The organism is Corynebacterium cystitidis (genome assembly GCF_900187295.1).
GTDB classification, from domain to species: domain Bacteria; phylum Actinomycetota; class Actinomycetes; order Mycobacteriales; family Mycobacteriaceae; genus Corynebacterium; species Corynebacterium cystitidis.
The window spans coordinates 2,528,885-2,759,570 of sequence record NZ_LT906473.1 but is presented as its reverse complement, the minus strand read 5'-3'; the positions used below and the strand labels follow the sequence as shown (position 1 = coordinate 2,759,570).

At 55.9% G+C, this 230,686-nt stretch carries 205 protein-coding genes, 4 tRNA genes, 7 pseudogenes and 1 CRISPR repeat array (2 of these 217 cut by a window edge); of the genes and pseudogenes, 107 read left to right on the top strand and 109 right to left on the bottom strand.

Translation table 11 applies throughout. The annotated features are described in order from the left end of the window. Together CKV99_RS13005 and CKV99_RS13000 are read left to right on the top strand one after the other, a co-directional pair. Positions 1–3,741 carry the 3' portion of a DUF6531 domain-containing protein gene (locus CKV99_RS13005; protein WP_231910084.1) on the top strand. Its footprint begins 1,377 nt before the window's first position, so only the last 3,741 of its 5,118 coding nucleotides appear in the window; the start codon falls outside the window, past its left edge; the stop codon is at positions 3,739–3,741. 32 nt (positions 3,742–3,773) lie between these two features. After that, the gene (locus CKV99_RS13000) at positions 3,774–4,418 is read left to right on the top strand and encodes a hypothetical protein (protein WP_095114772.1); all 645 of its coding nucleotides are present in this window, start codon (positions 3,774–3,776) and stop codon (positions 4,416–4,418) included. 226 nt (positions 4,419–4,644) lie between these two features. On the opposite strand, the gene CKV99_RS12995 is transcribed toward CKV99_RS13000, so the two are convergent. Further along, on the bottom strand, positions 4,645–4,917 hold the full coding sequence (locus CKV99_RS12995) for a hypothetical protein (protein ID WP_095114770.1): 273 nt from the start codon (positions 4,915–4,917) through the stop codon (positions 4,645–4,647). Positions 4,918–4,948: 31 nt separating this feature from the next. Between CKV99_RS12995 and CKV99_RS12990 the strand changes: the two genes are divergently transcribed. The 4 genes from CKV99_RS12990 to CKV99_RS12975 all read left to right on the top strand — a co-directional run bounded on the left by CKV99_RS12990 (position 4,949) and on the right by CKV99_RS12975 (position 7,631). Further along, positions 4,949–5,569, top strand: a complete 621-nt coding sequence (locus CKV99_RS12990) for a hypothetical protein (RefSeq protein WP_095114768.1) — start codon at positions 4,949–4,951, stop codon at positions 5,567–5,569. A gap of 32 nt (positions 5,570–5,601) precedes the next feature. Then, complete coding sequence (locus CKV99_RS12985) at positions 5,602–6,246, top strand: hypothetical protein (RefSeq protein ID WP_092259642.1); 645 nt, start codon at positions 5,602–5,604, stop codon at positions 6,244–6,246. Between the two features lie 251 nt (positions 6,247–6,497). Continuing rightward, entirely contained in the window at positions 6,498–7,142 is a 645-nt protein-coding gene (locus CKV99_RS12980) for a hypothetical protein (RefSeq protein ID WP_143063449.1), read from the top strand. A gap of 72 nt (positions 7,143–7,214) precedes the next feature. Then, on the top strand, positions 7,215–7,631 hold the full coding sequence (locus tag CKV99_RS12975) for a hypothetical protein (RefSeq protein ID WP_092259638.1): 417 nt from the start codon (positions 7,215–7,217) through the stop codon (positions 7,629–7,631). Positions 7,632–7,872: 241 nt separating this feature from the next. Here CKV99_RS12975 and CKV99_RS12970 read toward each other — a convergent pair whose 3' ends face one another. The 3 genes from CKV99_RS12970 to CKV99_RS12960 all read right to left on the bottom strand — a co-directional run bounded on the left by CKV99_RS12970 (position 7,873) and on the right by CKV99_RS12960 (position 9,660). Then, positions 7,873–9,054 carry a hypothetical protein gene (locus CKV99_RS12970; RefSeq protein ID WP_092259636.1) on the bottom strand — a complete coding sequence of 394 codons (1,182 nt, stop codon included), beginning with the start codon at positions 9,052–9,054 and terminating at the stop codon, positions 7,873–7,875. Between the two features lie 79 nt (positions 9,055–9,133). Beyond that, complete coding sequence (locus CKV99_RS12965) at positions 9,134–9,430, bottom strand: type II toxin-antitoxin system RelE/ParE family toxin (protein WP_092259634.1); 297 nt, start codon at positions 9,428–9,430, stop codon at positions 9,134–9,136. Then, complete coding sequence (locus CKV99_RS12960; RefSeq protein ID WP_092259789.1) at positions 9,427–9,660, bottom strand: type II toxin-antitoxin system ParD family antitoxin; 234 nt, start codon at positions 9,658–9,660, stop codon at positions 9,427–9,429. The genes CKV99_RS12965 and CKV99_RS12960 overlap by 4 nt, the downstream gene beginning before the upstream one ends. 468 nt (positions 9,661–10,128) lie before the next feature. On the opposite strand from CKV99_RS12960, the gene CKV99_RS12955 reads away from it, so the two are divergent. From CKV99_RS12955 to CKV99_RS12940, 4 genes are all read left to right on the top strand, one after another. Next, positions 10,129–10,755: an NADPH-dependent FMN reductase gene (locus CKV99_RS12955; protein WP_092259632.1), complete on the top strand. Its 627-nt coding sequence runs from the start codon at positions 10,129–10,131 to the stop codon at positions 10,753–10,755. Positions 10,756–10,757: 2 nt separating this feature from the next. After that, positions 10,758–13,202: a flavocytochrome c gene (locus CKV99_RS12950; protein ID WP_092259630.1), complete on the top strand. Its 2,445-nt coding sequence runs from the start codon at positions 10,758–10,760 to the stop codon at positions 13,200–13,202. A 24-nt stretch (positions 13,203–13,226) separates the two neighbouring features. After that, positions 13,227–14,183, top strand: a complete 957-nt coding sequence (locus tag CKV99_RS12945; RefSeq protein ID WP_231910083.1) for an FAD:protein FMN transferase — start codon at positions 13,227–13,229, stop codon at positions 14,181–14,183. Between the two features lie 239 nt (positions 14,184–14,422). Further along, on the top strand, positions 14,423–15,799 hold the full coding sequence (locus CKV99_RS12940) for an endo-1,4-beta-xylanase (RefSeq protein ID WP_157728484.1): 1,377 nt from the start codon (positions 14,423–14,425) through the stop codon (positions 15,797–15,799). 42 nt (positions 15,800–15,841) lie between these two features. On the opposite strand, the gene CKV99_RS12935 is transcribed toward CKV99_RS12940, so the two are convergent. The 4 genes from CKV99_RS12935 to CKV99_RS12920 are packed head-to-tail and all read right to left on the bottom strand — an operon-like array spanning position 15,842 to position 22,158. After that, entirely contained in the window at positions 15,842–17,563 is a 1,722-nt protein-coding gene (locus CKV99_RS12935; RefSeq protein WP_092259787.1) for an ABC transporter ATP-binding protein, read from the bottom strand. Positions 17,564–17,568: 5 nt separating this feature from the next. Beyond that, a complete protein-coding gene (locus CKV99_RS12930; protein WP_092259624.1) occupies positions 17,569–19,350 on the bottom strand; it encodes an ABC transporter ATP-binding protein in 1,782 nt (593 codons plus the stop codon). Beyond that, positions 19,347–21,545, bottom strand: a complete 2,199-nt coding sequence (locus tag CKV99_RS12925; protein ID WP_092259622.1) for an ATP-binding cassette domain-containing protein — start codon at positions 21,543–21,545, stop codon at positions 19,347–19,349. The genes CKV99_RS12930 and CKV99_RS12925 overlap by 4 nt, the downstream gene beginning before the upstream one ends. Further along, on the bottom strand, positions 21,535–22,158 hold the full coding sequence (locus CKV99_RS12920; RefSeq protein WP_092259620.1) for an ECF transporter S component: 624 nt from the start codon (positions 22,156–22,158) through the stop codon (positions 21,535–21,537). Before CKV99_RS12920 ends, CKV99_RS12925 begins: the two co-directional genes overlap by 11 nt. 438 nt (positions 22,159–22,596) lie before the next feature. Here CKV99_RS12920 and CKV99_RS12915 point away from each other — a divergent pair, with 438 nt between their 5' ends. Next, the gene (locus tag CKV99_RS12915; RefSeq protein WP_092259785.1) at positions 22,597–22,827 is read left to right on the top strand and encodes an FAD:protein FMN transferase; all 231 of its coding nucleotides are present in this window, start codon (positions 22,597–22,599) and stop codon (positions 22,825–22,827) included. Between the two features lie 185 nt (positions 22,828–23,012). Here CKV99_RS12915 and CKV99_RS12910 read toward each other — a convergent pair whose 3' ends face one another. Next, positions 23,013–24,077 carry an SGNH/GDSL hydrolase family protein gene (locus CKV99_RS12910; RefSeq protein ID WP_143063448.1) on the bottom strand — a complete coding sequence of 355 codons (1,065 nt, stop codon included), beginning with the start codon at positions 24,075–24,077 and terminating at the stop codon, positions 23,013–23,015. A 480-nt stretch (positions 24,078–24,557) separates the two neighbouring features. Between CKV99_RS12910 and CKV99_RS12900 the strand changes: the two genes are divergently transcribed. Then, positions 24,558–25,313, top strand: coding sequence for an ATP-binding protein (locus tag CKV99_RS12900; protein WP_092259614.1), 756 nt, complete (start codon positions 24,558–24,560; stop codon positions 25,311–25,313). Between the two features lie 627 nt (positions 25,314–25,940). Here the strand turns inward: CKV99_RS12900 and CKV99_RS12890 are convergent. Then, positions 25,941–26,477: a DUF2326 domain-containing protein gene (locus CKV99_RS12890; RefSeq protein WP_092259609.1), complete on the bottom strand. Its 537-nt coding sequence runs from the start codon at positions 26,475–26,477 to the stop codon at positions 25,941–25,943. A gap of 80 nt (positions 26,478–26,557) precedes the next feature. Further along, positions 26,558–27,112 (bottom strand): annotated as a pseudogene (locus CKV99_RS12885) (IS630 family transposase); the annotation flags it as partial. Between the two features lie 67 nt (positions 27,113–27,179). Between CKV99_RS12885 and CKV99_RS12880 the strand changes: the two are divergent. Further along, positions 27,180–28,514: an IS256 family transposase gene (locus tag CKV99_RS12880; protein WP_197697175.1), complete on the top strand. Its 1,335-nt coding sequence runs from the start codon at positions 27,180–27,182 to the stop codon at positions 28,512–28,514. On the opposite strand, the gene CKV99_RS12875 is transcribed toward CKV99_RS12880, so the two are convergent. The 3 genes from CKV99_RS12875 to nrdI all read right to left on the bottom strand — a co-directional run bounded on the left by CKV99_RS12875 (position 28,509) and on the right by nrdI (position 30,866). Beyond that, the gene (locus CKV99_RS12875) at positions 28,509–29,102 is read right to left on the bottom strand and encodes an IS630 family transposase (RefSeq protein ID WP_095114766.1); all 594 of its coding nucleotides are present in this window, start codon (positions 29,100–29,102) and stop codon (positions 28,509–28,511) included. The two genes, CKV99_RS12880 and CKV99_RS12875, sit on opposite strands and share 6 nt — an antisense overlap. A gap of 321 nt (positions 29,103–29,423) precedes the next feature. Then, entirely contained in the window at positions 29,424–30,434 is a 1,011-nt protein-coding gene (gene nrdF, locus CKV99_RS12870) for a class 1b ribonucleoside-diphosphate reductase subunit beta (RefSeq protein ID WP_092259295.1), read from the bottom strand. Positions 30,435–30,446: 12 nt separating this feature from the next. Further along, complete coding sequence (gene nrdI, locus CKV99_RS12865; protein WP_092259298.1) at positions 30,447–30,866, bottom strand: class Ib ribonucleoside-diphosphate reductase assembly flavoprotein NrdI; 420 nt, start codon at positions 30,864–30,866, stop codon at positions 30,447–30,449. Between the two features lie 307 nt (positions 30,867–31,173). Between nrdI and CKV99_RS12860 the strand changes: the two genes are divergently transcribed. Further along, positions 31,174–31,443: a DUF1540 domain-containing protein gene (locus CKV99_RS12860; protein ID WP_092259300.1), complete on the top strand. Its 270-nt coding sequence runs from the start codon at positions 31,174–31,176 to the stop codon at positions 31,441–31,443. A 118-nt stretch (positions 31,444–31,561) separates the two neighbouring features. Here CKV99_RS12860 and CKV99_RS12855 read toward each other — a convergent pair whose 3' ends face one another. Continuing rightward, entirely contained in the window at positions 31,562–32,344 is a 783-nt protein-coding gene (locus CKV99_RS12855; protein WP_092259303.1) for a hypothetical protein, read from the bottom strand. Between the two features lie 88 nt (positions 32,345–32,432). Beyond that, positions 32,433–32,783, bottom strand: coding sequence for a hypothetical protein (locus CKV99_RS12850; RefSeq protein ID WP_092259306.1), 351 nt, complete (start codon positions 32,781–32,783; stop codon positions 32,433–32,435). A 155-nt stretch (positions 32,784–32,938) separates the two neighbouring features. Here CKV99_RS12850 and CKV99_RS12845 point away from each other — a divergent pair, with 155 nt between their 5' ends. From CKV99_RS12845 to CKV99_RS12835, 3 genes are all read left to right on the top strand, one after another. Further along, positions 32,939–34,201 (top strand): alpha-hydroxy acid oxidase, encoded by a 1,263-nt coding sequence (locus tag CKV99_RS12845; RefSeq protein ID WP_092259309.1) that lies wholly within the window; start codon positions 32,939–32,941, stop codon positions 34,199–34,201. A gap of 109 nt (positions 34,202–34,310) precedes the next feature. Then, positions 34,311–35,591 carry an MFS transporter gene (locus CKV99_RS12840; RefSeq protein WP_092259576.1) on the top strand — a complete coding sequence of 427 codons (1,281 nt, stop codon included), beginning with the start codon at positions 34,311–34,313 and terminating at the stop codon, positions 35,589–35,591. Then, positions 35,563–36,393, top strand: a complete 831-nt coding sequence (locus CKV99_RS12835; protein ID WP_408607541.1) for a metallophosphoesterase family protein — start codon at positions 35,563–35,565, stop codon at positions 36,391–36,393. The genes CKV99_RS12840 and CKV99_RS12835 overlap by 29 nt, the downstream gene beginning before the upstream one ends. 79 nt (positions 36,394–36,472) lie before the next feature. Here CKV99_RS12835 and CKV99_RS14875 read toward each other — a convergent pair whose 3' ends face one another. The 3 genes from CKV99_RS14875 to CKV99_RS12825 form a co-directional block, all read right to left on the bottom strand. Further along, entirely contained in the window at positions 36,473–37,576 is a 1,104-nt protein-coding gene (locus tag CKV99_RS14875; RefSeq protein ID WP_256232241.1) for a metallophosphoesterase family protein, read from the bottom strand. A gap of 3 nt (positions 37,577–37,579) precedes the next feature. Then, the gene (locus tag CKV99_RS14870; protein WP_231910080.1) at positions 37,580–38,299 is read right to left on the bottom strand and encodes a fibronectin type III domain-containing protein; all 720 of its coding nucleotides are present in this window, start codon (positions 38,297–38,299) and stop codon (positions 37,580–37,582) included. Between the two features lie 128 nt (positions 38,300–38,427). Continuing rightward, positions 38,428–39,705 (bottom strand): dicarboxylate/amino acid:cation symporter, encoded by a 1,278-nt coding sequence (locus CKV99_RS12825; RefSeq protein WP_092259312.1) that lies wholly within the window; start codon positions 39,703–39,705, stop codon positions 38,428–38,430. A gap of 193 nt (positions 39,706–39,898) precedes the next feature. Between CKV99_RS12825 and CKV99_RS12820 the strand changes: the two genes are divergently transcribed. From CKV99_RS12820 to CKV99_RS12810, 3 genes are all read left to right on the top strand, one after another. Next, positions 39,899–40,345, top strand: a complete 447-nt coding sequence (locus CKV99_RS12820) for an SdpI family protein (protein WP_092259315.1) — start codon at positions 39,899–39,901, stop codon at positions 40,343–40,345. A 648-nt stretch (positions 40,346–40,993) separates the two neighbouring features. After that, the gene (locus CKV99_RS12815) at positions 40,994–41,503 is read left to right on the top strand and encodes a hypothetical protein (protein WP_092259318.1); all 510 of its coding nucleotides are present in this window, start codon (positions 40,994–40,996) and stop codon (positions 41,501–41,503) included. 85 nt (positions 41,504–41,588) lie between these two features. Then, positions 41,589–42,404 (top strand): hypothetical protein, encoded by an 816-nt coding sequence (locus CKV99_RS12810; protein ID WP_092259321.1) that lies wholly within the window; start codon positions 41,589–41,591, stop codon positions 42,402–42,404. Between the two features lie 144 nt (positions 42,405–42,548). Here CKV99_RS12810 and CKV99_RS12805 read toward each other — a convergent pair whose 3' ends face one another. Next, a complete protein-coding gene (locus CKV99_RS12805; protein WP_157728480.1) occupies positions 42,549–43,763 on the bottom strand; it encodes an MFS transporter in 1,215 nt (404 codons plus the stop codon). Then, a complete protein-coding gene (locus CKV99_RS12800; RefSeq protein ID WP_095114764.1) occupies positions 43,760–44,491 on the bottom strand; it encodes a hypothetical protein in 732 nt (243 codons plus the stop codon). The genes CKV99_RS12805 and CKV99_RS12800 overlap by 4 nt, the downstream gene beginning before the upstream one ends. Positions 44,492–45,189: 698 nt before the next feature. Between CKV99_RS12800 and CKV99_RS12795 the strand changes: the two genes are divergently transcribed. From CKV99_RS12795 to CKV99_RS14865, 10 genes are all read left to right on the top strand, one after another. Continuing rightward, positions 45,190–45,612 carry a hypothetical protein gene (locus CKV99_RS12795; RefSeq protein ID WP_092259330.1) on the top strand — a complete coding sequence of 141 codons (423 nt, stop codon included), beginning with the start codon at positions 45,190–45,192 and terminating at the stop codon, positions 45,610–45,612. 310 nt (positions 45,613–45,922) lie between these two features. Next, complete coding sequence (locus tag CKV99_RS12790; protein WP_092259333.1) at positions 45,923–47,506, top strand: anthranilate synthase component 1; 1,584 nt, start codon at positions 45,923–45,925, stop codon at positions 47,504–47,506. Continuing rightward, positions 47,503–48,195 carry a glutamine amidotransferase-related protein gene (locus CKV99_RS12785; RefSeq protein WP_092259336.1) on the top strand — a complete coding sequence of 231 codons (693 nt, stop codon included), beginning with the start codon at positions 47,503–47,505 and terminating at the stop codon, positions 48,193–48,195. The genes CKV99_RS12790 and CKV99_RS12785 overlap by 4 nt, the downstream gene beginning before the upstream one ends. Before the next feature lie 30 nt (positions 48,196–48,225). Then, entirely contained in the window at positions 48,226–49,254 is a 1,029-nt protein-coding gene (gene trpD / locus CKV99_RS12780; RefSeq protein ID WP_092259339.1) for an anthranilate phosphoribosyltransferase, read from the top strand. Continuing rightward, on the top strand, positions 49,241–50,719 hold the full coding sequence (gene trpCF / locus CKV99_RS12775) for a bifunctional indole-3-glycerol-phosphate synthase TrpC/phosphoribosylanthranilate isomerase TrpF (protein WP_169872717.1): 1,479 nt from the start codon (positions 49,241–49,243) through the stop codon (positions 50,717–50,719). The genes trpD and trpCF overlap by 14 nt, the downstream gene beginning before the upstream one ends. Positions 50,720–50,764: 45 nt before the next feature. After that, positions 50,765–52,039 carry a tryptophan synthase subunit beta gene (gene trpB / locus CKV99_RS12770; RefSeq protein WP_092259342.1) on the top strand — a complete coding sequence of 425 codons (1,275 nt, stop codon included), beginning with the start codon at positions 50,765–50,767 and terminating at the stop codon, positions 52,037–52,039. 2 nt (positions 52,040–52,041) lie between these two features. Continuing rightward, positions 52,042–52,884 (top strand): tryptophan synthase subunit alpha, encoded by an 843-nt coding sequence (gene trpA / locus CKV99_RS12765; RefSeq protein ID WP_092259344.1) that lies wholly within the window; start codon positions 52,042–52,044, stop codon positions 52,882–52,884. 153 nt (positions 52,885–53,037) lie between these two features. Beyond that, on the top strand, positions 53,038–53,934 hold the full coding sequence (locus tag CKV99_RS12760; RefSeq protein WP_092259582.1) for an ABC transporter ATP-binding protein: 897 nt from the start codon (positions 53,038–53,040) through the stop codon (positions 53,932–53,934). Between the two features lie 2 nt (positions 53,935–53,936). Continuing rightward, entirely contained in the window at positions 53,937–55,535 is a 1,599-nt protein-coding gene (locus CKV99_RS12755) for a hypothetical protein (RefSeq protein WP_231910079.1), read from the top strand. Between the two features lie 24 nt (positions 55,536–55,559). Beyond that, positions 55,560–55,697, top strand: a complete 138-nt coding sequence (locus CKV99_RS14865; protein ID WP_331712838.1) for a hypothetical protein — start codon at positions 55,560–55,562, stop codon at positions 55,695–55,697. Between the two features lie 40 nt (positions 55,698–55,737). Here the strand turns inward: CKV99_RS14865 and CKV99_RS12745 are convergent. Then, positions 55,738–56,812 (bottom strand): annotated as a pseudogene (locus CKV99_RS12745) (NADH:flavin oxidoreductase/NADH oxidase). A 201-nt stretch (positions 56,813–57,013) separates the two neighbouring features. Here CKV99_RS12745 and CKV99_RS15015 point away from each other — a divergent pair. Beyond that, positions 57,014–57,193 (top strand): hypothetical protein, encoded by a 180-nt coding sequence (locus CKV99_RS15015; protein WP_331712837.1) that lies wholly within the window; start codon positions 57,014–57,016, stop codon positions 57,191–57,193. 163 nt (positions 57,194–57,356) lie between these two features. Here the strand turns inward: CKV99_RS15015 and CKV99_RS12735 are convergent, their stop codons facing one another. The 4 genes from CKV99_RS12735 to CKV99_RS12720 are packed head-to-tail and all read right to left on the bottom strand — an operon-like array spanning position 57,357 to position 60,611. Next, the gene (locus CKV99_RS12735) at positions 57,357–57,665 is read right to left on the bottom strand and encodes a branched-chain amino acid transporter permease (protein ID WP_092259586.1); all 309 of its coding nucleotides are present in this window, start codon (positions 57,663–57,665) and stop codon (positions 57,357–57,359) included. Between the two features lie 38 nt (positions 57,666–57,703). Next, positions 57,704–58,549 carry an AzlC family ABC transporter permease gene (locus tag CKV99_RS12730; RefSeq protein WP_231910078.1) on the bottom strand — a complete coding sequence of 282 codons (846 nt, stop codon included), beginning with the start codon at positions 58,547–58,549 and terminating at the stop codon, positions 57,704–57,706. A gap of 12 nt (positions 58,550–58,561) precedes the next feature. Further along, a complete protein-coding gene (locus tag CKV99_RS12725) occupies positions 58,562–59,170 on the bottom strand; it encodes a YqgE/AlgH family protein (protein WP_092259347.1) in 609 nt (202 codons plus the stop codon). After that, the gene (locus tag CKV99_RS12720; RefSeq protein ID WP_092259350.1) at positions 59,163–60,611 is read right to left on the bottom strand and encodes a CCA tRNA nucleotidyltransferase; all 1,449 of its coding nucleotides are present in this window, start codon (positions 60,609–60,611) and stop codon (positions 59,163–59,165) included. Before CKV99_RS12720 ends, CKV99_RS12725 begins: the two co-directional genes overlap by 8 nt. Positions 60,612–60,689: 78 nt before the next feature. Between CKV99_RS12720 and CKV99_RS14860 the strand changes: the two genes are divergently transcribed. From CKV99_RS14860 to CKV99_RS12685, 7 genes are all read left to right on the top strand, one after another. Then, entirely contained in the window at positions 60,690–61,640 is a 951-nt protein-coding gene (locus tag CKV99_RS14860; RefSeq protein WP_231910077.1) for an NUDIX hydrolase, read from the top strand. Continuing rightward, positions 61,637–64,252, top strand: coding sequence for a hypothetical protein (locus tag CKV99_RS12710; RefSeq protein ID WP_177178121.1), 2,616 nt, complete (start codon positions 61,637–61,639; stop codon positions 64,250–64,252). The genes CKV99_RS14860 and CKV99_RS12710 overlap by 4 nt, the downstream gene beginning before the upstream one ends. A 101-nt stretch (positions 64,253–64,353) precedes the next feature. Beyond that, on the top strand, positions 64,354–67,920 hold the full coding sequence (locus CKV99_RS12705) for a murein biosynthesis integral membrane protein MurJ (protein WP_092259356.1): 3,567 nt from the start codon (positions 64,354–64,356) through the stop codon (positions 67,918–67,920). Positions 67,921–68,085: 165 nt separating this feature from the next. Then, entirely contained in the window at positions 68,086–68,712 is a 627-nt protein-coding gene (locus CKV99_RS12700; protein ID WP_092259358.1) for a sigma-70 family RNA polymerase sigma factor, read from the top strand. 83 nt (positions 68,713–68,795) lie between these two features. After that, positions 68,796–69,749 (top strand): thioredoxin-disulfide reductase, encoded by a 954-nt coding sequence (gene trxB / locus CKV99_RS12695; protein ID WP_092259361.1) that lies wholly within the window; start codon positions 68,796–68,798, stop codon positions 69,747–69,749. A gap of 73 nt (positions 69,750–69,822) precedes the next feature. Next, positions 69,823–70,146 (top strand): thioredoxin, encoded by a 324-nt coding sequence (gene trxA, locus CKV99_RS12690; protein ID WP_092259364.1) that lies wholly within the window; start codon positions 69,823–69,825, stop codon positions 70,144–70,146. Between the two features lie 110 nt (positions 70,147–70,256). Then, entirely contained in the window at positions 70,257–71,438 is a 1,182-nt protein-coding gene (locus CKV99_RS12685) for an N-acetylmuramoyl-L-alanine amidase (protein WP_169872642.1), read from the top strand. Between the two features lie 10 nt (positions 71,439–71,448). On the opposite strand, the gene CKV99_RS14855 is transcribed toward CKV99_RS12685, so the two are convergent. From CKV99_RS14855 to rpmH, 10 genes are all read right to left on the bottom strand, one after another. Then, entirely contained in the window at positions 71,449–71,922 is a 474-nt protein-coding gene (locus CKV99_RS14855; RefSeq protein ID WP_231910076.1) for a helix-turn-helix domain-containing protein, read from the bottom strand. Then, the gene (locus CKV99_RS12680) at positions 71,919–72,974 is read right to left on the bottom strand and encodes an AlbA family DNA-binding domain-containing protein (protein ID WP_231910075.1); all 1,056 of its coding nucleotides are present in this window, start codon (positions 72,972–72,974) and stop codon (positions 71,919–71,921) included. Before CKV99_RS12680 ends, CKV99_RS14855 begins: the two co-directional genes overlap by 4 nt. 102 nt (positions 72,975–73,076) lie before the next feature. Further along, the gene (locus CKV99_RS12675; RefSeq protein WP_092259590.1) at positions 73,077–73,760 is read right to left on the bottom strand and encodes a hypothetical protein; all 684 of its coding nucleotides are present in this window, start codon (positions 73,758–73,760) and stop codon (positions 73,077–73,079) included. 46 nt (positions 73,761–73,806) lie between these two features. Beyond that, a complete protein-coding gene (locus CKV99_RS12670) occupies positions 73,807–74,898 on the bottom strand; it encodes a ParB/RepB/Spo0J family partition protein (protein ID WP_092259367.1) in 1,092 nt (363 codons plus the stop codon). Next, positions 74,899–75,906: a ParA family protein gene (locus tag CKV99_RS12665; protein WP_092259592.1), complete on the bottom strand. Its 1,008-nt coding sequence runs from the start codon at positions 75,904–75,906 to the stop codon at positions 74,899–74,901. Positions 75,907–76,025: 119 nt separating this feature from the next. Next, positions 76,026–76,658, bottom strand: a complete 633-nt coding sequence (gene rsmG, locus CKV99_RS12660) for a 16S rRNA (guanine(527)-N(7))-methyltransferase RsmG (protein WP_092259370.1) — start codon at positions 76,656–76,658, stop codon at positions 76,026–76,028. Positions 76,659–76,752: 94 nt separating this feature from the next. Further along, a complete protein-coding gene (yidC, locus tag CKV99_RS12655) occupies positions 76,753–77,727 on the bottom strand; it encodes a membrane protein insertase YidC (RefSeq protein ID WP_092259373.1) in 975 nt (324 codons plus the stop codon). Between the two features lie 35 nt (positions 77,728–77,762). Then, complete coding sequence (gene yidD / locus CKV99_RS12650) at positions 77,763–78,035, bottom strand: membrane protein insertion efficiency factor YidD (RefSeq protein WP_092259594.1); 273 nt, start codon at positions 78,033–78,035, stop codon at positions 77,763–77,765. After that, entirely contained in the window at positions 78,035–78,427 is a 393-nt protein-coding gene (rnpA, locus tag CKV99_RS12645) for a ribonuclease P protein component (RefSeq protein ID WP_092259376.1), read from the bottom strand. The genes yidD and rnpA overlap by 1 nt, the downstream gene beginning before the upstream one ends. Positions 78,428–78,437: 10 nt before the next feature. After that, positions 78,438–78,575 carry a 50S ribosomal protein L34 gene (rpmH, locus tag CKV99_RS12640; RefSeq protein WP_018582678.1) on the bottom strand — a complete coding sequence of 46 codons (138 nt, stop codon included), beginning with the start codon at positions 78,573–78,575 and terminating at the stop codon, positions 78,438–78,440. Positions 78,576–79,446: 871 nt separating this feature from the next. Between rpmH and dnaA the strand changes: the two genes are divergently transcribed. The 6 genes from dnaA (at position 79,447) to CKV99_RS12610 (ending at position 87,631) form a co-directional block, all read left to right on the top strand. Continuing rightward, entirely contained in the window at positions 79,447–81,099 is a 1,653-nt protein-coding gene (gene dnaA, locus CKV99_RS12635; RefSeq protein WP_092259379.1) for a chromosomal replication initiator protein DnaA, read from the top strand. Positions 81,100–81,614: 515 nt separating this feature from the next. Further along, a complete protein-coding gene (gene dnaN / locus CKV99_RS12630; protein ID WP_169872713.1) occupies positions 81,615–82,799 on the top strand; it encodes a DNA polymerase III subunit beta in 1,185 nt (394 codons plus the stop codon). 38 nt (positions 82,800–82,837) lie between these two features. Beyond that, complete coding sequence (gene recF, locus CKV99_RS12625; protein ID WP_092259381.1) at positions 82,838–84,019, top strand: DNA replication/repair protein RecF; 1,182 nt, start codon at positions 82,838–82,840, stop codon at positions 84,017–84,019. Beyond that, a complete protein-coding gene (locus tag CKV99_RS12620) occupies positions 84,016–84,678 on the top strand; it encodes a DciA family protein (RefSeq protein WP_092259384.1) in 663 nt (220 codons plus the stop codon). The genes recF and CKV99_RS12620 overlap by 4 nt, the downstream gene beginning before the upstream one ends. Positions 84,679–84,872: 194 nt before the next feature. Next, positions 84,873–86,978 carry a DNA topoisomerase (ATP-hydrolyzing) subunit B gene (gene gyrB, locus CKV99_RS12615; protein ID WP_092259387.1) on the top strand — a complete coding sequence of 702 codons (2,106 nt, stop codon included), beginning with the start codon at positions 84,873–84,875 and terminating at the stop codon, positions 86,976–86,978. A gap of 29 nt (positions 86,979–87,007) precedes the next feature. Continuing rightward, complete coding sequence (locus CKV99_RS12610) at positions 87,008–87,631, top strand: metallophosphoesterase family protein (RefSeq protein WP_092259390.1); 624 nt, start codon at positions 87,008–87,010, stop codon at positions 87,629–87,631. 102 nt (positions 87,632–87,733) lie between these two features. On the opposite strand, the gene CKV99_RS12605 is transcribed toward CKV99_RS12610, so the two are convergent. From CKV99_RS12605 to CKV99_RS15135, 5 genes are all read right to left on the bottom strand, one after another. Continuing rightward, a complete protein-coding gene (locus tag CKV99_RS12605; RefSeq protein WP_092259392.1) occupies positions 87,734–88,171 on the bottom strand; it encodes a DUF6918 family protein in 438 nt (145 codons plus the stop codon). A 447-nt stretch (positions 88,172–88,618) separates the two neighbouring features. After that, positions 88,619–88,963 carry a hypothetical protein gene (locus CKV99_RS12600; protein ID WP_092259394.1) on the bottom strand — a complete coding sequence of 115 codons (345 nt, stop codon included), beginning with the start codon at positions 88,961–88,963 and terminating at the stop codon, positions 88,619–88,621. Positions 88,964–89,170: 207 nt separating this feature from the next. Beyond that, positions 89,171–90,487 (bottom strand): lactate racemase domain-containing protein, encoded by a 1,317-nt coding sequence (locus tag CKV99_RS12595; protein WP_092259397.1) that lies wholly within the window; start codon positions 90,485–90,487, stop codon positions 89,171–89,173. A gap of 125 nt (positions 90,488–90,612) precedes the next feature. Beyond that, on the bottom strand, positions 90,613–90,891 hold the full coding sequence (locus CKV99_RS12590) for a hypothetical protein (RefSeq protein ID WP_092259400.1): 279 nt from the start codon (positions 90,889–90,891) through the stop codon (positions 90,613–90,615). Continuing rightward, positions 90,884–91,183, bottom strand: a complete 300-nt coding sequence (locus CKV99_RS15135; protein WP_092259403.1) for a CopG family transcriptional regulator — start codon at positions 91,181–91,183, stop codon at positions 90,884–90,886. Before CKV99_RS15135 ends, CKV99_RS12590 begins: the two co-directional genes overlap by 8 nt. Positions 91,184–91,304: 121 nt before the next feature. On the opposite strand from CKV99_RS15135, the gene gyrA reads away from it, so the two are divergent. From gyrA to CKV99_RS12560, 5 genes are all read left to right on the top strand, one after another. Beyond that, positions 91,305–93,866 carry a DNA gyrase subunit A gene (gene gyrA / locus CKV99_RS12580; protein ID WP_092259406.1) on the top strand — a complete coding sequence of 854 codons (2,562 nt, stop codon included), beginning with the start codon at positions 91,305–91,307 and terminating at the stop codon, positions 93,864–93,866. Positions 93,867–93,868: 2 nt separating this feature from the next. Next, a complete protein-coding gene (locus CKV99_RS12575) occupies positions 93,869–94,222 on the top strand; it encodes a DUF3566 domain-containing protein (RefSeq protein ID WP_092259409.1) in 354 nt (117 codons plus the stop codon). 199 nt (positions 94,223–94,421) lie between these two features. Further along, positions 94,422–94,498, top strand: a tRNA-Ile gene (locus CKV99_RS12570). 1 nt (position 94,499) lies between these two features. After that, positions 94,500–94,572: transfer RNA gene (locus tag CKV99_RS12565), tRNA-Ala, on the top strand. Positions 94,573–94,716: 144 nt separating this feature from the next. Beyond that, a tRNA-Ala gene (locus CKV99_RS12560) sits at positions 94,717–94,789 on the top strand. Between the two features lie 84 nt (positions 94,790–94,873). Here CKV99_RS12560 and CKV99_RS15170 read toward each other — a convergent pair. Next, positions 94,874–95,254 (bottom strand): annotated as a pseudogene (locus CKV99_RS15170) (IS1634 family transposase); the annotation flags it as partial. 195 nt (positions 95,255–95,449) lie between these two features. Here CKV99_RS15170 and CKV99_RS12555 point away from each other — a divergent pair. The 9 genes from CKV99_RS12555 to CKV99_RS12515 all read left to right on the top strand — a co-directional run bounded on the left by CKV99_RS12555 (position 95,450) and on the right by CKV99_RS12515 (position 102,990). Beyond that, a complete protein-coding gene (locus CKV99_RS12555; RefSeq protein ID WP_092259412.1) occupies positions 95,450–95,917 on the top strand; it encodes an Hsp20/alpha crystallin family protein in 468 nt (155 codons plus the stop codon). Between the two features lie 401 nt (positions 95,918–96,318). Then, a complete protein-coding gene (locus tag CKV99_RS12550; RefSeq protein ID WP_092259414.1) occupies positions 96,319–97,440 on the top strand; it encodes a DMT family transporter in 1,122 nt (373 codons plus the stop codon). A 232-nt stretch (positions 97,441–97,672) separates the two neighbouring features. Beyond that, positions 97,673–97,975 carry an urease subunit gamma gene (locus CKV99_RS12545; RefSeq protein WP_092259417.1) on the top strand — a complete coding sequence of 101 codons (303 nt, stop codon included), beginning with the start codon at positions 97,673–97,675 and terminating at the stop codon, positions 97,973–97,975. 26 nt (positions 97,976–98,001) lie between these two features. Further along, complete coding sequence (locus CKV99_RS12540; RefSeq protein WP_092259420.1) at positions 98,002–98,313, top strand: urease subunit beta; 312 nt, start codon at positions 98,002–98,004, stop codon at positions 98,311–98,313. A 52-nt stretch (positions 98,314–98,365) separates the two neighbouring features. Next, a complete protein-coding gene (gene ureC, locus CKV99_RS12535) occupies positions 98,366–100,078 on the top strand; it encodes an urease subunit alpha (protein WP_092259423.1) in 1,713 nt (570 codons plus the stop codon). 180 nt (positions 100,079–100,258) lie between these two features. Then, positions 100,259–100,735 carry an urease accessory protein UreE gene (ureE, locus tag CKV99_RS12530; protein WP_092259425.1) on the top strand — a complete coding sequence of 159 codons (477 nt, stop codon included), beginning with the start codon at positions 100,259–100,261 and terminating at the stop codon, positions 100,733–100,735. Further along, entirely contained in the window at positions 100,716–101,435 is a 720-nt protein-coding gene (locus tag CKV99_RS12525) for an urease accessory protein UreF (protein WP_092259428.1), read from the top strand. Before ureE ends, CKV99_RS12525 begins: the two co-directional genes overlap by 20 nt. A 48-nt stretch (positions 101,436–101,483) precedes the next feature. Continuing rightward, positions 101,484–102,098 carry an urease accessory protein UreG gene (gene ureG / locus CKV99_RS12520; protein WP_092259431.1) on the top strand — a complete coding sequence of 205 codons (615 nt, stop codon included), beginning with the start codon at positions 101,484–101,486 and terminating at the stop codon, positions 102,096–102,098. Between the two features lie 13 nt (positions 102,099–102,111). Next, a complete protein-coding gene (locus CKV99_RS12515; RefSeq protein ID WP_092259434.1) occupies positions 102,112–102,990 on the top strand; it encodes an urease accessory protein UreD in 879 nt (292 codons plus the stop codon). 17 nt (positions 102,991–103,007) lie between these two features. Here the strand turns inward: CKV99_RS12515 and CKV99_RS12510 are convergent, their stop codons facing one another. Both CKV99_RS12510 and CKV99_RS12505 read right to left on the bottom strand, forming a co-directional pair. Continuing rightward, the gene (locus CKV99_RS12510; RefSeq protein WP_231910072.1) at positions 103,008–103,337 is read right to left on the bottom strand and encodes an ArsR/SmtB family transcription factor; all 330 of its coding nucleotides are present in this window, start codon (positions 103,335–103,337) and stop codon (positions 103,008–103,010) included. A 490-nt stretch (positions 103,338–103,827) separates the two neighbouring features. Beyond that, complete coding sequence (locus CKV99_RS12505; RefSeq protein ID WP_092259437.1) at positions 103,828–104,562, bottom strand: hypothetical protein; 735 nt, start codon at positions 104,560–104,562, stop codon at positions 103,828–103,830. Positions 104,563–104,882: 320 nt separating this feature from the next. Between CKV99_RS12505 and CKV99_RS12500 the strand changes: the two genes are divergently transcribed. The 3 genes from CKV99_RS12500 to CKV99_RS12490 all read left to right on the top strand — a co-directional run bounded on the left by CKV99_RS12500 (position 104,883) and on the right by CKV99_RS12490 (position 109,155). Next, positions 104,883–105,893 carry a methylenetetrahydrofolate reductase gene (locus tag CKV99_RS12500; RefSeq protein WP_231910071.1) on the top strand — a complete coding sequence of 337 codons (1,011 nt, stop codon included), beginning with the start codon at positions 104,883–104,885 and terminating at the stop codon, positions 105,891–105,893. Positions 105,894–105,979: 86 nt separating this feature from the next. Next, positions 105,980–108,265, top strand: a complete 2,286-nt coding sequence (metE, locus tag CKV99_RS12495; protein WP_092259440.1) for a 5-methyltetrahydropteroyltriglutamate--homocysteine S-methyltransferase — start codon at positions 105,980–105,982, stop codon at positions 108,263–108,265. 137 nt (positions 108,266–108,402) lie between these two features. Beyond that, a complete protein-coding gene (locus CKV99_RS12490; protein ID WP_092259443.1) occupies positions 108,403–109,155 on the top strand; it encodes a hypothetical protein in 753 nt (250 codons plus the stop codon). Between the two features lie 65 nt (positions 109,156–109,220). On the opposite strand, the gene CKV99_RS12485 is transcribed toward CKV99_RS12490, so the two are convergent. After that, positions 109,221–109,748, bottom strand: a complete 528-nt coding sequence (locus CKV99_RS12485; RefSeq protein ID WP_092259446.1) for a GNAT family N-acetyltransferase — start codon at positions 109,746–109,748, stop codon at positions 109,221–109,223. A 52-nt stretch (positions 109,749–109,800) separates the two neighbouring features. Beyond that, on the bottom strand, positions 109,801–110,712 hold the full coding sequence (locus CKV99_RS12480; RefSeq protein ID WP_092259449.1) for a LysR family transcriptional regulator: 912 nt from the start codon (positions 110,710–110,712) through the stop codon (positions 109,801–109,803). 116 nt (positions 110,713–110,828) lie between these two features. Between CKV99_RS12480 and CKV99_RS12475 the strand changes: the two genes are divergently transcribed. The 3 genes from CKV99_RS12475 to uriT are packed head-to-tail and all read left to right on the top strand — an operon-like array spanning position 110,829 to position 114,110. After that, positions 110,829–111,752 carry a pseudouridine-5'-phosphate glycosidase gene (locus tag CKV99_RS12475; protein WP_092259452.1) on the top strand — a complete coding sequence of 308 codons (924 nt, stop codon included), beginning with the start codon at positions 110,829–110,831 and terminating at the stop codon, positions 111,750–111,752. Beyond that, positions 111,752–112,669 (top strand): carbohydrate kinase family protein, encoded by a 918-nt coding sequence (locus tag CKV99_RS12470; RefSeq protein ID WP_092259455.1) that lies wholly within the window; start codon positions 111,752–111,754, stop codon positions 112,667–112,669. Before CKV99_RS12475 ends, CKV99_RS12470 begins: the two co-directional genes overlap by 1 nt. A gap of 4 nt (positions 112,670–112,673) precedes the next feature. Continuing rightward, the gene (gene uriT / locus CKV99_RS12465; protein ID WP_092259458.1) at positions 112,674–114,110 is read left to right on the top strand and encodes a uridine transporter UriT; all 1,437 of its coding nucleotides are present in this window, start codon (positions 112,674–112,676) and stop codon (positions 114,108–114,110) included. A 106-nt stretch (positions 114,111–114,216) separates the two neighbouring features. Beyond that, positions 114,217–117,333: direct repeats of the CRISPR family, unit length 36 nt; unit sequence GCCTCAATGAAAGGCCACTGCCGAAACAGTGGCGAC. A 197-nt stretch (positions 117,334–117,530) separates the two neighbouring features. On the opposite strand, the gene cas2 is transcribed toward uriT, so the two are convergent. The 12 genes and pseudogenes from cas2 to CKV99_RS12405 form a co-directional block, all read right to left on the bottom strand. Then, a complete protein-coding gene (gene cas2 / locus CKV99_RS12460; RefSeq protein ID WP_231910070.1) occupies positions 117,531–117,830 on the bottom strand; it encodes a CRISPR-associated endonuclease Cas2 in 300 nt (99 codons plus the stop codon). After that, positions 117,830–119,434: a CRISPR-associated endonuclease Cas4/Cas1 gene (locus CKV99_RS12455; protein ID WP_092259464.1), complete on the bottom strand. Its 1,605-nt coding sequence runs from the start codon at positions 119,432–119,434 to the stop codon at positions 117,830–117,832. Before CKV99_RS12455 ends, cas2 begins: the two co-directional genes overlap by 1 nt. Then, positions 119,431–120,471 (bottom strand): hypothetical protein, encoded by a 1,041-nt coding sequence (locus tag CKV99_RS12450; RefSeq protein ID WP_092259467.1) that lies wholly within the window; start codon positions 120,469–120,471, stop codon positions 119,431–119,433. The genes CKV99_RS12455 and CKV99_RS12450 overlap by 4 nt, the downstream gene beginning before the upstream one ends. Further along, complete coding sequence (gene cas3g, locus CKV99_RS12445) at positions 120,471–123,143, bottom strand: type I-G CRISPR-associated helicase/endonuclease Cas3g (RefSeq protein ID WP_092259470.1); 2,673 nt, start codon at positions 123,141–123,143, stop codon at positions 120,471–120,473. The genes CKV99_RS12450 and cas3g overlap by 1 nt, the downstream gene beginning before the upstream one ends. Positions 123,144–123,145: 2 nt before the next feature. After that, a complete protein-coding gene (csb2, locus tag CKV99_RS12440; RefSeq protein ID WP_092259473.1) occupies positions 123,146–124,696 on the bottom strand; it encodes a type I-G CRISPR-associated protein Csb2 in 1,551 nt (516 codons plus the stop codon). After that, positions 124,693–125,898 carry a type I-G CRISPR-associated RAMP protein Csb1/Cas7g gene (cas7g, locus tag CKV99_RS12435; RefSeq protein ID WP_092259476.1) on the bottom strand — a complete coding sequence of 402 codons (1,206 nt, stop codon included), beginning with the start codon at positions 125,896–125,898 and terminating at the stop codon, positions 124,693–124,695. The genes csb2 and cas7g overlap by 4 nt, the downstream gene beginning before the upstream one ends. A 259-nt stretch (positions 125,899–126,157) precedes the next feature. Next, a pseudogene (locus CKV99_RS12430) lies at positions 126,158–126,424 on the bottom strand (transposase); the annotation flags it as partial. Positions 126,425–127,342: 918 nt separating this feature from the next. Beyond that, positions 127,343–127,531 carry a hypothetical protein gene (locus CKV99_RS12425; protein ID WP_092259479.1) on the bottom strand — a complete coding sequence of 63 codons (189 nt, stop codon included), beginning with the start codon at positions 127,529–127,531 and terminating at the stop codon, positions 127,343–127,345. A 90-nt stretch (positions 127,532–127,621) separates the two neighbouring features. Continuing rightward, positions 127,622–127,924 (bottom strand): hypothetical protein, encoded by a 303-nt coding sequence (locus CKV99_RS12420; RefSeq protein WP_092259482.1) that lies wholly within the window; start codon positions 127,922–127,924, stop codon positions 127,622–127,624. A 310-nt stretch (positions 127,925–128,234) separates the two neighbouring features. Beyond that, on the bottom strand, positions 128,235–128,972 hold the full coding sequence (locus CKV99_RS12415) for an ABC transporter ATP-binding protein (RefSeq protein WP_092259485.1): 738 nt from the start codon (positions 128,970–128,972) through the stop codon (positions 128,235–128,237). A gap of 2 nt (positions 128,973–128,974) precedes the next feature. Next, positions 128,975–129,952 (bottom strand): FecCD family ABC transporter permease, encoded by a 978-nt coding sequence (locus CKV99_RS12410; RefSeq protein WP_157728474.1) that lies wholly within the window; start codon positions 129,950–129,952, stop codon positions 128,975–128,977. 46 nt (positions 129,953–129,998) lie between these two features. After that, positions 129,999–131,201 carry an ABC transporter substrate-binding protein gene (locus CKV99_RS12405; RefSeq protein WP_157728471.1) on the bottom strand — a complete coding sequence of 401 codons (1,203 nt, stop codon included), beginning with the start codon at positions 131,199–131,201 and terminating at the stop codon, positions 129,999–130,001. A 280-nt stretch (positions 131,202–131,481) separates the two neighbouring features. Between CKV99_RS12405 and CKV99_RS14850 the strand changes: the two are divergent. The 3 genes and pseudogenes from CKV99_RS14850 to CKV99_RS12390 all read left to right on the top strand — a co-directional run. Next, positions 131,482–131,802: pseudogene (locus tag CKV99_RS14850) on the top strand (transposase); the annotation flags it as partial. A gap of 23 nt (positions 131,803–131,825) precedes the next feature. After that, complete coding sequence (locus CKV99_RS12395) at positions 131,826–132,353, top strand: peptidylprolyl isomerase (RefSeq protein ID WP_092259494.1); 528 nt, start codon at positions 131,826–131,828, stop codon at positions 132,351–132,353. Positions 132,354–132,436: 83 nt separating this feature from the next. Beyond that, positions 132,437–133,099: a rhomboid family intramembrane serine protease gene (locus CKV99_RS12390; RefSeq protein WP_092259496.1), complete on the top strand. Its 663-nt coding sequence runs from the start codon at positions 132,437–132,439 to the stop codon at positions 133,097–133,099. A 638-nt stretch (positions 133,100–133,737) separates the two neighbouring features. Here the strand turns inward: CKV99_RS12390 and crgA are convergent. The 8 genes from crgA to CKV99_RS12350 form a co-directional block, all read right to left on the bottom strand. Beyond that, entirely contained in the window at positions 133,738–134,007 is a 270-nt protein-coding gene (gene crgA, locus CKV99_RS12385; protein ID WP_092259499.1) for a cell division protein CrgA, read from the bottom strand. 59 nt (positions 134,008–134,066) lie between these two features. After that, a complete protein-coding gene (pknB, locus tag CKV99_RS12380) occupies positions 134,067–136,157 on the bottom strand; it encodes a Stk1 family PASTA domain-containing Ser/Thr kinase (protein WP_092259502.1) in 2,091 nt (696 codons plus the stop codon). Continuing rightward, the gene (locus CKV99_RS12375; RefSeq protein WP_092259505.1) at positions 136,157–137,782 is read right to left on the bottom strand and encodes a serine/threonine-protein kinase; all 1,626 of its coding nucleotides are present in this window, start codon (positions 137,780–137,782) and stop codon (positions 136,157–136,159) included. The genes pknB and CKV99_RS12375 overlap by 1 nt, the downstream gene beginning before the upstream one ends. Beyond that, entirely contained in the window at positions 137,782–139,218 is a 1,437-nt protein-coding gene (locus tag CKV99_RS12370) for a penicillin-binding transpeptidase domain-containing protein (RefSeq protein ID WP_092259508.1), read from the bottom strand. Before CKV99_RS12370 ends, CKV99_RS12375 begins: the two co-directional genes overlap by 1 nt. Then, on the bottom strand, positions 139,215–140,603 hold the full coding sequence (locus tag CKV99_RS12365) for an FtsW/RodA/SpoVE family cell cycle protein (protein ID WP_177178123.1): 1,389 nt from the start codon (positions 140,601–140,603) through the stop codon (positions 139,215–139,217). Before CKV99_RS12365 ends, CKV99_RS12370 begins: the two co-directional genes overlap by 4 nt. A gap of 1 nt (position 140,604) precedes the next feature. After that, positions 140,605–142,041, bottom strand: coding sequence for a PP2C family protein-serine/threonine phosphatase (locus tag CKV99_RS12360; RefSeq protein ID WP_092259511.1), 1,437 nt, complete (start codon positions 142,039–142,041; stop codon positions 140,605–140,607). Further along, entirely contained in the window at positions 142,038–142,484 is a 447-nt protein-coding gene (locus CKV99_RS12355) for an FHA domain-containing protein FhaB/FipA (protein ID WP_092259514.1), read from the bottom strand. The genes CKV99_RS12360 and CKV99_RS12355 overlap by 4 nt, the downstream gene beginning before the upstream one ends. A gap of 91 nt (positions 142,485–142,575) precedes the next feature. Beyond that, positions 142,576–143,409 (bottom strand): DUF3662 and FHA domain-containing protein, encoded by an 834-nt coding sequence (locus CKV99_RS12350; protein WP_092259517.1) that lies wholly within the window; start codon positions 143,407–143,409, stop codon positions 142,576–142,578. 221 nt (positions 143,410–143,630) lie between these two features. On the opposite strand from CKV99_RS12350, the gene CKV99_RS12345 reads away from it, so the two are divergent. Then, a tRNA-Leu gene (locus tag CKV99_RS12345) sits at positions 143,631–143,716 on the top strand. Between the two features lie 442 nt (positions 143,717–144,158). Here CKV99_RS12345 and CKV99_RS12340 read toward each other — a convergent pair. Then, entirely contained in the window at positions 144,159–144,449 is a 291-nt protein-coding gene (locus tag CKV99_RS12340) for a hypothetical protein (RefSeq protein ID WP_143063447.1), read from the bottom strand. Positions 144,450–144,472: 23 nt separating this feature from the next. On the opposite strand from CKV99_RS12340, the gene larC reads away from it, so the two are divergent. Further along, on the top strand, positions 144,473–145,801 hold the full coding sequence (gene larC, locus CKV99_RS12335; RefSeq protein ID WP_092259523.1) for a nickel pincer cofactor biosynthesis protein LarC: 1,329 nt from the start codon (positions 144,473–144,475) through the stop codon (positions 145,799–145,801). Then, positions 145,798–146,643, top strand: a complete 846-nt coding sequence (locus CKV99_RS12330) for a DUF1206 domain-containing protein (RefSeq protein ID WP_092259526.1) — start codon at positions 145,798–145,800, stop codon at positions 146,641–146,643. The genes larC and CKV99_RS12330 overlap by 4 nt, the downstream gene beginning before the upstream one ends. On the opposite strand, the gene CKV99_RS12325 is transcribed toward CKV99_RS12330, so the two are convergent. The 6 genes from CKV99_RS12325 to CKV99_RS12300 all read right to left on the bottom strand — a co-directional run bounded on the left by CKV99_RS12325 (position 146,640) and on the right by CKV99_RS12300 (position 152,144). After that, on the bottom strand, positions 146,640–147,029 hold the full coding sequence (locus CKV99_RS12325) for a hypothetical protein (RefSeq protein WP_092259529.1): 390 nt from the start codon (positions 147,027–147,029) through the stop codon (positions 146,640–146,642). The genes CKV99_RS12330 and CKV99_RS12325 overlap by 4 nt on opposite strands. A 260-nt stretch (positions 147,030–147,289) precedes the next feature. After that, a complete protein-coding gene (locus CKV99_RS12320) occupies positions 147,290–147,697 on the bottom strand; it encodes a helix-turn-helix domain-containing protein (protein WP_092259531.1) in 408 nt (135 codons plus the stop codon). Positions 147,698–147,826: 129 nt separating this feature from the next. Further along, positions 147,827–148,492 carry a nickel pincer cofactor biosynthesis protein LarB gene (gene larB, locus CKV99_RS12315; protein ID WP_092259534.1) on the bottom strand — a complete coding sequence of 222 codons (666 nt, stop codon included), beginning with the start codon at positions 148,490–148,492 and terminating at the stop codon, positions 147,827–147,829. A gap of 43 nt (positions 148,493–148,535) precedes the next feature. Beyond that, entirely contained in the window at positions 148,536–149,477 is a 942-nt protein-coding gene (locus CKV99_RS12310; protein WP_092259537.1) for a MaoC family dehydratase, read from the bottom strand. Positions 149,478–149,487: 10 nt separating this feature from the next. Next, positions 149,488–150,897 carry a 3-oxoacyl-ACP reductase gene (locus CKV99_RS12305; RefSeq protein ID WP_092259539.1) on the bottom strand — a complete coding sequence of 470 codons (1,410 nt, stop codon included), beginning with the start codon at positions 150,895–150,897 and terminating at the stop codon, positions 149,488–149,490. Beyond that, entirely contained in the window at positions 150,894–152,144 is a 1,251-nt protein-coding gene (locus tag CKV99_RS12300; protein ID WP_092259541.1) for an acetyl-CoA C-acetyltransferase, read from the bottom strand. Before CKV99_RS12300 ends, CKV99_RS12305 begins: the two co-directional genes overlap by 4 nt. A gap of 104 nt (positions 152,145–152,248) precedes the next feature. Here CKV99_RS12300 and CKV99_RS12295 point away from each other — a divergent pair, with 104 nt between their 5' ends. Continuing rightward, on the top strand, positions 152,249–152,866 hold the full coding sequence (locus CKV99_RS12295; RefSeq protein WP_169872640.1) for a TetR/AcrR family transcriptional regulator: 618 nt from the start codon (positions 152,249–152,251) through the stop codon (positions 152,864–152,866). A 51-nt stretch (positions 152,867–152,917) separates the two neighbouring features. Then, the gene (locus CKV99_RS12290; RefSeq protein ID WP_092259545.1) at positions 152,918–154,813 is read left to right on the top strand and encodes an acyl-CoA dehydrogenase family protein; all 1,896 of its coding nucleotides are present in this window, start codon (positions 152,918–152,920) and stop codon (positions 154,811–154,813) included. 200 nt (positions 154,814–155,013) lie between these two features. On the opposite strand, the gene larE is transcribed toward CKV99_RS12290, so the two are convergent. Next, entirely contained in the window at positions 155,014–155,916 is a 903-nt protein-coding gene (gene larE / locus CKV99_RS12285; protein WP_092259548.1) for an ATP-dependent sacrificial sulfur transferase LarE, read from the bottom strand. A 124-nt stretch (positions 155,917–156,040) separates the two neighbouring features. Here larE and CKV99_RS14395 point away from each other — a divergent pair, with 124 nt between their 5' ends. From CKV99_RS14395 to CKV99_RS12230, 12 genes are all read left to right on the top strand, one after another. Further along, positions 156,041–156,205 carry a hypothetical protein gene (locus CKV99_RS14395; RefSeq protein WP_157728468.1) on the top strand — a complete coding sequence of 55 codons (165 nt, stop codon included), beginning with the start codon at positions 156,041–156,043 and terminating at the stop codon, positions 156,203–156,205. 93 nt (positions 156,206–156,298) lie between these two features. Continuing rightward, the gene (locus tag CKV99_RS12280) at positions 156,299–158,422 is read left to right on the top strand and encodes a beta-glucosidase family protein (protein ID WP_092259550.1); all 2,124 of its coding nucleotides are present in this window, start codon (positions 156,299–156,301) and stop codon (positions 158,420–158,422) included. A 206-nt stretch (positions 158,423–158,628) separates the two neighbouring features. Then, positions 158,629–159,054 (top strand): alternative ribosome rescue aminoacyl-tRNA hydrolase ArfB, encoded by a 426-nt coding sequence (arfB, locus tag CKV99_RS12275; protein ID WP_092259605.1) that lies wholly within the window; start codon positions 158,629–158,631, stop codon positions 159,052–159,054. Between the two features lie 314 nt (positions 159,055–159,368). Further along, on the top strand, positions 159,369–160,013 hold the full coding sequence (locus CKV99_RS12270) for a CAP domain-containing protein (protein ID WP_092259552.1): 645 nt from the start codon (positions 159,369–159,371) through the stop codon (positions 160,011–160,013). 521 nt (positions 160,014–160,534) lie between these two features. Then, positions 160,535–163,003, top strand: coding sequence for a YncE family protein (locus CKV99_RS12265; RefSeq protein WP_092259554.1), 2,469 nt, complete (start codon positions 160,535–160,537; stop codon positions 163,001–163,003). 190 nt (positions 163,004–163,193) lie between these two features. After that, on the top strand, positions 163,194–164,534 hold the full coding sequence (locus CKV99_RS12260) for a hypothetical protein (protein WP_092259556.1): 1,341 nt from the start codon (positions 163,194–163,196) through the stop codon (positions 164,532–164,534). A 60-nt stretch (positions 164,535–164,594) separates the two neighbouring features. Beyond that, positions 164,595–165,599 (top strand): ABC transporter substrate-binding protein, encoded by a 1,005-nt coding sequence (locus CKV99_RS12255; protein WP_092259558.1) that lies wholly within the window; start codon positions 164,595–164,597, stop codon positions 165,597–165,599. A gap of 32 nt (positions 165,600–165,631) precedes the next feature. Further along, positions 165,632–168,103: a hypothetical protein gene (locus tag CKV99_RS12250; protein ID WP_092259561.1), complete on the top strand. Its 2,472-nt coding sequence runs from the start codon at positions 165,632–165,634 to the stop codon at positions 168,101–168,103. Positions 168,104–168,131: 28 nt separating this feature from the next. After that, positions 168,132–169,268, top strand: a complete 1,137-nt coding sequence (locus CKV99_RS12245; protein WP_092259563.1) for a hypothetical protein — start codon at positions 168,132–168,134, stop codon at positions 169,266–169,268. A gap of 1 nt (position 169,269) precedes the next feature. Continuing rightward, positions 169,270–170,322 (top strand): FecCD family ABC transporter permease, encoded by a 1,053-nt coding sequence (locus CKV99_RS12240; RefSeq protein ID WP_231910068.1) that lies wholly within the window; start codon positions 169,270–169,272, stop codon positions 170,320–170,322. Continuing rightward, complete coding sequence (locus tag CKV99_RS12235; protein WP_092259566.1) at positions 170,319–171,356, top strand: FecCD family ABC transporter permease; 1,038 nt, start codon at positions 170,319–170,321, stop codon at positions 171,354–171,356. Before CKV99_RS12240 ends, CKV99_RS12235 begins: the two co-directional genes overlap by 4 nt. After that, entirely contained in the window at positions 171,356–172,168 is an 813-nt protein-coding gene (locus tag CKV99_RS12230; RefSeq protein ID WP_092259568.1) for an ABC transporter ATP-binding protein, read from the top strand. Before CKV99_RS12235 ends, CKV99_RS12230 begins: the two co-directional genes overlap by 1 nt. 86 nt (positions 172,169–172,254) lie before the next feature. Here the strand turns inward: CKV99_RS12230 and CKV99_RS12225 are convergent, their stop codons facing one another. After that, entirely contained in the window at positions 172,255–173,211 is a 957-nt protein-coding gene (locus CKV99_RS12225) for a Fic family protein (protein ID WP_177178124.1), read from the bottom strand. A 171-nt stretch (positions 173,212–173,382) separates the two neighbouring features. Between CKV99_RS12225 and CKV99_RS12220 the strand changes: the two genes are divergently transcribed. After that, positions 173,383–173,712: a peptide chain release factor-like protein gene (locus CKV99_RS12220; RefSeq protein ID WP_092259570.1), complete on the top strand. Its 330-nt coding sequence runs from the start codon at positions 173,383–173,385 to the stop codon at positions 173,710–173,712. Between the two features lie 215 nt (positions 173,713–173,927). Next, positions 173,928–175,190, top strand: coding sequence for a Glu/Leu/Phe/Val family dehydrogenase (locus tag CKV99_RS12215; RefSeq protein WP_092259572.1), 1,263 nt, complete (start codon positions 173,928–173,930; stop codon positions 175,188–175,190). Positions 175,191–175,235: 45 nt separating this feature from the next. Here CKV99_RS12215 and CKV99_RS14390 read toward each other — a convergent pair whose 3' ends face one another. From CKV99_RS14390 to CKV99_RS12150, 14 genes are all read right to left on the bottom strand, one after another. After that, positions 175,236–176,084, bottom strand: a complete 849-nt coding sequence (locus tag CKV99_RS14390; protein ID WP_157728466.1) for a hypothetical protein — start codon at positions 176,082–176,084, stop codon at positions 175,236–175,238. Continuing rightward, positions 176,081–176,929 (bottom strand): hypothetical protein, encoded by an 849-nt coding sequence (locus tag CKV99_RS14385; RefSeq protein WP_143063515.1) that lies wholly within the window; start codon positions 176,927–176,929, stop codon positions 176,081–176,083. Before CKV99_RS14385 ends, CKV99_RS14390 begins: the two co-directional genes overlap by 4 nt. Continuing rightward, entirely contained in the window at positions 176,926–177,774 is an 849-nt protein-coding gene (locus tag CKV99_RS14380; RefSeq protein ID WP_157728464.1) for a hypothetical protein, read from the bottom strand. The genes CKV99_RS14385 and CKV99_RS14380 overlap by 4 nt, the downstream gene beginning before the upstream one ends. Before the next feature lie 9 nt (positions 177,775–177,783). Then, on the bottom strand, positions 177,784–179,172 hold the full coding sequence (locus CKV99_RS12195; protein ID WP_092260406.1) for a hypothetical protein: 1,389 nt from the start codon (positions 179,170–179,172) through the stop codon (positions 177,784–177,786). Positions 179,173–179,375: 203 nt separating this feature from the next. Next, positions 179,376–180,143 carry a heme ABC transporter ATP-binding protein gene (locus tag CKV99_RS12190; RefSeq protein WP_197697193.1) on the bottom strand — a complete coding sequence of 256 codons (768 nt, stop codon included), beginning with the start codon at positions 180,141–180,143 and terminating at the stop codon, positions 179,376–179,378. A gap of 12 nt (positions 180,144–180,155) precedes the next feature. Then, positions 180,156–181,241, bottom strand: a complete 1,086-nt coding sequence (locus CKV99_RS12185) for a FecCD family ABC transporter permease (protein WP_197697192.1) — start codon at positions 181,239–181,241, stop codon at positions 180,156–180,158. A 24-nt stretch (positions 181,242–181,265) separates the two neighbouring features. Then, positions 181,266–182,282: a heme/hemin ABC transporter substrate-binding protein gene (locus tag CKV99_RS12180; protein WP_092260410.1), complete on the bottom strand. Its 1,017-nt coding sequence runs from the start codon at positions 182,280–182,282 to the stop codon at positions 181,266–181,268. Positions 182,283–182,376: 94 nt separating this feature from the next. Then, the gene (locus CKV99_RS12175) at positions 182,377–183,045 is read right to left on the bottom strand and encodes a YczE/YyaS/YitT family protein (protein WP_092260412.1); all 669 of its coding nucleotides are present in this window, start codon (positions 183,043–183,045) and stop codon (positions 182,377–182,379) included. A gap of 4 nt (positions 183,046–183,049) precedes the next feature. Beyond that, on the bottom strand, positions 183,050–183,757 hold the full coding sequence (locus CKV99_RS12170; RefSeq protein ID WP_092260414.1) for a DUF6198 family protein: 708 nt from the start codon (positions 183,755–183,757) through the stop codon (positions 183,050–183,052). Between the two features lie 10 nt (positions 183,758–183,767). Beyond that, entirely contained in the window at positions 183,768–183,935 is a 168-nt protein-coding gene (locus CKV99_RS14375) for a hypothetical protein (protein WP_157728462.1), read from the bottom strand. 72 nt (positions 183,936–184,007) lie between these two features. After that, entirely contained in the window at positions 184,008–184,628 is a 621-nt protein-coding gene (locus CKV99_RS12165) for a PepSY domain-containing protein (RefSeq protein ID WP_143063471.1), read from the bottom strand. Positions 184,629–184,851: 223 nt separating this feature from the next. Further along, a complete protein-coding gene (locus CKV99_RS12160; protein ID WP_092260416.1) occupies positions 184,852–185,520 on the bottom strand; it encodes an Abi family protein in 669 nt (222 codons plus the stop codon). A gap of 406 nt (positions 185,521–185,926) precedes the next feature. After that, positions 185,927–187,252: a lactate racemase domain-containing protein gene (locus CKV99_RS12155; protein ID WP_092260419.1), complete on the bottom strand. Its 1,326-nt coding sequence runs from the start codon at positions 187,250–187,252 to the stop codon at positions 185,927–185,929. Between the two features lie 31 nt (positions 187,253–187,283). Beyond that, the gene (locus CKV99_RS12150) at positions 187,284–188,015 is read right to left on the bottom strand and encodes an SPFH domain-containing protein (RefSeq protein WP_092260421.1); all 732 of its coding nucleotides are present in this window, start codon (positions 188,013–188,015) and stop codon (positions 187,284–187,286) included. A 995-nt stretch (positions 188,016–189,010) separates the two neighbouring features. Between CKV99_RS12150 and CKV99_RS14370 the strand changes: the two genes are divergently transcribed. From CKV99_RS14370 to fepB, 3 genes are all read left to right on the top strand, one after another. Continuing rightward, a complete protein-coding gene (locus CKV99_RS14370; protein ID WP_143063472.1) occupies positions 189,011–189,625 on the top strand; it encodes a hypothetical protein in 615 nt (204 codons plus the stop codon). Positions 189,626–190,271: 646 nt separating this feature from the next. Then, on the top strand, positions 190,272–191,534 hold the full coding sequence (locus tag CKV99_RS12140) for an alpha/beta hydrolase-fold protein (RefSeq protein WP_092260425.1): 1,263 nt from the start codon (positions 190,272–190,274) through the stop codon (positions 191,532–191,534). Positions 191,535–191,724: 190 nt separating this feature from the next. Continuing rightward, positions 191,725–192,819 (top strand): Fe2+-enterobactin ABC transporter substrate-binding protein, encoded by a 1,095-nt coding sequence (fepB, locus tag CKV99_RS12135; protein WP_157728460.1) that lies wholly within the window; start codon positions 191,725–191,727, stop codon positions 192,817–192,819. Between the two features lie 45 nt (positions 192,820–192,864). Here the strand turns inward: fepB and CKV99_RS12130 are convergent, their stop codons facing one another. From CKV99_RS12130 to CKV99_RS12120, 3 genes are read right to left on the bottom strand one after another with little or no spacing between them, the layout of a single operon-like run. Then, positions 192,865–193,641 carry an ABC transporter ATP-binding protein gene (locus CKV99_RS12130; RefSeq protein ID WP_231910058.1) on the bottom strand — a complete coding sequence of 259 codons (777 nt, stop codon included), beginning with the start codon at positions 193,639–193,641 and terminating at the stop codon, positions 192,865–192,867. Beyond that, the gene (locus CKV99_RS12125) at positions 193,641–194,720 is read right to left on the bottom strand and encodes a FecCD family ABC transporter permease (RefSeq protein WP_092260431.1); all 1,080 of its coding nucleotides are present in this window, start codon (positions 194,718–194,720) and stop codon (positions 193,641–193,643) included. The genes CKV99_RS12130 and CKV99_RS12125 overlap by 1 nt, the downstream gene beginning before the upstream one ends. After that, on the bottom strand, positions 194,717–195,793 hold the full coding sequence (locus tag CKV99_RS12120) for a FecCD family ABC transporter permease (protein ID WP_231910056.1): 1,077 nt from the start codon (positions 195,791–195,793) through the stop codon (positions 194,717–194,719). Before CKV99_RS12120 ends, CKV99_RS12125 begins: the two co-directional genes overlap by 4 nt. 315 nt (positions 195,794–196,108) lie before the next feature. On the opposite strand from CKV99_RS12120, the gene CKV99_RS12115 reads away from it, so the two are divergent. The 3 genes from CKV99_RS12115 (at position 196,109) to CKV99_RS14840 (ending at position 198,726) form a co-directional block, all read left to right on the top strand. Next, positions 196,109–197,860 carry an ATP-binding protein gene (locus CKV99_RS12115; protein WP_092260435.1) on the top strand — a complete coding sequence of 584 codons (1,752 nt, stop codon included), beginning with the start codon at positions 196,109–196,111 and terminating at the stop codon, positions 197,858–197,860. A gap of 479 nt (positions 197,861–198,339) precedes the next feature. After that, positions 198,340–198,522, top strand: coding sequence for a hypothetical protein (locus CKV99_RS14845; protein WP_231910055.1), 183 nt, complete (start codon positions 198,340–198,342; stop codon positions 198,520–198,522). A 51-nt stretch (positions 198,523–198,573) separates the two neighbouring features. Next, positions 198,574–198,726 carry a Glu/Leu/Phe/Val dehydrogenase dimerization domain-containing protein gene (locus CKV99_RS14840; protein WP_231910053.1) on the top strand — a complete coding sequence of 51 codons (153 nt, stop codon included), beginning with the start codon at positions 198,574–198,576 and terminating at the stop codon, positions 198,724–198,726. A 94-nt stretch (positions 198,727–198,820) separates the two neighbouring features. Here CKV99_RS14840 and CKV99_RS12105 read toward each other — a convergent pair whose 3' ends face one another. Together CKV99_RS12105 and CKV99_RS12100 are read right to left on the bottom strand one after the other, a co-directional pair. Continuing rightward, positions 198,821–199,651 (bottom strand): ABC transporter ATP-binding protein, encoded by an 831-nt coding sequence (locus CKV99_RS12105; protein ID WP_092260436.1) that lies wholly within the window; start codon positions 199,649–199,651, stop codon positions 198,821–198,823. A gap of 150 nt (positions 199,652–199,801) precedes the next feature. Further along, positions 199,802–200,590: a siderophore-interacting protein gene (locus CKV99_RS12100; RefSeq protein WP_092260438.1), complete on the bottom strand. Its 789-nt coding sequence runs from the start codon at positions 200,588–200,590 to the stop codon at positions 199,802–199,804. 99 nt (positions 200,591–200,689) lie between these two features. On the opposite strand from CKV99_RS12100, the gene CKV99_RS12095 reads away from it, so the two are divergent. The 4 genes from CKV99_RS12095 (at position 200,690) to CKV99_RS12080 (ending at position 205,421) form a co-directional block, all read left to right on the top strand. Beyond that, positions 200,690–201,640, top strand: coding sequence for an ABC transporter substrate-binding protein (locus CKV99_RS12095; RefSeq protein WP_092260440.1), 951 nt, complete (start codon positions 200,690–200,692; stop codon positions 201,638–201,640). Between the two features lie 15 nt (positions 201,641–201,655). Continuing rightward, positions 201,656–202,666 (top strand): FecCD family ABC transporter permease, encoded by a 1,011-nt coding sequence (locus CKV99_RS12090; protein ID WP_092260442.1) that lies wholly within the window; start codon positions 201,656–201,658, stop codon positions 202,664–202,666. Beyond that, the gene (locus CKV99_RS12085; RefSeq protein WP_092260444.1) at positions 202,667–203,710 is read left to right on the top strand and encodes a FecCD family ABC transporter permease; all 1,044 of its coding nucleotides are present in this window, start codon (positions 202,667–202,669) and stop codon (positions 203,708–203,710) included. Between the two features lie 61 nt (positions 203,711–203,771). After that, positions 203,772–205,421: an FAD-binding dehydrogenase gene (locus CKV99_RS12080; protein WP_092260445.1), complete on the top strand. Its 1,650-nt coding sequence runs from the start codon at positions 203,772–203,774 to the stop codon at positions 205,419–205,421. A 149-nt stretch (positions 205,422–205,570) separates the two neighbouring features. Here CKV99_RS12080 and CKV99_RS12075 read toward each other — a convergent pair whose 3' ends face one another. Next, on the bottom strand, positions 205,571–208,066 hold the full coding sequence (locus CKV99_RS12075; protein WP_231910048.1) for a DEAD/DEAH box helicase: 2,496 nt from the start codon (positions 208,064–208,066) through the stop codon (positions 205,571–205,573). Positions 208,067–208,170: 104 nt separating this feature from the next. Here CKV99_RS12075 and CKV99_RS12070 point away from each other — a divergent pair. From CKV99_RS12070 to CKV99_RS14830, 4 genes and pseudogenes are all read left to right on the top strand, one after another. After that, positions 208,171–209,412, top strand: a pseudogene (locus CKV99_RS12070) (glutaminase); the annotation flags it as partial. Further along, the gene (locus CKV99_RS14835) at positions 209,404–209,850 is read left to right on the top strand and encodes an SRPBCC family protein (RefSeq protein WP_231910244.1); all 447 of its coding nucleotides are present in this window, start codon (positions 209,404–209,406) and stop codon (positions 209,848–209,850) included. The pseudogene CKV99_RS12070 and the gene CKV99_RS14835, both read left to right, overlap by 9 nt. A gap of 3 nt (positions 209,851–209,853) precedes the next feature. Then, positions 209,854–211,095, top strand: a pseudogene (locus CKV99_RS12065) (glutaminase); the annotation flags it as partial. A gap of 12 nt (positions 211,096–211,107) precedes the next feature. Continuing rightward, complete coding sequence (locus tag CKV99_RS14830; protein ID WP_231910243.1) at positions 211,108–211,527, top strand: SRPBCC family protein; 420 nt, start codon at positions 211,108–211,110, stop codon at positions 211,525–211,527. On the opposite strand, the gene CKV99_RS12060 is transcribed toward CKV99_RS14830, so the two are convergent. After that, complete coding sequence (locus CKV99_RS12060) at positions 211,524–212,147, bottom strand: TetR/AcrR family transcriptional regulator (protein WP_092260453.1); 624 nt, start codon at positions 212,145–212,147, stop codon at positions 211,524–211,526. The two genes, CKV99_RS14830 and CKV99_RS12060, sit on opposite strands and share 4 nt — an antisense overlap. Before the next feature lie 71 nt (positions 212,148–212,218). Between CKV99_RS12060 and CKV99_RS12055 the strand changes: the two genes are divergently transcribed. Together CKV99_RS12055 and CKV99_RS12050 are read left to right on the top strand one after the other, a co-directional pair. After that, positions 212,219–213,400 (top strand): alpha-amylase family protein, encoded by a 1,182-nt coding sequence (locus CKV99_RS12055; protein WP_092260455.1) that lies wholly within the window; start codon positions 212,219–212,221, stop codon positions 213,398–213,400. Positions 213,401–213,513: 113 nt separating this feature from the next. Next, positions 213,514–214,233 carry a lipocalin family protein gene (locus tag CKV99_RS12050; RefSeq protein ID WP_092260457.1) on the top strand — a complete coding sequence of 240 codons (720 nt, stop codon included), beginning with the start codon at positions 213,514–213,516 and terminating at the stop codon, positions 214,231–214,233. Here the strand turns inward: CKV99_RS12050 and CKV99_RS12045 are convergent. The 3 genes from CKV99_RS12045 to CKV99_RS12035 all read right to left on the bottom strand — a co-directional run bounded on the left by CKV99_RS12045 (position 214,230) and on the right by CKV99_RS12035 (position 216,645). Next, the gene (locus tag CKV99_RS12045; RefSeq protein ID WP_092260515.1) at positions 214,230–214,769 is read right to left on the bottom strand and encodes a hypothetical protein; all 540 of its coding nucleotides are present in this window, start codon (positions 214,767–214,769) and stop codon (positions 214,230–214,232) included. The two genes, CKV99_RS12050 and CKV99_RS12045, sit on opposite strands and share 4 nt — an antisense overlap. A 128-nt stretch (positions 214,770–214,897) precedes the next feature. Beyond that, complete coding sequence (locus CKV99_RS12040) at positions 214,898–215,230, bottom strand: helix-turn-helix domain-containing protein (RefSeq protein ID WP_231910047.1); 333 nt, start codon at positions 215,228–215,230, stop codon at positions 214,898–214,900. Between the two features lie 14 nt (positions 215,231–215,244). Further along, positions 215,245–216,645, bottom strand: coding sequence for a M20/M25/M40 family metallo-hydrolase (locus tag CKV99_RS12035; RefSeq protein ID WP_092260459.1), 1,401 nt, complete (start codon positions 216,643–216,645; stop codon positions 215,245–215,247). Between the two features lie 43 nt (positions 216,646–216,688). Between CKV99_RS12035 and CKV99_RS12030 the strand changes: the two genes are divergently transcribed. After that, the gene (locus CKV99_RS12030; protein ID WP_092260519.1) at positions 216,689–216,997 is read left to right on the top strand and encodes a monooxygenase; all 309 of its coding nucleotides are present in this window, start codon (positions 216,689–216,691) and stop codon (positions 216,995–216,997) included. 68 nt (positions 216,998–217,065) lie between these two features. Here CKV99_RS12030 and CKV99_RS12025 read toward each other — a convergent pair whose 3' ends face one another. From CKV99_RS12025 to CKV99_RS11985, 9 genes are all read right to left on the bottom strand, one after another. Beyond that, complete coding sequence (locus CKV99_RS12025; RefSeq protein ID WP_231910041.1) at positions 217,066–217,929, bottom strand: hypothetical protein; 864 nt, start codon at positions 217,927–217,929, stop codon at positions 217,066–217,068. A gap of 50 nt (positions 217,930–217,979) precedes the next feature. After that, a complete protein-coding gene (locus tag CKV99_RS12020; RefSeq protein ID WP_092260461.1) occupies positions 217,980–218,390 on the bottom strand; it encodes a hypothetical protein in 411 nt (136 codons plus the stop codon). A gap of 76 nt (positions 218,391–218,466) precedes the next feature. Next, entirely contained in the window at positions 218,467–219,465 is a 999-nt protein-coding gene (locus CKV99_RS12015) for an App1 family protein (protein ID WP_092260463.1), read from the bottom strand. A 68-nt stretch (positions 219,466–219,533) separates the two neighbouring features. Next, entirely contained in the window at positions 219,534–220,271 is a 738-nt protein-coding gene (locus tag CKV99_RS12010; protein WP_092260465.1) for a class I SAM-dependent methyltransferase, read from the bottom strand. Between the two features lie 2 nt (positions 220,272–220,273). Then, positions 220,274–221,215 (bottom strand): ABC transporter substrate-binding protein, encoded by a 942-nt coding sequence (locus tag CKV99_RS12005; RefSeq protein ID WP_092260467.1) that lies wholly within the window; start codon positions 221,213–221,215, stop codon positions 220,274–220,276. Beyond that, on the bottom strand, positions 221,212–221,928 hold the full coding sequence (locus tag CKV99_RS12000; protein ID WP_092260469.1) for an ABC transporter ATP-binding protein: 717 nt from the start codon (positions 221,926–221,928) through the stop codon (positions 221,212–221,214). The genes CKV99_RS12005 and CKV99_RS12000 overlap by 4 nt, the downstream gene beginning before the upstream one ends. Next, the gene (locus tag CKV99_RS11995; protein WP_092260471.1) at positions 221,925–222,983 is read right to left on the bottom strand and encodes a FecCD family ABC transporter permease; all 1,059 of its coding nucleotides are present in this window, start codon (positions 222,981–222,983) and stop codon (positions 221,925–221,927) included. The genes CKV99_RS12000 and CKV99_RS11995 overlap by 4 nt, the downstream gene beginning before the upstream one ends. A gap of 49 nt (positions 222,984–223,032) precedes the next feature. Next, positions 223,033–223,959 carry an esterase/lipase family protein gene (locus CKV99_RS11990; protein ID WP_092260473.1) on the bottom strand — a complete coding sequence of 309 codons (927 nt, stop codon included), beginning with the start codon at positions 223,957–223,959 and terminating at the stop codon, positions 223,033–223,035. A gap of 19 nt (positions 223,960–223,978) precedes the next feature. Beyond that, the gene (locus CKV99_RS11985) at positions 223,979–225,673 is read right to left on the bottom strand and encodes a sulfatase-like hydrolase/transferase (protein ID WP_197697191.1); all 1,695 of its coding nucleotides are present in this window, start codon (positions 225,671–225,673) and stop codon (positions 223,979–223,981) included. A 113-nt stretch (positions 225,674–225,786) separates the two neighbouring features. On the opposite strand from CKV99_RS11985, the gene CKV99_RS11980 reads away from it, so the two are divergent. Continuing rightward, complete coding sequence (locus CKV99_RS11980) at positions 225,787–226,632, top strand: mechanosensitive ion channel family protein (RefSeq protein WP_157728457.1); 846 nt, start codon at positions 225,787–225,789, stop codon at positions 226,630–226,632. Between the two features lie 388 nt (positions 226,633–227,020). Here the strand turns inward: CKV99_RS11980 and CKV99_RS11970 are convergent, their stop codons facing one another. Further along, positions 227,021–227,863: a bile acid:sodium symporter family protein gene (locus tag CKV99_RS11970; protein ID WP_231910242.1), complete on the bottom strand. Its 843-nt coding sequence runs from the start codon at positions 227,861–227,863 to the stop codon at positions 227,021–227,023. Between the two features lie 157 nt (positions 227,864–228,020). Between CKV99_RS11970 and CKV99_RS11965 the strand changes: the two genes are divergently transcribed. The 3 genes in view from CKV99_RS11965 to CKV99_RS11955 are tightly spaced (at most 39 nt apart) and all read left to right on the top strand, a layout consistent with a single transcriptional unit that may run on beyond the window. Then, positions 228,021–228,947: a formylglycine-generating enzyme family protein gene (locus CKV99_RS11965; RefSeq protein WP_092260483.1), complete on the top strand. Its 927-nt coding sequence runs from the start codon at positions 228,021–228,023 to the stop codon at positions 228,945–228,947. A 39-nt stretch (positions 228,948–228,986) separates the two neighbouring features. After that, entirely contained in the window at positions 228,987–230,399 is a 1,413-nt protein-coding gene (amn, locus tag CKV99_RS11960) for an AMP nucleosidase (RefSeq protein ID WP_092260485.1), read from the top strand. After that, positions 230,399–230,686, top strand: partial view of a Sir2 family NAD-dependent protein deacetylase gene (locus CKV99_RS11955; RefSeq protein WP_092260487.1) — the start only. Its footprint extends 681 nt past the window's final position; the window shows 288 of its 969 coding nt (coding positions 1–288); the start codon lies at positions 230,399–230,401; its stop codon lies off the right edge, out of view. Before amn ends, CKV99_RS11955 begins: the two co-directional genes overlap by 1 nt.

The following is a 230,686-nucleotide window of genomic DNA, read 5'->3' as shown; positions in this document are numbered from 1 at the left end:
GGCATGAGCGTGTCAGTGCAGTACAACCCCAGGACAAACAGGGCCGAAAGAGTTCAGCGCTTAGATGGTTCCACCCTGCATCTGGAATGGGATGAGATAGTTGGGCGAGTCAGCCGCATTAGCCTGACCAACGAGCACACTCATCCCGATGCAGACCCGCTGGTGCTGGCTACCTACGAGTATGGTCCACGAGGTGAGCTGCTTCGCGTGATCAATTCCCATGAAAAATCATTGTCCTACTACTATGATGACTCTGGGCGTGTCAACGGCTGGACAGACCGCAATGGCATTCACTACCTGCATATTTATGATGATCACGGGCGAGTTATTGCCCAAGCCGGTTCGGGTGGTGCCCACACTAATGCCTTGGTGTGGGCACCCGATGAGGAAACTGGTGGACAGATCTGCGTCCTGCTGGAGACAGCTGGTGATTTTGACCCCGAAGTAGCAGCGGAGGAAACAGTTGCAGAGGTGGAGGCACGCGCACGTTCCGCACGTGAAATGGCTATTGTCACCGCCTTGGAGTCTGGTTCCTTGGAATGGGCAGACCTGTCCGAGCAAGGCCATCTGCTGGTAGATGACACACTGGGTGATGTTCGCCCCAGCGTATACCGTTCTACTCCTACAGGTGATGTGTGGGAGATTTCCTCTCCTTCGGGACGGCGAGAAAACTTCGAATACAACCAGTGGCATCAAAAGACCCGCATCGTCTCAGCGACAGGCCACACAACCCGGATTGGCTACAGTGACTACGGGCACCCCGTCCACATCGTGCATGACGATGGGACCGAAGAAAACACAGTTGAAGGCCCATGGGGCCAGCCGGTCAAGACTATTGATCGCGCTGGGCGGGTGACAACCTTCGATGTTGATGATTTCGGAGTCACTACCGCAGTGCACCATCCAGACGGTGCCACCGAAACCTACGAGTACGACATACGCGCCACCGGAATCTTCCCCACTGTTTACCGGGATGCCGACGGCGTTGCCACTATCTACGAGTGCAACGATGCTGGCTTGGTTACAGCCCAAAGTGATGACGCTGGCCATCGCTGCACACTGGTTCGAGATATGCGTGGGCTTATTGTAGAAATCATCAACCCAGCTGGTGAAAGTACCCGCATCGGCTACAGCCCGGAAGGCTGGGCTAACCACGTCACTCACCAGGACGGAACAACACAACGCGCAGTCTACGATGGAGAAGGAAACCAGATCCAACGGATCAATGAAATAGGAAATAGCGCCGTTACGTCTTATACCGCCATGGATAAGCCGTGGAAACTCGTTGATGAATCCGGCGCAGAAACACGAATTGATTACAACAGCCAGATGCAGCCGGTGGCCTTTATCAATGCGGATGGCCGCTCGTGGACGTTCCGTTATGACTTGGACGGTAACTGCGTCGGCCAAACCGACTTCAATGGAATCAGCACCAATCTGGCCGCCCCAGGCGACAACACCATAACCACGGTCTCTCCGATGGGAGAAACTATAGAAACCTACAACCAGGCCGGACTTTTGCTACGCAAAGAAGAGCCCGGTCAAACAACGGTGTATGAGTACGATGCCTTAGGCCGTCTCAGCTCACTGCGCAATGACTTCACCACTATCGACTTTGGCTACGATGACTACTCGGATCGTGTCCTCTCTGAGGTCGTTACTCTCTACTCTGGTGAAGAAACACAGATACATTATTCCTACACTGCGGCTGGCAGGCTAACTCAACGGCGGATCACCCTTCCCAGCGGAGAGGTTATTAACGCAGTGCACACGCACGATAGTGCCGGTGACACTGCAGCGATTAACCTGCGGTCTTGTCGTGGACACAACGCCGATGAACAGTGGCTTGATACCTTCGAATTCGACACTACAGTTACTGGTCAGCGTGCTGGGTTGCGTGTTAATGCACTTGTTGAACAGCGTACTTATGATTCCCGGAATCGGTTGGTGCGGCAGTCGATTATGCACGGTGGGCGCGGGGCTGATAGGGATCAGGCGAATGAGATTGCATCTCGTGGATATCAGTGGCGTGCTGATGATGTGCTTACCGGTATTCGTGATGGGTTGGGTGGTGATCGTAGTTTTGAGGTTGATGACCTAGGCCACCTTACCTGTGTTACCAAAGATGGTGGCAGTACTGAAAGTTATGGTTTTTCGGCAGCCGGTAAGTTAAATTCCATTGATGATGGGACCGCAGCATCGGACTATGATGCACTGGTACATTATCGGGGCACGGCACCTGTGCGAGTAGGCCGTACCAGCCTGGAGTACGACGGGCTTAATCGAGTCACGACAACTAGAACCACACGTCTCTCTCAGAAACCACTGGTCAAGAATTTCTATTACCACCCCACTAGTACTCAACCAATCGGTTTTGATTCCTCCGACCACCCGAATCTGGGGTGGCGCTATCTCTACGATGGTGCTGGCAGGCGTGTAGCTAAAGAAAAGATCGACAAACGCACCAACACGATCCTTGAACGGCTAGTCTTCATCTATTCGGGTGACCGGCTTTACGCGCAACAAGCCACCCTCACGCCCCCGGACAATGACACAAAGGATGGTTACACTAGCGACAACAACGCTGGAGAAACGCTAGTGTGGGTACGCGACCCACACGACGGGCACGTGGTAGCGCAGATTACTCTAGGTTCCCCTTGCCCTCAGACCGCATTGGTGACTACGGGGCTTTCTGGGGCTCCAGAACACCTGATTGACAGCGCCACCGGTGAATTGATCGGCTCAGCCATATCCACTGCCTATGGCCAGCGCCAGTGGCGTGGTGAGTCCAGCCCACTGCTTTTTGCCGGCCAATACTTTGATGAGGAATCTGGGTGGGCCTACAACCGTTTCCGCTACTACCATCCGCAACTAGCGGTATATAACGCACAGGACCCGCTCGGTGTCGATCCAAAATGGTCTTCTGCCCAAGCTTACGTGGACCACCCCGCGATGATGATTGATTTGCTCGGTCTCAAGTCCTGCACACAGCTCGGCCGTGACGGCGAGAGAGTGTTCAACAAAGTGCTTGTTGATGCGTACGGTAAGAAGAAAGTGTCACGGGAAGTCAGTGTGAATGTCACGGTGTCTGAACCAGAGGTTTATCTCAAAGGTAGTGATGTGCCCAGGAATATTAAGGACCGGGCAACAAACCATCGCCAAGCACGGACCAGGGTGGATTTCGTTGCCCAAGACAAGCATGGCAACCTTCACTTCTACGAAGTCAAAACTGGAGACGCAACACTAACAACCCCTCAGGCAGCACTCCGCGATGAGATCAACGCCAACCGAGACGATGATAAACGCATCGTCTGGGACTCAAAACGCTACGGCACAAATCCAAAACCAGTCCAAACCGAGGACCCAACCTGGGCCACCGGACAAGACAAACTCGAAGGAATTGGGGTCCGAAACCGCTACCTGGATCAGAAGGGTCCGGATGGCAAGAATGTGTCCCGTCCGATTCCTGGATTCGGTGGCGAGGAAGGTAAAAGCTTCTATCACACCGTGAGAATGGACCGCAAAGGAAATAGCCTAGTCCTTGATGATGGCACCGTCATCGTCGATGACACGATGACTGTCCAAGAATCAGCACAACGACTTCGCCAATCACAAGAATACTCCACGGCAGACCCAGCTACGCTGCAAGATAGGTTCGGCCCTAACTCTGTTGATGAATTCAAGCCGGGTGAAGCAACACGCCACGCAGACGAGTACGGTGAAAAGCTACAAAAGAGATGACGACCAACATCATGAATAAGGAGAGATAGATTATGGCACGAGTCTTAGCAAAGTTAGATGACTGGTTCGCTGAACGCGGATATAAAGGTACGGGCACACGACACCGTGAATGGCGTAAACCGCTGGATGGTGGGGACATAATCCTCAAATTCTGGGACGAACCGACATGGGCACCACGCGGCAACGTCGATGTTGATCTTGGGGCGGTAGTGTATTCGACCAAGCTTGGCCCCTTCGAGCAGGCACTGTTGGAGAAATCCTCGCTGGTGCCGGTACCGGCGAAGAAAGAAGCAGGACGAATGCTAGCAATGAACGAAGATACCTGGGGGTGGCCATCAATGTATGAAGCAGAAGCAACCGGTGAAGGACCATTGTGGGATAAGCTGAAACAACGTATCGGCCCTGATATTGACATCCTTGAAGCCAGCCTTGAGAGTGATTTTTCTGACCAGATCGGTGACGGAAAATACTGGAGACTGATCAAAGACCCTTATGCCCCGTTATTAACGTATCTTCATTTAGGGCACTGGGACAAGGCCCGCGACTACGTCCAAGGCCTGACAGTTTCTGACTACCGCACCCGCCGCCCAGAAGGCCGACCAGGCAAATGGTCTGTAGCAGAAGAAATAGCTAATGCCCAACGGCTCACCGACAGTTATATCACCCAACACGGCTAGTGCTCTGCGCTGCCTGTAATGGGGTCGGTACCGTACTGCGGGTGGGGTCGATCTTAACGGTCGATACTGTAGAACACCGTGGAGGCAGCACCCGATGATGGTGGCAGCCAAGCTTCATCGACAAGCACTCATCCCGCCCTTCAACAAAGTGCTTGTTGATGCGTACGGTAAGAAGAAAGTGTCACGGGAAGTCAGTGTGAATGTCACCCGACTTCCACAATTTGGCTTAGTCCGTCGATTTGTAGTTTTTGAGGGCTGTGAGATGCTGCTCGATTTCGGGTGTGAGCTGGGGTGGTAGTTCGTAGCGTTGGTGTCCTGCTTGGATGAGTGCGTGTCGGTACTTGCTGAGAGATTCCACAAGCTTCGGGGTGGTTACCCCGGTGGTGAGGTAGATATGCTTCGATATGGCCAGCGTGGCGAGTACGACGGTCAGGTGCGCCCGGATGGCATGGTCGGTGCGATGGAAAATCGGCCGTGCTTGCAGGTCTGTCTTTGCCATCCGGAAGGCGGTTTACCTCAAAGGTGGTGATGTGCCCAGGAATATTAAGGACCGGGCAACAAACCATCGCCAAGCACGGACCAGGGTGGATTTCGTTGCCCAAGACAAGCATGGCAACCTTCACTTCTACGAAGTCAAAACTGGAGACGCAACACTAACAACCCCTCAGGCAGCACTCCGCGATGAGATCAACGCCAACCGAGACGATGATAAACGCATCGTCTGGGACTCAAAACGCTACGGCACAAATCCAAAACCAGTCCAAACCGAGGACCCAACCTGGGCCACCGGACAAGACAAACTCGAAGGAATTGGGGTCCGAAACCGCTACCTGGATCAGAAGGGGCCGGATGGCAAGAATGTGTCCCGTCCGATTCCTGGATTCGGTGGCGAGGAAGGTAAAAGCTTCTATCACACCGTGAGAATGGACCGCAAAGGAAATAGCCTAGTCCTTGATGATGGCACCGTCATCGTCGATGACACGATGACTGTCCAAGAATCAGCACAACGACTTCGCCAATCACAAGAATACTCCACGGCAGACCCAGCTACGCTGCAAGATAGGTTCGGCCCTAACTCTGTTGATGAATTCAAGCCGGGTGAAGCAACACGCCACGCAGACGAGTACGGTGAAAAGCTACAAAAGAAATGACGACCAACATCATGAATAAGGAGAGATAGATTATGGCACGAGTCTTAGCGAAATTAGATGACTGGTTCGCTGAACGCGGATATAAAGGTACGGGCACACGACACCGTGAATGGCGTAAACCTCTTGATGGTGGGGACATAATCCTCAAATTCTGGGACGAACCTCAACGCCGCAGCAAAGGGATTGTAGCAGGCGATATCGGGGCGGTAGTGTATTCGACCAAACTTGGCCCCTTCGAGCAGGCACTGCGGGAGAAGTCGTCGCTGGTGCCAGTGCCCACCAAAAAGGAAGCAGGTGCCATGCTTTACTTGGATCAAAGCGCTGTGGGCTGGCCGTCAATGTATAAGGCGGAGGAGACGGGTGACGGACCCTTGTGGGATGAGCACAAAAAGATAATCGGCCCCGGCATTGACACATTGGAAGCTAATTTAGCCGGTAACTTTGCTGATCACATCGGCGACGGAAAATACTGGCAATACACCCCCGGCCCGTACGCGCCGTTGTTGGTCTCTCTTCATCTCGGGCACTGGGATAAAGCCCGCGACTACATCCAGAGCCTCACGGTGGCTGATTATCGAACTCGTCGGACCGAAGGGTTCGACGGGTTATGGTCTGTGGCAGAAGAAATCGCTAATGCTCAACGACTTGTGGACGACTACATCACCACCCATAGCTAATCTGCCGTGCTGCACATGACTGGTTCGGCCCACACACCGCGACCGAGAACTGCCTGAATGGTCGATGTTGCAGGTAGTTCATGTGGTGGTGCCATCGGAACTGAACTGCGCCCCACTGGTAGGACTGAGAAATCAGATGCCTTCCAAGGAGAGTATTTTTACGTGAGCACGAAGTTCTCTAGTCGGGCAGCAGCGGGGATTCGACGATGGTTATGGTAGGGGTTCACAGATTTGATTAAGGAGTAATGGGTGTGGCACGAGTCTTAGCGAAATTAGATGACTGGTTCGCTGAACGCGGATATAAAGGTACGGGCACACGGGAGCGTGAATGGCGTAAAACGTTGGATGGTGGGGACATAATCCTCGAATTCTGGGACGAACCGACATGGGCACCACGCGGCAACGTCGATGTTGATCTTGGGGCGGTAGTGTATTCGACCAAGCTTGGCCCTTTCGAGCAAGCTCTACGAGAGAAATCCTCGCGTGTGCCGGTACCGGCGAAGAAAGAAGCAGGACGAATGCTAGCAATGAACGAAGATACCTGGGGGTGGCCGTCAATGTATGAAGCAGAAGCAACCGGTGAAGGACCATTGTGGGATGAACTCAAAAAGATAATCGGCCCTGATATTGACATCCTTGAAGCCAGCCTTGAGAGTGATTTTTCTGACCAGATCGGTGACGGAAAATACTGGAGACTGATCAATAGCACATACGCCCCGTTATTAACGTATCTTCATTTAGGGCACTGGGATAAAGCCCGCGACTACGTCCAATCCTTGACTGTGAAGGATTACAGGACCACCAACCCCGAAGGCCGACCAGGCAAATGGTCTGTGGCAGAAGAAATCGCTAATGCCCAACGGCTTACCGACAGTTATATCACCCAACACGGCTAACCTGCCGTACTTGCAAACATTGGCTACACTGGACCGGAACCAGCATTTCATTAGAACAATAGGAAGTTGCTTATGACCTGGGAATTGATGGCGTTCGATCCTGCCGCCGTGCCGTGTTCAACATACGAGGACGTTGCTGAATGGAAGAATCGAGCGATGCACGATCCTTCGTATCGGGGTGAAGAATCCGAACGAGCTAATAATTTCTACTTGGACTTGAGCGAGAAATTCCCTGCTTTTAATCCCGACGAGGCTGACGAAGAAGAACTCGATGCCATGATCGAAGCCTCAGACGAAGTTCTTCTCTACGATGACCTGTTTGTAGATTACGTAGCTGATGCTGATTATGTTTATGGCTGGTTTGGCTACGGGCTCGCTGAGAAAGTTGAAGCCTTCGCCCGCGAGAAGGCAAAAGAATTAGGTCTGGCTTATTTCGATGTTAACGAGTGCACAATTACTATGCCTGATGGATCAGTTTTGAAAAAATAGGCTTCAAGAAAGCAGTGACCGAGGGTGTCTGCTTCTTCAGCACGTCGGGCTCGGCTGGCCGGTACCGAATTTCTGCACCCTGGTATTTAATTGATCCTCTGTTAACCCCGAGATCTGAAGCGATCTTGGCCATGGAGACATCCGAGTCTTCATGCATCTGGCCAGCATCACTTTTAAACTGTTGCGAACACATCTAACGGACCATAACAAGCAGGCTACCTTTCCCAGCTCTCAGCGGGCATCAGTCCATCTCCACCACCAATGGGTCAGGTCCCCCCGCGTACCCGTTGTCCCAGTACGCGCGCGTTGCATTGGCAAGACTCTTCCGCAGGATCATGTGGCCCATGGGGGAGAGGGGCTCGTCGTCAAGCTCCCAAATGTCCGTGCGCTGAATCCCAAGTACGGCCCGCGCAGCCCAATTGTCGCGGGGCAAGGTCGCAGCCGACGCAGTCTCGGGCACGTGGCACAACTCGTGCAGCTCATGCATCACAGTGTCCCTGGGCACACCCATGGCACGCGCGGCCTCCGACTGGCCCAGGTACGCGATGAGGTTGTCCATGTACGCGATCGACGCCTCATCCTCATGCATGGTCACCGGCAGCATATCCAGGATTCCGGGCGCGTAATGCAGCGAATCCGCAAGACACGCCCGGGCGTAATCCGTGAGCTCGACACCGCCGCACCGCGGGTCCACGCTGGCAAGGTAAGCCCGCCCCAACACTGCTACCAGCATCGTTTGCTGCATCTGCGGGTTAAACATGCGCAACTCAGGTGCATTATTGTCAATCCAGCGTGCAAGACGGGGATCTGGCTGACCATACGGATGCAACGGAAGATGCGGCTCATCGCGATCAATCATGCGCAAAAGCCCGTCAAACCGCTCGGAAGCATACGCGCCGATTTCCCACATCTCGTTCTGGCACACGTGCAAGTCATGCTCAGTAAAATCGCATGCATCGACGAGGAGCTGTGTGTAGCGCTTCAGTGTCGCGCTTGACGACGGGTTGGTGTTGGTGACCTCGGTGATGGGCACCTGGACGTGACCGCCATAGATCAGGCTGGTGACCACCGGTGAACTTAAAAGGATGCCACGAACCCATGCCTTGTCCTGCTCATTCATATACAAAGGAGTGAAATCAGCCCGGTAGGCCCGTAAGACTTCGGTGACCTCCTGGAAGGCCTTTTCAATGGTAGGGAAGTTCGGTGTGAAACCGAACGCGTCGCGGATAATGTCCCGCACCTGCGTATCAATCTGATGGTGGTGCATGGTAACAGCTGCAAGGAACAAAGCGGTATCTTTGTCGGTCAGCGGTGAGAGTTCAAAACTATCGGCGATGCCCTCGTCGATCAGCTCGGTGGGCATGCCTGCCAGGTCATAAAGAGTGGCTAAAGCAGCAGTTTCTTTGGTTGTTGTATTCGCCATGATGGCGATCCCCCTTGAATGTTGTGATGTTGAAGGTGTGGCGCTTCGCCCCCGAAGTGCCGGTAGTTGTTGGTACGTATTAGTAGTCGGCTAGGTGGTCAATCTGCATCCTGCGATGCAAGATGCGCACTACGATGATCGAGTCCTCCCCCTCTTTATTGAAAACAACGTGCTGATCACTGACGATACTGCGGTAACCCGCCCTGATGTCACTGCGGTCCCGCCCGAGAGCAGAGAATTCTTGCAGCCTACGTATTCGGTTATGCAAATTCTTGACGTACTTGACGGCCTGAGACTCACCCCACTTCTTAACGGTATAGTCCCAGATGTCATCCACGTCGACACGTGCAGCTGGTGCAAAACGTAGATTTCTCACGCTAGCTTTTCGGCAATGAACTCATTGAAGTCAAAGTTGGTAGGTTCTCCGCTCTCTTCGCCTTGGATGAGCGCTTGCCTAATGGCTTCATAGTAGGTTTCCCGCTCTTCCAGCAGGCGAAGACCTGCCCGTATGAGTTCACTGGCGTTGCGGTAGCGCCCAGAAGACACCTGGTCTGAAATAAACTGCGTGAAGTGATCGTCGAGACTGACGGAAGTATTAGTAGACATAAGACCAAAGTACCTATTTTTGGTAAACATTCCTAGGTCATCCCCCTTGAGTGTTGTGATGTTGAAGGTGCGGCGCTTCGCCCCCGAAGTGCCGGTAGATCTCAACATAGCGCGCCTGGGCTCACCTCGCTGGTCAAATTTCTGGAAATTGCGTTTTCCCAGGTCGTCCTGTGGATAACTCGGTGAAAGTTATCCACAGGTCTTTCGGGTTGGCCAGGTGATTGGAAAGTGAAAACTGCTTTTATAGTGGTGTTTACGGATGAAGCAGGATGAAAAGAATCAGGCGCAAAAGCCAGCCCCGGCACCTCTTAGCATGTTGGCAGACGAGCACCATCAGCCATAGTCCATAAGGAAAAACGATAGTAGTATTAGAGGAAAGTGAGTGGGGTTAACGCAACTCACTGGCAAACAGCCACACTGGGCGCAGCCGACAAGCCCTGCTCTTGACCAACCGATCAAGGAGACGCAATGCGCTTTGCCGGGATTATCGGTAATAATGCCACCGAATCCACCAACCGTACGTTGATGCACTTCATCGCGAACCACTTCCAAGACCGCGCTGAGATCACCTGTCACGAGATCCGGCCGCTGCCCGCATTCAAAGCCGCCGGGGACCGCCCAGCAAGCGGCACCGGGGACCAGGGCGAGAACCAGTCGGTGCCGGCAGAAGTCCAAGACATCATTAACGCGATCGAAGCGTCCGACGGCGTAATCATCGCAACCCCGGAGTACAACCACACGATTCCCGCACCGTTGAAGAGCCTGCTCGAGTGGCTCAGTTGGTCGCCGGAAAGCATGCGCGGAAAGCCAGTGATGATCGTTGGCGCGTCCTACGGGCGGCTGGGTACGTCGCGCGCGCAGGATCATCTGCGCCAGATTCTGACGAGCCCGTTGCTGCGCGCACGCGTGCTGCCGGCGGAGTTCCTGCTGAGCAACTCACTGTCCGCATTCGATGAGTCCGGCGCGTTGGTCAACCAAGCTGATGTGGAGGCGCTGGAGGCCACGTTCGCTGAGTTCGAGGCGTTCGCCGACATCATCGCCAGCATCAGTCAGCACATAACCACCGAGCACACAGCCGCCGAAGGGGCGAAGTAACCATGAACATTATTGGCATCGTTGGCTCCAACGCCGATACTTCCTATAACCGTACTCTGCTGCAGTTTATCCAGCGCCACTTCGCCGATACCCTCAACATCGAGCTGCTTGAGGTACGCGATTACCCGATGTTTGACGCCAGCTTGAACATTTCGCACGAGGAACCGATTGCCTCGGCCGCGTCAACGCTGGAGAATGCGGACGGTGTGATCATCGCAACGCCGGAGTACAACCATTCCGTCCCCAGTGCGCTGAATAGTTTCATTGAGTGGATGTCACATGACGTGCACCCGCTGGAGGGCAAACCCGTGATGATCGTCGGTGCGTCCCTTGATACCCAGGGTTCGTCGCGCGCGCAGCTGCACCTCCGCCAAATCCTTGACGCGCCTGGCGTGGACGCATCCGTGATGCCGGGCAACGAGTTCCTTCTGGGTTCCGTGCATGAGGCTTTCGACGATCAGGGATCGCTTATCGACGAGGGAACCGTCGCTTTCTTGGAGAGCTGCATTAAGCGGTTTACTCGCTTCATTTCGGTGGCGAACCAGCTGAATATTCCGGAGGACATCAAGTTTGAGCCGGGTACTTATGAGGTCAGCGCGATGGGTTATTCTGGCCCGTTGCCGATGACGGTGACCTTGGGCAATGACCGTATCGAGGATATTCAGATTGATACTTCTGGTGAGACTCAGGGTATTGCCGATGTGGTGTTTACGCGCATTCCGGAGCAGATCATTGAGGGCCAGACCCTAAACATCGATACTGTTTCGGGTGCAACTGCCACGAGCCAGGGCGTGCTTGATGGTGTGGCTGATGCGGTGAAGTTGGCTAACGCCGATCCTGACATTCTGCGCAACCGGCCACGCCCGCACAAGAAGGCGGAGGCTGTGCCGGTGGAGCTTGAGACCGACGTGGTTGTGGTCGGTGGTGGCGGTGCGGGCCTGGCGGCTGCTGCCTCGGTGATCCAGAATGGTAAGCAGGTTGTGTTGCTGGAGAAGTTCCCGTCGGTCGGCGGTAATACCGTGCGCACCGGTGGGCCGATGAACGCAGCTGACCCAACCTGGCAGAACACGTTCCCGGCGCTGCCCGGCGAGGACGCCACGTTAAAGGAGCTGCTTGAAATCGACCAGTCCGCGATCGACGAGGAGTACCTTGAGGACTTCCACGCAGCCCAAGCCGAAATCAAAGCCTACTTCGAGGCGGTTGAGGCCGGTCACGACACCAGTGAGCACAAGGAGTATCTCTTCGATTCCACCTTGTGGCACCGGATGCAAACCTACCTGGGTGGCCGCCGAACCGACCTGAACGGCACCCGCACCTACGGTGACTACGAGTTGGTGAAAACGCTGACTGACAACGTGCTGGAGTCAGTGCATTGGCTTGAGGACATCGGCGTGGAGTTCAACTATGAGCAAGTGTCTATGCCGGTCGGTGCCCTGTGGCGCCGTGGCCACCAGCCAACGGAGAACGAGGGCTTTGCTTATGTCAATGCTCTGCAGAAGTGGGTGACCGCCCACGGCGGGCAGATCAAGACCGAGATGGATGTGAAGAAGCTGATCATCGAGGACGGCCGCGTGTGTGGCGTGGAGGCGATCAATAATGGCCAGCGTTATATCGTGCGTTCGAACGCGGTGGTGTTGGCCACCGGTGGTTTCGGTTCCAACACTAAGATGTTGCAGCAGTACAACACATACTGGGAGGAGATTGCCGACGACACTACCACGTCCAACTCTCCTGCGATCCAGGGTGACGGCATCAATCTTGGCCTGCAGGCTGATGCGGAGCTCGTCGACATGGGCTTCATCCAGATGCTGCCTACTTGTGACCCGAAGACCGGCGCCCTGTTTACCGGCCTTCAGGTCCCACCTGCGAACTTTGTGATGGTCAACCAACAGGGCCGTCGCTTTGTTAACGAGTTTGGCAGCCGCGACGAGATCTCCCAGGCAGCAATCGCTAACGGCACGCTCTACTTCTTGATCGCCGACGACGAGATTAAGAAGACGGCTTTCAACACCAACCAGGAGAAGCTGGACCAGCAGGTCGCGCGTAACGACGGCACCTTGTACCGCGCCGACACCCTAGAGGAGTTGGCCGAGCAGATTGGTGTCGATCCGGCTGTATTGGTCGAGGAGATTGAGAAGTACAACTCCTACGTTGATGCAGGTGTGGACCCCGACTTCCACAAGTCTGCGTTTGATCTGAAAGTGGAAAAGGCGCCGTTTTATGCCACCCCTCGGCGTCCGGCGGTGCACCACACCATGGGCGGGCTGAAGATCAACCCGCAGACCGAGGTGTTGAACACCAGTGGCCAGGCCATCCCTGGCCTGTACGCTGCAGGCGAGGTCTCTGGCGGTATCCACGCTGGTAATCGCCTGGGTGGCAACGCTTTGGCCGACATCTTCACCTTCGGCCGTTTTGCCGGAACCAACGCTGCGAAGTTCCGGGGATAAAGGTGGATAAAGGTGATGCCCATCGTGCGCGTTGCTAGCCGACGCGTGCACATGATGAGCACCTTCATCGATCTGCAGGTTGAGGCTGCGTCGCCGGAACCGCTTATCGACGATGCCGTGGCCCAACTGCGCGTGTTTGAGAGGCGGTGTAGCGCCAACGATCCGTCCTCTGAGCTGGGTCAGGTTAATGCGGAGGCGGGGCAGCGGGCCGTTTCTGTGCACCCCGATTTGTTCAAGCTGATCGCCGTGGGGGTGGAGCATAGCTTGGCGGAGGATTCGCGGCTTAACATTGCGATTGGCCCGCTGGTGCAATTATGGCGCATTGGGTTTCATGATGCCCGCGTGCCTGGTCAAGACGAGATTGAGCAGGCGTTAGCGGTCACCGATCCATCAAGTATTGAGTTGGACTCAAAACGGCAGTCGGTGTTCCTGCGCAAGCCCGGCATGAAGATCGACCTTGGTGCACTGGCCAAGGGGTACTTCGCCGACCGGATTGTGGGCCTGTGGCAGGATCGGGGTGCGAGCTCCGGCCTGATCAACCTGGGCGGCAACGTGCTCACCTTTGGTCAGTCGCCGCACCAGGACGATGGCCTGTGGCGCGTTGGCCTGCGTCACCCGTTACACCCAGACACGCAGGTGCTGGGGGCGCTGACCCTGCCGGCGCAGTCAGTGGTGACCAGTGGTGTGTACCAGCGCACCCTAAAAGTTGGTGGCCGCACTTTTCACCACCTGATGGACCCACGCACCGGCTACCCGATCGATACTGATGTGATTTCGCTGACCATTGTCTCGGAGCGATCCTTGGACGGGGAGACTTGGACCACACGCTTATTCGGGCAGCCCGTCGTCAAGATCCTGCGTGAGGTAGAGCAGAGGCCGCACCTTCAGGCGGTAGCTATCACTGAGGATCTTCGCCTGTACGCCAGTGGCACCTTGCGTAACTGCCTCACCCTGCAGCATACTTCCTCCAGCGGACGGTGAGAAGCGGAGGGTGCAGTTGTGACCAGCTGGCTATTCACTACAGCTCTTTCGATTCAGCTTCATCGATACGGCTCTCTATAGATAGCTGGTGTAGGATCATCAATTGAGTTTTCGACCCTTTAGTTGTCTAGATTTGTGGAAAAGTGTATAACAGATATACGAACATTATAGTTCCAGCTCAGCGACGGGAAGATGGGAAGGGCCACACGATTCGTGCTACTTTTGGCACTAATATAGCGTTGCTCCTCACTCTCGCCATTGCTTTTGTCACTACAGGATTCAGCCTGCCACAGGCCTCAGCCCAACATAATTCTTTACGCAGCGGTAACGAGGACGCACCACTTATTGGCACCGCAGTTTTGGTCGAACGTGAACTGCTGGAAGAACCTGATGCAGATACGCTTGAGCGCCGCCAGACAGTTAAAGAGCAATTCGATATCGTCACGCCTGAAAATGAGATGAAATGGCTGCATATCCATCCTGGGCATGACCAGTATGACTTCACCGCTGCCGATGCCATCGTGGAGTTTGCCCAGGACAACAACCAGCAAGTCCGAGGACACACCTTACTGTGGCATCACGCTGTTCCTCAATGGGTGCGTGAAGATTCGAAAACGTGGACGTGCAACGACGCACGCAGAGTAATGAAAGACCACGTTGATACCGTGGTTGGCCGCTACGCAGGACGCATCCACCAGTGGGATGTAACCAATGAAATTCTCACCGACTGGTCCGCTGATAAGCCTATACGCCTACGCACCGACACGAATCCTTTCCTGAAAGCCTGCGCCGATGAGCCCGAAGACTTCATCGCTGACCTCTTTCACTGGGTTCACGCAGCGGACCCTGATGCCTTGCTATTTATGAATGATTTTAACCTTGAGCCGGTAAACGCTAAGTCAACCGCCTACTATGAACTGGCAAAACGGCTTCGAGCAGATGGTGTTCCAGTACATGGTGTGGGTACACAGTCGCACCTACGCGCGGTCACCCCACTGGACGATACCGTTGCGGAGAATTTCAAACGCTTCGAAGATCTCGGTATGCACGTAGCTATTACCGAACTGGATGTCCGTGTCCCCACCAACGGTAGTGAACCTGTTGCTGGCTATGAACGCGCGCACACCCAGCGCTACGAGGACCTGTTGAATATTTGCCTTGATTCTCCAGCCTGCGTCAGTTTGACAGTCTGGGGACACCATGACGGATATGTGTGGGCTAACAAGCAAAGGCGCGGTGAAGGCTGGGCCGGCCTCATGACTGAATCTGGCCAATGGAAGCCGGCCTACTACGCCATGCAAAGGACGCTAAATAATCGCGAGGGCATTCCTGAACGCAACGTGATCCTACCAAGGACAGACATAGTGCCCGGCTCTTCTTCGAGTCCGTTCTCTTCGTCTGAGCTCGAGACACCTGAGGCACCGGATCCTTCGTTGACATCTGCTCCTGATGCCCCTGACGCAACTGCCACCCATGATGCATATTCATCATCAAGTTCCGCTCCCAATGAATTACCCCTGATGGGTTCGTGGCTATTGCAGATAGTCGGCCTGATCGCACCATGGCTTCTCAATGATCTAGTGCTCGTTTTCGGCCCACTCTTCGCTTTCCGCTAGCCGCCAACTAGGAGTGGGCTAGTGGCCCAGGGGCGATCGACTTTAACTCTTAATCTGCCACCTGGTCACCGCCTGTGATGACTCCTTGAAGTCACGGAATGGCCCCGGCTGTTTCGAAAGTTCCGCGCTGGTACCATGTTGTGCCACATAAGCACCGTCTTTACCCACACCAAGCACGTAAATGCTGTCTGCGTTTCGGATCGTGTTCAGGCGGTGTGCCACCACAATCACCGTACGCCCCTTGGCCAACTCTGTGATTACCTCGGCGATCGCGGATTCGTTTTCACCATCAAGGGCAGACGTGATTTCGTCGAGAAGCAAAATAGGGGCGTCTTTAATAAACGCTCGGGCGATGGCCACACGCTGGCGTTCCCCACCAGACAAGCTCAAACCGGCCGGACCGACCTGGGTATCCCAGCCATGCGGCAAGGCCTCAATCGCCACGTCGAGGCGGGCCCTGCGTGCTGCCTCTTGAAGTTCCTCATCGGTGGCGTCGGGGCGCGCGATACGCAGATTCTCCCGGATCGTAGTGTTGAAGAGATAGACATCCTGAAACACCATGGACACCATGCCCATCAACTGGTCATGCGGCATGTCTTTCACGTTCACTCCACCGACCTTCACGCTTCCTGAATTAACATCCCAGAAGCGCGCAATCAGCCTAAGGATAGTCGTCTTTCCACTTCCCGACGGCCCCACAATCGCGGTCATCTCACCTGCTGGGGCTGTCAGGGAAAGCTGGTGTAGAATCTGGCGTTCCTCATAGCTGAAAGAGACATCTGCTAAGACAACGTCACTGTTTGCCGGGCTGGCAGGCACACTGGGTTCCGGAAGGGTGTCGGTATCGAGGATCTCCGCAACCGAACTGGCGGCCACCGTAGTGTTGTCTAATTCGCCAGCCAGTAGAGATGCCTGGGCAAGGGGGAAGGTTGTTCGTGCCACGGTAGCCAAAATGACAACAAATACCACCGGTTCCATTGAGCCACGGAACACAAACGCAACCCCACAGGCAAGAACAACAGCGAAAACCGCATTAACAATAATCAGGAAAAACTGTGCCGGCCGTCCCTGAATTTTCATGGCTTGAGCAGCAGCTTTCGTATCAGCATCGACCGCGCTGATCACCGGCTGCCACGACCCAGCCACACCCACCGCCCGAAGCACCGGCTGCAGGCGAGCAAATTCCACCAGCCGGGCAGCCGCGCTGACTGCTGCGGTAGTAGACACCTCATTGGACCGGGTGATTGACACCCGCATGGACTTCCACACCAACCACAACGGAAGTACTGCTGCCAGCATGATCACGCTAAGGCGCCAGTCAAAGAACAAGACGGCGATCACCAGCACGATGGGAACAATAAAGGCACTAGTGAGCTGAGGAATGAGCATCTGGCCCAAGTGAGAAAGGGTGCTGACATGCGTGGTGTTTGTTGTGGCCACCTTTGCTTGGTTCGCGGCACTAAACCAACCCAGTGGAAGATTCAGTACTTTGTTGGACACTCGCTGGAGCATGGTGTCGCAGACATAATAAACACTGACCTTATTCGAGTGACGCAAGGCGAGCGCTTCTACCGTGAAAGTGATAACGCCACACACCACTACTGCGATCAGCCAATTCGTCGCCTCTTCGCGGGCATACAGGGCCCGGAGGAAAGGAATCAGCAAACTTAAAGTAATGCCTTGGAGTGCGGCCGAAACCGCAGACCAATACACCATGATTTTTATTTCGCGTTCATCAACAACGCGCTTCAGTACATCCCACATTGTGTTTAACCCTCCGCCAAGTTCCACATGGACGCGTAGGTTCCACCCGCCTCTAACAATTCTTTATGCTGGCCGCATTCTGCGATGCGTCCGTTTTCTATCACCAAAATCTGATCCGCAGCCTGGATGGTGCTCAGACGGTGCGCAATCATGATCACGGTGCGGTCTTTGACCACCTGTGAGATCGCCTCATGAATTGCCCGCTCGGAATCAGGGTCTGCCTGTGCTGTTGCCTCATCCAAAATAATGATCGGGGTGTCTTGCAGCACGGTTCGCGCCAGCGCTACTCTTTGCTTTTCTCCGCCTGATAGATAACCACCGGTACTACCAAGCACGGTGTCGTAACCGTCCGGCATCTCCATAATGCGCTCATGAATCTGTGCAATTTTTGCTGCAGCAATGACTTGCTCCCGCGTTGCACCCGGGCTACCCAGCACAATATTGTCGTGCACGGAATCATTGGACAGGGCAACGTCTTGGAGCACAATGGCAACACTTGAAAGCAGCGCCTCGAAGCTGAGCTCACGCACATCTACCCCACCGATCGTGACCACGCCGTCATCAACGTCATAGAACCTGGCAGCTAACAGCCCGATTGTTGATTTGCCACTACCAGAGGGGCCAACAATGGCAGTCACCGTTCCCGGTGTAGCTATAAAACTAATATCGTGCAGCACCGGCTCACCCTCCTCGTAGCCGAATGTGACGTGCTGCATCTCCACGGTGGCATCACGAACATCCTCACGGGACTTGATGCCTTCTGGCATGTGCTCCTCAGCCAAAAGCCTGCCGGTGGTCTGGCTAGCCATTGAGGCGTTATAGAGGTGTTGCCACAAGGTAAGCAGGGTGCTTACTCCTTCGGGAATTGAAGGCACTAGAAGGAAGAAAGGCAAAGTGTCTTCGAGTGCCATCCAACCTTGGGAGACGAAGACTGCCACAAGGATTGCCACTAACACGGAGATAATGGCAGGGCGTAAGAGAGCACCGCCCAACGAGACTGCTTTACCGGATCTTTCTATCCATTTATATGTAATCTCGGTAAATTCTTCGCGGGCAGCGTTGTAGCGAGTACGTGTTGCCTCAGCCGCCTGGAAATTTTTGATTTCTTGGATGCCTTCAAGCATCTCTACTGATGCGGCTGCTAGGTTGGTTTGCGCCCTCCCGTATTCTTCGGTTGCGCTCCCATACCCACGCATGGACGGAATAATCACAACCGCCAATAGCACGGTAACAATGGCAAAAAGCGTGAGAGTAAAACGCCAATCCACCCACAGCAAATAGATACATCCGGCCAACACTGTCACTACAGCATTTGTGGCATCACCCGGACCATGGGCAACAAGGGTATGAATCGACGTAGTATCGTCCACGACCATCTTGCGGATGGTGCCCCGTGGCACCTGTGAGACCTTGCCTAAAGGTATTCGCGCCAGCACCGAAAGCACTTGACGACGAAGATAATCACGCAATCTCACCTCCGCAAGGTGTGTAACACCCAGACCGAGCATATAACACAGCTGGCCCAGAAAAAGACCGCCAATAGCTACTACCACCCAGCCCCACACACTCTCCCAAAGCACTTCGCCGCCAAGCCAGATTGCCGCCATCTGGTGCAACGCAACAAACGGAGCTAACTTCAACACAGCACCCAGACCGGTAAGGAAGGTCGCCACGACCATTGCAGACCGGGCAGGTTTGATCAGCTCAGACACGCTGACCTGCTGCTGCTCACTTTCCTGTTCTGCACCGTCTGATGTGTTATTCGCCGATGCATTCTTTGTGGTCATGCGATTCCTCCTAAAATAATAATTCCTGCTGCCACAGCACAGGCAGCGATAATGATCAGCCAGTCACGGAGCCGCCAGCGAATATTTAACATTTGCGTGCTGCGTTTGAATGCGCCAAATCCGCGGGAGTCCATTGATAAAGACACCCGTTCCGCGTGTTGCACGGCCAAGATTGCTAGGGGAAGAAAGCTGGAGAACCAGCGGCTGAGTGGGTTGCCGATACCTCTTAAGGCGCGAGCTGTGCGAAGTAAACGGAAATCAAGGTAGAACCGTTCAGTGAACATCACAGCTGCCGTTGCTGCTGCGGTGATGCGGTAAGGCATCTTCCACGTCGTGGTCAGCGCGCTTAGAAAAGCCTCGGGTGTAGCTGCCATCCCACTTAGCAGGACCAATGCCAGTGAAGCACCGATCGCCGTTGCGGCGACCGCTTCTGGCCCATAGTCGTAGAGTGCGACACGTTGCCCAACCAAATCGTATTGGAAAGTAAAAAGCAGCCATAGCAAGCCGGTGATAAATAAAGCACCTACCGCACTGAAGATTTTGCGTAGCAGGGTCACCTTGCTAAAAAACATCGCTACGCAAGCACACCCAAGAACTGCAAAGTTGAGCTCTACAGCACGAACAGTAAACAATGCTACAATCAACGGGATAATCGCCAGGAAGATAGTGAAAGGGTTCAGCGCAGGTTCAGTTGGAGGCTGCCCCAGACGTTTTCTCGCGTGCTCTACTGTTCTTTCCGGCAGCACGACCAGGTGGGTGCTGTGTTCCCTCGCCAGCTTAAGATCATGGGTGGCCATGACAATGCTGTGGCCATTGTCTTGCAGGTGGTGGATTAGTGCAAGCAACTCCTCAGTGTTTTTCTGATCCTGCCCGTAGGTCGGCTCATCCAACAAAATAACCTTGTGCTTGTCTGCCACAATGGTTGCTACCGAAAGCCGTCGCATCTGCCCACCCGACAGTGTTAAGGGGTGGTGCGTCGCATGATCTTCTAAATCGAAATCTTTTAAAAGCTGGTCGGCCTCTGCATCGCTAAGGCCCTGGATAGTTAGTTCTCGCTTCACCGAAGGCGTGACCATCTGGTGTTCCGGGTTTTGAAAAATCAAACCCACATGGTGCTTGCCACAGGCAATCGTCTTACCCGAAACATCAGCTTCCTCCGCCTCATGTGGCAGCAGACCCGCGATCGCATGCAATAGTGATGTCTTGCCGGAGCCATTGATACCGAGCAAGCTCAGGCATTCCCCTCCTTTCAGCCGCAATGCCACCGCAGGTGAGCGCCCCAGAACGCGGAAGTTCTGTACGTTAAGATTGGCGCTTTCTCCGCCACCAGTGGTGTCGATGGCATCGACCTCTTGCCACTGTCCCTCATTACGTTCCATGTAGCGCACGCGATCTGAGTGCAGGATCCAGTCATCTTGGGATGACTGCTCGGGAATCCAGACACCTTCGTCGATAAGCTGCTGCCTGTAGGTGCGAAAAACAACCTCGGGTGCACCACTGGCAAGGAGGGTACCGTCAGAACGCAGCGCGACGATCTGATCACACAGGTCAACAAGTGGGCTTAAGTCATGATCAATCATGACAATACCCACCCCATCCGCGTTGATCTGACGCAGCAACGCATAAAACTCCTGTCGCCCAACCGGGTCGATATTGGCTACCGGCTCATCGAGGACAAGCAGCTTTGGTTGCGTCACCAACGCTGCTGCAACGGCCAACCTTTGACGCTGGCCACCGGACAAATCCCAGGGGCTGTCCCATAACTCCTGCTCGAGGCCGACCTGCGCTAAAGCCCGCAGAACGGCCACCTTGATTTCCTCAGCGGGAACACACAGGTTCCTTAAGGCAAAAGCCACCTCATCGAAGACATTGCGCATCACCACGGCGGCATCAGGGTTCTGCCCAACATAAGCTACCTGCCCCGCCAGGAACTCAATAGAAGCATCTGCAACCTCGCAACCAGCAAGAACCGCCTCACCACTATATTCCGTGGGGAGGCAGTGCGGAATTAAGCCACATATCGTTCGGATCAGTGTGGTTTTGCCACATCCCGAGGGGCCAACCACGGCCGTGACCTGGCCAACCAGAGCTTCGGCATCTACCCCACCCAGCACCCACTGGTCGTTATTTAGGTAGTGAACCTTCAGTCTGCTAGTCTCCCACTGCTTGGCCACCCGACCCGACTCAGCGCTCACGGTTACCCATCCCGGCCCTGTTCAAAGCAGACCCAACAGCGTAAGCAACCGCCCCACCCGCCACCGACGACGCAATCGAAAGAGCAACAATCGGGCCCGAAATAGAAATCCCCACAACCTGCTCAAGCAACACCAAGTACAACACACCATTCAGCGCCCCGAAAACGGCCGAAGCGAAAAGGAACACAGGTAGCGTGTACTTGCGGTAAAGAAATAATGCCAGGGGGACTTCTAGGAACAATCCACCGATTATGTTGCCCATCAGGGCTGCCGGACCGGATGGGGTAGTAAAGATACAAACCACACCCATAATGATCGACGCTACAAGCGTAGAACCAGGGCGTTTTACCACAACCGAGGGCAGCAAGTACGGAAAGCACCACAGCCCCATCAGCGCCACTCCGAACATCACGGCATCCTGAGAGGCTCCAGCCGCAGGCGCAATGTAGTTCAGTGGAATCAGGATGATCAGCCCGATAACAGCAAGGGCGGTAACCATCATTAGGTTACGTGTGCCAAGGACCGAGTCAGCAAAACCGGCACGCGAAGAACGCTTTGTAGTGGTGTTGCCTCCGTTATCGGTGTCGCTAGACACGGACTCAGTAACGTTCATGCCTATTAGGTTAGGCTATCCTTAAGTAACTGCCGAACAGTGCGACACATTTCACAGAAAGTGTGAAGCTATGGGGGTGCTTGGGTTAGAAAACTGTCGTGAGGTTTTTCGTGCCTCGGCGACTTCTCAGCTATCACAGGCAATAGTTCTTCTTACATCTGGCGATAGATTGACTTACGAACCCGTAAGGCGATGACTAGCAGGCGGTGGCAGGCATCTTACGCAGCAGGTTTTCACCCGCCTAGTCCGCTCTCAACTACTAGTCCACTAAAAATTTTATTTGTGAATATCCTGTAGAGTTCGGGCTCACTGAGGAAGATACATTCCCAAAATTTCCCCAGGATCCACGGAGTAGTGATCCTCTTCGGGCAATACCTCAAGTTGCGCCTGCCTATTCCCGGTAGCCTTTTTGTCACACACGCCACTTTTCACCACCTGATGGCCCCTCGCACCGGCTACCCGATCGATACTGATGTGATTTCGCTGACCATTGTCTCGGAGCGATCCTTGGACGGGGAGACTTGGACCACACGCTTGTTCGGTCAGTCGGGAGAGCGGATCATCCGCACCGGAGGGGAGCAGGCAGGCCTCCAGGCCGTGGTCATCACTGCGGGTCTGCGTCTCTACGCCACGGGCCAGCTGCGTGACGCGCTGACGATATTGCAATGAACAGTACTGAAAGTTACCCTCACCAGTCCAACTGTCACTCTGAAATATTCTTGTTTGAAGAATTAGGTGCTATGTCCAGGGTCATAACAGTGTCAACCTAAGTCAGCCTGCACCAGCACACGAGAAAACCCGCTTTCCTAGTGAGTAGGAAAGCGGGTTTTTGCTGTGGTGACTAGAGGCTAAGGTTAGTATTCGAACTGTTCAGCAGCCTCGAGCATGGCTTCAGCCATCTTGCGGTGACCGATCTTAGTCGGGTGCATCGGGTAAGTGGAGGTCGGGTAACCGAGGAACTCAACCCAGCGCTCCGACGGGGCTGCACATGCGGTGTGGTTCTCGGCACCTTCTGGCATGACATAGGTTGCGCCGTTGCGGTTAGCTGCAGCTTCGACGACCTTGTTTAACTCGGTGATCATGTCGATAGTCAGCTGCCTATCAGCTTGACCGACCAACGCGGTCTCGCGGCACTGGTCATTCTCGGTGAGGATCGGCATATAGCCACCAGTGACGATGTGTGCATTCGGGGCAGCCTCGCGGATTGCAGCGTAAGCCTTGTCCAGCTCGCTTGGCAGGTTGTCCATCTCAGTCCAGATCTTATCCTCAAACTGTGGAGCACAGTCACTGACTTTCTGTTCGCGGACAGCGCCGATAACACACTGGCCGAAATCATACTGACCAAGGTCATTGGCACCAACGGTAACGGAGACAAGCTGGGTGTCCTCAGACAGCGCATCAACCTGCGGGGGAAGCATTGCACCTGCTCTTGGAACCCACTGATGGCCGTAGATACTGTCTGCTTCTGCGCCGGAGCAGGAGACATCGGTACCTACGATCTTCTCACCATTCAGAATAACCTGGCCGTAGTTGTCGAGGGAACGGTAACAGTAGGACGGGCCGTCATGACCGACATTGAAAGAACCCATGGCCGCGTAGGAATCACCCAGACTGACGTAATTAATTACGCCAGTCGGTTCAGCCGGGGTGGTCGGCTCAGACGGCTCAGACGGTTCGGGGGTTGGCTCAGAGGGCTCGGGGGTGGGCTCAGAGGGCTCCGGGGTTGGCTCAGAGGGCTCAGAAGGCTCTGTCGAGGGGGTGGTCGGGGATGTGGGGGAGGTAGTCGTCGTGACCGGCGGGGTTGGCAAGGTCGGCGACGGAATACCAGGGATAAGGGATGAGAGGATGGATGCGACGGTAAAAGTGGCGGTTACGACGTAAGTCCTGATCCGCCTGAAGAAGTTACTGAAGAAGAACATGGTTGTATACTCTAGTGGCCCTGATTCAAAATGACTCGACAATGCGGTGTGACGCAATACGGTGGGGGTGGTAGGGGTGATGTGGAAATCGTCGGTGACTTTTGTGATCGTGCCCCTAGTACAATCACACGCTGGATTTGTGAGTTTAACCATATCCGGATAGCCAGTATGTTTTCCCGCCACTGTGGAAACACCAACGCCCCGCCACCTACGAAACCGGCATCGACACCGACTTCAATCCCAGCTGGGCAGGACGCGGATAAAAGCACACACTTTGCCCCTTAAGCCCCACTACCAGAAGCTAGAAAATTAATAACCCCCTCGCGGCCGTGCCCGGTGTACGGAGTGACCTTGAAGTGAAGCGTCCTGGGTTTAGTTCCGCTTCTTTTACGACCCTGTGTTGATGGGCTCGGTGAGATAGTACTCGGTTTCTACTTCTTGTGGGGTGGCGTCAACAACCAACCACTCAAGCCATGCCATATGAGCGAAGAAGAACTCAAAGAACAGTTCTCACGTGCCAAAATCGCTACCGCAGGTGCCCGAGCTCTGGAAATGCTGGCCGATCCAGCCTACGATCACTTCAGCTTCTACGACTTTTTGTGCGAGATGATGCTCGCCCAAGACACCAACCGTAAAGCAAACGCCACCCGCAAAGCGATCGCAGGCGCACACTTTGCTAACCCCAACATATCCATCGAACACATCAACCCGAACCCCGAGACAGGGCTATCAGCCCAGCGTCTAGCCCGGCTAAAAGACAGTGAATGGATCATCGGGCCAAACACCCAAAACCTGATCATCATCGGCCCTACCGGCAGCGGAACAAGCTACCTCGCGCAAGCCATCGGTGTCAACGCCTGCATCAACCAGCTGAAAGTACGTTACTGGCGCTTAGCCGAACTCGCTCGCCACTTCGATGCCCTACGTGATAACACCTTTGCCCTGGACAGTCTGACGCAACAGCTCGCCAAATACCATCTGCTGATCATCGATGATTTCTACACCACAGAAATCTCGCGACATGCCAGCAGCCTGCTATTTAGCCTCATGGACGCACGAGAAGGCCAAGCAACCGTCATTGTCTCACAACTAGAACCCCAAGATTGGATGAAACAAATACCCAACCAAGTCACAGCGGAATCACTCATCAACCGCATCCTGCACCCATCCATGGTCATCCGACTCGACGGAAAAACCAACCTACGGGCACAACATAACCCGTCTGAAGCAATCTAAAACAGGGCTCCTACACCAGTAGCTTTCGGTGCGCAACCAAGCCACCGAAAGCTACCCCCGCCCCACCGCTTTCCAAACACCGGAAAACCACTTTCCGACCATGCGAATCCAACTTTCAAATCATGACAACGCACATATTTATCGAGGACCCGAGAGCAGAACTCTTTTCGGAAACTGACAGGCCACTTCGACATTACAACGATGAGGTTGGAAGGATCGGTCTAATACGCTCCGCAATCGATAATACTGGTCGGTTTGAAAATCTTGCCGAGGTTTCCATGACCAACCGCATTGAGCTGAGTTGCCCTGGGGACGTTGTTGTCATGCTAAACAACATGGGATACTGGGCCATATTAATGCATGACAGAGTTGCATTAATGGACGGCCTAATGGGCGTGACCCAATAGCCCACATGCGGTTTGCGATTGCCACAGACAAAAGCACGAAGCTGAACTTAAAAAGCTTACCGACTCTCTGAATCTGACGGCGTAAAACCTGTTACGAAATGGGCGAAGAGACGGTTGGCTATCCCATCCATCGGGATGGGAAGTCCTCCCCTGGAGGACTTGTCGCCAGTCTAAGCCCACCGTAGCTTTATCCTGAGATCATTTCAATGGAGTTTCGAAGCTAAATCCTTTGACCCAAAAGCCGCCCAGAGTCATCTCCGTCCCTAAGGTAGAGTACGATCGAATCCTCAAAAAATTCAATATCTTCAAAGTCTTCCACAGGTACATTATCGCTGTTCATTGTTATTATATGCTGGTATCCAAAAGCTTTTGCTGATGAATAGGCGACTTCGAGAGCGATAGCTGTTTGCCGCTCATCGACATCGGCGAACATACCACTATCGTGAATTAGAAAACCTGGTCCAGCGTTTCTTTTTGCCAAATCTTCACTAATTGCTATGTCGTAGGCAAAGATGGCCATTAGTTGGACTCCACCAGAGCCAGTCTTCGGGAGCTCTACTTCAAATTGCGGTCCACTTTTTCCGGACGAAATCATCAAATTTGCTGCTTCCCCGTACAATTTCTCGATAATTTCTCCAAATCGCGCTACGATCTGCTTTCTCCTCGGGAACCTCTCTTGAATATCTTGCTCAGTGCGGGAAGACAAGCTTGTTTCTTCAGCTTTGAGTTCTGATTTCCTATCACTAATTTCACGCAAATTGGTTATTTCTTCTTCGATTTTCAGGCTTTCATTTCGAGCAACCGATAAGTTGCTCTGTAAACCTAGTGTAGAGTCCTTTAATTGTGTTTCTGGTTAGTGGTGGATTCAAGGGTGGTGCGTGCGCGGTTGATTGTGGCCAGGATGGTTTCTGCGTCTTTAACCCAGGTAAAAGGTGTGGGGTTTATGTTGCGGTGGTTGATCCAGTCCATGATCTTGTGTTCGAGGTCGGCTACCGAGTGGAAGGCTTGATTGCGGATGACTTTGTCGGTCAGGATGCCGAAGAATCGTTCGACCTGGTTAAGCCATGATGACGAGGTGGGAGTGAAGTGGAAGATAAACCGTGGATGTTTATCGAGCCAGGCTTTGATGTTGGAGTGTTTGTGAGTGGCGTAGTTATCTAACACGATATGAACACCGAGTTCGTCTGGCACTGTGGCATCAATCTGGCGGAGGAAGGTGAGAAATTCCTGGTTACGGTGTCGTTTGGTGGTCTGCGCGATCACTTTTCCGGTGGCGGTATCTAGTGCTGCAAACAGGGTGGAGGTGCCGTGTCGTTTGTAGTCATGGGTCATTGTTCCTGCACGTCCCGGTTTTAATGGTAGTGATGGTTGTGTGCGATCCAGTGCCTGGATGATGGTGTCAGATGGTTTGTGTGTGGGATACCGATCCTGCATGAGGAGATGAACCACAATGACGACTATGACGCGACGTGATCCAGAGGATAAAGCTCGGATTGATGCTATTGAGGAGAAACTGCTTGCCAATCCTGAGGTAGCTAAAATCATCAAGGAGCTTGCAACCTCTACTACGGATGCCAATGAACTGGTCAGGGGCATGCTGCAAGCCTCGCTATCGGCAGCATTGCAGGCGGAAATGGATGTCCACCTCGGCTATCAGTCTGGTGACAGGGCAGCCAAAAACGCTGCTCGGGCTGATAACCACCGCAATGGCAGCTATCCAAAGACCGTGGATTCTAACTATGGGCCTGTCACCATTGATGTGCCCCGTGATCGGCAGGGGACGTTTGTTCCGACGATGGTGCCTAAAGGAGTACGTCGCCTGACCGATGTCGATGACATGATCGTTAGTTTGTATGCCGGTGGGATGACCATCCGTGATATCCAACACCACCTAGCCACAGCCTTGAAGATCGATGTGTCGCATGAGACGATCTCTGCGGTTACTGATGCAGTGCTCGACGAAGTACTGCAGTGGCAAAGCCGCCAGCTAGATGAGTTCTACCCCGTGGTGTTCCTCGATGCACTGCGTATCAAAGTCCGTGATGGTGGGCGAGTGGTCAACAAGTCTGCTTATCTGGCTATCGGGGTGGATATGGACGGTATTAAGCACATCCTGGGTATTTGGATTGCCAAAGAAGAAGGAGCCTCGTTCTGGGCACAGGTCTGTTCCCACCTGGCTAACCGGGGTGTTAAAGACGTTTTCATCGTGTGCTGTGATGGGTTGAAAGGCCTGCCAGAAGCAGTCGAAGCGACCTGGCCGAACTCGATGGTTCAAACCTGTATCGTCCACCTGATCAGGGCAGCCAACCGGTGGGTTGCGTACGGGGACCGTAAAGCAGTATCAGCGGCTTTAAAGCAGATCTACACCGCTGCTGATGAGGACCAGGCAGCGCAAGCGTTAGAACACTTTGCTGCAACTGAGCTGGGGCAGAAATATCCGCAATCAGTGAAAGTGTGGCGCGATGCGTGGGATCGGTTTATACCGTTTCTACAGTTCCCGCCAGCAGCGAGGAAGGTGATCTACACGACGAATTCGATTGAATCGTTTAACAATCAACTACGTAAAGCCACCCGTAATAGGGTGCAGTTCACTAACGATGAATCCGCAGTCAAGACGCTGTGGTTGATGATCTGCAATATCGAAGATCGCCGTGCCGCCAAACGAGCCAAAGAAGGCAAAAAGGTTGCTGCCACAGCCGGACGCCTCATAGAAGGTGCACGCGTGGCAGGGTGGAAACAAGCCATCAACCAAATGTCCGTAGCCTACCCCGACCGCTTCCAAAACTACCTATAAAATCAACCCCACACACAAACAACTTGACACCCTCGCCTGGATAGAGGATTTTTCATCCACACACAACACGACAGCTTTTTCTGGGGGATTAAGATAAAGACCTACGATATCGACGAGTTTCTCTGTAAACTCCGGGTCATTCGACAGTTTAAATATATCGGTACGATGCGGTGCAATACCTAAGGATTTCCAGATCTTCGCCACTGTTGACTTACTCATCCCGCAGGCAGCAGCCATGGTTCGCACACTCCACCGGCTATCACCACCCGGTGGTTCTGAGTTAAACAGCATCTCCAGCATGGAGATATAGTCCTCGTTACTATAGGTCGGTTTCCGTCCCCGGCCAGGTGCTACCGCACCGAAGTTATTTAAACCGTGCTGCTGGAAATGCCGACGCCACGCCCTAACAGTGACCGCCGAGACATCACACCGCCTGGCAATCTCAAGATTAGCCACCCCATCACAGGCAGCAAGCAAGGCTTTAGCACGAATCACCTCCCGATACGGACGAGACGGAGATGACGCGATTTCCTCTAAACCCTGACGTTGCTGTTCAGTAACCTCAAGCGCGGCAGCAGCATGTGACATACACCAAAACTACCACACCACAAACCTATTTACAGGACCCTACACTAGTAGTCATAGACTAGTTGCCCGCCTTCGTTTCGGTCGGCCCCTCCAGCCGGAACGAACCTGGATCGCATGGCCCAAGGCGCGGTTCTACAGTCACCGTTGTAGTAGTAGTGGTCTCAGGACTTGCCAAGGTCTCTGGAGCTCCCAAGGTGGAACTGGCCAACGTGGGCTCTGCCAACGTCTCCGGCTACTCACTGTCGCCACTGTCGACAACAACTACCGGTAACAGAAGAACAGAAGAGCAGTGGCCAAGACAAGCGCCCCAATAGTATTGGGCTAGAAATCCCAATCCGAGTCCACAGTATCCTCAGCCTCACCAATCACATACGCAGACCCAGAACCCGAGAAAAAGTCATGCGTCTCCGTCGAATCCGGGGCAAGAGCGGCCAGGATCTCAGGCTCCACCGCCGCCGCTTCCTGTTCATACCGTGGCTCATAGCCCAGATTCATCAGTGCCTTGTCCGCGTTGTAATACACAAACGCCATCACACCATCAATCCCTGGCTTATCCACCAGCGAGTACAACTCAGACGAGTAGTCCAGTTCGAGGCGAAGCAGTCGATCAATCAACGAATGAGTAAAATCACTCATCTCGTCGGCACGCTCCGGATGGGCCTCAATCCCGCGCTGATACTTGTAGCCAGAGTAATACCCATGCACTGCCTTATCCCGCAGAATCAGGCGGATCATGTCGGCGGTATTGAGCATGATTCCTCGCGCCGCGTACCACAAGGGCAGGTAAAAACCGGCGTAGAGCAGCAGCGAGGACAGCACTGTGGCGGCGACTTTTCGCTTCAGAGGATCATCGCCATGGTAATAGTCCATCACACATGTCGCCCGATTTTGTAGCACGGCGTTGTCGATCGCCCACGTGTAGGCATCGTTGATTTGCTTGGTGGAGCACATGGTGGAAAATACAGACGAGTAGCTTTTCGCATGCACTGCCTGCATAAATGCGATATTGGTGTACACCGATTGTTCCTGTTCAGTGCGCGCATCGGGGATCTGTACGATCTCACCGACAGTTGCCTGGACGGTGTCGAGCATGGTCAGGCCCGTAAACACCTTCACCGTGAGCTCCTGGTGCTTGGGGGAGAGTTCTTTCCAGTTTGGGAGGTCATTAGAAAGCGGAACCTTCTCCGGAAGCCAAAAGTTACTAGTGAGGCGCTTCCACACCTCCGTATCCTTGGGGTCTTCAAGATGGTTCCAGTTAATCGGGCGCAGGGGGCCACGCGGATGCTCGGTAGGAGGAACAGAACGGTTGAGGTAAAACTCTGGTTGGGTCATAGGGATCTCTTTCTAGGTAGAGGTGGTTGCGTGCTCGCGCGCGGCCAGGAGGCCCGCCACATGGTCGACGTCGCGGTGCGTTCCTAAAAGCTCGAAACGGTACAGCTCTGGCACATTGCACTTGCGGGCGATAATGGGGCCAGCGCAGCAGTAATGCACACCGAAGTTGGTATTTCCGCTGACAATCACGCCACGAATCAGTGCACGGTTTTCCGGCACATTGAGGAATTTGATCACCTGCTTCGGTACAGCGCCGCGGTGATCGCCACCGCCATAGCTCGGCACGATCAAGATGTACGGTTGGCTGACATACAGCGCCGGTTCAGTGCGCCTCAGCGGGATACGGTATGCGTTGAACTGCGTTTTTTCCTGGAGCTTTACGACGAACCGATGAGTGTTCTCAGACACCGAGGAGAAGTAGACAACATCCATTATGTTGCCACTCGCCACATATGTTCAATGCAGTGAACTTTTTGTTTCATAGCAACGAACATAGTGCATGGGGGACCATGTACGCAAGACTGCACTCCACCCGCCAACCCACACTAAAAGGTCTACATCGAAATTGTGGGGTCGGCAGGGGGTCGTCGTAATGCGAACTATTTAAAGCATACTTCTGTGTCTTTATTTTCGCAGGTCAGGTTAGGTTTACCTTGCTTGTGCACACACATGAGCATACCTATACTCGGAATTAACAGATACGCGAACACTTCAAAGATCTAGCTGAAAGGTTCACCCCATGACTACTGCAATTGCTTCTTGCTCTACCACTAACTGTGCGTTCAATAACGGTGGCTGCACCGCCCTGGGCATTACCGTCGCCGGTGATTCCACGGCATCCTGCGCCACCTTCGCAACCCTCGATGCCCGCAGCAGCCGCCCAGCAGAGGGCACCGTCGGTGCATGCCACCGCCTCGAATGCACCCACAACAAGGATCTGCTGTGTACCAATTCCTCCATCACCATCACCGGTGACAAAGCAGAGTGCGACGCATACCAAGTCGCCTAACTCCACGCAGAACCTGACGCTGTTCTACAGCACTTGACGCGAATACGCGGAAACGGGCCTTTCCCATAGAGGAGAGGCCCGTTTCGCTTTCTCGGCGTGAACACAGATACGCGAAGCGTTACGCCGAGGCCTGAGCTACCAACCCTTCCAGAGTGGCAGACAAGTTTTCAAGAGATCTTGCGGGCGAATCGAACGTGACATACGCCGCGATACGCGCATCATTCGTCATGTGCAAAACAGTAATGCCCACTTCACACACATCAACCACGAAGCTGCGATTGCGCAAATGCTCACACACTGGGTGCATCATTGGCGGGTAGACCTCACCAGCCACCACGCCCCGGCGCACCCCCTGAACCAGCTGGGCGAGATCTTCTTCGCTTAACGCACCTGCGACGTCATATTGGCCGAGACGGTCCATAGAAAGTGCAGGTTGGCGTGATACGTGCCGCACGACCTCATCAAAATCAAATGCGCACGTGCCAGCGACATAGTGAAGATGCACGCTGGACGGGTCCACCACACCGGTTATCCACGGCCCGCTTGTTGATACCCACTCGATAGCGCCGATGGCGTGAAGGCTTGCGGCGGTGACAACCATCTGAAAGTGGGGCGCCTGCAGCGTGACGTCGACACGCACCTCAGTGGGCAAGACGTGCCCAAGCTCAGACATATCACAGGAAACCAGCCACTGGCCGTAGGCATTCAAGCCATGCGCAGCCACGCTGATCTGACGATTCTGCCCGTCCGCATAATCCACCAACGACATATCACCCATGCCGGCAACCATGCGCGCTGCGAGACTCATCGCAAGTAGCTCGGGGCGCTTCGCCGATTCCGTGCCTCCGATGTGAGGCAGCACAGTGCGTGCCGCCTGGGCGCGTAACGATTTATCTCGCATATCCCTACCCTCTCGATAGCTTAAGGTAAGGCTAACCTAACGTATACCTTAAGGTGTAGTCAAGGGGGTGGTGAATTCTTGCTAGCGATCACGGCTTGGGGTCGTACTGGCCCAACTGCACCCACTCGAGCTGGCAGCCCAGCGGATCGAGCACGTCGAAAGCCTCCCCGGTGCCGTCGCGCAATCCCTCTTCAACATCGTCACCACCAGCGGTGATGTCCACCATTGCATAATCTGTGCCGGATTTAACTTCGCGCACCAACCATCCATCGCGCCCGCGCGAACCCAACGCGTCGGCGCTGAGGTCTTTCAACCATTCCAGCACGCCCTCGCGCGCCATCGGACCTGTCACCGTCAACCGCACGCTTACCGACGAACCATCGCCGTCCGCCTGCTCATCACGGATCCAGTCCGTATCAATCTCATACCGTTGGTTCATGGGTGTCAGAATAGTAAGAACTCAGCACGGACACGAAGTAGCATCTCCGCTCATGTTTGAGGGTTCGAGAGGGTTCGTGAGGGTTCGTGAGGGTTCGTGAGGGTTAAGGTATTTCTATAACGTTTTGTTTCCGGCACCACGGTAAGGAGACCCTCATGGTCAAACGCCTCGTCCCTTTAGAGCGACAACTGCCCGTCCCCCAGCTCTTCACCGACTTTTTAAAGTTTAAGAAGCCGTCATTGGATCGTCGTCAAGCACGCCTCGACGCAGCGCAAGACGTATGGGACCTGCGAAAGATCGCACAACGACGCACCCCTACCGGGCCCTTCGACTATGTCGAAGGTGCCGCCGAACAGGAGATCTCCCTGGGGCGCGCGCGTGAAGCGTGGGCGAATATCAGCTTCCACCCACAGGTGCTTCGCGACGTCTCCAACGTGGACCTATCCACCACAGTTGCCGGGGGAGAAGCTGCGCTGCCACTGGCGATCGCACCCACCGGTTTTACCCGCATGATGCACGCAGAAGGCGAAATAGCCGGGGTGACCGCAGCGCACAAGGCGGGCATCCCGTTTACGCTGTCCACGGTCGGTACCGCCACCATTGAGGAAGTCGCGGCGGCCGGGCCTTATGGGCGCACATGGTTCCAGCTGTACATGGCCAGCGAATCCCGCGAAATCTCAGAAAGGCTGATTGAGCGGGCCAAGCGCTCCGGCTACGACACGCTGATCGTCACCGTAGACACCCCGGTTGCCGGTGCGCGCCACCGTGATGCCCGCAACGGCATGACTTTCCCGCCACAGCTCACTTTCAAGACGGTGCTCGATGCGTCTTACCGCCCAGAGTGGTGGATCAACTTCCTCACAACCAAACCCTTGGGCTTCACCAACTTCGGCGAGGGCACTCAGTCCATCGCACAGATTGGCAACATGTTTGACCCATCGCTGAACTTCGACGACATCGTATGGCTGCGCGAACAGTGGAAAGGTACCCTGCTGATGAAGGGCATCCAGACAGCTACCGACGCCGCGCGCGCCATCGACGCAGGTGCCGACGGCGTGATCCTGTCCAACCACGGTGGCCGACAGTTAGACCGCGCGCCAGTACCGTTGTACACGCTGCCTGCAGTACGCAAGGCTGTCGGTGAGGAACCGACCGTGATCGTGGATACCGGAATCATGAGCGGTGCCGACGTGATAGCTGCTGTGGCACTGGGTGCCGATGCTGCCATGATTGGGCGCGCCTACCTGTACGGGCTGATGGCAGGCGGTGCCGAGGGTGTGGTGCGCCTGTTGGACATCATGCGCGCTGAGATGACCCGCACCATGCAGTTAATAGGTGTGGGCTCCGTTGCAGACCTGAACCCTGACTTAGTTTCCTTCGACTGGAAGGTACGCAACCATGAGCACGACTACCTCTAGCGGCGCGGGCGAAGCGGGTGACGCAGGTAGCGCGGGTGCTGCCGGGCAGGTCGGCCGGGCAGGGCGGCTTGGCCTGCGCAAAGGCGGCGGACGCGCGGTGTTCGCCTCTATGCTGGGCACGCTCGTGGAATGGTATGACTACGCTCTCTACGGTGCCGCCGCATCGCTGGTGATCGGGCCACTATTCTTCGGCCACCTCGATGCCGGCCAGGCCGTGGCAGCTTTTGCCACCTTCGCCGTGGGCTTCATCGCCCGCCCATTCGGTGGCCTGCTCATCGCGCACTGGGGTGACAAGCATGGGCGCAAACCCGCAATGCTGTTCACCATGATTGTGATGGGTATTTCTACAGTAGGGATCGGCCTGCTGCCCACCGCAGATATCGCCGGTGTATGGGCCGTCGTCATGCTCATCGCCCTGCGCCTGCTCCAAGGCCTCGGCGCGGGTGCCGAGCTCACCGGCGCAATGACACTGGTGGCCGAATATGCCATACCGACCCGGCGCGGCTTGTGGACATCCTTGGTGATGTCCATGCCTCCAGCGGGTTCCGCAGTAGCAACCCTGGCGTTTCTCGCTGTGGCCTCACTGCCGGAAGAACAGTTCTACGGCTGGGGCTGGCGCGCACCGTTTTTGGCATCGGTGGTGTTGTTCCTCATCGCGATCTTCATCCGCACCAAACTTGAGGAATCGCCCGATTACCAGGCAGCCATGGAAAGCCGCGACGCAGCACAACGCGCGGCCCGCACCCCGCTGGGTGAAGTACTCAAAAACCAGTGGCGCGAAGTCATCCTCGGGTTCATGGCAGTCACCGGCCATAACGCCAACAACTACATCATCTCGATCGCCTCAATCACCATCATGGTCGCCTACGGTGGTCTCGAGCGCACTGAAGCACTCACCGCCGTACTCCTCGGCTCGTTGCTCGGCATTCTGCTCAGCCCCCTAGGGGGCATGGCCGGTGACCGCTTCGGGGCGGGTCGTGTGATGGCTGTCGGCGCAATCGTCGGCCTGCTGTTCGCTTACCCGCTGTTCACCGCGTTCAAATCCGGCAGTATTTGGGTCGCATTCGCCGCACTCGCCGTGTCATACGGCTTCGTCTTGGCCTGTACCTCCGGTGCCCAGGGGGCGTTCCTCGCTAACCTGTTTCCCGTGCGCACCCGTTTTACCGGCACAGCACTGGCACGCGAAACCAACGGCGCCCTGGTAGCCGGGCTTACTCCGATGATTGTCGCGGCGCTGCTCGAGGTCGGCGACGGCTCGATCATCTGGGCCGCAGGCTACATGGCGGCCTGTTTTTTCATCACTTTCCTCGGTGTTGTACTCGCCCGCGGAAAAGGCGACAATAAGGCGGAGTCGCCCGCAGATGCAGCAGCTACCGCAGCAGCCAACTAACGCCATGGCACGCACTCCACAAACTCTGTGGGCGGTCAGTGACCTGCACGTTACGTTCGAACAGAACCAGGCGGTCGTCGATAAGCTCGCGCCCACACACCCCGAGGACTGGTTGATTGTGGCCGGCGATGTCGCTGAGAAAATCCCCGACGTGGTCCGCGCCATGAAACCGCTGGCGCAGCGCTTCGCCACGGTGATCTGGGTGCCCGGCAACCACGAACTCTTCAACCGGCGCACCGACCGCATCAACGGCAAAGCACGCTACCGGGCACTTGTGGGCGAGCTGCGCGCGCTCGGCGTGGTCACCCCGGAAGACCCATTCCCCGTCTTCGGAGGTGTTACCGTGTGCCCCCTGTTCACACTGTATGACTACAGTTTCCGCCCACTGGGCTTGAGTGCGCAGCAAGCGATCGCACGTGCCGAGGTTGTGCTTGACGACGAAATCGCCATCGCACCCTATGTTGATGTGCAACAGTGGTGTGCTGAGCGGGTGGAGTACTCTCGCGGGCGTCTCGACGCGGTACGCGGTGAGACGGTGCTGGTCAACCACTGGCCGCTGGTGGTGGAACCCACACGGCGGCTGCGGGTGCCGGATATTGCGCTGTGGTGTGGGACCGAGACGACCCGCGACTGGGCGGTGAAGTACCACGCCCGTGCGGTTGTGCATGGGCACCTGCATATCCCGGTGGAAACGGTTGTGGATGGGGTACCCCACATCGAGGTGTCGCTGGGGTACCCGTTTGAGAAGCACCCGCCTGCGGCGGCGCGGCGGCCATGGCCGTTTCCAGTGCTGCGGATCTAGCCGCGGTTTCCAGTTAAGCGCTGGGCTGCAGGCCGGTGCGTCGTTAAGCGCGCATGTGCTCTTACTACTGCTTCTCTCACTACTGCTTCGCGATGCCGTAGGAATCCCGCAGGGTCACCGTGCGCTCCTCGCCACCGTGCAGATCACCCTCCACCAGGTAGAAGTCGATCTTGAATGTCTCTGGGGTCACGGTGTACACCGCGAAGGTCTGTACCTCAGACTGGCGGTAGTTATCGTGCTTGTGCTCGAACTTCGGGGAGCTCTCTGGCTGCTCGGCGATGTCGAACAAACCATTCCACAGGCCAGTGTCCTCATCGGTCATCCAGTCCAGCTTCGGACGGACCTTCGCAACGTGCTCTGCGCCCTTCTGGTAGATCGCGTCATAGGTCTTGGTGCCCGAAGTGTTCGGAATCACGTAGGTAACACCCTCGGGGTTAACGTGGTACTCAACGCCATCGATGTCAGCCTTCTCAGTATCCTCAACCTCGCCGTAAGCAAAATTGTCTGGGGTGTACACAAGCGACTTGGTGCGGGTCAGGTTGTGGTCGTGGCCCTGAAGGACAACGTCGACCCCTAGCTCGTCAGCGATCTTGACAAACTCTTCGCGGGTGACCTGCACGTCTTCGTCCTGGAGTGCGTGGTAGGACGCGGAGTACACAGGCTTGTGGTACGCCAGCACGATCCAGTTCGCGCCAGCATCGCGGGCAGCCTGGATGTCAGCCTTAGCCCACTCCATCTGCTCCTTACCGATAGCGCCTTCCTCTGGGTTATCTTCGGACTCTTTGTTGTCATTGGTGTTCAGAACAACAAAGTGTGCGCCGGAGTAATCGAAGGAGTAGTAGGAGCCACCGGAGACTGCATCGTTGGTGATTGGCACATTGGTGTGCTCGTTGAAAGCGGTCAGATCCTTGCTCAGGTCATCGCGCAGATAGTTCAGCACATACTCATCATGATTACCCGGGGTATAAGCGTGCGGCAGGTTAATGTTGGCTTCGCGGGACATGTCCAGGTTGTCCACCCACTCGTCCTCAACCTGGGCGATCTCAACGAAGTCGCCGGTGTGCAAAGCAAAGTCCGCCTCTGGTGCGGTCTCCAGTGCCTTTTCGAGGGTGTTCGCGCCGTAAGCTGCCTCGTTATTTACGTTCGCGTTCCAGTATGCGTTCTGGGTATCGGTGTACTGGATGAACTAGAAGGAGCCGTCTTCAGCACCAGCGGTGCGGAAAGAACCGGTATCGGAGAAGCCCTCAGACTCAGAGCCCAGCTGGAAGTAGTACTGGGTGTCTGGCTGCAGGCCGTCTGCGGTGGCCTTATTGGTGTGCTCAGTGACTTCCTGGAGTGCGAGGTAGCCAAGCTCATCACCATCGGCGGTCCACTGTGTATTCTCGCGGGTGATTTGCTCATCGGTGAAGTAGCCCAGGACCTCTTCCGGCTCGTTGTTCTCGTCAACGAGGAAGTCGCCTTCCTCATCGGTGGTCACTGACGCGTAGATGTAGTAGCCATTCTCATCGCGCTCTGCGTACTCGGAGATCACCTGCTCAACCTCTGCCTTGAATTCCATTGGGTCAGACATGTCCTGGCTGGTAGAAACACGCACGACGGAATCGTCCATCTTGTCGGTGGTGTACCAGTTGAAAGACATCGACGTCGATGGGTCCTCCGGCAGGTTCATCGCGATGCGGTTGGGCTCATTATTCGGCTCCACCGGGGCGACCTCTGGCTTATCGTCCTGCAGCTCAATCAGGTCGAGACCGTTCTTCGCGCCGTAAACCGGATCAACCTCACCTTCGCGGGTCTCGATAGTGGTTGCTGCGTCGTTAGAGGAACCCTCATTGGTGCAGCCGGTGATGACCATCGCGGATGCAGTTACCGCAGCGATCACCTTCAAAGACCTAGTCCATGTAGCCATGTGCTGTTTTTCTCTTTCTTTCTCGGGAAAACGCCAGCACTTAGTCTTTCCCACCCATGTAACTCCCAGATAGATTTAAGTTAAAGTGAATATGAATTATTTTAGGCCCGAAAATTCCTGCTAAGAATCTAACGGCCCGCGGTCGAGCCTCCCATTGACTGACGCGACTGATCGATGGTGTCCGTCTTGTTGGGGTACACACCCTCGGTAGCGTACTCCTCGCGTACGCCGTCGATCTTGCCGGCAGCGAAGCGGTTCATGATCATGGCTATCGCACCGTCACCGGTGACATTCGCAGCGGTGCCGAAGGAGTCAATGACGATATAAGCAGCGATCATCAACGCCACCATGTTCTCATCGAAGCCCATCATCGACGCCAGTAAGCCTACAGCCGTCATCACAGCACCACCTGGCACGCCCGGTGCAGCAATCATCGTGACACCCAGCATCAACAGGAAGCCAATCGCCTTGCCCACAGACACATCCATGCCAGTCATGTAGATGATGGCAAATGCGTAGAGCACCAGCTTCATCATGGAACCGGACAGGTGGATCGTGGCGCACAGAGGCACCGTGAAGCCTGCGACGTTGCGGTCCACATCGTTTTTCAAGGTGGAACGCAGGGTGATCGGGATAGTCGCCGCCGACGAGGACGTACCCAACGCGGTGAAGTACGCAGGCATCATGTTTTTCAGCGCGGTGAACGGATTCTTACCCGCGATCGCACCGGCCACTAGGAACTGGAGCACCAAGTACACCAAGGTCATCACAACAGCGAGGATCAGCACCTTGCCAAACGCCGCCATGGTGGAACCCAGGTTGTCGTTCATACCCAAATTAAGGAACATGCCGAAGATGAACAAAGGCAGCAACGGGATCACAAACGCCTCGATCACTTTCATGATCACACGCTCTAGGTCGCGCGATGCGTTATACAAGGTGTCGGACTTCACCGTGGTCATGGCCAAGCCCACGCAAAACGCCAGTACCAGCGCTGTCATCACGGCGAACGGCGGGTCAATCTCTACGGTGAAGTAAGGAGTAAGGGAGCCTTCATCGATGTCCTCAACGTTGGTATTGAGCTCTTGATTGCCCAGCAATGTGGGGTACAGCGCCAGCGACAGACCGTAGGCGATTAGACCAGAGATGATCGTGGAGCCGTAGGCCACGCCGGTGGTGATACCCAGCCACTTGCCTGCGCCGCGACCCAAGCCCGCGATCGCCGGGGTGATCAGTGCGAAGATCAGCACGGGCACGAAGAAGCTGAGGAAGTTGCCGAACAACGAGTTGAAGGTAATGAAGATGCGCGCCAGCCACTCCGGGAAGAAGAGGCTGCACATAATACCGAGGATGATCGCTATGACGATCCTGAATAACAGCGAGCTCGCAATAGTTTTGAAGTTCATTGGTGTACTTTCACGGAACCGATACGGACGGGAACTATTACAGCACACCGCCAGCGGTGCACCAGTCTCCCAATTGTCCACCACCGTGGGTTTATTCACTAAATCCATCAGCAAAAAAGGGGCATACGTGCTCTCGAGGTGGTGCGGGGCCCGCCGTTCTGGATTCCGGCCACGGCCCGCTAGACTTTGGCCCATGACCGCAAATCTCATCGTCGCTGTGCTCTTTGTTGTTGCCGCGCTGCCGCTTCTGGTGCTGGGCTTTTTGGCTACTACGGGCAAGCTCAAAGGCAACTCCTACGTGGGCCTGCGGGTGCAAGCAGTCCGCCAGGAAGAAGCGATTTGGACACAGGCGCATAAAGTCACCGGACCCTTTCTAATTCTTGCCGGTGTGACCTTGGCTTTTGGTGCGGCTTTTGCGTGGATTGCGGCGGGGTGGCTGTGGCTAGCGCCGGTGGTTGCGGTAGTGCTGGCGCTGGTCTTTTTGTCAGTGGGTGGCAATATGGGTGCCCGCACTGCGTCGCTGCTGGATGCGGCCCAGCAGGCCGAGCAGGAACAGCCCTCGCCACAGCCTGAGGCTCCGGCCGTGGACTTGGACGCTTTACGACGCGCTGCTGGACAGTCCGATAAGCCTGGGAAGTAAGACTGCCCAGCTGGAGTTGAAAGACTGTCTCAGCGGCTGCTCCATCATTGGGGTGATGGTGGGAGGTTGGTGGGAGGTTACTGCCTTGGGTAAGTTTTGATCGATCTCGACGATCTCGGGCACTTTTGAGATATTCGCTGAAAGCTGTGAGTGGTTTAGACCTATCTCGAAAGATTTGATAAAGACTCGGGTCCAGCTGCTTGAAAAAGAGAAATTCTGCACCTTGAATCGTCTGTGTATCCGAGTCTGGAGCATGTCGACACGTTGATTGAAGGGGTGGCTCCCACGGAGTAGTTCGCCGGAGGTCTTTGCTTCTGTAATGGCGCTGGTTGGGATTTCTCGTGCGCGTGATCCGGGCCGGATGTAAAACCGGGCAGCGCACCTCAACGGTATAGCCCAGAGCTTCAGGAATATCAGATGGAGAATGTCTGGAAAAGACAAGACGGCATGGAGAGTAAGGAGCTAAGTCACAAGTCTATCCTTCGCTCTGAGGGCGGTGTTCAGGCGGTTCCTCGTTGGCCTGCAGAACACGCAGCAGTCGACAAGGATCGCCATGTACCATAGGCCTAATTCTGAGGTGGTGCTTAACGCAAGGTACCTCTACGTGTGGGCAGGCTTTTGGAATCAACTCGGAAGGAATGAATGACAATGGCAAATTTTTCGGCTATGCGCACTGAGCTACGCCAGGGCACGCTTCACATTAATGGGCTTACTATTGAAAGCCGCGTTCGGTTGGAGCTAGCTCCTTACACGGACTATGTTCTTGATCTACAGTTTCAGGTGCGTGAGGGAACCGCCCAAACCGCGATGAGAGTTAACGCATACGATGCGAATCTTGTGACACCGGATGGTGAGGAACTGGAGTCAACGCGCTTGATTGATGGGATAACCAATTCCGCTCGTATTCCTATCCGTACTGGAAAGAAAGCGGGTTTGCTCAGTGTGTTCAATGAGTTTTGTCATAGCGATTATGCTCATGCGGCTCCTGCCTATGAGCATATGACGGGTGATTCTGGCATGCTTCTTGAAGAGGAGGGCTCGACGATTCATTTCCGGTGTAATAACCGTGATCCTCGTGACCAGTTTGCGTTTGAGGATGTTACCGGCACACTAACCCTGTCGAAGATCACTCCTGAGGTCTTCTACACCCCCAACTAGATGAAGCATTGTGCTTGCCCCACGTGCATGTGCCGTGGTGGGGCCAGCACCCAGCACCGAGAATTTATGATGATAGGAGGCTCCGATGACTACTTTTAGTGAAATGTTCGTACAAGCCCGTGGGAAGCCCATCACTATTGGGGGCATGACACTTGATTCAAGTCTTGAAGTCGCGCCTCTACCTCACGAGATGTCAACACTATCGTGGGAGTTTGAATCACCGTGGCCAAAAGGGCAGGTGGGGCTAAAATTCCGGGCGATTGATTGTTCCTTCCAGTACGCAGATGTTGACACTCACGACCTTTACGTGCTCCACGGTCAGGCTAATCAGGGCTCGGTTACTATTGCTAATACTTCCGATATTTCACTTGTCGGTATTACTAATATCTACCGGTCTGGTACTAGTCTCGACTCGTTTGAGTATTGCAATGGTGACCAGGCTATGCGTATCGACGAAACCAGCCCTGGTGTCTTCGCTTTCCGGGCTAATAATGGTTCCCCGGCTGATCGGATGGCACTAGCGGATATTAGTGGGACAATTACGATCACACCTGCTCCGAAGAGTCCCGCACCTAGGCTTACCGATATGCCGTCTATTCAACGGTATTGCTACATTGATACCACCCACCACTCCACTGAGGATGAAGCACTCATTGGCTACGCTACAACCGTAACCGGTAACACTGCTGCTACGAGTGAAGCAATCAAAACACTTATTGGCCGATTCGACGGTTCCGACCACGCAGTTGTTGCTTCGGCAGAAGATGCGGTTGTCATTGAGGTGGATATCTCCGACGAAGACACCACTGAATTTTCCATGGTTGATGAAGCCCATCTGTGGGGCCTTTCAATCGTGCGGCTTTTTGACCGGAAGGTGCTGACAAAGAACCTCTACAACTAAGGTGCCCGGGGTTATGAGAAGTCGTTTAGATAGCTGCGCTGGTGTGCGTGGTGCTGCGGGGCCTGACTTCTCCTGACGGCACCATGTGCAGTGTCATGATTCTTGTGGACTGTGAGTTTCGCAGCCTCCACGAATCATGACACTTCATTTAAGCTCCCTATCCATCTGTCTCGATTTGAATAAAAATATACAAACGAAGGCGAAGAAAGCCAAAACGAAGACTAGCGCTGCAAGCAGCGGATATCCGATCATGGTCACAAGGAAACCAGAGAGGATAGAGCTCACACCCGCTGCAATATTTATAGCCAAATCCAGCCTACCCTGGAGCGCTATTCGCTGGTTCGCGTCATCAACCTTAGAAGCAAGAGTGGAGGAAGCTATCATACCCACCGACCAAAACACTCCGACCCCAAAGAGGCCCGCAGTAAACAGGATAAAAGAGTGATGCAGAAAAACTAAGAAGAAGATCGAGATTATAAACGTGGTTGCTCCCCCCAAAATCGTTTTTCTAAGTCCGAACCGATTAAGACTGGAGCTCACAACAGGTCCGAGAGCATACATGCCGAGCAGGTGAGCTGTCATGACGATTCCGGATCCAGACGGACCAAAAACTCTATCCGTATAAATAGGTGCCATTGTCATCAAGCTAATCATTGACGCGTGGGCAATGATGCCGACAGCGAATATAACTACATAGGATTGATTCCATATGAAACGCCCTGAGCCTGAAGGAGTAGTCGAGCGTGGCGGCTCCGATGAGTAGCTCCGACGCCTTTCAAAAGACAGGGCCAGTAACCCAATCATAAAGATTAGGGCAGACCAAAGGAATATCCACTCCATCGGCGATTCGATGTTTAGAGAGATGAGACCGTAAATGTTTGGCCCTATCATGGAGCCTATCGCGGAGCCAAAGAGCACTACGCCAATTGCAGATGCGGCCTTTTGACTTTGCCCGACTTTCTCGGTGGCTGTAAAGCGAGAAATAAGTGCGCTTACCGTGCCTCCCCCAAGGAGAAATAGTCCAACAAAGAGAAGCCACCCATTGGAGCCTTTGGTAGATATAGCAAAGTGTGCAACAAGGGATCCTAGCGCAGCTACACTAATGGTGCATCGTAGTGCAAATAGCCTATCCTTGAGAATGCTGATCCTCGTTGCCGCTATGGTGATAAACGTCGCGCCCAAGATGGTGCTTGTCTGAGCTAATCCCCCTAATGACTCCTTACCTGTCACCTCAACGGCTGCAAGCGCGGCGATAGTGAGATTTAAACCCACCGCGGCGGATATGCAAATTTGGGTGGCAAATATCGGCCAGATTAACCAAAGGGTGCTTCTCGTTGAACTTTTCGAGGGGTCGATCAAGGCAATTCGACTTCTTCATAATAGAAGGGAGCTTCATCGCCCTTTACAAACCATGCTTTATAGCGCTCTGGCTCTTGAAAAACGGTAGCCTCATACTCCGTTACGATGGAGCCATCTAGACGGACGATCGCGGTTCCATGCCAGGGGGAAATCACAGTATTAGCATCGCGCATAATGGGAGAGTACTGATCTGGTTTAGGGTGGACTGTTCCACGGATAGCATCCGGGAATGCGGTCATTACCAGATCGAGCCTGCGCATAATAGTTAAAAGCACGGTGTACTCGAATGCGGCGTGCTCTGCTCGCTTGAGAAGAGCCTTTTCTGCACGAATGAAGAAACTATCTAGATCAACATCCTTGTAAGACCCGCTCTTGTACATTTCAATCAGAGCTACAGTTATGGGAGTGGTTTCAACTCCCTGCCGAAGAGCGGTGGGGTTACCTTTCGGTCCCTTTAGTAACCTTTCGTGCTCCATGAGCATAATAATGTCGTCGACAACACTTCCTGTAAAACTGTCTCTTACATCCGAGAGGACATCTGCCTTCTGTGAGTAGCTCGTCTTGAATTCTTCAGCATCAAACGCTTCGAGCGTGGCCGAGTCGGGCCGAGTCCATCTCTCAGTTGCTTCGACGCACTTCCACGGGTCTGTGAGCCAATTGGTAGGAGTGAACGAAATATGAAAAAACTCTTCAGAGAGTTTCACATTAGAGTGGTTTGACTTATCCATTAGGTAATCTCCCGCAATGGAGTTGTGGTGATGTAGATGCTGAATGCTTGAGTGGCAGAATTACCTGAATACTTTATCCTGAGTTGGCTCATTTCAGTACGACAGTTTAGGTAGTTTTCGAGGAATTCTTGGATATTAGCGGGAATTGATGTTTCAGCTTGCATTGTTTGGCCTGCGACCTTGATGGTGCAGCTGCGATATTTCTTGAGAGTTCGCACGATTCGTTTCAGCAATAGGCCGGAGATGTGTTATCCGCACAGGATTATGCGCGTTACCTGTGCCCACATCAGCTCCAAGACCAGCAAGATCAAGTGCCAGTTGGGTTTGCTCGCCGTCAGTAAACACACTGCGCCTTTGTTTTAGCACCGCGACATCATCGTCATTGTGTGCTTATTCGTTGTGACCACGCACGGGTTTACGATACCGATATCCCTACACGGTTTGGACAGCTATAGCACTAGAGGCATTGGTAAACATACGGGTCGGCCCTGACTACCTAACCCCCATGAAAAATCCGGGCTAGGGCTTGCGGGGTTGTCCTAGTGTCGCGAATGAAGCCATCTAGGTGCTACAGAAAACCAAAGAATTGCAGCTTCACGGCCCGTTTGCGATGAGTGTCGATCAAGGGTATCCAGAAATGGCGCCAATGGAAATCCAAGCACTCCAACAAGTTTTAAAACGATAAGTAGGATGATTCGGTGTCTTACGAACAAGAATATTCGGACGTTGTAGACCAGGTTTTTACCGAGCTGGCAATCCCGGAAATTAGAAAACTGATGATTGCAGTAATCCAGGAGTATCTACACTTTATTACTCCTGAAGAAATATCACCTGACTTGAATAAATCACTCACGAAAGGCAACTTCGAGTCCATCGCTGCACATGCTCACAAGTGGAAAGAAGAATGCGAAGAGAAACTAAATTTGGCGTACGATCAAGCTGACATTTCCGACGACGAATTAGACGCCACCGATGATAGGTTTAGGTTCTCAGAAGCGTGCGCATGCATTGGTGCGGAACCTTTTACTAAAAATAAGTTGCGATTTTTTATCGATAGTCTTTCGACATTCAAGGCGGATCCTACGGTTGATATTCTTCTTGAACTTGAGAAACACCTCTGAATCATATGGATAGAGTGACACAGCCCAGTCGACTGCACCGGTCCCCAAATGCCACAAGTTGCGCAGATCACGTTCCAGTTATAGAGTTGCTTACGTGATCGAAACATTGACAACAATGACCCTGACTTTCACCCAGTGGTGGTGGCGCGCTTAGACGGCGAGCCACTCTTTTTCGAGCACCAAGAATTATCGGCCCGCCGGCTAGATTTCCTAGCGCAGCGGGTCTTTTGTTTTGCCACACAGTACCCACAGCGCAAGGGGACCGGCCACCGCCAACCGCCCTCCTTAATAAATATGTGAAAGAGTACTGATGGACAATGTCGAACCGCGCGTGATCAGGCGCGACGTGCGCTACCACGCAGATGCCTCCAGTTTGTTTGCTCATATCGGTGGTACCGAGTCAACTGACTCGCTGCTATTAGAGTCAGCGGACATTACAACGAAATCCGGTTTGCAGTCTGTTGCGGTGCTGGACGCCAGCCTGCGCGTGACCTGTAACGGCACCGCAGTCACGGTGGAGCCGTTGACGGAGTCAGGCCGCATTATCGCCGAGCGTCTGCACGGCCAGCTCACTGAATACGCAACCGGGGAAAACGCCGGAGGAACCGCCAGAACATATGACTTCCCACCCTCAACCGCCGTCGATGAGCGAGAACGTCTCACCGACATCAGCTCCGCTGAGGTACTGCGCAAGCTGACACGCGACGCAGGCTATCAAGATCAAGAACTTCCCATGCTGGCCGGGGGCATCGCGTTCGACTACCTCGAGACCTTTGAAGATCTTCCCGCAGTCGAGGAGTCTGTCAATACCTATCCGGATTACCAGTTCATTCTGGCTGAAATCCTGCTCACGATTGATCATGAGTCGCAGACCGCCCACCTCACTGGTGTGGATTGTGCGACAGGGGATGTCGTCGATAAGCGAATCGAAGCCTATGCTGCGCAAATCAATGCTGCTGAGCCTGACTCAACACACTCTTATGCTGCCACGCAGAACCCAAACAACACGCTGACTGTCACTGCGGATATCCCGGATGCGCAATTCCGCGACCAGGTTGAAGCGCTGAAGCACAACATTTACAACGGCGATATTTATCAGGTGGTCCCGGCGCGCACATTTACCGCCGAGTGCGTTGATGCGTTTGCGGCGTACCGCCATCTTCGCGAGACCAACCCCAGCCCGTATATGTTTTATTCACGCGGGCTTGACCGTGCGGGCAATCCGTACGAGTTGTTCGGCGCTAGCCCCGAGTCGAACCTGAAGTTTGACCACTCTACGCGCCAAGTGCAGCTCTACCCGATTGCGGGCACGCGCCCGCGCGGGCTAAACCCGGATGGTTCCATCAACAATGAGCTGGATATTCGCATGGAGCTGGAGCTGCGCACCGATGCCAAAGAGATCGCCGAGCACACCATGCTTGTAGACCTTGCGCGCAACGATATGGCGCGTGTTGCGGTGCCGGGCACGCGCACGGTAGAGGACTTACTGCAGGTGGACCGCTATTCGCGTGTGATGCACCTGGTCAGCCGGGTCACTGCCACGCTTGCCGACGATCTGGATGCGCTCGACGCGTACCGTGCGTGTATGAATATGGGCACGCTCACGGGTGCGCCGAAGCTGCGGGCTACACAGTTGCTGCGCCAGGTGGAGGGCCGGCGCCGTGGCTCTTATGGCGGTGCGATTGGTTATGTGCGTGGCAATGGCGATATGGATAACTGCATTATTATCCGCTCGGCGTTTGTCAGTGGGGGAGTGGCCGCAGTGCAGGCCGGTGCGGGCGTGGTGCGTGATTCCAGCCCCCAGGGCGAGGCGGATGAGACCCTACATAAGGCGTATGCGGTGCTCAACGCAATTGCGTTGGCCGCGGATGCACAGTTGGAGGTTGTGCGATGAGCAAGATTGTCCTGTTAGATAACCACGATTCGTTTGTGTACAACCTGGTCGACGCGCTGCACGGCTACGACTTCACAGTGTTCCGCAACACGGTATCTGTGGAAACGGTGCTGGCGGAGGATCCGGCGCTTATCATCTTGTCGCCCGGGCCCGGCTATCCGGCTGAGGCTGGGTGCATGATGTCGCTTCTCGACGAAGCCCTGGCCCGGCGTATCCCAGTAGTGGGCATCTGCCTTGGTTTCCAGGCGTTGCTGGAGTATTTCGGCGGAAAAGTGGAGCCGTGCGGCCCGGTGCATGGTAAATCTGAGGTGATGGAGCTGACCAGTAGTGGTGTCGCGCACCCTGTTTTTGCGGGTTTGGTGGTTGATTCTGCTCCCGAGATCCCGGGCCATGTGGGCCGCAAGGTGCCGGTGGCAAGGTACCACTCGCTGGGCTCTAAGGCTGTCGAGTGCCCGCAGGGCATCGTGTCGCTGGCCACCACCGAGACAGATATTGGGCCGGTGATTATGGCTGCGACCACGGCCGATAGCATGGCGATTGGCCTGCAGTTTCACCCGGAGTCTATTCTCACGCCGGCTGGACCAACAATTCTTAATCGCTGTTTGGAGACGTTGCTCCGCGCCGACAGTACCGACAGTGCCGACAGCGCCGACAGTGCCGAACATGCTGACTCCGAGACTGACCAGTAGTAATTTTCACAAGAAAGGCGAAAAAATATTATGGCAAGTGATAAGTCGCTCGAAATTCTCAAGCGGTTCCTGGATAATAGGAACCCTTCCCTTGAGGAAGCTATCGAGGCTTTTACCCCGCTGACCATTGGCGACTATGATGATGTGCACATTGCAGCGCTCTTAGCCACCATCCGCACTCGTGGCGAAACCTTTGAGGATATCGCTGGCGCATCAAAGGCGTTCCTGGCTGCTGGCCGCCCGTTCCCCATTACCGGTGAGGGTCTGATGGATACTGCCGGCACGGGTGGCGACGGCGCGAACACCATCAACATCACCACCGCCGCATCACTTACCGCCGCGGCTGGTGGAGTGAAGATGGTCAAGTGCGGCAACCGCTCGGTGTCCTCCAAGTCTGGCTCGGCCGACGTTCTGGAGGCCCTCAACATTCCTTTGGACTTGGACCCGCATCGTGCGGTCCGCCAGTTTGAGGCGTCGAACTTCACCTTCCTGTTTGCCCCGGCCTACAACCCTGCGATCGCGCATGTGCAACCAGTGCGTAAGGCACTGGGTGTATCCACCCTCTTTAACACGATGGGTCCACTGCTTTCGCCGGCGCGCCCGGAATACCAGATCATGGGTATTGCGAACCCGGCGCAGGGCCAGGTTATCGCCGAGACCATGCGTGAGCTGGGCCGCGGTCGCGCACTTGTGGTGCACGGTGCAGGTACTGATGAGATCGCTGTCCACGGTGAAACCCAGGTATGGGAGTTGGACCGCGATGGCAACATCTCCAACTACACCATTACACCTGAGGAGCTGGGGCTGAGCCGCTACACGCTGGAGGACTTGCGGGGCGGCGACGGCGCAGAAAATGCCAAATTGATGCGCGCAACGTTTGCCGGCACGGGCCCGAAGGCGCATGTCGACGCCACGGCAGCAACCGCCGGTGCGATGTTCTACCTCAATGGCGATGCGGACACTATTAAAGACGGTGTAGACAAGGCGCAGACCATGTTGAATGATGGCACTGTGGAAACCTGGTTGGCTAAGCACGAGGAGGCGAATTACGGTGGCTAAACTTCCTACCGTTCTCGAAGGCATCGTAGAGGGCCGTCGTGGCCACCTCGATGAGATCCGGGCACGCATCGCCCACGTAGACGTCGATAAGCTCCCGAAGTCCCAGCGTTCGCTGTACGATTCTCTGGCGCGCGGTGGTAAGGGTGCGAACAATTTCATCATGGAGTGTAAGAGTTCCTCGCCGTCACTGGGCCTGATCCGCGAACATTATGAGCCCGGTCAGATCGCCCGGATCTATTCACGCTACGCCTCCGGCATTTCGGTGTTGTGCGAGCCGGACCGATTCGGCGGCGACTACAATCACCTTGCCACTGTGGCTTCAGAATCTCACCTGCCTGTGCTGTGCAAGGATTTCGTGATTGACAAGGTGCAGGTCCACGCCGCGCGCTACTACGGCGCCGACGCGATCCTGCTCATGCTCAGTGTGCTTAACGACGATGAATACGCCGAGCTTTCCGACGAAGCGCACCGCTTCGGGCTCGATGTTTTGACCGAGGTCATCGATGAGGAGGAAGTGGAGCGCGCGATCCGCCTGGGTGCAAAAATTTTTGGCATTAACCACCGCAACCTGCACGATCTCTCCATAGATTTGGACCGCTCTGCTCGTCTGGCAGCACTTTTGCCTGATGACGCACTTGTCGTGTCTGAGTCCGGTATCCGTAATACAGAGACTGTCCGCCAGCTTGGTGGCCATTCACATGCTTATCTGGTGGGTTCCCAGCTGACCAGCCAGCCGGATATTGACCGGGCTGCGCGCGAGCTGGTGTATGGCGCGAACAAGGTGTGTGGCCTTACCGATTGGTCTGAGGCCCAGGCCGCAAAGGCCTCGGGCGCTGTCTACGGTGGCCTGATTTTCGAAGAGGCCTCCCCGCGCAATGTTTCACGTGAAACGGCCACAGATATCATCGCCCACGAGCCTGGCCTCGACTACGTTGCCGTATCTCGCCGCACCACCGGGTTCGCGGAACTGGCCCTCGACGGTGTGAAGGCGATCCAACTTCACGCGGCTTACCAGGGCAGCATCGAAGCCGAGAAAGCGCTTATCGACGCCGCCCGCTCCGAGCTCGCAGCAGCTTCATCTTCCGTGGGCGATAGCTCTTCTGCCGTGGGCGACGAAGGAGCCCACGTGGAAATCTGGCGGGCCGTCTCCATGACACACCCCGATGGCCCTGCAGTGGCGGAGGCGCTAGAGCCGCTCGTCGATAAGCTCGTGCTTGATGCCAAAGACGGAGGGTCCGGCACAACTTTCGATTGGTCCACCGTGCCGGATACCGTGAAGCAAAAGGCACTGTTGGCTGGCGGGCTAAACCTAGACAACCTGGCAGATGCGCTGCGCATAGGTACCACTGGCCTCGACCTCAACTCCGGCCTGGAGTACGGCGATGGTGCTGGTGTGTGGGCTGGCCACAAGGACGCAGGCGCGATCCGACGCGCGTTCGATACCATCCGCAACTTTTCGTACTAAGCGCTCGTATTAAGCGTCTTGATTGGAACTCAACAAAGGACTGTTATGACTGATAATTATCGTGACGGCGGGGCCACCATCCTGCCGGCGTACTTTGGCGAATTTGGTGGCCAGTTCGTGCCCGAATCGCTCATGCCTGCCCTCGACCAGCTGGAGAAGGCGTTTGTGGAGGCGTGGAATGATAAGGAGTTCATGGCGAACTACCGGTCCATCCTGCGCGACTATCTGGGCCGCCCGACTCCACTTACTGAGTGCTTCAACCTACCGCGGACTGTGCAAGCTCAGTCCGCGACCAGTGAGAAGAAGGCGAAACACGCGCGTATCTTTTTGAAGCGTGAGGACCTTGTCCACGGTGGCGCGCACAAAACCAACCAGGTAATCGGCCAGGCGCTGCTAGCCAAACAGATGGGTAAGACCCGGATCATTGCCGAGACGGGTGCGGGCCAGCACGGAACCGCTACCGCTTTGGTGTGTGCGCTGCTGGACTTAGACTGCGTGATTTATATGGGTGCCAAGGACATCGAGCGCCAGCAACCCAACGTGTACCGCATGCAGCTGATGGGCGCTGAGGTTGTGGGAGTGGATTCCGGCTCTGGCACCTTAAAGGATGCGGTGAATGAGGCGCTGCGCGACTGGACCGCAAACTTCCACGACACCCACTACCTGCTGGGAACAGCGGCCGGCCCGCACCCATTCCCTACGATCGTGCGCGAGTTCCACCGCGTGATCTCCGAGGAAGCCAAAGAGCAGATGGTGGAGCGTACCGGCGCGCTACCCGATGTTGTGGTGGCCTCCGTCGGTGGTGGGTCCAATGCGATTGGAATTTTCGCTGACTTCATCGATGACGAGGATGTGGAGCTGGTCGGCACCGAGCCAGGTGGCGAAGGCGTAGGCTCCGGAAAGCATGGTGCGGCCATCGCAGAGGGCAATATCGGCATTCTGCACGGCACCCGCTCCTACTTGATGCGTAACGACGACGGCCAGGTCGAGGAGTCCTACTCCATTTCCGCCGGCCTCGATTATCCAGCGGTGGGCCCGCAGCACGCGCACCTGGCACAGACCGGACGTGCGAAGTACGTGCCGATCACCGATAAGGAAGCACTGCTGGCTTTCCAGCTGCTGTCGCGTTATGAGGGCATCATCCCAGCACTAGAGTCCTCGCATGCTTTCGCGTACGCCCTGAAGCGCGCGGAGGAGGCGGAAGCTGCGGGCAAGGACATCACCATCCTGGTGTCCCTGTCCGGCCGTGGAGATAAAGATGTTGACCATGTGCGCCGCACCCTGGAAGATAATCCCAATTACGTCCTGAAGGAGGACTAGGCATGACTACCCGTTATGAGAAGTCTTTTGCCCAGCTGGCGGAGAAGAACGAGGGTGCGTTTGTCCCGTTCCTCATGCTGTCTGACCCGAGCCCGCAGGATGCTGTGGAGATCTTGCGTACCGTCATTGAGGCTGGTGCCGATGCCCTTGAGCTTGGTGTGCCGTTTAGTGATCCAATCGCCGATGGCCCAACCATTCAGGGTGCCCACGTCCGCGCCCTCGATGGGGGAGCGACTGTGGATAAGGCGCTGGACCAGATCCGTACGATTCGTTCCGAATATCCGGACCTGCCGATCGGCATGCTGATTTACTCCAACGTCCCGTTTGTCCGTGGCTTCGACAAGTTCTACCAGGAGTTCAAAGAGGCTGGTGCGGATTCGATCCTGGTGCCTGACGTGCCAGTTCGCGAAGGCAGGCCCTTCATCGAGGCTGCTGAGCGCCACGGCGTGGACCCGATCTTCATCGCTCCAGCCCAGGCTAGTGCGCAGACTTTGGAAGGCGTGGCTGCGCACTCTAAGGGCTATATCTACGCCGTCTCCCGCGACGGTGTGACCGGCACCGAGAACGAGTCCAAGACCACCGGCCTGCGTGAAGTTGTGGACAACGTGAAGTCCTACGGTGGCGCACCCGTGCTACTTGGTTTCGGTATTTCCACTCCGGTTCACGTCCGCGAGGCGATCGAGGCAGGCGCGACCGGGGCGATTTCCGGCTCCGCGATCACTAAGATCATCAATAAGTATGTGGAAGGCACGCACCCCGAGCCTGGCCGTATTACCGATATGGACGCTCTAAAGTCTGAGTTGACTGAGTTCGTCGCCTCCATGAAGGCGGCGACAAAGAAGTAGTTCTCCGCCCCAGACTTATCCCCGTGAGGTACGGCCCCGGATGCTAGGTAGTCCACATTGTGCAACCACAGCATCGGGGCCGTTTCACGTGAAACATTGCCTAGGCCGACTACGTACATAGCCGTCGCAAACAGCCGTCACATTAAGGAGCAGATATTGACACCGGCGATTGAAATCCGCGAGGTGACCAAACGGTTTGGAAAATTCCGGGCTCTGGACAGATTCTCGCTTACTGTGAAGCAGGGTAGTATCCACGGTTTCCTGGGCCCAAATGGCTCGGGCAAATCCACCACCATCCGCACCCTGCTCGGCGTACTCACACCGACCTCCGGGGATGTCCGCATTCTCGGCACCGATCCTGCGCGCGACCCCTCCGTGCTCAAACGCGTCGGCTACGTCCCAGGAGATGTATCCCTGTGGCCGACACTCACTGGAGCGGAGACCTTGCGCGCGCTTGAGTCACTGCGTGGCGTGCCAACAAATCGGCAACGCGAATCAGAACTCATCGACGCGTTCAATCTCGACCCGTCCAAGAAAACTCGCGACTACTCCACTGGCAACCGCAGGAAGGTCAGTCTCATTGCCGCCCTCTCCTTTGGCGCGGAGCTTCTCCTGTTGGACGAACCCACAGCGGGGCTGGACCCACTGATGGAATCCGTCTTCGTTGATGAGGTGCGCCACGAACACGACAACGGGGCGACAGTATTACTCTCCAGTCACATTTTGAGCGAAGTGGAGAAGCTGTGTGATTACGTCACAGTGATTAAAAGCGGGCAGGTGGTGGAGCATGGAACAATTCGTCAATTACGTCACTTATCGACGCATGCCGTGTCCGCACATGTTTCACGTGAAACAATCGATCGGTTCCGATCGGCACTCGGAGAAGATGCCGTGAGCGTCGACAAGCACGGGCGCGCCACACTGACCGTTGAGCGTGACGCAGTCCCTGAGATGCTCCGCGCACTACTCGACGCGGGCGCAACCAGCATCGAGACCCAGCCCGCTAGCCTCGAGGAAATCTTTATGCGCCACTACGAGACAGGGGAGTAACCGTGCAGACAATCCATAACGCGCTCACCCTCACGCGCCTCAACCTCACACTGAAGCGCGGCTACTTACTCGCGTGGATCCTTCCCATCCTCGCCATCACTGCCATTTTTCCTTACGCTTACTTTGAGTACTACCCAACACTCGCGGACCGACAGGGTGTCGTACAAGGTCTCAGTGGCAACATCGGCACGCGCGCAATCTATGGGCTTATCGACGCACCCGGCACCGTCGGCCAGATGACAACGTGGGAGGCAGCCATGTGGACAGGGCTGCTAGGTGCCATCATGATCGCCTTACTCATGGCCGATCTCTACCGGCGTCCCGAACACACCGGGCTTGCGGAACTTACTCGTTCCACGGGAATCCGCGCCAACACACCATGGATCGCCGCGACAATCACAGGCGTGATGGCATCGGTGACGATCGGCGCATTATCCAGCCTCATCCTAATCCTGCTCCCGCTCCCGCGCGAAGAAATCCCCATAGACGGGGCGGTAGCCTTCGGCATCACGCTCATACTCGTGTTGGTAGGTTCGATGCTTTCCGCGCAAGTGGTCCTTCTGCTAGTCAACGATGGCGCAACTTTGACCCGTACTGTCTTGCTCTCAGTTGCCCTGTCTTACGTGATACGCATCGTGGCCGACACCCAGGACATCGCATGGTTGAACTGGGCCAGCCCGCTCGGGTGGCGCGAAATAATCGGCCCATTTACCGAAAACGACTACACGCGGGCAGGGATCCTCGCCACAGTCTGCGCCGTAGCGGGCGTCCTCATTGGCCTTTTGGAGTCTCAGCGTCCCTTCGCTCAGGGGTTCATCCCTGCGAGAGACAGCTCCCACCGCGCCCGGCCCATCCGAGGAATTATCCACCTGCGTTGGGCACTCAACAAGGGTGGAATCCTTGCGTGGATGGCCATCGTTGGTATCTCCACCGCATTTCTCATGTCTTTGTCCGGCGACATCGCAGAGCTAATCGGCGGCGAAGCTACCACCGGCCAAGTCTTCCGCGATCTCCTCGGCGGCACCGACGCGTACCAAGCCTTCATCGCGTATATCTGCCAGATGATCACCATCATGATCGCCGCCGCCGGCATCGGACAAATCACCACCTACCGCGCCGAAGAGAAGGCCCGCACGGTAGATGCGCAACGCTCCACGGGCGTGCGTCGTTACGCACCACTGGCTGCTGCGAGTGTCGTCGCACTAGGCACCGTCATCGCCCTCATCGCGGTGATGCACGCAAGCGGTGCGCTGGGCTTAGCCTCCCAGGAGGCCACGCTTGACGACGACTACTGCGCGCTAGCGTGGTCCTCATGGACACTGCTGGGGGCTGCACTGCTGCTCACGGGAATCGCTGTGGCGATCGTAGGATGTGTTCCACGGGCAACCGGGTGGGCGTGGGTGCCCTTGGCAGCTTCGGCGGTGGTTACTCTGATGGGTGAGATATTGCAGCTGCCGGACTGGGTGATCGATCTATCGCCTCTCAGCTACGCGTTGGAGCCGGGCTCGGACCAATGGTGGATCCCGGTGCTGCTGGGTGCTACAGGTGTGGTACTTGTACTGGTTGGGTTAGTGGGTTCGTCGAAACGCGACATACGCTAGGCCAAAACGGGCATACTAGAAGGCATGCCATGTTCACGCCCAATGTTCCTGTTGGGCACCGCAATCACCCTCGCGGGTGCCTTTCTCGCCGCTTGTGGTAAGGCTCCGTCTGAAGAGATCGCAGCTACCGACGTGCCCACACCAGAACAACAAGATCACTGAGGTCGCAGCCGACACGGTGCGCTGCACCCACGGCTCGCACCTACCAGGCACGGAAATAGGACTCCGTCACCGGGAGTTTCTCCGCGCCGAGCTGCTTGAGTGCGTGCACCGGCCATTGGGGATTACGCAGAGCCTCCCGTCCCAGCAACACGGCATCAGCATGCCCATCTTCCAGAATGTACTCGGCGTGCTCTGGGTTTGGTAATCAATCCCACGGCCGCCGTGGGCATTCCAGTCTCGCGCACAGCAGAGGCCATGGGGACCTGGTAGCCAGGTTCCACGGGAATCTTCGCGTGCACATTGCCGCCGGTAGAGATATCCATCAGGTCTACCCCTTGGTCCTTGAGCAACGTGGCCAGGCGCACTGAGTCCTCGAGCAGCCAACCTCCCTTGGTCCAGTCGGTAGCCGAGAGGCGCACCAGCAACGGAGTTTCGTCGTTAAGCACGGCACGCACCGCGTCGACGGTCTCGCGCACTAGCCGGGTCCGTCCCTCGAAGTCGCCGCCGTACTCGTCTTCGCGCTCATTCGTCAGCGGAGAGAGGAACTGGTGAAGCAGATAACCGTGCGCGGCGTGCAGCTCAACAGTATCGAAACCCGCGGACATGGCCCGCTGGGCGGCCTCGGCGAACTGGTTGGGCAGGGCGCGCACCTCTTCAATGGACAGCGCACGCGGAATGTCCTGGCCGTCGGCGGCGATAGGGGAGGGGGCCACGGTCTGCCAGCCACCGTCGTCGCGAGACACGGTGCCGCTGCCGAAGCCCGGTCGCATCGGGATGGTTGATGCCTTCCGGCCCGCGTGGTTGAGCTGCACACCCATGGCAGCACCCTGGGTGTGGACGAAGTCGACGATCTTGCGCCAAACGTCCACCTGCTCATCGTTCCACATACCGGTGCACTCCGGGCTAATCCGGCCCTCGGGTACAATGCCGGTGGATTCCGCGATGATCAGGCCGAATCCTCCGGCCGCTAGGGAGCCATAGTGCACCAGGTGCCAGGCTTCGGGCACGCCGTTCTTCGCGCGCACGTGGTATTGGCACATGGGTGGTACCCAGATGCGGTTGCGGATGGTCAGCCCGCGCAAGGTTATCGGTTTGGCTAGTCTCACGTTGGTCATATGCCAAGGGTAGCCCGCCGTAGACGGGGAACACGGGCATGGGTCATGCCTTTCATCAGCGGCTGCGAACCACGGTGCGCCCCGAGGCCCGCTCATCCTTCCAGTGATGCTTTATTACCAGGTATAACAACCAGGTACAGTTGATGATTTGTTCGTGGCTTGCCACTCGTTCTGGGCGGGCCGAGGTCTAAGGAGTTTCACGTGAAACATTTCGTCCGCACCACGTTGACCGTGCCAGGTGCAGGCACACTGATTACGATCGCAGAGCTCGAGGAGGTGTCGTCGGAAAGCTGCACCATGGTGCGCATGATCGAACTGGCCCTAGACGAGACAATCATGGGGGGCCTACGCCAAGGGTCGCGTTGTGGGGCAGGCGAATGAGCCTCTGGACCATGTCCCGCACCCCAACACGTACGACCAGTTTGAGGGGATCGAGGCTCAAAGCCTAAGCGCTGACGAATTTGAAGGCTTGTGGGCCGAGACTCGCGCTAAGTTCCCGGAGCTCTAGGACCAGTCGAGGGTGTGGGCATACGAGCTCAGCGCTTTAGAAAACAAGGTTCACCAGCAGCATGTAGACGATGGTGCCGCCAAGAATGGACAGGCCAGAATCCCGCTTCCACCAGTGCAAAAGGAGAGTAGCAGCCACACCGAGAAGTGAGGCGAGCAAACCTCCGGGGGCGGAGAGTTGGCCGACAATGGTGTACACCACCAGCACCACCATGACGCCGACGGGCATCATCAAGCCCAGCGAAGCGATGAAGCGGTTGCCCTTCAGCAGTTTGAGGAAGAAGAAGGGCACAGCGCGCAATCCCACGGTGACAATGCCCACAGGTATCAGCACTGCCAACACCATGCCGAGGGTAACGCCTTCGGGAAGACCGTACACGGCTGTCACACCTCTTTCGTGGTCGGCGCGGTAGTATCGCCCGGCGTACCGGCGGTGGTGTCGCCCGGCGTGCCGGCGGTGGTGTCGCCGGTGCGGCGCCACGTGAGAACGTCATCGAGGCGCGGTGAGATATAGCGGGCGATCAAAATCAAGAAATAAGCGCTCAGCGCGACCATCATAATCGAGCCCGGAGCAACCAGGCCGACCAGGATGGCAAGTACCGCGGCGATCACCGGCAGCGAGTAGTCCCGGTTATTCTTAAAGGCTTCCCAGCCCAGCACCACGAACAGAGCGGTCAGGGCAAAGTCCATGCCCTGGAGCTCAGGTGGGATGATTTCACCCACGAGAGCACCGACGATGCCCGGGATTAACCACAGCAGGTGCAATAGGATCTGGATTGTGAGGATTCGCGTGCCGGTAAGTGGTGTGCGTGGATCGCGGGCAGAGACGATGGCGTAGGCTTCGTCGATAAGCGCGTACGCAGAATAAGCCTTCCCAGGTACGGACTTCACTTTGTGCAACGGGAAGGTCAAGCCGTAGAAGATATGGCGGAAGTTCACCATGAAACCGGTGAAGGCGGCTGAGAGCGGACCAACACCCGAGGTGACCATACTAATGGCCAAAAATTCCATCGAACCGGCGAAGATGGCGATGGAAAAGATCGGGGTCCACCACCACGCGAAGCCCGTTTGGGTCATCAATAACCCGAAAGCGAGCCCGAGGGGGATCAACCCCAAGCCGACAGCCCAGGTTTCGCGAATGCCCTCCTTAATTTCGTGCAGAGTGTCGCCGGGCTGCTCGGCGCCAGGTCCGCCCGAATGGCCGGGGGACGTTTCACGTGAAACATTCACTGCCCGCAACCCTTAATTATCGTCGAGGTTACTGGGAAATGTGGAGAACAACGGCAGCGGCATGGGCTGGCGACGCAGCACATCGCCCCACAAATCTGCTGCCGCTGGTGCAATCACGTCACCTGGGAGCGCGGGGGCCACGTACCAGTCACCGCGCTGGATTTCCTCGTCAAGCTGGCCGGGTGCCCATTCGGAAAATCCCATGAAAATGCGCATGCCTACAAGATCGTCTGCCACCTCGTGAGGCTCGGCCCCAAGATTGACGTGAACAAGACGATTAGCTAAACGCGTGAAATGTGGGTTGGAATCAATCTCCACATCCGGCTTGGTCACGCCAAGACCAACGGCCGACTGTTGGCTAAGCGGGCCACCGATATAAAACGCTTGTGGCTTGGCCACCGCTGGCAACCAATCAGGCAATACGTTGTACACGGCAAGTTCACTGCGCTGATTCAACACCACGCCAAACGAGGACTCCTCATCACGCTCGAGAATGAGAACCACGCTGCGGGCGAACTCTGGGCTCAACATCCCGGGAGCTGCAACCAGCAACATGCCGGCCGACGGCTCCTCCCGCTCCAGCGCGTTAAAAAGACGATCTGCGTAGAAGTAGTCACTCATGCTGATTACCTTCCCACCAGCTCTTCAATTCCGCAATAGCCTCATCACGCTCCAGGGGTCCACGCTCTAAGCGCAGCTCCTTCATGAACCTCCACGCTTTACCCACATCAGGGCCCGGCTTGAGGTTGAGAATCTGCATGATCTCATTACCGTCGAGGTCTGGGCGGACGCGAGCCAGATCTTCTTTCTCCTCAATTTCCGCAATCCGCTCTTCGAGGTGATCGTAGGTCCGCTGCAGTCGCGCCGCCTTCTTCGGGTTGCGCGTGGTGGAATCAGCTCGCACGAGCTTGTGTAAACGGGGGAGGAGATCACCGGCATCCGTCACGTACCGGCGCACGGCCGAATCGGTCCACCGGCCTTCACCAAAACCGTGGAACCGCATGTGCAGATACACCAACTGGGAAATATCCTGCGTGATCGCCTTCGGATACTTCAGTGCTTTCAGCCGTTTACGTGCCAGCTTCGCACCCACCACTTCATGGTGGTGAAAGCTAACGCCACCGCCCTCCTTCTTCGCACGGGTATCCGGCTTTCCGATGTCATGCAGCAGCGCCGCCCAGCGTAATACGAGATCCGGGCCGTCTTCTTCTCGGTCTATCGCCTGCCGCAGCACCGTCAGAGAATGCCGGTACACATCTTTGTGCTGCATGTGATCGTCGGGAGTCATGCGCAACGCAGCCACCTCGGGCAGCACGTAGTCCGCTAAGCCCGTTTCCACGAGGAGGTCAATACCGTCCCATGGGGCAGCCCCGAGGATGAGCTTATCCAGCTCTACCTGGATGCGTTCCACTGTGATACGTTCAATCTCGTGCGCCATATCCTTCATGGCAGCGAAAACGCGTGGCTCCACGCTGAACCCCAATTGGGAGACAAAACGAGCGGCGCGCAGCATCCGAAGAGGATCGTCGCGGAAACTCACCTCAGGTTCTTGTGGCGTATCCAACCGTTGGTTCACCAGATCATTGAATCCACCTACCGGATCGACAAAGTCCATGGTCATCGAGCTATTCTTGACGCCCAAACGCACCGCCATGGCGTTGCACTTAAAGTCGCGGCGCACCAAATCTCCGTCAATGGTGTCGCCGAAGGTGACCTCTGGGTTACGCGTCACACCGTCGTAGAGGTCAGCCCGAAAGGTAGTGATTTCCAATTGCTGGCCAGCCTTCACCGTGGCCACGGTGCCGAACTCAATGCCGGTATCCCAAACGGTTTCACCAAACTCCTCAAGAATTCGGTACGTCTCCTGCGGGCGGGCAGATGTGGTGAAGTCGAGATCACCACCCAGGCGGCCGAGGAAGGCGTCGCGCACGGGACCGCCGACGAGGTAGAGCTCGTGGCCTGCCGCTTGGAACTTATCGACGAGCGGGGTCAGCAAACCACTAAGCTGGCGAATTGAGTCGGTGGCCTTACTGAGGGGGTCAAGATTATGAGGGGTGTTCACCGCTAACACCTTACCTGGGGGCTGAATGGGCACGTCAAAATACCGGAAAACGTCGCGGACAGCTACGATTAGCGAAGAATGACTGACACTACTCGCCCCTCCGCCTCCAATTCTGGTGGTGAGTCAGGCCCCCGCTCTTCCCAAAGCGGCCAACAAGGCACTAGCCAGGGCTCCAATCAGGGCAATCCGCAGGGACAACGGCGACGCAGAAGGCGACGCCGGGGCCGTCGTCCTGCCGGAAACCAAAACAACAGGAACAGCCAGAACAAGCAGCACTCCGGCGAGCGCGACCACACAAGCGCACACGCAAGCGCCTCAGCAGACAATAATTCAGACAATAAGCCGAAGCGATCACGCCGACGCCGTGGGCGCAGGCGTTCGTCGTCAAGCGCAAAGTCCAACACGAATACCCGCAACAACCAGCAAGGTAAGAGCAACAACCGCGGAGTCCGCAGCGGTAACCAGAATCGCAACCGACGCTCCCCGGCCATGAACCGAAAGCGGCAGTATTCCAGTGCGGTCCGGATGGAGACTCGTGACGAGACCTCGGCTGGCGGGCTGGTGGTCTCCGGCATGGCGGAGGCGGTGCGTGACGACAACTCTGTTGACCTGTCAAGTATTTATGTTGCTCTGATCGGACGTTTGGACCGTCGTGGGCGTCTGCTGTGGTCGATGCCCAAGGGCCACGTCGAAGAAGGCGAACACCAATGGCAGACCGCCGAACGCGAGGTGTGGGAAGAAACCGGCATTGAAGGGGAGGCTTTCGCCACACTCGGCACCATTGATTACTGGTTCGTCTCCGACGGCGTGCGCATTCATAAAACCGTGCACCATACCTTGCTGCGCTTTGTCGACGGTGAACTCAACGACGAAGACCCCGAGGTGACTGAGGTGACGTGGGTGCCGGTTGATCAACTCATTGAGCACCTTGCCTACGCCGACGAACGTAAACTCGCCCGCTACGCGTATGACAATTTGCCCGACCTGGCCAGAAAGGAACGCGCGGCCGGAAGGGCGACTCCCCGGTGACCCCGCGCACACGGCACCTCCGTCGCCCACGCACCGCAGGCACCCCTGTGACTTCTACAGTGATCGCGGTGCTCGCTGCAGCCACCCTTGCGTCGGCAGGAACTGCCACCGCCATTCCGGTCCCCATAGCACCGACCCATGAGGCGGTGGCCGACCAATGGGTCAATCCGGCGATCCGCCCAGCAGACGGGGACAAAGGCGTGACAATAGACCTCCTCCACGGCCCCACGACTCTGGCGGTAGGAGAAGACCTGTCGCTGCGCATCAGCGTGCGCAACAGCTCAACGGAAACTGTTGAGGACCTCCACATCACCCCCCGCCGGGGACCGATCACGGCCTCCGTTGCAGATTCGCGTGTGGCAGCGGTGGCTGAACCACATGATTACTCCGTGGTGGGGGAGCGGGTCACCATTGCTAGGTCTTTGGCGCCAGGCGAATCAACCGAGCTCGACATTAAGATACCCACAACCGCTGATACCCCCGGAGCATTACCCATGTCTGGTTCAGCTGTGTATCCGATCATGCTGGTACTAAGCGGCGCCGGGGGAGAACATTATGACTCCGAGCGGTTTCAGATAGGCACCGCTGAAACCACACAGCAGGGGTCAGCCGAGCGTCGTAACGCACCCGGAGTAACCATGTTGTACCCCATCACCGCCCCCGTTGACGTAGTGCCGGGGGAGACGGGTGAGGCACCGGAAGATCCACCCCTCGTGCTGAAGTCCGAACAATTGGCAGAACAACTTGCTCCTGAGGGCCGGTTAAGCACGCTTCTTAACACGTATGACGCTGCGGTTGCCGGTCCAGCGGGAGCTGAGGTGCGGCAGGCCACCTGTTTGGCAGTGGATCCGGCGTTAATTAACTCCGTGGAACGAATGACGGCTGGGTACTCGGTGGCTCACGCGCGCCCTCCGGTAGCGCGAAAACCACAGCGGCTGCGCGATTCGTGGGATGACAAGGTGGAGCAAGTCCCGTCCACGCCTGGGACTGGTGTCGAAGACGCCGCCGCATGGCTGGATCAGCTGCGTGCGACGGCCGCCAAGAGTTGCGTTGTGGCGTTGCCATGGGCGAACAGCGACGTCAACGCCGTTGCACAGGGCGGAGAACCGTGGCTGATGCGCGAGGCAATCGAACGTGGCCCGTTTACCTTAGAGCGGGTTCTGCAGGTACCGACAGTACGCAACGTTGTTTTGCCACCCTCCGGATATGTTGCCCAAGGCGTGGCGCCTGCGCTGGGCTGGGCTAATCATGAGGCATCCACGATAGCTTCAACCGGGATGAGTGGCGCCTGGGAAAACACGCAGACCGCGTTGGATCCGCAAGATTCCAGCGTGCAAGTCGAGGACACTCCGGTGACGAACCTGGAGCGTGATCTTCCCCCGAACCCCACGATGGCCGCAGCACCCGAACCCGCAACTCCCGTGCGCGTACTCGTTGCAGACAACAGTGTTTCACGTGAAACATCGGGCGATCCAGCCACCCAACGGTTCAGTTACCTCAGCCCCGGGATCACTGCGGTTACCTTTCAGGATTCGCTGGCATCCACCCTCGCGTCGGCCGGTTCACTACCGCTCACCACTGGTTATTCCAACACCGACTTGCGTTACGACGCCACCAAGGATTCCATCGCCGCACGCGACATCACCGCTGCTAACACCGTGCGCCTCGCGATAAAACAGTCCACCACCACCGGCGAGCAGCCCGCCGGCACGCCAGTGTTGATCAATCCACCCGGATCATGGGACGCCCGCACCGCCCGCGAAGCGCTCGCCACCGTCCAGAACATGCTTGTCGACGATCACGCCACCGCCATAACGCTGGAGGACTATCTCACCGTCCCCGCCGGCGCGCACGTGCCACAGGCAACCGCAACGGGAAGCCCCTACGCGGACCCCACGGTCTTTTCCGACGCAGAGATCCTCAGTGCCGGCCAACAAGCCCGCTACGTGGACGACCTCACCTCGTTTCTCGTAGCTGATCCAGTCATTGCGCTGACCCGTTACGGCTACACAGCACCGCTTCGCCGCGACCTACTTACCGCTTTATCGATCGCGTATCGACGATCACCAGAGCACTACTCGAATGCCGTTACTGCCACGCGAACACGACTCAACGAAACCCGCGACACACTGAACGAGCTGCGCGGAGCCGTCAACCTCATCCCTCCGGGCAACGTGTTCACCCGCACTTCAGAGTCCTCACCACTGTTCATCGTGGCTGAAAACGGCCTCCCGCTGCCCGTGGATGCAACCCTGCTCTATGAAGCTCCAGCAGGTGCTGTTCTGGACGTCCCAGAACAACTCCGCATCCCCGCACGTGGCTCCATCACCATCGAAATGACAGCCGCCCTCCCGGACTCCTCCGAGCGCACCGACATGAGGCTGTATCTTGCCACCCCCCAAGGCCAAGCGATTTCAGCGCCAGTTGCAATCTCCGTGCGCACCGCAGCCACGGAAGTAGGGCTGCTCACCGTCGGTGGCCTCTTCGTCCTGTTTTTAGCTCTCTTTGTACTGCTGCTGCGCACCAGACGCAGGGGGAAGGCACAGCCTTCGTCGGCAAGCGCAGGCTTTAATCGAAGCATCGTGCGTGCCGACGATCAACCACCCGACTAAACCCACACTCCATCGCTTACTGAACAGCAGTGAGCGCGCAATCCAGCACCCACACGACTAACGTGGCAAACGCGACAAAGCGACGATAGATAGGAAGATTCGTGGTTTCCTCCGAGAACACTGCAGGCAACACTGCAGGGCAGCGCGGGCGGATCGTGACCCCCAGCCCACCAGCCCCGGTCCCCGTGCCTCGACCTACGAAAGAGCCAGATCCGCAACCGGCCCAGGACTTATCTGGTCTTACCGCGAGCCCCGCCGCCACGGCTCCCGCTGATGGGGGCACCGGTGCCTCTGCTTCCGCCACCAGCGACGTTGGTGCCGGCGCAACTACCGTGGAGAAGGCAAACAACGAAGATGTTGTGCGCTCCACCGGTTCCATGGCGATTGCCACACTGCTGTCACGCGTAACAGGTTTCATCCGCACGGTGATGATCACCTCAATGCTGGGTGGCGCGATCGCGTCTGCCTTCAACCTGGCGAACACGTTGCCGAACATGATCACGGAGATCGTACTCGGATCGGTTATGACAGCGCTGGTGGTGCCGGTGCTGGTGCGCGCTGAGAAGGAAGATGCAGACGGCGGTGCCGGGTTCATCCGGCAACTGTTTACTCTCACCCTGACACTCATGCTGTCGGTCACAGTGATCGCTACTGTGGCGGCACCACTGCTGGTCCGCATGATGATGGACGAAGAGGCCAAAACGAACATTGTTCAGTCCACCTCCTTCGCGTACCTGCTGCTGCCGCAGATCTTCTTCTACGGATTGTTCTCCCTGTTCCAAGCTGTGCTGAACACCAAGGGGGTTTTCAAACCTGGTGCGTGGGCGCCGGTAGTCAACAACCTGATCTCCATTACCGTGCTGGCCGCCTACCGGCTAGTTCCCGGTTCGCTGAACCCAGCCGCACCGTCACCGGTGACCGACCCCCACATCTTGCTGCTGGGGTTGGGCACCACCCTGGGTGTGGTGGTGCAGTGCGCGATCTTGCTGCCCTATTTGAAGAAGCTCAATATCGACCTTCGCTTGAAGTGGGGTATTGATGACCGCCTCAAGGCCTTCGGTGGCATGGCCGTTGCGATCGTCGCCTATGTGGCAATTTCTCAACTGGGCTATGTGATCACCGCGCGGATTGCCACCGAGGCCGACGCCTCTGCCTACGCAATCTACCAACAGCATTGGCAACTGCTGCAGGTGCCGTACGGCATCATCGGTGTGGCCCTGTTAACAGCGATCATGCCCCGCCTTTCCCGCAACGCCGCCGACGGCGATGACCGGGCAGTGGTGCGCGATCTCACGCTGGCCACCAAGCTCACCTTCATCGCGCTCATTCCCATCGTGATCTTCATGACGGCCTTCGGGCCCGACATCGGCAACGCGCTATTCGGGTACGGTGCCTTCGAAACTGAAGAGGCCCGCACCCTGGGCCTGACCATCAGCTTCTCAGCCTTCACGCTCATCCCGTACGCATTGGTGATGCTGCACTTGCGTGTGTTCTATGCGCGCGAAGAGGCATGGACCCCCACCTTCATCATCGCCGGTATTACCGCCACCAAGGTACTGCTGAGCTATGTGGCACCGCTGGTCGCCTCATCGTCGGAGTTCGTCGTTGTGCTGCTCGGTGCCGCCAACGGGTTTGGGTTTGTGGCTGGTGCCGTGATCGGAGCCTTCCTGCTCACACGCAAACTCGGCGACCTGCAATCTGCCACGATCTTGCGGACCAGCACGTGGGCAGCCGCCGCCGGGATCCTTGGTGCCGCAGCAGCATTGCTCACCCAGTTCCTCATCCGCCAAGTGCCGTTTAACCCGGTGGCTCTCGTCGTGCGTTTGGGCCAGCGCGCCTCCATTGGCCTTGTGGTTGAGCTCGGCATTGTCGGAGTAGTGTTCTTGATTGTGGCCGGACTCGTTTTGTCACGGTCGGGTCTGCCCGAGGTTCAAAACCTGGGCCGGCTGTTCACGCGCCTACCGGTCGTCGGCAAGTTCATTAACCCAGATGAACAAAAGGCCATCGAAACCGGCCAGACTGATCCCAAGGCCATGTCACAGCAATTCTTGGCGGCCGATTCCTTTAACGCCTCACCAGTGCCACCACCGATGTCGGCCGGTGTAGTGCGAGGCCCGCGCCTGGTAGCGGGAGCGCCTGTCTCCGACGGGCGGTTCCGCTTGCTGCGCGACCACGGCTCCGTGAGTGGAGCACGCTTCTGGCAAGCTCGCGAGATCAGCACCGAGCGGGAAGTGGCCCTCGTTTTCGTCGATACGCACAACCAAGCCCCACTGGCAGCCGTCGGTGCTGACGAAGCTGCGCGACGCTCACGCGAGGTTGCGTGGCGCACCCGCCAACTGCGCGCACTGGAGCACCCGGCCATCGCCCCGAATATTCAGGTGCTGTCATACCGCTCGGGCTGCCTCATCGTGGCAGATTGGGTTCCGGGTGCCTCTGTGAAGTCTGTGGTTGCGGCCGAAGGAAATCTCCACCCACAGGCCGTGGCCGGTGCTATGGCACCACTGGCAGACGCGCTGGCTGACTGCCACGACCAGGGCAACCCGATGGGCCTGGACAACCGCAACCGGCTGCGCGTTTCCACCGACGGGCACGTCGTGCTTGCGTTTCCGGCGGTGCTGCCAGACGCCAGCGACGAAAAAGATATGTCAGCGCTCGCATCCGCTCTCGAACTGCTTAACGCGGGCACGGGCGACGCTGCCGATTCGCGCCTGACTGCCATCACCGAAAAAACACGCGCGCTTGCCGACGATGCCGCCGACCCCGACACCGAGAACCCCACCTCGGAGATGTTCCACAAAATCGCCGACGAGCTGCGCGAATTCAGCGGTGTGACCGTGCATTCCGACGATGATGTAGTAGCGCCGCAGCACACCGCAGGTGACCACAGCGACCGCAGCGACACGGTAGACACGGTAGATACTGTCGATACTGTCGATACTGTAGATACGGAAGCGCTGCAAGTTGTCGACGAAGACACACCAGAGCCAGAGAGGTTGAGTGGTTTCGGGTCCCGCGGATACTCCATCCAGGGATTCGTCGCAGTCATCGCCGCTGCCATTGCTGTGGTGGTGCTCATCGCCGCCCTGACTACCTACCTGGTGAGCGTGATCGGAGGCGATGATCCGGCTGCCCCGGTCAGCCACCAATCAGTAGATGATGCAGCCACCGGAACGTCGATGCGCACAGCCGAAAACCGCCCCCTACCTGTCATCGTCGAACCCTCCCGCGTCCGGGTGTGGCAAGCACCTGGCCACGACCCGGCAGCTGACAATCCGGACAGCATCAACAACGTCATTGATGGCGATACCCAGACCAGTTGGTCCTCTGACAGCTACCCCAATGGTTTGGGGACCAAACCCGGTGTTGGCATCGTGGTTACTGCCACGGAACCGTTGGCACTGCAGCACCTCCTCATCGACACTGAAACCCCAGGAGCGCACTACAACCTTTACGGTCTGCCAGCTGACCAAGAAACCAGTGTTGAAAACACCGCGCTGGAAGACCTGAAACTGCTGAAAAAAGGAACCTTGCGCACCAACCGAAACAGCCTGGAAATCCAGGATAATCCCAGGGTCCACGGTGTGGTGGTGTGGATCACCGACATCCCCGTCAATGAGGACTCCAACGTAGAAATCAATGAGATCTCGATGATTGGTCTACCTCTGTAGGACTACAGAGCGCCTTCTTAGCGCATTACCTCACCCGCCGTGTGGCGAGCATGTCCACTGCAGTGTGCACGCTCGCCGGGCAGGCTTTGTCATCCCCATGCACAATAGCTGGTAAGACCTACACAACAGTAGGGAAAACTCATCGCTTAAAGTTCGGGGGAACACATGGCAGTCGTGCCAGATCTTTCGAGGCCCGCAATCACCTCTTATTCACGCCAATCACGCTCTACTTCGCTGGCAGCGGAGGAACCTTCGGACGCCGATCTGGTGGCCGCCTTCAACGCGGGCCACGCGCAGGCGTTTAGCGAGATTGTGCAACGCCACCGCGCACGCTTAACCTATGTGGCCCGCCGCTATGCCAAAAACGACCATGACGTGCAAGACATCGTGCAAGAAGCGCTGTTCCGGGCAGCGCGCAACCTTCACTCATTTCGCAACGAATCCAGCCTGTCTACCTGGCTGCACCGGTTGGTTATCAACGCTGGCCATGACCATATGATCCGGCGCCAACGCAGCACCTATGTGAGCCTGGATGATGAAGACAAGGTTAATCAGGATGTTAACCCCTTGTTAGCGCACGATCCCACTACTCATGTGGAGCGGGCACTTGTTCTGCGCGAAGTCGTATCACGCTTACCCGCCGCGCAGCGCCGGGCATTGTTGCTTATCGACGTTGCCGGGCTGACCATTGAGCGCGCAGCCCAGGAGATGGGGGTGCAGCCAGGGACCGTCAAGTCGCGTCGAGCTCGTGCGCGCAAGGCGATCCATCAGCAACTCACAGCTCCGGAATAGGTGGCGTAGCCGAAGCGTTAGAAAAGGGGAAGTACACTAGCGGAGCAGCTAGTTTCATTACTAATTCAAGGAGTCCCCGTTACATGACCGAGTCCCAGACTGAGCCGGCATCAACCACCATTCACGATGTTATTGTGGTCGGTTCCGGCCCTGCCGGTTATACCGCAGCACTATACACCGCACGCGCCAACCTGAACCCTGTGGTCTTCGAAGGCTACGAATTCGGTGGCGAGCTGATGAACACTACAACGGTGGAGAACTACCCTGGTTTCCAAGAGGGCATTATGGGCCCTGACTTGATGATGGAGATGCGCGCCCAGGCAGAGAAATTCGGGGCAGACCTTCGTAGCGAGATGGTTGACCGCGTCGAGCTCGAGGGTGATGTTAAGAAGGTTTTTGTGGATGACGAGGAGTTTCAAGCCCGTGCGGTGATTCTGGCCACGGGTGCGGCGCCTCGCCACCTGGGGATCCCTGGCGAGGAGCAACTTACTGGCCGCGGCGTGTCCACGTGCGCCACGTGTGATGGCTTTTTCTTCAAAGACCAGCACATTGCTGTTGTCGGTGGTGGTGACTCTGCTATGGAGGAAGCGATTTTCCTCACCCGCTTTGGTTCCAAGGTGTCCTTAATCCACCGCCGTGATGAGTTCCGTGCTTCCCAGATCATGCTGGATCGCGCGCGAGAGAACGAGAAGATCGAGTTCATCACCGACACCGTCGTGGAAGAGATCCTGGAGGGTGACGGGAAAGTCGCCGGGCTGCGTCTGAAAAACGTCAAGACGGGTGACACCTCAAAGCTCGACGCCACAGCAATGTTTGTGGCCATCGGTCATGACCCACGCTCTGGATTCCTGGGCGGGCAGATCGAGCTTAACGACGAGGGCTACGTGAAAGTGGCTGAGCCTTCAACCCGCACGAATATCGCTGGTGTCTTCGCAGCTGGTGACTTGGTGGATGATCACTACCAGCAGGCGATTACGGCTGCGGGGTCTGGGTGCCGTGCTGCGATCGACGCTGAGCACTACCTTGAAGCACTCTAAACCGCACCCCACACTATGTAGTGGCTTTACTACATAGGTTCGATTGTTAAAGATATTTAATTTAAGGAAAAACATGAGCAAACCTGTGGACGTCACTCAGGAAAATTTTAAGTCGGTTGTTATAGACTCCGACAAGCCAGTAGTTGTGGACTTCTGGGCCGAGTGGTGTGGCCCCTGCAAGAAGCTGTCACCCCTGCTCGATGAAATCGCCTCTGAGCTGGGCGAAAAGGTCACAGTCGCGAAGGTAAATGCGGATTCGGAACGGACCCTCGGGGCCATGTTCCAGGTCATGAGTATCCCCACCGTGTTGATTTTTAAAGACGGAGAAAAGGTCGATGAATTCGTCGGTCTGCGCCCGAAATCTGAGATTATGCAGAAAATTGAATCACAGCTCTAAATGGTATCCTGAAAACAAATTGGTAATTAGAAGGGCCGTTCCATTGGATCGGTTTTCTACGAAGCGCACAACACTACGATGCCAAAGTGGATGTGCAGGAAAGGGGTACCGTGACTCGCGTTCTCCGTGTGGGGGATTCCAGCGCCCGCGTCGCTGAGGTGCGCTCAACCTTGGCTAGTCTCGGCCAGTTGCCTGGTTATTCCGGTGATGTCGAGGAATGGAATAACCGCAGCTTTTCGCAGGACGAGAAGTACTTCGATGAGGATCTTTCGGAGGTGCTGAAGGCGTTTCAACAGTCCCGTGGCATTATTCCCTCTGGCGCAATCGACGAAGTTACTCTGCGTGAACTTCGCGAAGCGTCCTACACCTTGGGTAACCGGGTGCTGTCTTATCAGCCGAACCAGATTCTCGTGGGCGATGACGTGAGCCAGCTGCAACGCCAGCTCCAAGAGCTTGGGTTTTATTCGCACAAGGTAGACGGCCATTATGGCAAGGCGACTCGCGAGGCTGTGCAGAACTATCAGCTCAATTACGGCCTGCAGGACGACGGTGTTTTTGGTCCGGACACGTTGCGGGCGTTGAACTTGCTGGGTCGTCGCATTACGGGAGGGTCCGCCCAGGCCATTCGGGAGCGTGAAACAGTACGTAAAGCAGGCCCGATGCTGGCCGGGAAGCGCGTTGTTCTGGATCCCGCGCGAGGCGGTGCGGATAAAGGGGTGACCGTGAATGGTCCCTTTGGGCCCATTACCGAAGAAGATATTCTGTGGGATCTGGCCTCGCGTGTTGAAGGTCGCATGATCGCCGCAGGTATGGAAACCATTATTTCTCGCCCACGGGGGGATAATCCTACGCCAAAAGCTCGCGCTGAAATCGCGAATGCTTTCAAAGCCGATGTGATGATCTCTTTGCACATGGATCATTACGACAATGAGAAGGCTAATGGTGTCGCCTCGTTTTACTTCGGGTCAGAAAAGGGTGCCTCGTCCATGACCGGTGAGACGCTTTCTGGTTATATTCAGCGTGAGATCGCCGCGCGTACTGACCTGCAGAACCTGCATAATCATGGCAGGACATGGGATCTTTTGCGTCTGACCCGGATGCCCTCAGTTGAGGTCGTTGTTGGTTATACGTCGAACCCGCGCGATGTGAGGATCCTGACTGATCGTACGCAACGCGACGCCATCGCTGAGGCGATCGTTGTCGCCGTGAAGCGTCTCTACCTGCTTGACGACGACAAAAAGCCCACCGGTACCTACGACTTTTCCGCCTTGTTGGCTGAGGAGCGCGCTTAACGACGATCGCCTAGGGCAGCGCGTACCTGGTGGTGCGCGTTTTCCCGATCTTGTGTAGCCGTCCTGCGTCGACAAGTTTGCGTAATAGCCGGTAGCTTTGCTGCTGGCTCATGCCTAACTCTTCAGCGATGTCGCTGCTGGTCGCTGGGCCACGCGTGGCTATCAGGTGCATCACTTTACCCTCTGGCGACACGTCAGGGGTGGAACCTTCTTCATGTGGGTTTAATCCCCAGCCTTTCAGTTTCATCAGCGTTGCTTTGACCCACATTTGTTCATACCCCGTCGCTGTTGCGATGTCACTGTGGTCTGCTTCCGGGTTGCGCACCCAATAATCTGCCACAACTAGCTCATCTACTGAACACTGATCGGGAATTGCTGCGATTAGTCCAGGCAGTTGAGGGTTTAACACCTCGCGGGAGGCGGTCACTGTGACCGCTTGTTCATGGGTGCCAGCCCACGACAGTGTTGATCGACCGGTACTCACCTGGTACTTGGTGGCGTCGGCAAGACAAGTCCTGCCCCTGGAGAGATCCCTAATCGCGCACACGCTGCAGATAACAGTGCACTGCGCGGTGAGAAGGTAGCAGTTCCAGAACTTACCAAACGAGGATCGAGCCCGCGCGGTAAACCACCAGGTGAAGTAATAGTGGTGCGATTTTTGTCAGAGCGCACGTAGACCGACCCCGGCAGGGTGTAGTCTCGGTGTAAAAGCGCGTTGACTATCAGCTCTTTCACAGCCGGTCCTACTTTTTCTTCTTGTTTCTGCAGGTCGGCAAGGATGGTCACCAGCGGTGCCGTGGATCGGATAGTGCGACGGGTGCCGATGAGATCGACGAGCACCACGCGATGGTGGGGCAGGTAACGCTCCACGGCATCCTTGGTGCCGAATAGGAGGATCGCTCCGATCGCTATCGGCTCAATCGAATCATCACGCAGGCCAAGGGTGCGCACCAGATCGTCGTCGGAAAGTTCCGGCAGCAACGCGTCACCCTGGTTCGCCGCCGCTAAGGCCCGCGCCACATCAATGACGGAGGCATCGAGGTCCGCCATCGTTGCACCTGGGGCGGGAACGCGGGCCCAGTCGATTCCGTTTGCGTCACGATACCGTGTGAATAGGTAGCTCGGGTCCATTCCGTAGCACTCCGGTAGGCCATGGGCGTTGAGCCGACGGGCACGGTACACACCCCATGTTGTGGCAACCGGTGTGCGGGAAGCGGCTACAGAAATGGCGACAACTTCGTACCCGTCGAGTTCAGTCACGGTGATCGACGTTGTCAGCGGGGGAGAGGTATAGCGCCTGATGGTGGAGGCGAGCAGTACCGGATCTGTGGTGTCGGAATGAAAAGGGTAGCATCCAGAAACGGTTCCATCTTGATTCACTCCAATCAATAAGGTGCCACCATCTCCGTTTGCCAAACAGGTCAGTTGTTCAATCACTCCTCGCTCATTGATATAAGCCGGCGAGGAACGACGAGAAAAAGCAGTGGTCAGAGACTGTCCACCGGCAATTAAATCACGGATCTCAGCGTCGCGCATGATGCTAAGAGTATCGTGCGAGCTAACCAGATTCAATCAGGATTACATCAACATGATTGATTGATTGAATCGCGAGCGAATGATTTGGACACTAGTTGCCAACTATTGGGGGACTGATACAGCCTGCAAAAGCTGCTCAATCTCATGCGCTGAGAGCACATTGTGTTGGGGAGGAAGATCCACACGCAACCGCGGAATCACCGGATCATCTTCCACAATCCGGAAACCAGCACCCTCCAATACCGATCGACCCATCAGTCCGATCTCTTCGGCCTGTTCAACCAAGCTGGCAGTCAATTCATCAGCAAGATGAGAAGTAGGGGAGATACCGGCGGAGGTGGAGGTATCGTCGTGAAGCCCAAATGCCTCAACCGCGGGGATGCCACGGTCAGTCAATGCCATAATGCACGCGTCGAGAAGCACCGCCTCCCACCCGCGGCCAGCGAACTTTGAATCAATGTGCAAGCTTGTCAAAAGCCATGCGTCCTGCGATGCTGGCGCCGTGGGCATGCGCAGGCTTCCGGGTGCCTCGTCACGCGGGCAGAATAGCGCTGTGGCGTAGGCCCTGGAGGTGTCGGACGCCAAGTTGACGATATTGAAGCCGCAGCTTCCATATTCGAACGTCTGCGCAGTAAGCCAGGCTTCCTTGTCGATGTCGGGAGAGACGTTGAAAGAATCGTCGGAAAGCGGGTCAACCTCCCAGAACGTGGCGCGCGCACACTGAGGATGGACACGAACAATCGCGTTATAGGTAAGGGGAATTAATCCAACCTGGCGTTGTGGCATCAGTGACCCTTTCCACCCAGAATTCATGACTGTGGCCGCGGACGTTCTACTCCTTGCCCTTCATCAGGCCCATGATGCGTTCGAAGTCATCCTGGTCGCTGAATTCCACCACGATTTTGCCCTTCCGCTTGCCCATCGAGACACTCACGTGAGTATCCCACTGGTCTGCGAGGCGCTCAGCGGCAGCGGTAAGAAACTCGGGCTGCGGGGCCTTCTCGCGTCTGGGTTTTTCGGGCTGCTCACCGTTCTTGTTCAGTAAGGTCACGGCTTCTTCGGTGGCACGAACGCTGAGCCCTTCGGCTACCACCCGATCTGCCAAGTTTTCGGTGGCATCTTCACCAGCCTTGACACCCAATAAAGCCCGGGCGTGGCCGGCAGACAACACGCCTGCGGCCACACGACGCTGCACACTCACCGGCAGCTTGAGCAGACGAATCATATTGGTGATCACAGGGCGTGATCGGCCTAACCGCTGTGCTAATTCTTCCTGGGTAACGTCGAACTCTTCAAGCAACTGTTGGTAGGCTGCAGCCTCTTCCAGCGGGTTAAGTTGGACGCGATGAATATTCTCCAGCAAAGCGTCGCGCAGCATGTCACCGTCGGCAGTTTGGCGGACAATCGCGGGGATTGTCTTCAGCCCTGCATTCGACGACGCACGCCAGCGTCGCTCGCCCATAATGAGCTCATAAGAGTCACCCTGGGGGCGAACGACGATCGGCTGAAGCAGCCCGAACTCTCGGATCGAATGCACCAACTCCGCCAAATCATCCTCGTCGAATACCTGGCGTGGCTGCTTCGGGTTGGGAATGATCTTCCCCAGCGGAATTTCCTGGTAGGTAGCGCCGAAGTCGTCGACACGCTCCTGGTGCTGTGATTCACGCAAGGCTTCAGGCGTTCGCATTTGCTGCGGCGAGCTCACGGTCGGAGCACCTGGAATTACTGGGGCGCCAGGGATCGAAGGGGCACCCTTGACCTTCTTCCCATCGTGGTTATCGCGCGCCCCTTTGGCACCCCCGAGCACAACATCAGCTGCCCCGTCACCCAGCCCATTTGTCTTCGCGCTGTGTTGATCACCCGATGGGATCAGGGCCGCCAAGCCACGGCCGAGACCGCCCTTACGCGCTGGTTCCTTCGCCATTTACTCCTCCACCTCACCGTTGTGCTCTTCGTCGCCATTGTCCTCATCGCTTGCGTGCTCATCGCTTGCGTGCTCATCGAGCTGCGCGGCAATCACCGGGCTAACACCAATTGGACCTGTCGACGAATGGGGCTGATAATCGCCCCGCTGCGCGAGTTCCTTCGCTGCATCTAGATACGCCAGAGCGCCGCGAGAACCGGGATCATAATCAATTACGGTTTGACCGTAACCCGGCGCCTCGGACACTTTGATCGATCGTGGGATGACATTGCGCAACACCACGTCACCGAACTGTTCCTGTACTTCGTGTACTACCTGTTCGGCAAGCTTGGTGCGGGCATCATACATGGTCAGCAGAATGGCTGAGATATGCAGATTCTGGTTCAGGTGCTCACGGATCATCGAAATATTACCCAGCAGCTGGCCCACACCTTCGAGGGCGTAGTACTCACACTGAATCGGGATCAACACCTCATCAACTGATGTCATCGCGTTGATGGTGAGTAGACCTAAGGACGGGGGACAGTCGACAAATACGTAGTCAAACCCCTGCTCTTCAATAAACCCCCGGTTCAGTGCATCAGCTAGCCGGTACTCACGACGTACCATGCTCACAAGCTCAATCTCAGCACCAGCCAAATCGATCGTGGCGGGGATGCAATAGAGGTTGGCATTCGAAGGGGATGGCTGCATCGCTTCCTCGGCGCTGACATCACCAATCAAGACCTCATAGCTCGATGTTGTTCCCGTGCGGTGCTCCACGCCCAGCGCCGTGGAGGCATTACCCTGCGGATCGAGGTCAATCACCAACACCTTCAATCCATGATGAGCGAGTGCTGCAGCCAAATTAACGGAGGTTGTCGTTTTACCCACGCCCCCTTTTTGGTTGGCCACGGTAATCGTGCGTGGCTCGTCGGGACGTTCCAAACGCAATGTTCCCGTTGTCACTTGGGCAGCCCGGCGGGCCGCCGCAGCAATCGGGGTTTCCTCCCATTGCTGCTCATCCAGTATCTCCTCAGTCATGGATGTTGCTCGCCCTCTTTCCACGGATGCCGGCCCCCTTGGCAGCATGAGAGCTCACCAAGAGGTCAATTGTCTTCAACCTTAATAGGTGTGCGCGACATGTGTTAGCGTGCCCGCTCAATGCGGATCAAGGTGGTGGGTTCTGCCAGCACATCATCACCCACCGTGAAGATAGTGGCCTGGCCGCCACCTGCCTTCTTGATCACGCCGGCATCGCGCTCAAGCTCGTCGCTTACCGACGCCCCTTTCATCGCTACCATCGCACCACCTTTTTTGACCAGTGGCAGTGACCAACCAGCGAGCTTGCCCAGCGGTGCAACAGCACGCGACGTCACCACATCAAAAGGTTCGAGTTTCTGATCTTCTGCTCGTCCCCGAATGACCGTGACATTGTCCAACTCAAGCTGGTTTTTTACCTCACTAAGGTACGTCGAGCGCTTGAGCAAGGGTTCGATCAAAGTGATTGACAGATCAGGGCGCGCAATCGCCACAGGAATTCCAGGCAGTCCTGCGCCTGAGCCGATATCGGCAACGCGCAGTCCCTCGTCGAAGGCCTCGGAGATGATGGCGCAGTTCATAATGTGCCGACTCCACAGACGCCCTACCTCTTTGGGTCCAATGAATCCTCGCTCTGTTGCAGTGGTGGCCAAGGAATCGTGGTAGGACTCGGCAAGAGCCAGACGGTCACCGAAGATTAAGGAGGCAACCTCTGGCGTGGGTTCGAATTCAACGGACACGGCTGTGTACTCCTTCTGTGGCGAAATATGGAAGTGCTGAAATCAGAATAGCTAACCCGGTGAACAAATAGACGGTGTGAGCCCTAGGCAATCCTTACTTACCCTGCTTACGCTCCCTCTTACTGCGCTTATCTTTCTTTCGTGCGCCGACAACAGGCGCGGTGCTGCGCTTTGCTGCCTTTTTAGCTTCTTCTTCCCGTGCTTCCTCTTCGTCCATCTTGCGGAACACAATGAGGTTCTGGAAGAACGTCCAGATGTTATTGGCGAACATGTAGAACAGCAGACCAATGTGCCACAGGAAGCCGGTGAAGAAGATGGTGGCGGGCAAGAACCACAGCATCATCTTGTTCATCATGTTCATCTGCATTTCCATCATCTCCGCATTATCCCCAGTGGGTGCGGAGACTTTACCTGCTTCGCGGCGTTTCTTTTGCCGGTTCAAGCTGATGCGTGCGTTGAAGTGGGTGAACAGCGCGATAATCACAATCAATGGTGCTGCCACTAGGACCACCTGAGTCTTCGTGAAGTCCGTTGTGAAAGCATCCATCATGTCTTCCGGCATGGAGATGAACGCGGAGATCGGAACACCGAACACTGTGGCATCAAGGAAAGAGCGGACTTCTTCCGGGCTGAAGATGTAGTTGGCGGTGTTGCGGTTTTCTTCTACGCTCATGCCAAGCTGCCAGGAACCCGTACCGGTGCGGTTGAAGGAGCGCAGCACGTGGAACAGCCCGAAGAATACTGGCATTTGCACCACTGGGGCGATACAGCTGGCCAGCGGGTTCATTTTGGCGTCTTTGTAGAGTTTTTGGGTCTCTAACGCCATTTTTTCTTGGTCGTTTTTGTATTTTGCGCGGATGGCCTGCATTTGGGGTTGTAGTTCCTGCATTTTTCGCCCGGCCCGCAGCTGATTCACTGTAGGTTTAATCAGCAGCACGCGGATGGTGAAGGTGAGGAACATGATGGCCAAGATCCAGGAAATACCTGAAGCCTCGTCGAAGACGAAGCCGAAAACCTTGTGCCAGAACCACAGCACGGCCGAGATCGGCCAGTAAATGAAGTTGAGCACTGTGTGTCGAGACTCCTAGTTGGTTTGTGTGGGAACTAATCGCGTCGCGGAACGGGGTCATATCCGCCCGGATGCCACGGCCCGCATTTCACCAGCCGCGTTATGGCTAGAACAGTACCGGTTATTGCGCCGCGCCGCGAAATGGCCTCAAGCGCGTAAGCACTACATGTTGGCTCGAATCGGCAGGTGGAGTACATCTTCAGCGGTGAGACATACTTTTGATAGAGCCGAACAATCCTGACCAGCACGCGAGATCCAGCACCTTTCGGCTCTGGGATCTCTTCGCCGTAAATATTGCGGTGCACCATCATTTCTTGGGCTGATCCATAGCGATATGCTCCACCACAGGTTGAGCTTTCTTCAGAGCTGCGCGGAGTGCAGCCCGAAAATCCTGTTCGAGCTGTGCGCTCGTTGCCACACCTGCAGCAGGCAGCGCGCGAATCACAACGTCGGTTTGAGCATCGAGCTTATCGACGAGCCCTAAACAGACATGCCGAAGCCGTCGGGACGTGCGGTGACGAATCACAGCGTTGCCGACGGCTTTAGACACGATCAGCCCGAACCGCGGGCCACCTCGAAGGATGTTCCCGGGGCGGGTTGCCTGGTGCACCACGAGGGTGCGACTGCCTGCGCGGGTCCCGGTCTTCATAGTGCGACGGAAATCAGCAGATGAAGCGAGTTTATGCGCTTTGGGCAGCACTGCCGCGCTCTTACGCGGTCAGCTTTGCGCGGCCCTTCTTGCGGCGCGCGGAAACGATAGCGCGACCTGCACGGGTGCGCATACGGGTACGGAAGCCGTGCTTACGAGAGCGACGGCGGTTGTTCGGCTGGAACGTCCGCTTAGACACGGTTGTCTCCTTGAAGGGGTGCGACGACCAGCGGCACTAGGCACGGAAGTGCCCTATGCCTCCCGGGTATCAGGCCGTCCGGGATGGAAAGTTGTGAAATGAGTGCGATCCGCGTTCACTGTTGCAAACTAAGTTTCGCTTGCCTTACCTGCACTGACTCACCTGATGGTGGCCCGGTTAACCGTGCGAGTAATGCTCTCACGCACATCGGATTTGTGTGTGCCCTTAGGTGTATCTGGAGGCACACGTATTCAAGTCCAGTGTGACAGACCTCCTCAGAGTACGTGAACGTCAGGACTAGAGCCAAATCGACACGAGTTCATATTCCTTTCAATAATATGGGTACCCCCGAAATTACAATCATGTTTTTTCCTGCAGGTAAAGCGTTGAATTACTGGATCATGCTGGGGGAGAAGCAGACTTTGTGCGCGCAACTAAAATCTGTGGACTGTCACAGAGGTGGAGGGAAAATTTCTTCATGTAGACAACCGGCGCCGGGTACGGGTAACAATTAAAAAATCAACCAACAACTCACATCCTGTGAATGGTAGAGACTGTGGATAACACTCAACTTTATGTTGAGACTTTGCTCGCTGATTTTATAAAAGGCAAGGTCAAAAGGATTTTTAACCCGCGATGAAGTTATCCACAACTTCTGCACTAGACTGTGGATAAATTCCACAGTCTAGTTATCCACAGATGTGGATAACATTGTGAAAACTCATGGTAGGGACCGTGCTCTGACCTCTCCAGAGTGTGAATAAGAAGTGAACACCACCTTTCTTTCTCACAGCCAGAGGCCGGGTATAGCGCCGACTAGAGTGCGGTATCCACAGGAAATAGTGCAAGAAACGAAACGACGAGGACTTAAGTGGCAGAACAACATCAGCCTATCGACGCGCTGTGGCGTTCCGTGGTCGATGAATTGCTCACTCTCTCCGAGCGGCCTAATTCAGACGTCCCAACCTTCACACACCAGGAACGTGCCTATCTGCAGCTCATCGATCCCGTCATGATCGTTGAGGGATATGCGATTCTCAATGCGCCTCACACCGCAGCTAAATCAGTAATTGAGGAAAATCTCGGTCCCCACATCACCGCCGTCCTCTCACGACACCTCGGGCGCTCCTGTGTTCTTGCGGTGTCTGTTGCCTCCAGCGAGACGGACCAGCCTGAACAACAGCCGGTTTCTCAACAGAAACCACAGGAACCACTAGAACCACAGCCATGGACTTCTACCTATGGTGAGCCACCATCCCCGCAGGTCCCCGAGGTGGGGCAGACCTTCCAGCTGGGTTGGGATGAGGTTGCCCGACAACAGGTGCAGCCCCAGGTGCCACTTCAACAGCCTTATTCTCCGGCGACAAGTCCCGATGCTCAGCCGGTTAACCAGCAAGGCGCTGCACCGCTGCACCAGGGTTATACACCCCATCCCGTTGTAGAGCAGCCGCAGCGTTTGCCTCGAGAAACACCGGCGCATAATCCTGACCGTGATGCCAGCCTGAATCCAAAGTACACTTTCGAAAATTTTGTGATTGGCTCGTCGAACCGCTTCGCTAACTCTGCTGCTGTTGCCGTGGCGGAAAATCCGGCGCGCGCTTATAATCCACTGTTTATCTGGGGTGGTTCTGGTCTTGGCAAGACCCATTTGCTGCATGCCGCCGGCAATTATGCCCAAGTGCTTCAGCCAGGTCTGCGCATCAAGTATGTGTCCTCGGAAGAGTTCACCAATGACTACATCAACTCGGTACGTGATGACCGCCAGGAATCTTTCAAACGCCGCTACCGCAACTTGGACATCCTCATGGTCGATGACATCCAGTTCCTGGAGGGCAAAGAAGGTACGCAGGAGGAGTTCTTCCACACATTCAACTCTTTGCACCAGTCCGATAAGCAGATTATTTTGTCGTCGGATCGGCCACCGAGGGAGCTGACCACGCTGGAAGATCGTCTTCGCACCCGCTTTGAAGGTGGTCTGATTACTGATATTCAGCCACCGGACCTCGAGACCCGTATCGCCATTTTGATGAAGAAGGCCTCCGCCAACGGCACCCAAGTTGACCACGCAGTTCTTGAGCTGATCGCCTCACAGTTTGAATCATCGATCCGCGAGCTCGAGGGCGCATTGATCCGCGTGAGTGCGTATTCCTCGCTGATCAATGAGCCGATCACGATGGATGTTGCTCAGATTGCGTTGCGCGATATTTTGCCGGAGGCCGGTCAAATGGAAATTACTGCGAAAGCGATCAAGGAGGCGGCGGCCGACTATTTTGATGTTTCCGTTGATACGCTCACCGGTGCCGGTAAGACTCGTGCCGTGGCACACGCACGCCAGATAGCGATGTACCTCTGCCGTGAGCTGACGGACCTGTCATTGCCGAAGATCGGCGATGAATTCGGTGGTAAAGACCACACCACTGTGATGTATGCGGACCGCAAAATTCGCATGGAAATGACTGAAAACCGCGATACTTACGACGAGATCCAGGTTCTGACGCAGATCCTGAAGAATAACGGGCGTTAAAAGCACGCTTGACGACGAGTTATCCACACTTTCCACAACGTTGTCCACAGCCTTGTAATTTCACTTATGTTATTAGATGAATTTGATCACATTATGGCGCAGATCACAATTTTCCACTACCTGTGGATAACTCTATAATGCCTGTTAATAAACGGTGGATAACCTCAAGACGGCTGTGGAAAGCTGAGAAACGGCAAAAGTTATCCACAGTTGTCCACAACTTCACAGGAGTTATCCACAGGGCAGACCACAGGGCAAATCGCCGAGCAGAACAGCGTGAATGACACCTTCTCCACACCTTGCACAGGACCTACTGTTCTTCCCAGATTTATTACTTGAAATTAGTAAGTAAGAAGAGGGGTTGGGGACAACTTCGTCGGTACGCGTCCCGCAGGAACGCGTACGACAAATGACAAAACGGCGACGGCCAACCTAGAGTAGTGAGCAACGAAAGCTAAATTATTTTTAATTACAAGGAGTCTTGCCTCACCATGGACGACAACATGAACGACACCATGGGCAACAATGTGTCATTTCGCGTTCACAAGGACGACCTGTCCGATGCTGTCGCATGGGTGGCCAGGAGCTTGCCGACGAAAAACACGCAGCCCATCTTGCGGGCTGTAGTGATCACGGCGGATGATAATGGTTTGGAATTCGCGGGTTTCGATTATGAAGTCTCTTCGCGTGTGCGCATCGCGGCTGAAGTTGATCAGCCAGGCCGAATCGCCGTGGCAGGCAAACTCATGGCAGACATCGTGGCTAATATGCCAGCAAAACCGGTTGAGGTGTCAGTGGACAATTCGCGTTTGCTCCTCCAGGGCGGATCGGCTCGTTTCGAACTGCCCCTGATGCCACTCGACGATTATCCGCAGCTACCAACACTTCCAGAGACAACTGGCACCGTCAGCCCTTCGGAGTTTGTTCAAGCGGTGACGCAGGTGGCGTCGGCTGCGGGCAAGGATGACACCCTGCCCATGTTGACCGGTGTCCATATTGAAATCGACGGTGCCAATGTGCAGCTGGCGGCTACGGACCGCTTCCGTCTTGCGATGCGAACCATGAGGTGGCAGCCAGTGGCCTCCGAGGTGAAGGCTAACCTGCTTGTTCCAGCGAAGACTCTGTTGGATAACGCCCGTACGTTAGATACTCAACTCGATGATCCTGTAGAGATCGCCGTGGGCACCGGCGATAACGTGGGTGGTGACGGCCTGTTCGGCCTGCATTCAGCTAACCGTGAGACCACAACTCGCATGCTTGACGCGGATTTTCCCAATATTCAGCCACTGTTGCCGAAGACGCACACCTCGATGGCATCGATTGAGATTTCTCCTTTGCTTGAGGCAATTCGGCGTGTGAGCCTGGTTGCAGACCGTAATGCGCAGCTGCGCATGGAATTTCGGCCGGGTGAACTGACCTTGTACGCTTCCGGTGCTGATTCTGGCGAGGCGCGAGAGTCGCTACCATGTGCGTTTTCTGGCGCGGACGAACTGATTATCGCGTTTAACTCGGGTTATCTGAAGGACGGCCTGAATGTGATCCGGACTGACCGTGCTGTCTTCGGCTTCACTGAGCCGTCTCGTCCCGCGATCATGATTCCAGAACCTGAAGAGATGTCTGGCGCTGATGCTGACGGAACTTTCCCGACGCCAGCCACTGAGTTTACGTATCTGCTGATGCCTGTTCGCCTGCCGGGCTAAGCACGTCGCGCGTGTTTTGGGAAAGGGTGTGAGTTGCTGTGTATGTCCGGCAGCTTGACCTGCGCGATTTCCGCTCGTGGCCAGAACTCGAACTTGAGCTAACCCCAGGAGTAACGGTGTTTGCAGGCCGCAACGGGTTTGGCAAGACCAATATCGTTGAGGCCATCGGCTACTCGGCGCACTTGTCCAGCCACCGTGTGTCTACGGATCAGCCTTTGATCCGCACCGGCGCAATAAACGCCCGTGTGTCGGCCACCACGGTCAATGACGGCCGCGAGCTCACCACCCACCTGTTGATCAAGGCTCACGGCGCCAACCAGGCCCAGATCAACCGCACGCGCCTTAAATCCGCCCGCGAAATGCTGGGTGTGCTGCGCACGGTGCTGTTCGCCCCGGAAGATTTGGCGTTGGTCAAGGGAGAGCCAGCTGAACGTCGGAAGTTTGTAGATGACATCGTGGCCATCCGCACCCCACGCCTGGCCGGCGCGAAGGCGGACTTCGATAAAGTACTGCGCCAGCGCAACGCGCTTCTGAAAAATTCGTGGGCTGACCTGCGTCGCGGCTACGACGATCCGGACGGTGCCAGCGCTTTGACCACGTTGGATGTTTGGGACGCGCAACTTGCACAGTCCGGTGCGCTGGTGGTGGCGGCACGCTTATCGCTTATCGACGAGCTGGGCCCACTCATCCAGGAAGCTTATGCAGCGATCGCACCGGAATCTCGGGCGGCGCAGGTACAGTACACCTCCACTCTGGACGATGCTGTGCGTGAATTGGTAGGCGAAGGTAGCCGTGACGCTGCCGTGATCGAAGCGGCGATGCTCACTGAACTAGGCAGGCGCCGCCAATACGAGATCGAACGAGGTGTAACACTTGTGGGCCCCCATCGTGATGACGTGGAACTAATTCTTGGTGATCAGCCTGCGAAAGGCTTTGCCAGCCACGGGGAATCATGGTCCTTCGCGTTATCCCTGCACTTGGCAGAATTCCAACTGCTTTCCCAGGATGGATCAGATCCGGTGTTGATACTGGACGATGTTTTTGCGGAACTTGACGCTAAACGCCGCCAACGGTTAGTGCATGTGGCCGAAGATGCGGAGCAAGTGTTGATCACCGCCGCAGTTGGCGATGATCTGCCGGGTAACCTCGACGATGCTGTAGCGGCGCGCTACATGGTGACCATGGAGGAAGGAATCTCCAGTCTTGAGGCCATCTCATGAGTGATAGTCGTGTTAATGGTGACAGTAGAGACAGTAGAGACAGTAGCGATATTGTGCAGCACGCCTTCGACACCATCCGCACCGCCGCTAAGAAACGCAACGGATTTGTTCCGAACTTGCACCAACAGGGTCGCAGTGTGATCCCGCGCCGTGCGGTGGGCAGGTTGACAGATGGCACCGCCGATGAGCCTACAGTGACTGTCCCGGGGCTTGACTTAGGACAGGACCAGGTGGGCGTCGATAAGCGACAATATCGGGGACCAGGCAGAATGAGCGGGCCCGACGGACGTGCCCCGCGCCGAAGTTATGTCGTGGCCGGATTCTCGGACTTGTTAAAGCAGGAAGTCCGTCACCGTGATTGGGCAAAACCGTTGGCCATGGGCTGGATCATGGGTAGTTGGGAGGAAGTGGTCGGTGAGAAAGTAGCGCAGCACACCAAAGTAGAAATGGTCAAAGATGCCACCCTGTTCATTTCTACCGACGCAACAAGCTGGGCCACGCAGCTGCGCTACATGAAGCGGCAGATTCTTGAACGTCTTGATGAGAAAATCGGTGAGGGCATTATCACGAATGTGCACGTGTATCCTCCGAAAACGAAAAGTTGGCGCTACGGCCCGCTGCACGTCAAAGGCCGTGGTCCGCGCGACACATACGGCTAATGAACGTTAATGAACGTTAATGAACGTTAATGAACACCGCGCAGGTAGGGCTGCACAATTTATCCTGGGGAAATGCCGAATCCGGCGCATAAATGGCCTTCCGACGCGCGCAACCCCAGTGCGCGTGGGGCACCCTTAGGGTGTAAGATTGAGCAGGTTAGATATCCGTAGCGCGACAGGAGTACTTGTTTCAGGTGGCTACCACAAATAAAGATTATGGCGCGGATTCAATCCAAATCCTTGAGGGTTTGGAAGCCGTGCGCAAGCGCCCCGGCATGTACATCGGTTCTACCGGGCCACGCGGCCTCCACCACCTCATTTGGGAGGTAGTGGACAACTCGGTCGACGAAGCCATGGCTGGCTACGCTGACCGTGTTGACGTCACCCTGCTGGCTGATGGCGGTGTGGAAGTGGTGGACAACGGCCGTGGCATTCCTGTGGACATGCACCCGTCGGGTGCTCCTACGGTGCAGGTTGTGATGACGCAGCTGCACGCTGGCGGAAAGTTCGACTCGGAATCGTACGCGGTTTCCGGTGGTCTGCATGGCGTGGGTATTTCCGTGGTCAATGCGCTGTCCACCCGGGTGGAGGCGGACATTAAGCGTGCTGGTAAGCACTGGATCCAGAATTTTAATATGGCTGTGCCGGATGAGCTTGTCGAAGGCAGTAACGCCCGCGGGACGGGTACCGCAATCCGCTTCTGGCCGGACCCGGAGATTTTTGAAACCACAGAGTTTGACTTTGATGTGATCTCGCGGCGCCTACAAGAAATGGCATTTCTGAACAAGGGTCTGACCATCACCTTGAAGGACGAGCGTGTTACTGAGGAAGAGCTTGAGCTGGAAGCGCTGGCAGAAGGCGGCGATACCGCCGAGTCCATCGACGGCGACTCCTTTGATGATGAGGCCTTGGAAGGCACCGAAGCATCTGAGACAAAGGAGGTAACCGATGCTGAATCCGGCGAGGACATTGCAGATGATATTGCACCGTCGAAGCCGAAGAAGCTGGAAAAGAAGGTTAGTTACCACTACCCAGATGGTCTGATCGATTACGTCAAATACCTCAACAAGAGTAAAAGCGAGATCCACCCCACCATCGTCGGCTTTGAGGCCAAAGGCGATGACCATGAGGTGGAGATCGCCATGCAGTGGAACTCTGGCTACAAGGAGTCTGTGCACACCTTTGCCAACACCATCAACACCCATGAGGGCGGTACACACGAGGAAGGTTTCCGCGCAGCGCTGACTACCTTGATGAACCGCTACGCGCGGGAACACAAGCTGCTGAAGGAGAAAGACCCGAACCTGACCGGCGATGACTGCCGCGAGGGCTTGGCCGCGGTTGTGTCCGCGCGTGTTGGCGATCCACAGTTTGAGGGCCAGACCAAGACCAAGCTGGGTAATACCGAGCTTAAGGGCTTCGTCCAGCGTGCTGTCAATGAGCACCTAGCGTTTTGGTTTGATGCCAACCCGGCTGAGGCGAAGGCGATTGTGAACAAGGCTGTGGCCTCGTCGCATGCTCGCGTGGCAGCGCGTAAGGCCCGTGACCTGGTCCGCCGCAAGTCCGCGACCGATATGGGTGGTTTGCCCGGAAAGCTTGCCGATTGCCGTACTAAAGATCCGAACGCCGCTGAGCTGTTCATCGTGGAGGGTGACTCTGCAGGTGGTTCCGCTAAGCAGGGCCGCGATTCCATGTACCAGGCGATTTTGCCGCTGCGTGGCAAGATTCTCAACGTGGAAAAGGCACGCCTCGACCGTGTTCTGAAAAATGCCGAGGTCCAGGCGATCATCACAGCGTTAGGCACCGGTATCAATGAAGAGTTCGACATTGAGAAGCTGCGCTACCACAAGATCGTGCTCATGGCCGACGCTGACGTCGACGGCCAGCACATCGCCACTTTGCTGCTGACTTTGCTGTTCCGTTTCATGCCGGAGCTGATCGAGGAAGGCCATGTGTACCTGGCTAATCCGCCGCTGTACAAGCTGAAGTGGAAGAAGGGTGAGCCCGGCTACGCTTACTCTGACGCCGAGCGTGACCGTGAGCTTGAGGAAGGCCTGAACGCTGGTCGCTCCATCAACACGGATGATGGTATTCAGCGCTACAAGGGTCTGGGTGAGATGAACCCGAATGAGTTGTGGGAAACCACTCTTGATCCGGAGCATCGCATTTTGCGTCGGGTGAATATCGAGGATGCACAACGCGCAGACGAGTTGTTCTCCATCCTCATGGGTGATGACGTTGCTGCCCGCCGCTCCTTCATTACCCGCAAGGCGCGCGACGTGCGCTTCCTCGATGTGTAACTCGATGAGCATGTAGCTGTGTAAACTGCATGACTCATATTGCCGCTTTCGCTGACCTGCATCTGGGCGCCCACTACACCCCGGGCAGCCCATGGGTGCGTAAAGAGCTTTCTGCGCGCAACCCCGACGTTGTCGTGTTCGCTGGCGATCTTTTTGACCGCCACACTTCTGGCCCCGAGCAGGAAGCAGAAGGCGCGGAGCTGTTCCGCTGGATCACGCAGGAATTGCAGGTTCCCATCGTTGCGATCTGGGGAAACCATGACGTAGCGAAGGGTTTCGAGTTTCACTCACGCTTTCCTGCGATCGACGGTGTCTATTTCCCATCGGGTTTTGAGGTCTGTGAGATCACTGTGCCCGGCATCGACTTGACGTTCCACGCGGTGAATGTGTGCAAGAAGCGGGACAAGCGCGAGCTTATCGACGATTTTCCTGTGGCCGATCCGGCTGAGTCATCCAAACATGTCGGTGTTTTTCATACCGGACTCACTGGTGAATACACCAAAAATAACTGTTTGCCCGCCACGCTGGAACAGCTCCAAGCAAAGAATTACGGTGCGTGGGTGCTTGGCCACGTGCACGCACCGACCACCTTAAGTGACAACCCTTATATTGGGTGGCCAGGTACTGGCGTGATGGTGGACCTCACACTGTGATCAAGCCTTGTTCTTTCTGCATGTTCTTTTCGGTCGACAAATCCGCTGTTGCCCTCGGTGAAAACCGGATTTGTCGACCGAAAAGTGCATGGGCGCAGGGTTTTATGCCATGTGTTTTTCGATGGCAGCGCCAACTTTTGGCAAAGCAGGGCTGATGATGCCGGCTGCTTTGCCACGCAAACCGTTGTAGACCTTCTGCAGAGCGGCAGGAGCCTTGCTGACGTTATCGTCGGCAAGCTTCAAGATGCCGTTGATCACATGATCCTCGTTAGCGGCTAAGTAGGCACCGAAGTTGGAGGTGCCTGATTCGCTGTACTTGGCCCAGTGTGGCTGTAGCTCGCCTAGGAGGTCGGGGAGAAGGCGGTTGATGCCTTTCTCAACGAAGTTACTGTCCATTTTTGAGGCGGCACCTAGGCCACCCTTGAGGGCCATCCCGGTGAGACCAGAAGTAGACGAGACGGTGTCGTTGACCACAGTGTTCAACTCGGCAACAATCTGTGGGCGCTTTTGTTCATTCAGGAGAGCAGAAAGCTCAGGCATGAGGAAACCTTTCTAGGCCTTGAAATCTTGAATTAAGGTTCAATTCAGGGGAGGATCCGAAGGATCCCACAACTTCCCATACTGTAGCGATACCTAGGCCATTGTGTCTGGAGTTGGGTTTGATATGCAAAGAAAAAAGCGATTGCCATGGTCGGATGTTGAAATCCGCCGATAGTAATCGCTTTAAACTATTTGAACTAATGGTCAGTTTGACGATTCGGTGTTGCAGTTCTTCCGCCATAGTTCGTGCGATGCCTAAGTCACAGCAGTCACTATAACCACAACGTTCCCAAATTTAACAGATCAGAGGTTGAGTCCGCTACTTCAGGGCGTGAAATAACCCCCTTCAGGGCGTATCACGCCACAAGGCGGTCAATCGTTCGGACGAGGAGTGCGTGTAGCAGCGCCCAAAACAAGCCAAAAATAGCCGGGAAACTAGCCCCGAAACTAGCCGAGGTTCAACTGCGAGCTTAGATTCTCTAAGTTGAAGTCCGACAATGGTTGCTGGCGGGCAGCCTCCGACGAGCCGGAAGAGCCGGACGAACCTACTTGTTCCGCAATCTGGTCTACAGCCTCGCGTAATGGAGGGACGTTGTCGGTAATGAGCTTTGCAACACCTGCTACACCGAGTGCGAAGAGCAGCAGGCTGATTGGTGCTGAGCCGGTGTAGGCGCTACCTGTCGCGGTATGCCGTGGTGGCTGGTAGTTCATGTCTCGTGCATCTACCTGAGGCGCAACGGCCAGGGATGTTGAAACGGCCAACGCCGCGATGATCGAGGTAGTCTTCTTCATGGTTTCTGGGTCCTCTCCAAGGAAAATGGGTCCGTGGGAACAATTCCACTTTCTATGAGGACTACTCTAGGCCACTGGTGTCACACTGTTCACATAAGTCGGGCACACAGCAGATAAATCGAGCGCACCCTGTGGCAAGCAAGTCGCTTGCCACAGGGTGCGCTCTCTTTTAATGAGTTTGGATACCTTTGGATACCTTTTGATGTTCTAGGTGTGGCGCTCGTGCGTGGCTCTTTGTTCGAGCTTCTCGCGGGTAGACCACAATCCAGCAGAAGGTGTGCTGATGAAGTAGACAACTTCACCATCAGGCATGGTGTTGTAGCCGTCTTTCATGGTCTCTGGGTTGTAACGCTCCAGGGCCTCGTTGACGTCCATGTAGGCGTAGCCGACACTTTCGATTTCTTCTTGTGTTAAGCCCCCTGGTGCGTAACGGATGGTAAACCGCCCTTCAGAGCTGCCGTGTGGAAGGTGCGCTGTTCCGTGCGGGATGTCTTGCATATCTTCGGCATCCCAGTATTTCTTAATGGTTTCTTCTTGGGAAAGATAGCCGTACTTGCGGATGAGATCATCGACTTCTGGCTGCTCACCGAAGCGGATCACACCGGGTGCGATAACGAGGAGCTCGCCACCATCGGCAACCGCCATTCGTGTGCGGTACACTGCCTTGTTTGCTACCCAGGTGGCCCGAAATTCGTCTTTGTCCATGTATGCGACGATTTTCTTGGGGGCCTCATCGAACACTGTAATGTTTTGTTCTTTTGAGGCGCGTGCGGCATCGAAATAGGTGTCTAAGTCATCGCCGACGTACACACCGGTGTGTTCAAGTACTCCTTTATCGTTGTAGTCCATGACTACTTGGAAGTACACGTCAGGAAGGTGTGAGAGGAATTTCTCTTCCGCGTAATTGAAGCAGGCTCGGACTGGGGTCAGCAGGTTACCCAGGTTGTTTTCGATGCCGTACACGGCGGAGGCCATGTGGGAAGCACCGAGGAGACGTTTTCCGCCAAGGCCAATGAAATAGTTCTTGTTGTGGTTGGCAAAGCCCAGTACCTCGTGAGGAACCACATGCCCAATGTTGATGATCAGGTCCCAGCGTTCCCCGATCAGCATTTTGTTGAGGTCAATGGGCATCTCCCAGTCAACAACACCACCTGTTTGTTCTTTGACGTACTCAGCAGGCACGGTGCCAACGTTGACGCAACCATATTTCCAGTCGTGGGCGTGAATATGGGATTCGGGAATCTTGCCAAACATCCACTGGTTGTCTTCAACAGTGTGGGGCACGTGCTGGCCGAGTGTTGGGATGACGTGTACTTCACTGCCTTGCTCTGCAAGTTTGAAGTAAAGATACTCTGTCATTCGGCCCACATCGGCGTGGGCACGGGTGATGTCTGGTGGGAGAAGCAGGACGCGGTCGAGAGATTTAATACTGAGGCGGTTGACTGCCTCCTCCACCATGCGATCAAGGGCCTGATCGATTTGTTGGGCACTGATATTGGGCTGTTCGATAGAAAACCAAGTCATAAGTCAAGACTATTCTCCATCTATCTACTATTCTATTGAATGATTGAATAAGTGAATAATCTCACTTCTTATATCGCGCAGGTGCACACGGCAAGCCGGGTGTACGCCACATGTCAGGTTGAGGGCTATGTCGGATCGTGGGTACACCAGCGCCGATACACTTCTGCTGCCACCACAGCGAACTCGTCGTTAAGCGCGGACAAGGGTTGCAAGCGGCGCAGATACGTGGCTAGGGCATCGCTTGCGCTTAACGACGAAGAATACAACGCAACTGTGTCAAAACGTGCGCCGGGCACCGCAGCTGCAGCCGCAAGATCGGAGAAACTCAGCAGTTCGACGCCATGTTGTGCGCAGAAATGGTCGGCGATAATCAGTAACTGTTCTGGTCGCAACGCTTTAACCATCAGCTGGTGATCCTTGCTCTGCTTGTGCCTCGAATGTAATAGAGGTGCGTGGGCGTTGGGTGTGGCGAATGCGGGACTCCAGGGTCTTGTGGCCGCTGTGGTGGGGACCAATGGTGCCGGTTTCTGCCAATACCTCTTGGGCGAGCTGGTCAATCGCGGCATCATCAAGTAGGCGAGTGGCAGAAGTGATGATGGCGCGTTTCGCAGCTTCCTGTTTACTGCACCTCCACGCGGAAGCGAGGAGGACAAGGGCGCGGTCTTCTTCCGTAGTCAATCTCAGCGTCATAGCCATACAACGACGGTATCATTTTGATACCGCTGGTGGTCGTCGAAAAGCGTGCGCGACCCGGTAGAATCAAGCCCGGAACACGTGTGCTTCTGTGCACGATACAACAATAGGAAAGAGGTCTTGAATGAGCGACGACACCACAGACGGTGGCGACGGTATAGGCCACGACCAGATCATCCCCATCGATATCAATGAGGAGATGCAAACCTCCTACATTGATTATGCGATGAGCGTGATCGTTGGCCGTGCACTGCCAGAGGTCCGCGACGGCATGAAGCCAGTGCACCGCCGCATCATCTACGCGATGTTCGACTCCGGCTACCGGCCGGAACGCGGCTACGTGAAGTCTGCCCGCCCAGTAGCAGACACCATGGGGCACTACCACCCGCACGGTGACACCGCTATTTATGACACCTTGGTGCGCCTCGCGCAGCCATGGGTGATGCGCTACCCGCTGATCGACGGCCAGGGCAACTTCGGCTCCCGCGGCCACGATGGCCCGGCCGCCATGCGTTATACGGAGTGCAAGCTCACACCGCTGGCCATGGAAATGGTGCGCGACATCCGCGAGAACGCCGTAGACTTCTCGCCGAACTACGATGGCAAGACCAAGGAACCAGACATTCTGCCGTCGCGTGTGCCGAACCTGCTGATGAACGGCTCCTCCGGTATTGCCGTAGGTATGGCCACGAACATCCCTCCACACAACTTGAACGAGCTGGCTGAGGCCATCTACTGGATCCTGGCCAACCACGATGCTGACGACAAGACCACCCTGGAAGCGTGCATGGAACGCGTAAAGGGACCGGACTTCCCAACCGCTGCCCTGATCGTGGGTGACCAAGGTATTAAGGATGCCTACGCCACCGGCCGCGGTTCGATCCGCATGCGTGGTGTGGCGGAAATGGAAGAGATCGGCAACCGCCAGGTAATCACCATCACCGAGCTGCCGTACAACGTCAACCCGGATACCTTCATCGCGAATATCGCCGACCAGGTGACCAACGGCAAGCTCGTGGGCATTTCCAAGATCGAAGATGAGTCGTCGGACCGTGCCGGCCTGCGCATCGTGATTACTCTTAAGCGCGACGCCGTTCCACGCGTGGTGCTGAACAACCTGTACAAGCACTCGCAGTTGGAATCCAATTTCTCGGCGAACATGCTCTCCATCGTCGAGGGCGTGCCACGCACCCTGCGCCTCGACCAGATGCTGCGCTACTACGTGAAGCACCAGATCGAAGTCATTGTGCGCCGCACCCAGTACCGCTTGGACGAGGCCGAAAAACGCGCCCACATCCTGCGTGGTTTGGTTAAGGCACTGGACATGCTCGATGAGGTCATCGCCCTGATCCGTCGCAGCCCCACTGTCGACGAGGCCCGTACCGGCTTGATGGAGCTTCTCGACGTCGACGAAATCCAGGCAGACGCCATCCTGGCGATGCAGCTGCGTCGCCTGGCAGCACTGGAACGCCAGAAGATCATCGACGAGTTGGCAGAGATCGAAGAAGAAATCGCTGACTACAAAGACATCCTGGCCAAACCAGAACGCCAGCGCCAGATCGTGCACGATGAGTTAGAGGAAATCGTCGAAAAGTATGGCGATGAGCGTCGCACCAAGATTGTCGCCGCAACAGGCGATGTCAGTGAAGAAGACCTCATTGCCCGCGAAAACGTCGTAGTTACTATCACGTCTACCGGTTACGCCAAGCGCACCAAGGTGGATGCCTACAAGTCCCAGAAGCGTGGCGGTAAGGGTGTGCGCGGCGCCGAGCTGAAGCAAGACGACGTGGTGAAAAACTTCTTCATCTGCTCCACCCACGACTGGATCCTGTTCTTTACCAACTTCGGCCGCGTCTACCGCCTCAAGGCCTACGAGCTGCCGGAGGCAGGACGCACCGCCCGCGGCCAGCACGTAGCAAACCTGTTGGAGTTCCAGCCGGAGGAAAGGATCGCCCAGGTCATTCAGATCAAGAGCTACGACGACGCCCCTTACTTGGTGCTTGCAACCAAAGATGGGCGCGTAAAGAAGTCGCGCTTGACCGACTACGAGTCCGCACGTTCCGCAGGACTGATCGCCATTAACTTAAACGAGGGCGACTGCCTGATTGGCGCAGCATTGTGCTCTGAACATGATGACATTTTGCTGGTGTCCGAGCAGGGCCAGGCTATCCGCTTCACAGCCGACGACGACCAACTGCGCCCCATGGGACGCGCCACCGCCGGTGTGAAGGGCATGCGCTTCAAGGGCGATGACCAACTGCTGGCCATGACCGTGGTCCAAGACGGCGAATACTTGCTGGTTGCTACCTCAGGTGGCTATGGCAAGCGCACCGCCATCGAGGAATACAATACCCAGGGCCGTGGCGGCATGGGTGTGATGACCTTCAAGTACACCCCGAAGCGCGGTAAGCTGATCGGAGCGCTGGCCGTCGAAGAAGATGACCAGATCTTCGCAATCACGTCTGCTGGCGGTGTGATCCGCACCGAAGTCAACCAGATCCGCCCGTCGTCACGCGCGACAATGGGCGTGCGCCTCGTTGACCTGGCTGAGGATGTGGAACTGCTTGCCATTGATGTCAATGTTGAAGACGAGGGTGAAGAGGAAGCCACCGCTGTAGCCAAGGGCGAAAAGAGCCCAGAGGAAGCGATGGACTCCACTGGCGCGCCTAGCAAATCTGAGGAGTAAAAATGGCATCACGTAACGTCGAGGTCAGCCGGGTTTCTCCCGGTTCGGCCTTCAAAATCGGTCTAATTATGGGCCTGCTCGGCCTAGTGGTGTGGCTGATCGCCGTGACTATCCTGTACATCGCCATGGACCGCGCAGGGATTGTCGGCCAGGTCAACGACCTGATTGGTGGTGTTGGCGGCGACCAAGGCATCGGCTTTGGCCTGGTCTTCTCATCCGCGGGCTTAGTAGGTGTGATTGGCACCGTCATGGTTGCTGTCCTGTCGCCGTTGATCGCGGTGATCTACAACGCGATCGCTGATCTCCTCGGCGGCCTTACCGTCACGTTGAGCGACACCGGAAAGAAGAAATCCTAAACTCTTCATCGCTGAGGGTGGAAATCACAATGCAGCTTTAGGCGTGTCGGACTATCGTGGGCCAAAAACACGCAAGAAACCGCAGTGTGACTTCCACCCTCAGCAGCGTCTCTTACTCGCTATGCTGAGATTTTTAACCTGTTTGAGCAGGCAATTTGGTGTTGTGTTCAATCGTGGGTAATGTTTTATCTCGTTCCCAGCGCCCGTAGCTCAGTCGGTTAGAGCGCATCGCTGATAACGATGAGGTCGGAGGTTCGATTCCTCCCGGGCGCACCATGGGGGATTAGCTCAGTTGGTAGAGCACCTGCTTTGCAAGCAGGATGTCAGGAGTTCGATTCTCCTATCCTCCACAGGAACGAAAACCCGGTCCAGTAATGGGCCGGGTTTCTGCGTTCTTCTTGCTTGCTGCTGAAGCTATTGCCAATGCCTAGACAGGTATTGACCACCCAATTTCTTAAATTGAGGGCCTGGGAGTACAGTAGAACCTACCCAGCGGGGGATTAGCTCAGTTGGTAGAGCACCTGCTTTGCAAGCAGGATGTCAGGAGTTCGATTCTCCTATCCTCCACAGTCAGTGGCCCTGACCCGATCATTCGGGTCAGGGCCATTTTCCGGGTTAAGTAGCAAAATGTGGCTTAAGCCCAGGATCCGGCCCGATACCGGCATGACGAGCCAACGTTTGAGACACGATTTCCCGGAAACTATCCTGAGCAAAACGAGGAAGATGACGTTGAATCGTACGATAACTCGCACTTGAAACACCAACCTCTGCCAGTTTTTCAATCGAGTCGAGCTTCGACCCAGGGTAAATAATGCTTGCCCGAACCAAATCAGCAAACACCTGATCACCCCCCAGTAGCTTCATCCAGCCCTAGCCGCCGGTAACAATGATCAATGCAATCAAGTAAAACCCTGTTTTGTGCGACGACACCGGCAACGGGTTGTCCTTCGACCCTGTACCACCAACATGACCACCAGCAGGACCGACATCAAGCTCTAGGCTGAGTTGATCACCATCGATAATCTTACGGGCCTAGAGCTGGTCTGCTCCTTTGATAGAGCACTAAACTGCCTATACACCAGATAAGTTATTAAATCTGCAACCTGATATTAAATAAACAACAGATGCCTTGAGCTAAGTCAAATAATACCTATAATGGGGGTAGAGGATGAAAGCCGAATAGGGCTAATTCCTTAGTAATTGAAAAGTAAGAATAGGAGAATTGATATGGCTGATATTTCACGGTGGAACCCATTTGCTGAACTGAACTCTTTACAGAAGGAGTTCTTCGGCGATGACTGGACTCCAGCTTTTCGCAACGTTAATAACATGACTACTGACGTGTACACCCGCGATGGAGAGATCGTCGTTGAGGCGCACCTGCCTAATTTTAAGAAGGACGATATTGATCTTGACGTTGAAGGTCGCACCTTAACCATTAGTGCAACTCGCCACAGCCGAACTGAAGATTCGGATAAGAAGTATGTTGTTCGTGAGTCTTCCTCAAGCTTCCAGCGGCGCGTTACCCTGCCGGAGGGAGTAGACACTGATGCAATCCAAGCAAACTTGGCTGACGGTGTGCTGACGGTGTCCATCCCGACTCCGGATGCAATCGGTGGGAAGAAGAAAATTGCTATCGATGAAGGTGACTCGAAGACTATCGACAGTGCTGAGACTAACGACGATGCACAGTAACGCTGCAAATTAACGCTGCGCGCTAGAGTATCGCCTTTAAACGATGAAGCCCTCGGTCCACGTGGCCGGGGGCTGTGACGTTCTTTCGGGCATCGTTTCTTTGGCCGGGTGTGGCTGCCTAAACAAATTCTTGAGCAGTTGTCAACTTTCAACCGGAAGATTGAATGAAAAATTTCGGACTCTCTGAAAAAGAGTTGAAAAATGCCTGTTCAAAGGTCTATATATCCATACGAGAATATTGTTTGGGCGGAGATTATTACCCCCCATAAGGGGTAGATATAAATTACTCCCAGAGATAAGTAATATCTATTTCTGCAGTATGTGGACCTGTCCGGTTCCTACGTAGTACCTTTTAGACCAAAGCGGTCTAGTTGAAAGAAATTTCAGTTAAAGTTTGATTTGTGAATAAGACTTCAGAGAGTGCTGTGAGCACCAATAACCAGTATCTGCCCATTAAACCGGTCAGTCACGGCAAGGCAGTCCTGATTCTTGCTGTAGGTACCGCGTTCCTAGCGTTTACCCCAATCTGGGTCAAGGCTTCGAACATGGACCCCGCGACTCAGGCATTCCTGCGTGTGGCTATCGGTTTCCTACTTCTCCTGCCGATCGGTCTGTGGGAGATTAAGAAGAAGGGTTCCCTGCCTAAAAAGGGAATCATCATGTCCGTCGTCGCTGGTTTATTCCTCGGCGTGGATTTCACCGCGTGGAACTACTCGATCTTCTACGTCGGTGCAGGCATCGCCGCAATTCTGCTGAACCTGCAGGTTATCGTCGTGCCAATGCTGACCGCAATTTTCGATAAGTACAAGATTCCGCCAGTGTTCCTGATTCTTGTGCCGATCATGATTGTTGGTGTTCTCTTGACCGGTGGTGTTTTCGAGCCATCCGAGGCAACCGGCCCGGCACAGATCTACGGTATTAATACTGCGACTCTGGGGACTCTGCTGGGTCTGACATCCGGTATCTGCTACTCGTTCTACCTGTATTTCTCCCGCAAGGCGGGTACTACCGCCCCACGTAAGGACCTATACGTACAGCCAATGATGTACACGGCGGCTGCACAGATGGTAGCCCCGTTGCTCTGGGCTTACACAGGCTCATCACGTGGTGGATTCGATTTTCAGAACGGTGTTTTGATCGATGGTCAGCTCCCAATGGTTAACCCAGAGACGACTGTCGGTGACCCCCTGACCGGTATGAACTGGCTGTGGCTGCTCATGCTGGCATCGCTCGGCCAGGCAGTGGCATGGACCTTCGTCCAGTGGGGTTCGGTCTGGCTGGATCCAACCTTATCTGCAGGTATCCTGCTGCTATCTCCTGTGTCGTCCGTGGTTATCGCATGGCCACTGTTCGGTGAGATCCCATCGATTCTGCAGTGGATCGGTATCGCCATGATTCTGGGTACGGTGATGTATCAAAACGGCCTCTTCGACAGCCTATTTGGCAAAAAGAAGGATAAACCAGACCTAGAGTCAGACCCAGACACGGTGGAAGCCGAACCCAACGTGCAAAATAGAAACTAATAACTGAAGCTCGACTAATAGAAGCCGGTGCGTCAGAGCAAAGGCTCTGACCCCGGCTTCAGCCGAACCAAACGGATAGGTTCCAGTAAACCTTTATGCAGGTAAAAACCGGCGGAAAAAAAGTTTCAGTTAAGGCATGATGGGAGATGTCCCCCATATGCTCATATAAGACTTACACGGTTGAACGCAACAGTCGTGTGGATAACCAAATCAAACTAGATGGAGGAGTTTCATGCACCTGACTCAGCGTGAACAAGAAAAGCTCATGATCGTGGTCGCAGCTGACCTGGCTCGCAAGCGCAAGGAGCGCGGGGTTAAGCTCAACCACCCAGAGGCTAAGGCACTGATCACCGCAGAACTGCTCGAGGGAGCACGTGACGGCAAGAGCGTTGCAGATCTGATGAGTGAAGGCGTCACCTACCTGACTCGTGACGATGTTATGGAAGGTGTTCCAGAGATGATCCCAGACGTGCAGGTCGAGGCAACATTCCCAGACGGCACCAAGCTGGTCACCGTACACAACCCGATCCGCTAAACACACGTCGCGAAGGAGACAAAAACATGATTCCTGGTGAACTCATCATCAACGGCAATGACAAGATCGTCATCAACGAGGGTAAGGAAGCTCTCACCATTGAGGTGACCAACAAGGGCGACCGCCCAGTGCAGGTCGGTTCCCACTTCCACTTCGCAGAGGCGAACGACGAGCTGGAGTTTGACCGCGAGGCTGCGCAGGGTAAGCGTCTCGATATTCCTGCTGGTACTGCAGTGCGTCTGGAGCCGGGCGATTCCCGCACCGTCAACCTGATTGACTTCGGGGGCAAGCGCGAGGTTTACGGCTTTAACGCCAAGGTCAACGGCGCGGTCAAGTAGTCCGTTACGCACAAAACACAGCAAACTAGCAAGGATTTAGGAGAAAAAGCATATGTCTTTTGAAATGGATAGGCGCCAATATGCCGAGCTGAACGGTCCTACCACCGGCGACGGCATCCGTTTGGCAGATACTAATCTCGTGGCAGTCATCGAGTCTGACTCGTCCATCTACGGCGAGGAAGTCTCGTTCGGTGGTGGCAAGGTTATCCGTGATGGCATGGGCCAGAACGGGCGTCTCACCGCAGAAAACGATATTCCAGACCTGGTGATCACAAACCCGATCATCATCGATTACACCGGCATTTACAAGGCGGATATTGCGGTTAAGGACGGCAAGATCCTCAAGATCGGTAAAGCTGGTAACCCTGATACTCAAGACAATGTGGACATCACCGTCGGTGTCGCTACCGAGGTCATTGGTGGCGAGGGCCTAATTGTCACAGCTGGCGCGATTGATACGCACATCCACTACATTTCGCCAGACCAGATTGAATCTGCGTTGGACAATGGAACAACCACCTTCATCGGAGGCGGAACCGGACCAACCGATTCAACAAACGCTACGACTGTCACCTCTGGTCCCCAGAACATGAAGACCATGATCAAGGCTTCTGAGGACTTCAATATCAACGTGGGATTCTTAGGTAAGGGGCACGCTTCCGAGGCTGAGCCTCTACGTGAACAGATCCGCGCTGGTGCAGTTGGTCTGAAGATTCATGAGGACTGGGGTTCCACCTACAACGCGATCGACGTGGCATTGACTGTCGCGGATGAGATGGATTTCCAGGTTGCTATCCACACTGACACTTTGAACGAGGGTGGATTTGCGGATAACACGATCGACGCATTCAAGGACCGCGTCATTCACACCTTCCATACCGAGGGTGCTGGCGGTGGGCACGCCCCGGACATTTTGAAGGTCGCTGGCCTGAACAATGTGATCCCGGCATCGACTAACCCAACGCTGCCTTACACGACCAACACAATGGATGAGCACCTTGACATGATCATGGTGTGCCACCACCTCAATCCGGACCTGCCGGAAGATGTTGCGTTCGCTGACTCCCGTATTCGTAAGGAAACCATTGCGGCTGAAGACGTTTTGCATGATCGTGGCATCATGTCGATTACGTCATCGGACTCTCAAGCAATGGGTCGTGTCGGTGAGGTTGCGCTGCGGACTTGGCAAGTTGCTCACCGCATGAAGGAACAGTTCGGTCCGCTCGAAGGTGACTCCGAGAACAACGACAACAACCGCATCAAGCGCTACATTGCGAAGTACACCATCAACCCTGCAATTGCGTCGGGTATTTCTCACGCGGTTGGTTCGGTGGAAGAGGGCAAGATCGCGGACCTTGTTGTGTGGGATCCTGCTTACTTTGGTGTGAAGCCGAAGCTTGTCTTGAAGTCCGGAATTATTACTCGAGCGATCATGGGTGACTCCAACGCATCGATTCCTACTCCACAGCCACGCACCATGCGCTATCAGTTCGGTGCGCGAGGTGCTGCTGCCGGCCAGACTTCTGTTACCTTCTTGCCTACCGCAGCTTTTGAAGCCGGTTTGCCTGAAGAGCTTGGAATTAACCGCACCTTCGTTGAGGCGAAGAATATGCGCAACATTACCAAGAAGGACATGAAGCATAATGACGCTACCCCAGACATTAAAGTTGACCCAGAAACATATGAACTTTATGTCGACGGTGAATTGATCACTTCGGAGCCAGCGGAAGTCCTGCCGATGGCTCAGCGTTACTTCTTGTTCTAGATTCACACAGAACAGAAGTTTCACATCGAGACGTCTTCGTAAAATAGCGTCGAGAAAGAAGGGAGGCGGAGCTGGTGTGTTGCTACACTAGCCCCGCCTTTCCTCATATTTAGTAGAGTTTTTCTTAACAACAAACCATCCATCTAAGGTTAGAAAAGAAATTAGGGAAAGTTAGAAAAAATGATCATTACCGACATCACTGAAAATATCGCCGATCTGCCTGAAGCAGAACGCGAGAACCTCACTATTGACCCGGTCTACTTTGATAATGAGACCCGCTTGAAGCGCGTACAGCGCGTAGCCGCGGAATCCGGCGAGGAAATCGCCTTGCGCTTGCCGACAGACTTCCGCGAACTCAAAGATGGCGACATCCTCCAACGCACAGATGACAAAGTCTTTGTGGCAAAGATGAAGCCCACCGACGTTCTTGTCATCGCTCCACGGACTATCCGTGAGGCTTTGGTAGTAGCTCACACCTTGGGTAACCGCCATCTCCAGGCACAATTTTTCGACGTTGACTCAGAATTTGGGAAGGAGGTCATGGTGGTGCGCTACGACCACACTGTGGAGCACTACCTAGATCACGCCGGCGCTCCGTACACCCGTGGTGAGCACGTTATGCCTGAGGCCTTCCGTCATGCAGAACATTCCCACTAGTCGCCGCGCACAGCTCGTTGTCTGGCACCTCACGGACTCGGCTCTGCCCACCGGTGGCTTCGCCCATTCCGCAGGTCTGGAAACCTACGTACAGGCTGACGACGTCCACAACCCAGAGACTTATGGTGCGTGGCTCCACGGCTACCTGCGCCAAGCCAGCTTCAACGATGCGCTCGCCGTGAAGCTTGCGGTTGAGTTGCACACTTCGTCGGCAAGCGAGGATGAGAAGCTTGCAGGCCTTGAGCAGCTAGACACCCTGCTGCATGCGGCACAGACCCCGAAGCAGGTCCGCGTCTCCATGAATTCAATGGGCAAGCGTATGGCTCGTGTTGCCAGTATTGTGGCACCGGAAGATGTGCTCGTCGATAAGTACGAAAAGGCGATCACGGCACGTGAGATGCACGGCAATCCGGGCATTGCTGCAGGCCTGGCACTTGCCGCATCTGGTGTGGATCAGCGTGAGGCCGTGGATGCGTACTTGATGCAAATGGCAAACTCGATGACGCAAAACGCCATTCGAGCCATTCCGCTCGGCCAGGATGCAGGCCAGCGCGTGCTGGTCGGCGCCTACCCTGCCATAGAGCGGGCAGGCGACATGACCATGGAGCACACCGTGGCAGACTTGGGTGTAGTAGCGCCCCGCCTTGAGATTGCGCAGATGCAGCACGAGGCATTGCGTTCGCGCATGTTCATGTCTTAAGCCCATGCACTTAATTAAGAGGAAAGTAACAACGAAAGGAATTTTAAAATGAGCTTGATCAAGATTGGTGTCGGAGGACCTGTTGGTTCCGGCAAGACGGCCCTCATTGAACGCATCACCCGCGCACTCGACGGCGAGGTGTCCATGGCGGCAATTACCAACGATATTTACACCACGGAGGATGCAAAGATCTTGGCGCGCGAAGGTTTGCTGCCTGAAGACCGCATCATCGGTGTGGAGACCGGCGGCTGCCCGCACACGGCAATCCGCGAGGATACCTCCATGAATGACGCAGCGATAGAGGAGTTGCAGGCACGCCACCCCGATCTCGAGTTGGTATTTGTGGAGTCTGGTGGCGACAACCTGTCGGCAACCTTCTCGCCTGAGCTGGTGGATTTCTCCATTTACATCATTGACGTAGCACAGGGTGAGAAGATTCCGCGCAAGGCTGGCCAGGGCATGATTAAGTCCGATATGTTCGTGATTAACAAGACGGACCTTGCACCTTACGTAGGCGCAGACCTGCAGGTGATGGCCGATGACTCGAAGGAGTTTCGCGGCGATAAACCTTTCGTGTTGACCAACCTCAAGACTGATGAGGGCTTAGATGAGATCGTCGAGTGGATCCGCCACGATGTCCTGATGCTAGATCTCGCGAAATAATATGCCCAGGAATATGTGGGAACTTCCAGCAGGTGTTTTTGAACATAACCCACCGCGTCATCCCATGGGTGATCTTGAGTTGGGTATTGCCGTTTCGGGCGGAAAGTCCATCGCTACCACCCAGTATCACACGCGCGCACTAAAGATCATCCGCCCGCACTACTTGGATGATTCTGGCCAGGTGTACTACATCATCGTCAACCCCGGTGGTGGTTATGTTGGTGGCGACGCCTACCGGATGAAGATCAGCGTTGCTGATGGTGCTTCCGCGTTGATCACGGACCAGTCGGCGGCGAAAGTGTACCGCACCCCGGGCGACTTCGTTGTGCAGAACATCGAGCTCAACGTGGGTGCGGGTGGTGTGCTCGAGTACATTCCGGACCAGCTGATCCTGTACCGTGACGCTGATTTCCGGCAGCGCATCACCGCGAATGTGGATCCGCAGGGTTCCCTGTTCTTGTCGGACATCATTACGCCTGGGTGGTCGCCGGACGGTGGCCAGTTCCTCTACGAGCAGGCCCACCTGCTTAATGAGGTGTTTATGGACGGTGAGCCGGTGCTCATCGACAATATGCGCATCAACCCGTTAGCCGGTGACTTCGGCGAAGACAAGGACTTCTTCATGGCGGGGCGCACGCACGTGGCCACGGCGATCTGCTTTAATCCAGGGCTTAACGACGAGCTCCTCGATGAGGTTCGCGCTGTGGTCAAGGAGCATGAGGCCGCTGATGAGTCGATGATTGCTGCCATCACCGAGTGTGACCGCCCAGGGTTTGTGCTGCGTGCGCTGGGCAACCGCACCGAGGAGCTGCTTGCCCTCGTGATTGCGGTGGCTAGCCGTGTGCGCGGGACACTGCGGGGCCAGGGGGAGATCCACCTGCGCCAGTATTAACTGGTCACTGGTGGTGCTTAATGGCGGTGACCTGCTCCGATCCAGTGGAGCAGGTCGTGTACGTTATCATCACTGATTCCGTAACGGATGCTGCGGCCGTCGCGCTGTGACTTCACAGTTCCGTTAAGCTCCATAGCTCGAAGAGCAGCGGAGGCCGTGGCCACCCGGACTTCCGTGGCCTTGGCCAATTCGCTGACGGTGTATTGGTACTGTCCGGCGAAATGGATGGAACTCAGCAGTTTCAGGCGGGTTTGGTCACCGAGGATCTTGAAAGTTCCTGCCCATTCCTCAGCAAGCTTGAGGTTACGGTTGAGCTCTTCGTGTGGCTCCATCGCGTGTTCTGTCATGAGCCGCACCTTTCTCCCGGGTTTTGTTGAGTGTGATACTTTCCCACTACTCTAGCCGGTTGAGAAGCGTTCGGGGGTAAGCAAATGCTGGCGGACCGTTCCCACGCGAAGGAGAAAGTCGGTGGGGCGGTCCGCCAGCAAATACGCAAACTAGATAAGAGTGATTGTGGCTCAAACAATCAATTGAACAATATCTAATATTTTAAGCACGGTCAAGTCACGCAATGCTTTACAGTGCAAAGTCCGCTAAAAGTTACTTTAAATAGTCCTTGGCATACATAAGCCCTGATCGCGGGGGTATCCGGGGGTAGCCCTATGGGGTATTCAACGGATTCGGCCCGGATAGATAGTTCGAGTGAAAGGTTGGCAAAGGAGCTTTGACAAATAGGTGAAAAGCAGGGTCCCATGGTCTTGCCCGCGCCGATCGCTTAATCACCGACGAACCTTGGAGGTCCGTCGGGGGCTAGTAATGTCTGAACGTGAGAAGGTCTTAGTTCTCCTTGGTGTGTTTACCGTATGTGTCATCGGCGGCAAGGGGTTTCTGCTGACCACCTTCGGCGTCGAACTCTGCCAGCTGGGAGTCGATGTCATCCATCAGCTCAGCGTCGCGCTCTGCGGGCTCTTCTGACAGCGGGCCAGCGGAACCAGCTACCGAATCATCTACCGAACCAGCAGCAAACTCTCCACCATCGGTGGTTGTGGTGGAGTACACCAAAGTGGACTCCTTTTCACCGGAGTGTTCCTCCACGCGTGGTGGGGTGGTGCGGGGCTCCTCTTTCTTTCCTGGACCAAAGACGAAGTAATACACCGCTGCTGCGATAGCGGCCAGCACGGCTACGATGCCGGTGCCCGCTGCGATGCGGCCCAGAGTCTTGCGGCGCTGTTTCCGCTTCGCCTTCTTGACGGACACCTTATCTACCAAGTTCGTTGTACGCTTCTCCACTTGTTTGGAGGCATCCTGCGCCCGGTTAGCCAGTTGCTCTCGGGCCTGGTCGAGGCGGCGGTGAGCGGCCTGGGTGAGTTTTCCGGCTTCGCGGCGGGACTCGTCGATAAGCGCCTGCCCACGACGGGCTAAATCGTCGCCCTCAAATTCCGCATTGAATTCGTCGGCGGCTGCGACCAAAGCGTCGTATGCCTCGCGTTGCTTCTCTTGGCGGTACTCGTTGACGCGCTGGGCGAAGTCACGCGCAAGGCTAAATCCCTGCTTCAGCAGTAATGGATTCATGGTGTTCCTACTTTCACTAAGTCTTTCCGTTAGTTGGTTTAGTACAAGAATACCCATGAAAGAACATGCATGATGGGTGCTTTGGTGTGAGGTTTTCGGCTGGGTTGCTGAGATCACGGTGCCTGTTTTACCGCGAATTATATTCATCGCAAAAGCCAACGTCATCGGTATTTTTGCGGGTCAAAATTTTTATTGTGCTTGAACCGGTGAAACAGCTTGGTCTACTTTCAATTCAACGCAAGTGCCGAGCCCGGCCGCGACATCTTTCACGACGAACCCCGTGCCTCTACGGACACGGATACTTATGAAAGGACGCATTTGTGTCTGCGAAGAATTCGTCGTCGCGCCCATCCGCTCGGCTTTCTGCATCTGCACCCCTGGATGGTTTCGACGACACCATCCAGTCCATGCCTTCCGGCGTGCCAGGTACGGCCTTCAGAACCCGCCGCCCGCGCCGCCTTGCGCTGAGCTTCGAGGTGATTCCTCCGCGCCATGATGCTGACGAGGCGAAGATCGATAACCTGCTTGCCACGCTGAATGCCTACAAACCGGACTACATTTCGGTCACCTCGTCGGCACGCTCCCAGTGGCTGACCGGCACCACGAAGTTCATCAAACGCATCAGCGCCAACACCCAGGCCCGCACCATCGCGCACCTAGCCTGCACCGCCGGCACCCGCGATGAGCTCACCGAATGGATCTACACCCTGCTTGATTCGGGTGTGCGCGGGTTTTTGGCACTTCGTGGGGATTTGCCGGAAGGAGTGAGCAAGCTTGACGGCGACCACCTCCCGCACGCTACCGACCTGGTGCGGCTGATCCGCGAGATTGAGCAGCAAGAAGCGTTCCGCCTGGCAGCCGGAAACTTGGCAGTGTCTGTGGCTTGTTACCCCTCTGGCCATGCGGAATCCGCAAGCCCGGACGAGGATTTGGACGTGCTGCTGGCCAAGCAGCGCCTTGGAGCCGACTTTGCCATCACCCAGCTTTTCTTCGAGGCGGAAGACTTCCTGCGCTTCGAGCAGCGCGCTCGTTTGGCCGGTGTGCGGATCCCGCTGATCCCTGGAATCATGCCCATGACCAGCCTGAAGCGGGCTGAGCGCATGGGTGTGCTTTCGGGGATCAGTGTCCCCGACCGGGTGTATCAGCGAATGCGCCAGGCCTCGAATGAGGCGGAAGAGTTCGAGATTGGCATGGAGATGACCGTCGATCTCGCCCGCACCATCCTGGAAGCAGGAACAGGCGGGTTGCATATCTACACGCACAACAATGCCGAGGTGACGCAGGACCTGTTGAACCGGATCGGTATACCCACCCCTGACGCGCTGCGCTAGGAACTCGCTGCAGAAGCCGGAAGCCTCCGCTGAGCTGCAGAAGTAACTGAAAAATTTCTGACATATTCTGACGTAAGGATCTTCCTATGACTTCTTCTTTTCCCAAGGCCACCATCGAGGGCTATCCTCGCATCGGCCGCAACCGTGAACTCAAGCGCGCCCTCGAGTCTTACTGGGCCGGCCGCATCGACCAGGAAACCTTCCTGTCCACGACGCATGCGCTGCGCATTGATACCTACAATCACCTGCGTGATTTGGGGCTTAACGACGACTACGCCATCCCTGCTGATGTCGCCTACTACGACCAGGTGCTCGAAACAGCTTTGACTGTCGGTGTGCTTGAGGCTGCTGACCTGGACGAGGAGTTTGCCCTGTGCCGCGGTACTGATGACCGCAACCCGCTGGAAATGACAAAGTGGTTCGACACCAACTACCACTACTTGGTTCCTGAGATCTCGGAGAACGCTTTTGACCCAGCTCCGGAGCGCATCGTGCGTATCGTCGAGGAGGCCCGCGCCGCCGGCCATACTGTGCGCCCGTACCTGGTGGGCCCTGTCACCTTGCTTGCATTGTCGAAGCCGGTTGATTTCTCGCGCCTTGATGAGCTGACCGCCGCCTACGCAACCGTATTTTCCGCTCTCCACAAGGAGGGCGTGGACTGGGTGCAGGTTGCTGAGCCAATCCTTACAGCTGATATCGCAGGCCACCCTGACGCAGACCTGGCACGCTACGCTTCTGAGGCGTGGACTGAGCTACTGGGCGCTGAGGACCGTCCACATGTCTACCTGACCACCCCTTATGGTTCCCTGCGCGAGGGCCTGAAAGCACTTGCCGACGCCAAGCCGGAAGCCTTGCACGTGGACTTGGCACCTGCAACCTTGGAGGCTGATCCGGACTACCCACGCCGCGTTGCTGCAGCCGTTGCTCCTGAGACCCACCTGGTTGCGGGCCTCATTGACGGCCGCAATATTTGGGCCGGTGACCTGCGTAAGAAGGAAGAGGTGCTCGCTACGCTTCGCTCCGCGAGCACGGCAGATAACGGACGCTCCGAAGATTCCGTTTCCGTGTCCACCTCCGTGTCCCTGCAGCACGTACCGCACACGCTTGAAGATGAGAAGCACTTGCCGGTTGACGTGGCAGGTTGGCTTTCGTTTGCAGACGAGAAGATCGGCGAGGCACAGGCACTGGTGGCTGGCCCCATCGATGCGGCTGAGGCGTTTGCTCGCTCCGACCGCGCGGTGCGCACCCGCGCAGAATCCACCAAGTTGCACAACCAAGCGGTGGCAGAGCGCGTCGGCAAGCTCCCTGAAGGCGAAGTCAAGCGCGAACCTGCCTTCGAAGAGCGCATCAAGGCGCAGCAAGACCAGTTGAACCTGCCTGCACTGCCCACCACCACCATCGGTTCTTTCCCGCAGACCGCAGAGATTCGTCGCGCGCGCACCCTGCACCGCACCGGTGAGCTATCGGATGCGGATTACAACGACCGCCTGAAGCAAGAAGTCAAGGACGTTATCGAGCTGCAGGAGCGCCTCGGCCTGGACGTGCTGGTGCACGGCGAGCCGGAGCGCAACGACATGGTGCAGTACTTCGCCGAGCAGATGGAAGGATTTGTTACTACCGATAATGGTTGGGTTCAGTCGTACGGTTCCCGTTGCACCCGTCCACCGATCGTGGTCGGCGACGTGTCCCGCCCAGAGCCGATGACTGTGGAGTGGGCGAAGTATGCGCAGAGCCTGTCCGATAAGCCGGTCAAGGGCATGCTCACCGGACCAGTGACCATCCTGGCCTGGTCTTTCCCGCGTGATGATGTCTCTTTGGCAGAATCCGCCGACCAGATCGGTGTGGCACTTGCCGACGAGGTCCGCGACCTTGAGGAGGCCGGCATCCAGGTGATTCAGATTGATGAGCCCGCACTGCGCGAGCTGCTGCCACTGCGTGAGGATGCACGCCCTGAGTACCTGAAGTGGGCTGTGCGCTCCTTCCGGCTGGTGTCTTTGACCGCTAAGCCAACCACTCAGATCCACACCCACCTGTGCTATTCCGAGTTCGGCCAGATCATCGACGCTGTTGCTGGCTTGGATGCGGACGTGACCTCGATCGAGGCCGCGCGATCGCGGATGGAGCTGCTCGAGGACATCGACGAAACCTTCCACTCCGAGATCGGCCCAGGTATCTGGGATATCCACGCACCGCGCGTTCCGTCAGTGGCTGAGATGGCGGAGCTAATCCGCGCAGCGTTGAAGAACGTGCCAACTGAGCGCCTCTGGGTCAACCCTGACTGTGGTTTGAAGACCCGCGGCTACGCCGAAGTGGAGCCGTCGCTGCGTAACCTCGTGCTTGCCCGCGACGAGGTTGTGGCTGCAGGAGTGTAGCAGCGATCTGGAGACCGCCCCGCTACTTTAAATGTGGCGGGGCGGTGTCTGGTCGCCCACATTATCGCCTGAAGGTGACACGGCGGAATTTACCGTAATTATCGAAAATTCAGTTTCTTTGCACTATATTTGAATCCATGAGCCTTTACTTTCATGAATCTCTCAGCAAAAAGCTAAAGACTGGTATCGTTGCTGTAGTCGCTGTACCTGCCCTTTTCCTGGCAGGATGTTCCGAATCTGATGATCAGAACAGTGCTTCTCAAACAGAAGAGACTGCTGCTTCTGAATCTTCTGTTGCATCCGAGAGTGCCACGACTTCGGCAGAGGAAAGCAAGGATAAAAAGGATAAAAAAGTAGATGGTGATCTGACTGAACCGGGCACGACTCTGAAGCTTGGTGAGACGGCGACAGTGATGACAGAGGATTACGATGGAAATCTTCTTACCTGGGAACTTGCCGTCAATGAACCTGTTGAAAAGACCGTAGAAGAGGTTCATGAGGCAGCTGGGCAGGAGATAGGAAAGCCTGAAGATCAGATTGAAAAGTTTATTTGCGTGCCGTACACGATGACTTTGAAGAAGGTTGAACAAGTCGGCGAGGAAAAGCCATACAGCGTGGAACAACCTGACATCAACCTGACGGATGATCGTGGCTACAAGGCGAATAAGTTTTTGTTGTTCGGTGGTGGCGAAGAAATTGTTTGCGGAATCGATGCGGTTGATGTCATGCCAACCGCTCTTGAAGACGTCCAGATTGATCGCCCTTACCAATACGCTGCGTTGAGCTACGTAACTTCTGAGGGTGGAAACCCTGCGACAGCAGCTAGCTTCGAATATGACATTCCGTCCAACTCGGATCTAACACCATCTGATCCAATCTCCTGGCGCTAAACGCCTACACACAGCACAGCAAAGTTTCTATTCGGCCCCGTGATGGATATGCGGGGCCGTTTTGCTTATGATTTTGTTTGCGTAGGTATCCAGTAGCGGATCAAACCATCGCTGGTGCCCTCGATTATTCCACCTGCTTTTTCGATGACGCGTGCCGACGCTGGGTTCGCCTCAAGGCAAGTTACCATAACCTGTTCCAGGCCGAATTCATGGGCACGAGTCAGTACCAACGTGAGCGCTTGAGTAGCCAATCCGCGTCCGCGCGCTGACGGGCGGACTGTGTATCCGACGTGCCCGCCACGGGTGCGCAAATATTCGGTACCTAATGTGTGCCGCAGTTGGATCGCACCAAGGTACTCCGAGCCTTCCACCATCCACCAGTTCGTCGCAGGAACACGGCCGGAGCGCGGGGAGACGGCCTCGTCGTTAAGCGCGTAAACCCATGTGGCAAAGGTGGTGGGATCAGAAAGGTCTCCGTCGGCAAGCTCGAGGCTCATACCGTGGCCCTCGTTAGGGCCGTCTGCGTGCTGTAGCTCGTGAGCGGCCTCTAGCCAGGAGGCGTGGAAGGCAGTGTTCGGCTGGGTTAGGCGCATGGCAGTCTCCGTCAATGTCTAAGTAGCCCAGTGTAGCTTGCCAATCCAATGCTTAACCGAGCGTCTGATGAAGATCGCGCAGGGCTTCATAGATATGTACCAGGCCGGAGTGAGGGCGTTGAGGAACCAAACAGCCAAGTTCCACAGTCGCGTCAGGCCCTAGCGTGATAAATGTGAGGCTCGGGTCAAAACCGCGGATTGCGTCTCGTGGTAGCACGCCGAAAGCACGCCCTTGTGAAAGCAAGTACTGCTTTGAGCCTGTCAGTTGTGCGCTTCCAACAATCACAAGGGGGTCAAGGTTGCGCTGCTGGCAGCAGCGAATCAACTCGTCATAGTATTCGGGGTGCTGGTCGCGTGGCCAGGACATCAGTGGGGTGCGTTCTAGCGAGCTGAGATCAGCGGGGTCCTGAACGAGATCGATTATTTCCTGGGTTCCTACCAGCACCAACGGGTCGTGCCCAATTGGTACCACGGTGAATCCGGGAATTTCGCGCGGGCAGTGGCACACGCCAATGTCTGCTTGTTGTTCTTCTAGGACTGTTTCTACTTCGCCGGTGCCTACTTCCTTGACGGCTAGCTTGACATGGGGGAAGGTTGTTTCCATTTTTTGCAGGAGTTTAGGTATGAGGTTGTTCACCAGGCTGGGGGAGCACGCTAGGTGGATTGTGTGGGGGAATCCGGTGGCTAGGCTTGCTGCGTAGTCGACGAATCGGTGTGCGTCTGCCACGATGCGGCGGGCGTGTTTGATCAAGCTGTGGCCTTCTTCTGTCAGGGTGGCAGGCCCTTGGTCGCGGTCAAAGAGCTGCACATCCAGGGTTTCTTCCAGGCGCTGGATTTCTTTACTGATTGTTGGTTGTGTGCGTGATAGTTCGGCTGCCGCGCCGGAGAAGCTCCCTTTGTTTACTGTGGCGACGAAGGCTTCTAACTGTTTGAGCGTAATTTCACAGGTGGCTTTGTTGGTCATGGCTGCGAACCCTCCCCATAGCGTTTAGCTATGCCTATATTCCATTAGGGCTATTGTCGGTCTTGTCTTCATTACTTAACGTTAAGCATGACATAAGTAACAAGAAGGAGACAGTGATGAATAAGTCACAGTATTTGTTTGTGGGGGACCATGTACAAGAAGCGCTAGATTCAGGTTCACCTGTTGTCGCGCTTGAATCAACCATTTTCACCCACGGTTTGCCTCAGCCGATGAACGTCAGTGTTGCGCTGGAGGGTGAACAGATCGTGAGCAACAGCGGGGCGGTACCGGCCACAATCGGCGTGTATAAAGGCCAGCCAACGGTGGGTCTGACTACAGATCAGATCGAAGAGATGGCAGCACAAGACAAGATGTTGAAAGCCTCGGTGCGTGAGCTGAGTTACGCCCATGTTCACGGGCTTTCTGCTGGTACGACGATTGCAGCCACCGCCCACCTGGCACACCAGGCAGGCATCGACGTGTTCGCTACCGGTGGGCTGGGTGGAGTTCACCACGGTGCCAGCGAAACTTTCGACGAGTCAGCTGACTTAATTGCCATGAGCCAGATATCTTTCGTGCTGGTGTCTTCGGGTGCGAAGGCAATCCTGGATATTCCTGCCACGCTGGAACGTTTTGAAACCCTCAATGTTCCTGTGATCGGCTACCAAACTGATCAATATCCGGGCTTCTATGTGGCAGATTCTGGCCATGCGCTGAACCGTAGGGTAGACACCCCGGAGCAAGTGGCAGAGATGCTGCGCGTGCAGCGTGATCTTGGCGTGAAGTCTGGGATCAATATTTGTAACCCGGTGCCTATGAAAGATCAGCTTGATCCTGAGCTTCTCGATCAGATTCTTAGCCAGGCCTGGGATGAGGCTGAACGCCAGGGGATCTCCGGTCAGGAGTCCACTCCGTTTTTGCTGGACTATATCCGCCAGGCAACCGACGGGAAATCGTTGGAAGCAAACGTTGCACTGTATAAGAACAACATCGCGCTTGCTGCTTCTATCGCGGGATCAATCCGAAGAGGTGAGAAATAATGTTGTGTGTTATCGGTGACATTGTTCAAGACATTGTTGTGTGGCTAGAAGAAGAGATTCGCCACGCTACAGACACGAAATCAACTATCACTATCACCCGTGGCGGTTCAGCCGCGAATGTTGCAGCGTTTGCGGGCCCGCGCACGCCAACCCGGTTTATCGGGTGTGTAGGGGATGATTTGGCGGGTTTGGCGTTGACCCGCGATCTTGAAAGCCTCGGTGTTGATGTGAAGATGCAGGTGCGGGGCACAACGGGCACGATTGTGGTGCAGATTGACCAAAGTGGTGAAAGGAATATGTTCCCTTCGCGCGGCGCGTCTGGCATGTTGCAACCCATTGATCAGCAGTGGCTTGCCGACGTCTCCCTGTTGCATCTCACCGCGTATTCGCTTGAGGTGGAACCTACTCGGTCTTCGGCTATTGCTGCGGCGCAGGCAGTGCGGGCCAACGGTGGAAAAATCTCTTTCGATATTTCCAGCGTGTACACCATCGAGAGTTTAGGCAAGCAAACCTATCTGAAGTACATGGCTGAGATCGCGCCGGACTATATTTCCGCGAACAGGGATGAGGCAGAGCTGCTTGAACTTGCGCTTAACGACGAGCCCGGCCCCGGATTGGAGCAATTCCCGCAGGCAACACTGCTGGCACGCAATGGGGCGGAAGCAACACGCGTGTTTGTGGGCGGGCAACTCCAACACGTTGTACCCGTAGAGCCGGCAACCACTATTCGGGATCTTACCGGTGCTGGGGATGCTTTTAACGCGGGCTTCCTCGCCAGTGTCGCCAACGGGGAAACTGACCTAGAAGCCAGCGTTCTTGCCGCTCATCGCCTGGCGCGCCGGGTTTTGGTGTCGCCAGGTGCTACTGAGCCTGCCGACGTTGAGCCGTCAGACTCTGATGCGGAGAAGGCGAGCTAGGACCATGTCTACAAAAGTTATGGAAACAACTCGTAGAACTACCGGTACTGTTGGTCTTGTTCTGGCGTTGTTGTCTGCCATTCTGGCCTTCCAGCTCAACGCGTCAATGCTATCGCCGGTGCTTGCCACCATGGAACGTGAGCTGAACGCGACAGCGGTGCAAATCGGTGTGAGCCAAACAGCGTTCTTTACCGCAGCGGCGCTATTTTCTCTGGTGTTGCCGCGTTGGGGGGATCTTATCGGGCGCCGCAAAATCATGATTGGCATGCTGGTGGTCACGGCGCTAGGTTCTGTAGCCGCCGCATTGTCCGTCAATGTGTACATGTTATTTGTGGCCCGCATTATCCAGGGTGTCTCTGGCCCGATTGTGCCCATGGCCTTAATCATGCTGCGCGCCCAAATGCCTGATGAGAAGCGTTACGCGTTCTGGATGGCGGTGTTAACCTCTGTCAACGGCGGTATTGCTGGTGTCGATGCTCTCGCTGGTGGTTGGCTAGCTGCGAACTATGGGTTCCGTTCCGTGTTTTGGACGATGGCTGTTGTCGCAGTATTAGCAATTGTCTTTGTCCGCTTGGGCACTCTGGAAACACGTGGGGAACAGTCTCAGAAGATGGACTGGGGTGGGGCTTTCGCCCTGGTTGTTTCTTTGGGTGCAATCCTGACTGCGTTTAATGAGCTGGGCAAGCTAGATCAGGCGAACTTCGTTTTGGTTGGGATCTTGCTGGTTGTCGGAGTAGTGGCATTCTTCATTTTCTGGAGGATCGAATCCACTATCGAGCACCCCTTGGTTACTACGACCTATATGAAGCAACGTCGCACTTGGGGTTTGCTCCTCACCACAGTGCTCACGATGACAGGGATTTTCGCCATTATGAATGGGCTGATTCCTAACCTTGCCCAATCACCTGAGTTCGCCGGCCTAGGAGCAGACACGGTGTCTTGGTTTACGCTGACACCTTATGCCTTGGCAGGACTCATCATGGGGCCGATTGCAGGAAAGATCGCAGGAAAGTTGGGCTATCTATCTGTGTTGAGAGGCGGGTTGGTGGTCACGTTGTTGGGCATCTTCTTTGCCATGTATGTGGTTACTAATACCACGCCAATCACATTGCTGATCGTGTCACTGTGGATTGGTATCTCTTACGCCGGTGTGTGCAACATCATGCTCAACGGCTTAGGTGTTGTGCTTTCGCCGAAAGATAACCAGGGCTATCTGCCCGGGATGAACTCTGGCGCTTTCAACATCGGTGCAGGACTATCTTTCGCCTTGCTGTTCATGGTTAACACCACTGTGGGAGCAGCTCAAGGCGAAGCTGCAGGTTACCAGGCAGGAATGCTCACCGGTGCGATTATTATCGTGCTAGCTTTGGTGGCTTCCTTCCTGATCCCTTCTCCCGCACGGGTAGAGGAGGAAGACCAACAAGCTGCGGCTGCAGCCTAAGACCGACCGGGACCGCTTGCGCGTCTGCCTGCCAACCACCCTGTGCTGGTGGCGCAGGCGCGCTGTGCGCGAACACGTACAGCGATGACGCTTCAACTTCATCGTTGCCTTAATGAAAGGCCACTGCGAAAGCAGTGGCAACTTATCTTCCGGCGCAAGATCATCAACTGCTGTGAAGCCTCAATGAAAGGCCACTGCCGAAACAGTGGCGACGGAAGCCCTGGACGTGAACCGCACCCCTCCTACCTGGCCTCAATGAAAGGCCACTGCCGAAACAGTGGCGACGGAAGCCCTGGACGTGAACCGCACCCCTCCTACCTGGCCTCAATGAAAGGCCACTGCCGAAACAGTGGCGACGTGACATGAACCATGAATGGTAGCCGAGTGAGTTGCCTCAATGAAAGGCCACTGCCGAAACAGTGGCGACCCCATCCAGGTATGCGCAGACGTGCCAGTCACGTCAGTGCCTCAATGAAAGGCCACTGCCGAAACAGTGGCGACTGCGGCGACCCGGGCACTTGATGGGCTCGAGGCGCGCCTCAATGAAAGGCCACTGCCGAAACAGTGGCGACGATGAATCGCTGACGCGCGCCGGTAGGCCTGTTCCCGCCTCAATGAAAGGCCACTGCCGAAACAGTGGCGACCCCATCCAGGTATGCGCAGACGTGCCAGTCACGTCAGTGCCTCAATGAAAGGCCACTGCCGAAACAGTGGCGACCTCCTTACGAATCTCCACCGGGGTTGTGATCGGGTGGGCCTCAATGAAAGGCCACTGCCGAAACAGTGGCGACGTTGCTGCACTTGCAAGAAACGTCACAATTGACGAAAGCCTCAATGAAAGGCCACTGCCGAAACAGTGGCGACGGAAGCCCTGGACGTGAACCGCACCCCTCCTACCTGGCCTCAATGAAAGGCCACTGCCGAAACAGTGGCGACCAAAGGGTCATCATCGACCGAGACAAAATCCAAGAAGCCTCAATGAAAGGCCACTGCCGAAACAGTGGCGACCGAGCTAGCCGGGGCGAACCTGTCGCGGTGGGACGCCTCAATGAAAGGCCACTGCCGAAACAGTGGCGACTGTTTTCTTGTCGGCCCATAGTGGCTCGACGTTGGGGCCTCAATGAAAGGCCACTGCCGAAACAGTGGCGACGCAACACAACGCCAGCCGCGACTTTCTTGCACCAGCCTCAATGAAAGGCCACTGCCGAAACAGTGGCGACGCAACACAACGCCAGCCGCGACTTTCTTGCACCAGCCTCAATGAAAGGCCACTGCCGAAACAGTGGCGACGGAAGCCCTGGACGTGAACCGCACCCCTCCTACCTGGCCTCAATGAAAGGCCACTGCCGAAACAGTGGCGACTTAGGCGCACGCAGTCCCATCTTCGACCACTTCGAGCCTCAATGAAAGGCCACTGCCGAAACAGTGGCGACCTCAACCACGGGTAGCATGTCACTGACTTGCTGACGCCTCAATGAAAGGCCACTGCCGAAACAGTGGCGACTTATCCCCGCGCTCCAAAAACTCGACGCGCTACTAGCCTCAATGAAAGGCCACTGCCGAAACAGTGGCGACTCCCAGCCCGGCGCGTGTGACGGCTCGTTCTAGGCCTCAATGAAAGGCCACTGCCGAAACAGTGGCGACCAGCTCGTCACCAACCGCCTCCTGCAGATTTTCGAGCCTCAATGAAAGGCCACTGCCGAAACAGTGGCGACGCTTCGGCTTCGATCATAATCGCTGCGGTCAACGCAGCCTCAATGAAAGGCCACTGCCGAAACAGTGGCGACGATCAAACCGCGAGTCAAATCTATGGGTAAGTTCGTGGCCTCAATGAAAGGCCACTGCCGAAACAGTGGCGACAGCTTTCCGTTGAGCTTTTCAAGGTCTTCCGCACTGCCTCAATGAAAGGCCACTGCCGAAACAGTGGCGACGTTGCCGAGTCCGGGTAGTTGGAGGTGGCTGCCGTTGCCTCAATGAAAGGCCACTGCCGAAACAGTGGCGACAACGGCTGGGGGGACCAGGAGGGGCGTATTCCCTGGCCTCAATGAAAGGCCACTGCCGAAACAGTGGCGACGCTGGGGAGGTCTACGCGCCGGAAACGTACGAAATGCCTCAATGAAAGGCCACTGCCGAAACAGTGGCGACCCAGGGACACGCGCGTAGCGGGTTTGTGCGTGAACGGCCTCAATGAAAGGCCACTGCCGAAACAGTGGCGACTGGTCAGAGGAGTCACATAAATGGTCACGGGTGTCTGCCTCAATGAAAGGCCACTGCCGAAACAGTGGCGACATCGTCTTCGACTCTCCATCGCTCATAGGCCACGCGGGCCTCAATGAAAGGCCACTGCCGAAACAGTGGCGACGTTGGTTCCACACCCCGGCGAATCGAAGGATGATCTCGCCTCAATGAAAGGCCACTGCCGAAACAGTGGCGACCCAGCGGGGCCGCCCGGCCCGCAAGGCCTGCAGGGCCTCAATGAAAGGCCACTGCCGAAACAGTGGCGACCCAAGAGATAAACCTCGTCCATGCCCACACTTGAGGCCTCAATGAAAGGCCACTGCCGAAACAGTGGCGACCGCCACGTACCTGTCGCCGTCAGCGATCGTCTGGCGCCTCAATGAAAGGCCACTGCCGAAACAGTGGCGACACTCCGGTAGCGAAGGCGTCCCCGGTTGTTCGAGACAGCCTCAATGAAAGGCCACTGCCGAAACAGTGGCGACCATGTGGTTTTCCCTGCCTGTGTGAATTACAGTCTTCGCCTCAATGAAAGGCCACTGCCGAAACAGTGGCGACCCCGATTGCGCTTCGAAACCAGAACCTGCTGAAAAGCCTCAATGAAAGGCCACTGCCGAAACAGTGGCGACTTTGACCGCGAAATGGTGCATGCACTGCTGATATGGGGCCTCAATGAAAGGCCACTGCCGAAACAGTGGCGACGCGCACTTGCCACTTCCTCCATCTGGGGAGCTGGGGCCTCAATGAAAGGCCACTGCCGAAACAGTGGCGACGTGATGTGAATTGGCCGGAAGATGTGGAAGATCCCGCCTCAATGAAAGGCCACTGCCGAAACAGTGGCGACACTTCGGTAAAAGAGATGGTGTTGCCGTCAATAACGCCTCAATGAAAGGCCACTGCCGAAACAGTGGCGACACCATGCGACTGCGCCCCAGGCCCATCTAACCTGCCCGCCTCAATGAAAGGCCACTGCCGAAACAGTGGCGACAGCACCGAATAAAATAGGGGCGCTTCCAGCGTATATGTCGGTAGTTGCGAGTGCAAGCAGAATTTGGTGAGTTTTTGGCACATCAGTGATGTGGAAAATCGCAAATCCAGCGCGTAACCAGCTGTTTTAAGCTGCGAGCGCGTGCCGCACTCAATTGCAATCGTGTGGCTCTCGCATCAATATGCTTGGGGCTCAAGTCAGAAGATCAGGGGCCCGTCGCTAGTTAACTTAGGTTCTAACCCCAAGTAAGAATAATTCGTCTTTTGAAGAGTTGCCACCAAACCGATATCGCAAAATAACACGGAGTCTTCATCCGTATTGATGATTTCCCGCAGTTGCTCCTTGAGCCGCAGCAGCTGAGCGGGGATGCAGTCGACGATGAACACGCTATATTGTACTCGGTCTCCGTAGGTCAACAATGTTTGGGCAGCTTTTGTACGGCGACGGTCATGTGGAATATCGTACGCGACCAAAGTTCGTCGAAGATCGTCCCTCACTATCTCACCCGAACCCCAAAGTAACGCTCTTGAGAACCCTCAAGTAGAGCTAAAACCTGTCGGGCTTGCACCTCAATCGCACGCCGCCAGGTAACTTTGTAATCGTAGACGGGATGATTGAACTCCGTTGAGAGCCGTGTTTCAACCGCCTCAATTACCGCCCTCCTGCCGTCCTTAGTCAGACGGGTGCCTAAATCATTACTTACAAAACCGTCCAGCGGAAACTCTCTGCGGTTCAGCAGACTGATAATGGCAGAATCTGCGATAGTAGGTCGGAACTCCTCCATGAGATCCAAAGCAAGCGCTGGCTTATTCCGATAGCTGCTGTGGAGCACACCGATATGAGGGTCTAGACCGATCGAAACTAGTGCCCGCAAGCATTCGCTAGTCAGCATTCCATACGCATAATTGAGTAAAACATTTATCGGATCGATAGAGCCACGCCCCTCCCTCCCGGGGAAATCAAACTGGTACTTGTTCTTAGCACCATGCTTTAGCATCGACGTAAATCCGGAAAAATACGCTTTTGCTGCAGCCCCTTCAATACCAAAAAGTTCATTACGCGAAATTGCCGCATCTACCTGTTGTGTCAGGATGGCTAGATCTTCAACGGGCCTTGGGCAGTCACCATTGCGCCGAAGCAAAGTCCGCTGATTAGAAATTTTGGTTTCAATCATCTGCTTGGCCAGGGACAGGAAATCATCACTTGCAAGCTCATGCTGCCGTGATCGAGATAACCCATTAGGGCTCGACGCCGGTTGCGTCCAGCTATACACCCTGCCACTAAACGAGCACCACACCACCGCTTTCTGGTGCCAGCTTAATTCCCTAATCGCAGCACTAGAGACATCGACATTTCCATGCACTGTTACGCCATCGACTCGGCCCAAGGGAACAGAACCTAGCTCTTCACCCCGTTTCTTGACAATGAGTCGCCCCGTTTTCACAGAGCAGCGCGAACCCTGCTCCGTGAGATGAATGACGCTGCCAACAGGTTTCTTTGCATTGATCCTTCTGCGAACAGGCACTCCTTGCTTTTCATCAGGAAGACACACCGGCATATGAGAACATTTACTACAGCGCGCATCATCAATCAGAGGAGCCGGAGCGGTCGGCGACGCAATTATCTGGCGTGTTTCGTCGACAAGCTCCACTGCCTGAGCGCGAAGTTCATCCGTAATCGGAACCTCTTCCGAAAGGCGGGAATCCACAAACCGCACAGTCGCCCTACTTACACGGTGACCAGCAGACTCAAGGCACATGGTTTGCAAAGCCAGCTGAACCTTGTGGGCAGGAGTAGCGGCAACAACATCACGCAGAGGAGCAGTCTTGTACTCCACAACATGAATCGATCCATCAGACTCAGGTTCAGCGACATCAGCACGGCCGTGAATGCCAAGAGCCGGATCACTGATTGCAAGCTGCCTTAACTGATGCGGACGTGAAGAAGTTGGATCATCAACACGGCGGTGGCCTTGATGCCCGGCCTGCATCTGGTAGGTGTCAGTAACCTCCCCGTTTGCCTCCAGCCAGGTTCTACGAGGGCAAAACTTGGTGTGTAGTACCAAACTGATGGGGACGGACCCATCTACGGGAGTACTCATAACGCCTCAATCCTTCCGGTGAGAACCTGGCGTTCTGGGGCACTATCAGACCCGGCCTTTAGCACCGAGAAGTGCACTAACGCGCCCATCCCACGCGCTCTTAACCAATCCTGCGCAGCAGTTACCTCTAACGTTTCGTTCTCATCCTCAGCCCTTTCATCGGAATACTTTTGCGATGCGTGGGAAAGGGCCTCAGACACCAACACAGCTTCCAACCGCGATAATGTGATTGGTTGTGCAGGAACCGGAAGGACCATGTGCCTAGTGTGTAAGACATTTTGTGGATACGCAGCTGGAGTGACAGATAACTCTGTTGATTGGTGTAAAACCGGAAAGCATCCTAAACCGACAAGACCGCAAAAAGCTAAGGCCACATCGGTCGCTCGAGGCGTAGTAAGACCGGTAGCAGTACGCGAGTCCGCTTTCTGCTTGCCCAGAGTATCGTTGACCTGAGTACCTGTAATTCCAGCAAGAATGTCTTCAGAAGACCACGAGCTTAGTTCTGAACACATCGGTGCAAACCGGTGCACAATGAACTCTTCACCACGGTTGCGGGTCTTCATTTCCCAACGGGAAGCTCCATGATCTGGCCTACGATCCTTTCCCTGGAACCGCCAATATGACGCTTCACCCAAACCAGCGATCAGACGCAAAGCCAGACGATCACCCGCTTGCTCCAATTGGTCAATATGCCTGTGGCGAAACTCCTGGTGGGCTATCCAAGTGTCACGGGAGTCAATCACCTGAATACGTGGCGAGAAAGGCGAGCGCTCTACGCTTTTCTTCTTATCCGGATAAGCCATTGTGTCTTGAGCCCAGGACCCCGGTTCGGACCACCTCTTTGCCACGTGCAAAACAGCTTCGGCCACCTCAGTTTCACCGGCAGTGGTCTCGAGAACTGCTTTTGGATCTACCTCGGACGTGAAAGAAACCAACACTGGCTGGTTCAATTCATACTGCACAATGCCTGCAAGACCGTATAGGGCAAAGTGGGTCAACGTGGACTGGGCATCACCAGCAATCTGAATCGAATACATTACTTACCCTCCTTTGATACTTGGGCATCAGCAGCGCGTTGCACAGCTTCAAGGAAAGCCAAATTATGATGGCCAAACTGATGATTCAAATTGGAGACCATGTGCTCCCAGTCACCAACCGAAAAAAGTTGCTCAGCATTCGAGTAAAGCGAAGAATCTTCCGTCGCCAGTAACTCGGATGCGACATGGTTAAACGATGAACGACCATGCCCATGGCTTGTTCCAACAAGGTATGTGACCAAATCGCGATACTTTCCGTCACCGGTTGACTGGTCAAAACACATCAGAGCTGACAGCTGCTCATGCCTCCACCCAGTAGGAAGACCACTGCGCGCCCGGCTCAGTTGAACTTGTTGTTGAGAACGCCGCTTGCTTTTGGCCAAAACTACAGAGCCACTATTATTGCCCAAACGGATCTGGAACCTTGGGTCAGCCTTGCCATCATCATGGTGCAAACCGACCTCAGCAACAACATCGACCAACTCATCAATCACATCAAGTTTTTCAGCCATCAATCGGGCACGTTGCGCCACATCGTCAGCATGATCCGAAAGAAGCACTTGCCCCTGTGAAGAAGACCATTCCTGACGGATTTCGTCGGAAAGCTCTGAAGCAGGTGGCTTAACAAAAAACCAGCTCACAACCTCAGAGCTTCCACGCTCAGTGGTGCTTGCGGAAAGCACCACCTCTCCTTCATAGCCTTCTTCGTTCAACGCCTGAGTGGCTTCTTCAGGGGTAAGGCCAACAAAGTCACGCAGCCAAGCTACATCGCTCTCGTCGGCATGCTCGGCGATAACTAACCGCGATACGTCAGGATGAGGGACCTGAGCGGGAGGAGTATCCGTTGGTTCAATGACAGCGACATTCTCTGAGGTAAACCGCAACCCGGGATCAAGAACCACGATATCGCCGGGTTTTAAATGATCATTAATATCCATCAATGTCATTTCATTATCACGATACAAAAACAAACGACGTTTGAGCGTATCCTTTAACTCGGCTTTAAACCTGTCACGAGGTTCGAGCACAAGTTGCTGTTTAATCTGGCTCAGTATATTCAGCGAAGCGGGAAAAACCTCATCAGCAAGCGGCGGCAGAGCCTTCAACAGCTCCAAGGCAACCGAATCTGTGGAAGGAAGAAACTCGCGAACAACAACGCCACCCATCGCCGTTTCCGGTTCCAAGGAGTCGCGCAGCCACAGTGAGAGATCAGGCTGAACCAACAACTTCTCGCTAGTGCGTGCCAGCAAACCAAGATCCGATAGTTCAACTCTCTGAAATAAGTCGCGTTTCGGCGAAGAAACAGGAGGCGGGAGCTCACGAACCGCAGCAGGATTAATCGACTGAGATTCAGACAAAGAGTGCAGCCAGCGTAAGCCGTTTACCAAATCCTCACCGGAATACGGAGGGTGTTCATTCTTGATCACCTCTTCAGTTGGGGGTACCACAACCCGCACCTGGGAGTTTTCCCACCGTCCGTTACGGTTCGTGCGGCCCACACGCTGTGCAAGTGATGACGCCGGAGCAAGCTCAGTAACTAGGCTGTGGAAGTCCATATCAACACCAACCTCGAGAGTTTGGGTTGCCACCACAAAATCCACCTCAGAGTCCGTCTTCGACGCAAATAAGTGTGGGTGCTGTCGGCGAACTTCTGTCACGTCATGAGGCCGCATGCGACCCACTAACAAAACCGTAGTAAAGCCTTTATTCTGTAGTTGCCGTGCGACTTGAGTTGCATTTTCGACATGGTTAACAATGCAACCAACCGTCGCTGAAGCATCCTGGTGCAGTTCAAGAGCTTGTTCAACCACGAGCTTGGTAAGCCCACTATTCTTTGGCCGACCATTCCACTTCTGAAACTCCACCAACTCAAGCTGCTTCGCCGAGAAGAATCGAGCGGAGAGCGCTGCATCACGTTCAGGATCAAACTGATCAGGATTGACATCAATGCTCACAGCTTCATTACCTGGATCGCTGCTTGCAGTAGCTGTAGTTTCCACTACCTGAAGCGTAGGAACGCCGATTGTTGGGTAACGCGATTGAAGATCCGCTACACGTCGCGCGGTGAACAGAAGCTGTCTGTTCAGATGTGCTTCATCCAAGATTAAAACTGAATCCATGGAAATCAACGCAGTTTCTCTCGGACGGGCATGCACCGAACTACCATATCCTCTGAACAAAAGACGAGAGCCCCACATATCCGGGGTGGCGGCGACGATAGCGCACGCAGTAGGATCATCAACCGGAAGCGTACGATTAACCAAATTGCCGCGAAGATGTCCCACCTCTAGAGGGGTATCGGCAGAATCGCTCCGCAAAAGACGAAGGTTAGCCGCCACCGCACCTAAGATCGAATCTGCTGGGGCAGCCTCTAGCCTGTCTTTAATATAATCAGCCCTTATTGCTTGGCTATCCACCAGACCGCGCCTATTTACAACCGCATGAAGCCGTCGAGGAACACGCACACCATACGTCGACTGTGCAGCGTTAACGAAAACGTGAGCATCGGTGACAAAAGACTTACCAGATCCGGTAGGGGCGGTGATCCTGTCCGGCCAGCGCCCATGATTTAGCACATGTTCTACGACATCACGCTGCCACGTGAAGGGCAAATTATCGTCGTTAAGCGCTCGGAAAAAATCGTCGAAATCATCAATAGTTAACTTTTCCACGGCTAAACCTCCTGCTTATTCAGCGATTGGAGCAACTGGCGTGGAAGATCGACCGGGACGAGTAATCCCCCACCAAGATGGCGTGATTGGCCGATAGCAACAAGCGTTTGCGCATTGGCAAGGTTGCCCAGGCTCAGTAATCCATTCCACGGCTGAACCGGCACGTTGGTGTGGGTCCTGTGCACATATGACGCAGCAGCATCGCCTAACGTTGAGGCCTTATACACACGCGCCTGAGAACCTGCTACTTGATTGCGTAGGTGGGCGTACATGTGCTCACCTTTTCCTACAATCTCGAACTCATCACGCCACACAAAACCGAGCGACAATAAACCAGCGTCTTCCAAGGTCCATGGGCGATTTAGCGCTTTCTTCGACACTGGTCGAGTCTCTGGAATGATCGCTGTATCTGCAGACCAGAGCCGTACGTGGCCATCAGCCGGGGCGGCCCAAAATTTATCAGCCGCCACACTAACACCATCGAAGGTGACTCGGACCCGCCCCAAGTTCCGCGACCACAAAACTGAAATAGCGGAAAGAGCTTGCGCAATCTGCGCCAATTGCTGATCATCTGCATCCCGTGGGATCATCAGGCCCAGGGCAGCACCGTGCACCCCATGCCGTTGTACGTAGCTGCTGTCAAAATACTGGATTGCCAGCCGGTTAGCAGGGCGTTGCTTCACCTGGCGCTCATACTTACCCGTCACCATCGGCGACGCACCAAAACCGATTGCGCTAATCAGTGCCTTATGCATGGTGACACACAGCTCTACCCGATGTTTTACCGGAACGTTCTGACGGTCGATTTGGAAAAGGAGTACATGAGACCAGGGGGTGTCCGGCGGCTGAACGGCCGGTACTCGGTACATCACCTTAGACAAGAATTCTTCCGCTGGTTCCCTGTCGCGAGGTTTTTCACTCGCAGTCCATCTATCTTTGGCAACCGTGGGCGGTTTCTCCGGATAGTATGACTTGTGGCGAGCTATGAGATAGTCCGTGCGCCCTCGTTGGGGAATACGGACAAAGCTGCCCCCGCTATCAAAGGCTGATGCTGAAGAGTCTTTCACTAACGTGGGGTTGACAGGCCCAGGTTCTACAATCGCGACACTTGATGCCTCCCCGAGGTAGCCGATATCTTCGCTTAACGCGGTAAGAGTACTAGCAACTGCTTCGGGAACATCGTTCCACAGATAACCGTAACTTCCGTTTACAGCCACACCGTCTGAGACGGGGCGCTGTTGAATTTCGGAGTTAGTGCCAGAAGTGACTTTACGGTACGCGAATCGTCCGGAGTTCGGAGCGCACCAGCGTTTCTGGGGCTCCTCAATGCCATCGGGGGCGTTGGCCTCAAGCCAACGTAGCGCTGTGAGGGACTCCTCCGACGGTTTGAGGGCAGTGGCTCCATCAGGTTCGGCGAGGGAACCCTGCGCCGCTGCGTTGAGAAAAGCGCTGTGCAGCCGGGCAGGATCAGGCATCCAGCTGGGAGATTTGTCGTCTCTGTGGGCCTGGTATATCCAGAGGGGGAATCGGACCCGTAGTTCAAGTTTGGTCATTTCTGTTCATCCTCAGCCTCTTCGACTGCCCCTCCAAGGACAATGGGGTTACCCTGAACTTCAAGAACCTGCCCGGACCAATCAACAACACCGAGCTTGCGCGCTTCTTCAATAGCGGTAGCTAGAAGCTTGTCTGCCTCCTTTACGGTGAGAGCGCTAAACTCCTTAGATTCTCCGTGGCGCTGATCCAGGATCACTTGTGGTGCGCTCTTTTCGACGAGGTGACAGTTTGCGCGCAAGTAGTTTTCCTCCTCCGCACGTGCCATCGCAGCTAACCCAAATGCGGCAAGGAGTGCGCGCCCAGCAACATCTTGCTCATAGCTGCCCCCGAAACGAAGTTGACGCAGAGCGGCAAAACTCAAAACCCAAGTGCGAATGATTCGTTTACAGGACACGCCACCTAAAGACTCAAGTTTTGGTGGAATTCCTCCCAGCCCAAGCGACGAAGCCGAGATTGTGCCTTTCTTCTCGGACTTAATTTTCTTTTCAATCTCGCCCACCTTGGTAGGGCTTAGCTCTTCACGCTGTGCATCTAGCAGCTCCTTCATCTGCGGGCCGGTGAGTTTGACACTCATTGCTAGGGAATCGACACGCGCACCACCACGCTTAGACTGCTGTTCTTCACCAGTGGCATCCTGATCTGCCAAGACGCCTATAACCTCACCAACCAAAGCGCTAGGAAGGCGGAGCTGGTTGGTCGCACGGGTAGAATCCCAACCACCAAAAACTGCCGCTGCTGGTGCTGTTTGGACAAGTGCCGTGATATTTCCCTGGGTGGAGTTGCGCACCGCCCGGTATGAATCATTCTTAGTGGCTGGTTCGCCATCAATGGTGCCGGCACGGATATGGCCGTCTGCGAAGCGGTGGGGAAGCTCCATGTCCGTCAGTTGCCCGCCTTCGCCGTAATCCACCACAATGCGGGGGACCTGCGAAATAGGTGCAAAGCCTGCGTCAATATCCTGCTGGATGGCTTGTTCTGCGCGGTTGAGGGACGACTGCTTGGAGTCGAGTAGAGCAATGGTTTGTGGTTCGCCGTCGATGTAACGGGTTTCGAATGCGAATACTGAGTTCGACCGCTCGACAAACTTTGCTGGTGCCACAGAAGCGTGGGGGCCTGCAGCCGGTTCCATCTCGGTGACGGAGGTAAGCACACTGGCGCCACCCCGGGAGCAAGCATCAAGCAGATCTTGATAGTTCAACATGAAATCTCCTTAGAACTCTTGTTTGAAAATCGGAATCTTGTTGTCGCACCAATCCATAGAATCGAATTGTATGGATCGGTGCTGAACTTGATAATACACTTAAAAAACTAAAGTGCAAGTCCTCTCGTACTCTCCAATAAATATAGAGAGTAGACAGATAAGGCTTTTGGGGCGCCACGGCAACCGAATAAGCCAGACACTTTCCAAAAAATAGAGAGAGCCTGAATGAAAGGCCGTGGCGCTCAAACCATCGTACTGCCTAAGAACCTTGTGGAAAGCAATGGTGCGAAAAACACCCTAAGCGAACACGGGACTCTATGGTTGTTGCTGCAAGGTCATCGCGTTGTCGGTTCGCAATTGCGGCCTTGGCTTCATTCGATACTTTTTCAATCGGGTTGTGATCAGGCGCGTACGGGGGAAGCTAAACAGGTGGAAGCCAGACGAGGTGAATATGAGCAAACTCCTGACTGATCTGGCCAAGAATCTCACGTAGTTTCTTTGCACGATGCCATCTGGCGTTAACCCATTACAATCGTGATCTTTAAATTTGAGGAACCACATACCTTTCGCGCTCATTTTCTGTAAGGTACCCGTTTGCTTGCTAGCTTTCTGCTCGCGGGTTAGACTTGAGATGCCCTAGGGCAAAGAGAAACAAGCAAGAAGGTCACCCGGCGTCAACGAGTGATCCTTTCTTTTGACCTATGAGTTCATCCAGTCCCAGCTCTTGCTGATCAAATCCGCAAGAAGTTTGGATGTAACTACGGCCAGAACCCGGCTAGCAAAAGCTCTTGGCTTTTCTAGGCGGGTTTCTTCTTTGCGGCGGTGATCACCGTGAGTAGATCCAGCCATCTCAGCCCTCCTCTCCCTTCGTTGTGTGCTAAGCCTCCGCGCATAGAGCATGGCGCTGATTCTTTTGTCCACCGATCCATAGAATCGGATTGTATGCATCACTGCTAACCTTGATGATACACGTTAGACATTAAAGTGCAACTCCTCTCGTACTCTCCAATAAATATAGAGAGTAGACAGATAAGGCTTTTGGGGCGCCACGGCAACCGAATAAGCCAGACACTTTCCAAAAAATAGAGAGAGCCTGAATGAAAGGCCGTGGCGCTCAAACCATCGTACTGCCTAAGAACCTTTTGGAAAGCAATGGTGCGAAAAACACCCCAAGCGAACACGGAACTCTATGGTTGTTACTGCAAGGTCATCGCATTGTCGGTTCGCAATTGCGGCCTTGGCTTCATTCGATACTTTTTCAATCGGGTTGTGATCAGGCGCGTACGGTGAAATCCACACTAGAATAAATGTGGGCAAACTCGTTGTGCGCAGCGGTTGTTGGAAAGTGTTTTTCTGTTGATTGGAAAGCGTGATTCTGGGGTTTGGAAAGTGTGGGTCTGGGGGTAGTCCCCGCACATTGAGTTGCGCGGGGACGTGTCGAAGACTATGGGTCTTCTCGTGGTTGGTGGGTTTGGCGTAGATTTTCTTCGCCGTTGAGCACCACGGTCGTTGATGGGTGCAGAATCCGGTTGATGGGGGATTCTGCGGTGACTTTGTTGAGCATCACTTTGCCCCAGTCTGTGGCACCGAGCTGTGAGACAATAGCGGTTGCTTGGCCGGTGCGTGCTTCCATGATTTCGAAGAGCACGCGGGTTGCGTGTGGTGCTTATACGAGTAAGGCTTGAGCCCCTGTGCCACACACTCCGGCTGGTAACGTTCGTGTTCAACCTTGACCTTGAACTTCCTGCCAGGATTCTTCGCCCCGAAAATCCGCTTGCGTCGAATCAACGCCCTCGATATCAATATCGGCATACGACTCGTCGCGATCGTAACGCCGGTCAGGAAACAATTCTGCCAACTGCTGACGATCTAGACCCTGGATATCTACCTCAGTCAAGCCATGGTCATGCACAACCGCCTTAGCCAACCGCACAGTTTTCGATGAGCACTGATAACTCTGCTGAATCGTGGCATAACTATGCCCACGCAACACTGCGAGCATAATCGCCCGATAATCCGTCACCATTGCAACGGACTCCTTTCTAGTAACGCGGGTACCCCTTACACACCGAGGCACCCGTCAACTACTAGAAAATCACCCCCGCCCCACGCCGCACGCCCTGCCCCTTTCCAACCCCCAGAAATACACTTTCCAACCTAAGCCGCAAACACTCGTTGCCAGGGCAAGCAGTTTACGCAGTTTCTTTGCACGATGCCATCTGGCGTTAACCCATTACAATCGTGATCTTTAAATTTGAGGAACCACACACCTTTCGCGCTCATTTTCTTTAAGGTACGCCGCGCGGATGCCGGGCTGGGCGGGGGATTGCTAAAGGTTAGCTGACGTCGAATCCGAAAAGGAGGCGCTCATCTACGGTAGCCATCGTTGCGTCCACGGCATAGACCTCGTGAAAGAGTTCTTTAGTGAATACCTCGTTGGGGTTGCCCTCTTTGTAGATGGAGCCATTGTGGAGAACGATCACCCGATCAGCGAATCTTTCCACTAAATCAATCTGGTGGAGGCAGACTAAGGTAGTCAGGTTGTGTTCGATAGTGAGATCCTTGATCTGGTGCATGATCCGGTATTGGTTTTCAATATCGAGGGCTGCCGTTGGCTCGTCGAGAAGCAATACCTCTGGCTTTTTGGCAAGCGCCTGTCCAATGAACACTTTTTGGCGTTGCCCACCAGAGAGATGTGCGATGGGGACGTGCTGCAACTCGTGAAGGTCCAGCATGTCGACGATCTTGTTGACATCGTCAATGTCTTCCTGGCTGGTGCGCAAACCCAGTTTCACTGCCTTGCCAATCAAGATCGTCTCAAAAACAGTGAAAGGTAAGTCTGCCTCGATGTGCTGGTTCAAATAGGACACCACACCAATTGATTCAATGTGGCCAGTGATGTGAGTATTGCGATGGCGTCGAGAAGGATGAGCGATATGATTAAGCAAGCTGGTTTTTCCTGCCCCGTTTCTGCCGATGAGGGCGGTTACTTCACCAGGGTGCGCTTGGAAGCTTGCGCCTTTGACAATTTCGTGGTTGCCGTAGCTTAAGGAGAAATCCTTTACCTTAATCATATCTATGCAGCCCTTTGCTTCCGCTGGCTGAGCAGGGCGTAAACCAAGAACGGTATTCCGATGAGCGAACTGATAATGCCAATCGGTACAACAACGCCCGGTACAACAATTTTGGACAGCGATGATGCCAACAAGAGAAACATTGCCCCGATGAGGGCGGACGTTGTCAAATAGTACCGCTGGTCTTCGGACACTAGCCGCCGTGCCAAATGGGGAGCAGCCAGACCGATGAAACCAATTTTTCCGGCGAAACTCACCGCCAACGCGGTCAAAACTGACACCAATAGCAAGGACACAATTTTAACGCTTTGCACTTTGATCCCGAGGGCGGCAGCTCTGGTGTCACCAAACTTCAGCGCAGTCAGTCCCCAGGAATTGCGCATAATCACGGCGAAAACAATCGCGAAACAGATCAACAATGTCCAGGCCTGCGGATATGAACCGCGTGAAAGGCTACCCATTGTCCAGAAAACAATATATGACAGGCTTTCTTCTGAAGCACGATACTGGATCAGTGACAACAGGGCATCGAAAAAGAAGTTCAAAGCGATTCCGGCCAAAACGAGAGCAGAATTACTCATCTTTAAATAATTGCCCGCCATGAAGATGACCAGAACCGCAATTAGTGCCATGACGAGTGCGCCACCTGTGACAAGCACCAAAGGAACCGCCATCACAAACGCCAATGCTGCACCGAAACTAGCGGCTGACGAAACCCCAAGAGTGAACGGGCTGGCTAGCGGGTTGTTGAGGATAGTTTGCATCACTCCGCCAGCAAGCCCCAAACTCAGACCTATCCCAACTGCCATGAGGGATTCCACCATGCGCAAGCGAAAGAAAGCGACGTGCTCAACCGAGTTGGTATCAAAAATGACAGCTAAGTTGTCCAGGGAGATTTTAGCGGGACCAACAAATAAATCGACGACAAAGAAAACTACCAACGCTATGACGGCAAGCGCCACCCATCCTGCACGAGGCACTTGCCAATTCTTGCGTCTAGTCTCTACGGTCGACTCGTGATCAGACCTATCCATCATACTTGATAAACCAGGTGCCTTGGTAGTCGATGGGCATGAACTTATCGAAGTACTCTTCCATCAGGGCCTCGGGATCAATGTCGGAGAATTCCTCGGGATGGAAAAGCTTGGCCAGCACAGCGTAGGAGTAGAAATCCAACATGTCTCGGGTTAACGCGTGCCCAATGCCGTAAAGCTCATTATTTTGGATCGCTGTGAGTCTGTCCCAGCCCTCCCGCTCCCGGTAAGGTGCCAGAGACTCAAGAGCCTCTTGCTCACTAACCGCAAAACCCATTTTGACTGATTCTGGATTATCTGGCCAAATGGAGCCAGCGAGAATTATGGTGTCTGGGTCGCTGACCAAAACTTGTTCTTCGGTGAGGGGAGTTGCATCCGATGGGGCAAGGAATTCGGTGGCAATGTTGTCAGCCCCTACTGAATCCAGGATGGAACCCCACATCATTTCAGAGCCGTATGAATTACCCATTTCTGACGGCCCTATGTGGCCGATTTCGATATAGGCAGTAGTGGAGCGATCTAGGTTGGCTGCCCGCTTTTCGATATCTCCGACGACATCGGTATAAAAATCGGTTATAGCTTCGACATTGTTAGTAAGTCCGGTGGCTTCTGCGATAACCTTCGTGGACTGGATGTGGGTGTCCAATTGTTGCGCGTGGTAGTCCACGTATAGGACCGGGATGCCGGCTCTTTCGGCGATGATGTCCATTTTGGCTTTTTGGCGCACTGGAACAATAATCCCGTCCACTCCTAATGTCAGTAGCTGTTCCGCTGTGACCTCGTCTTTATTCACATCCCCGATGATCGGAATATCGTCGAGCTCTGGGTTCGCCTCAACAAGTAGTTCCCACAAATCGTGTCTGTTTTTCTTCAACCCGTCATCCATTGCAGCGATCTTGGAGGTGTAATTCTCCCGATCCAGTGCCGCCATGGTTAAAAGGGGTCCACCCGAGCCGGATAGCTGAACAACGGCCTTCTCAAACGGTTTTTCTAGCTCAACAGTTGTGCCAGTAACGTCGGTAATAGTAACTGGACCAGCTTCTGATGTTGCTTCGTCCTTTTCAGTGGTGTCTGCCACAGTTGAAGTCCCCGAGGTAGAGGAGACCGCATCTGGATCGTCGGAACTGCACGCTACTGATGAAAGCGCGAGCAAGCCAGTCATTACTACGGCAAGCGCTCTTCTTGATAACAGCATTACCGCCATACCTTTCGTCTGAGTTGGGCTCATGGACAAGGATTAGTTTTGCCCAACAAGCAATCAATTAAACAATCGAATAATAGATTAATGGTTATGTTAGCACGGAATGACTAACTATTCTGCGTAATCTTCGCCACTGCCAGGGCTTCAAAGAGCCGTCGAAAAGTAAGCGTGGAGGTGGTCGCTGGGAATACGGCCGATATGTCGAACGAGGTGTTCGTCGTAAAGCAACTGCACCTAGCGTACCGCCCTGTGAACTGCCCCAGGTTTTGTTCCGTTTGATCAGGATGCGAAAGATCGTGTTGTGCGCCTGGTAGAGGAACGCATTCTGGCGGAGAATCTTTCTATGCAAGCCGCGTGTCAGGCTGTTGCGCCGAAGTTTGGAATATCGTGGCACACAGCCCGCCAATGGGTGCAGAAAGCTCTCGGCGAAGGACAATTTCCTCACCACCTGCCCGACGATCTGGCTGCAGAAAATGCCAGGCTACGCCGAGAGGTTCAGGAGCTTCGCGACACCAACGAACTGCTTAACGACGATCACCTGCACGCCCTAAGCGAACACGGGGACACGGCAGCACCGGTTCCCGGCACAACCTGAAGAAATTCTTTAGACTGATAGGCATGACTCAGAAGACTGCTACTGCAACTCTGCACACAAACCTCGGTGACATCGTCATCGACTTGTTTGGCAACCATGCTCCACAGACCGTCGAGAATTTCGTCGGCCTGGCAAAAGGCACCAAAGACTACTCCACCAGGAACGCATCCGGATCCAACGAGGGCCCGTTCTACGACGGTGCCATCTTCCACCGCATCATCCCTGGTTTCATGATCCAAGGTGGTGACCCAACAGGAACCGGCACCGGCGGCCCAGGCTACCAGTTCGCTGACGAATTCCACCCAGAGCTGCAGTTCGACCGCCCATACCTGCTGGCCATGGCAAACGCTGGCCCAGGTACCAACGGCTCTCAGTTCTTCATCACCGTGGACGCAACCCCATGGCTGAACAACAAGCACACCATCTTCGGTGAGGTCACCGACGAGGAGTCCAAGGCTGTCGTAGACAAGCTGGCGAATGTGCAGACCGGCCGCATGGACCGCCCAGTCGAGGATGTTGTGATCCAGTCCATCGACGTCGTCGAAGCATAAGATTTCCTATCTTCTCGCCCCCGCCAGCGTGCGGGGGCGTTTCCATTTCTAGGACCAACCTAGGACCAACCACGAAAACTAACATGAAAACCAACAACTGGCTGACTGATTTACGCCACACCGCCCCCGCCACCAGCATCTTCGCCGTGATCTGCATAGGGGTGTACCTAGTTACCGCCGTGCAAGCCCGATCGCTTGACAACTCCGTGTGGGGTTCAGAACTTGGTAGCCGCATGGTGTTGTGGGGCCCCTACGTCCAAGGCGAGCCGCTTGGCGCGTTGCGGGCCCTGAGTGCTGTTTTCCTCCACCTCGACATCGGACACTTGGCTTTTAACATCCTCTTTCTCCTTCTAGTTGGCGCGGAGGTTGAACGCTTCGTCGGCACGCGGGCCTACGCCGTGGCTTTTGTGGCTGGGGGCCTAGGCGGATCGGCCGCGGTGCTGCTCATGGATTTTGGCACACCGACTGCCGGGGCTTCCGGAGCACTGTACGCCCTGATGGCCGTGCTTGTGGCGATCGCTTCACGACGCTCCACTGACCTGCGCGGTCCATTAGTGCTGGTGGGGGTCAACGTTATCTACTCGCTGCTCTCCTCAGGTGTGAGCCTGTGGGGTCATTTGGGTGGGCTGGCCGCTGGTGCTGTGATGGCGTGGCCATTGACCGGGCCCAGTGCGTCTACCCGTGTACTTGCCTCGGTGGTCACGGGGATAGTCGCATTAGGGATTGTGTTGTTCATTGCACTGTAACGAATAAGTAACCTCCACCAGCTGGAACTAACCCACATCCGGATTCGGACGGTTGTGGGTTTTTTGCTAACCCTCCACCCGCTCGGCTGTGCGTTGTGTACAACCCGGCAAGTTATCCACCGGTTATCCCCAAGAGAGGGTTATCCACAATTGTTGTCCACATTGTGGATAACTACATTCTTGTAATTTACCGAACAGGTTAGCGAAAAGTGGGGCTGTGAACAGCATCTTTCGACTTTTACCAGCACAACTAGACCCACTGTGGAAGTAGTGCACAGGTTCATCCACAGCCTGTGGAGTAGTCGCAAAAGTAGACTTTCCACAGATTCTTCCACAGGCTGTGGATAACTTTGCTTCTTTTTGTTCAGAGCGGTCTTGGATTAGCGCGATTGTTCCAGGTTTAAAGTACACACGACTGCGGGGAGTAGGTCCCCCTGCGTTTCCCGGACTGCTGTTTGCTCACACAGTCCTGCCACCACACCTAAACCGGTATAGTCCTCGGGCCATACTGGCCGATGTCATCAGGTTTACCTCATCTAGACCGATACTCAACTGCAGAACGAAAAAGCCCCTGATCTGCACAAGCAGAGCCAGGGGCGCGGAGGAGACAGAGTCAGGGGCGTAAAGGCTGAAAAGGTTTAACGCCAGCCCATAGTCATCAGCAGGCCGATGATCAGGCCACCGAAGCCAATCAAGTAGTTCCAAGGGCCGAGTTCCATCATGAACTGGATCTGGTCACCCGCCAGGTAGTTCACAACCAGCCATGCGAGGCCAAACAGCATGAAGCCGAACATCAGCACCTTGTACCACATCGGTGTGCCCCCGGTGTTGATTTTCACCGGAGTGCGGCTGGTACCTGAGCTGGTGGTCGTGGTAATAGGGGTTTTCGTAACCTTCGCCTTGGGCATTTGTCTACTTCCTTCGTATCTACTGCATCAATAATGCATCAATAGTGCATCAATTCGGCTTAGCGCCGTGGCGGGTTTGGCGCGGAATCTGGTGCTAGTCTAGCACCCGGATCCAGTGGGCCTGCGGGCAGGAGCTCGCGTGCGTCGAACCTCCATAGGCTGATCGTCACCGTAGCGTCTTTGCGGATGGTGGTGTTCGCCTTCGGTTGCTGGCTTGCGATGAGGCCTTCGTCGATAAGCGCTCCCGTCGTAGCGGCCGGACCTTCCCGGAAAGTACCGGTCCAGCCCAATTCCTGCAAGGCGGTGGTGGCTTGCGCCGGAGTCATGCGGGTGATGTCGATCATCTCCATCATCATGCCGTTTGATACCTGCAGGGTCACCGTGGTGCCCGGAGCTACCTCGGTACCCTCACCGGCCACGGCGAGAACTTCGCCGGCTGGGCGCTCAGAGTCGACCTCCTCAACCTTGCTGCTTAAACCCAACGAGCTCAGAATGGACTCGGCCTGCTCCGAGTTCATTCCCACGAGCGATGGAATACGCACAAGCTCAGGCCCGACGGACACCACAACCTTCACCGTGGATCCCTTTGATAACTGGGACCCCGGTACGGGGCTCTGCCGGATGATGTGGCCTTCCTTCACGGAGTCACTGTTTGCCTCATCGACTTCCGGGTCTAGCTCCAGGCCGGCCCCTTGTAGTGCCTGCGCGGCTTCCTGCGGGGTCATATTCGTAATGTCTGGAACGTCGGTGATTTCGCGTCCAGATGAAACAGTCAAGGTAACCAGTGTGCCTTCGCGTAGCTGCGATCCAGCGGTGGGGTTGGTGCGAATCACATGGTTACGTGGCACATCCGGATTCGGTTCCTCGTTAACCTGCACCTGCAGGCCCATGTCCTCGAGCTGGGAGACTGCCTCGCCACGCTCCACACCAGTGACATCGGGGAGCGTGATCATGGTCTCGGTGATTGTGGGGTCTTCTTCTGTACGGAAGTAGTCCGCCGCAAACGCGACAGCAAAACCAAGCACGACCAGCGCCAACAGGGCAGCGATCCACTTCAGCCAGTTGGTCCCTTTGCTGGAGTTCTCCTCACGGTGGCGCGCGTAGCGGGTGGAATCACCGTCGTCGTACCTGTCGTCGTACCTGCCGACGCCCGCAGCACCAGCACCCGCAGCACCCGCCGCACCAGCAGCACCAGCACCAGCAGCACCAGCACCCGCCGCCGGTACCCCAATGATCTGGGTGGCGCCTTCGGCATCAGCGGGCGGCGCAGCGGGCAGTGCCACGTGGCTGCGCGCCGCGGAAGTCACTGCGCCACGAGCCAAACGTTGCAGGTCTTCGCCCATTTCGGTGGCGGTTTGGTAGCGGTCTGCCGGGTGCTTCGCCATCGCAGTTAGCACCACAGCGTCCACGTTTAACGCAGCCTGTGGCGACAGGCCCGAAATGTGGGCGCTCGGCTCCTCGGCTTCGTCCTGCACGTGCTGGTAGGCAACTGCGAACGGGGTTTCACCCTCAAATGGTGGCCGTCCCGTCACGGCCTCGTACATCACACAGCCTAGGGCGTAGATGTCGCTGCGCCCATCGACGGGTTTGCCACGCGCCTGCTCGGGGGACAGGTATTGCGCGGTGCCGATCACCGCTGATGTCTGAGTCATCTGCGCCGTCGAATCATCTAGTGCGCGGGCGATACCAAAGTCCATCACTTTGACGTCACCGGTGTTGGTGACCATGATGTTCGCGGGTTTGACGTCGCGGTGAATGATTCCAGCATTGTGGCTGGCCTGCAGCGCAGCGGTCACAGGTGCTAAAAGTTCAGCGGCGGCCTCGGGGGTCAGGGGGCCTTCGTCGCGCACAATGGCGCGCAGGTCGCGTCCGATCACGCGTTCCATCACGATATACGGCACGTTGACTCCGTCCACAACATGGGTGCCGGTGTCGTACACAGCAACAATATTGGGGTGGTTCAGGCGCGCCGAGTTCTGGGCTTCACGGCGGAAACGCTCCCTGAAAATCTCGTCCCGGGCCATGTCAACCTTGAGCATTTTGATCGCGATTTCCCGGCCAAGCATTGTGTCTGTGGCCGAATAGACGTCGCTCATGCCGCCGGTACCGATGCTCTCACCGAGCTGGTAGCGGTCACCTAATAACGACATTAGACACCTCCCATGTTCTCAAGACCTTGCGTGATTCCATTTCCCGCGTTGGGGTTTCGGCCCTCGGCAGCCTCGCCACTATTCTGAATCGCCTGGGATGGTACTTGCTCCGCCGGGGCCTGCTGGGTCGGTGTCTGCGGCACGCTGGTGAGCTGCGGTGGATCCGGTTGTGCTGGCTGTTGGGTTGCCGGGGCTTGTTGCGTGGGCAGAGGCTCGGTGACTAGTGGTGGTTGCGGGTTGCCGCGCTCGGTGTCGCGTTCGCCCGGTTCGTCGGGTGCTTCACGACGATCATGTGGCTGCTGTGCTGGTTCATCAACCGTCCGATCAGCGGGGCGTGGCCCAGAGGGGCGCTGAATTGGCTGGCGGCGTGGTTCCGAGGAATCCTGCCGGTCCGCTGTGGGCTCGGCCGTGTCGGGGTCGTCCGTGTCTTCTGTGGGCGTGACATATTCGGTGATTACTGAGGTGCCGGTGGTTTCCTCACCGCGCCCACCGGAGGAGAACGGCCCGGACACGAATGCCCAGATCAATGCGCCAACAGCGGCAAGTACGAGAAGGCCTACAACAATCCACGTGGCACTCGAGCCGTTGTCATCGTCGCGGCGCACTGGTGGCGTCGCTGCGGCCGGTTTGCGTTCAACCAGTCCCGCAGGCGCTTGACGACGAGCTTCCGGATGCAAGGTGGTCGGTTGAGCAACTGCCGCCAACTGCCTGGTAGACGCCGTAGGAGAAGGCTCCTCGGCGATTTGAGCCATCGCCGCACTTGCCGGTTGTGGTGGGCGGTTACCGTCGCGAACAGCGGCAACGGCCAGGGCCAGCTCATTACCATCGGCAAAGCGGGTGGCCGGGTCTTTCCGCAGCGCGATCCCGATCAGTTCGCGCGCCGGGGCAGAGGTTTCTGTCGAGAGGGCTGGTGGCTCATTATTGACGTGTGCTAAAGCAACGCTTACAGAGGAATCACCAGTGAACGGGCGGCTTCCGGCCAACATTTCGTAGCCCACCACGCCGAGCGAATACACGTCAGAAGCAGCAGTCACTTCACGGCCTTGGGCCTGCTCAGGTGACACATATTGTGCGGTGCCAACCACCATGCCTGTGCGCGTTAGGGGGACTGCGGCCGCCGCCTTGGCAATACCGAAGTCGGTGATCTTCGCTTTGCCGTTCTGCGTGATCATGATGTTGCCTGGCTTAATGTCGCGGTGAACCAGCCCCATCCGGTGGATCACGGCCAGCCCGTGGGCGGCCTGGTCTAGCACCTCCAGGGCCAGCGGTTCATCGAGTTTGCCTTCGCGGGCTAGCATGTCTGCCAGCGATTCGCCACGGATGTACTCCATGACGATGAAGCACACCGTGTACCCGGCGTCAGCCTCCACTTCCCGATAATCGTAGGTTTTCACAACATTGTCAGAGTCGATGCCCTCGGCAGCTTTGGCCTCGTTGCGGAAGCGGGTGAGAAATTCATCATGCGACGAAAACTCGGGTTTGAGCACCTTGATAGCAACCTCGCGGTCGAAGCGGGTGTCGTCGGCAAGCCACACCGTGGACATGCCGCCGTGGCCGATGATCCACTGCAAGCGGTAATCAGAGCCAATCAGCTGCTGCAGGCCGTCGCGGTTATCAGGGTGCATTACTGGCCACCTCCAGCCGGAGCCACGCCCAAGATGGTGCGGCCAATCGGGGCGGCCACCTGCCCACCTGTTGCGGACGAGCCGTAACCACCACCGTTTTTTACGACGACACCCACAGCCACATCCTTTTCGGGGTCGAATGCGACATACCACACGTGTGGTGGTAAATCGTCGGCATGCTCGGCGGTACCGGTCTTCGACGCATAGTTATTGCCGTTATACCCGGCCGTATTGCGTTCCGACGCGTACATCAAATCAGTCAGAGTCGCAGCCTGTTCCGGGGTGACCGCCTGGGTGATTTCCTTCGGAGACTTCTCCGAACGCACCTCAAGATTTGGCCCCAGAACACGGGAAACCACATAGGGCTCCATGCGACGTCCCTCATTAGCCACGGTGGCCGCCATGATTGCAGACTGCAGCGCCGTCATGGTGACATCGCGCTGACCGATGGAAGACTGGCCGATGGAAGCATCGTCGGCAAGCTCGCCCAATGAGCCCGCGGCGGTAGGAAGCCCCATGTCGTAGCTTTCTCCCACACCGAAAGCTTCGGCTGTCTGGCGCAACTGATCCGCGCCCACTCCCAGCCCTAACTCCACGAAAGCGGTGTTGCAGGACAAGGCGAAAGCCGTCTCCAGTGAAACCTGTCCACCACCGGCGCAGGCTTGGCCCGCGTAGTTAGTCAACTCAGTAGTAGTGCCGGGTAGCGTGATGGAAGCATCACCCGTCAGCTGCGAATCAGGGGTATAGCCTGCTTCAAGGCCCGCGGCTGTAGTGATGATCTTGAAGATCGAACCCGGGGGCAGCTGCTCTTGCGTTGCATGATTGAGCAGTGGCCGGCCTGGATTATTGTTCACGGCCTTCCAAGCCGCGTCCGCGGTCTCCGGGTTGGTGATCTCGTTGGGGTTGTAGGACGGTGCGGACGCCATGGCCACAACCTCGCCTGTCGACGGGCGGATCGCTACAGCAGCGCCCTCGTACCCATTGTTGGCAAGAGCTTCGTAGGCGGTTGCCTGAGTTTGTGGATCAATGGTCAACTCAATTGAGTCACCCTTGCGGTTTTCTGTCCCGGTGGCGAGGAAACGAGAGTTGAGCAAGGTAGTGGTGTCACCGTTGAGCTGGGCGTTGAAACCCTGCTCCAGGCCAGCCGCACCGTACTGGTCCGACAAATAGCCCACCACGGGCGCGAACGAAATCGGCATCGTCGGATACGTGCGGTGATACAGACCATCGTCACCCTGGACCGATTGGGCCAAAATCTGCCCACCGGCGTTGATTTGGCCACGCTCTGTTTCCTTCATCTTGATGAAGGCGCGCTGGTTGAGTGGGTTCTGGGCGTATTTTTCCTCGTTGAAAGCCTGCACCCACGTGAGGTTCAAAAGCAGCGCCACAATCATTAGCAGCGAGAAGATTGCACCGATTCGGATACTGCGATTCATCGTGTCACCTCCGCGCCGACGGACTTTCGTGAGGCAGGGAAATAGTTTGTGCCGGCGCCAGTCTGCGGGGAATAGTTCGCGCCTTCGTCTATCTCAATGGGTTTGCGTGCACTATTCGAGATGCGCAACAGCATTGCCAAAAGAATGTAGTTTGCCATCAACGCGGAACCACCAGCAGACATAAACGGTGTGGTCAGGCCTGTCATCGGCAACATTGCCGAGATCCCGCCAACAACCACGAACACTTGGATAGCGATGGTCAGCGAGAGGCCGGCCGCCAACAGCTTGCCGTATGAATCACGAACCGACATCGCGGCGTTAAATCCACGGGTGATGAAAATGGCGAACAGCACGATCACACCGGACAGGCCGATCAGGCCGAGTTCTTCACCAATAGAAGACAAAATGAAGTCGGTCCATGCCACTGGGACGTGGTGCGGGTACCCCATCCCTAAGCCGGTGCCGGTCATCCCACCCCAGCTCATCCCAAATAGTGCCTGAGATAGCTGGTAGCCACCGCCGTCACCATGGTAGGTGCCCAGCGGGTCAATAAAGTTTTCCACACGGGACTGAATCTTGGAGCTCACATTGTACACAGCTACTGCGCCGATAGAGACCAGGCCGATACCGATAATCAGCCAGGAGGCGCGGCCCGTGGCGAAGTACATCATGCCCAGCACAGTGGCGAACAGCAGCAGGGCAGGACCAAAGTCATTCGACACACCCATAATCAAGATCGCGATGGCCCACACCACAAGAATGGGTGCGAGGTCGCGCAGGCGTGGGAACTCCATGCCTAAGAAGCGGTACCCCGCTACCGTGAACAGGGCGCGCTTCTGGGTGAGTAGCTGCGCGAAAAACATCAGCAGCAAAATCTTCGAGAACTCACCTGGCTGCACCGAAAACGGGCCAATGGTCAGCCAAATCTTAGCCTCTGCGTCCTCTGGCTGAGGCCACACCAAAGGAAGCGCCAACAGCACCAAGCCAATGAGGCCCAGCAGGTAGGAAAAACGCGCCAGCGTCTTATGGTCACTGATCACAATCAGGGTGATCACCAGCAAAATAATGCCCACTAAAGTCCAGAGGACCTGGCGGGCAGCCAACCCGGTATCACGGGCTATATCGATGCGGTAAATCATCACCAGCCCGATCGCATTAAGGGTTGCAGCCACGGGCAGCAGGATCTGGTCAGAATACGGTGCAGTAAAACTAATCACCACATGGGCCAGCGCAAACACGCCGATGAAACCACCGATCAGCCACGCCATGTCCGTGGTCAGCGCATTGCCCTGCGACAGCTCCAAACTGATCAGCATCAAGGCAAGCAAACCGGCCACCAAAATCAACAGCGCTAGTTCAATCTTGCGTCCAAAAATGCGGCTCACGTTACTTCACCTCCCGGCATTCCACAGATGAGACAGCAGACTCGCTCGGCTTTTCAGCCTTACTGTCAGCCTCCGCCTTATCATGCTGACGCTGGTGGGGTGTTTCGACGCACACCGGCAGCGCCTCGTCGGCAAGCCTGTTCATCTGTTGCGACACCTCGTCGAACGACCCGCCCGACAGGTCCTGAGCCTGGCCTCGAATCGACTCCGGTAAATCGTCGACAGTAAACAGTTGGCAGTCCTCTGGAACCGCGTCAATGTCGACGAACTTCAGTTCGTTCTTGTCATTAATACACGTGTGTTGAATTGGCTCATGCAGGGCGTTGCCAAAAACTGCGTAATCAAATCCGTGCTCGACGACGAACGCGCCCTGCTCGTTCGTCGAGACGAAAAAAGACTCATCTCGCTTCTTATCCAAGAAGAACCCGCCCGCAAGAACCACAATCAAGACGGTAAGCAGGCTAACAATCAGCACCCAGCTTCCCTTCCCACGCCGGGAATGAGGCTCCTTATCGTCACGGTTGTCGGCTGCTTTCAATTTATCATTGTTAGCTCCCCCAGCGTCGGAGTTGCGGCCACCCTGATTAGGAGGGATGACCTGGCGGTTCTTGTTCAGCGCCGCCGCACGGCCCGCAGCCGTGTCCGGGTGTGTCTCCTTCTGCTCCAGAGCTAACGCGCCGGCCACAGCAGGTTTCGTGGGCACCCGGGTTGCGGAATCAGTGTGCGTATCGACGATATCCGCAATCACAATGGTGATGTTGTCTGGGCCGCCGGACCGCAACGCAAGCTCAATCAGCTTGTGCGCCGCCTCATCGGGTGTGCCCTGGCCGAGAGCCTCCTCAATGGTGGAGGCCGTAACAGGGTCCGACAAACCGTCGGAACACAGCAAAAGGCGATCACCTGCACGAGCATCCACATGGGCCAAACCCGGCTCCACAGGACGGCCCGTAAAAGCCTTCAAAATCAGCGACTTCTGGGGGTGCGTCGACACGTCCTCTGGGTCCAGCTTGCCCTGCTCCACCAGAGACTGCACGAAAGTGTCGTCGATAGTGATCTGCTCTAACTTCCCGTCCCGAAGGCGGTAGCCACGTGAATCACCAGCGTGGATCAAGCCGAACTCGCGGCCGTTGAACAGCAAAGCGGTCAAGGTAGTACCCATCCCGTCTTGCTCCGGATTCTCCCGAATGGCATCCGCAATCGACGCGTTTGCATCATCTGCGGCGACACCAAGTAGCGCCAGCATGTCATTATCTTTAGGATCCTGGTCGAGGTGTTCCATGTGGCTTACCATCAACTGGGACGCAACCTCTCCCGCGGCGTGGCCCCCCATGCCGTCGGCAAGCAACAGCAGGTGCGGGCCCGCATAGGCAGAGTCCTCATTATTACCACGCACAAGGCCACGGTCAGACACAGCCACATAATTCAACTTCAAACTCATGGGATCAACCTCACAATCGTGCGACCCATTTTGATATCCGTTCCCACACTCACACGTTCGGGCTGTTCAATCCGTGTACCACCCACGAACGTGCCATTCCGTGAATCCAAGTCCTCCACAAACCAGTCGCTTCCGCGGCGGAACAACCGAGCATGGCGTGACGACGAGAAATCGTCGCCAAGCACAAAATCATTCTCATTCGACCGGCCGAGCGTAAACGCCTCAATCGACGCAATGTTCATGTGGCTGCCCTTCAGCGGGCCCTCAACCACAGTGATGGCGCGGGCCTTCTCACGCCGAATCGGGTTTGATGACACAGCCGCGTGGCGAGTGCCACTCGACCTCTTAACATCCCGGCGCAGGGCGAGGATCACAATAATAATGAGGATCCACAGCAGCACCAGAAGACCAAACCGGACCAAGAGAAGAACTACAGAGTCCACGAGATAAACGGCCTTTCTTTAACGGTTGAGCACGAAGTTAACAGAGTAAGCGAAGCTAACGCGGTCACCCTACTAACGCACGAGCAGGACTTTAGCGTGACGGCCCGACAATGCGGACCTCAATATTCGAATGGCCAATGGTGATTACGTCACCGTCTTGCAGCAACCAGTTATCCACATTCTCATCATTGACGGTAGTGCCGTTCGTTGACTGCAGATCCGTCAACACCGCATCATGACCATCCCACGTGATCTCAGCGTGCTGGCGTGAAACACCCGTATCCGGCAGGCGGAAATCCGAATCATTGGAGCGGCCAATAATATTCGAACCCTCATGCACCAAGTAGGTGCGCGAGGATCCATCTTGCAACAACAAGCTGACAGCTGGGCCGTGGGCATCGCTAACCGGCTTGACAGAATTAGGTTCGGACATGTCATCCTCCTTGGAGACCTCACTGTGCGAAGTACTGGTTGAACCGGGGATCGGCTGCGCCGAATTTCTCTTTGCTTCCGCGACGATGGCATCAAACCCGCTAGCCACGTCTGGATCCGGATCGATATACGACGAGACGCTGAGCTGGCCGGTACGCAAGCCCGATTCCTCAGCAATCCGCACCACCCCAAACCCAGCAAGAGCCCAACCCTGGTTACGGATATAACGCATCAACTGGTCCGCAAGGCGCTCCGGAAGTTCGCGTTCCTGCGACAGATTCTCAAGGTCCTTCGACGACACACCCACCGCGAACACGTTCGGGGCCATCAGACGCTGCTCCTGCGTTTCGGTGACATTGTCCTGCGCCTCCTGCTTGAGCAGTTCCTCAATCTCAGCAGGCACAACACGGCCACCGAAGATAGCAGCGAAACCATTATCAAGGCCACGTTGTAAACTGCTATCAAACTTGGCTAGGCGGTCCATTAACCCCATCGTCCGCACCTCCTCCCTGAAGTCAGTTGTGCATTGAACATAGATACATTGGACATAGTGGACAGATGTATTCTGTGCCAGTATAGAACCCTTTCCTCCCCGTTACCTACCCAGTCGCTGCAGAATTGGCTGATAACGTCCGAAGAGTCTTCGCTTTTCGACGAAACATGCTGGCGATTTGGCGGTTATTTCGGGCTGAGCTAGGGTTATTTAAGTCGCCCGCCCGGGTGGCGGAATTGGCAGACGCGCTGGCTTCAGGTGCCAGTGTTCGCAAGAACGTGGGGGTTCAAGTCCCCCCCGGGCACCATTAATTATCCTAATCAAGACACCGCTCCATGGTGTCTCGATTTTTCCTTTTGATTGCCCGCATTCTTTTCACTGCCAGCCACTGTTCTTCCGGCTTCACTGTTCTCTTCGTTCTCTTCGGTTGCCAGTTTGTGGTTTTTCTCCGCTAAAAACAGAAACTGACGACCGAAGAGAACAGAGGCCCCCACATCACCGAGCAGGCCGCAAACAGCACGTCAAGGCTCGGCCCCGGGTTCACCTCGTCGGAGTCGGCTTCCTCATACGCTCATACTTAGTTTCACTATCCATCGCCGTTTCCACCACCTCAGTCACCTGAAGCAGGAGATTCGATACGTATTTCTAGCGTCTAATTCTCTTTTAATCGGCGTTGCTAAGGCATGCACTAAAGGGGCTCGTTAAGGTCGATGTGCCTGCTAGCAATGTGCCTGCTAGCAATGTGCCTGCTAGCAATGTGCCTGCAAGATGGCCAGTGCAGATTTAGAGCCGGGGTTGTCCAAGTCGCCTACGTGCGAGGAGTCGAACATGGCTCGAACCCAGAAATCTTTGGCGTCGCGGACCAGCCAAAAACCAATCAGAACAGTCACCCCGAAGGTGATTGCCGAAATTACAGCCGCCACTTCGCGCCCAAAACATCCAAGGCCACCAGCAGCATCGAGTTGCTGTGACGTTCCGTGCAGCACACTCTTGCTGTCATCGCGGGAAGTGAGTCCGGCCCCGGGATAGCTAGAAGGCATGGGTAGTCACTACAGTCGAGGTTATGATCTGGATTGATGCCACTGCCGGGGTCGCCGGCGATATGCTGCTAGGCGCCCTCGTGGACGCAGGGGTTGACATCGCTGATTTGCAGCGCGCCATCGAAGCAGTAATCCCCGACACCGTTGTACTGCGGGCCGAGGAGGTCACGCGCGCCGGGCAGCGCGGGGTGAAAGTGCACGTAGACACGCTTATCGACGACCAGCCCCACCGCACTTGGCGGGACATCAAGGCAATTCTGGCCACCGCTTCGCTTCACGACGATACCCGCGCCAACGCCCTGAGTGTATTCGAGCTGATCGCTGTTGCCGAGGCGAAAGTACACGGCGTGGACCCTGAAACTATTCATTTTCATGAGGTAGGAGCGTGGGATTCTATCGCCGATGTTGTGGGCGTGTGCGAGGGCATGCGCCTGCTCGGTGCTGCTAGTGGTTCTAACTGTTCTGGCCGTGCTGGCGCTCCGGTAGCGTCGTCCCCGGTAGCTCTTGGTTATGGTCGCATTACTGCAGCTCATGGTGATATTCCGGTGCCGGTTCCTGCGGTAGCGGAATTGGCGCTTGGGATCCCGACCATCTCCGGCGAGATTTTGGTGGGGGGAGAGCACGCGCACGGTCATGACCACGGTCATGAGCACGGTCACGACCACGACCACGAACACCACCACGGGCATCCCGTTTCTAAAAATCCTGGTGAGTTGGCAACACCCACCGGGATCGCGCTGGTGAAGCACTTTGCTACAACCTTTGGTCCTCTGCCTAGTGGCGTCAGCGAAAAGATTGGGATTGGTGCAGGGACCAAAGATACCCCGGGCCGAGCGAATATGGTGCGCCTGGTTGTCTTGCAGGCGCCGGAACAGGAGAAGCCGGCGACCCCGAACTCGAATCCCGACACAGGCCGACTGACCCAGCTGGAGGCCAATATTGATGATCTTGACCCGCGAATCTGGCCAGTGGTCGTCGAAAAGCTTCTGCAAGCAGGCGCGAATGATGCGTGGCTGACACCGATAGTGATGAAAAAGGGCAGGCCAGCGCACACAATTCATGTGCTTACCGACGATCCTTCCGCCGTCAAGGACGTGTTGTTTACGCACACCACAACGTTCGGTGTGCGGTCGTGGGAGGTGGAGCGTGAGGGGCTCGACAGGCACTTTGAGGTGGTCGACGTCGATGGACATGAGGTGAAAGTAAAGGTGGGTACGCGTGGGGGAGTGGAAATGACCCGTCAACCCGAGTTCGACGACGCACGCGCTGCCGCCGAGGCACTAGGGTTGCCGGTGAAAGAAGTGCTGCGCCGGGCGGAAAGTAGGGGTGCACAGGTAGTGTTGCTTCAGTGAGTACTGTCCACCAGGTGAACAACCTCCAGCGGCTGAGCACCCATGTGCAACAAAATAGGTTTTACCTACTTTTTGTGCGGGTGGGCCTCATTACGTTTGGGCTGGTCTACGGGCTGCTCGGAATCCTGGTGGCGCAGATCGCGTTTAGCGGAGGGCTGTCGGAAAACCCGGCCTCATTCCACACCGTGCTGGCTGCAGTGGCACGCCAACCATTCGGTCACTTGTTGCTGCTTGTGGCGGCATCAGGCCTCGGGGTGATCGCGGTGTGGCAGGCCATTGAGGCGCTTGTTGGATACGCGCACCTGAAAGGGATTCGGCGGTTCAATCGGCGAATGTCATCAACTGGTCGGGCCGTCATTTATGCGTCGTTAAGTGCCTTCGCCGTGATGATCGCCCTGCAAGTGCCGTTGCGCGGGGCGGATTGGCCAGGGCTTGTCGACGAAGCCCTGTCCCGCCCCGGCGGCCGCCTCACCGTCCTGATCGTTGGTGTTGTGATGATGGGCATTGGGTTCGGGCAGATTGGTCGCGGACTGGGCAGAATCTTTGTGGACGAATTTCGGGGGCCAGTAGCGAAATGGGTGGTGGTCGCCGGCATGATTGGGTACTCGATGCTGGGCTCCTCCCTGATTCTGATTGGTGGGTTGGTGGCGTGGTCGTCGATAAGCGCGGTGCCCGAATATGCCGGCACGATGAATGACGCGGTGCGGTTTCTTGTGGGCCTGCCCCTGGGGCGAGTGATGGGTGCGCTGGTGGCGGCGGGTTTTTGGTCCTTCGCGATGTTCTGCCTGATGTGGTCGACGCAGCCACTGCACGCCACGCATGGTCAAAAGAGCGGTGGTTAGCAGCGGTAGGTCTCATCATTGATCTGCAGCACCATGTGCCTGACCTTCTCGGCAAAAATAGGGCAACCAGCATTGCGAAGTGTCTTCGGCAGATTCACAGCGATCGAAGGGTCAGTCTGCTTCTTAGTTTGCCAGTAGCGCAGTTCATCATGAGAAACCTGCAGGCACAGTTCTGGTGCGGATTCGTACACCAAGCAGAGGAACTCATCGGAGCTTAAGATCTCGAAGGGAAAATCGTCGAGGTTAAGTCCGCGTGAAAATGCTTTGTCGTTGGTGACTAGGTAATCCGTCTGCCCAGCTAACGCGGCATTGACTATGTGGTAATCATGTCCATCGTGGTGGTCGGTGTTAGTGATCTTGTAATCGGTAATCCGCCAGTCCTTCAAGCTCTTTCGAATTCGGTCGAAACGCGCATCAATCGAGCCAGAGGGCTGTTCCGGGCACTTTCGCCGGAGGTTATAGTGGGCTTCTGCCAGAATGTCTTCAGCCCACTGGGATAGAAAAGAGGAACCCCATCCTCTCTGGAGGATGGGTGCAGCTTGAAGAACCAGTCTGTCAGAGTTCGAGAAAACCAGATGTTAGCATCAAAAAGGACGTAGTTACCGGGCACAACCCACATGTCAATACACGCGGGTTGCCGAGGGAACTAATCGAAGATGTCGTCATCGAGAAGGCGCATCTCCTCAAAAGCCTTCTTGGCTTCCGTGTGGCGTTTACGGCGGTAGTCGAATACTGCCTCGGCTTTGATGCGGGTATGGGTGCCTACCTTGAACGAATCAATCTCGCCTTTTTTGATCTTCCTCATCAATGTTGGGCGGGAAATGCCGAGCTGACGAGCAGCCTCCGTAGTGGTGAGGACTTCTGGCAAGCGTGACAAAGTGATCGTTTCCCCGTTTGCCGCAGCGCGAAGCACTGTCTCAATGACGTTTGCGAGCTCGTGTGGGATAGCGCCGTGCGTTAGATCGTGCACGGAACGGTTACTAGAAACGACGTGATCAGCTTGTTCTTGGATTTTCTGGGTCAGTTCAATTTCCGGTGCCACTGTTGTAGCCATGGCCCGTCCTTCCTGTGATGATCTTACACATGCAACTGTAACAGTATTTCAGATATAAGTGCAAGATAGGATGTGGTCGACGCAGCCACTGCACGCCACGCATGGTCAAAAGAGCGGTGGTTGATTCAGTTACCGTGCTGCGATCTGGGCTGCCAAGTGGCCAGCGCCGTACCCGTTATCAATATTGACCACGCCCACACCTGGCGCACACGAGTTCAACATGGTCAACAAAGGAGCAACGCCTCCGGCGCCGGCCCCATAACCCACCGATGTTGGCACAGCCACCACCGGCGCAGACACAAGGCCACCCACCACCGACGGCAAAGCACCGTCCATGCCGGCGGCCACAATAATGACGCCTGCGTCGTGCAGTTTCTGCTCATGTTCCAGCAGGCGATGAATGCCGGCCACACCGACGTCGACAAGCAGCTCCACCGATCGTCCCAGATAGCGGGCAGTCAGCATGGCCTCGCGAGCCACCGGCAAATCAGAGGAACCAGCGCACACCACCAGCACCGACACACCAGAGACTTCCGGTTCGGCCGGGGGCCACACCACCATGCGGGCCACCTCGTCGTAGAGCGCGTCGGGCAGCACACCAAGCACAGCTTCGGCCTGCTCCTGGGAGATACGGGTGAATAGGGTGGGGTAGTCGTCGTTAAGCGCTCCGGCGATCGCCGCAACCTGGGAGACAGTCTTGCCCTCGCAGAAGATGGCCTCGGGGTAGCCACGGCGGCGGACGCGGTCCACGTCTAGGCGTGCGAAATCACCGACTGGGCGGGTGTGCTCCGACATGGGGATCCTTTCAGCGCGAGGATAGGCCCTACTAGTCTAACCGCTACGCCGGGCGGCCCATCTCACGCGGATCAAGTGGGCGGATATGCCCTGCCAGGTGGGGGTTTCCTTCATCGTTGATCACACCGTAGCGCACAGTACCAGCAGCAGTACCAGCAGCAGTTCCAGCAGCAGAATGATCGGTGGCGGTCTCGCGCACGAAGTTCACCGCCGACGGAAGCGGCACGGGCTTTGTGAACTGCACGCGTGTCTCGTACGCCGCGGGCAGCACGTCTTCTTGCTGGGCGAGCGCCCAGGCGTGCGTCCACATGCCGTGGGCGATGGCAGACTTAAATCCAAAGAGTTTCGCGCTGGCGGCCCCGAGGTGGATCGGGTTAAAGTCACCGGTGACCTTGGCGTACTGCCTGCCCAAACCCGCGGGAACCTCGAGGCGGGCGCTCGGCTGGGCATCGGGTACATTTTCGCGCTCGACCTGCACATGCTGGCCTGGGATGTCGTAGCGGGGGATGAGGTAGTCGCTGTGGCCCGCCCACACCAGCTCGCGTCCGGTCTCGACGGTGCACGACATCGTGGTGATAGTGCCCTTGGCGTGGGGATACAGCTGGCCTACCTGCACACCGATGTTGAGTTCTTCGTCGATATGCACGGGACGGAACTGCCGCATCAGGTTAGCCACGTGCACCGTGCCCAAGACGGGGAAGGGCCAGTCGCGGCTGGACATGATCTCGGTTTGCAGGGCGAAGGTTTGCACGTGCAGCCAGGTGGCCGGCACGTACTCACTACGGTCAAACCCACAAAGGTCCTGGTAGGCAGCCAAGTTGGCCTTGTCTTGGGTGAAGCCAGCTATCCGGGTGCCGGCCACGGGTGCGCCCGACCACGCTGGTTTACGGCTCGCGGTGGGGCGCAAAGCTGTGGCGAAGAACCGTGCCTGGCCTGCTACTTTCTTCAGCGCGCCCGGAGCGCTGCGGGATGTGGAGCTGAACATGGCTGTCTCCTTACTGTCCGATCAGGTTTTGGCCACACACGCGCACGATCTGGCCATTGATGCCGCCGGATGCGGGCCGGGCAAGGTAGGCGATGGTTTCGGCGACGTCCACGGGGCGCCCACCTTGGCTCAGGCTGTTGGTGCAGCGGAAAATTTCGCGGCTGACATAGGGGATGGCGGCGGTCATGTCGGTCTCAATAAATCCGGGCGCCACAGCGTTGGCGGTAAAGTCGCCGCTGAGCGTTGCCGCCAGCGATTGGGTATAGCCGATCACACCGGCCTTACTTGCTGCGTAGTTGGTTTGGCCTTTCTGCCCGGCAATTCCGCTTGTCGACGCAATCCCAATGATTCTGCCCCCATCGGCGAATCCGCCCGCATTATCGCCTGAACTGTCACCTGCATGGTAGGCGTCTAGCAGGTCGGCGTTGATCGCCATTTCGGCTTTGAGGTTGATGTCAATCACTTGCTTCCACTTGGCTTCATCGAGGTTGGCCAGCAGCTTGTCGCGGGTGATACCGGCGTTGTGCACAATGGCCCATAAGTGGGCGTTGTCCCCGTGTACGCTGCGGATGTGGTTGCGTATCGACTTCGCTGCCCCCGCAGCCGTGATGTCTAACTGGAGGGCGGAACCACCAATTTCCACAGCCACTTTGGCCAAGGCCTCGCCGGCGGCGGGCAGGTCCACGGCCACCACGGTGGCGCCGTCGCGGGCAAAGGTGCGGGCAATGGCCTCACCAATCCCGCGTGCTGCGCCGGTGACCACGACGATGCGCCCGGCAAAAGGTTGTGGCTGATCGGCCACCTCCGTAGGGGCGGCGCCCACTTCCCACGTCTGGCCTGACACAAACGCTGAGCGCCCACTGATTAAAAAGTTCATGCTAGAGGCAAGGTCATGCTCGGTGGTTTCGGGGCGCACCCGGATCAGGTTGGCGGTAGAACCTGCGCGTAACTCCTTGCCGATGGTGCGCATCAGCCCATCAAGTGCGGTAGCCACGGCACGTGCCTCATGGCCCTCAGCGTCGCCCGGTGCCGGGCCAAGCAGGATCACACGGCCCGATTTTTCCAGGTCATGCATTGCTGGGCGCAGCACGCTGCGAATCTTTTCCAGCTGGTCAAGCTTGACCATGTCGGTGGCATCCACCACCACAACGCCGGGGCGGGTGGGGTAGCTTGCTACCTTTTCCTTCCCGTTATCGACAGTGGTGCGGGTGGCGGGCTCGTCGAAAAGCGGATCGATGGGCGTGATCCCGCATAGTGCGAGCGTGCGCGCGCTTAACGACGAAGCCCCTGTCACCGCTAGAACTACCTTGCCGGCGGGGAGGATGTCGCCGCGGCGCAGCTTCGGCGGATCAGATAAGCCCAACTGTTTGGTGGCCAGACGGCCCGGGCCAGAGGTGAGGATGGTCTCTAGGATGTTCATGATGTTGCCTCCAGAAGTGCAACGACGCCTTGGCCGCCAGCAGCGCAGATGGAGATCACGCCACGGGTGCCAGGACCTGTGGAATGCAGGCGCTTGGCCAGGCTGGCCACGATGCGCGCACCGGTGGCGGCGAACGGGTGGCCGGCAGCCAGGGATGAGCCGTCGGGGTTAATGCGGTCAGGATCGATAGTGATGCCCTGCTTCTTCAGGGCGTAGACATGGCTGAGAACAGTGGCGGCGAACGCCTCGTGGAACTCGAATACCGCGATGTCATCCGCGGTTAACCCGTTGCGTTCCAGCAGCACCGGCAAAGCCCGAACCGGGGCCATGAGCAGGCCGTCAGTCCTCGGATCACCGCCTACAAAATCGACGGCTGCCACTTGAGCATCGACGAATTTGGCCAGCGGTTGCCAGCCACGCGATCTGGCCAAGGCCTCGTCGGCAAGCAGTACTGCCGCGGCACCGTCGGTCAGCGCTGTGGAATTTCCGGCGGTCATGGTCTCGCCGAAGACGGGCTTGAGCGAGGCTAACTTCTCCAGGGTTGTGTCGGGCCGCACGACGTTGTCGCGAGTCAGGCCCTTAAACGGCGTGACCAGGTCATCGAAAAAGCCGGAATCCCACGTAGCGGCGAGGCGCTGGTGGCTGGCTAACGCGAGCTCATCTTGCGCCTCGCGGGAGATCTGGAGGGCGGCTGTGGTTGCGGCCTGAGAGGCACCCATTGATAGCCCTGTGCGCGGCTCTTCCACCTTCGGTGGATTCGGCGCGAGGTGGCTCGGCCGCAGTGCGGTGAGTGCTTTGAGTTTGTCCTGAGGTTTTTTGGCCTGGCTGACGCGCAGGAGGACTTTGCGTAGGCCGTCGGACACGGCGATCGGGGCGTCTGATGCCGAATCCACGCCGGCGGCGATACCAATCCCGGCCTGGCCGAGCCGAATCTTATTGGCCAGGTAGACGGTGGCCTCCAGGCTGGTCGCGCAGGCCTGGCCCAGGTCCACGGCCGGGGTATGCGGATCCAGCGCGGTGCCGAGTACGGCCTCGCGGGTGAGATTGAAATCTTTGGAGTGCTTGAGCACGGCGCCGCCGGCGACTTCGTCGAGGGTTTCGCCGGCCAGCCCGAAGCGTGCTACCAGACCGTCAAGTGCGGCGGTGAGCAGTTCGCTTGCCGACGATCCAGCGTATGCCGTTCCCGTGCGGGCGAAGGGGGTGCGGTTACCCCCGATGATGACGGGGGAGTGGGTGAAATCTGTCATGGTTTTGCCTTTGTTCTTGGAGATCAGTTGGGTGTTTTTCTCGCTTATTCACTGTGTGTGACTCATGTTACATGATACTCAAAGTATATGATACCCTCAGTTTCATGAACGAAATGAAGGTGACACCAGACGGGCGCTCCACCCGCTGGGAAAAGCACCGCCAAGAGAAGAGAGAACAGCTGCTCGCGGACACAATTAGAGCCCTCCGTAAGCACGGCGCCAGCGTGCACATGGACGCCATCGCCGACACCGCCGGCACCTCCAAGGCCGTGTTTTACCGGCACTTCACCGACCGCGCCGGGCTCTGGTCCGCAGTGGTGGCCCGCACGGTCGAATATATTTACCGCCACCTGCCATTAGCGCCTCGCCCAACCACTCCTTTACCCCGCCTCGTTCATGATCTTGCAGAGACGTACCTCACGCTCGTCGACAAGGACCCCGCAGTCTACGCCTTTGTCACCACAACTCCTGATGCCGCTATCGGCGACGGCGCAGACCCTGTAGTCACCCTCACTGCCCTGATCGGAGAGCGGTTGGCCCAACTCCTGCGGGAGCATGGGTTTGAGCAACGCAGCGACATCATCGCCCAAGCCATCGTCGGCGCCATCTGGGCAGTGACAGACCGTTGGGTGGCCACCGGTCAGATCAAGCCCAAAGACGAGATACTTGCCGCCCTCGACGAATTGTTCACCCCATACCTAAATTCCGAAACCAGCAATTGAAAACCAGCAATTGAGCACCAGCAGTGAGAATGAGTGAGAAGGAGAAGAACAATGAGCATGCACGGACCCGCCCTCCGCCGGGCTCTCGACGGAGCACACCACGACACCAAGCAACGCTTCCGCACCGAACTGACCCCAGATATCGTCGTGCGGCCCTATGACCAAACGATGGACCAAGCCCGCCAGTGGACATTTGAGTCCCTGAAAAAACTATCGAAGATCGGCTACAGCAAAGTGGGCATGCCCGAAGGTTTGGGTGACGGGGCACCCATGGCCAGCTCAATTGCCGCCTTCGAAATTCTCGCCATGGGCGATCTTTCACTAACTGTAAAAAGCGGAGTCCAGCAGGGCCTGTTCGGAGGAGCGGTGCTCAACTTGGGCAATGAGCAGCAAATTGAGAAGTGGATGCCGGGAATTATCGCCTGTACCATCCCGGGCTGCTATGGCATGACTGAGCTTGGCCGGGGCAGCGATGTGCAATCGTTAGGCACAACGATCACATATATGCCAGACGACGATGAGTTTGAAATCCACACCCCCACCCCACAGGACCGCAAAGCATACATCGGCAACGCCGCCAACCACGGCGAACTAGCCGCCATATTTGGCCAGCTCATCGTAGGCGACGAAAACCACGGGGTGCACTGCATCATCGTGCCCGTCCGCGACGAGTCCGGCCAGCCCAGGCCCGGTGTCACCCTCGGCGACCACGGCCTGAAAGGTGGCCTGCTTGGCGTGGATAACGGCACCATCTCTTTCGATCACGTGCGCGTTCCACGCTTCAACCTGCTGGACCGCTACGGCACTGTTGATGTCAACGGCCAGTACCAGTCGCCCATCGACAACCGCGGAAAGCGTTTTTACACCACCCTGTCTACGCTGGTGCGCGGCCGAATCTCGGTGGGTGGGGCAGCTGCGTCCGCTACCCGGCGGGCACTGGTGATAGCCACCCGCTACGGGTTGAGCCGCACTCAATTTGCTACGAGTACCGGCGAACCGGTGACCATCCTGGAGTACCAAGCACACCAGAAAAAGCTCATCCCACAACTGGCATTCGCCTACGCGATGGGCTTTGCGCAAAACCGTGTGATGGAACACTTCCAACAAGTCCGCGACGGCGCCGACGAGAAAACCACCCGTTCCCTCGAGGCCCGCGCCGCCGGACTCAAAGCAGTACAGACACGCTGGGCCAACGACACTATTCAGGTCTGCCGAGAAGCCTGCGGCGGCGCCGGGTACATGGCAGAAAATGGGCTGACCACCCTGCGTGGAGACGCGGACGTGTTTGCCACATTCGAAGGCGACAACACCGTGTTGTTCCAGCTTGTGGGCCGCTCCTTACTTGCTGAGTTCCAGTCCAGCTGGAAAGACTTAGACATGATCGAGGCCGCACGCCGTTCCGCGGCTCTGGTTGGCAACCGCCTGTTAGAACGCACCACCGCTACCGCCACCATTGATCGCCTCGTTACCGCAGCTCAAGGCAAGAAGGGTGATGACATTCTGCTGGCCCGTGGCTGGCATGTCGAAATGTTGGAGTTCCGCGAAAAACGCATCATCGAATCATTGGGCTTGCGCATGCGCGACGTGCTAAAAATGCCGAAGGAGGAGCAGTTCACCGGATTCAACGCCTGCCAAAACCACCTCATCGCGGCGGCGAAGGCGCACATGGATCGCGTAATCCTGGAGGCATTCATCGGTGGTATTGATGAAACTGCGGAGGGCCCCGCCCGTGACCTGTTGATCAAGCTGTGTGACCTCTACGCGCTCAGCGTGATCCGTAAGCATCGGTCCTGGTTCCTCGAGCGCGGACAGATCGACGGCGCACGCTCCCGCGCGCTGACCGCCACCGTGGAACGCCTGTGCGCGGAGCTCACCGTCAACGTCGACGACATCATCGATGGCCTCGGCGTACCAGAACAGTGGCTCAACTCAGCGTTTGTTCAGTAGCAGAACTAGATCGAACTAGGTCGAACTAGGTCGAACATCGCATTCCTTAGTTCGAAGTCCTCAGTTCGCATTCCTTAGTTCGAAGTCCCCTACCCACTTCGTCTATCTGCATAAACTTTAAAGGCAATCGTCTCGGAAAAGCTAGAATGCGAACCGAGGAATGCGAACCGAGGAATGCGAACCGAGGAATGCGAACACCGCTAGTCCCTGCGTTCCTCATCAGCGCCGACGTATTTTAGTTTGTCTTTCAGCTGGTCTTTGAGCGACTTCATGGCCTCCAGCGTCATAGCCCCGGACTGAATCCCCTTCAAATCCACCGTGGCGTAGGTGAAGCCCAGCTCGCGGGCAGACTCCACAATGCGCATCGCCACCGCCGGGTCAGCGGCGCGCGCCATCTCTTCCGGCAACAACTCGATGCGCGCAATCTTCTCATGATGCCGCACACGCGAATCTGAAAAGCCCAGCTCATAGAGGGTCAGTTCGAGGCCCTCAATCTGGGCGAGCTTCTCCCGGTTCACTTCCAACCCATGCGGCACCCGCGACGCCAAACATGGTGCCGCCGGCTTATCCGCCACCGGCAACCCAAAACCGCGCGCAATCTCGCGCACATCGGCCTTGGTCAAGCCAGCAGCAGCAAGCGGGCGTAGCACCCCATGTTCTGTGGCAGCGCGCGCGCCGGGGCGGTCGATGCGCTTTGCGTCATCAGCATTTTCGCCGTAGGCGACAGCTTCCAGATTGTGCTTATCGACGACCGACTGGTCGATCACCTCAAACATTTCGTTCTTGCAAAAATAACACCGGTCAGTGGTGTTTTCTTGGTAGGCCTCGATCTCATCCTCATGGGTTTCCACCTCAATCACCTCAGCGCCAATCAGCGCTGCGGTGTCACGCGCCATCGCCCGCTCACGGGCCGCGAAACTAGCCGAAATCGCCGTGATCCCCAGCGTGCGCTCGTGCCCCAGCAGGTAATGGCACACCGCCAGCAAGGCGGCAGAGTCCACCCCTCCTGAATAAGCCACACCGATCCGACCGGTCGTCGGCAAGTGCGGCGCAACCTTATCAATCAACGCACGAGTAGCAGGATCAGGCTGGAGCAAAGACATGGCTACCACTTTAGGTCTACTCCCCCTTTAGGGGGAGTAGGCGATGCATACACCTTGCCCGCTGTGTGCGTGGGGTCCCATTAGCTTTCTGGACAATCTTAACCGGCCCAGCAGGTGGCGCTTTTTGGGCAGGCCGATTTTCCTCGACAATGACTCGGTGCAACGCCAAGGCAAAGCCATCCTGGACATCTCTGAACTGAAAGGGATCTACGGTGGCGCGCCCGAGTTTGCCCAGGCACGCCACGAGGCAGAAGAAGCGGTGCGCGATAAGTGCCCTGCAACAATGTGAAACTCCTAGCTCCTGCGCCTTTTAGTTCGTACAATGGAATAACTCACGTTAGCCCTATTTGAGCGAGATAGACCACATTGAAAGGACTTCACTATGTCTGCAGAACGTCCATGGATGGATGAATCCCTGACTGATCGCGAGCGCGCCGAGAAGCTCGTGGAAAATATGACGCTGGAGCAGAAGATCGCCCAGCTGCACGGCGGTATGAAAACCGTCAACATTTACGCGGCTGCCAATGAGCCCGAAGATGAAGAAGCCATGGAGCAGCTGGCCACCCAGATTAACGTGGAGCGCCACGTGAAGGCCCTGGATGAGCTGGGCATTCCGCGTGTCCGCATCACCAACGGCCCCGTGGGTGTGGGCATGGGTGACGGTAATGACGCGCCGCACGCGACCGCGCTGCCGATGACCATCGGCGTTGCTGCCTCCTTCGATACCGAGTTGGCCTACGAGTACGGTGATGTCATCGGCCAGGAAACCGATGACGCCGGCCAGCACGTTCTTGAGGGTCCGGCTGTGAACCTGCACCGCACTACCACCGCGGGCCGCAACTTCGAGTACTTCTCGGAGGATCCGTACCTGTCTGGTGCGATGGGCGTGGAGATCACCAAGGCAATCCAGTCGCATGACATCATCGCGATGGGCAAGCACTACGCGGTCAATGACCAGGAGTATGAGCGTTTCCGCACCAACGTGGAGGTCGATGAAGTTCCGCTGCGCGAGCTGTACTTGCTGCCGTTTGAAATGCTGGTGAAGGACGGCAAGATCGCCTCTATCATGTCCGCGTACAACCGCGTGCGCGGCGACTACGCCACAGAGAACCGCTATTTGCTTAACGACGTCTTGCGCCGCGACTGGGGCTTCGAGGGTTATGTGCAGTCGGACTTCTGGTCCACCCGTTCCTGCGCCGCCTCTATCAACGCTGGCCTGGACCACGAGATGCCGGATGCTAAGTGGCTGAATGAGGAAAACATCAAGGCAGCGCTTGAGGATACCTCTCTGGAGATCGAGCTGGTCGACCGCGCCTTGGTGCGCCGCTACACCCAGATGTTCCGCTTCAACCACTTTGATCGCGAGTACAACCCGGTCGATATCGATGGTGAGAAGCACGGCAAGATCGCTCGTCGTATCGGCGCGCAGATGGCTGTTTTGTTGAAGAACGACAAGAACGTGCTTCCTTTGGATCCGAATGCGAACAAGAAGGTGCTCATTGTGGGCCAGGATAGGTTCGCCGAGCGCGCTTGCCAGGGTGGTGGTGGATCCTCCAAGGTTAAGCCGATTTACACTGTTGCCCCGCAGCCAGGTATGCAAGACGTGTTGCAGGAGCTGGGTAGTGATGCGCAGGTGGATTTGTTCGTCGTTGAGCGTGACCTATCCAACTTGGATGACGCGGTTGCCGCTGCGAAGGATGCGGACCTGGTGGTTGTGATGGCCGGCCTGATCGCCACCGAGGGCGCAGACTCCAAGACCATGCAGATGCCACACCAGCAAAATGAGATGATCCCGGCTCTGTTGGCTGCCAATGACAACAATGTTGTGGTGCTGAAGTCGTCTGCACCGATGGTCATGCCGTGGCTGGACCAGGCCGCGACCGTGCTCGAGGTGTGGAACCAGGGCGTGGAAGACGGCCACGTTGTCGCTGACCTGCTGTTTGGTAAGGTCAACCCGTCCGGCAAGGTGCCTACTACCTACCCTGCGCGTGATGAAGACTGGATTGGCCACAATCATCCAGAGCGTTACCCAGGCACCAACGAAGGTGAGGGCTACAACACCATTCGCTACACGGAGGGCCTTGAGATGGGCTACCGCTGGTTCCAGGCGAATAATGTGAAGCCGGCGTTCGCGTTCGGGCACGGCTTAAGCTACACCACTTTCGAGCTTTCCGACGTTTCCGCCTCCGGCTCCAAGGATGGTGTGAAGGTGACGGCGAAGGTGACCAACACCGGTGACGTTGCTGGTGCTGAGGTTGTTCAGGTGTACCTGGGCATCCCGGTTAATGGCCAGCCACCGAAGCGCTTGGTTGGTTTCAAGAAGGTTTACCTGGAGCCTGGTGCTTCTGAGACTGTTGAACTGAACGTCGATGCAGCAGCCACCAACCACCCGCTGGGCGTGTGGGATATTGTGGCGCATGACTTCGTGGTCCCATCCGGCGAGTTCACCGTCTACGTGGGCACCTCTTCTGAGGACAATTCCTTCGTCGAAAAGTTCACAGTGTAGAGCCCACCGCCTGGCGGCCGCCTTTCGGTGGCCCCTCTTTAGCGCGCACTATTCGGTCGACAAATCTCAGTTCTCCCCCAGCGGAGGCGGGATTTGTCGACCGAATGGTGCATTTTTGGTTGCCAATCATCGACCACCATGTCGTGCTTCTGGTTGTGGTGGGGACCGGGTGGGCGTCGTTAAGCAAAAAACCTAAAGTGGGACCCATGCGTGGTGTAAGGGTTGAGCCGGGGCCTGGTGTGCCGGAAGGGTTGGTGATTCCGGCGGCAGATCTGACGGAGAGGTTTGCGCGGTCGTCCGGTCCGGGTGGCCAGAGCGTGAACACCACTGACAGTAAGGTGCAGCTCAATCTCGATATTGAGCAATGCAGTGTGCTGAGTGAAAAGCAGAAATTGCGCGCGATAAAAAATCTTGGCACCACTGTGCTCACCGTAGAAGCCTCCACCCAGCGTTCCCAGCTTCAAAACCGGAATGAGGCGAGGAAGCGACTGGCCAGCCTGTTGCGCGATGCCCTGGCACCGCCCCCGCCGCCGCGGAGGAAAACAAAGCCGACGCGAGGGTCGGTGCGGCGCAGGCTAGATGCGAAGCGGCGACGTTCTGAGATCAAGAAGCTGCGTCGGCCTCCGCTATAGCCAGGAAGAATAGCTCGAATTAATTCCGTGGGAAGGGGTTCGTGTCTGACGTAAAACCTATTTCCGGCGCAGAGGGTTTTCTAACTTGAGGAGGCGCTCTACGAGTAGGTCTACTGCGGTGGGGACGTCGTTTGGTGGTTCAGCGTGAAAAGGTTCTGGCTTTGAAACAGGACTAGGGCACATTATGAATGCCAGATAAGAAATTGACTCAAAAGGCTAAGAAATTCTAAGGTAGATGCCAGTTTTATGGTCCATCCTAGTAAAGTACTGCGGGGAAACCCGTTTGATGAAGTCCATTTGAAATAGGAGTTTTTATGCGAACCAACAGGGTGAAGAGGCTGAGCGCCACTATTGTCTTCACTATTGGGCTTAGTACTGCTGGTGTTAGCCCTGCCGTAGCTGACTCGGAGCACCCGGAAGCACAGCAGGCTTCCCTGTCATCCCTGTCATCGTCGTCGACGCCGACATCATCGTCGGTATTCGACTGGTCCTGGGATTTCTTGAAGTTTTGGGAATGGTGGTCGAAAAGTGATGATTCCAATAAAGGGCACGCTTCCGAAGGGCGTGTAAGGCCAGCGGTTCGCGACGCATCCGGTGGAGAGGTTGTTGTTGGTAACGTAGCGCTTACTTCCGACGAAGCTCGGATGCTTGAGTTACTCAATAATCACCGTGAGGCGCATGGGGTGCAGCCGTTGAAGGTGGACCAGCAGTTGATGGACCAGTCGCGCGAGTGGTCGGGCGTGCAGGCGCGGGAAAATCGTATGTACCACGGTGACTACAACGTGTTTGAAAACGTTGCGATGAACTGGAGTGGTGATCCAGACCAGTTCTTCAACATGTGGAAAAACTCCCCAGGCCATAATCGCAACATGTTGAATTCAAGTGTGACAAAAGCTGGTTTCGGCTCTGCAGATTCTTCAAATGGCTCCAGCTACGGCACCATGCAGTTGATGTGGTAATCGCAATTTAGGCAGACTAGTCGAGTTTTCCCGCAACTGGATTTGTCTAGGTTCGTCTATCGTCGATGAGCGCGTCGGCGCTGAAAGGTGACGTAGGGGGGGCGGGAGTCTACAGTGACCTCGAGTGGCCCAGGTGGATCCAAGGAAACGGATGGCATTCTGCGGATCCACTAAACGTACTTCACGGGGTGGGCAAAACGGGGGTAGGCATTGGGTGGGGTCTTTGTGGGGCATTTACCTGCTGAACATGAATTTGTCAGGAGAATGGCGAAAAAAGAGCAAACTTTCAGCTAACTCTTGATTCTTTGGCAGCGCCACAATAAGGTAAGGTTAACCTGGGTGAGGTTAGGCTACCCTTACTTTAGGGTGAGTTCACTCAAGGTTCCCGTTTCTGGTCAGATAAGTCTTCGAGTACATCTTCGAGAAGCGCCTTTAGTTTCCGGTGTCCACAATCGCTGTGAAACGCAGCACGAAGACTTGGTGTGGCTAGATGTCCTGTCGTTCTATTCATATGAGGAAACATGAAAATCCGTCCCCTCGGCAAGCGTGCTATTGCAGCGCTTGTCTCCGCTTCCTTGATCACCACCGGTGTTTCAGCCACCGTTTCTCCTGTCGCTACGGCTCAAACCTCCGTTGACGGCAAAACACCTCGCGGCAATGCTGAAGGCCTTGGCGATGGTGTACTCAATCCCATTCAAGATGCTCTTGCCGGCGGTGAAATCACCATCACTGGATCGGGTTTTAAACCACGCACCAGTGACACTGCGTTTATCGGGCTGAAGATTAATGACGGCGGTACTGAGCCGTTTAAGCAATGGCCCGAGCAAACCGCCCCAGGCCTCGATGTATCACCCGCAGATACCCTGAATTTGACCCGAGAAGCTCTGCCAGATGCCGATGGAAACTTGAATGTCACCGTCAAGCTTCCTAAGGACATGGAGCCAGGCGCGTACTGGATCCGTGTCCTGGCCGGAGCCGATGGCGATACTGCAGGAATGATCAGCAAGTACCAGTGGTTCAACGTGGTCGAAGAGCCTGCTGCCCCCGCACCGGGCGAGGAGCCACCGGCTGCTGATAACTCAGAGGGAACCATCTCCAGTGCAACCACGCGCGGAACCCTGGTTGATGTTGAGGCCACTGGATTTACCCCAGGAGAGAAAATCACCGGTACTGTTAAGGGCGAGTCCGTGCGCTTTGGTGCAGGTCGCCGTGCAACCGACGAGATTGAGGCTGGTGCCACCGGCAACGTCAGCGCCGTAGTCAACCTCGGCAGAGTTAGTGTCGTTGCTGGTGAAGAAGCTGAGCTGGTCCTCACTGGCAGTGATAGTGGTACCGAAGCGAAGACCACGATCGTTGGCACCCCGAGCATTTCTGCAAGCACCGATGTAGGTCGCACACCGGCACTGGGAAGTGCTGCCACGATCACAGTTTCCAACCTGCCAGAAGGCACAACCTTGCAGGGAGTAGGTCTCGTCGGGGAAGACGTTGAACTGCTTAGTGATAGCCAGAAAGGCACCGCTACCGAAAAGCGGGAAGAAAAACAGCACGACGGAACTGTGCGCGTGTTCGATGAGATCACGGTCGAAGGCGTTCAAATTCCAAATGACAACAAACTGCTGTTCAAGGAACTGACCGTCACCGTGGCTCTGCCAGGTGTAGCTGAGCCGGTAACTTACGATTCCGGCCAGCAGCTAACCCCTTCAAACGTCAAGTTTGGTGAAGAGCAGTTCAACATCACCAAGGGATACCTGCCGTCTGGTCTTTACCAGACTGCCTACTCCGAAAAGCGTAACTCCGTGTATGTGACCCGTTCGGTAGGGCGCCCACCGATCAAGGAGTCCACGCTATACAAGCTGGATGCAGACACCCTAGAAATCCAGGCTGAGGCAACTCCAGAAGAAACTGACTATGGGCGTGGTGGCCTCTGGGCCGCATATGGCGTTGGCCTTGATGATGAGCGTGGCCTGGTGTGGATTACTAACACCCGCCAAAACACGATCGCTGTGTATGACGCTGACACCCTTGAACTGAAGAAACAATGGCCAGCTGATGCTGTCCACCACTCTCGTGATGTGATCGTCGACCAGCAAACTGGTAAGGCATATGTGTCCTCCCCGCGCTATGGCTCGGGTCTGATCACCGTCTTCGACGGCAATGATCTCGAGGCTGAACCAGAAAAGATCATTATCGACGATTTCATTGACACTATGGCACTGGACATGAACCAGGACACTGGTGACCTATACACGGTGTCCCTGGTGGAAGCTAAAGTGGCCAAGATTGAAACCCGCAACGGCAATAAGGTAACCGTTTGGGACAACTTCAAGGACGAGCAGATTGTCCGCGGCTCCGGCATTGCATACGAGGCAAAGCGCAACCGCCTACATGTTAGCTCCCAGGGCTCCGCGAATAATCTCGTCATCGATGCAAAAACCGGTGAGGTTATCAAGGACATTCCTACGGGTGCAGGTGCACTGAACTCTGAATACAGCCCGCAGGATGATGTGGTTTACGTCACCAACTTCGGTGGCGATACCATCACCGTCATCGATGCTGAAACCCTCGAAATCATCGCCAACCTTGATGGCGGAGGTGCGCGCGTCAACCACGTCTCCCTTGGTAAAGACGGTGCCGTCTACGTGGTCAACAAAGCCGATGTCACCAATGAAGACGGTAAATCAGGCTATAACCAGATAACCAAGCTCAGCCTGGCGGATGGTGCGCCAGCGCCAAAGCCTGGCGACAAAGATAAGCCTGGCGACAAGGATAAGCCTGGCGACAAGGATAAGCCTGGCGACAAGGATAAGCCTGGCGACAAGGATAAGCCTGGAAGCTCCAACGATCAGGCCTCGTCGAAGCCGGTCATAGCGGTTGGTGCTGTCGCCGCCGTTGTCGCTGCAGCAGCTGGGATTATCGGATTCCTGCTGCATGCAGGAGTCATTCCTAAGCAGTTCATTCCCCAGCCAATCATTGAGCTGTTAAACCTCTAAAGCAAGATATGGGACGATATCGCTCGGGCTATTGGCTCCAATTGCCGGTAGTCCGAGTGATTGTCGAGGGGGCCAATATTCACCCGCAGTAATTCTCAACTGCGGGGTGATTAGAAAATTCAAACGACATAACCAAATATTTACCGCCATCAACTAATCAACAAGAACAAAAGCTGTTATTGGAGTAAAAATGAAAATCCTTCTCACTGCAAAACGCGCAATCGTCATAGCGGTGTCTGTCCCGCTGATAGCTACAGGCACTTTCGTTACCGAAGCTCCTATCTCCTTTGCGCAAGCTGAGACAACGTTTACTAAATCTGTCACGGGTGAGGTACCACGCCAGGTAGACCTTGGGCCAGGAACCATTAACCCGATCCAGCCCGTTGTCCAGGGCGATGTGATGACAATATCTGGCACAGGGTTCAACCCCAGAAACTCCGAACAGGCATTTTTATCATTTAAACTCAACGATGGAGTCAATCTTCGTTTTGAAGATAATCAAGCCGGAACGGACGTTGTTGAAGTAGATGGTAGCGGTACGGCCTATTTCAACGCACCCAACGTGCCACAAGCTGACGGATCCTGGCAGGGAACGTTGAGAATTCCTGCAGATCTTCAGCCTGGCGCTTATTGGGTTCGCGTGCTGAGCGGAACTGATGGCGATCCTGCTGGGCCAATCTCTAAGCTCGCTTGGTTTGAAGTTCTAGAAAACGATGGCACGACACCACTTTATGAACCTGATGTCACTGTTACTGCACAAGGATTCGGCGCAAGTCTCCAAGTGAAAGGTTTTCAGCCAGGAGAAACGGTGACAGCTACGATCAAAGGTCAACCCGCCAAGTTCAGCGACGGAGAGCAATCCGTGACGGCTGGACCCGAAGGCAGTTTTCAAACTGCTCTCGACCTCACCGCCACCCCAGTCCTGGCAAATGAACAAGCAGAACTTGTGCTAACCGGCTCTAAAGGAACCGTGAAGAATTCTCGCTTTCGTGGTAGCCCAGAAATCAGCGTGAACACTCCACACGGTTCCGGCATTCCACTAGGATCCACAATCACTCTCACCGTGCGCAATGTTCCACCTACTACGTCAGTGGACAATATGGGCGTGCTGGGAATTAACCTCATCGAGGATCACCCGGACCGTTCAAATGCTGTTGCTAGCGCGGCAGGTACGGTCTCTATCCTCGACATTAAAATTCCGGTGAAGGAGGAGCTACTTGGCCAAGAAATGGCAGTGATGTTGAGATTGCCTGGGGAAGATCGCAATCGCCGATACGATTCGGGTCTCACCTTTACCGCTGCGCAGAGTCAACCAAGCCCAGCGCCTCAGCCTGACCCAGGTACGAAGCCAAACCCAGACCCTGGCACTCAACCAGGCGGATCGTCGTTAAGTTCAAACGAGGAAGGGAACAACGACACGCAATCGTCGAAAGGTTTAGGAATTGCTGGAGGGATTCTGGCCGTTCTAGGAATTCTCGCTGCAATCGCCGCCAGCCAAGGACTACTGCCACTGCATCTCCTGCCTTTCTAAATGCCATCTGCCAGCAGGCAGCCAACGCAGGCAACCACTACTGTGAGGAATGACCGAACAATGAATAAAGAACGCTTTACGCGTCGCTCTTTTCTGAAACTGCTCGCTGTGAGCACAGCAGTGGCAGGGTTAGCCTCATGCTCAGACACCGGAACATCCGTAACAGCCACAGGTGCAACCCGCACCATGGTGGACGTTGAAGGAACAACAGTTGAGGTACCAGACAAACCGCAAAGAATCGTGACGTTGTCTGAGCCCACGCTTGATGCGGTCCTAGCATTAGGGCACACACCAGTAGGTACTGTTGCCGGACGTGGACAGCAAACCGTTCCCTCTTACCTCATGGATAGGGCAGCTGACATCCCTCTACTAGGCTCCGTATCCCAGCTCAACTTCGAAGCGATTGGAGCGGTCCAACCTGACCTCATCCTTGTTGACGGCACATCAGTAAACAACAACCCGCCCATTGTTGAAGCCTTGCGAGAAATCGCGCCTACTGTATACACCGGTTATGCAGGAGGAGATTGGCGCAAAAACCTTGGATTCGTTTCGCAAGCTCTTAACGAAGAAGGTGAGGGAGAAAAGGTCGTCGAAAAGTACGAAAAACGAGCGGAAGAAATGAAAAAGCAACTTACTGCTTACCACAACGACACCTTTGCTATTGTTCGCTGGCAGGGCAACGCCCCATCGCTCATCCTGAAGGAATTGCCGGCCGGGCGCGCTCTTGAAGATATCGGTTTGAAACGTCCACCCTCCCAAGACCGGTTAGGCCGCGGGCACTCCTGGCCAGTGTCCGCAGAAAATATTGCTGAGATCGATGCCGACTACATGTTTTTCGGCACTCTGGGCGGCTCCTCTGTGACCAACCCCGAAGCAGGTGGCGATGCCGACCGCGCAGCCGCAGAAGACGCACTGCGTGTAGCTATCCAAGTCCCCGGTTTTACTGACCTGACTGCCTACCAGAAAAACCACATCATCCCAGTCGATGGGGCTGCCTGGACATCAACTGGGGGCCCACTTCTGATGAACCGCATCCTCGACGATGTTGAAACCAACCTCCTATAAATGCTCGTAACCCCTACGCTCTACGAAAGACCATGAAACGCCAAACAAGTCACCGCATCCGCCACATTCTCACACCGCTCCTTGCTCTGCCTCTTATTCTCACCGCCTACACTCCGGTTGCCCAAGCTGAGGAAGACATTCAACCTGATGAAACGTTGCTGGAGGAAGACAGCCAGCTGGCGGAAGATGCTCAGCTGGCGGAAGATGCTCAGCTGGCGGAGGATCTCCACCAAACCACCGCCGATCTCCTAGGTGATGCTTCTCAGCGAACGGTGACGTTCACCCTGAAAGACGCACACGGTCACGAAGTGTTGGGGGCAAACGGGCAACCCCAAATCGCCACGTTGACCTATGACGAGAATATTGAATCAGGTGGCAATATCGTCGTGACCGGAACAGGGTGGACTGGAGGTTCAGCAAACCAAGGGTCATCCGTGGTGGTCAAGGCACGAACGCTCACACCAGTTGTACTGCCAGGCGATGAATCCCAAACTGTGTACCTGGCCAATGACTACGCCCGGAGTGGAGGTGACATTAAAAACCATCCAACAGCCAATGTGCCAGACCCGTCACTGTGGCAAGTTATCCAAGCGGATGAGAATGGTGATTTCACCGCCACGATTGATTTGCCTTCCAATCTCGAGGCCGGGCAGCATTTCGTTTTAAACTTTGCTTCCGGCCTGCACAGTTGGGATATTCAGCGGACCTTAACCACATCTCCGCTGGTAGTCAATGGCACACGGTGGGCAAGTGATCGGCCCCAGGTGGAATGTGTTACTAACTCCCGGCCGAATGCGACAGCTGCCGAGTTTTCTGAAGACGGATTCCTCCACGTTAGTGGGGAAGGTTTCTGTAACGCCCACTCTGGTGGTGTAGTGGTCTCGGTGAAACTTGATGGGGGCGCAATTTCACGGTTGGATGATAGCCTGCATTCAAACCGTACGATTTGGTACTTCGTCGCATCTGACCCGGAGACCGGCACGTTCGATGCAAAAGTGCCACTGCCAGATGGAACCAACAGTGGTGATTTAGGCTCTACACCTGTCTTCTCCGACGGGTTACACAGTGTCCAGTTCCTCACAGGTTCGCTTAACGACGGTGACCCGATCTTTACAAAAGCCGTGCCTTTCATCCACGGCGAGTACAAGCCGAATCAGCCACCGCTTCCGGTTGTGCCCACGTCTCTTCAGGGCCCTTCAGGGGGCGGGGTGACCGCCCGGGTAACGGGGCCTACCGTGGAAGTGACCATTCCGGCTGCGAGCCGAGGTGACTGGGTATATGCGTCGATCTACCGTGGTTCGGACTACCGGATTCCATGGCAGGGTGAGTGGTTCCAAGCCGACGCGGACGGTACTATTTCTTTGCCTACAGAGGGCAAGACTTTTCTGCCTGGGGAACTTAAGCTCTTAGTGCAAAACGGTAACTATGGTGAAGACGCAACTGGTGAGCCGTACTTTGGTCAGGTTTATGGTTGGGACACGGTTGTGCTTAACGACGGCCACGGCAACGTTCCTGTTTCCGATGGCGGCAAAACCGGTGACACTAGCGGCGGCGGTAATCGCCGTCAAGGCGAGAAGCCTAAACAAGGTAAACAGGGCACTGGAGGACAAGCACCGTCACGAAGCCAGCAAATTCAGGGCATAGCTACTGAAATTGGGGCACTTGAGCGCTCGATTAAAGATCTGGATAAGCAGGTCGCAGCTACACGTCCAGAAGCTGCCAAGAACGGTCGTACCACCGCAAACAACCAAAACAACCAAAACAACCAAACAAATACGCCACATAACAATCAGGGTGGTGCAACTAACAATCGGCGAAATGGTGGTGGCAATGTTGAAGAGATTATCGAGATCACTGAAGTTATCGGTGGCGGGGCCACTGGAAACTCCTCGCCAGCACAGCGGTCTACAGCTTCACGTGGTGGTTCACAAGCTACAGGCGGTGGCAATAATGCCTCTGCGACTCCCGCCCATGCAAGTGGAAACGGCAACACTCAAACGAAGAAGCCAAAGCCAGACTTTGTTCCTGATTCCACGGTGAAGGATGCTGGTGAACTCGATGATGGCAATATCGGCGATATTCAAGGAACTCTTGATGATGACTTTTACCTCACGGTGACCTCGGAGACGATGAAGCCAGGTGACTGGGTCTATGTTTATGGTTATTCGCCGGAGCAGATGGACTATGGCTGGCAACAGCTTGATCAGAATGGCCAGCTAGTTATTGATGTTGCGAATCTGGGAGATGGCGAGCACAAATTTGAAATCCTGGACTCCAACGGTGACCTGATCGGTTGGACTGGTGTTTCGTTCAGCAGTGGGGACACCGTAGGGACCGTGCCGGAAAATGGTGAGGGCAGTACTCTTATTGCGTCAATGCCTACAAGCATTGAAGGAAAGCTCATGACGTTGAGTGATTGGCTGATTATTTTGGTAGCTCTTGCTGTTGTCAGTGCTATGGGGTTGGGGAGCTACGCCTGGAAAGCGGCTGGTAATCGCCGTTAAACCATTGAACGGAGAAAGGTAACATGACGTGAAAAAGATGAAACGGAGGCTAGCAGCCATTGGCATCACGCTCGTGGCTGGTGTGGCCTTCGCCCCACCAGTGCATTCGTTGCCCCCGGGCGGAGCGTCACCTAATACCCCTGGTACAAGTTCTGCGCTGTCTCCTACGTCTGTGGAGGCGTGCGGGACGATGACCTGGGAAGTGTGGGGGTTCGCCCCGAATGAGATCGTCAACGTGAAAATCAACGACGGTGCCCTCTCAGGAGGGGATATGTCGGTCCAGGGCCAAGGTGTGGTTTCTCAAGCCCGAGCTGATAGCACTGGTTATGCAGTGAACTCTGTTGATATTCCGTGTGGGCTTGAGCCAGGCGGTAACTACTGGCTGCGGTTTTTGGCCACGGAGGTGCTTAACGACGCTGGCGAGACCCGAGGTTACACCCACCAGTCTCAGTACTTTGAGGTTTTGCCTGCAGCCAATTCTGGCGGTGGCGCAGGTGGTGGAACCCACAATGGTGGTGGTGCCGCACAAAATCCTAGTGGCAATCGGAGATCTGGTGGTGGGCAGAATAGTCCTGGAACTGTTTCAGGAACAGACCATTCAGGTGGGAATCCTAGCAACACTGGCGGTGGTGTCATCGGCGGTGGCGGCGGCAATAACACGGGTAGCAATACGGCCAATAATGCGGGTTCTACCGACTCAGGTGGTGGAACAGGTAACCGCCGTACTGTGAGGCGCCAACAGGTCGCAGGTAGTAATCAATCTAATCAAGCGGGGCAACCCGCTGGCGGTGGCGGTGATTCCGGTGGGTCAGGCTCTGCCGGATCCGGTGCTGGTTCTCCAGGTGGCGGTGGTGCGTCCTCGTCGAATAGCGGTGGCGATCAACTGCAAACGTCTAGTGATATTCTCGCCGCCCAGGGTGGGGGCAACGGAAACTATGGCGGGACCGGTGGAGGTGACTCATCGGCCGGTTTAGGTCTATTTAATCCGGATAATTCTGATACTTATGCCAGTTCCGCCTCGGGTTCTTCTCCTCGGGCCCCGATTGTCGGTTTGACAGTTGGTGGTTCCATCCTGCTGGTGGGGCTGACCGGTGTCATCGCCTATGTGTATGTCAACCGCCCGCGTCGCAGTAGCGTCAGCGGTGAGGAGGGAACTGAGTTCTGAAGTGACTACAGCTACCTTGAAGGCTGACACCGCAGGATCCCGCCCTGCGGTATCGTGGTTTGCACGGCGAAGCGGTTCTATCCTGGTCCTGCTTGCCTTACTTGTGGGGTTGGCGCTTCTTTCTTTGGCCATTGGGTCTAATCTTTTGCCTTTTCGTGATGTAATTGCAGCCCTACAGGGTGAGGGGACGGTTGAGGCACGCCGGGTGGTGTTGGATCAACGCCTGCCACGGCTTGTTCTGGCTATTATTGTTGGCGCAGCTCTCGCAGTGGCAGGCGCGTTAATGCAGGCCTTAACCCGTAATCCGTTGGCGGATCCGGGTATCCTCGGTGTCAACGCTGGTGCTTCTTTAGCTGTGGTGACGGCGGTGGCGGTTATTGGCAACACGTCTATTTGGTTTTATTTATGGTTTGCTTTGGCGGGTGCTGCTCTTGCTTCGGCTGCGGTTTTCATTCTTGGTGGGGCAGCGTCTCGGCACACATCTCCATCGCGTTTAGTGCTAGCTGGTGTTGCTTTTTCCATGGCGGTGACATCGTTTGTCCAGTTGGTGATCATTTCTGATCAGAAAGTGTTTAATGAGTTCCGTTTCTGGTCCGCTGGTTCTTTGGAGTTTCGCAGTTGGAGCATTATTGGGGCTGTGATCCTGTTTATTGTCGCGGGCTTGATATTGGCGTTGTGGTCTGCCCCTGCTTTAAATGCTTTAGCGCTTGGCGATGAAACGGGTGCGGCTCTGGGTATTAATGTGAAGGCTTTGCGGATCACAGTGCTGCTGTCGATCACGTTGTTGGCTGGGGCTGCGACTGCTGCGGTCGGGCCGATCATGTTTGTCGGTTTGGGAGTGCCTTATTTAGTGCGGGCTTTGGTTGGTCCGGATGTGCGGTGGGTGCTTCCTCTGTCTTTGCTTGCTGGGCCGGTGTTTTTCCTGGTTGCTGATGTATTGGCGCGTGTTGTGGTGATGCCCCAGGAGATTCAGACCGGCATTATGACAGCTTTGCTTGGAGGTCCTGTTTTCGTGGCGATCATCCAGCGCAGCACGGGAAGGTTGTTGGTATGACTTCCTACGTGTATTTAAAGACACGGTTATATCAGGGCCGGATTCGGCGGAGAGTCTTAATCTTTAGCGCAACCGTGGTGGCGACTATTACGGTTGTGGGGTTGACTGCTTTGATGCTGGGGGACTACCCGTTAACCCTTGCACAAACTTTTTCTGCTGTGGTTGGGCAAGCAACTGATCACTTGGCTAACTTCTTTGTTCGCGATATTCGGCTGCCCCGTGTTTTGGGGGCTGTTTTGGTGGGAGTGAGCCTGGGGGTGGCTGGGGCGATTTTCCAGGCGCTGACGCGTAATCCTTTAGGCAGCCCGGATATTACGGGGTTTAGCGTTGGGGCGGCTACCGGCGCGGTTGTACAGATTATTGTTTTCAATACGGGGCCGTTTGCAACAGGTGTGGCAGCGATTGTGGGCGGGTTGCTTACCGGTGCTATCGTTTTTGGTTTTTCGCGTTCGAGCGGCATTAATGGGATCCATTTTGTGCTCGTCGGAATGGGTCTGTCTTTCATTCTGCAGGCGCTTAATACTTTGCTTTTGGTGAAGGCTGAACTATCCGCAGCACAGACTGCACAACTGTGGCTGGCTGGTTCGCTGCACGGCATTGGTTGGTCACAGGTTGGTTTTCTGGCTTTGGTGCTGGCTTTTTTACTTCCCCTTACTTTTGCTGCTTCGGGTGATCTGACCATTATGACTACCGGTGATGATGTTGCTTCCGGGTTGGGGGTGAATGTGCAGGCCCAGCGGGGGCGTTTGTTGGCGTTGGGGGTGACTTTCACTGCGGTTTCGGTTGCTGTTGCTGGCCCGATTGGTTTTGTTGCCTTGGCGGCCCCGCAATTGGCGCGCAAGATTTCTGGCACCGCAACTGCCGGTGTGGGTGTCGCAGCGTTGATGGGGGCTGTCGTTGTCTTGGTGAGTGATGTGATTGCGCAGCGTCTTTTCGCCCCTACTCAGTTGCCTGTTGGTGTGATTACCGGCGTGGTTGGAGGGGTGTACCTGATGTGGATTTTGTATCGAGAATGGAAAGGACACTGGGCCTGATGCCACGGTTAGAAGCCAGAAATATCAGTGTTGGATACGGCGATAAGACGGTTTTGTCCCACCTGGGCGTAGAAATTCCCGATGGTGAATTTACTGTCATTGTTGGGCCTAATGCGTGTGGCAAATCCACTTTGTTGAAAAGTCTGGCTAGGTTGACCACCGCGTCGACAGGCGAGGTGCTTCTCGACGGCGCTGATATCCGCTCGTATCCTTCGAAGCAGGTGGCGCGAGAGATCAGTTTGCTGCCACAAAATCCGATCGCCCCCGATGGAATTGTTGTTGAAGATCTTGTGTCGCGCGGCCGTTATCCGTATCACACGATGATGCGACAGTGGTCGTCGCAAGACCAGCAGGCCTTGGAGTGGGCCATGGAGCGGGCTAATGTCGCACAGTTGAAAGATCGACCTGTTGCCGCCCTTTCCGGGGGGCAGCGTCAGCGAGTGTGGTTGGCGATGGTGTTAGCGCAGCAAACGCCGATCGTTTTGTTGGATGAGCCCACCACTTTTTTGGATATTACGCACCAGGTTGAAGTGCTCGATTTGGCGGCTGGCTTGTACGAAGCCGGGTCTACTGTTGTTGCTGTCCTTCATGAGTTAACTCTTGCCTTCCGGTATGCCACGCATGTGATTGTGATGAAAGCAGGCGAGATTGTTGCGCAGGGGTCGGTGAAAGATGTTGTTACTGCGCAGCTTTTGGAGGAAGTCTACGAGATTGCGTGTGATGTGATTGCAGATCCCCGGACCGGAAAACCCATAGTGATTCCGCGTACAAGCCGCTTTCGCCGTGCCGCTGCCACCACTCCTTCTGCGTAGCCTCGGCTTTTAATGGGGATGGGTTGGTAGTGGCACGACCCAAAGAAATGCCGTCCAGGTTGGGGATGTTCAGGCTAGGGAAGCTGCTAAGAGAGCACTTCCCACCGGCCTTTACGTGCGCTTCCGCGCCGCACCAGTGCACCCTCTTCGCGTAGCTGCTTGACGGTGCGCTCGGCTGTGGCCACAGAGCATCCTAGATGGGCAGCAAGTTCACGAACAGTGGCGGTGGGGTCGCTGCGGAAGAAGGCCAGCGTGTGGCGTGCGCGTTCAGCTGCGGGGTCTGGTGGATTGGCAAAGGGCTGGAGTGCCTCCGCGATGATCTCCAGCATGAATTCGACGAATGGAGTGCTGGAGCCCTCGTTGTTCGAGGTGATGAAGCGCTCGTAGTATTCATCTCGTCGCTGTGCGATCAAGGATTCAACGGGGAGCCATTGCAGCATGTCCCTCCAGCGTGCCAGAATCAACATTTGCCACATGCGACCCATGCGCCCGTTTCCATCGCTGAATGGGTGGATGAACTCGAACTCATAGTGGAAAATACATGAAGTGAGCAGCGAATGTTCGGTGGTATTTTGTAGCCAGCTGAACAAGTCCGTAATGACGGTATGAAGGTAGCGGGCTGGTGTACCCGTGTGGATGAGCCGTCCTTCCCGGTACACGCCCACGTTGTTGGCCCGAAATCTGCCGGCGCCGGCGGCTAGGCCGTCCATCATCGTCAAGTGGGCGCGCAGGAGATCGTTCACGCTGTGCGGGTTGAGCTCTGGCAGCAGGGAGTAGGCGTTGCGCGCGTTTTTGACCTCCCGGATGTCACTTTCGGGTCCGAGGACTCGCTTTCCGTCGAGGATTGCGGTCACCGCGTCTTCCGAAAGAGTGTTTCCCTCGATAGCTAGCGACGAGTGGATGGTACGAACACGCAGATCACGGTGGAGGGAGGGATTGGTGCTGAGCGCCGAATGTGGCCGCAACATTCCGACGAGTTCAGCGATGTGCATGCTGAGCATGTCGGTGCGCGCGCTTCGTTGGAACGGTGGCGTATAAGGCACTGATCCTCCTTTCCGCATTAACTTTCAAATGCTGATTGCCCTCATCACTTTACCCTCACTGAGGGTGATAAATTTTGCTTTACGACGATTAACCGGCCGCACAGAGACGGAATCTAAGGTGTAAAGCATGCGTGGTGGAAAGGGTGTAAAGATTGCCCGGGTGGCCAGAGCGTGAATACGACGGACAGCAAGGTGCAGCTCAGCCTCGATCTTGAACAGTGCAGAGTCCTGAGCGAGAAGCAGAGGCTGCGTGCCATCAAGAACCTAGGTACTACGGTGCTCATGGTGGAAGCTGCTACTCAGCGCTCCCAACTCCGCAACCGGAACGAGGCGCGGGACCGGCTTGCCAGTATGCTTCGTGATGCCTTAGCACCTGACCCGCCGCCAAGAAAGAAGACAAAACTGACCAGGGGATCGGTGCGCCGTCGCCTGGAGGCGAAACGGCGGCGTTCTGAGATTAAAAAGTTGCGGCGGCCTCTGCGCCTCGACAGCGGTGGGTAGACAATTATGAGGTAGACAGCTTCCCACAGTGTTATGTTGAGTGGGATGTTGGCTAGGAAGTCTGGAATCTGGGTCGGCCTCTTGTCTTGAGGGGTAAGGATTAGCTTCTTTGTAAAAAGTATTACTAAATTGCTGGCGACGATATAAACTACTCGGTAAAGATCAATATTAAAGATCAGTATAAGGTAGAGCGAAAGCATTAGGAGGACACTGCCATGTCAGAGAACACTGCGGTAACCGGCACCGCGTTTGATGATGCCAAGAAGCAACTCAGGGCGGCTCAGGAAATCCTGGGCTTCTCTGACGATGACTACGAACTGCTGGCCACCCCACGCCGCGAACTGTCGGTAGCCATTCCTGTCCGTCGTGATGATGGCACCCGCGAAGTTCTGCACGGCTACCGTGTGCAGCACAATCTTACCCGTGGCCCAGGTAAAGGCGGCACCCGCTACGCAGAGGACGTGGACATGGAGGAAGTACGAGCACTGTCCATGCTCATGACTTGGAAGTGTGCCCTGCTCAACCTCCCTTACGGTGGCGCAAAGGGCGGCGTGGCGTTCGATCCCACGAAGTATTCGGAAGCTGAGCGCGAGCGCATCACCCGCCGTTATGTGGCGGAGATCCTGCCGATTATCGGCCCTGAGGTAGACATTCCAGCACCCGACGTTGGTACTGACGCCCAGACTATGGCGTGGTTCATGGACACTTACTCCACCGCTGTGGGCTATACCGCGCCGGGCATTGTTACTGGTAAGCCGGTTTCTCTTGGTGGTTCCGTCGGCCGCGCTGAGGCAACCTCTCTGGGCGTGTTTATCACCACCCGTGAAGCCATTAAGCATCTGGGCCTTGAGATTGAGGGCGCAACCGCCACGGTTCAGGGCTTTGGCAAGGTTGGCCGTGACGCTGCGATCTTCATGGACAAGGCGGGCATGAAAGTCGTTGCTATTTCTGACGTATATGGCGCGATTTATAACGCGGATGGCATCGACACCCAGGCGCTAGCCAAGCATGTCGATGAGACCGGAAAGGTCGTTGACTTCCCGGGCGCGGAGGCCATGGATCCGGACGAAGTATTGCTTCTCGACGTTGACGCTGTGGTTCCAGCAGCTGTTGAAGGTGTTATCACCGCCGACAATGCAGATCGGATCAAAGCCAAGGTTGTCATCGAAGCCGCGAACGGCCCCACCACTGCTGGTGGCGACGAGATCCTTAACAACAAGGGAATCATGGTCGTTCCCGACATCCTGGCCAACTCTGGTGGTGTGCTGGTTTCTTACTACGAGTGGGTGCAGTCCCGCGATAATTTCTGGTGGGATCTGGAGCGTGTCCAGGCCCATCAGGAAGAAGCGATGATGTCTGTATGGAATGACGTGGTGGCGTTCGCTGAAGAGAAGGACATCACCATGCGTCAGGCCGCAGTGGCCATGGCCGTGGAGCGCGTCCTGGATGCGCACCACATGCGGGGCCTATTCCCATAAAGGTGAACTAACTCCCGAAAGGGCTTTAGCGGCGGATCGGGTTCTTCATGGCTGGACTCCTTCTTGCTGGGTTGGGGGAGTAGTCGTTGTGGGTTGGGTCGATGGTGGTTGTTCGTAGGGTATTCCGAGGGCGTGGAGTTGGGGGCTGACTGTGCCGGTGGTCAGCCACCGGGCGATGTGTGTGCGTGACACGTTCGAGGTCAGGGGGATTGGGATGTTGATGTGTGTGCTTTCGCCGTTGTTGGTTTTGTGGATGGTGGGGAGTTTTTTGGGGTTTCCGGTTGTGGTGAAATCGGCAGTGATGGTGAGGACCCACGGCGCGTTGAGCACGCTCCAGCCTTTCTGGTAGCGCGGTGTGCTTGTCGTGTGCAGCTCTGATTTTTTGGCGGGATAGCTGAAGCTGTATTTTTCGGGCGAGAATGAGTCGATATTGCGATGGTGAACGTGGGCGAGGAGGTAAATGCTCAGTCCCACAAAAACTAGTCCTATAAAAAATACGGTCCCTGATCGTCGTTCTCCGGGTTGGTCGCCGTGGAAGATTGCCCATAGTTCTGTCGTTCCGGTAATCATGGCGGATGCTGCGTAGAGCAGTGTGGCTAGGGTTGTGGTGCTTCCTTTGGTTGTTACTGTGAGGTAGTGGCCGTCAAAATGTGCTTTTGAGGTGGGTAGTCCTAGCCATTGTGGCCAGCGAGGAACAACTATAGGAATTACGAATCTAAGAAATGCTAGGCTGCCGAGGACGGCGGCTATTGCGTACAGCGTGTAGTAGGTGGATCCTGGTTCTACTCGCCTGATCAGCTTCAACGGCATGCCGACGTGAAAGATGAGCAGCAAGGAAATCGAGAATGACGACAAGAGGCCATGAATACACCATTGCCGAAGTGATTTTTTCATGGCTGAAGTCCTTCCTGCTGGGGTGGGGGAGTAGTCGTTGTGGGTTGGGTCGATGGTGGTTGTTCGTAGGGTACTCCGAGGGCGTGGAGTTGGGGGCTGACTGTGCCGGTGGTTAGCCACCGGGCAATGTGTGTGCGTGACACATTAGAGGTCAAAGGAATATAGATATCACAGTTTTGGCTTTCGCCGTTCTTGTTTTCGCGGATGGTGGGGAGTTCTTTGGGGTTGCCGGTTGTGGTGAAGTCGGCGGTGACGGTGAGTGCCCACGGAAGGTTGAACGGGTTTAAACGGCGCTGGTAGTCTGGTGTGCTTGTAGTGTGCAGCGCTGAGTCTTTGGCTGGATAACTGAAACTGTACTTCTTAGCAGAAAATGACTCGATATGACGATGATGAACGCGGAAGAAGGAGAAAATGGCGGCACCCAGAAAGACTAGGCCCGCAATAAAAATAGTTCCTGATCGTCGTTCCCCGGGTTGGTCGCCGTGGAATATCGCCCATAGTTCAGTTGTTCCGGTGATCATCATGTTTGCAGCCTGAAAAAGGAGAAGATAAGTACCGCTATTTGCTTTGCTTGTTATGTTGAGTCGTGCCCCATCGAAGGAGGCCGACGCGGTGGGTACTCCTAACCAACGTGGCCAACGTGGCGCGAACACGAGAACCGTGAAATTAAGAAATGCTAAGCTGCCGAGGACGGTCGCTATTGCGTAAAGCGTGTAGTAGGTGGACCCTGGTTCTACTCGGCCGATTAGTTTAGTTGGCCCGCCGATCGTCACTATGAAAAGTCCAAATAAAAGGATCAAGCAGAAAAGAGCATGTATACACCATTGCCGAAGTGATTTTTTCATGGCTGGACTCCTTCCTGCTGGGTTGGGGGAGTAGTCGTTGTGGGTTGGGTCGATGGTGGTTGTTCGTAGGGTATTCCGAGGGCGTGGAGTTGGGGGCTGACTGTGCCGGTGGTCAGCCACCGGGCGATGTGTGTGCGTGACACGTTCGAGGTCAGGGGGATTGGGATGTTGATGTGTGTGCTTTCGCCGTTCTTGTTTTCACGGATGGTGGGGAGTTTTTTGGGGTTTCCGGTTGTGGTGAAATCGGCAGTGATGGTGAGGACCCACGGCGCGTTGAGCACGCTCCAGCCTTTCTGGTAGCGCGGTGTGCTTGTCGTGTGCAGCTCTGATTTTTTGGCGGGATAGCTGAAGCTGTATTTTTCGGGCGAGAATGAGTCGATATTGCGATGGTGAACGTGGGCGAGGAGGTAAATGCTCAGTCCCACAAAAACTAGTCCTATAAAAAATACGGTCCCTGATCGTCGTTCTCCGGGTTGGTCGCCGTGGAAGATTGCCCATAGTTCTGTCGTTCCGGTAATCATGGCGGATGCTGCGTAGAGCAGTGTGGCTAGGGTTGTGGTGCTTCCTTTGGTTGTTACTGTGAGGTAGTGGCCGTCAAAATGTGCTTTTGAAGTGGGTAGTCCTAGCCATCGTGGCCAGCGAGGAACAACTATAGGAATTACGAATCTAAGAAATGCTAGGCTGCCGAGGACGGCGACTATTGCGTACAGCGTGTAGTAGGTGGATCCTGGTTCTACTCGCCTGATCAGCTTCAACGGCCCACCAACCGTAAAAAAGAGAAGTAGAGAAAAGAAGGCTAAAGATAAGAGGCCATGAATACACCATTGCCGAAGTGAGTTCTTCATCGATACTTCCTACATCGATCCTTCTAGGCCGTCACCGTACCGGAGGTCTTCGTGGAGATCGGCCACTTTTTCTCCCGGCGCGAACCATGCTTGAATCAAAGGAGGGAGAGTGTCGCCGGCAATCTCAGACCCAGCGTTTTTCAGACCTTTACTTTGCGCAAAAGCTTTTATACCTTTGGCTACGACTCCGCCGCCGACAAGTGAGAATCCTGCCTCTGCTGCGGCGGCTTTTACTGCAATGTCAGGGTCGGTTCCTTTTCCTACTTCGGCCACTAACCCCACGGTGGAGGTCACTGCTGTTCCCCCGAGGTCAAGAGCGGTTAGCCCTACAAGGCCACTTAGTTTGTCTGGAATATTCTCTAGTTTTAATTCTGCACTTGCTTGCCTGGTGAACAGGTCATTTAGGTCTTGAACATGGTCATCTATCCCGTTGATGATGCTGATGGCGGAGTCACTCCACGTGAAATTCAAGGTAAGGAGCAGCATGCTGAGCGATTCAGCCGTGGTGGTATCGCCGTGAATATATTCTTTTGCCCAGTAGCGGCATAGATCACCGGTGTACACGATCTTCTGGGCCAATAAAGAGGCTTCATCATCCCAGTCAGCAATGAAGTCTTCGACAGCGCGCTTAAGCTGTTGGCCTGTTCCATGATCACAGCCACTGGGTTCTGGCCGGTAGTCGTCGGTATCAAGGATCGCTTTAGCTTGCGTGTCCATAAACGACTCTGATGACTTAAGCTGGTGGGCATCAACCTCCAGGGCGGGCCCAGATTCACCGTCGTAGTCTTCTGGCAAGCTGAAGCTGCTGGTATCGGTGGCGGTTCTGGGTGCTTCAGTAACGGTTGTGGCGTAGCCCTCAACCCGAGTGTTAAAGGCAGAAACAATGGAGTCAGCCGAATCAAGAGCAGTGTTAAATTCCTTGCTGTAGTCGGCGTTAAAGTTGAGTGCTTCTTCATACTCTTTTTGGTGATCCGCAGCGGCGCTGGTATTGCCCTGGCGCATCGCATTATCCCACTTGGTCCAGGCGGATTCTGCACACTCTGCCCATTGGTTGGTAGACGAATGAGCGGCAGCGGCATCGCCGGCAAGTGCTTTTAGAGTGTTCGTGGTTGAGTCAAAGTCATTGGCGTAGTCACTCAGCGCGTCACTCACCGTGGCGTGAGCAGCGGCCGCGTAACGCAACCGGGCCGGGTAGCTGGTGTTCACTAGCCCGGCGAAAGCCTGCCCGGCTACCCCTTTGTACCAGGAGGTATCAAAGTCCTCGAAATCTTCGGCAATGGCAGTCCATTCGTCGTGGGCATCCATCCACGTGCTGGCAGTATCGTCTGCTTCGCTGGTGTTTCCCCCGAGTTGAAAGCGCGGTTCAAAGTCATGAAAAGGTGCTAGCTGTGTGATCACACAATCCCCCGATTGAACTAGTTGTGTAGCTCTTAAGCCGTTTGTTCACTGATGTTAACACGGAGTTACAGGTTGCGCAGAGTGGGTGTAAAACGACCTCTATTTTCTCAACCCAGCAATGATAAGTGAGCAGCAGATCGCCGAGATTTCCGATGCCGCACGTGCCCCCGCGGTCACCGTTACTGCCATAGAACCTGAATTATTTAGTCAATGGGCACGATCAGCGGGCAATTCCTTGTGGGGTGTTCTTGGCATAAAACGTTCTGCCCGTAGATTGAGGTAATGAGGGGTGCCTGTAATACTTCAGTGGGGGTGCCGTCGGCAACAATGCTGCCATCATTGAGCATGATCACCCGATCTGCGTATGCGGCAGCGAGGTTGAGATCGTGGACAACAATGACCACACAGCAACCCTCGCTTGTGAGGTCACGAGCGGTGCGCAGCACGCGTTGCTGATGTTTGAGGTCAAGAGCGGCAGTAGGCTCGTCGAGAAGCACAACCTGCGTGGTCTGCGCCAACGTGCGGGCGTAGGCGGTGCGAGCCATCTCACCACCGGATAACGTTTGCACGTCGCGCTCGCGTAGATGTGAGACATCTGCGGTGGCCAGAGCCTGAGTAATAATCTGTTCATCTTCATCAGGTGAGGTGGAATGGGAAAGACGTGCCAGACCGACGATTTCTTCGACCGAGAAGCTGAAACGCATCACATGTTCCTGCGGCATGACAGACCGGATTTGCGCAAGTTCTTTCGGTGAAAGCGATGACAACGGCTGCCCATTGATGTCCACCGAACCAGAACTAGGAGAAATGTCCCCGCTGAACACAGAAAACAATGTGGATTTACCAGCACCGTTTGGCCCCACCAGTGCGGTGAGCTGGTGCGAGTAAAGATCCACATGGACGTCGTCAAGCACGAGCTTTGACCCAAACTCAACGCTGATATCGCGCACGGACAAAAGGGGGTTATTCACGGTCCTGCCCATCTACTTAGTGCTAGTGCGACGGCGGTAGAGCAGCCACAGGAAGAACGGCCCACCAATCATGCCGGTGAACAGGCCAATGGGAATCTCCGAAGGCGGATTCAACGTACGCGCGCCAATATCAGCGGCCACGATCATGATCGCACCACCCAAAGCAGAGATCGGCAGAAGCCAGCGGTGCCCTGGCCCCACCAACAAGCGCACCATATGCGGAACAACCAAACCAACAAAGCCGATGGAACCAGCCATCGCCACGGCAGCAGCGACAGTGATAGCAGTTGCTGCAACCAACAGAAAACGGGTCCTTTTCACATTTAAGCCCACGTGGAAGGCCTGCTTTTCACCAAGAGCTAAAACGTCCAAGGGTGTGGCCAACCGCATCAGGAAAAATATTCCTACCAGGAAGAATGGCAGGGCGGTAGCCACCGACTCCCACGAAGCACGGTTTAGCGAGCCCATCGACCAATAAACAATCGACTCCAACTCGGTGGTATCAGCAATATAAGTGAAAAACCCATTTATGGCCCCACCAATTGCAGAGATAGCAATGCCCACCAGCAGTAGTTGAACAGTCCCGCCACCAGCGCCAGGACGCGCCAAAACGTAGATCAGCATGGTCGTGGCCAAACCCAGAACAAAACTCATAAACGGGACCGTCCACGCCCCGAAGGCGGTCATACCAAAAACAATGGCCATAATGGCACCCAGCGACGCCCCCGAGGTCACGCCAACTATCCCTGGATCCGCAAGCTCATTACCGAAAAGACCCTGTAGTGCTGCTCCAGAAATTGCCAGGGATGCACCAACGATCGCCGCCAACAATACGCGGGGTAAGCGCAGTTCCCACACCACGTGAACTTCTGCCGTCGAAGCGGGTGCCACCCCTCCTGTGAGCTGCGCCCACAGAATCTGTGCAGTGTGCCCAGGGTTCAGCGAGAGGGGACCAAGGATGACCCCTGCGAACAAAACCACAAGCAGGATCATGGCGCAGACGGTAGCAACCATCGCGCCGGGTGGGCGACGGACATCAGTGCGCGTGGCTGGGGGAGCGCTGGTGCGGGATGTGCGGGAGGAAGTTGCGGTGCTCACAAGAATTGGACGTCCTTCGCGGGTTTAGGAAAGCTCTGGGTACAGAGCTTCTTGGAGCTCAAGAGCGGCCTTGCCGGTGTTGACGCTAGCGCGCGCAATCAGTCCGTGAGGCATGACAACCAATGCCTTGTTTTCGGCAGCTGGGGTGCCGGCAAGGCCATCAACGTGGTCCCAGATTCCGTCTTCGCCTCCGAGGTCATCGATTTCATCATCAGAAACAACAATGACGTCAGGTGCAGCGGCCGCGAGACCTTCACCAGTAATAGTTTGGTAGCGGTCCAGCCCTGACTCCGCACCAGTATTGATGCCACCGGCAGCCTCTACGATTTGGTGGGCAGGGGTCTGCTGGCCAGCCGCAGTAGTGTTGCCAGTGTCGCCGGCGCCACGGGAAGAAAGGACCATCACGCGCTTCTTCTCTGAAATATCGGAAGCATTCTTTTCGGCTTGCTTAATGTCCTCTTCTACAGATTTTGCAAGCTCGGTGCCCTCTTCTTCTTTACCAACAACGGTGGCAGTTTTCGTGATGATATCAGGTGCAGGCTGGGATGCGTCGATAAGCGTTGCAGGAATTCCGGCGTCTTGGAGTCCGCTGATGAGGTCCGCGTGCCGGCGCATGTTCGTACCGATTACAAGGCTTGGGTTCATCTCAATAACGCCCTCGACGGTGACCGCGCCTTTGCCCGCAGGGAAGAGTTCCGCCGCTGACACCTTGTCCTTGACCATGGTTGATTCAGGGGCGAACGCGATCGAGTCATTCATCTCGAGCGCATCGAGGATGTCCACGGTGGCATCGTCGAGGACCAGGATGCGTTCGGTGCTTTCGACGGTAATCTCGTTGCCGTCATCGCCAGTGAAAGTATGTCCGCCAGCGTTGCTTTCCGACGATTGCTCGGTGCTCGAACCATCCGTGGCGCTCGTGGTGCTTGAGGCGCTGGAAGAGTCCGAGGAGTTTGATGAATCTGTGTCATTACTGCAAGCAACCATTGAGAGAGCAAGTGCCAGTGCAGTGCTGGCGCCAAGGATGCGCCGAGTGTGGTTCACGAGAAGTCCCTTTCAACAACGATATAAGGTAAGGCTTACCTAATGTATTGTTAAGGCTAGCATTTGTCAAGGGCTTTTCTGAGTTCGGAGCTTCTTATCCTCGCCGAAAACCTGAGAAATCGATCGCAGGGTAGGGAGGGAACTTATCCAAGAACCACTTGGAAATCGGGCCTAACGCAAATACAGAAATCACAGTGGCTTCACGCACACCCACCACCATGCCCAAAAACACCAGGGCAAGTACCACGGCAAGCACTACGTGGGTGAAGTCGCTGGCAATCTTTACATTGCCAAAATGTAAGTGTTTCCGTTCACCAAAGGCTCGTCGTAAAGCGGAAGTCAGCGCGAGAACGAGACCCTCTCCGGGCAGATTAATCACGTTGGCATGAACCTGCACGCCAATCCCCAGGCCCATCGCAACCACCCCGGCCAGCGCCATTGGCAGCTGGAGCAGATACGCATCGGTTTGCAGGGGTGCCACAATGAACATGGCGACATCAATGAACACACCGAACAACGCGCCTGTGGCCAGCTGGAACAGTTGGATCCACTGGTAGCGCTCGCGCAGCAAAAGAATCTGAATCAGCACATACGACGAGTTCGTGATCACCGTGACCGTACCCACGCTCAAGCCCGTAATCGGGCTCAACGCTGCAGGCAGAGCCGAAATCGGGGTGGTGCCCAAGGTGGACAGCACTGTTAAGGCCACGCCAAGCGCCATCAAGCTGATACCTGCGACCAAGATAATAATGCGTATCAGCATGGTACTAGTCTTCCACTCCTAGAGGCCCCGTGCGTGAGGTGCCGCGTGAGGTGCCGCGTGAGTCAGCTTTCGGCGGCACAATTTTATTACACAGGGTAACCACCCAGCCCACCGCCAAGGCGGCAGCAATCGTACCTTCGCGCACGCCGACGAAACCACCAAGGAACACCAAGGCCAACACCAGCGCTAACAGGACCTGCACGGTATCGGTTACAACTTTCACGCGCCCAAACTCATAGCGGGGCTTCGCGCCAAACCGGCGGTGTAAAGCAAAACTGAGCGCCTGGGCAATCCCCTCACCGGGCAGGACGAAAAGCCTGGCACGTACCTGCAGGGTCACGCCGATACCCACCACGATGATGCCCACGATCGTGAGCACCCACTGCTGAAAGTAATTCGAATACCCCACACCCAACTGGTCTAATAACCACACTGCGCCGTCAATAAACGGGCCGAAGTACAGAAGCAGCGCCAGCTGGAACAGTTGGATCGGGGCGTAGTCGCGCCGCAGAATCAGGATCTGCAAGACGACCAACACCACGTTAACCAGCACCGTTGTAGTTCCCACGCTGAGCCCACTGATCAGGCTGGTCACGGCAGGTAAAGCCGAGATGGGAGTAGTGCCTAAATCGCTCGCGAGGGACAACGCCACACCAATAGCCATGATGGCGTGACCGACCACCAACGTGAGAATACGAGAAGCAAGTTGCACAGCCTAGAGGCTACTCTGGCGGAAACATTTTCTCCTGCTGTTCCCACATTTCCAGCTCATCGAGTTGCTCGTCGATACGCGCCTGCACCGTCGGATCATCCGCGGGGTCGATCGCGTAGAGCGCGTCAAGCCGCGCCCGAATGCGCTCCAGCTTCAGCTGGATAATGTCGATTTCCATACCGAAAAGCTTAACGCCACCCCAGGCGGTGGGATGGCGCGTGCTTAACGACGATCGCTTGGCGGCTCTAGACTAGTTGGCGACGATGCGAACTTCGCCCACGTCGTTGCGCTCGGTGTCATCGAGGTCGATCTGCCATTCGATTGCTGCGCCTTCTTCCTCGAGCTCAGCCTCATCGACGATAGCACCAGGGTGCTGGTCAAGGGCCTGGCGGATGGCGTCCTCGGCGGAGACCTTTACGGCTGCGACCTTGTTCACCTCGTCCTCGTTCTGGTCGCGCTCACCCTCGACAACGCTGCTGTTGGCGGCATCGACCTTCAGCTCGACTACGTCAGCACCGTCGACGATGTCGATCTCGTAGGTCTCAGTGTCATCTTCGCGGTCGATGGAAATAACTACGCCGTCTGGGTACTCACCAAGCACAGCGCCGAGTGCGGAGAAGACTGGGTCTTCGCCATCTGCGGCTGCCGCAGCCTCGGTTGGCTCAGCTGTGGTGTCATCGGCTGCCTCGGACTCAGCGGACTGCTGTGCGGTTGAGGATGCAGATTCTGCAGCGGACTCTGCGGCAGTGTCGGTTGCGTCTGCAGTTTCGGTTGCTGGCTGTGGGTCAGCGTCAGTGCCGCACGCGGTCAGCGCTAGTGCGGTCGAAGCGGAAAAAGCGATTGCCATGAAAGATTTCTTATTGATTTTCATACTTTCTAACATACGGGAAGGGTTCTGGCCCTGCCACTAAATCTTCTGCAGAAACTGTGTAAAAACGATGCCTGTTAAGCTCCGCTAGGTGGCAAAAGTGCAGTTCAGAGAGAGCGCAACTCTAAACGGTAACAAAAGGGCATCAACTCTTATGGGAAGCATTTTCCCCGCGCTTGGGAGCCCTTTTAGTTAGGGAGCCAGTATTCGCTTCACAGAAGCTAACCTACGGCCTGACGCTCCGTAAATCAGTAATTCTGGAGTGTGCAGTGATCCACTCAGCCGCATCAGGGTCAATCCATGTGGCCAGCAGTTTGATAGCTTTCTGTGCCTGATCAAGCTCAGTGTTTTCGCTCTGCATATTCTGTTTGATAATCGGCTCATGGTGAGCACACCGATTGCGCAGTTTGTAGACTACATCAACCTCATCTTGGAAATCGGCTAGAGATGGCACAAGGCTGCCGTCGCCGTTGCAATCTTGCGTGGCCACAAGAGTCTTTTGAACCAAGGGCCAGATCGTTGTCGCATATGTATTGGTAAAAAGATACCTCCAGAAATCAAAGCTTAGTTCCGCGATTACACGCCCAGGCGGTGGTGTTTGTGCCTCATCACTCCTCGTACGTCGTTCGGCCTTATTGATAGAGTTCTTAGCCTGAAACGTAAAAGGTATATGAGGATGGGCATACCAACGTGGCCCGTATTTTTCGGAAACGACCATGTGAACACGGTTACGCAGTAGCACCTCTATGTGTTGAATATCCTCCAGGAAAGCCTTGGTAACATGGGTATTCCATAGGTAAAGAGCTTCGGGATCGGGGTGAAAGCTGTAGGTCTTCATCCGCTCGTGTGAAAACCATTCTTCAAGGTTGTTCTTTGCAGTTTTCTTGTGTTCCATAGCTATCAGTGTTACACTGGAAATGAAAGCCTCGGAGCGATCCCTGCGTTTGAGACGTATATCACCGGGGTTATTGTTTTTGGATTAAGGGCGGGTAAGGGCCTAAAGGGGCTGATTGTTGATAGCACATGTCTTCTTTCTCCTGTGGGGTGATATAGCCCTCGGATTGGTGAAGACACTTGTTGTTCCACCAAACCACCCCAGTCACGCCTGACTGTCAGGGTGGCTGATTCATCGACCCTTTTGCGCTGAGAGTGGAAGTCACAATGCAGCTTTTAGCGTGTCGCAGCGGATTTTCCCTCCGACACGCTTATTTCCACAGTGTGACTTCCATACTCAGCGGCTCTTCGTGGCGTGGCAGGAGCGTTGAAACTAAAAAACCACAAGGCGAGGCAAGTGCTCGTCGTTAAGCGCGCTGCGATTTCAAACGGTGCAGGATTTCGCCGGCGTGCTCGACGATAAGGGTGTCCTCGTCGGCCTCGAATGCCTCCCAGTCCAGCTCATCAGGGTTGGCGTAGCCCAAGTTATAGGCCTCGCACACCTCCGGCGGAACCTGAGAGGCAAGGGTGATCTGGCAGCGTAGCGTTTCAACTCCCGTCTCAACGTCATAACTGCCCAAACCGCGCACGTGGGTGGAGTGTGCGATCTCGCCCCACGGGTGGTCCTTGAACTTATCCCACTGCTTGGTGAAGTAGTCGATGCAGTGGTAGCCAATCTCACCGATACCTGGGTGCATCTCGGAGATCTCAGTGATGTGGGGTGCATAGACGATGATTTCGCCACCATCGGCGCACACCGGCTCCATCTTGTACACACCCTTCGCACCAGTCCACAGGTCCTCGTACATCTCCGGAACCTTGGACACGATGCGCTGATACGGGCGATCCAGCCAACGGATATGGGTCTGGTGGGCAATCTCCGCGTTAGCGGCCCACGCGGACTCGGTAGTGCCCACGGCCACGGAATGCAATGTGACGGAATCATCATCACCGGTGGTAGCCACATAAGTAATGGCCAACTTCTCACCCGGAATCATATCCGATGCCGTGTTAATCAGCTGGCGGACAGGGGTAATCCCTAGGGTGCCAATAATGTCCGAGGCAGTAATCAGCGCGCCCACCCAGTGCGAAATATCAATCACATCGTGCACCGAACAGCCTGGGAAGAAATACTTGTTACCGCCAGACATGCCCACTACCTCGTGCGGGAAGATCGGGCCGACCACCAGGTTCACATCAGCCTCGGCAACCAGCTTATTGATCTGCACGTCCATCGCACGGTCTTCCAGCAGCCCAGAAGTCAGCCGCTCAATTTCCTCAGCAGGTACGGTACCCAGCGACGCAATCGCATCCGGGTTGTGCCAGTCATGGTTCACAATCTCAGCTTTGGGGAAGCGGGTCTTGAGCTCACCGGGGCCAACACCCAGCAGCTTTTCAATTGCAGCCTCTTCCATCGCAGCATGGGTGCCCAGTGCAATCAGAATGGTGATGGACTTCGCACGGTTTTCGATCGCGTCATACGCAGACTGGATCATCAACGCGTGCGGTCCGGAACGAGTGCCGTCAGGGATGACCATGACCACGTTCTTATCGTCAATATCGGCATCATCCAGCTGGGCGAGAATGAAGTCCCGTGCCTGGTCGTCGGAAAGCGAATCGGTGGGGGAGCCAATGAGGGCGGCGCTTTCAGCCAAGCCCTCAGGCACGGGGAGAGTGAGGTTTTCCTTTGTCATACCTCTAGTTTTCCCTTATCAGGCCCAGGTTTCAAGCGGACTCTTCCGATTGCTTCACCTCGAGCGTGGTTCCCGGCGGCAAAGCCTCCAACAAAGCCAGCTTGGCCAGCAGCGGGTTCTGCTCCAGCACCTTCGCCGTGCCCATCCGTGCCCGCGTCACTTTCACCTCAGTGCGCGCACGTTCCAGATCGGCCTGAGCATTGAGCTTATCGACGACCGCCCGGTCCACCGCCGAACTAATCTCCCGCGGCAGGCTAAAATCTTTCAACCGTACATTGGGTGCCACATCTATACCCACCGCGTGGCCTGCGGCAATTGCAGCCTGAGCTACCGGCGTCAAATCCATCCGGGAGCCGATCATTTGCTCAAGAGGAGTGACAGCGACAAGTTCACGCAGCGCGATCTGAGCAGCCAAGTAAATCTCACTCTCAGGATCTGCCGCGGCCTGCACATATGCCAGTGGGTTGCTCACGCGGATCGACAACACAAAGGTCAGTGTGACATCAATACCCTCGCTGGTTGGTACCTGCTGGGGAGCCAGGGACAGGTGGCGGCGCCGCAGATCCACCAGGCGGAAGCGGTCACCGGGGCGTGCAAACTCACGTTCGTGGAGTGGCTCTACTTTCCCGTCACGGGAACGCAAAAGAGCATGGCTTGGCACCTGAGCTGGGCTGCGCAGCCCGTCCGCCGGGTGCCACTGCTGCGTCAAAGCCGCTTGCGTAGTCCAACCTAAGTCTGCGGATCGACGACGAAAAAGAGCCACGGTAAACCACCTTGTGATGTTGTTGCGGATAGTTGGTTTTGATAGCTCCCGCCGCGCCGGGCTGCCTGCCGGCGGGGCAGCGAAGCGTCCGGGTGCCGTACATCGGCCCCATCGGTTTCGGGCCACAGGCCAGCATGCAGAAAGTCCGGGGCGAACGGGAGCTATTTTAGAAAGAATGAAGGACTCGAACCTTCTTGCCCACGGGGGCGTGCCACGTACCGCAGGTTCATAGTTAAGGAACACCCCGCAATGAAAAGCGGAAGCGCCTGTTCACCCTGTGCGATACCTTTCGTAGCTTAGTCGCGGTGGCGGGAAGGAAACAGCAGTGTACACCCGTATGGGTGTGCGTGGCTGAAGTTTTGGCAGACCGTGACTGTGCCCTGTCTCAGTGGATAGCGTCAGCTGTACGTAACTGCATCAGCATTCAAGACCGCAACGCCGTCCGGCTTGTAAACCGACACGCATCATTCATGCAGCTACTCTTCGACCCTTTTACTACGACCTTTTAAGGTGATTGACAATGGCTCCTCGGATCGACGATTCAACAGGACTCGACGCGGTTTCCCCAAAGACCCACAAGGCGCAGGATGCGACACATTTTCGGCCCATCATTGCCGTCAACGAACAGCTCGCCGAGTGTAAGCCGACACAGGAAAGGGTTTTACCATGAAAAAAGGATTGTCTCCCTGGCCCTTGCAGTAGTTGCTAGCGGGCTTCTGTTCGCACCGGCATCTACTGCTGGGGAAGGCCCTCGGGGCAGTGTGACGCACGGATGCCAAGCATATATCCTAAATCGTGCTGCATGGACCAACTGCTACAACGCTTCGCGTACAGGAAATGTGGCCACACACGCACATTGCACTGCACAACCTACCCGCTGGGGAATGTGGAGCTATGTGTCACGTGGTTCAACTGCTACTAATCTTTCTCGAACCGGGTGTGCCGTCAACGTTCATACCGCCCAGACTCATTGGCAATAATGTGAGGGAGACTTCGTGAGACTACGAAGAGATGTAGCGGCGGGTGCCGCAGTGCTGATAGTCGCTGTGACCGGGTTCGTCGCTGCATTTCTTGTGTCGGCGTGGACTTCTTCCCTCAATGAACTCAGTGTGGTTCTCTACACGGGCTGCATGTACACAGCCCCGATAGTCACGTTTTACGGTTGCTGGACTGAGTCGCAGCAGCGCAACGTTTTGCGTCGCTCACCCTGGCTGACGTCCCCGCGTCCATGGGCAGTACTTATTGCTCGTTCTCTCGCGTCACGTTATTTCTTGGGTGTCGCTGCCCCCTTATTACTGGTGCAGTTGAGTGTGATCGCTCTCGGTCTACTCGCAGGTGCCAAAGGATTCTGGGATCCGCGTTACGCGCTGCTGGGACATGGGCTTTTTCTGGTCTTGTTTTTATTGGGGGTGGTGATCGGGTATCTCCGCTTGAGCCCGACAATTCGCTGTGTCGTAGCGGTGTTTATAGGATTGTTCTGTGCGTCGCTAGCATCATACACCGATGAGAGGGAGGCAGCTGTGGTTTCAGGCCCCATTGATTCTGGAATACATACCCGGGGATGTTTATTGGACGCTCATGATCCATGTCACCGAGACGGTGATCAATAGGATGGTGATCACTAGGATGCCAACAATAGTCCAAATATAGGGCAGTGGTGTCGGAGGGTGGGCCGAGTGGCACATTCGGTTGCCAATTTCGTGTTTTTCTTCCGTGAGAACAAAAACCGGCAACCGAAGAGACCCTGGGGAGAACCTGTAGAGAACCAAACGCCGAATCCTTTTAGGCCATGGAGTAATGCTCGATCCCCTTGCCAATGCGGCCGTGGACACCTCAGCGTGATGGCGCATGTGGATGGACTTGGCCTGTTCGGGGTTTAAAACAACTCCAAACAACTCCAAACAACCCCTGAAAACTAGCCTGAACTGGGGAGAAGCTGGATTTTCTCGAGCTAAAGTAGGTTATTGAAAACAATAATTGTTTAATAGTTGCATGGGAGTTGTTGAAAAGATGGAAAATCGCATTTTCAACAACTTCCTGGGGAAATGCGGGCAGCCCGCGTTCCGAACCCTGCAACTGCTCATGTTCGCCGGTGGACTCCTGTGGTGCCAGAATTTTTGGTGCAGCACTTGGATTCAGCAAGTAGGCGGCACAGCAGCGCTTCGGCAACTAACCGTGGGGCAAGCTGTACCTTCCTCGAACTCAATGCCACAACTGCTTGACGACAAGTGCTTGACGACGAGGTAGCCTCGGGTCATGGCTAGCCCGTTTTTCACAGCTGAGCAGCTTCACGGAAGGCTCTCCCACCAGCCTCCTGCAGCTGTTTCCGAGTTTTTGAATTCTCATAACTGGCCGATGCAGGATAGTTCCTCTGAGCGTGTGACGTTCGCGTGGCACCAGGCATCTGGTAGCAGCACTCCTGATTCATCGCATGTGCTGATGCGTATGAACAGGATTAGTGACAAGACCAATCTGACCCGGGGCCTGATGGAAAACGTAGCAGGCACATCGCTGTGGGTGCTGACATTGGATTTGCCAGCCACCTTGCGTGCCTCATATGGTTTTTCTGCTATCAACGGCCCGATTCCACAGACCACTCCGCCACCCGGCCAGGGCCCCAGCGTTCTTCCGGATCCGCTTAATCCTTCATCGTGTAACGGCTGGAGCGTGTATGCCGGGCCGAGTGCGGCCCCCCAGCCGGACTGGGAAAACTCAGACTGGGAAAACTCAGACTGGGAAAACTCAGGCTGGCAAGGCTCAGGCTGGCAAGGCTTCGGCTCTGCTCCGGCAGGTCGGCATGGAACTAAAGCGCTGCGGTTCGCAGACCACAAGCGCAAATGCCACTTCTACCTGCCTAACCACGAGTACTGTCAAGCCACCAACCAGCCGCTGAGGCTACTAGTGTTGACAGATGCCGATGTTTGGTTTGACGGACTGGACTTACCTGGAGCCCTCGATAGGGCGATCCACAGGGGTTATCTTCCCCCGTTGGCTGTGGTGGGGGCGGTGAGCACCTCGCCGCGAGACCGGCGAGAACACCTGGCCGGCAACAGCAATTTCTTTGCAGATCTGGCGCACGCATTGCCCCGACAAGCCGTGGCGTGGGCTGACCAATCTGGGGTTGGTGTCACTACTGGTTCGATGGTTTTCGCCGGTCAGAGTTTGGGTGGTTTGTCGGGCTTACAACTCCTGATGGAAGAGCCGGAGGTATTTGGTGCCATCATCAGCCAATCCCCGTCACTGTGGTGGACACCGGGTGAGGAAAGCGCACCCGCCACGTGGTCTGATAGGCAGGTCGACTGGGTAACCGAAAAAATCGAACAACTCCCAGTGGGCCGTGAAAAGATCCTGTTGAGTGTCGGGCAGCAAGAGGGGTTCAGCGTCGAACGGGTCGAGCGTCTTGCACAAGTGTTGAAGCATCGGGGCTGGCGCAGCAGCTTCTCCATTTATGACGGTGGTCATGATTATGCCTGGTGGCGCGGAGCGCTTTTCGACGCTCTACGTGCTGTCTTGATATAGCTGCGGGCCATGTGCAGCCGCGGGCCAAGTCTGGAACCGTGCCGATTCGCTCGGTGGCAGCCCTGTCAGCCCTGTCAGCCCTGTCTCCGGTTAGTATCTTCCCCTAGATGCGAGAATAAGGGTAGGCTACCCTAATATAATTCAGGGACAATTCATAATTGTTCTCTAGCCGCTTATGAGGAGAAGAAACATGGTCAAAAACTTTCGACGCACACTGGCTACGATCAGCTGCGCTGTAGTCGCCACAACTGGTCTGGTGGCTTGTTCATCGGAAAGCGCTGATACGGGTGGGCAGAATGCTGATTCAACATCCACCAGCGTGGCAGACAATACCGACACTAATTCCGCCGAGACCGCTGAAGATTCAGCGGAATCAACCTTTCCCCTCACCTTGGAGACCCTCGATAAAGACGGGCAACCAACCGAGATCACGATCCCTGAGCAGCCAGAGCGGGTAGTTTCTGCCTCAGTAACTTTAACTGGCGCGCTTCTGGCTATCGACGCTCCGGTGGTGGCTTCTGGTGGTGGAAACCCTAATACACCCATGTTTGCTGACGGAACTGGTTTTGGTTTGGCGTGGAACGATATCGCAGAGGAACGTGGAGTTGAGCCGATTTTCACTATCGGGTCGGCGGACGCAGAGGCGATTCTGGAGCAGGAGCCGGACCTCGTCGTGATGTCCAATGTGGGTGCAGATAGCGGTGCCGAGATCTACGATCAGCTCAAGGATATCGTCCCTGTTCAGGTGATTGACTACTCGGATCAGTCGTGGCAGGAAACCACCCAGGAGGTAGCAAAGGCGACTGGCTTGGAGCAGGAAGCTGAGAAGGTGATCTCTGACTATGAAGATGCTGTTAAGAAGGCGAAAGGCAATCTTGATATCGCCGAGCCGGTGAATCTGGTGACCTTTAACAAGGACAATGGCATGAACTTCTTCACCAGTGAGTCAGCGCAGGGACAGGTGTTTGCTGATCTCGGTATCGAGCTTTCAACCCCAGCACCGGATTTGGTTGCCCAGACGCAGCAGGGAAGCAACCGGGGTGATATTAACCCGGTTAATGCTGAGAATCTTCCGTTGGCACTGGATGGTGAGACTGTCTTTGCCTTGAGTTTTGATACCGCGAAACCGGCGGATGAGCAGCTCAAGTCGAATCCCGCGCTGGCTGAGATTCCAGCGGTGGTGAACGATAATGTGGTTAACTTGGATGCTCGTTTCTTCCGCATTGATGCCTTTACTGCACAGGCGTTGGTTGAATTCCTGGTGGAGATCTCCGGAGCAGAGTAACTAATAGAGCTCCGCCTCAATGCTGCTTGGTTAGCCGCCGCTTGGTTAGCGCGGGACTACTAACGGGTGGTTGTTCACAGGTGAGTCAACAACCACAGCATCAAGATCGAAGACCTCCTTCAAAGTTTCGCTGTGAAGCACTTCGCCTGGTGTGCCGGTAGCGGCGATAGTGCCGTGCCGGTTGAGCATGATGAGGCGGTCGCTGAAACGGGCCGCCAGGTTGAGGTCATGAAGAACCATCACCACTGAGCGCCCCTGGGTGCGGTTGAGGCTTTGAACTAGTCTGAGAACTTCCACCGAAGTTGCTAGGTCAAGGAATGTGGTGGGTTCATCAAGCAGCATTGTCGGGGTGTCTTGGGCGATGGCCATGGCAATCCATGCTCGTTGGCGTTGCCCGCCGGATAGTTCATTGAGACGCTTGTCGACGATCCCTGCAACCCCTGTTGTGTGGATCGCTTCGGCAGCGACACTATCGTCGCGGTCTGACCATTGTGTTAGCCACGACTGGTAGGGGTGTCGCCCCCTGGCAATGAGCTCTCGCACTGTCAGCCCTGCCGGGGCGGTAGGCGATTGTGGCAGCAATGACATTTCTCGCGCCCGTTCTTTTCTACCCCAGTTCGTGAGCTCACGCCCGCCAAATTCAACTGTTCCTTCATAGGGCAGCAGGCCACACATTGTTTTCAGCAGGGTCGATTTTCCGCACCCGTTGGGGCCAATCAGGCAGGTGATCTCTCCTTCGTTGATGTATCCGTCAAGGTCTTTGATCACGGGATCTCCGCCGTAGCCCGATGTTAGGCGGTCGAAGCGAAAAAGCGTGGTCACTAGACTGTCTCCTTCCGGCGGATGCGGATAATCATGAAGAGGAGGAAGGGAGCACCGACGAAGGCCGTTACTACCCCTACCGGTAATTCCCATGGAAGTAGCACGCGCGCTATAAGGTCAGCCCCTAAGAGCACTACTGCGCCGATGGATGCGGACAACACCAGCGGGGGTGTGGGCGTTCCTGCTAATCCGCGTGCCAAGTGGGGGGATACGAAGGCGATGAAACCGATTGGTCCGGCAGCCGATACGGCCACGGCGGCCAGCACCACAGCGGTGAGCAATTGAATGAGGTAGCCCAAACCTACTCGGTGCCCAAGAACGTGGGCAGTAGTGTTGCCAAGGACCAAAGCTGAAAGCTGAAAAGAGAGCCAACCGGCAAGCGCTATTGCGATCAACAGTACGACAAGCGGTGCCCAACCGTGCGACCAATCACGGCCGTTTAAAGAGCCGGTTAACCACAGCCGGGCGTTGGCTGCCCGATCCAATTGGGCCCATGCCAATAACCATGAGGTGAGCGAAGAAAGAAAGATTGACGCACCGACACCCACCAACACCACTTGGAGGATTGAGCCGCGCACAGAGCGCGCCAGTAGCGCGATGACACTGGCCGTCGTTAGTGCCCCTGCGATGGCAGCTCCCGGCAAGCCCACATTCTGCACAATAATATTGGCGCCTGATTCCAGTGCCCCTCCAGAGCCACTGCCAGCGAAAATGATGGCTAGCGCGCCACCGAATGCGGCGCCGTGGGTGATTCCGAGGATATCTGGACTTGCTAAGGGGTTACGCGCCGTCGACTGGGTCAATGCCCCGGAATAAGCCAGAGCAGCACCTACGGCACAGGCCACGACGCTGCGGCCTAGGCGTAAGTCGAAGACTACAGCCCGTTCGATTGTGCTGCCGCCACCAGCGAACACAGTAAGGACCTCGCCAAGTGTGAGGGAGTACTCTCCTTGGGTAACTGACCACGCCACGGCAATGAACAGCAGCACGAGTGTCACACCAAGGCAGAGCACAAGGCGCGGGTTGAGGCGAAAGGACAGTCTGCCCAGGCTTATCGACGAAATAACCTTACTTGTCATAGATTGCCTCCAATCCGGCCACGCAAAACCAGCCAGATGAACATGGGCACGCCAAATATCGCAAGGACAATACCCATAGGTAGTTCGCCCGGTGCGGCAATAACCCTGCCCACAATGTCGGCCCACAGTGCCAGAAATCCTCCCACCAGGCCTGATAATGGGAGGACTCGTTTATAATCGGCGCCAACGAAAGCGCGGACCATGTGCGGGCCCGCCAAGCCGATAAAGGCAACCGGGCCAGCAGCAGAGACGGCCATGGCGCTTAATCCAGCGATGGCGCAAATGCCGAGGGTTTGCTGTCGGCGCACAGCCAGACCAAGAGAATGTGCAGTTTCCTCTCCCAAGGCAAGCAGGTTGAGGCCGGGGCCGAGAAGTAATCCGAGGATGAGGAAAAGCATTGTGGGGCCGACCACTATGCCCACTACCCCGAAATCCCGGCCGGCCACAGAACCGGTTGCCCAGTGGCGCAAGGCATCCAGCACAGTGAAATCCGCGAGCACTAGAGCGTTGACTACAGCGGATAGTAAGGCGGACAGTGCCATTCCGGCTAGTACAAAACTTAATGGGCTGCTTGATATTGAACCGCGGGAAGACAGCGCGAACAGCAAAATAGTAACCAGCAGTGCCCCAATCATGGCTGGAATGGTGTAGGCGGAGGAATCGTCGATAAGCCCGAGGGCAACTCCAATCGCCACCGCGGCCGAGGCGCCGGCGCCAACGCCGAGGATTCCCGGGTCAGCCAGCGGATTTCGCGTAAATCCTTGCATGAGCGCTCCGGCCGTGCCGAGGCATACCCCGGCGATCAGTGCTAGCAGGGAACGCGGAATCCGCTGCAGCGCTAGGAGAAGAACGATGTCATTGTGGGGCATTGCTTCAGCAGCTCCGGGCACCAGCAGGTATGCCCACGCGTGTGGTAATGCCTGCCACACTTCGACCAAATCGGTAGAGCGAGCCCCTACGGAAAAACTAACCCCCAGGCTGAGCGTGACCAGAATGACAATCAGCAGTCCAACCATGACTGCCGAAACAGGCTTGGATCGCCGAGCGGGGAGGGGTTGATGTTGTTGTTTCATGAGCCTCGAGCTGACATCTGTTCTCATTCTCAGGTTGGACTTTAAACGGCTCGGCAGAGTTCATCTCACCGATTGGGTATTAGGGTAGCCTAACCTTTGTTTGCTGCAAAAGCGCGAGACGGTGGCGATTAATGAACAACTCTCCAACAACTCCAAACAACTTTCCAACAACTCTGAACAACTATTGTGAGCTGCTGAAACGTGTTTTTGTTTCGGTGAAAATGGCCGATAGTTGTTAGTTAGTTGTTGGGGAGTTGTTTATAACGTCGAAAAGCGCTTTTCAAACAACTCCCTGGGGAAATGTAGAATTACCATATGGATCAGAAGATAGAGGACAGTCAGCATGGCATCCCTGGGCACATCGCCACAGCCTTGGAATCCATCCATCAGGGTTCGACGGCGAACGAGCACGAATCGTTAATACTCGAATTTAAAGAAGACCCGCAGGTTGTGAGCTCGAGGAGCCAGACCGGAGGGAAAGGCAATCCTCGGGCACAGCTTTTTGAAAAGCTTATCGACGAAGCAATTTGCATGGCGAATAGTGATGTTGGCACCGGCCATATCGTAATTGGCGTAGCTGATAAAACTTCTGGCCAAGGAGCCTTTACAGGAACAGAATGTGGTGAAGAGGAAGTGGCCCGCACGATTTTTAATCGGACCGAGCCAAATCTACGCGTCGATGTCAAGACAATAGAAGCGTACGGATGTCGGCTACTTCTTATTTTCATTCCAGAAGCTTTTACTCTTTATACCCGGAAAGACGGCCGCGCCACCCGGAGGCAGGGAACCTCCTGCGAACCTCTTGACCAACCACAGCGCCAGGCAATAATTGCAGCAAGAGCTAACCCTGATTATTCTAATCAGCTAAGTCGTGCAAAAGAACCTCATTACCGACTCGACGTTATTGAGGAAGCGAGAACGCTCCTCCAGCGAGAAAGAATGCGCAAAGGAGAAGATGCTTCAGGCATCGAGACGACAACAGGTGTACTCCGGCAACTGGGCCTAACCAATGAAGCAGGCCATCCGAAAAAGGCGGCAGACATACTTTTCGGCGAATCCTTGCCCGGGGAAGTAACCATCCGCCATTTATGGCGGAACTTCCCCGGAGTCGATCCCGCAGTCGCTGAATTTTCCGGCCCGCTAATTTTGGCGCTGCCGGCTCTGCGCAGACTAATCCTGGAAAACTCTGGAAGGGAAATCGATCGAGTGCTATATCCAGACGGGCAAGAAATTGCCATCCCTCGGTTTCCTGAACAAGCTGTTGATGAAGTTGTAGTTAATGCCCTCATTCACCGCGATTGGAGATTACCTTCGCCAGTGGTTATTGAGCAGTCCCCTCACGTGCTGAAGGTTTGGTCCCCTGGACCGCTGCCAGACGGAGTAACTACTAACAATCTTTTAACAACCCAATCGATCCCACGGAACAACCGCTTGATGTCCGCAATGCGCATCTTGGGCCTGGCGGAAGAGAGCTCACGTGGATTTGATCGGATGTGGGCATCGATGCTGCGAACAGGCCGTGACGCTCCTGAAGTAGAGGCCACACAGAATTCTGTCGAAGTAGTTCTCGCGGCAGGGCAGCCAGACACCACCTTTATGCAAGCCTTGGCCGCCCTGACTGAATCATTCGGCCCCGAGCTAGCCGAGAGCGTGAATACGCTGATAGTCCTATGGCACCTGTGGCACTCGCCAATGATCACTGAGAAAACGGCGATGGAGAAGACACAAGCAAGCCGCGTAGAAGTAAAAGAACTAATGGCAGCCCTGCGTGACCTAGGGGTGCTCGACACAGTTCGTGGCGCTGATGAATGGGTCCTCAGTGCCAAAGCTCAGAAAACTATGGGCAAGCTAAAACCTGGTGAAATAGCTGCTGTCACTGTCCAAGAATGGATCGAAACACGCCTAAACTCTGGGGAAGCCCTCAGTTCTGCCGAGGTCAGTGAAAAAACTGGAATCAGTAGGCAGGAAGCAACCGAACACCTGAGACATCTTCGAACCTTGGGCCGTGCCCACATTGATCCGACCGGCCCACAGCGGGGACCAGGCACAAAGTGGATAGCGTTATAACGAAACAATAGGTGAGTTGCGGCAAGGTGGTGGAAAGCCATGGGGAGACAACTATCCAACAACTCCAAACAACTCTCCAACAACTTTCCAACAACTCTGAACAACTATTGTGAGCTGCTGAAACGTGTTTTTGTTTCGGTGAAAATGGCCGATAGTTGTTAGTTAGTTGTTGGGGAGTTGTTTATAACGTCGAAAAGCGCTTTTCAAACAACTCCCTGGGGAAATGCTGTCGTGGAGGCCGGTTGACCAGCTACCCACTAACTTCCCACAGTGTTATGTTGAGTGGGATGTTCCGTTCCCGGGTCAACGGTGCCGCTAGGGGCGTCGGTGTTTACGTGAGGCTTAAGATTTGACTTCGCTTGATGTCGAGCCGGGCCTGCTGTAATCATAAATAGCTGGGGAGGCACAAATTTGTAAAAAGTATTAATTATTTTCGTAAGGCAATAGCGCGAAGCGAAAGCCTAAGAGGGAACCATACTGTGTCAGAGATCACCTCTGAAACTGGCACGGCGTTTGATGATGCCAAGAAGCAGTTCGGGAAGTCCCGGGTTTCTGATGATGACTATGAATTGTTGGCCACTCCGCGTCGTGAGCTGTCGGTTGCCATTCCGGTACGCCGTGATGATGATAAGCGCGAAGTTCTGCACGGCAACCGTGCGTAGCACAGTTTTACCCGCGGCCCCGGCAAGGGTGGTACCCGCTACGCGGAGGATGTGAAGGAGGTTCGTGCGTTGTCGATGCTGATGACGCGGAAGTGTGCGCTACTCAACCTACCGTACGGTGGTAAGGGTAGTGTGGTTCCCCTAAGAACGAGTAAGGAAGACCTCATTATCTTCAGGCTGTCCGCTTGTGCCTGGCCTTGGTGATGGGCGAGGAGGTAGTACTTCAGGATTAATTTCGAGATGGCGATGGTGGTTTCGAAGGCGTTAGTGGTATCTGCAAGGGTTTAACGTTGACGGTTTACGAGAGCGGTTTCAAGTTTATTCCTTCGCTCGATTCACTTAAACCACGAGGAACTATCACTGGACCTGAGCTCGTTGGGTCATCCCACACCTCTGCGTGTAAACCGTAGGCGTGGGCGAGCACGTCCGGTGTGAATGCTTCTTTTGGGCGGCCCTCAGAAATCACCTCACCAGCTTTCATTATGAAAATGCTATCTGAATATTGGCTTGCCAAAGTCAGATCATGCAACACCATCACCACAATTTTACCGGCTTCGGCTTGCCGACGGATTAGTTGCAGCATCGCAATGGCGTTTGCGGGATCGAGAAAAGTTGTAGGTTCATCAAGAAGAATTACCGGGGTATCTTGCGCCAAGATCATGGCTAGCCACACCCGCTGTCGTTGTCCACCAGAGAGGGAGTCAACGCTCCGGTCTACCAAGTGCGCGATGTTGGTTTCGGTACAAGCCCTAGCCACAGCCTGCTGATCCGTTTTCGACAGACCGCCGAAACGGCGCCTCCAAGGATGCCGTCCTCGGGCGACGAGTTCTCCGACCTGTAAACCTTCCGGCGCTACTGGATGCTGAGGGAGCATGGAAACCAGTCGAGCTGCCTCAGTGGCAGTGAGGTGATGAATGCTTTCACCGTTGACTGACACGGAGCCTTCAGAGGGCGCTAGCACTTTGGACATTGACTTAAGCAGCGTAGATTTACCGCAGCCGTTGGGGCCGATCAAGGTAGTTACGCTGCCTGCCAGGGCCTGTAAACTAATACCCTTGACAACATCTCGCCCCTTCTGATATCCCGCTCGCAGCTGTGTAACGTCAAGGGGCGGATAGTGGCTTTTCATGATCTGGTTCCTCTTAGTCAGCGAAGGAAAAGTAGTAGGCATGGAAGGCTGTCCACTTAATGTCGATTGCCAATCACCACGCCCTTGGTTGATGAAGGGTAGCCTACTCTAGTGAATTTAAGGCTTTAGGGGTTTAGGGTGCGGGCTGCCTTAGGGGCGGGCACGCCCGTAAAACCAGTAGGGAGACCACGTCACCTGCTCTTTGGGTATGCCCCATGTATCAAGGGCGGTGCTCCGTACCGCTTTGGCGATTTCTCCTTCTCCGGCGACCCAGACGGAGGTGGGAATATTCTTGGAGCAGATGTCATTCATCTCCCTTATTGTTGCTTCCGGTTCGGCGGTTTTTTGAGGTTCTATAATGCGCAGGGTCCGGACCTTTCTGGCCCACTGGTCAGTTAATCCATCCTCCACTTCGTCGAAATCAGTAATTACTGCGATCACGTCGGTAATGGAAAGGGAGTAGGGCATGTGTGCTTCGCAGTACTCCAGGATGTGTCGGAGAGCGGGTAGCGCTGAAGCATCGGCGAGAAGGAGCTGAGAACTAGTCGGAGGAGCCCAAAGGCCGTCGCAGCGGTACATGCCCGCCGTCATTCCCGGCTGGGAACTGCTGATCCACCTCGAGCCGGGCCCGTTGTCTCCGTGGGTCACGATGTCGACATCAATCGTTGCCTTTGTTGGATGGTGGTGGCGGATGGTATACCACCGCAAGTCGGGGCGAATCGTCTTGGGTAGTTGGGCAACTGCAGCGCGGATATTCGCTCCTTCGAGTTTGAACGGCTGGAATTGCTGCCCGCTCTGCGGCATGAGGAGACCGAAAAACTCGTCCGGACTTGTCAGACGGAAATCCTGGAAGCTCGGAGAGTAAAAGGTGAGTCGGCGTAATCGAGGTTTTAGTAGTTGGTTAGATGTAACTGTAAGGAGTTCAAGCGAGTGGTTCATCAGTAACCTCAAAAGAGTAAGGGTAGCCTTGCCTAAGCAAAACGATAAGCATACTATCTATGTGATCATGGATTCTGTCAACCCCAAAGGTAGGAAAGCATGGGTATATCTAAAAAACTGACCTCTTCTTTTGCGGTAATCGCTTCTGCCGCGCTCGTTGTCGCTGGTTGTACTAAGGGGGAGGGTGATACTAACTCTGGTGCAACTGATAGCAACCCTGACGACCAGCGTATTGCCGCTATTGGTCTCGGCGACGCTGATACTTTACTTGCTCTAGATATTGTTCCGGTAGCCATTGCTCCGTGGGGCGCTGAGGGAGACGTGGATGAGCCCGGCCTAGGGCCGTGGTCTGCAGACCTGATTGGTAATGCCCAACCAACAGTTATCTACAACACGGCGCAGGGCTTTACGGCCGACATTCTAGAAGAAATCGCATCAACAAATCCCTCGCAGATCATTGCAGTCAACCACGCGGTGGATAAGGAGGCTTACGACGGATTGACGGCGATTGCACCAACCACTGTTAAGCCCGAGGAGTACGAAAACTGGCAGGTGCCCTGGGACGTGCAGATAGAGACGATCGCAGCGGCAGTGGATAAAGAGGCAGAGGGTGACAAGCTAATCGAAGATACAAACCGTGAATTTACAAGCTTCAAAGAATCCCATCCAGATCTGCAAGGGAAAACTGCAGCGGTGGTCATGCCTTATGAGGGGAAAATTGGCCTGTACACGTCAGGCGACGGCCGCGGGCAATTCATTGAAAGCCTCGGCTTCGTTATCCCTGAAGAACTTGAAGGGGACGGGTCGAGCTTCTTTGTAGACTACGCACCAGAAAACTACGCTTCGCTCAACAATGTGGACTACCTTTTTGTTCTTGATTACCAGGGGGCGGTAGATACAATCAAGCAAGATCAAACCTTCCAAGATCTAGACATTGTGAAAGATGGACGGGTTCATTACTTCTCTGATGACGTGGGCAACGCGATGAGTATGCCCAACCCAGTAACTATTCCTTGGGTAATTACTCAATTTGACGATCAGCTCTCCTAAGGAAAGCCGTAGCGAGTGTCACAAACGAAAGGCAGAAAGAATCAGCAGTTAGCTATCGTAATTCTGAGTTGTACTGCGGTCGCGCTGCTGGTTTTATCGTTATTCCTCGGATCCCGAATGTTGGCACCAGGTGAAGTTATTTCCGGTCTGAGTGGTACTGCGAATCCAGATATCCACGGGATCATGTGGAATCTGCGTATTCCCAGAACTCTTCTAGCTTTCTTGGTCGGTGCTGCCCTCGCGGTAGCTGGTCTTCTTGCTCAGGCCTGGACCGGAAATCCTTTAGCAGATCCTGGGATAATCGGGATTACTGCAGGAGCCTCATTTTTCGTTGCTCTAGGTGCCGTCTCGGGACTTGCAGTGACCGCTGAAAGTAGAACCGTTGCTGCTTTGATCGGCTCCGCACTCGCTGTATTGTTAGTTTTTTTCTTCTCCCGTCGAGCATTCGGCCCTCTAGCGTTAGTTTTAGCAGGAGTCGGTGTCTCGGCTTCTCTTCAGTCAGGAGCCGTCATAATCGGCCTGTTTTCCACCGAGGTTTTAGAGAGCATGCGGCGTTGGACAGTCGGTTCGACATTCGGAAGAACGTACGAAGACGTTGCAATAGCCGCCATTGGGCTCCTACTAGGGCTGGTTCTAGCGGTTCTCGCTGCTCGTCCCTTGGACCTGCTAGCCATGGGGGAAGAAACGTCTACGGCTCTTGGTAGTTCACCTCTGCGTGCTCGACTTCTCGCCACGACAGGGATCGTCGTCTTGGCCGGCTGTGCAACCGCAGCAGCAGGTCCGATTGCGTTCGTCGGATTCGCAGTTCCTCATTTTCTCAGGGCTCGGCTTGGTCCGCGCACTGTCATTCTAGTAACGCCAGTGGCCCTCCTCGGCGGGATTTCTGCTCTTGCGGCGGATATCATTGGTCGGCTGATAATGCGTCCGGGGGAACTTGAAATGGCCATCGTGCTCTCCATGATCGGTGCGCCCTTGCTAATCATCGCGGTAAAGCGAGGATTGGGCTGGAAAAAGGAGACGATCTAAATGGTTACGGCGCTTGCTGGATTGGTCACGCTACACAAACGTCAGCGACTGCGTACAGCGGGAGCGCTGCTGCTTCTAATTTTTATAACAGTGGTTGCGTACCTAGCTTTACTGGGTCTAGGGCCAGTTCGCTTCTCTCCGTCTGAAGTTATCGATGTTCTCACCGGCGGTGGAACGTCGTCCCAAATCAATGTTATTTGGGAGCTCCGACTTCCCGTGAGTATAGCTACGGTCATTGTCGGAGCTGCCTTAGGTATCGCTGGGGCGTGGAGTCAAACGATGTCTCGCAACCCACTAGCGTCACCCGACGTTCTTGGGGTGACAGGTGGCGCGTCAGTCGCTGTAGTATTTGGCACTGTCTCTTCTCTCCCAGGTTTCGCGCAAGACATTCCAACTTTCTGGTGGCGTGCAGGACTAGCAATTCTGGGGTCGCTGGCAATCGTGCTGACGTTAACTTTGTTGGGAGGCGTAGGAACCAGCCAGAAAATAGTGCTCATTGGGTTTTCTTTGTCGCTCATGTGCCAAGCGATAGTGAGTTACCTTTTGCTGAAAGCTCAGATTCTCCGTGCTGCGGAGGCTCAGACCTGGCTCGCGGGCTCGACAGGATTTATTCGGATGGACGCCATTATTCCTTTGTGCACCGCCTTGGTACCATTTCTCATCATTGGAGTGTGGTGTGCTAGAGATCTTCCCGTCCTAGCTCACGACGATGTTTCTGCCACCATGCTTGGCGTTGATATCCGTTTTCAGCGAACCCTGCTGCTGATAGCTACCACGGGCACGGCAGCTGTTGTCGTCTCCGTTGCAGGTCCTATCGGGTTTGTGGCTTTGTTGGCTCCGCACGGGGCACGAATGCTTACCGGTAGTGCTCTACCGTCGCCTTGTGTTGCTGGCGCTGCAGGGGCAGCGTTACTTTCGGTTTGTGCTGTCGTTGCGAAGCTCTTACCTGTGGCGGTCCCCGTCGGCGCAATAACTTCGGTGGTTGGTGGGATCGCTCTTGTCGTTTTGATCGGCCACCACAGTTCACGGGCCTCACGCCATTAATACCGCCAGGTTGTCACTGCGGCAGCAACTCGGCTGAGTCTGAAGCTGTACCCTTGGCATCATGCACAGTGCTCCTCACATCATCGTTGGTACCGGCCTGGCGGGCCTTGTCGCAGGCTACGAGGCTGTCAAGGCTGGTAAGCGGGTGGTCTTCATCGACCAGGAATCCCGCGCGAATCTCGGTGGCCAGGCATTTTGGTCGCTCGGTGGTCTGTTTTTCGCGGGCTCGCCGGAGCAAAAACTGATGCGCGTGCGTGACAGTGAAGAATTGGCCTGGCGTGATTGGCAGAACTCCGCGCGTTACGACGACACCCCTAATGACCTGCACCCGCGCCAGTGGGGCCGCGCTTTTGTCCACTTTGCTGCCACCGAGATGCACCCGTACTTGAAAGACTTGGGTCTGCGCATTATCCCCACGATCGGCTGGGCGGAGCGTGGCAGTGGTGATGCCTCCGGCCACGGCAACTCTGCACCACGCTTCCATGTGACGTGGGGTACTGGGCCTGAGGTGGTGCGCGTGTTCCGTGAGCCACTCGAAGCCGCCGAGGCCCGTGGCCAAGTTGAGTTTAATTTCCGCCACCGCGTCGATGAGCTGATTGTGGAGGACGGGCGCGTGGTGGGGGTGCGGGGCATGGAGCTTGCCGACGACCACTCGCACCGCGGAGCGCCCTCCAATAGGCAGGAGCTGCGTCACTTTGAAGCCCGTGGTGCGTCGGTGGTGATCGCCACCGGTGGTGTCGGCGGCAATCTGGAGAAGGTGCGCCAGATGTGGCCGGATAAGCGGTGGGGCGACTGCCCCGCAGACATGGTTCAGGGCGTGCCCGATTTTGTTGATGGCCGTGGCATCGATATCGCCGCTGCTGCCGGGGCGAACCTGGTCAACACTGATCGCATGTGGCACTACCCGGAAGGAATGATGAACTGGAACCCGATCTGGTCCGCTCATGGCATCCGCATTATTCCCGGCCCCAGCTCCATCTGGTTGGATGCAGGCGGCAATCGCTTGCCGACGAACCTCTTTCCCGGCTCCGATAACTTGGCAGCACTGGCACACATAGGGCGCACCGGGCGGGGCTACTCCTGGTTTGTGCTAAACAAGACGATTGTAGACAAAGAGTTCATGTTCTCTGGTTCTGAGCAGAACCCAGATCTCACCGACAAGTCCCTGAAGAAACTAGCCGGTAAGTTGGGCCCCGGCACCCACCCCGCAATCCAAGCATTTATGGAGCAGGGCGAGGACTGGGTTGTCGCCGACAACCTAAGTGACTTAGTCCGCGGGATGCACGAGGTGTCCGGGGAGTCGTCGATAAGCGAAGAAAGCTTGCGCACAGTGCTGGAGGACCGCGACGCCCAGCTAGACAACCCGTTCAGCAAAGACGCCCAGGTCAACTACGTGCGCACGGCGCGGAATTTCCTGGGCGACAAGATCGTGCGCGTGGCCCCGCCGCACAAAATTCTGGACGAGGAACACGGCCCGCTGATCTCGGTGCGGCTGCGTATCTTGACCCGCAAAACACTCGGCGGGATTGAGACTGACCTGGATGGGCGTGTGCTCAACACAGATGGTTCCGTGCTGCCCGGGTTGTACGCGTGTGGTGAGGCTGCTGGTTTCGGTGGCGGCGGGATGCATGGGAAGAACGCGCTGGAGGGTACTTTCTTAGGAGGGTGCATCCACTCCGGTAAGCGCGTCGGTGAGGCACTCGGGCGCTAGCGAGGCCACTAAAGAAGCGGACGGTGTGTTTACCCCGGTGGGCCTTTGGTTTCGTCTGGTTTTGCCGATAACTTAGCGAAGGCGAAGGTCGCCACCAGGGTACTGTCCGGGCATAGACCGCGTACTGTCCGTACGGCCGTCGCAGGTACTTACAGTTGCTCGGGTTCCCCGATACGCTCCCGCTCGGCGGCGATGACCTGTTCGATCAGTTGTGCTTCGGAAATGTCCATGGCTTCGGGGTTGGCCTCTGCCGCTGCGGAATCACGTGCAAACTGGTCGAACACGGTGCGCTTGTGGTTCAACATTTCTACCAGCCGCTCCTCAAGGGAATCCGGGGTGAGCAGGCGGTGCACCTCTACCGTGTTCACCTGCCCCATCCGGTGCGCCCGGGCGATGGCTTGGGCTTCTACGGCCGGGTTGAGCTGCGGTTCGAATAAAATGATGCGGTTCGCGGCTTGGATGTTCAGCCCTTCGCTTGCAGCAGTGATTTGTGCGACAAGCACCGCGCCAGCCTCAGCAGCTGTGAAATCATCAACGGCTTGCTGCCGTTCTGCGTGGCTCACCCCACCAGCAATGGGTCCGTAAGCGCGATCCCCTAGTACCGCCATGAGGTCGCCCAACACCCCACGAAAATAGGTGAAAATGATGGTTTTGCCTGCCTCGGCGCCGTCATCGAGAAGCTCCGTTATGCGCTCCATCTTCGCGGAATCTGTGCCGCTGAACGCTTGGCGCATGTCCATGAAATGCCCGCGCCGGACCGCATCGTGATAGCCCTGCACCTGTGCGGGCTTCGGCTCAATCCACTCTTCAACCTCAGTTAGTGGTGGTAGCTCATCCAGCACATCGGCCTGGTTGCGGCGAAGGTACACGCTGGTGATCGCGGCCTGGAATGCGCTGGGCTTTCCGCGCAGGTCTTCGAGCGTATCGACGATCGTGGGGTCCAGGTAGGCCAGCAGGGTCTCGAATTCGCTCACCCTGTTTTCCAGTGGTGTACCGGTCAAGTAGATGGCAATGTCCGCGCCTTGGGTGAGTGCGTGTACACCCTGGGACTGCAGCGAGCGTGGATTCTTCGCGCGGTGTGCCTCGTCGACGATGAGCACATCAAGCACCCGGCTGGTCAGCTCGGGGTTGTTGCGCACCTCCGGGAAACCGGCGATGGCAACCCCGCCATCAAGCTTCCACGCTTCATACGCTACGTCTTTGTCAGGCCCGTGGAGTACATGGGGGACAAGATCGGTGAATTTGGTCAGTTCGCGTGCCCAGTTGATTCGCAGTGAAGGCGGGCACACCACGAGTGCTGTGGTGTGGCCTTTTGCCGCCAGGTGAGTGATTACGGCGAGGGCTTGCATCGTTTTACCCAGACCCATCTCATCACCAATAAGAACCTTGCGCTGGGCTAAAGCGAATTTCGCCCCGAAAGCTTGGTAGCCGCGCAGACTGGCATGCAAGGTGCCACCGAGGTGGATGTCGGCGATGCGCTCAGCGATCTCCTCGGGCACTTCGGTTCCCGCGCTGCTGTCGCCGTAGGCGTGGAACTCGGCGGCGCGCACGGCATACAGAGCCCAGGCCTGGTCCGGGGTGAACATGGATGGTGGCTCTACTCGCACCTGTTCCAGCAGGTTGTCCTCTCCGGCGAGTGCCACCAGGGTGCCTTCGGGCACGCGGGCCAGTTGCATTGCCTCAGTTGGCAAGTCGCGGATGGTGTCGCGGAAGGTGAGCAGGCGTGCGAGTGCCACCACGTAGTCCGTCGACGGCAGTTTGTCCTGGTAATCAATGTGTGGAGTTTGAGTTTCCACCACATCAGCACAATAGGTGCGCGCCGCCGCGATGGCCTGGGTGGCCGTCTTTTCCCCCACGCCTTCATAACGCTGCAGTTGCACCGGTTGTGCGTCGGCGATCTGGCGCAGCGTGAGGTGTTTCAGCGGGCCCAGCCGGAGCCTGCCGTCAGTGATGTGATCCAGCACCGAGATATCGGTCTTGGCCAGGGTCGCTTCAGCCTGGTGCTTGGCCAACGCACGTCCTGCGTGTTGCACATCTGATTCGAGCCGGTGGGCGAGGTCGCGGGCCGAATCGAGTTGGGCTACGGCGTCGGCATGCGCATTGACGCGTGACGACGACACCCACTGCACTGGCCAGCCTGTCAGGCGTGTGAGGTCGGCCTCTATGGAGTCTCGGAATTGTTCGGGACGGAGCGCTTCAAAGCTACCGTCAGGGCTAGTACCGAGCGCGGCGTCGATCCCGCCGAGGATCGCGTGAATGGCAGAAACGTTCATGGCGCTAAGCTGCGTTATGGCCTGCTCACCCTCGACGGGCCTGCGGGTAAACCACCTGCGCAAGCCGGTGTGGCGTGGCACTTTTCGTGCTTCGGCGGACATCTGGTTGAACTGATCGCGCGTTGGCAGTGTCACCTGCGAGAAATCTTCGCGCAGTTCTCCCAGCGGACGTGGTTGGTATTGGGAAAGGTAAGCCGCTGTCTCTACGTTAGGGCCGAAGGCAAAGATGCGTGTGTTGTCGTCGCTTCCAATCGTTGGCGGGGTGCCACCTTGTCCGATCGCAGTAAGACGGGCCTTGGTGGCCTCGTAGTGGTCGATGACTCCAGCGATACTGGTAAGGAGGTGTTCCACGTTCTGGCTATCAAAGCTCACCGCTGAAAGCATAGTAGACCCCACCTGAGGGTGGAGATCGCGTTGTGGGTTTGGTTCATTAGGGCAGTTCAGCGTGCCTGGTTAAAACCCGTAGACTCGCATACATGCGCAGCCCAATTCCTGACTTTATGAATACCATCCTCGACGAAGTCCGCGATCTTGATGGCGGTGAGCCGAATCAGTCCATCCCGCAGATGCGCGAGGTGGATACCAGCAAACTGTCGCTGGCCATTTGCACAACTACTGGGCATATTTACTCTGTCGGCGACGATGATCAGCTGTTTTCCATGCAGTCTATTGCCAAAGCTTTTGCCTACGCTCTTGCATTGGACCAGTTGGGCCATGAGGAAGTGGACAAGATTGTTGGCGTGGAGCCATCGGGTGAGGCTTTCAATGAGATGAGCCTCGAGGAAGAATCGAAACGCCCCGATAACCCGATGATTAATGCGGGGGCTATCGCGGTGAACCAGTTGATTAACGGCCCAGACTCAACGGTCGATGAGCGAATTGAGCGGATTGAGCAACTATTTTCTGATTTGGCTGGCCGGGAGTTAACGATTGATCGAGAGATTACTGATACTGAGTTTGCGGGGGCTTACCGTAACTTGTCGATTGCCCACATGCTCAAAAGTTATGGCATGATCCAGGATGAGCCTAGTGATGCAGTGTATAGCTATATTGCCCAGTGCTCTTTTATGATTACGTCGCGTGATCTGGCAGTGATGGCCGCTACTTTGGCTAATGGTGGCGTGCAGCCGATCACCGGCACCCGAGTGTTTGGGGAGGATGCGTCTAGGCGCACGCTCGCGGTGATGAGTTCCGCCGGGATGTATGATGCTGCCGGCCGTTGGATGGCAAATGTGGGGATCCCCGCCAAATCCGGTGTGGGTGGTGGCCTGATTGGGTGTATGCCCGGACAGTTGGGCATAGCGACATATTCGCCGCGTCTCGACGAGCAAGGCAACTCCACCCGTGGCGTGGCAACCTTTGAGCGGCTCAGCAAAGAAATGGGCCTGCATTTGATGAGCTCTAACTACTTCGCTGTGCCCGGAATCCGTTCGATAGAGCGTGAGGGTGATGCCACGGTGATCGCGCTGCAGGGCATGGTGAACTTCCCGGCTGCCGAAAATGCGTTGCATGAGCTGGGCGAACACCGCCTCACCAGTGAACGGATTGTGCTTGACCTCTCGCGTGTGACCGGGTTTAACCGCATGGGCCGCCGGGTAGTGAAAGAAGGCCTGCGTCGGTTGCGCGAAGAGGGCTACCAGTGTGCGATCTATGACCCGGACACGGTGATGGCGGACTTGGTGTACTCGGACGGCACCCAGGCCGATGAGGTGGAGGACTTCCAGCTCACAGTGCTTATCGACGCGCCCGTGGAGAAGGTGTTTGAGGCGGTGAGCAACCCGGAGAATTGGTGGGTGCGCGACATCGAAGGTGAGGCGCAAGATGAAGGCGATATTTTCGAGGTGGAAGTGCATGACCACTTCTCGCAGTATCGGGTCACCGAGTTTGAGGAGAATGAGCGGATTGTATGGCACGTCGATGAAACAGGGCATGCTGATGAGTTCAGTGAGTGGAATGACACCGATTTGGTGTTCGAGTTTGCCCCGGCCGACGGCAACCCTGAAGCCACCGAGCTCACTTTCACCCACCGTGGCCTCCAGGACCACATGGAGGTTTACACTGAGGGTTCCAACGATTGGGTGCTGTACCTGCGTGAATCTCTGCCGGCTTTGGTCACGGAGGGTAAGGGTAAGCCGCGTGAGGCGGACGGTGAATAGAAGATGTTCACGCCCATTCCTGATTATCTCTCCGAAATCCTTGAGGCCGTGCGTGGCGAGGATGGTGGCGAGGTGGCCAGCTATATCCCGGAGTTGAACAATGCTGATCCTGACAAACTCTCATTGGCTGTGTGCACTAGCACGGGGCGGTTGTACTCGGTCGGCGATGATGAGGTGGAGTTTTCCATTCAGTCAATTTCGAAGCCCTTCATCTACGCTTTAGCTCTCGACGAGGCAGGCGAGGATCAAGTCAACCAGGTTGTTGGCGTGGAACCTTCCGGGGAAGCTTTTAACGAGTTGAGCTTGGAGGAAGAATCGAAACGTCCGGATAACCCGATGATTAATGCCGGGGCTATTGCGGTAAACCAGCTGATTAACGGCAAAGAATCCACTGTTGAGGCCCGGATGGAGCGCATTGAGCAACTTTTTAGTGATCTCGCAGGCCGCGATCTGCATATCGACGTAAAAACACGTGATTCTGAGTTATCCGGTGCTGACCGTAACTTGTCCATTGCCTATATGTTGCGCAGCCACGGCATTGTGAAGGCCCGGGCTGAAGACGTCATTTTAAGCTATACCGCGCAATGCTCTGTGATGGCCACCACCCGTGATCTTGCCGTTATGGCGGCTACCTTGGCTAGTGGCGGTGTGCAGCCGGTTACCGGCAGGCGCGTGTTTTCTTCCCGCGCCGCGCGTCAAACGTTGGCTGTGATGAGTTCAGCAGGAATGTACAATGCGGCCGGACGTTGGATGTACAAGGTGGGTATTCCTGCCAAGTCCGGTGTTGCCGGCGGGCTGATTGGCACTATGCCTGGCCAGATGGGTATTGCCACGCTTTCCCCGCGTCTCGACGAGCAGGGCAATTCCGTCCGTGGCGTATTAACGTTTGAGCGCTTGTCGGATCAGATGGGCCTGCATTTGATGGGTGCCACTAACTACTCCACCCCGGGAATCCGGTCCATTGAGCGCGAAGGTGATATCACCACGATCACTTTGCAGGGCATGATCAATTTCACCGCGGCCGAAAACGTCCTTTATGAGCTCAGCCTGTATCGCTTAACGGGCCAGCGCCTCGTGCTCGATATTTCGGGGGTGCTTGGTTTTAACAAAATTGGCCGCCGCATGGTCAAAGAAGGTTTGCTTCGTTTCCGTGAGGACGGGATCCCCGTGGCGATTTATGATCCCCGCGATGTGATGGTGGACAAAGAATTTTCCGACGGCACACACGCTGATAAAATCCATGATTTTGATCTCACCGTGAGCATTGATGCGCGTGCCGACGAGGTCTACGCCGCAATCGTGCAGCCTTCACAGTGGTGGGTGGCCGACATCAATGGTGATGCATCAACTGAGGGTGGCACCTTCGAGATTGATCGCCCCGGCCACTTTTCTCAATACCGTGTTGTTGAGGCCGATCCCGGTCAGCGTGTGGAGTGGCACGTGGAGCAGACCGGGCATGCCGAGGAGCATTCCTTATGGGTTGGCTCGGCTTTAGTATTTGAGCTTGAAGAAGTTGAGGGCGAAAACGGAGTGTCGACGGTGCTGCATTTCACGCACCGTGGCTTGCAGGCACACAAGGCTGCGTATCAGGAAGGCTCCAATGATTGGACCACCTACTTGCGTGAATCGCTTCCGGCGTTGATCGCTGAGGGAAAGGGTACACCGCTGCAGCCCTAGCCCCAGTCGCCCAGTGCACCCTCGACAGCCCCAAGGGTTGCCTCAATCAGGGGCCAGCGTTGCTGCTCGACAAAACCACCATCAGCCCATTCGAAGCTGGCTGCCTCAAAGAAGCCGATTCCGCCGGAAATGGCAAACTTACCGCGCTCGGTCGTGGGTTGGAGCAGATTCAGTAGGTAGGCCTGGAGATTATCGCGCCACTCTAGGCGCTGGTGGGTGGCTTCGGCCGGTTCATCCCCTGAGCGTTGTGCGGCAAGCCAGTCTGCTGGGTGGTTGGCAATGTGCTCAGTAAAAGCTTCCAGTCCAGCCTGGATAGTATCGCGCCTGCTTGTATTGGGGGGTAGTGCCTGCACTGCTGCAATAACGTGGGTGCTCAGTGCTTGATACACCGACTCAAGCCAGGCCAAATAGACACCGGACTTGGATCCAAAGTAATGAAAGATCAGCGCCTGGGAAGTTTCGGAGGCATCAGCGATCGCTTGTGTGGACACTTCTGGGTAGGGGGCAAGACGGAAGAGTTCTCCGGCTGCCGCCAGTATCTGTTGACTGCGCTGTTCGGCGCTGAGCCGCTGGCGGCGTTTGTTTGGTGGAGTAGTTTGTGCTGGTTGTGCGGTAGCCATAGTGACAATCATAGCGTGTTTGAGCTACACTCAACAACAGTTACTGAGTTCTACTTAATAAGGAGTTTGTCATGTTGAATAGCACTCTCTGGTGGCACCTCTACCCACTGGGTTCTACTGGTGCCCCAATCCGCGACCGTGAAGGCGATGATTCCGGCCACCGGCTCCGCATGATTGAGCCATGGCTGGATTATCTCATTGAGCTGGGGTGCAATGGACTGTTACTCGGGCCGATCTTTGAGTCAGCCACCCACGGCTACGACACCTTAGACCATTTCCACATTGATTTGCGCCTGGGAGATGAATCGGATTTTGACGCGTTGATGCGCGCCTGTAACGAAAAAGGTATCCGCGTGATGCTTGATGGTGTGTTCAACCATGTTGATCGCAGCCACCGGGCAGTAGCTGCAGGTTTGGCTGGAGATACGAACTGGGAAGGCCATGACCAGCTTGCCACCCTGCATCATGAGAACCCGCAGGTGCGCGACAAGGTAGTGGAGATCATGGAGTATTGGCTGGCCAAAGGGATTTCTGGTTGGCGCCTTGATGTTGCCTACTCCGTTCCGGCTGATTTCTGGGCCGAGGTATTAGGGCGTGTGCGGCACAACTACCCGAATGCCGTTTTCCTCGGTGAGGTCATCCACGGTGACTATGTACACATCGCGCAGGCAGGCACACTGGATTCGGTTACCCAGTATGAACTATGGAAAGCACTGTGGAGCTCCATCGCTGATAAGAACTTCTTCGAACTTACCCACGCACTTAACCGCCACCACGATTTTTCGCAGCACATGATCACCAACACCTTTGTGGGTAACCACGATGTGGATCGGATTGCATCGAAGGTGGGCCAGGACGCGGTGATTCCTGCTGTTGCCATGTTAATGACGCTGCCCGGCAGCCCCTCAATTTACTACGGCGACGAACAAGGCTTTACCGGACTGCGTGGCGAAGGCTTTGCTGCCGACGACCCCGTGCGCCCACCCCTGCCAGCAACACCAAGCGAGCTTTCCGACGAAGGCGCCTGGCTTTTTGCAGCGCACAAAGAATTAATCGGGGTGCGTCGTCGTCACGCGTGGCTAGCTACCGCAAAGCTGGAGGTAAAAGCCACAACCAATGAGACGCTGAGCTACGTTGTCTCCAACAAAGCCGATGGTGAAGAGACATTGCAGGTAGACGTGTGGCTTGAACCGACCCCAGGGGTGCGTATCCATGCTGATGGGGTCACCGAGTACCAGTGGCCCCAAAGTTGATGGCGGAAGCAAAGGTTATTCGTCAAAAACCATAAGACGCACGCCATGAAAGCATGCTACGTTGGGATCACCTCAGGTTCCGAAATTCTCTCTACAACAAGAAAGTAAGCACCATGGATTACTCATCCCGTATTCGCCGAGCAGTTGCCACTGTCGCCACTGTCATTATCGCCGGAAGTATCAGCGTAGTACCTGCGCTTGCCCAATCAAGCAGCAGCGAAGTGCTCGACGGTGGACGCATTGGCGGTGGCTCCTCCCAGCTTGCCCCGAGCGGGTTCTCCACAGACCCATTGCCAGAAACCGACAAAGAGGTTGACCTCAATGAATACGCCGGATTCTGGTACCAAGTGGCTGCAATCCCGCAGCCCTACACCCTACAGTGCGTCAGCAACACTACCGCTGAATACACAGTGTTGGATCAAGACACGATCGGCGTGACCAATAGCTGCACAACCATCTTGGGAAATGAATCAGCGATTGAAGGCACAGCAGATGCACGCTCCAATGCCTCACTGCGAGTCAACTTCCCCGGCGTGCCCTTCCAAGACCCCAACGGCCCGGACAACTACCGCATCACCTACCTGGAGGATGACTACTCTCTGGCAATCGTGGGCGACCCTGATCGACTATCCGGGTTTGTGCTGTCACGCACACCAGATCTCAGCGCCGAGCAGTGGCAGAAAGTAGATACTGTGCTCGAAGAGCGTGGCTTCTGGCCATGCGCGTTTATCACCACTCCACAGGATGGTGGGAACAATGGCGCTCAGCCTGTTTGCTTGAAGGCTAACGATCTGCCAGCCTCAAGCACTCCCGCTCTGTCTTCAGCAGACTAGAGCGAGGAACCAGCCGGCAGCTGGACATTGGATGATCCAGCTGGCAGCTGGATATTAAAGGTTGCCAACAAGTCTTTGATGATATTCAGCAGATCTGGCACGCGCACTGTCGCAACATCGGCAACAGGTACATCAACAAAGGCGGTACCCTGAGGTGCCAAGTTGATCAGTTGACCGGAAGGTGCTGGTGCTGGCTTCGAAGGCGCTGGCGTGCCTGGTCGCGGTGCAGGGTTAGCTGGGGCTGGGTTGGCACCACCGCCTTTAAGTCCGCAACGGTTGGCGGCTTCGTCGACACGCGCCAAAGCATCCAAGATCTGCGGCCCACGGGAGTCGAACATGGCTACGGTGCGGGCCTGGGCAACTTTATTGTTGTAGTCTGCCTCATTGGTCCAGTACTTCTCGGCCTGCTCACAAGAGATCTGGCCTGCGGGAAGTTTGGCAAGGGCATCGTCGATAGCATCAGCGTTAGCTACAGCGGGGGATAGAGTGAAGGCGGTGGCAGCAGCCACGCCAGCAAGAGTCATGCGAAGTTTCATACCCAGCACAATACCCGATAGTGATTGCTGTGGCACATGCGACCCCTGGGGACAACGGGACTGACGAGATTGGGCGTTTTACTTCAATAGTCGCTGAGGGTGGAAGTCACACTGTGGAAACCTGCGCGTCATCGCCTTTCCATGCCGCGACACGCAGACAGCTGCATTGTGACTTCCACCCTCAGCGGCTGCTGAGGTTGTTCACGCGTGTACCCCACGTCGCTGCTCAGCGAGAGAACAACATGCCGCAGGTCATCATCCATCAAGCGCATATGTTCCAGCACAATCGCCGGTTTATTAGGAAAGTGCAGGTACAGTGCGGTGCGCGAGAATCCAGCCTGGACCGCGATTTGGTTCATGCTTGTCGACGAATACCCCTTCTCGCGAAACAGCTTAAAGGCAACGTCAATAAAAAGCTGGTGGGTCTCGGCGTATTGGCGGTCGCGTTGATTTATCGCCATGTTGGGTTCCACGCCTACATCCCCAGAAATCGCCTGGCCAGGCGGTAGTATGCCTGGGCAGTCAGCTCCACGTCTTCTACTTCCACGTATTCGTCGTGGGAGTGCAGTTGGTTTAAGACTTCGTCGAAAAGCCGCTCCCGCGCATGGAGTGCAAAACCGTAGCCCACCCCGCCAAGGCGTCGGGCAAAGCGCAGGTCAGAGCCTCCGGCGGCGATGGTGGGAATCACGGGAACGTCGGGGAAGAACTCGTGGAACGTGTCGACGATCGCCTCATACAGTGGGCCCTCTGCTGGAGATATGGTGGCGTCTTCGGTGATCAGGTGCTCGATTTCCACGCGGTCAGCCAGGTCGCCCAGCGCGTTGCGCAACACCTCATCGATTTCCTCCTGGGTCTGGCCAGGCAGAGGACGAATGTCCAGCTCCACCCACGCGTGCGAGGGCAGCACGTTGATTGCGCCACCGGCGCGCAGAACAGTGGGGGCGTAGGTGGTGTGGCTCATCGCGTGCGAGTAACGGGCAAGGGGCCCGAGTGCCTCATAGTTTTCGCCGTTGATCAGCTGTTTCTCGGTCTCGGGGTCAAACTTGAAGGCGCGGACATAGCCTTCCCACAGGTCGCTGGAAGACACCTCGGGTTCAATCGCGCAGAGGCGGCGGGCTACCTCACCAATCACGCCGACCGTCATATCGCGGCCATACGGGGTGGAGCCGTGGCCAGCATCACCGTGGACGTGAATGCGTCGCTGCGCTGCACCCTTTTCACCCACGACAACAATTAATGCGTCCGACCCGTCACTCACCGACAAATGCGAACCACCTGTTTCGCTGAGGCAGTTCTTCCACGAAAAAGCGTCCGGTTTGTGCTGGGCCAACCATCCCGCACCGAGGCCGCCGCGGGCTTCTTCGTCGGCAAGCCCAACAAACGTCAGCGTGCCACGCGGGCGGACGTTTCCATCCGAGGGCTTCGTCTTTTCCGTTGCGGCGATAGCCGCAACCTCGCGGGTCGCGGCGGCCATGGCGGCGGTGATGAAAAGCATGTCGGTGGCACCGCGGCCGTAGATTTTCCCGTCGACGATTTCAGCACCGAAGGGGTCCTGGGTCCACTTGGGCTTATCGACGGGCACCACATCGGTGTGGCCAAGCAAGGTCAATGGTTCAGCATCGGGGTCAGTTCCTTCCACTGTGAAAGCAATAGAGACGCGGCCGGGGTGGGGCTCGAAGCGTTCAACCGTGACGGTACCGGCGGCGATCTCGTCGGCGAAAAACTCTTCGAGAGTGTCAGCGTTGCGGACTTCCGCGCCAGAATCGGCGGTGAGGTCATTGACACAGGCGTTGCGGATCATATCGCGCAGCAGGTCGATGGTGGCTTGATTCAGTTCTTGAACTGATGACTTATCCGAAGAGGTTCCCGAAGACATAAGCACAGACTAGCAATTCTTAGCAACCGCTATGATGGTGGACATGAACACAATTGTCGTATTTGAATTTCCATCGTCTGGCCCCTACGGTGCCGAAGCAGAAGCAGCATATGCAGACCTGGCACAAGATATCGCAAGCGAGAAGGACCTGGTGTGGAAGGTCTGGACGGAAGACCCATCCCGCCAGGTTGCCGGTGGCGTGTACCTGTTCACCTCTGAGGAGGCGGCAGACACCTACATCGAGAAGCACTCCAACCGCCTAGGCGGCTTCGGCATCACCGACATCAAGGCTGTGAAGTACCAGGTCAACGATGGCCTTTCTGCCGTCGACCACGCAGTACTGTCGCGTTAGAGCGCACCTAGCGCGCGGGCGCTGCGCTGACAGCCCAGCGCTTCCAGCCAGTGCTTCCAGCTAGCGCTCTAACCCACCGTTCCCAACTCTGTAGCCAGGTCGCTTAAAGCGTCCTGGCTATCCTTTTCCGAACCCGATTCTGACCGCGCGCCCAGCGCAATGCCGTACACGGTTCCATCAAGTTCGACGAACCCGAACTGGCGGGAGTGGAATGAGCCGTCATCATCGTCAGACCAGCCACCTTTGAACGCAGCGTCATCAATCTCGCCGAGACCCCAACGCTGCTCTTCTACCACCTCGTACATCGCATCGACCGTTAGCACGTTTTCCGGAAGTCTGCTGAGGTAGTACCCGAACTTTGCCTGGTCTTTGAAGGTCCAGTCAGTCATGCCGTAGGCATCGGGGACCTCTACACCCGGACTTGCCCGAGCGATCACGTTTTCGATCTTGGAGCGGGCCTGTTCCTCAGATATTCCCTCGCATTTAAACAAGCGCCATGCAGCATCATTGTCCGACCACTCCAAGGAGGCACGAATCAGGTTCTCTCGTGAACGCTCGTTGATGTCGCAGTGCGCCTCCGCCACCAGCGTAAGGGGAACCTTGATCGTGGACCAGGCTGGCAGTGTCTTCAGCGATCCCGCAAAGTACTGAGTCTTCGGCGTATACAGCGCTACACCGATCTCAACGTCGTACTCGTCTTCGAGGTTGGCCACAGCGTCGTCAAGATCTAACGACGCCAGGCTGGTCTTCGTGCCCCGCGTGGATGTCAACGAGTTATTGGAGCCAGGTGACGACGAATCCGCCACGACCGTGGTACGAGGAAAAGCATCACCAGCGGCAAGCGACCGCCCACCATCGGCAGAGGAGCACGACGTAAGCAAAGTGGCAGCCGAGACGGCTACCGCTAAAGCTCCAATACGAAACCCCAGCACGAGTGTGTCCTGAAATTATCTAGTGAGATCATCGAGTGGTGCTAAGTCGACTATTCGTCGAACATTGCTATATCGCCGCAGCTTGGCTTCATGTAGTCGTACACGGCCTGCTGGTTCTGCATTGACTCTTCCGAGTTGATCGCATCGCGCACGGCCTCCCTGTCTTCCGCCGCAAGGTGCTCTTGGATCTGTTCCCATGTTGCCTTCGATGCGGAAACCGCGTCCTTGATGTCGCCGGGTGCGGCGCCTTCCAAATCGCCGTAGTATGCGACCATCGCATCGGCGAGTTCGACTCGGGACTCAAGGCTGGAATCCGTGGTGTCGGTTGCCGCCATGAGGTCTTCCTCGTGATCTTTGGCGACCTCGCACATCGCCTCTACGCTTGTCGACGAGCACGCCGTAAGCAACGTAGCGGAGAACAGGGGCAGGGCCGTAAGGACAATGAGCTTCTGAATTCGCATGGGTAATACGATAGCGCAGAGCCAACTAGTCGGCCATCCGAGCAAAATTGCCCCGAGTGGTATCGCCCCAGCCGGTTCAAGCCTGCTGGGAGCGCCACTTGCGCAACAGCTCGTAGCCGTCATGGCCGTACACTGTGGGAGTATCCGGGTAATGCGCAGGCTGTGAGAGGGCCGTCATCGTACCGTGCGACAGCACGTGCTCCTGGGCGCTGAGTTTGCGGATCGCTACCTGCTTCACTCGGTCTGGGTGCTCGAAAATGGCATCGCCGTAGATCAGCGGATCGTGCTGGCCGTCATCACCGACAAGGATCCAATTGATTTCGGGGAACTCGATGAAAAGATTTCGCAGCTGCACCTTCTTGTGCTCCTTGCCGGAGCGGAACAATCCAGTTGGTGTGGGGCCCCAATCGGTCAGCAGCAACGGGCCCTCGGGCAGATCATGTTTCTTGATGAAATGCACCAACGTTTCATAGGTATTCCATGCGCCGGTGGATAAATAGAAGACAGGCGCGTGAGGGTCGTCGGCAAGCAACTCGTTGTAGAACGCGCCCATGCCCTCCACAGGTTGGCGGGTGTTGGTCTTTTTCACCCACGAATTCCAGGCGGCCAAGACAGCGCGCGGCAGCATGGTGACCATTACCGTGTCGTCGATATCGCTCACCAGGCCAATGCGCGCATCTTTCGACACAATCTGGACCGGCGCGTTCGCGGTAGTGCCACCGTCCACAGTGATTTCAGCCTCATGCCATCCGGGGTCCAAACCATGATCGGCAATAAGCACATCGATATAGCCGTTATCGTTGGTTTCAGACCGAACTTCCTGCTCACCCAGACGCACTGTCACACCGATATGCGGAACCTGTGTGGTGAAAAACTGGCGGTAGCCGCGAACCACCTCGAGGTCAGGTTCCTGCTGTCCACCCATGACAACACGGCCGAGAACGTGGGCGCGGCGGGTGGAGCCGTAGCCGGTAAACCCCGTAACTTCCGGAACCCACCCATTCTCACTTTTGCGTCGCACACCGCGACGGTTAATGCGCCGCTCGGCGGCACGGACGATGTCAGATAAACCCATGCTTTCTAAGGTACCGAATCGAGACTTGTTGCAGAGCGTGCGGCCCGGGGTGTTGCGCGTGGCTCGCCTTACTGTTTCTGTTTGATGCCCACAAACCCATACTGTGTCACGATAGTGTGGCCGCGAGAAACACCGAATTTCTGGTCCAACACAGAAATTTCTTCCAATTCGATGCCCCGCACTTGCTCTAACCCTGCGGCCGAAAATAAGTCCAGGTAGGGCTGGATGCTGGTTGCTGTGGCCAGGGGCAAAGCTGCGAGCTGATCGCGGTCATAGACCCGGGTAAAAGCGTCCTCCCCATCGTCAGAATCCACCGAGACATCCGCATGAGCACCAGCCGGGAACCAGTTCGCGTCGAAAGCAACGATCCGCCCGCCGGGTACCAACAGTTTTTCCCAGGCGGCCAGCGCCCCCGCCGGATCGGGAAGCGTCCACAGCAGAAACCGCGAAGTAACCACGTCAAAAGGCCCATGCACCGGCGGGAGCTGCGCATCACCCAGCATGAAAGAAGCAGTGCTTGACGACGATTCCCCGGCCCGGCGCGCCAGGTCAAGCATCTTGGCGGAAAAGTCGACACCAATCACTTCATAGCCGAGGTGGGCCATCTGGTGCGAGAGATAACCGGAACCACAACCGACGTCCAAGACGCGCGCAGGAGGTGGTGGCAGGAAGCGGGTGATTATTTCCTGCCACGCGGCGCGGTTTGCTTCAGCCCGCAGGCTAGTCACTTGGTTGTGGTGATAATGCGTGGCACGCCCACTCCAGTAATCGGCGATTTTTCCGTCGTCATGCTCTGCAGATGTCATGGTTATCGTAACTCCTCCTGCAGCAATTTGATGCCGTCTAGGGCCAGCGGGGTGGCTGGTTCGAAGTAGTTAAAGAGCATCGGAGTAACCTGCCCTTTCTGGACAGCAGTAATGGTGTCTGCGCCTTGAAGCGAATATACCTCTTCAATGATTGAGTCATCCGTTTGGTGGAGGACCAGAATCCGGTCGGGATTAGCCGCCACCAGTTGCTCGGCACTGATCTCGAAAACTCGGTCGCTTTCGTCCGCAAAGACGTTTGTCAGTCCTACAGCCTCCACAATCGGGTGCGACATCGACCCGGTGCCATAAGCGTAGAGAGTTCCGCCACCTTCCGTCGGGTACACGATAGCCACAGTTTCGCCTGCGCCTGCTGTAGAGTCGATACCTTCCAGCTCCGCGGCGATTTCCTTCTTGTAGGCTTCTCCTCGTTCCTCTCGGCCGAACAGTGTGGCGTACAAGTCAATATGGTCATAAATGTCATCGAAAGAAGCCTCTTTCGTGTCTTCGCAGTAGCCAGCCTCATCCACAATGGCGGCTTCAGTGACAGTATCGTCATTGACTGTGTCGCTAAAACCGATAATGAGATCAGGGTCTTGTGCGATGATAGCTTCTTTGGTGATTTCAAGATGTCCGCTTGCATCGAGCCTGTCAGACAGGGTTTCAATCTCATCGAGCTTGGCGTTGATTTCGTCGGAGTAGTACTCCTCCGGGTAGGCACCTGCTTTTGCTACCACACGATCAAGTACCCCAAGCGCATCCAAGGTGAGAACAGCCGGCGCCTTCTGCAGCACTACTCGCTCAGGCGGACCATCAAGCTCAACAGTATTCCCACAGTTTTCAACCACGATCGCTGCGGAATCGGTACTCCCAGCCTCTTCGGTGGAAGAGCAACCAGCAAGTATCAAAGGGCAAACCAGTAGTACGGATAAGAGTGATTTCCTCATGGAAATTTCCTTTCAAAGTGAAGATGGGTGCTGGTGCGGATCACCCGCACCCGGTAGATCGGTTCCAAAACTTCAGGGACTAACACCTCGTTCGGAGGGCCAGAGGCCACTATTCGGCCATGATTAAGTAGGTGAACAGTGTCGCAATACTGCAGCGCATGATTAAGATCATGCAAAACCACCACCGAGTTGTAGGGCCGATTAGCAATTTGGTTGAATACTTCCAGCTGGTAGTAAATGTCGAGGTGGTTCGTGGGCTCGTCAAGCAGCATATGCTTCGTATCCTGAACATAGGCCCGGGCGATCATCACCCGCTGCCGCTCACCACCGGACAGTTGTGAGAGAGGGCGGGTAGCTTTATCAGCCATTCCCACCCGTTCAAGGGCCTCGACGATGGAGCTTTCGTTATTGTCCTTGTGCGGCAGTCGTCCCAAACGCACAACTTCGGCCACTGTCATTGGCGGTGGCTCGCCTTGATCTTGGCTAACAACCGACAGGGCAGTAGCCACCTGGCGAGCTGACAAGGTTGAAAGCTTGCGCCCGTCGATAAGCACCTCGCCACTAGTCGGACGATTTGCACCAAAAAGACAGCGCAACAGGGTGGTCTTGCCGGATCCATTAGGGCCAACCAGCCCTGTCACTCCGTGTTCTGGAATTTCCAGGGAGATGTCCTGAAGAATTTCGTGGAAACTTAAGTGCTTGACGGTAATCATTGATGGGCACTCATTCTTCTAATTAACAGCAGTAAGAACGGAGCCCCCACCAAAGCAGTGAGAATGCCAATCGGAATTTCCTGCGGTGCTAACAAGGTACGCGAGCCTATATCAGCCAAGATCAGCAAGGTGGCACCTAAGAGTGCGCAGACAGGGAGCATGTGGCGGTGCCCTCCACCGACGAGTCGCCGGGCGGCATGAGGGACAACTAGGCCAACAAACCCGATTGAACCTGCCATAGCCACGACTACTCCAACGAGCACACACACGAGGATGACCAGCTGGACTCGTAAACGATCTGGGTTGATGCCGAGTGTTAATGCAACATCATCGCCAATAGTCAATGCATCTATCCGGGGCCCCAGCATCCAGAGAATGATAGTGATAGCAAGCACGACGGCAACGGTTAGTGGTAGCACTACTCCCCACTGACCCAAGGCAAGAGAACCCAGCAGCCAGAACATGACTGAGCGAGAACCTTCAGCCGAGTCTGAGGCAAAAATCAGAAACGAAGTTAGTGCAGATAAGGCATAACCAATAGCTACCCCGGCCATCAGCAACCGTACCGAAGTTAAACGTCCGGCAGAGCGAGCAATGAAAAACATCAGCACAGAAGCTGCGGCTGCTCCCACAAAAGCCGAGCCTTGAAGTGCGAGGTCACCGAAAATTGCGCCAGCCCCAAATAAAATAGCTAGTGCTGCGCCGGTAGATGCTCCCGAGTTGATTCCCAGGGTGTAAGGATCTGCCAGCATATTGCGGACTACTGCTTGTAGAATCGCACCCGCAACCGCTAAACCAGCCCCAACGGCCATGCCAAGCAAGATGCGGGGAAGGCGAATATCCCAGACGATCGCATCGGCGGTTCCCAATTCTTCTGGGAGTTCCGCCCCTGTCAGGTGGTGGCGAGCGATAGTGAAGATGTCCCCAACATGCAACGGGGTAGGCCCCACAATCAATCCGGCCATCAGTGCGACTACTAGCGCACTTAAGAAAACCAAGGACCAGATGGCTGTCCTGCGTCGTAACGCGCGAAACCCCAAAGCATCTGTCGCCATGCTGACAGGCTATCAATTAATCAATTGAATAACAAAAACCTAAGTGTGCTCATTTCTCCTTCTCAGCCAAATTGTGCAACACCGCCCGCACCACACGGATCACACGCACATCCTGGGGCATCTCGTCGTGATGTACCTGGACACCATGCTCTAAGTCTTGGACCCACACATTACGCACCTGGCCGGGGGTCGAAGAACGCAAAAAACATGATTCCGGCGGCTGGACAATGGCATCAAAACGCGTGGCCACACACGTGTAGGTCACGCCCTCCTCCACATCACCACCCGCGTTGGTCTTCTGCAACAGCTCAGAACCAGAGATCTGCTGGAAGGCCGCCGGGCCAAGCGCGTAGCGGATCAACGAACGCATCGCCTTTTCCGCCACCTTATTGGTCACCAGCGGGCTGGCGATCCCGCCCAATGTCGTCCCATGGTTCGGAGAACTGAGACAGACCAGGTGTTTGGTGCGCCTCGCCCCATCGAAATGCCGCATCCAGTACCGCGCCAGCAGCCCGCCTTGGGAATGGCCGATCAAAATCACCCGGTCTGCACCTGTATGCGTCAGCACCGCGCTGATGAAGGCCTCCACCTCGGTGGCAGAATCTTCAATCAGGCGGGTGCCATGATTACCAAAGTTAAGGGCGTAGACACCCCAACCGTCGGCACGGAGGTTTTCGGCCATGGGGTGCCAATAGTCACGGTCAGCGCCTGTGCCATGGATCATCACCACAGGCCAGGGTTGCTCAGCGGGGCGGAAGTCATCCTCGAAGTAATTCTTACCCCGCACTTTTGGCACAAACGGCAGCTGTTCCGCAGGTTCCGTTTGCACGTCAAGCTCAGCTAAACTCCCAGCAATGTCCTCGTCGATACGATCCACGTGGACGTTCTTCGCGTGCTCCACCAAATCGTCGGGAAGATCAGAGGCGTCAACGTTCCAGATCTTCGCCAGTTGATGTTTAAAAGACGATGAATTCATGGCGCGCCTCGAAACCTACCTAGGCGTTGTAGGTGACATCGCGGGTGCCAAACATGCCCAAGTCCATCGGGCAATCGTCGTCGCCAAGCTCGCGTTTGATCAGTGCGTTGAGCTTAGCCAAGAGCTTATCGACGAGATCCCTGTCAAACTTTGGATTATCTGGATTCCCAATGTTTTCAAGCTCATCCGGGTCATTAACCAGATCATGAACAGTCACATCGCTGGTCTCATAAAGCTCCTCGACAGTCTGTGGTGGGGCGTACTCGGTGGGGGAGAACCAGCGCACCAACTTGTATTGGCCGTCAACCACAGCGCGGAAAAATGTCCGGCGCTTAAAATCGGGCGCACCATACTTCTTACCGGTCTCCTTCATCGCCTCCACACGTGCCTCAGTGTCCAGCGGCAGCCCCGTCATTTCACCAAGCGCACCCTCAATGCCCCACTGCGGATCCAGCTGGTGCAAGCCCTCCCACATCAACAAGGCACCAGCGCCAGGCTCATCCGCATCACCACGAGGTGGGGCGGTGGTTTCCGGAGCAGTGAAGATGCCAGAGAGATCGCGCCCCGGCAGGTCCGGGTAGAGCTCAGCACGTTTTTCGTCGTTAAGCCCGGCGAAGGCGAGGATAGTAGGCGTAACGTCCACGTGCGAGCCGACGGCCGACGAACGCTGACCCTGCGCACCACCAGGGACCACACCCGTCATGTTCACCACAGTGGCCTCGTTGTAGTGAATACCGCCCTTCTGCGTCATACCATGAGCACCATTCATCTCGCCGTGATCAGAAGTAAACAGCACCACGGTGTTTTCCCACAGCCCCTGGCGATCCAACTCATCGAAAATGCGACCAAACTGATAATCCACCAAGCGCATGGAATTAATCAAGTAGTTGCGGCGCTGCTTCCACACCTCGTGGCCCTCCTCACCCTCAGGCGGAGCCGTATAATTCATGCGGGCAAAATCACGGTAATTGTGCACGCCAAGAGGCTGGTCAGCCAAGTCGTCGTCAAGCGACTTCGGCAGCGACGGGTCATGCCACTGCTCAAGGATGCCCATCGACTGCACACCATGCTGCTTGGCATAGGTGAAGCCACGCGGATCGCCTTCCTCGACATCGCTGGCGCGGAAAAACATGATGTCATGCGGGTTAACCATGGAGGAAACCAGCAACCACGGCTTATCCTGAGGCGCCTTATAACGCAACCAATCCACCGTTTCCTCAGCAACCGTGCCGTCGTGGGTCTGGCCCTCCATCGGACGGCCCCAATTATCGCCCCAGGTTTGATAGTCCGAAAAACCGTAATCTTCCAGCGCGTCCTGCGTGCCAGCATTGATCTCCGAAAGATGCCACTTGCCCTTAAAAGCAGTGTAATAGCCCTGCTCACGCATCATATCGCCCACGGTAGGGGTGTCCGGGCCCAGCGGTTTAATCCAAGCAAAGTCGGTGTTGTCCCACATGCCCAAAGTTTTGGCGTGCTGGCCAGTCCACATCGTCGTACGCGACGGAGTGCACTGCGGCACCGTGCAATAGTGCTGCTCCAAAGTCACGCCCTTGTCTTCGAGGCGCTTCAGGTTAGGCAGCTCCACGCCCTCGGGCAGGTCCATATGCATATCCCACTGGTCCATACACAAAACAAGGATATTGGGCTGAGATTTTTGAGAAGAATCCTGATTTACTGCTTCATTTGTTGCCCTATTTGTTGCTTCGCTAGTCATTGAAGATTACTTTCTGGCACTTAGGAAAATGAGTAATAGCCCCCACTGTAGGTAGGTTGGGCAATAATTTAAAGGGATTTTTATCAATCCGTTCATCGATGAAGGAGCCCAAAATGGACCTCAATGAGTTTTTGCGCCAAGCCCGCGAATCAATCGTGGTGGACTGGATATTCGCCATCGTCCTAGTGATTATCGGCATTGTTCTTGCAGCGTGGCTAGCAAAACGGATCCGCAGCTTCGGGCGTAACTACACCGCTGATGACGGCCAGCAGGCAAACGCTGTAGCGATTGTCTCACGCATTGTGCAATCCCTGGTAGTAATTGTTGTTGTGGCCACGGCTTTACGCATGGTTGGTATTGACCTCGGCCCGGTGTTGGCTAGCGCAGGTGTCGTAGGCATCGTGGTTGGTTTTGCGCTGAAAGATATCGCAGAAAACTATATTGCGGGAACCATCCTCGCTTTTCGACGAGCCTTCGTAATCGGCGATGAAATCATCGTGGCTGATCAAATTGCTGGCCGAGTAGAAGAACTCAGCCTGCGCTACGTGCGGCTGCGCACACGTGACGGGCTACGGGTGTATGTGCCAAATTCGACGATGCTGACAGAATCCTTCGTCAACTTGACGCGCAACGGCTCCCGGCGTGGCGAATTCGTCGTGGGGGTGAGCTACGACGCGGACTTAAACCACGCCCGACAGATTGCTATCGACGCTGTGAACAGCGTAAACGATCTAAAAGACCCGTCAGCTGAGGCATGGGTCAACGAGTTTCAGTCGTCCTCGGTGGAGCTGCTGGTGTGGTTCTGGTACGACCCGAATCTCTCCAACAAGGGTGTACGCAGCAAAGCGATGATCGCGGTAAAAGAGGCCTTCGACCGGGAAGGAATCGAAATGCCCCAGGAGAGCATCCAGATCACATCCCAGCGGCCCAACCCTTTCCGGGCCGACCCGGCCGACTAGGTGCTTGAGGAAGGCGGTGCCGATAATTAGGTGCCGATAATTAGGTGCAGGCGATTACATGCTGGCGATTAGAAGCTGCGGTGCTGGTTTTGCAGATACGGCGTTGCCGGTAACCTCGCTGCGTCACCGAACCGCTCCTGGCCGTCCCCGAATCGCCTTATACGCCTCGATGGCGGCCCCGATACACCGCAAAAGGAAGTAATCACACATTGAGGATGCACTAATTCCGGCGTTTTTGGGGCCAGAGTGAAAGACCTCAGAGTGTGATTACTTCCTTTTGCGCTGCCGGTCGTGGCGGCGGGGAACAACCAGCCGCCGAACCAACCAACCAGCCGCCCAGCCAACCAGCCAACCAGCCGCCCAACCAACCAGCCAACCAGCCAACCAGCTAGGCGTTGGCGTAGGGGCGCTTGGCATCACCGGGCATGTCGGCCTCGAGAGGTTCGAGGAAGGCGATCTTCGCGTCATTGCCAAGCCGTGTTGCCAGCCCGAGCAGCACGAACATCATCAAGGTGTTGAGCATTGCAATGGTCACAAACACCATCGGGTCAGTAAAAGAAGCGGCAGTAATCATGGAAGCAGCCGTGTTGCGCTGGGCGGTGCCCAAAGCGCCGAGCTGAGAGTGGGTTTCGTTGCCATGCCCAGTGCCGTAGCCAATGTAGAAGGTAAGCAACAGCGCAACCATGCCCACGGCAATGGCTTTCCACAGCTGCCAGTCAGCCAACTGTGGCAGGTATCCGATGATGGTCGCACCCAGCAGCGTATACAGGGCGATGTTTGATGCTTTCGCGATCCACGGCTGAATCACACCTGCGAACTTTTCGGCCACTTGGTGCAAAATCATGCCAATCACCAGTGGCAAAATCATCTGCAGGAGCAGAGGTTTCGCAATGTCCCATATGCCTACCTCCACGCCTTCAAGGAGTAGTGAAAGGTAGAACGGCAGGATAAACACGGTGGACACCATGAGCACCATTTGGATAGTGGCACCGGCGGAGATATCGTTGTCACTTTGCTGCGTGAGCTTGATTAACAGGGGTGCCCCAGCCGCACACGCAAAAACAGTCAGCGCGATGGCGTAGGGGCCGTCGATTTCGAAGATGGTAATAAATAGCAACATCACGGCTGGGACGACGAATAGGTTGGCCACCACCATGCGGGTGAGGTATTGCCAGTTTGAGAGGTGATGGACAATCTTCATGGGGTTTTGGGTAAGCCCCACGTTAAACATTGAGGTTAAAACGAAAATTGTGGTGGCCGTTGAAGAGAGCCACTGGAAAAATTCAAACATATAAGAACTTCCGGAATTATAAGGAATAAGTGTTACGTTCGACTGTAGGCGTACTAGCTCACCACGGTATAGAAATCTATGAAGATTCGAGCATCTAATGATTAGGAATACTAGAAGCGTTCTCACCGACCTTATCGACGTTCGCGGCGCCGATTTCATTGCCGGCACGAACAACTTCTACCCAGAGGAAGGCCCGCCGCGCGCCACCCACGTTGCTGACTTTCAGTTAGAGCAGCACCCCGTCACTAAAGCCCAGTTTGCCGCCTTCGTCGAGGCAACCGGCTACATCACCACCGCCGAGCGCACACCGGAACCCGCCGATTATCCCGGTGTCGATCCTGCCCTGCTTGTTGCCGGTTCGCTGGTCTTCACCCCGACGTCCGGCCCGGTTGACCTCCGGGATTGGTCGCAGTGGTGGCGCTTTGAGCCCGGCGCTAGTTGGCGGGATACGCGTGACGACGATCACCCCGTGGTCCATGTCAGTTTTAAGGATGCCCAAGCCTATGCCACCTGGGCTGGCCGCCGCCTCCCCACTGAGGATGAGCTTGAATACGCCATGCGGGCTGGCCGGCCTGCCACCGTGTACGCCTGGGGTGATGAGTATGCGCCGAACCAACAGCTGCAGGCCAACACCTACCAAGGCCGCTTCCCCTACGACAACAAGGGTGCGAAAGGTGCCACCGGCATTTGGCACGGAACTTCCCCGGCGGGTGATTTCGGGACTAATCCGTGGGGCTTCGCCGATTTGATCGGTAATACGTGGGAGTGGACTACCACCTTGTATGGCACAGGCCCGCAGCGCGAACAGTTCCAGGCCGCCGCCACGTGTTGCGCCCCCGAGGCAGAATGGCAGGCTGCTCGTCGACAAGCAACATCGGTGGGTGAGCGGTACCCGCGCCGGGTGGTCAAGGGAGGCTCGCATCTGTGCGCCCCCGAGTATTGCCACCGCTACCGCCCGCAAGCGCGCCAAGGGCAGACGGAGGATTCGTCGACAAGCCACATCGGATTCCGCTGCGCCGTCTAAGGGTGCGCGCAGCCACGCGGGAATGGCTAGGGTGGGATTATGGAGCACGTTCAGACAGTTGACCAGGCCGTCGATGCCTTGATCGAGATGTATCACACCTCGTGCGACAAGGCCCGCGGGATCATTGACCAGGGCAATTACGCGCTTTACGACGAAGTGCGCTACCCAAAGGTGCGGGTAGATATTTTAGAGTGGGCACCGATTGATCGCACCGAGCCCTATGGTTACGTGGATGAGGAAGGTGCCTATTCTGCGACGGTGTCACGGCCGGACCTGATGGGAGATTACCTGCGCCACCAACTGCAGCGGCTGACCGATAATTACCCGAGTACGATCTCGGTGGGATATTCAGAAACGTGCATTCCGCCGGAGTATATCCGCGGCATGGAAGGGATTTCGGAGGCCCGGCGCGCTGGGAAAGACTCTGCTGCGATTCCGCGCCCAACTTTGGATGAAGTGCACGACGGCATCATCGACGGCAAATGGGAGGCCTTCCACGGCGCAGAAAAGCCCCTGTTTCACTTCGGGCCGCAACGTTTCGATATCGCGTGTGCACGCATTGAGCATTACACCGGCATTGACGTGGACACGATTCAGAAGTACATCCTGTTTACCAACTATGACATGCACACCACAGAGTTTGTGCGTTTCGGGTTGGGCGAGCTGGCGCGTGAGGGTTCACGCTACACCGCGCTGCTCCTGCCGAACGGCAAGAAGATCACCCGCGAGCATGCAGCGGAAATCCAGGTAGAAGACCTTTCTTTGGGTTCGAACTACCAGATGCCACGCTATGACCTGGTGGCTGAAGGTCGCACCGGGTTGACCATGATCAATATTGGTGTGGGCCCGTCGAATGCGAAAACTATCACCGACTCTTTGGCGGTGCTGCGACCGGAGGCGTGGATCATGATTGGCCACTGCGCCGGCTTGGACGCCCGCATGCGCATCGGTGACTTGATCAGCGGCAATGCTTATGAGCGTAAAGACCATATCCTGGACAACCACATCAGCCCCACCTTGCCGGTGCCTGCTATCCCGGAGATTCAGCGCGCCCTTGAACGCAGCGTGCGTGAGATCTATGGTGACGCTTCCTCCTTGATGCGCTCTGGCACAGTGCTGTCCACTGATGACCGCAACTGGGAATGGCACACCCCGCAAGACCTGTGGGAATGGTTGCGTGGCTCCACCGCTGTGGCCGTGGACATGGAGTCGTGCACTCTGGCCGCCAACGGCTACCGCTACCGCGTGCCCTATGGCACCCTTCTGGCGGTTTCGGATCTGCCGCTGCACGCTGTGCCCAAGCTGCCCGCTGGTGCCCAGGCGTTCTACTCCAATTCCAAGGAAGCACACGTGATGTGTGCGGTGCGCGCCATGGAATCGCTGACCGAGAACCCGGAGCGCCTGCGTACCCGCAAACTGCGTCGCGCACTAGCTGAGGTGCCATTCCGTTAATGGTGGCGCGTAACGACGGCGCGGGTTGCGACGGCGCGCGTTTCGACGACCCCGAGGTGCAACGTGTCCACGCGTCTGCGATCCGCAGTATCCAGCGCGTGGTGGAGGAAACGGCCCAGCCCACGGACCCAGAGAAGGCGTTGGCTGGGGTCGTCGGAATGCTGCGCGCCGGGCCGGTTGCTGTACTGACCGGCGCGGGCGTGTCAACAGATTCCGGCGTGCCCGACTACCGCAGCCCCGGCGGGCGCCTGAGCACCGGCCGGCCCATGACCTACCAGGAGTTTGCG

What these genes read in the sequence shown, in the direction of transcription:
- trpA (WP_092259344.1), top strand. Translation starts at nt 52,042, where the DNA reads ATGACTACCCGTTATGAGAAGTCTTTTGCCCAGCTGGCGGAGAAGAAC.
- trxB (WP_092259361.1), top strand. Translation starts at nt 68,796, where the DNA reads ATGACCGAGTCCCAGACTGAGCCGGCATCAACCACCATTCACGATGTT.
- dnaN (WP_169872713.1), top strand. Translation starts at nt 81,615, where the DNA reads ATGGGCAACAATGTGTCATTTCGCGTTCACAAGGACGACCTGTCCGAT.
- CKV99_RS12010 (WP_092260465.1), bottom strand. Translation starts at nt 220,271, where the DNA reads ATGACATCTGCAGAGCATGACGACGGAAAAATCGCCGATTACTGGAGT.
- CKV99_RS12055 (WP_092260455.1), top strand. Translation starts at nt 212,219, where the DNA reads ATGTTGAATAGCACTCTCTGGTGGCACCTCTACCCACTGGGTTCTACT.
- CKV99_RS12390 (WP_092259496.1), top strand. Translation starts at nt 132,437, where the DNA reads ATGAAAACCAACAACTGGCTGACTGATTTACGCCACACCGCCCCCGCC.
- CKV99_RS12540 (WP_092259420.1), top strand. Translation starts at nt 98,002, where the DNA reads ATGATTCCTGGTGAACTCATCATCAACGGCAATGACAAGATCGTCATC.
- CKV99_RS12375 (WP_092259505.1), bottom strand. Translation starts at nt 137,782, where the DNA reads ATGCACCCTGATAACCGCGACGGCCTGCAGCAGCTGATTGGCTCTGAT.
- CKV99_RS12670 (WP_092259367.1), bottom strand. Translation starts at nt 74,898, where the DNA reads ATGGCGAAGGAACCAGCGCGTAAGGGCGGTCTCGGCCGTGGCTTGGCG.
- CKV99_RS12115 (WP_092260435.1), top strand. Translation starts at nt 196,109, where the DNA reads ATGGATCAGAAGATAGAGGACAGTCAGCATGGCATCCCTGGGCACATC.
- CKV99_RS12875 (WP_095114766.1), bottom strand. Translation starts at nt 29,102, where the DNA reads ATGTCACATGCTGCTGCCGCGCTTGAGGTTACTGAACAGCAACGTCAG.
- CKV99_RS12825 (WP_092259312.1), bottom strand. Translation starts at nt 39,705, where the DNA reads ATGAACTTCAAAACTATTGCGAGCTCGCTGTTATTCAGGATCGTCATA.
- CKV99_RS12485 (WP_092259446.1), bottom strand. Translation starts at nt 109,748, where the DNA reads ATGCGCCTAACCCAGCCGAACACTGCCTTCCACGCCTCCTGGCTAGAG.
- trpD (WP_092259339.1), top strand. Translation starts at nt 48,226, where the DNA reads ATGGCAAGTGATAAGTCGCTCGAAATTCTCAAGCGGTTCCTGGATAAT.
- CKV99_RS12350 (WP_092259517.1), bottom strand. Translation starts at nt 143,409, where the DNA reads ATGGGGTTAATGGACCGCCTAGCCAAGTTTGATAGCAGTTTACAACGT.
- nrdF (WP_092259295.1), bottom strand. Translation starts at nt 30,434, where the DNA reads ATGACCCAACCAGAGTTTTACCTCAACCGTTCTGTTCCTCCTACCGAG.
- CKV99_RS12725 (WP_092259347.1), bottom strand. Translation starts at nt 59,170, where the DNA reads ATGAGTGACTACTTCTACGCAGATCGTCTTTTTAACGCGCTGGAGCGG.
- CKV99_RS12395 (WP_092259494.1), top strand. Translation starts at nt 131,826, where the DNA reads ATGACTCAGAAGACTGCTACTGCAACTCTGCACACAAACCTCGGTGAC.
- CKV99_RS12280 (WP_092259550.1), top strand. Translation starts at nt 156,299, where the DNA reads ATGTCTGCAGAACGTCCATGGATGGATGAATCCCTGACTGATCGCGAG.
- CKV99_RS12575 (WP_092259409.1), top strand. Translation starts at nt 93,869, where the DNA reads ATGGCATCACGTAACGTCGAGGTCAGCCGGGTTTCTCCCGGTTCGGCC.
- CKV99_RS12265 (WP_092259554.1), top strand. Translation starts at nt 160,535, where the DNA reads ATGAAAATCCGTCCCCTCGGCAAGCGTGCTATTGCAGCGCTTGTCTCC.
- CKV99_RS12360 (WP_092259511.1), bottom strand. Translation starts at nt 142,041, where the DNA reads ATGAGTTTGAAGTTGAATTATGTGGCTGTGTCTGACCGTGGCCTTGTG.
- CKV99_RS12480 (WP_092259449.1), bottom strand. Translation starts at nt 110,712, where the DNA reads ATGACCAACAAAGCCACCTGTGAAATTACGCTCAAACAGTTAGAAGCC.
- CKV99_RS12735 (WP_092259586.1), bottom strand. Translation starts at nt 57,665, where the DNA reads ATGGTGTTGGCAGTGCTGATACCTGTGGGCATTGTCACCGTGGGATTG.
- trxA (WP_092259364.1), top strand. Translation starts at nt 69,823, where the DNA reads ATGAGCAAACCTGTGGACGTCACTCAGGAAAATTTTAAGTCGGTTGTT.
- CKV99_RS12610 (WP_092259390.1), top strand. Translation starts at nt 87,008, where the DNA reads ATGACTCATATTGCCGCTTTCGCTGACCTGCATCTGGGCGCCCACTAC.
- CKV99_RS12310 (WP_092259537.1), bottom strand. Translation starts at nt 149,477, where the DNA reads ATGTTCAGCTCCACATCCCGCAGCGCTCCGGGCGCGCTGAAGAAAGTA.
- CKV99_RS12230 (WP_092259568.1), top strand. Translation starts at nt 171,356, where the DNA reads ATGCCACGGTTAGAAGCCAGAAATATCAGTGTTGGATACGGCGATAAG.
- CKV99_RS12295 (WP_169872640.1), top strand. Translation starts at nt 152,249, where the DNA reads ATGAACGAAATGAAGGTGACACCAGACGGGCGCTCCACCCGCTGGGAA.
- CKV99_RS12100 (WP_092260438.1), bottom strand. Translation starts at nt 200,590, where the DNA reads ATGAACCACTCGCTTGAACTCCTTACAGTTACATCTAACCAACTACTA.
- CKV99_RS14390 (WP_157728466.1), bottom strand. Translation starts at nt 176,084, where the DNA reads ATGAAAAAATCACTTCGGCAATGGTGTATTCATGGCCTCTTGTCGTCA.
- CKV99_RS15135 (WP_092259403.1), bottom strand. Translation starts at nt 91,183, where the DNA reads ATGGCTATGACGCTGAGATTGACTACGGAAGAAGACCGCGCCCTTGTC.
- CKV99_RS12955 (WP_092259632.1), top strand. Translation starts at nt 10,129, where the DNA reads ATGCGCTTTGCCGGGATTATCGGTAATAATGCCACCGAATCCACCAAC.
- CKV99_RS12035 (WP_092260459.1), bottom strand. Translation starts at nt 216,645, where the DNA reads ATGTCTTCGGGAACCTCTTCGGATAAGTCATCAGTTCAAGAACTGAAT.
- CKV99_RS12455 (WP_092259464.1), bottom strand. Translation starts at nt 119,434, where the DNA reads ATGAGTACTCCCGTAGATGGGTCCGTCCCCATCAGTTTGGTACTACAC.
- CKV99_RS12020 (WP_092260461.1), bottom strand. Translation starts at nt 218,390, where the DNA reads ATGCGAATTCAGAAGCTCATTGTCCTTACGGCCCTGCCCCTGTTCTCC.
- CKV99_RS12820 (WP_092259315.1), top strand. Translation starts at nt 39,899, where the DNA reads ATGACCGCAAATCTCATCGTCGCTGTGCTCTTTGTTGTTGCCGCGCTG.
- larE (WP_092259548.1), bottom strand. Translation starts at nt 155,916, where the DNA reads ATGTCTTTGCTCCAGCCTGATCCTGCTACTCGTGCGTTGATTGATAAG.
- CKV99_RS12095 (WP_092260440.1), top strand. Translation starts at nt 200,690, where the DNA reads ATGGGTATATCTAAAAAACTGACCTCTTCTTTTGCGGTAATCGCTTCT.
- CKV99_RS12850 (WP_092259306.1), bottom strand. Translation starts at nt 32,783, where the DNA reads ATGAACCAACGGTATGAGATTGATACGGACTGGATCCGTGATGAGCAG.
- CKV99_RS12450 (WP_092259467.1), bottom strand. Translation starts at nt 120,471, where the DNA reads ATGTATTCGATTCAGATTGCTGGTGATGCCCAGTCCACGTTGACCCAC.
- CKV99_RS12915 (WP_092259785.1), top strand. Translation starts at nt 22,597, where the DNA reads ATGGCCCCTCGCACCGGCTACCCGATCGATACTGATGTGATTTCGCTG.
- CKV99_RS12525 (WP_092259428.1), top strand. Translation starts at nt 100,716, where the DNA reads ATGCAGAACATTCCCACTAGTCGCCGCGCACAGCTCGTTGTCTGGCAC.
- CKV99_RS12985 (WP_092259642.1), top strand. Translation starts at nt 5,602, where the DNA reads ATGGCACGAGTCTTAGCGAAATTAGATGACTGGTTCGCTGAACGCGGA.
- larB (WP_092259534.1), bottom strand. Translation starts at nt 148,492, where the DNA reads ATGTCGGAGCACACCCGCCCAGTCGGTGATTTCGCACGCCTAGACGTG.
- CKV99_RS12235 (WP_092259566.1), top strand. Translation starts at nt 170,319, where the DNA reads ATGACTTCCTACGTGTATTTAAAGACACGGTTATATCAGGGCCGGATT.
- CKV99_RS12215 (WP_092259572.1), top strand. Translation starts at nt 173,928, where the DNA reads ATGTCAGAGAACACTGCGGTAACCGGCACCGCGTTTGATGATGCCAAG.
- CKV99_RS12290 (WP_092259545.1), top strand. Translation starts at nt 152,918, where the DNA reads ATGAGCATGCACGGACCCGCCCTCCGCCGGGCTCTCGACGGAGCACAC.
- CKV99_RS12845 (WP_092259309.1), top strand. Translation starts at nt 32,939, where the DNA reads ATGGTCAAACGCCTCGTCCCTTTAGAGCGACAACTGCCCGTCCCCCAG.
- CKV99_RS12545 (WP_092259417.1), top strand. Translation starts at nt 97,673, where the DNA reads ATGCACCTGACTCAGCGTGAACAAGAAAAGCTCATGATCGTGGTCGCA.
- uriT (WP_092259458.1), top strand. Translation starts at nt 112,674, where the DNA reads ATGTCTACAAAAGTTATGGAAACAACTCGTAGAACTACCGGTACTGTT.
- CKV99_RS12950 (WP_092259630.1), top strand. Translation starts at nt 10,758, where the DNA reads ATGAACATTATTGGCATCGTTGGCTCCAACGCCGATACTTCCTATAAC.
- CKV99_RS14870 (WP_231910080.1), bottom strand. Translation starts at nt 38,299, where the DNA reads ATGGCTACATGGACTAGGTCTTTGAAGGTGATCGCTGCGGTAACTGCA.
- CKV99_RS14865 (WP_331712838.1), top strand. Translation starts at nt 55,560, where the DNA reads ATGCCATGTTCACGCCCAATGTTCCTGTTGGGCACCGCAATCACCCTC.
- CKV99_RS12300 (WP_092259541.1), bottom strand. Translation starts at nt 152,144, where the DNA reads ATGACAGATTTCACCCACTCCCCCGTCATCATCGGGGGTAACCGCACC.
- CKV99_RS12470 (WP_092259455.1), top strand. Translation starts at nt 111,752, where the DNA reads ATGTTGTGTGTTATCGGTGACATTGTTCAAGACATTGTTGTGTGGCTA.
- CKV99_RS12320 (WP_092259531.1), bottom strand. Translation starts at nt 147,697, where the DNA reads ATGGCTACAACAGTGGCACCGGAAATTGAACTGACCCAGAAAATCCAA.
- CKV99_RS12590 (WP_092259400.1), bottom strand. Translation starts at nt 90,891, where the DNA reads ATGGTTAAAGCGTTGCGACCAGAACAGTTACTGATTATCGCCGACCAT.
- CKV99_RS12975 (WP_092259638.1), top strand. Translation starts at nt 7,215, where the DNA reads ATGACCTGGGAATTGATGGCGTTCGATCCTGCCGCCGTGCCGTGTTCA.
- CKV99_RS12595 (WP_092259397.1), bottom strand. Translation starts at nt 90,487, where the DNA reads ATGACTTGGTTTTCTATCGAACAGCCCAATATCAGTGCCCAACAAATC.
- CKV99_RS12555 (WP_092259412.1), top strand. Translation starts at nt 95,450, where the DNA reads ATGGCTGATATTTCACGGTGGAACCCATTTGCTGAACTGAACTCTTTA.
- CKV99_RS12370 (WP_092259508.1), bottom strand. Translation starts at nt 139,218, where the DNA reads ATGAATCGCAGTATCCGAATCGGTGCAATCTTCTCGCTGCTAATGATT.
- CKV99_RS12700 (WP_092259358.1), top strand. Translation starts at nt 68,086, where the DNA reads ATGGCAGTCGTGCCAGATCTTTCGAGGCCCGCAATCACCTCTTATTCA.
- CKV99_RS12840 (WP_092259576.1), top strand. Translation starts at nt 34,311, where the DNA reads ATGCTGGGCACGCTCGTGGAATGGTATGACTACGCTCTCTACGGTGCC.
- CKV99_RS12800 (WP_095114764.1), bottom strand. Translation starts at nt 44,491, where the DNA reads ATGGATAAGTCAAACCACTCTAATGTGAAACTCTCTGAAGAGTTTTTT.
- csb2 (WP_092259473.1), bottom strand. Translation starts at nt 124,696, where the DNA reads ATGACCAAACTTGAACTACGGGTCCGATTCCCCCTCTGGATATACCAG.
- metE (WP_092259440.1), top strand. Translation starts at nt 105,980, where the DNA reads ATGACTTCTTCTTTTCCCAAGGCCACCATCGAGGGCTATCCTCGCATC.
- trpB (WP_092259342.1), top strand. Translation starts at nt 50,765, where the DNA reads ATGACTGATAATTATCGTGACGGCGGGGCCACCATCCTGCCGGCGTAC.
- CKV99_RS12515 (WP_092259434.1), top strand. Translation starts at nt 102,112, where the DNA reads ATGTGGGAACTTCCAGCAGGTGTTTTTGAACATAACCCACCGCGTCAT.
- CKV99_RS11995 (WP_092260471.1), bottom strand. Translation starts at nt 222,983, where the DNA reads ATGGCGACAGATGCTTTGGGGTTTCGCGCGTTACGACGCAGGACAGCC.
- ureE (WP_092259425.1), top strand. Translation starts at nt 100,259, where the DNA reads ATGATCATTACCGACATCACTGAAAATATCGCCGATCTGCCTGAAGCA.
- CKV99_RS12425 (WP_092259479.1), bottom strand. Translation starts at nt 127,531, where the DNA reads ATGGAAGCACGCACCGGCCAAGCAACCGCTATTGTCTCACAGCTCGGT.
- CKV99_RS12910 (WP_143063448.1), bottom strand. Translation starts at nt 24,077, where the DNA reads ATGTTCTTCTTCAGTAACTTCTTCAGGCGGATCAGGACTTACGTCGTA.
- CKV99_RS12970 (WP_092259636.1), bottom strand. Translation starts at nt 9,054, where the DNA reads ATGGCGAATACAACAACCAAAGAAACTGCTGCTTTAGCCACTCTTTAT.
- nrdI (WP_092259298.1), bottom strand. Translation starts at nt 30,866, where the DNA reads ATGGATGTTGTCTACTTCTCCTCGGTGTCTGAGAACACTCATCGGTTC.
- crgA (WP_092259499.1), bottom strand. Translation starts at nt 134,007, where the DNA reads ATGCCCAAGGCGAAGGTTACGAAAACCCCTATTACCACGACCACCAGC.
- CKV99_RS12040 (WP_231910047.1), bottom strand. Translation starts at nt 215,230, where the DNA reads ATGGCGATAAATCAACGCGACCGCCAATACGCCGAGACCCACCAGCTT.
- CKV99_RS12160 (WP_092260416.1), bottom strand. Translation starts at nt 185,520, where the DNA reads ATGGAACACAAGAAAACTGCAAAGAACAACCTTGAAGAATGGTTTTCA.
- gyrA (WP_092259406.1), top strand. Translation starts at nt 91,305, where the DNA reads ATGAGCGACGACACCACAGACGGTGGCGACGGTATAGGCCACGACCAG.
- CKV99_RS12000 (WP_092260469.1), bottom strand. Translation starts at nt 221,928, where the DNA reads ATGATTACCGTCAAGCACTTAAGTTTCCACGAAATTCTTCAGGACATC.
- CKV99_RS12005 (WP_092260467.1), bottom strand. Translation starts at nt 221,215, where the DNA reads ATGAGGAAATCACTCTTATCCGTACTACTGGTTTGCCCTTTGATACTT.
- CKV99_RS12675 (WP_092259590.1), bottom strand. Translation starts at nt 73,760, where the DNA reads ATGCCACAACGCCAGGTTGGATTAATTCCCCTTACCTATAACGCGATT.
- CKV99_RS12605 (WP_092259392.1), bottom strand. Translation starts at nt 88,171, where the DNA reads ATGCCTGAGCTTTCTGCTCTCCTGAATGAACAAAAGCGCCCACAGATT.
- amn (WP_092260485.1), top strand. Translation starts at nt 228,987, where the DNA reads ATGGAGCACGTTCAGACAGTTGACCAGGCCGTCGATGCCTTGATCGAG.
- ureG (WP_092259431.1), top strand. Translation starts at nt 101,484, where the DNA reads ATGAGCTTGATCAAGATTGGTGTCGGAGGACCTGTTGGTTCCGGCAAG.
- CKV99_RS12475 (WP_092259452.1), top strand. Translation starts at nt 110,829, where the DNA reads ATGAATAAGTCACAGTATTTGTTTGTGGGGGACCATGTACAAGAAGCG.
- CKV99_RS12105 (WP_092260436.1), bottom strand. Translation starts at nt 199,651, where the DNA reads ATGAAAAGCCACTATCCGCCCCTTGACGTTACACAGCTGCGAGCGGGA.
- CKV99_RS12255 (WP_092259558.1), top strand. Translation starts at nt 164,595, where the DNA reads ATGAATAAAGAACGCTTTACGCGTCGCTCTTTTCTGAAACTGCTCGCT.
- CKV99_RS12600 (WP_092259394.1), bottom strand. Translation starts at nt 88,963, where the DNA reads ATGAAGAAGACTACCTCGATCATCGCGGCGTTGGCCGTTTCAACATCC.
- CKV99_RS12085 (WP_092260444.1), top strand. Translation starts at nt 202,667, where the DNA reads ATGGTTACGGCGCTTGCTGGATTGGTCACGCTACACAAACGTCAGCGA.
- arfB (WP_092259605.1), top strand. Translation starts at nt 158,629, where the DNA reads ATGCGTGGTGTAAGGGTTGAGCCGGGGCCTGGTGTGCCGGAAGGGTTG.
- CKV99_RS12340 (WP_143063447.1), bottom strand. Translation starts at nt 144,449, where the DNA reads ATGCCTTCTAGCTATCCCGGGGCCGGACTCACTTCCCGCGATGACAGC.
- CKV99_RS12920 (WP_092259620.1), bottom strand. Translation starts at nt 22,158, where the DNA reads ATGAACGTTACTGAGTCCGTGTCTAGCGACACCGATAACGGAGGCAAC.
- CKV99_RS12120 (WP_231910056.1), bottom strand. Translation starts at nt 195,793, where the DNA reads ATGAAACAACAACATCAACCCCTCCCCGCTCGGCGATCCAAGCCTGTT.
- CKV99_RS12680 (WP_231910075.1), bottom strand. Translation starts at nt 72,974, where the DNA reads ATGCGCGACGCTGAGATCCGTGATTTAATTGCCGGTGGACAGTCTCTG.
- CKV99_RS13000 (WP_095114772.1), top strand. Translation starts at nt 3,774, where the DNA reads ATGGCACGAGTCTTAGCAAAGTTAGATGACTGGTTCGCTGAACGCGGA.
- CKV99_RS14860 (WP_231910077.1), top strand. Translation starts at nt 60,690, where the DNA reads ATGACTGACACTACTCGCCCCTCCGCCTCCAATTCTGGTGGTGAGTCA.
- CKV99_RS12810 (WP_092259321.1), top strand. Translation starts at nt 41,589, where the DNA reads ATGACTACTTTTAGTGAAATGTTCGTACAAGCCCGTGGGAAGCCCATC.
- CKV99_RS12900 (WP_092259614.1), top strand. Translation starts at nt 24,558, where the DNA reads ATGAGCGAAGAAGAACTCAAAGAACAGTTCTCACGTGCCAAAATCGCT.
- cas7g (WP_092259476.1), bottom strand. Translation starts at nt 125,898, where the DNA reads ATGTTGAACTATCAAGATCTGCTTGATGCTTGCTCCCGGGGTGGCGCC.
- CKV99_RS12490 (WP_092259443.1), top strand. Translation starts at nt 108,403, where the DNA reads ATGAGCCTTTACTTTCATGAATCTCTCAGCAAAAAGCTAAAGACTGGT.
- CKV99_RS14375 (WP_157728462.1), bottom strand. Translation starts at nt 183,935, where the DNA reads ATGGAAATCGACATTATCCAGCTGAAGCTGGAGCGCATTCGGGCGCGG.
- CKV99_RS12420 (WP_092259482.1), bottom strand. Translation starts at nt 127,924, where the DNA reads ATGGTGACGGATTATCGGGCGATTATGCTCGCAGTGTTGCGTGGGCAT.
- CKV99_RS12995 (WP_095114770.1), bottom strand. Translation starts at nt 4,917, where the DNA reads ATGGCAAAGACAGACCTGCAAGCACGGCCGATTTTCCATCGCACCGAC.
- CKV99_RS12015 (WP_092260463.1), bottom strand. Translation starts at nt 219,465, where the DNA reads ATGGGTTTATCTGACATCGTCCGTGCCGCCGAGCGGCGCATTAACCGT.
- CKV99_RS14385 (WP_143063515.1), bottom strand. Translation starts at nt 176,929, where the DNA reads ATGAAAAAATCACTTCGGCAATGGTGTATACATGCTCTTTTCTGCTTG.
- CKV99_RS12960 (WP_092259789.1), bottom strand. Translation starts at nt 9,660, where the DNA reads ATGTCTACTAATACTTCCGTCAGTCTCGACGATCACTTCACGCAGTTT.
- ureC (WP_092259423.1), top strand. Translation starts at nt 98,366, where the DNA reads ATGTCTTTTGAAATGGATAGGCGCCAATATGCCGAGCTGAACGGTCCT.
- CKV99_RS14380 (WP_157728464.1), bottom strand. Translation starts at nt 177,774, where the DNA reads ATGAAGAACTCACTTCGGCAATGGTGTATTCATGGCCTCTTATCTTTA.
- yidD (WP_092259594.1), bottom strand. Translation starts at nt 78,035, where the DNA reads ATGGTGCACCGCAATATTTACGGCGAAGAGATCCCAGAGCCGAAAGGT.
- CKV99_RS12930 (WP_092259624.1), bottom strand. Translation starts at nt 19,350, where the DNA reads ATGACCACAAAGAATGCATCGGCGAATAACACATCAGACGGTGCAGAA.
- CKV99_RS12620 (WP_092259384.1), top strand. Translation starts at nt 84,016, where the DNA reads ATGAGTGATAGTCGTGTTAATGGTGACAGTAGAGACAGTAGAGACAGT.
- CKV99_RS12045 (WP_092260515.1), bottom strand. Translation starts at nt 214,769, where the DNA reads ATGAAACTTCGCATGACTCTTGCTGGCGTGGCTGCTGCCACCGCCTTC.
- CKV99_RS12030 (WP_092260519.1), top strand. Translation starts at nt 216,689, where the DNA reads ATGAACACAATTGTCGTATTTGAATTTCCATCGTCTGGCCCCTACGGT.
- CKV99_RS12785 (WP_092259336.1), top strand. Translation starts at nt 47,503, where the DNA reads ATGAGCAAGATTGTCCTGTTAGATAACCACGATTCGTTTGTGTACAAC.
- CKV99_RS12140 (WP_092260425.1), top strand. Translation starts at nt 190,272, where the DNA reads ATGGCTAGCCCGTTTTTCACAGCTGAGCAGCTTCACGGAAGGCTCTCC.
- CKV99_RS12880 (WP_197697175.1), top strand. Translation starts at nt 27,180, where the DNA reads ATGACGCGACGTGATCCAGAGGATAAAGCTCGGATTGATGCTATTGAG.
- CKV99_RS12260 (WP_092259556.1), top strand. Translation starts at nt 163,194, where the DNA reads ATGAAAATCCTTCTCACTGCAAAACGCGCAATCGTCATAGCGGTGTCT.
- larC (WP_092259523.1), top strand. Translation starts at nt 144,473, where the DNA reads ATGATCTGGATTGATGCCACTGCCGGGGTCGCCGGCGATATGCTGCTA.
- pknB (WP_092259502.1), bottom strand. Translation starts at nt 136,157, where the DNA reads ATGTCGTTATTAGGTGACCGCTACCAGCTCGGTGAGAGCATCGGTACC.
- CKV99_RS12125 (WP_092260431.1), bottom strand. Translation starts at nt 194,720, where the DNA reads ATGACAAGTAAGGTTATTTCGTCGATAAGCCTGGGCAGACTGTCCTTT.
- CKV99_RS12175 (WP_092260412.1), bottom strand. Translation starts at nt 183,045, where the DNA reads ATGCTGATACGCATTATTATCTTGGTCGCAGGTATCAGCTTGATGGCG.
- CKV99_RS11980 (WP_157728457.1), top strand. Translation starts at nt 225,787, where the DNA reads ATGGACCTCAATGAGTTTTTGCGCCAAGCCCGCGAATCAATCGTGGTG.
- CKV99_RS12165 (WP_143063471.1), bottom strand. Translation starts at nt 184,628, where the DNA reads ATGAAAATCAATAAGAAATCTTTCATGGCAATCGCTTTTTCCGCTTCG.
- CKV99_RS12415 (WP_092259485.1), bottom strand. Translation starts at nt 128,972, where the DNA reads ATGATTAAGGTAAAGGATTTCTCCTTAAGCTACGGCAACCACGAAATT.
- CKV99_RS11985 (WP_197697191.1), bottom strand. Translation starts at nt 225,673, where the DNA reads ATGACTAGCGAAGCAACAAATAGGGCAACAAATGAAGCAGTAAATCAG.
- CKV99_RS12790 (WP_092259333.1), top strand. Translation starts at nt 45,923, where the DNA reads ATGGACAATGTCGAACCGCGCGTGATCAGGCGCGACGTGCGCTACCAC.
- CKV99_RS12050 (WP_092260457.1), top strand. Translation starts at nt 213,514, where the DNA reads ATGGATTACTCATCCCGTATTCGCCGAGCAGTTGCCACTGTCGCCACT.
- CKV99_RS11970 (WP_231910242.1), bottom strand. Translation starts at nt 227,863, where the DNA reads ATGTTTAACGTGGGGCTTACCCAAAACCCCATGAAGATTGTCCATCAC.
- CKV99_RS12080 (WP_092260445.1), top strand. Translation starts at nt 203,772, where the DNA reads ATGCACAGTGCTCCTCACATCATCGTTGGTACCGGCCTGGCGGGCCTT.
- CKV99_RS12155 (WP_092260419.1), bottom strand. Translation starts at nt 187,252, where the DNA reads ATGACAAAGGAAAACCTCACTCTCCCCGTGCCTGAGGGCTTGGCTGAA.
- CKV99_RS12510 (WP_231910072.1), bottom strand. Translation starts at nt 103,337, where the DNA reads ATGACAGAACACGCGATGGAGCCACACGAAGAGCTCAACCGTAACCTC.
- CKV99_RS12250 (WP_092259561.1), top strand. Translation starts at nt 165,632, where the DNA reads ATGAAACGCCAAACAAGTCACCGCATCCGCCACATTCTCACACCGCTC.
- CKV99_RS12855 (WP_092259303.1), bottom strand. Translation starts at nt 32,344, where the DNA reads ATGCGAGATAAATCGTTACGCGCCCAGGCGGCACGCACTGTGCTGCCT.
- CKV99_RS12270 (WP_092259552.1), top strand. Translation starts at nt 159,369, where the DNA reads ATGCGAACCAACAGGGTGAAGAGGCTGAGCGCCACTATTGTCTTCACT.
- CKV99_RS12860 (WP_092259300.1), top strand. Translation starts at nt 31,174, where the DNA reads ATGACTACTGCAATTGCTTCTTGCTCTACCACTAACTGTGCGTTCAAT.
- CKV99_RS12305 (WP_092259539.1), bottom strand. Translation starts at nt 150,897, where the DNA reads ATGAACATCCTAGAGACCATCCTCACCTCTGGCCCGGGCCGTCTGGCC.
- CKV99_RS12505 (WP_092259437.1), bottom strand. Translation starts at nt 104,562, where the DNA reads ATGAATCCATTACTGCTGAAGCAGGGATTTAGCCTTGCGCGTGACTTC.
- CKV99_RS12060 (WP_092260453.1), bottom strand. Translation starts at nt 212,147, where the DNA reads ATGGCTACCGCACAACCAGCACAAACTACTCCACCAAACAAACGCCGC.
- CKV99_RS12405 (WP_157728471.1), bottom strand. Translation starts at nt 131,201, where the DNA reads ATGCTGTTATCAAGAAGAGCGCTTGCCGTAGTAATGACTGGCTTGCTC.
- CKV99_RS12815 (WP_092259318.1), top strand. Translation starts at nt 40,994, where the DNA reads ATGGCAAATTTTTCGGCTATGCGCACTGAGCTACGCCAGGGCACGCTT.
- CKV99_RS11990 (WP_092260473.1), bottom strand. Translation starts at nt 223,959, where the DNA reads ATGAATTCATCGTCTTTTAAACATCAACTGGCGAAGATCTGGAACGTT.
- CKV99_RS11965 (WP_092260483.1), top strand. Translation starts at nt 228,021, where the DNA reads ATGATTAGGAATACTAGAAGCGTTCTCACCGACCTTATCGACGTTCGC.
- CKV99_RS12935 (WP_092259787.1), bottom strand. Translation starts at nt 17,563, where the DNA reads ATGTGGGATGTACTGAAGCGCGTTGTTGATGAACGCGAAATAAAAATC.
- CKV99_RS12835 (WP_408607541.1), top strand. Translation starts at nt 35,563, where the DNA reads ATGCAGCAGCTACCGCAGCAGCCAACTAACGCCATGGCACGCACTCCA.
- fepB (WP_157728460.1), top strand. Translation starts at nt 191,725, where the DNA reads ATGGTCAAAAACTTTCGACGCACACTGGCTACGATCAGCTGCGCTGTA.